198 protein-coding genes, 1 tRNA gene, 1 other RNA gene and 3 pseudogenes (1 of these 203 cut by a window edge) are annotated in these 230,686 nt (G+C 39.6%); 39 read left to right on the top strand and 164 right to left on the bottom strand.

Annotated elements, in window-relative coordinates:
* Window positions 1-899: the 5' portion of a FecCD family ABC transporter permease gene (locus tag AAHB15_RS11790; RefSeq protein WP_342042420.1), read on the bottom strand. Its footprint begins 157 nt before the window's first position; only the first 899 of its 1,056 coding nucleotides appear in the window; the start codon lies at window positions 897-899; the stop codon falls past the left edge of the window.
* Window positions 896-1,900 (bottom strand): FecCD family ABC transporter permease, encoded by a 1,005-nt coding sequence (locus AAHB15_RS11785; protein ID WP_342042419.1) that lies wholly within the window; start codon window positions 1,898-1,900, stop codon window positions 896-898. The genes AAHB15_RS11790 and AAHB15_RS11785 overlap by 4 nt, the downstream gene beginning before the upstream one ends.
* Before the next feature lie 173 nt (window positions 1,901-2,073).
* Here AAHB15_RS11785 and AAHB15_RS11780 point away from each other — a divergent pair, with 173 nt between their 5' ends.
* Window positions 2,074-3,033 carry an ABC transporter substrate-binding protein gene (locus AAHB15_RS11780; protein ID WP_335574946.1) on the top strand — a complete coding sequence of 320 codons (960 nt, stop codon included), beginning with the start codon at window positions 2,074-2,076 and terminating at the stop codon, window positions 3,031-3,033.
* A gap of 319 nt (window positions 3,034-3,352) precedes the next feature.
* On the opposite strand, the gene AAHB15_RS11775 is transcribed toward AAHB15_RS11780, so the two are convergent.
* Together AAHB15_RS11775 and AAHB15_RS11770 are read right to left on the bottom strand one after the other, a co-directional pair.
* The gene (locus AAHB15_RS11775; protein WP_335574947.1) at window positions 3,353-4,522 is read right to left on the bottom strand and encodes an FtsW/RodA/SpoVE family cell cycle protein; all 1,170 of its coding nucleotides are present in this window, start codon (window positions 4,520-4,522) and stop codon (window positions 3,353-3,355) included.
* Window positions 4,523-4,612: 90 nt separating this feature from the next.
* On the bottom strand, window positions 4,613-5,380 hold the full coding sequence (locus AAHB15_RS11770) for a DUF4931 domain-containing protein (protein WP_335574948.1): 768 nt from the start codon (window positions 5,378-5,380) through the stop codon (window positions 4,613-4,615).
* A 206-nt stretch (window positions 5,381-5,586) separates the two neighbouring features.
* Here AAHB15_RS11770 and AAHB15_RS11765 point away from each other — a divergent pair, with 206 nt between their 5' ends.
* Window positions 5,587-6,369, top strand: coding sequence for an undecaprenyl-diphosphate phosphatase (locus tag AAHB15_RS11765; RefSeq protein WP_144566791.1), 783 nt, complete (start codon window positions 5,587-5,589; stop codon window positions 6,367-6,369).
* Window positions 6,370-6,590: 221 nt separating this feature from the next.
* Here the strand turns inward: AAHB15_RS11765 and AAHB15_RS11760 are convergent, their stop codons facing one another.
* Window positions 6,591-7,253 (bottom strand): FMN-dependent NADH-azoreductase, encoded by a 663-nt coding sequence (locus tag AAHB15_RS11760; RefSeq protein ID WP_342042418.1) that lies wholly within the window; start codon window positions 7,251-7,253, stop codon window positions 6,591-6,593.
* 497 nt (window positions 7,254-7,750) lie between these two features.
* On the opposite strand from AAHB15_RS11760, the gene AAHB15_RS11755 reads away from it, so the two are divergent.
* The 5 genes from AAHB15_RS11755 to AAHB15_RS11735 all read left to right on the top strand — a co-directional run bounded on the left by AAHB15_RS11755 (window position 7,751) and on the right by AAHB15_RS11735 (window position 12,005).
* A complete protein-coding gene (locus AAHB15_RS11755; protein WP_342042417.1) occupies window positions 7,751-8,689 on the top strand; it encodes a helix-turn-helix transcriptional regulator in 939 nt (312 codons plus the stop codon).
* Window positions 8,686-9,552, top strand: coding sequence for a substrate-binding domain-containing protein (locus tag AAHB15_RS11750; protein ID WP_342042416.1), 867 nt, complete (start codon window positions 8,686-8,688; stop codon window positions 9,550-9,552). Before AAHB15_RS11755 ends, AAHB15_RS11750 begins: the two co-directional genes overlap by 4 nt.
* A 76-nt stretch (window positions 9,553-9,628) precedes the next feature.
* A complete protein-coding gene (locus tag AAHB15_RS11745) occupies window positions 9,629-10,327 on the top strand; it encodes an ABC transporter permease (RefSeq protein ID WP_335574953.1) in 699 nt (232 codons plus the stop codon).
* The gene (locus AAHB15_RS11740) at window positions 10,324-11,103 is read left to right on the top strand and encodes an ABC transporter ATP-binding protein (protein WP_335574954.1); all 780 of its coding nucleotides are present in this window, start codon (window positions 10,324-10,326) and stop codon (window positions 11,101-11,103) included. The genes AAHB15_RS11745 and AAHB15_RS11740 overlap by 4 nt, the downstream gene beginning before the upstream one ends.
* Before the next feature lie 140 nt (window positions 11,104-11,243).
* Window positions 11,244-12,005, top strand: a complete 762-nt coding sequence (locus AAHB15_RS11735) for a (S)-benzoin forming benzil reductase (RefSeq protein ID WP_335574955.1) — start codon at window positions 11,244-11,246, stop codon at window positions 12,003-12,005.
* Between the two features lie 214 nt (window positions 12,006-12,219).
* Here the strand turns inward: AAHB15_RS11735 and AAHB15_RS11730 are convergent, their stop codons facing one another.
* The 10 genes from AAHB15_RS11730 to nadE all read right to left on the bottom strand — a co-directional run bounded on the left by AAHB15_RS11730 (window position 12,220) and on the right by nadE (window position 24,727).
* The gene (locus AAHB15_RS11730; protein ID WP_342042415.1) at window positions 12,220-13,593 is read right to left on the bottom strand and encodes a HAMP domain-containing sensor histidine kinase; all 1,374 of its coding nucleotides are present in this window, start codon (window positions 13,591-13,593) and stop codon (window positions 12,220-12,222) included.
* The gene (locus tag AAHB15_RS11725; RefSeq protein WP_335574957.1) at window positions 13,571-14,284 is read right to left on the bottom strand and encodes a response regulator transcription factor; all 714 of its coding nucleotides are present in this window, start codon (window positions 14,282-14,284) and stop codon (window positions 13,571-13,573) included. Before AAHB15_RS11725 ends, AAHB15_RS11730 begins: the two co-directional genes overlap by 23 nt.
* A gap of 387 nt (window positions 14,285-14,671) precedes the next feature.
* On the bottom strand, window positions 14,672-17,083 hold the full coding sequence (locus tag AAHB15_RS11720) for an immune inhibitor A domain-containing protein (RefSeq protein ID WP_335574960.1): 2,412 nt from the start codon (window positions 17,081-17,083) through the stop codon (window positions 14,672-14,674).
* Between the two features lie 371 nt (window positions 17,084-17,454).
* On the bottom strand, window positions 17,455-18,969 hold the full coding sequence (locus AAHB15_RS11715) for a flotillin family protein (RefSeq protein ID WP_335574958.1): 1,515 nt from the start codon (window positions 18,967-18,969) through the stop codon (window positions 17,455-17,457).
* A 14-nt stretch (window positions 18,970-18,983) separates the two neighbouring features.
* Window positions 18,984-19,529 carry an NfeD family protein gene (locus tag AAHB15_RS11710; RefSeq protein ID WP_335574959.1) on the bottom strand — a complete coding sequence of 182 codons (546 nt, stop codon included), beginning with the start codon at window positions 19,527-19,529 and terminating at the stop codon, window positions 18,984-18,986.
* A gap of 313 nt (window positions 19,530-19,842) precedes the next feature.
* Window positions 19,843-20,577 carry an amino acid ABC transporter ATP-binding protein gene (locus tag AAHB15_RS11705; protein ID WP_335575001.1) on the bottom strand — a complete coding sequence of 245 codons (735 nt, stop codon included), beginning with the start codon at window positions 20,575-20,577 and terminating at the stop codon, window positions 19,843-19,845.
* Between the two features lie 24 nt (window positions 20,578-20,601).
* On the bottom strand, window positions 20,602-21,300 hold the full coding sequence (locus AAHB15_RS11700; RefSeq protein WP_098530308.1) for an amino acid ABC transporter permease: 699 nt from the start codon (window positions 21,298-21,300) through the stop codon (window positions 20,602-20,604).
* Window positions 21,287-22,132, bottom strand: a complete 846-nt coding sequence (locus AAHB15_RS11695; protein ID WP_335575000.1) for an amino acid ABC transporter substrate-binding protein — start codon at window positions 22,130-22,132, stop codon at window positions 21,287-21,289. The genes AAHB15_RS11700 and AAHB15_RS11695 overlap by 14 nt, the downstream gene beginning before the upstream one ends.
* Window positions 22,133-22,280: 148 nt before the next feature.
* Window positions 22,281-23,711: an amino acid permease gene (locus AAHB15_RS11690; protein WP_342042414.1), complete on the bottom strand. Its 1,431-nt coding sequence runs from the start codon at window positions 23,709-23,711 to the stop codon at window positions 22,281-22,283.
* Between the two features lie 194 nt (window positions 23,712-23,905).
* Complete coding sequence (nadE, locus tag AAHB15_RS11685) at window positions 23,906-24,727, bottom strand: ammonia-dependent NAD(+) synthetase (RefSeq protein ID WP_335574998.1); 822 nt, start codon at window positions 24,725-24,727, stop codon at window positions 23,906-23,908.
* Between the two features lie 115 nt (window positions 24,728-24,842).
* Here nadE and AAHB15_RS11680 point away from each other — a divergent pair, with 115 nt between their 5' ends.
* Complete coding sequence (locus tag AAHB15_RS11680) at window positions 24,843-25,355, top strand: acyl-CoA thioesterase (RefSeq protein ID WP_144566775.1); 513 nt, start codon at window positions 24,843-24,845, stop codon at window positions 25,353-25,355.
* A 123-nt stretch (window positions 25,356-25,478) separates the two neighbouring features.
* Here AAHB15_RS11680 and AAHB15_RS11675 read toward each other — a convergent pair whose 3' ends face one another.
* From AAHB15_RS11675 to AAHB15_RS11660, 4 genes are all read right to left on the bottom strand, one after another.
* The gene (locus AAHB15_RS11675; RefSeq protein WP_335574997.1) at window positions 25,479-26,453 is read right to left on the bottom strand and encodes a cation diffusion facilitator family transporter; all 975 of its coding nucleotides are present in this window, start codon (window positions 26,451-26,453) and stop codon (window positions 25,479-25,481) included.
* Window positions 26,454-26,467: 14 nt separating this feature from the next.
* Entirely contained in the window at window positions 26,468-26,701 is a 234-nt protein-coding gene (locus AAHB15_RS11670; protein ID WP_335574996.1) for a hypothetical protein, read from the bottom strand.
* Window positions 26,702-26,880: 179 nt separating this feature from the next.
* Window positions 26,881-27,882 carry an AI-2E family transporter gene (locus tag AAHB15_RS11665; protein ID WP_335574995.1) on the bottom strand — a complete coding sequence of 334 codons (1,002 nt, stop codon included), beginning with the start codon at window positions 27,880-27,882 and terminating at the stop codon, window positions 26,881-26,883.
* A gap of 99 nt (window positions 27,883-27,981) precedes the next feature.
* On the bottom strand, window positions 27,982-29,022 hold the full coding sequence (locus tag AAHB15_RS11660; protein WP_335574994.1) for a polysaccharide deacetylase family protein: 1,041 nt from the start codon (window positions 29,020-29,022) through the stop codon (window positions 27,982-27,984).
* 318 nt (window positions 29,023-29,340) lie between these two features.
* On the opposite strand from AAHB15_RS11660, the gene AAHB15_RS11655 reads away from it, so the two are divergent.
* On the top strand, window positions 29,341-29,559 hold the full coding sequence (locus AAHB15_RS11655) for a hypothetical protein (protein WP_098530317.1): 219 nt from the start codon (window positions 29,341-29,343) through the stop codon (window positions 29,557-29,559).
* A gap of 83 nt (window positions 29,560-29,642) precedes the next feature.
* Window positions 29,643-30,332, top strand: coding sequence for a DUF2085 domain-containing protein (locus AAHB15_RS30185; RefSeq protein ID WP_420491219.1), 690 nt, complete (start codon window positions 29,643-29,645; stop codon window positions 30,330-30,332).
* On the opposite strand, the gene AAHB15_RS11650 is transcribed toward AAHB15_RS30185, so the two are convergent.
* The 8 genes from AAHB15_RS11650 to AAHB15_RS11615 all read right to left on the bottom strand — a co-directional run bounded on the left by AAHB15_RS11650 (window position 30,303) and on the right by AAHB15_RS11615 (window position 39,231).
* The gene (locus AAHB15_RS11650; RefSeq protein WP_335574993.1) at window positions 30,303-31,733 is read right to left on the bottom strand and encodes a HAMP domain-containing sensor histidine kinase; all 1,431 of its coding nucleotides are present in this window, start codon (window positions 31,731-31,733) and stop codon (window positions 30,303-30,305) included. The genes AAHB15_RS30185 and AAHB15_RS11650 overlap by 30 nt on opposite strands.
* Before the next feature lie 273 nt (window positions 31,734-32,006).
* On the bottom strand, window positions 32,007-32,678 hold the full coding sequence (locus tag AAHB15_RS11645) for a Dph6-related ATP pyrophosphatase (protein ID WP_335571307.1): 672 nt from the start codon (window positions 32,676-32,678) through the stop codon (window positions 32,007-32,009).
* 552 nt (window positions 32,679-33,230) lie between these two features.
* Window positions 33,231-33,565: a transfer-messenger RNA gene (gene ssrA, locus AAHB15_RS11640) on the bottom strand.
* A 169-nt stretch (window positions 33,566-33,734) separates the two neighbouring features.
* Window positions 33,735-34,202 (bottom strand): SsrA-binding protein SmpB, encoded by a 468-nt coding sequence (smpB, locus tag AAHB15_RS11635; RefSeq protein ID WP_098530321.1) that lies wholly within the window; start codon window positions 34,200-34,202, stop codon window positions 33,735-33,737.
* Window positions 34,203-34,399: 197 nt separating this feature from the next.
* Window positions 34,400-36,715: a ribonuclease R gene (gene rnr / locus AAHB15_RS11630; protein WP_446715861.1), complete on the bottom strand. Its 2,316-nt coding sequence runs from the start codon at window positions 36,713-36,715 to the stop codon at window positions 34,400-34,402.
* Between the two features lie 72 nt (window positions 36,716-36,787).
* The gene (locus AAHB15_RS11625; protein WP_335571305.1) at window positions 36,788-37,534 is read right to left on the bottom strand and encodes an alpha/beta hydrolase; all 747 of its coding nucleotides are present in this window, start codon (window positions 37,532-37,534) and stop codon (window positions 36,788-36,790) included.
* A 151-nt stretch (window positions 37,535-37,685) separates the two neighbouring features.
* Window positions 37,686-38,525, bottom strand: coding sequence for an aldo/keto reductase (locus tag AAHB15_RS11620; protein WP_335571304.1), 840 nt, complete (start codon window positions 38,523-38,525; stop codon window positions 37,686-37,688).
* Between the two features lie 58 nt (window positions 38,526-38,583).
* Entirely contained in the window at window positions 38,584-39,231 is a 648-nt protein-coding gene (locus tag AAHB15_RS11615; protein WP_335571303.1) for a bifunctional 4-hydroxy-2-oxoglutarate aldolase/2-dehydro-3-deoxy-phosphogluconate aldolase, read from the bottom strand.
* A 171-nt stretch (window positions 39,232-39,402) separates the two neighbouring features.
* Here AAHB15_RS11615 and AAHB15_RS11610 point away from each other — a divergent pair, with 171 nt between their 5' ends.
* The gene (locus AAHB15_RS11610) at window positions 39,403-40,167 is read left to right on the top strand and encodes an IclR family transcriptional regulator (RefSeq protein ID WP_335571302.1); all 765 of its coding nucleotides are present in this window, start codon (window positions 39,403-39,405) and stop codon (window positions 40,165-40,167) included.
* Window positions 40,168-40,205: 38 nt separating this feature from the next.
* Here the strand turns inward: AAHB15_RS11610 and AAHB15_RS11605 are convergent, their stop codons facing one another.
* The 4 genes from AAHB15_RS11605 to kduI all read right to left on the bottom strand — a co-directional run bounded on the left by AAHB15_RS11605 (window position 40,206) and on the right by kduI (window position 44,167).
* Entirely contained in the window at window positions 40,206-41,156 is a 951-nt protein-coding gene (locus AAHB15_RS11605) for a sugar kinase (protein WP_335571301.1), read from the bottom strand.
* Window positions 41,157-41,218: 62 nt separating this feature from the next.
* A complete protein-coding gene (gene kdgT / locus AAHB15_RS11600; protein ID WP_335571300.1) occupies window positions 41,219-42,214 on the bottom strand; it encodes a 2-keto-3-deoxygluconate transporter in 996 nt (331 codons plus the stop codon).
* 251 nt (window positions 42,215-42,465) lie between these two features.
* On the bottom strand, window positions 42,466-43,242 hold the full coding sequence (kduD, locus tag AAHB15_RS11595; protein WP_335571299.1) for a 2-dehydro-3-deoxy-D-gluconate 5-dehydrogenase KduD: 777 nt from the start codon (window positions 43,240-43,242) through the stop codon (window positions 42,466-42,468).
* A gap of 94 nt (window positions 43,243-43,336) precedes the next feature.
* Entirely contained in the window at window positions 43,337-44,167 is an 831-nt protein-coding gene (gene kduI / locus AAHB15_RS11590) for a 5-dehydro-4-deoxy-D-glucuronate isomerase (protein ID WP_335571298.1), read from the bottom strand.
* A 242-nt stretch (window positions 44,168-44,409) separates the two neighbouring features.
* On the opposite strand from kduI, the gene AAHB15_RS11585 reads away from it, so the two are divergent.
* The gene (locus AAHB15_RS11585; RefSeq protein WP_335571297.1) at window positions 44,410-45,324 is read left to right on the top strand and encodes a dihydrodipicolinate synthase family protein; all 915 of its coding nucleotides are present in this window, start codon (window positions 44,410-44,412) and stop codon (window positions 45,322-45,324) included.
* Window positions 45,325-45,369: 45 nt separating this feature from the next.
* Entirely contained in the window at window positions 45,370-46,143 is a 774-nt protein-coding gene (locus AAHB15_RS11580; protein ID WP_335571296.1) for an IclR family transcriptional regulator, read from the top strand.
* A 135-nt stretch (window positions 46,144-46,278) separates the two neighbouring features.
* Here the strand turns inward: AAHB15_RS11580 and secG are convergent, their stop codons facing one another.
* From secG to AAHB15_RS11520, 12 genes are all read right to left on the bottom strand, one after another.
* Complete coding sequence (gene secG, locus AAHB15_RS11575; protein ID WP_098530333.1) at window positions 46,279-46,512, bottom strand: preprotein translocase subunit SecG; 234 nt, start codon at window positions 46,510-46,512, stop codon at window positions 46,279-46,281.
* 114 nt (window positions 46,513-46,626) lie between these two features.
* Window positions 46,627-47,172 carry a DUF6241 domain-containing protein gene (locus AAHB15_RS11570; RefSeq protein ID WP_335571295.1) on the bottom strand — a complete coding sequence of 182 codons (546 nt, stop codon included), beginning with the start codon at window positions 47,170-47,172 and terminating at the stop codon, window positions 46,627-46,629.
* Window positions 47,173-47,337: 165 nt separating this feature from the next.
* Window positions 47,338-48,636, bottom strand: coding sequence for a phosphopyruvate hydratase (eno, locus tag AAHB15_RS11565; RefSeq protein ID WP_098530335.1), 1,299 nt, complete (start codon window positions 48,634-48,636; stop codon window positions 47,338-47,340).
* 27 nt (window positions 48,637-48,663) lie between these two features.
* Entirely contained in the window at window positions 48,664-50,196 is a 1,533-nt protein-coding gene (gene gpmI / locus AAHB15_RS11560) for a 2,3-bisphosphoglycerate-independent phosphoglycerate mutase (protein WP_335571294.1), read from the bottom strand.
* A complete protein-coding gene (gene tpiA / locus AAHB15_RS11555) occupies window positions 50,189-50,950 on the bottom strand; it encodes a triose-phosphate isomerase (protein ID WP_335571293.1) in 762 nt (253 codons plus the stop codon). Before tpiA ends, gpmI begins: the two co-directional genes overlap by 8 nt.
* A gap of 129 nt (window positions 50,951-51,079) precedes the next feature.
* On the bottom strand, window positions 51,080-52,264 hold the full coding sequence (locus AAHB15_RS11550) for a phosphoglycerate kinase (protein WP_335571309.1): 1,185 nt from the start codon (window positions 52,262-52,264) through the stop codon (window positions 51,080-51,082).
* 136 nt (window positions 52,265-52,400) lie between these two features.
* On the bottom strand, window positions 52,401-53,408 hold the full coding sequence (gene gap / locus AAHB15_RS11545; RefSeq protein ID WP_098530339.1) for a type I glyceraldehyde-3-phosphate dehydrogenase: 1,008 nt from the start codon (window positions 53,406-53,408) through the stop codon (window positions 52,401-52,403).
* A gap of 48 nt (window positions 53,409-53,456) precedes the next feature.
* The gene (locus AAHB15_RS11540; protein ID WP_335571292.1) at window positions 53,457-54,479 is read right to left on the bottom strand and encodes a sugar-binding transcriptional regulator; all 1,023 of its coding nucleotides are present in this window, start codon (window positions 54,477-54,479) and stop codon (window positions 53,457-53,459) included.
* 133 nt (window positions 54,480-54,612) lie between these two features.
* Window positions 54,613-54,864, bottom strand: coding sequence for a glutaredoxin family protein (locus AAHB15_RS11535; protein ID WP_098530341.1), 252 nt, complete (start codon window positions 54,862-54,864; stop codon window positions 54,613-54,615).
* Between the two features lie 14 nt (window positions 54,865-54,878).
* The gene (rpoN, locus tag AAHB15_RS11530; RefSeq protein ID WP_342042441.1) at window positions 54,879-56,201 is read right to left on the bottom strand and encodes an RNA polymerase factor sigma-54; all 1,323 of its coding nucleotides are present in this window, start codon (window positions 56,199-56,201) and stop codon (window positions 54,879-54,881) included.
* Between the two features lie 209 nt (window positions 56,202-56,410).
* Window positions 56,411-56,680, bottom strand: a complete 270-nt coding sequence (locus AAHB15_RS11525) for a MerR family transcriptional regulator (protein WP_335571308.1) — start codon at window positions 56,678-56,680, stop codon at window positions 56,411-56,413.
* Window positions 56,681-57,275: 595 nt separating this feature from the next.
* Window positions 57,276-57,347 (bottom strand) — tRNA-Arg (locus tag AAHB15_RS11520).
* A 206-nt stretch (window positions 57,348-57,553) separates the two neighbouring features.
* Here AAHB15_RS11520 and clpP point away from each other — a divergent pair.
* On the top strand, window positions 57,554-58,159 hold the full coding sequence (gene clpP, locus AAHB15_RS11515) for an ATP-dependent Clp endopeptidase proteolytic subunit ClpP (RefSeq protein ID WP_098530342.1): 606 nt from the start codon (window positions 57,554-57,556) through the stop codon (window positions 58,157-58,159).
* A 362-nt stretch (window positions 58,160-58,521) separates the two neighbouring features.
* Here clpP and AAHB15_RS11510 read toward each other — a convergent pair whose 3' ends face one another.
* The 11 genes from AAHB15_RS11510 to AAHB15_RS11460 form a co-directional block, all read right to left on the bottom strand.
* Window positions 58,522-58,779, bottom strand: a complete 258-nt coding sequence (locus AAHB15_RS11510) for an HPr family phosphocarrier protein (protein ID WP_098530343.1) — start codon at window positions 58,777-58,779, stop codon at window positions 58,522-58,524.
* A gap of 48 nt (window positions 58,780-58,827) precedes the next feature.
* Window positions 58,828-59,787 (bottom strand): DNA-binding protein WhiA, encoded by a 960-nt coding sequence (whiA, locus tag AAHB15_RS11505; protein ID WP_098530344.1) that lies wholly within the window; start codon window positions 59,785-59,787, stop codon window positions 58,828-58,830.
* A 46-nt stretch (window positions 59,788-59,833) separates the two neighbouring features.
* Window positions 59,834-60,820: a gluconeogenesis factor YvcK family protein gene (locus tag AAHB15_RS11500; protein WP_098530345.1), complete on the bottom strand. Its 987-nt coding sequence runs from the start codon at window positions 60,818-60,820 to the stop codon at window positions 59,834-59,836.
* Window positions 60,817-61,710, bottom strand: coding sequence for an RNase adapter RapZ (gene rapZ, locus AAHB15_RS11495; protein ID WP_335571290.1), 894 nt, complete (start codon window positions 61,708-61,710; stop codon window positions 60,817-60,819). Before rapZ ends, AAHB15_RS11500 begins: the two co-directional genes overlap by 4 nt.
* A gap of 19 nt (window positions 61,711-61,729) precedes the next feature.
* Window positions 61,730-62,188 carry an NUDIX hydrolase gene (locus AAHB15_RS11490; RefSeq protein WP_098530347.1) on the bottom strand — a complete coding sequence of 153 codons (459 nt, stop codon included), beginning with the start codon at window positions 62,186-62,188 and terminating at the stop codon, window positions 61,730-61,732.
* A 599-nt stretch (window positions 62,189-62,787) separates the two neighbouring features.
* The gene (trxB, locus tag AAHB15_RS11485) at window positions 62,788-63,738 is read right to left on the bottom strand and encodes a thioredoxin-disulfide reductase (RefSeq protein WP_144566745.1); all 951 of its coding nucleotides are present in this window, start codon (window positions 63,736-63,738) and stop codon (window positions 62,788-62,790) included.
* 222 nt (window positions 63,739-63,960) lie between these two features.
* On the bottom strand, window positions 63,961-65,454 hold the full coding sequence (locus tag AAHB15_RS11480) for a tetratricopeptide repeat protein (protein WP_335571288.1): 1,494 nt from the start codon (window positions 65,452-65,454) through the stop codon (window positions 63,961-63,963).
* Window positions 65,455-65,719: 265 nt separating this feature from the next.
* Entirely contained in the window at window positions 65,720-66,754 is a 1,035-nt protein-coding gene (locus tag AAHB15_RS11475) for a Gfo/Idh/MocA family protein (RefSeq protein ID WP_335571287.1), read from the bottom strand.
* A 99-nt stretch (window positions 66,755-66,853) separates the two neighbouring features.
* Window positions 66,854-68,281: a sugar porter family MFS transporter gene (locus AAHB15_RS11470; RefSeq protein ID WP_342042413.1), complete on the bottom strand. Its 1,428-nt coding sequence runs from the start codon at window positions 68,279-68,281 to the stop codon at window positions 66,854-66,856.
* A 29-nt stretch (window positions 68,282-68,310) separates the two neighbouring features.
* Window positions 68,311-69,225, bottom strand: a complete 915-nt coding sequence (gene iolE / locus AAHB15_RS11465; protein WP_342042412.1) for a myo-inosose-2 dehydratase — start codon at window positions 69,223-69,225, stop codon at window positions 68,311-68,313.
* Window positions 69,226-69,411: 186 nt separating this feature from the next.
* On the bottom strand, window positions 69,412-70,278 hold the full coding sequence (locus AAHB15_RS11460; protein ID WP_342042411.1) for a helix-turn-helix domain-containing protein: 867 nt from the start codon (window positions 70,276-70,278) through the stop codon (window positions 69,412-69,414).
* Between the two features lie 282 nt (window positions 70,279-70,560).
* Here AAHB15_RS11460 and AAHB15_RS11455 point away from each other — a divergent pair, with 282 nt between their 5' ends.
* Window positions 70,561-71,424 carry a sugar phosphate isomerase/epimerase family protein gene (locus tag AAHB15_RS11455; RefSeq protein WP_342042410.1) on the top strand — a complete coding sequence of 288 codons (864 nt, stop codon included), beginning with the start codon at window positions 70,561-70,563 and terminating at the stop codon, window positions 71,422-71,424.
* 422 nt (window positions 71,425-71,846) lie between these two features.
* Here AAHB15_RS11455 and AAHB15_RS11450 read toward each other — a convergent pair whose 3' ends face one another.
* The 10 genes and pseudogenes from AAHB15_RS11450 to AAHB15_RS11405 form a co-directional block, all read right to left on the bottom strand.
* Complete coding sequence (locus tag AAHB15_RS11450) at window positions 71,847-72,665, bottom strand: Ig-like domain-containing protein (RefSeq protein ID WP_342042409.1); 819 nt, start codon at window positions 72,663-72,665, stop codon at window positions 71,847-71,849.
* A 30-nt stretch (window positions 72,666-72,695) separates the two neighbouring features.
* Window positions 72,696-72,950, bottom strand: a pseudogene (locus AAHB15_RS11445) (GH32 C-terminal domain-containing protein); the annotation flags it as partial.
* A 32-nt stretch (window positions 72,951-72,982) separates the two neighbouring features.
* A complete protein-coding gene (locus AAHB15_RS11440) occupies window positions 72,983-76,477 on the bottom strand; it encodes a LamG-like jellyroll fold domain-containing protein (RefSeq protein ID WP_342042408.1) in 3,495 nt (1,164 codons plus the stop codon).
* A gap of 342 nt (window positions 76,478-76,819) precedes the next feature.
* Complete coding sequence (locus AAHB15_RS11435) at window positions 76,820-77,416, bottom strand: YesL family protein (RefSeq protein WP_342042407.1); 597 nt, start codon at window positions 77,414-77,416, stop codon at window positions 76,820-76,822.
* Window positions 77,417-77,491: 75 nt separating this feature from the next.
* Window positions 77,492-79,006, bottom strand: a complete 1,515-nt coding sequence (locus AAHB15_RS11430) for a glycoside hydrolase family 32 protein (protein ID WP_335574507.1) — start codon at window positions 79,004-79,006, stop codon at window positions 77,492-77,494.
* 2 nt (window positions 79,007-79,008) lie between these two features.
* Complete coding sequence (locus AAHB15_RS11425) at window positions 79,009-79,989, bottom strand: carbohydrate kinase family protein (protein WP_335574506.1); 981 nt, start codon at window positions 79,987-79,989, stop codon at window positions 79,009-79,011.
* Window positions 79,990-80,087: 98 nt separating this feature from the next.
* Window positions 80,088-81,695: an ABC transporter substrate-binding protein gene (locus tag AAHB15_RS11420; RefSeq protein WP_335574505.1), complete on the bottom strand. Its 1,608-nt coding sequence runs from the start codon at window positions 81,693-81,695 to the stop codon at window positions 80,088-80,090.
* A 109-nt stretch (window positions 81,696-81,804) separates the two neighbouring features.
* The gene (locus AAHB15_RS11415; RefSeq protein WP_342042406.1) at window positions 81,805-82,719 is read right to left on the bottom strand and encodes a carbohydrate ABC transporter permease; all 915 of its coding nucleotides are present in this window, start codon (window positions 82,717-82,719) and stop codon (window positions 81,805-81,807) included.
* Between the two features lie 12 nt (window positions 82,720-82,731).
* Window positions 82,732-83,703 (bottom strand): ABC transporter permease, encoded by a 972-nt coding sequence (locus AAHB15_RS11410; RefSeq protein WP_335574503.1) that lies wholly within the window; start codon window positions 83,701-83,703, stop codon window positions 82,732-82,734.
* Window positions 83,704-83,869: 166 nt separating this feature from the next.
* On the bottom strand, window positions 83,870-84,844 hold the full coding sequence (locus tag AAHB15_RS11405) for a LacI family DNA-binding transcriptional regulator (protein WP_335574502.1): 975 nt from the start codon (window positions 84,842-84,844) through the stop codon (window positions 83,870-83,872).
* A gap of 375 nt (window positions 84,845-85,219) precedes the next feature.
* On the opposite strand from AAHB15_RS11405, the pseudogene AAHB15_RS30180 reads away from it, so the two are divergent.
* Window positions 85,220-85,348: pseudogene (locus AAHB15_RS30180) on the top strand (hypothetical protein); the annotation flags it as partial.
* Between the two features lie 84 nt (window positions 85,349-85,432).
* Here AAHB15_RS30180 and AAHB15_RS11400 read toward each other — a convergent pair.
* The 4 genes from AAHB15_RS11400 to AAHB15_RS11385 form a co-directional block, all read right to left on the bottom strand.
* A complete protein-coding gene (locus tag AAHB15_RS11400; RefSeq protein WP_335574501.1) occupies window positions 85,433-86,854 on the bottom strand; it encodes a sugar porter family MFS transporter in 1,422 nt (473 codons plus the stop codon).
* 154 nt (window positions 86,855-87,008) lie between these two features.
* Complete coding sequence (locus AAHB15_RS11395; RefSeq protein ID WP_335574500.1) at window positions 87,009-88,175, bottom strand: Gfo/Idh/MocA family protein; 1,167 nt, start codon at window positions 88,173-88,175, stop codon at window positions 87,009-87,011.
* Window positions 88,176-88,203: 28 nt separating this feature from the next.
* Window positions 88,204-89,127 (bottom strand): sugar phosphate isomerase/epimerase family protein, encoded by a 924-nt coding sequence (locus AAHB15_RS11390; RefSeq protein WP_335574499.1) that lies wholly within the window; start codon window positions 89,125-89,127, stop codon window positions 88,204-88,206.
* A 334-nt stretch (window positions 89,128-89,461) separates the two neighbouring features.
* The gene (locus tag AAHB15_RS11385) at window positions 89,462-90,322 is read right to left on the bottom strand and encodes an AraC family transcriptional regulator (RefSeq protein ID WP_335574498.1); all 861 of its coding nucleotides are present in this window, start codon (window positions 90,320-90,322) and stop codon (window positions 89,462-89,464) included.
* A 367-nt stretch (window positions 90,323-90,689) separates the two neighbouring features.
* Here AAHB15_RS11385 and AAHB15_RS11380 point away from each other — a divergent pair, with 367 nt between their 5' ends.
* Complete coding sequence (locus tag AAHB15_RS11380) at window positions 90,690-90,836, top strand: hypothetical protein (protein ID WP_342042405.1); 147 nt, start codon at window positions 90,690-90,692, stop codon at window positions 90,834-90,836.
* 159 nt (window positions 90,837-90,995) lie between these two features.
* On the opposite strand, the gene AAHB15_RS11375 is transcribed toward AAHB15_RS11380, so the two are convergent.
* The 46 genes from AAHB15_RS11375 to AAHB15_RS11150 all read right to left on the bottom strand — a co-directional run bounded on the left by AAHB15_RS11375 (window position 90,996) and on the right by AAHB15_RS11150 (window position 143,967).
* Complete coding sequence (locus AAHB15_RS11375) at window positions 90,996-91,937, bottom strand: sugar phosphate isomerase/epimerase family protein (RefSeq protein ID WP_335572104.1); 942 nt, start codon at window positions 91,935-91,937, stop codon at window positions 90,996-90,998.
* Between the two features lie 30 nt (window positions 91,938-91,967).
* Window positions 91,968-92,990 carry a Gfo/Idh/MocA family protein gene (locus AAHB15_RS11370; RefSeq protein WP_335572103.1) on the bottom strand — a complete coding sequence of 341 codons (1,023 nt, stop codon included), beginning with the start codon at window positions 92,988-92,990 and terminating at the stop codon, window positions 91,968-91,970.
* A gap of 164 nt (window positions 92,991-93,154) precedes the next feature.
* Window positions 93,155-94,585 carry a sugar porter family MFS transporter gene (locus tag AAHB15_RS11365; protein WP_335572102.1) on the bottom strand — a complete coding sequence of 477 codons (1,431 nt, stop codon included), beginning with the start codon at window positions 94,583-94,585 and terminating at the stop codon, window positions 93,155-93,157.
* A gap of 320 nt (window positions 94,586-94,905) precedes the next feature.
* On the bottom strand, window positions 94,906-95,934 hold the full coding sequence (locus tag AAHB15_RS11360) for a LacI family DNA-binding transcriptional regulator (RefSeq protein ID WP_335572101.1): 1,029 nt from the start codon (window positions 95,932-95,934) through the stop codon (window positions 94,906-94,908).
* Window positions 95,935-96,481: 547 nt separating this feature from the next.
* Window positions 96,482-97,378, bottom strand: a complete 897-nt coding sequence (gene iolE / locus AAHB15_RS11355) for a myo-inosose-2 dehydratase (RefSeq protein WP_342042404.1) — start codon at window positions 97,376-97,378, stop codon at window positions 96,482-96,484.
* A gap of 119 nt (window positions 97,379-97,497) precedes the next feature.
* Entirely contained in the window at window positions 97,498-98,517 is a 1,020-nt protein-coding gene (gene iolG / locus AAHB15_RS11350; RefSeq protein ID WP_335572099.1) for an inositol 2-dehydrogenase, read from the bottom strand.
* 80 nt (window positions 98,518-98,597) lie between these two features.
* Window positions 98,598-99,605: a LacI family DNA-binding transcriptional regulator gene (locus AAHB15_RS11345; protein ID WP_335572098.1), complete on the bottom strand. Its 1,008-nt coding sequence runs from the start codon at window positions 99,603-99,605 to the stop codon at window positions 98,598-98,600.
* Between the two features lie 157 nt (window positions 99,606-99,762).
* Window positions 99,763-100,761 (bottom strand): sugar ABC transporter substrate-binding protein, encoded by a 999-nt coding sequence (locus tag AAHB15_RS11340; RefSeq protein ID WP_342042403.1) that lies wholly within the window; start codon window positions 100,759-100,761, stop codon window positions 99,763-99,765.
* 91 nt (window positions 100,762-100,852) lie between these two features.
* On the bottom strand, window positions 100,853-101,869 hold the full coding sequence (locus AAHB15_RS11335; RefSeq protein WP_335572096.1) for an ABC transporter permease: 1,017 nt from the start codon (window positions 101,867-101,869) through the stop codon (window positions 100,853-100,855).
* Window positions 101,870-101,873: 4 nt separating this feature from the next.
* Window positions 101,874-103,382: a sugar ABC transporter ATP-binding protein gene (locus AAHB15_RS11330; RefSeq protein WP_335572095.1), complete on the bottom strand. Its 1,509-nt coding sequence runs from the start codon at window positions 103,380-103,382 to the stop codon at window positions 101,874-101,876.
* Between the two features lie 472 nt (window positions 103,383-103,854).
* The gene (locus AAHB15_RS11325; RefSeq protein ID WP_335572094.1) at window positions 103,855-104,682 is read right to left on the bottom strand and encodes a sugar phosphate isomerase/epimerase family protein; all 828 of its coding nucleotides are present in this window, start codon (window positions 104,680-104,682) and stop codon (window positions 103,855-103,857) included.
* A gap of 145 nt (window positions 104,683-104,827) precedes the next feature.
* Window positions 104,828-106,276, bottom strand: coding sequence for a sugar porter family MFS transporter (locus AAHB15_RS11320; RefSeq protein ID WP_335572093.1), 1,449 nt, complete (start codon window positions 106,274-106,276; stop codon window positions 104,828-104,830).
* A gap of 219 nt (window positions 106,277-106,495) precedes the next feature.
* The gene (locus AAHB15_RS11315) at window positions 106,496-107,521 is read right to left on the bottom strand and encodes a LacI family DNA-binding transcriptional regulator (RefSeq protein WP_335572092.1); all 1,026 of its coding nucleotides are present in this window, start codon (window positions 107,519-107,521) and stop codon (window positions 106,496-106,498) included.
* A 76-nt stretch (window positions 107,522-107,597) separates the two neighbouring features.
* Window positions 107,598-108,620: a Gfo/Idh/MocA family oxidoreductase gene (locus tag AAHB15_RS11310; RefSeq protein ID WP_335572091.1), complete on the bottom strand. Its 1,023-nt coding sequence runs from the start codon at window positions 108,618-108,620 to the stop codon at window positions 107,598-107,600.
* A 686-nt stretch (window positions 108,621-109,306) separates the two neighbouring features.
* Window positions 109,307-110,509 carry an MFS transporter gene (locus AAHB15_RS11305; RefSeq protein WP_342042402.1) on the bottom strand — a complete coding sequence of 401 codons (1,203 nt, stop codon included), beginning with the start codon at window positions 110,507-110,509 and terminating at the stop codon, window positions 109,307-109,309.
* Window positions 110,510-110,571: 62 nt separating this feature from the next.
* Complete coding sequence (fba, locus tag AAHB15_RS11300; RefSeq protein ID WP_446715860.1) at window positions 110,572-111,438, bottom strand: class II fructose-1,6-bisphosphate aldolase; 867 nt, start codon at window positions 111,436-111,438, stop codon at window positions 110,572-110,574.
* 93 nt (window positions 111,439-111,531) lie between these two features.
* Entirely contained in the window at window positions 111,532-113,442 is a 1,911-nt protein-coding gene (gene iolD / locus AAHB15_RS11295) for a 3D-(3,5/4)-trihydroxycyclohexane-1,2-dione acylhydrolase (decyclizing) (RefSeq protein ID WP_342042400.1), read from the bottom strand.
* 13 nt (window positions 113,443-113,455) lie between these two features.
* On the bottom strand, window positions 113,456-114,454 hold the full coding sequence (iolC, locus tag AAHB15_RS11290; protein WP_335572086.1) for a 5-dehydro-2-deoxygluconokinase: 999 nt from the start codon (window positions 114,452-114,454) through the stop codon (window positions 113,456-113,458).
* 18 nt (window positions 114,455-114,472) lie between these two features.
* Window positions 114,473-115,291: a 5-deoxy-glucuronate isomerase gene (gene iolB, locus AAHB15_RS11285; protein ID WP_342042399.1), complete on the bottom strand. Its 819-nt coding sequence runs from the start codon at window positions 115,289-115,291 to the stop codon at window positions 114,473-114,475.
* A gap of 97 nt (window positions 115,292-115,388) precedes the next feature.
* A complete protein-coding gene (locus AAHB15_RS11280; protein WP_335572105.1) occupies window positions 115,389-116,852 on the bottom strand; it encodes a CoA-acylating methylmalonate-semialdehyde dehydrogenase in 1,464 nt (487 codons plus the stop codon).
* Between the two features lie 216 nt (window positions 116,853-117,068).
* On the bottom strand, window positions 117,069-117,458 hold the full coding sequence (locus AAHB15_RS11275; protein WP_335572084.1) for a tautomerase family protein: 390 nt from the start codon (window positions 117,456-117,458) through the stop codon (window positions 117,069-117,071).
* 255 nt (window positions 117,459-117,713) lie between these two features.
* Window positions 117,714-118,577, bottom strand: coding sequence for a sugar phosphate isomerase/epimerase family protein (locus AAHB15_RS11270; RefSeq protein ID WP_342042398.1), 864 nt, complete (start codon window positions 118,575-118,577; stop codon window positions 117,714-117,716).
* Window positions 118,578-118,804: 227 nt separating this feature from the next.
* On the bottom strand, window positions 118,805-119,560 hold the full coding sequence (locus tag AAHB15_RS11265) for a DeoR/GlpR family DNA-binding transcription regulator (RefSeq protein WP_342042397.1): 756 nt from the start codon (window positions 119,558-119,560) through the stop codon (window positions 118,805-118,807).
* Between the two features lie 153 nt (window positions 119,561-119,713).
* The gene (locus AAHB15_RS11260) at window positions 119,714-120,469 is read right to left on the bottom strand and encodes a DeoR/GlpR family DNA-binding transcription regulator (protein ID WP_342042396.1); all 756 of its coding nucleotides are present in this window, start codon (window positions 120,467-120,469) and stop codon (window positions 119,714-119,716) included.
* A 185-nt stretch (window positions 120,470-120,654) separates the two neighbouring features.
* Window positions 120,655-121,272, bottom strand: coding sequence for a bifunctional phosphoribosyl-AMP cyclohydrolase/phosphoribosyl-ATP diphosphatase HisIE (gene hisIE, locus AAHB15_RS11255; protein ID WP_335573645.1), 618 nt, complete (start codon window positions 121,270-121,272; stop codon window positions 120,655-120,657).
* Window positions 121,269-122,030: an imidazole glycerol phosphate synthase subunit HisF gene (gene hisF / locus AAHB15_RS11250; protein WP_335573646.1), complete on the bottom strand. Its 762-nt coding sequence runs from the start codon at window positions 122,028-122,030 to the stop codon at window positions 121,269-121,271. Before hisF ends, hisIE begins: the two co-directional genes overlap by 4 nt.
* Window positions 122,027-122,752, bottom strand: coding sequence for a 1-(5-phosphoribosyl)-5-[(5-phosphoribosylamino)methylideneamino]imidazole-4-carboxamide isomerase (gene hisA, locus AAHB15_RS11245; protein ID WP_335573647.1), 726 nt, complete (start codon window positions 122,750-122,752; stop codon window positions 122,027-122,029). Before hisA ends, hisF begins: the two co-directional genes overlap by 4 nt.
* A complete protein-coding gene (gene hisH, locus AAHB15_RS11240) occupies window positions 122,749-123,375 on the bottom strand; it encodes an imidazole glycerol phosphate synthase subunit HisH (protein ID WP_335573648.1) in 627 nt (208 codons plus the stop codon). The genes hisA and hisH overlap by 4 nt, the downstream gene beginning before the upstream one ends.
* Window positions 123,376-123,415: 40 nt before the next feature.
* Window positions 123,416-124,003, bottom strand: a complete 588-nt coding sequence (hisB, locus tag AAHB15_RS11235) for an imidazoleglycerol-phosphate dehydratase HisB (protein WP_342042395.1) — start codon at window positions 124,001-124,003, stop codon at window positions 123,416-123,418.
* Window positions 124,004-124,021: 18 nt separating this feature from the next.
* The gene (hisD, locus tag AAHB15_RS11230; protein ID WP_335573649.1) at window positions 124,022-125,293 is read right to left on the bottom strand and encodes a histidinol dehydrogenase; all 1,272 of its coding nucleotides are present in this window, start codon (window positions 125,291-125,293) and stop codon (window positions 124,022-124,024) included.
* Window positions 125,294-125,306: 13 nt separating this feature from the next.
* Window positions 125,307-125,930: an ATP phosphoribosyltransferase gene (gene hisG / locus AAHB15_RS11225; protein ID WP_144566709.1), complete on the bottom strand. Its 624-nt coding sequence runs from the start codon at window positions 125,928-125,930 to the stop codon at window positions 125,307-125,309.
* Window positions 125,923-127,095, bottom strand: a complete 1,173-nt coding sequence (locus AAHB15_RS11220) for an ATP phosphoribosyltransferase regulatory subunit (protein WP_335573663.1) — start codon at window positions 127,093-127,095, stop codon at window positions 125,923-125,925. Before AAHB15_RS11220 ends, hisG begins: the two co-directional genes overlap by 8 nt.
* A 253-nt stretch (window positions 127,096-127,348) precedes the next feature.
* Window positions 127,349-131,158, bottom strand: coding sequence for a bifunctional 2',3'-cyclic-nucleotide 2'-phosphodiesterase/3'-nucleotidase (locus tag AAHB15_RS11215; RefSeq protein WP_342042394.1), 3,810 nt, complete (start codon window positions 131,156-131,158; stop codon window positions 127,349-127,351).
* 102 nt (window positions 131,159-131,260) lie between these two features.
* The gene (locus tag AAHB15_RS11210; protein ID WP_335573651.1) at window positions 131,261-131,398 is read right to left on the bottom strand and encodes a hypothetical protein; all 138 of its coding nucleotides are present in this window, start codon (window positions 131,396-131,398) and stop codon (window positions 131,261-131,263) included.
* Window positions 131,399-131,491: 93 nt separating this feature from the next.
* Window positions 131,492-132,040 (bottom strand): acyltransferase, encoded by a 549-nt coding sequence (locus AAHB15_RS11205; RefSeq protein ID WP_342042393.1) that lies wholly within the window; start codon window positions 132,038-132,040, stop codon window positions 131,492-131,494.
* A 5-nt stretch (window positions 132,041-132,045) separates the two neighbouring features.
* Window positions 132,046-132,696 (bottom strand): pyrophosphatase PpaX, encoded by a 651-nt coding sequence (gene ppaX, locus AAHB15_RS11200; protein ID WP_335573653.1) that lies wholly within the window; start codon window positions 132,694-132,696, stop codon window positions 132,046-132,048.
* 38 nt (window positions 132,697-132,734) lie between these two features.
* Window positions 132,735-133,550 carry a prolipoprotein diacylglyceryl transferase gene (gene lgt, locus AAHB15_RS11195; RefSeq protein WP_335573654.1) on the bottom strand — a complete coding sequence of 272 codons (816 nt, stop codon included), beginning with the start codon at window positions 133,548-133,550 and terminating at the stop codon, window positions 132,735-132,737.
* Window positions 133,551-133,562: 12 nt separating this feature from the next.
* The gene (gene hprK / locus AAHB15_RS11190; RefSeq protein ID WP_144566703.1) at window positions 133,563-134,492 is read right to left on the bottom strand and encodes an HPr(Ser) kinase/phosphatase; all 930 of its coding nucleotides are present in this window, start codon (window positions 134,490-134,492) and stop codon (window positions 133,563-133,565) included.
* 156 nt (window positions 134,493-134,648) lie between these two features.
* Window positions 134,649-135,014, bottom strand: coding sequence for a phage holin family protein (locus AAHB15_RS11185; RefSeq protein WP_335573655.1), 366 nt, complete (start codon window positions 135,012-135,014; stop codon window positions 134,649-134,651).
* Between the two features lie 13 nt (window positions 135,015-135,027).
* The gene (locus AAHB15_RS11180) at window positions 135,028-136,140 is read right to left on the bottom strand and encodes a DUF4097 family beta strand repeat-containing protein (protein ID WP_335573656.1); all 1,113 of its coding nucleotides are present in this window, start codon (window positions 136,138-136,140) and stop codon (window positions 135,028-135,030) included.
* A 37-nt stretch (window positions 136,141-136,177) separates the two neighbouring features.
* Window positions 136,178-136,492 carry a DUF4870 domain-containing protein gene (locus AAHB15_RS11175; protein WP_335573657.1) on the bottom strand — a complete coding sequence of 105 codons (315 nt, stop codon included), beginning with the start codon at window positions 136,490-136,492 and terminating at the stop codon, window positions 136,178-136,180.
* Between the two features lie 367 nt (window positions 136,493-136,859).
* Window positions 136,860-139,733 carry an excinuclease ABC subunit UvrA gene (gene uvrA / locus AAHB15_RS11170; RefSeq protein ID WP_342042392.1) on the bottom strand — a complete coding sequence of 958 codons (2,874 nt, stop codon included), beginning with the start codon at window positions 139,731-139,733 and terminating at the stop codon, window positions 136,860-136,862.
* Between the two features lie 7 nt (window positions 139,734-139,740).
* On the bottom strand, window positions 139,741-141,720 hold the full coding sequence (uvrB, locus tag AAHB15_RS11165) for an excinuclease ABC subunit UvrB (RefSeq protein WP_342042391.1): 1,980 nt from the start codon (window positions 141,718-141,720) through the stop codon (window positions 139,741-139,743).
* Window positions 141,721-141,942: 222 nt separating this feature from the next.
* Complete coding sequence (locus tag AAHB15_RS11160; protein WP_098530402.1) at window positions 141,943-142,182, bottom strand: CsbA family protein; 240 nt, start codon at window positions 142,180-142,182, stop codon at window positions 141,943-141,945.
* Window positions 142,183-142,258: 76 nt separating this feature from the next.
* Window positions 142,259-143,710, bottom strand: a complete 1,452-nt coding sequence (gene panF / locus AAHB15_RS11155) for a sodium/pantothenate symporter (RefSeq protein ID WP_335573660.1) — start codon at window positions 143,708-143,710, stop codon at window positions 142,259-142,261.
* Window positions 143,707-143,967, bottom strand: a complete 261-nt coding sequence (locus AAHB15_RS11150) for a YhdT family protein (protein ID WP_335573664.1) — start codon at window positions 143,965-143,967, stop codon at window positions 143,707-143,709. Before AAHB15_RS11150 ends, panF begins: the two co-directional genes overlap by 4 nt.
* A gap of 291 nt (window positions 143,968-144,258) precedes the next feature.
* On the opposite strand from AAHB15_RS11150, the gene AAHB15_RS11145 reads away from it, so the two are divergent.
* Window positions 144,259-144,771, top strand: a complete 513-nt coding sequence (locus tag AAHB15_RS11145) for a DoxX family protein (protein WP_335573661.1) — start codon at window positions 144,259-144,261, stop codon at window positions 144,769-144,771.
* Window positions 144,772-145,076: 305 nt separating this feature from the next.
* Here the strand turns inward: AAHB15_RS11145 and AAHB15_RS11140 are convergent, their stop codons facing one another.
* Window positions 145,077-145,976: a LysR family transcriptional regulator gene (locus AAHB15_RS11140; RefSeq protein ID WP_335573662.1), complete on the bottom strand. Its 900-nt coding sequence runs from the start codon at window positions 145,974-145,976 to the stop codon at window positions 145,077-145,079.
* A 169-nt stretch (window positions 145,977-146,145) separates the two neighbouring features.
* Between AAHB15_RS11140 and AAHB15_RS11135 the strand changes: the two genes are divergently transcribed.
* From AAHB15_RS11135 to AAHB15_RS11125, 3 genes are all read left to right on the top strand, one after another.
* Window positions 146,146-149,037, top strand: a complete 2,892-nt coding sequence (locus AAHB15_RS11135) for a 2-oxoglutarate dehydrogenase E1 component (protein WP_335572032.1) — start codon at window positions 146,146-146,148, stop codon at window positions 149,035-149,037.
* Between the two features lie 62 nt (window positions 149,038-149,099).
* Entirely contained in the window at window positions 149,100-150,344 is a 1,245-nt protein-coding gene (gene odhB, locus AAHB15_RS11130) for a 2-oxoglutarate dehydrogenase complex dihydrolipoyllysine-residue succinyltransferase (protein WP_335572031.1), read from the top strand.
* A 20-nt stretch (window positions 150,345-150,364) separates the two neighbouring features.
* Window positions 150,365-150,871 (top strand): acyl-CoA thioesterase, encoded by a 507-nt coding sequence (locus tag AAHB15_RS11125; protein ID WP_335572030.1) that lies wholly within the window; start codon window positions 150,365-150,367, stop codon window positions 150,869-150,871.
* 107 nt (window positions 150,872-150,978) lie between these two features.
* On the opposite strand, the gene AAHB15_RS11120 is transcribed toward AAHB15_RS11125, so the two are convergent.
* From AAHB15_RS11120 to AAHB15_RS11055, 14 genes are all read right to left on the bottom strand, one after another.
* On the bottom strand, window positions 150,979-151,908 hold the full coding sequence (locus AAHB15_RS11120; RefSeq protein WP_335572029.1) for a cation diffusion facilitator family transporter: 930 nt from the start codon (window positions 151,906-151,908) through the stop codon (window positions 150,979-150,981).
* Between the two features lie 97 nt (window positions 151,909-152,005).
* Window positions 152,006-154,093 carry a heavy metal translocating P-type ATPase gene (locus AAHB15_RS11115; protein WP_342042440.1) on the bottom strand — a complete coding sequence of 696 codons (2,088 nt, stop codon included), beginning with the start codon at window positions 154,091-154,093 and terminating at the stop codon, window positions 152,006-152,008.
* Window positions 154,080-154,448, bottom strand: coding sequence for an ArsR/SmtB family transcription factor (locus AAHB15_RS11110; RefSeq protein ID WP_342042390.1), 369 nt, complete (start codon window positions 154,446-154,448; stop codon window positions 154,080-154,082). Before AAHB15_RS11110 ends, AAHB15_RS11115 begins: the two co-directional genes overlap by 14 nt.
* A gap of 162 nt (window positions 154,449-154,610) precedes the next feature.
* On the bottom strand, window positions 154,611-155,600 hold the full coding sequence (locus tag AAHB15_RS11105) for a glycosyltransferase family 2 protein (protein WP_335572027.1): 990 nt from the start codon (window positions 155,598-155,600) through the stop codon (window positions 154,611-154,613).
* A gap of 15 nt (window positions 155,601-155,615) precedes the next feature.
* Window positions 155,616-157,313, bottom strand: a complete 1,698-nt coding sequence (locus AAHB15_RS11100; RefSeq protein ID WP_335572026.1) for a DUF6044 family protein — start codon at window positions 157,311-157,313, stop codon at window positions 155,616-155,618.
* A 27-nt stretch (window positions 157,314-157,340) separates the two neighbouring features.
* On the bottom strand, window positions 157,341-157,943 hold the full coding sequence (locus AAHB15_RS11095) for an undecaprenyl-diphosphatase (protein WP_335572025.1): 603 nt from the start codon (window positions 157,941-157,943) through the stop codon (window positions 157,341-157,343).
* Window positions 157,944-157,958: 15 nt separating this feature from the next.
* Window positions 157,959-159,140 (bottom strand): MGDG synthase family glycosyltransferase, encoded by a 1,182-nt coding sequence (locus AAHB15_RS11090; RefSeq protein WP_335572024.1) that lies wholly within the window; start codon window positions 159,138-159,140, stop codon window positions 157,959-157,961.
* Between the two features lie 475 nt (window positions 159,141-159,615).
* The gene (locus AAHB15_RS11085) at window positions 159,616-160,206 is read right to left on the bottom strand and encodes a DedA family protein (RefSeq protein WP_342042389.1); all 591 of its coding nucleotides are present in this window, start codon (window positions 160,204-160,206) and stop codon (window positions 159,616-159,618) included.
* A gap of 1 nt (window position 160,207) precedes the next feature.
* Window positions 160,208-160,903: a polysaccharide deacetylase family protein gene (locus tag AAHB15_RS11080; RefSeq protein ID WP_186446550.1), complete on the bottom strand. Its 696-nt coding sequence runs from the start codon at window positions 160,901-160,903 to the stop codon at window positions 160,208-160,210.
* A 13-nt stretch (window positions 160,904-160,916) separates the two neighbouring features.
* Window positions 160,917-162,278, bottom strand: a complete 1,362-nt coding sequence (locus AAHB15_RS11075) for a sensor histidine kinase (RefSeq protein ID WP_335572022.1) — start codon at window positions 162,276-162,278, stop codon at window positions 160,917-160,919.
* A gap of 3 nt (window positions 162,279-162,281) precedes the next feature.
* Window positions 162,282-162,986, bottom strand: coding sequence for a response regulator transcription factor (locus AAHB15_RS11070; protein WP_335572021.1), 705 nt, complete (start codon window positions 162,984-162,986; stop codon window positions 162,282-162,284).
* 167 nt (window positions 162,987-163,153) lie between these two features.
* The gene (locus AAHB15_RS11065; protein WP_335572020.1) at window positions 163,154-163,927 is read right to left on the bottom strand and encodes a cytochrome c oxidase assembly protein; all 774 of its coding nucleotides are present in this window, start codon (window positions 163,925-163,927) and stop codon (window positions 163,154-163,156) included.
* Window positions 163,928-164,131: 204 nt separating this feature from the next.
* A complete protein-coding gene (locus AAHB15_RS11060) occupies window positions 164,132-164,704 on the bottom strand; it encodes a putative ABC transporter permease (protein ID WP_335572019.1) in 573 nt (190 codons plus the stop codon).
* A gap of 162 nt (window positions 164,705-164,866) precedes the next feature.
* Window positions 164,867-165,463, bottom strand: coding sequence for an NADPH-dependent FMN reductase (locus AAHB15_RS11055; RefSeq protein ID WP_335572018.1), 597 nt, complete (start codon window positions 165,461-165,463; stop codon window positions 164,867-164,869).
* Window positions 165,464-165,751: 288 nt separating this feature from the next.
* On the opposite strand from AAHB15_RS11055, the gene AAHB15_RS11050 reads away from it, so the two are divergent.
* Window positions 165,752-166,072, top strand: coding sequence for a cupin domain-containing protein (locus AAHB15_RS11050; RefSeq protein ID WP_342042388.1), 321 nt, complete (start codon window positions 165,752-165,754; stop codon window positions 166,070-166,072).
* Window positions 166,073-166,084: 12 nt separating this feature from the next.
* Window positions 166,085-166,264 (top strand): GapR family DNA-binding domain-containing protein, encoded by a 180-nt coding sequence (locus AAHB15_RS11045; protein WP_342042387.1) that lies wholly within the window; start codon window positions 166,085-166,087, stop codon window positions 166,262-166,264.
* Window positions 166,265-166,367: 103 nt separating this feature from the next.
* On the opposite strand, the gene AAHB15_RS30175 is transcribed toward AAHB15_RS11045, so the two are convergent.
* Window positions 166,368-166,547, bottom strand: coding sequence for a UTRA domain-containing protein (locus tag AAHB15_RS30175; RefSeq protein ID WP_446715859.1), 180 nt, complete (start codon window positions 166,545-166,547; stop codon window positions 166,368-166,370).
* Between the two features lie 21 nt (window positions 166,548-166,568).
* A complete protein-coding gene (gene gabR / locus AAHB15_RS11040) occupies window positions 166,569-167,987 on the bottom strand; it encodes a MocR-like transcriptional regulator GabR (protein WP_446715858.1) in 1,419 nt (472 codons plus the stop codon).
* 103 nt (window positions 167,988-168,090) lie between these two features.
* Between gabR and gabT the strand changes: the two genes are divergently transcribed.
* Both gabT and AAHB15_RS11030 read left to right on the top strand, forming a co-directional pair.
* Complete coding sequence (gene gabT, locus AAHB15_RS11035) at window positions 168,091-169,392, top strand: 4-aminobutyrate--2-oxoglutarate transaminase (RefSeq protein ID WP_342042385.1); 1,302 nt, start codon at window positions 168,091-168,093, stop codon at window positions 169,390-169,392.
* A 72-nt stretch (window positions 169,393-169,464) separates the two neighbouring features.
* Window positions 169,465-170,856 (top strand): NAD-dependent succinate-semialdehyde dehydrogenase, encoded by a 1,392-nt coding sequence (locus AAHB15_RS11030; RefSeq protein ID WP_335572012.1) that lies wholly within the window; start codon window positions 169,465-169,467, stop codon window positions 170,854-170,856.
* Window positions 170,857-170,927: 71 nt separating this feature from the next.
* Here AAHB15_RS11030 and AAHB15_RS11025 read toward each other — a convergent pair whose 3' ends face one another.
* The 9 genes from AAHB15_RS11025 to prfB all read right to left on the bottom strand — a co-directional run bounded on the left by AAHB15_RS11025 (window position 170,928) and on the right by prfB (window position 180,309).
* Window positions 170,928-172,121 (bottom strand): PDZ domain-containing protein, encoded by a 1,194-nt coding sequence (locus AAHB15_RS11025; RefSeq protein WP_335572011.1) that lies wholly within the window; start codon window positions 172,119-172,121, stop codon window positions 170,928-170,930.
* Window positions 172,122-172,240: 119 nt separating this feature from the next.
* Window positions 172,241-172,405: a hypothetical protein gene (locus AAHB15_RS11020; RefSeq protein WP_335572010.1), complete on the bottom strand. Its 165-nt coding sequence runs from the start codon at window positions 172,403-172,405 to the stop codon at window positions 172,241-172,243.
* A 48-nt stretch (window positions 172,406-172,453) separates the two neighbouring features.
* Entirely contained in the window at window positions 172,454-173,908 is a 1,455-nt protein-coding gene (locus AAHB15_RS11015) for a S41 family peptidase (RefSeq protein ID WP_335572009.1), read from the bottom strand.
* 272 nt (window positions 173,909-174,180) lie between these two features.
* On the bottom strand, window positions 174,181-175,494 hold the full coding sequence (locus AAHB15_RS11010; protein WP_335572008.1) for a murein hydrolase activator EnvC family protein: 1,314 nt from the start codon (window positions 175,492-175,494) through the stop codon (window positions 174,181-174,183).
* 99 nt (window positions 175,495-175,593) lie between these two features.
* Window positions 175,594-176,487, bottom strand: a complete 894-nt coding sequence (ftsX, locus tag AAHB15_RS11005; protein WP_098530924.1) for a permease-like cell division protein FtsX — start codon at window positions 176,485-176,487, stop codon at window positions 175,594-175,596.
* On the bottom strand, window positions 176,477-177,163 hold the full coding sequence (gene ftsE / locus AAHB15_RS11000; protein ID WP_144566674.1) for a cell division ATP-binding protein FtsE: 687 nt from the start codon (window positions 177,161-177,163) through the stop codon (window positions 176,477-176,479). The genes ftsX and ftsE overlap by 11 nt, the downstream gene beginning before the upstream one ends.
* A gap of 557 nt (window positions 177,164-177,720) precedes the next feature.
* Entirely contained in the window at window positions 177,721-178,068 is a 348-nt protein-coding gene (cccB, locus tag AAHB15_RS10995) for a cytochrome c551 (protein WP_335572007.1), read from the bottom strand.
* A gap of 53 nt (window positions 178,069-178,121) precedes the next feature.
* A complete protein-coding gene (locus tag AAHB15_RS10990; protein ID WP_144566672.1) occupies window positions 178,122-178,988 on the bottom strand; it encodes a YitT family protein in 867 nt (288 codons plus the stop codon).
* 219 nt (window positions 178,989-179,207) lie between these two features.
* Window positions 179,208-180,309, bottom strand: a protein-coding gene (gene prfB, locus AAHB15_RS10985) for a peptide chain release factor 2 (protein ID WP_335572006.1) whose coding sequence is annotated in 2 segments (ribosomal slippage) — window positions 179,208-180,236 and window positions 180,238-180,309 — 1,101 coding nt in all. Because the reading frame shifts where the segments join, the coding sequence is not laid out codon by codon here.
* 290 nt (window positions 180,310-180,599) lie between these two features.
* Between prfB and AAHB15_RS10980 the strand changes: the two genes are divergently transcribed.
* Window positions 180,600-182,534, top strand: a complete 1,935-nt coding sequence (locus AAHB15_RS10980; protein WP_342042384.1) for an SEC-C metal-binding domain-containing protein — start codon at window positions 180,600-180,602, stop codon at window positions 182,532-182,534.
* A gap of 158 nt (window positions 182,535-182,692) precedes the next feature.
* Here AAHB15_RS10980 and AAHB15_RS10975 read toward each other — a convergent pair whose 3' ends face one another.
* The 6 genes from AAHB15_RS10975 to AAHB15_RS10950 form a co-directional block, all read right to left on the bottom strand.
* Window positions 182,693-184,669 carry a cytochrome c3 family protein gene (locus AAHB15_RS10975; RefSeq protein WP_342042383.1) on the bottom strand — a complete coding sequence of 659 codons (1,977 nt, stop codon included), beginning with the start codon at window positions 184,667-184,669 and terminating at the stop codon, window positions 182,693-182,695.
* Window positions 184,670-184,975: 306 nt separating this feature from the next.
* Window positions 184,976-186,376: a cytochrome c3 family protein gene (locus AAHB15_RS10970; RefSeq protein ID WP_342042382.1), complete on the bottom strand. Its 1,401-nt coding sequence runs from the start codon at window positions 186,374-186,376 to the stop codon at window positions 184,976-184,978.
* A gap of 432 nt (window positions 186,377-186,808) precedes the next feature.
* Window positions 186,809-187,774 carry a 6-bladed beta-propeller gene (locus AAHB15_RS10965; RefSeq protein ID WP_342042381.1) on the bottom strand — a complete coding sequence of 322 codons (966 nt, stop codon included), beginning with the start codon at window positions 187,772-187,774 and terminating at the stop codon, window positions 186,809-186,811.
* 20 nt (window positions 187,775-187,794) lie between these two features.
* Window positions 187,795-188,502 (bottom strand): tetratricopeptide repeat protein, encoded by a 708-nt coding sequence (locus AAHB15_RS10960; RefSeq protein WP_342042380.1) that lies wholly within the window; start codon window positions 188,500-188,502, stop codon window positions 187,795-187,797.
* 34 nt (window positions 188,503-188,536) lie between these two features.
* On the bottom strand, window positions 188,537-189,700 hold the full coding sequence (locus AAHB15_RS10955) for a cytochrome c3 family protein (protein ID WP_335572000.1): 1,164 nt from the start codon (window positions 189,698-189,700) through the stop codon (window positions 188,537-188,539).
* A 26-nt stretch (window positions 189,701-189,726) separates the two neighbouring features.
* Window positions 189,727-191,139, bottom strand: coding sequence for a cytochrome c3 family protein (locus tag AAHB15_RS10950; protein ID WP_342042379.1), 1,413 nt, complete (start codon window positions 191,137-191,139; stop codon window positions 189,727-189,729).
* Between the two features lie 522 nt (window positions 191,140-191,661).
* On the opposite strand from AAHB15_RS10950, the gene secA reads away from it, so the two are divergent.
* On the top strand, window positions 191,662-194,172 hold the full coding sequence (gene secA, locus AAHB15_RS10945; protein WP_335571998.1) for a preprotein translocase subunit SecA: 2,511 nt from the start codon (window positions 191,662-191,664) through the stop codon (window positions 194,170-194,172).
* A 428-nt stretch (window positions 194,173-194,600) separates the two neighbouring features.
* Here secA and hpf read toward each other — a convergent pair whose 3' ends face one another.
* From hpf to AAHB15_RS10910, 7 genes are all read right to left on the bottom strand, one after another.
* Entirely contained in the window at window positions 194,601-195,149 is a 549-nt protein-coding gene (gene hpf, locus AAHB15_RS10940; RefSeq protein ID WP_335571997.1) for a ribosome hibernation-promoting factor, HPF/YfiA family, read from the bottom strand.
* Between the two features lie 293 nt (window positions 195,150-195,442).
* Window positions 195,443-196,159 carry a ComF family protein gene (locus tag AAHB15_RS10935; RefSeq protein WP_335571996.1) on the bottom strand — a complete coding sequence of 239 codons (717 nt, stop codon included), beginning with the start codon at window positions 196,157-196,159 and terminating at the stop codon, window positions 195,443-195,445.
* Complete coding sequence (locus AAHB15_RS10930) at window positions 196,156-197,658, bottom strand: DEAD/DEAH box helicase (RefSeq protein WP_342042439.1); 1,503 nt, start codon at window positions 197,656-197,658, stop codon at window positions 196,156-196,158. Before AAHB15_RS10930 ends, AAHB15_RS10935 begins: the two co-directional genes overlap by 4 nt.
* An 8-nt stretch (window positions 197,659-197,666) precedes the next feature.
* The gene (locus AAHB15_RS10925; protein ID WP_342042378.1) at window positions 197,667-198,695 is read right to left on the bottom strand and encodes a nuclease-related domain-containing protein; all 1,029 of its coding nucleotides are present in this window, start codon (window positions 198,693-198,695) and stop codon (window positions 197,667-197,669) included.
* Between the two features lie 546 nt (window positions 198,696-199,241).
* Complete coding sequence (locus AAHB15_RS10920; protein ID WP_335575934.1) at window positions 199,242-200,081, bottom strand: DegV family protein; 840 nt, start codon at window positions 200,079-200,081, stop codon at window positions 199,242-199,244.
* A gap of 95 nt (window positions 200,082-200,176) precedes the next feature.
* On the bottom strand, window positions 200,177-200,863 hold the full coding sequence (locus AAHB15_RS10915; RefSeq protein WP_098530905.1) for a response regulator: 687 nt from the start codon (window positions 200,861-200,863) through the stop codon (window positions 200,177-200,179).
* A 49-nt stretch (window positions 200,864-200,912) separates the two neighbouring features.
* Window positions 200,913-202,055: a sensor histidine kinase gene (locus tag AAHB15_RS10910; RefSeq protein ID WP_335575933.1), complete on the bottom strand. Its 1,143-nt coding sequence runs from the start codon at window positions 202,053-202,055 to the stop codon at window positions 200,913-200,915.
* 237 nt (window positions 202,056-202,292) lie between these two features.
* Between AAHB15_RS10910 and AAHB15_RS10905 the strand changes: the two genes are divergently transcribed.
* Window positions 202,293-202,931, top strand: a complete 639-nt coding sequence (locus tag AAHB15_RS10905; RefSeq protein WP_335575932.1) for a YigZ family protein — start codon at window positions 202,293-202,295, stop codon at window positions 202,929-202,931.
* 331 nt (window positions 202,932-203,262) lie between these two features.
* Complete coding sequence (locus AAHB15_RS10900) at window positions 203,263-204,240, top strand: LCP family protein (protein ID WP_342042377.1); 978 nt, start codon at window positions 203,263-203,265, stop codon at window positions 204,238-204,240.
* Between the two features lie 133 nt (window positions 204,241-204,373).
* Here AAHB15_RS10900 and AAHB15_RS10895 read toward each other — a convergent pair whose 3' ends face one another.
* The 3 genes from AAHB15_RS10895 to AAHB15_RS10885 all read right to left on the bottom strand — a co-directional run bounded on the left by AAHB15_RS10895 (window position 204,374) and on the right by AAHB15_RS10885 (window position 207,302).
* Window positions 204,374-205,438 carry a glycosyltransferase family 4 protein gene (locus tag AAHB15_RS10895; protein ID WP_342042438.1) on the bottom strand — a complete coding sequence of 355 codons (1,065 nt, stop codon included), beginning with the start codon at window positions 205,436-205,438 and terminating at the stop codon, window positions 204,374-204,376.
* Between the two features lie 250 nt (window positions 205,439-205,688).
* On the bottom strand, window positions 205,689-206,447 hold the full coding sequence (locus AAHB15_RS10890) for a glycosyltransferase family 2 protein (RefSeq protein WP_446715857.1): 759 nt from the start codon (window positions 206,445-206,447) through the stop codon (window positions 205,689-205,691).
* A gap of 45 nt (window positions 206,448-206,492) precedes the next feature.
* Window positions 206,493-207,302, bottom strand: coding sequence for a glycosyltransferase family 2 protein (locus AAHB15_RS10885; RefSeq protein WP_342042376.1), 810 nt, complete (start codon window positions 207,300-207,302; stop codon window positions 206,493-206,495).
* Between the two features lie 284 nt (window positions 207,303-207,586).
* Between AAHB15_RS10885 and AAHB15_RS10880 the strand changes: the two genes are divergently transcribed.
* Complete coding sequence (locus AAHB15_RS10880; protein ID WP_335574453.1) at window positions 207,587-209,023, top strand: flippase; 1,437 nt, start codon at window positions 207,587-207,589, stop codon at window positions 209,021-209,023.
* 29 nt (window positions 209,024-209,052) lie between these two features.
* Here AAHB15_RS10880 and AAHB15_RS10875 read toward each other — a convergent pair whose 3' ends face one another.
* The 3 genes from AAHB15_RS10875 to AAHB15_RS10865 are packed head-to-tail and all read right to left on the bottom strand — an operon-like array spanning window position 209,053 to window position 211,776.
* Window positions 209,053-210,012, bottom strand: a complete 960-nt coding sequence (locus tag AAHB15_RS10875; protein WP_335574452.1) for a hypothetical protein — start codon at window positions 210,010-210,012, stop codon at window positions 209,053-209,055.
* Between the two features lie 13 nt (window positions 210,013-210,025).
* A complete protein-coding gene (locus AAHB15_RS10870; protein WP_342042375.1) occupies window positions 210,026-211,393 on the bottom strand; it encodes an O-antigen ligase family protein in 1,368 nt (455 codons plus the stop codon).
* Window positions 211,394-211,422: 29 nt separating this feature from the next.
* Complete coding sequence (locus tag AAHB15_RS10865) at window positions 211,423-211,776, bottom strand: hypothetical protein (RefSeq protein ID WP_335574450.1); 354 nt, start codon at window positions 211,774-211,776, stop codon at window positions 211,423-211,425.
* A gap of 836 nt (window positions 211,777-212,612) precedes the next feature.
* Between AAHB15_RS10865 and AAHB15_RS10860 the strand changes: the two genes are divergently transcribed.
* The gene (locus AAHB15_RS10860) at window positions 212,613-213,689 is read left to right on the top strand and encodes a glycosyltransferase (RefSeq protein ID WP_342042374.1); all 1,077 of its coding nucleotides are present in this window, start codon (window positions 212,613-212,615) and stop codon (window positions 213,687-213,689) included.
* A 111-nt stretch (window positions 213,690-213,800) separates the two neighbouring features.
* Here the strand turns inward: AAHB15_RS10860 and AAHB15_RS10855 are convergent, their stop codons facing one another.
* Window positions 213,801-216,371: an SH3 domain-containing protein gene (locus tag AAHB15_RS10855; RefSeq protein ID WP_342042373.1), complete on the bottom strand. Its 2,571-nt coding sequence runs from the start codon at window positions 216,369-216,371 to the stop codon at window positions 213,801-213,803.
* A gap of 266 nt (window positions 216,372-216,637) precedes the next feature.
* Entirely contained in the window at window positions 216,638-217,348 is a 711-nt protein-coding gene (locus tag AAHB15_RS10850; RefSeq protein ID WP_335574447.1) for a peptidoglycan recognition protein family protein, read from the bottom strand.
* A gap of 131 nt (window positions 217,349-217,479) precedes the next feature.
* Between AAHB15_RS10850 and AAHB15_RS10845 the strand changes: the two genes are divergently transcribed.
* The gene (locus AAHB15_RS10845; protein WP_335574446.1) at window positions 217,480-217,872 is read left to right on the top strand and encodes a GtrA family protein; all 393 of its coding nucleotides are present in this window, start codon (window positions 217,480-217,482) and stop codon (window positions 217,870-217,872) included.
* 95 nt (window positions 217,873-217,967) lie between these two features.
* On the opposite strand, the gene AAHB15_RS10840 is transcribed toward AAHB15_RS10845, so the two are convergent.
* Window positions 217,968-218,885: a CPBP family intramembrane glutamic endopeptidase gene (locus AAHB15_RS10840; protein ID WP_335574445.1), complete on the bottom strand. Its 918-nt coding sequence runs from the start codon at window positions 218,883-218,885 to the stop codon at window positions 217,968-217,970.
* A gap of 325 nt (window positions 218,886-219,210) precedes the next feature.
* Between AAHB15_RS10840 and AAHB15_RS10835 the strand changes: the two genes are divergently transcribed.
* Window positions 219,211-219,519: a DUF4359 domain-containing protein gene (locus AAHB15_RS10835; protein WP_335574444.1), complete on the top strand. Its 309-nt coding sequence runs from the start codon at window positions 219,211-219,213 to the stop codon at window positions 219,517-219,519.
* 41 nt (window positions 219,520-219,560) lie between these two features.
* Here AAHB15_RS10835 and AAHB15_RS10830 read toward each other — a convergent pair whose 3' ends face one another.
* Window positions 219,561-220,508, bottom strand: coding sequence for a hypothetical protein (locus tag AAHB15_RS10830; RefSeq protein WP_342042372.1), 948 nt, complete (start codon window positions 220,506-220,508; stop codon window positions 219,561-219,563).
* Window positions 220,501-220,650, bottom strand: a complete 150-nt coding sequence (locus AAHB15_RS10825) for a hypothetical protein (protein WP_186446545.1) — start codon at window positions 220,648-220,650, stop codon at window positions 220,501-220,503. The genes AAHB15_RS10830 and AAHB15_RS10825 overlap by 8 nt, the downstream gene beginning before the upstream one ends.
* A gap of 177 nt (window positions 220,651-220,827) precedes the next feature.
* Between AAHB15_RS10825 and AAHB15_RS10820 the strand changes: the two genes are divergently transcribed.
* The 6 genes and pseudogenes from AAHB15_RS10820 to AAHB15_RS10795 all read left to right on the top strand — a co-directional run bounded on the left by AAHB15_RS10820 (window position 220,828) and on the right by AAHB15_RS10795 (window position 230,630).
* Window positions 220,828-222,609 (top strand): vWA domain-containing protein, encoded by a 1,782-nt coding sequence (locus AAHB15_RS10820; RefSeq protein WP_342042371.1) that lies wholly within the window; start codon window positions 220,828-220,830, stop codon window positions 222,607-222,609.
* 40 nt (window positions 222,610-222,649) lie between these two features.
* On the top strand, window positions 222,650-226,042 hold the full coding sequence (locus tag AAHB15_RS10815) for a tubulin-like doman-containing protein (RefSeq protein WP_342042370.1): 3,393 nt from the start codon (window positions 222,650-222,652) through the stop codon (window positions 226,040-226,042).
* Between the two features lie 84 nt (window positions 226,043-226,126).
* Window positions 226,127-228,478: a hypothetical protein gene (locus AAHB15_RS10810; RefSeq protein WP_342042369.1), complete on the top strand. Its 2,352-nt coding sequence runs from the start codon at window positions 226,127-226,129 to the stop codon at window positions 228,476-228,478.
* Between the two features lie 64 nt (window positions 228,479-228,542).
* Window positions 228,543-229,181 (top strand): hypothetical protein, encoded by a 639-nt coding sequence (locus AAHB15_RS10805; RefSeq protein ID WP_335574439.1) that lies wholly within the window; start codon window positions 228,543-228,545, stop codon window positions 229,179-229,181.
* 11 nt (window positions 229,182-229,192) lie between these two features.
* Window positions 229,193-229,603, top strand: a pseudogene (locus AAHB15_RS10800) (hypothetical protein); the annotation flags it as partial.
* Complete coding sequence (locus AAHB15_RS10795; protein ID WP_342042368.1) at window positions 229,590-230,630, top strand: hypothetical protein; 1,041 nt, start codon at window positions 229,590-229,592, stop codon at window positions 230,628-230,630. The pseudogene AAHB15_RS10800 and the gene AAHB15_RS10795, both read left to right, overlap by 14 nt.
* Window positions 230,631-230,686: the final 56 nt, after the last annotated feature.

The raw sequence follows: 230,686 nt of genomic DNA, 5'->3' as shown, positions 1-230,686 counted from the left end.
AGTAATGCACCAAACGAGGAGCCAACTAATCTCCTAGCCATGTGTGGTGCCATTAAGCCGACAAACCCAATGCCTCCAGCAAAAGCTACCGAGCTGCCAATCAAGGCTGTACTAATCATCAATAAGAGGAACCGTTGTTTTTGGACCTTGCCGCCAAGTCCGGCAGCCACTTCATCGCCCAACTCTTGGATATTGATGGTTCGTGCCACAATAAAAGCGATAAGGAGGAAAATAACAGTCCATGGCACTAAGGTGGCAACATTCTTCCAATTGGATCCATAGACCGTACCCGTAATCCAGATATTTGCTTGAGCTGCTTGATAGATAGGACCCATGATCATCAATAAGGTGGTTAAAGCCTGCATTAAGGTAGAAATCCCAATACCAATTAACACTAATCTTATCGGTGACACACCATTCTTCCAGGTTAGGAAATAAACTAAAAAGGCAACGATCCCTGCCCCTAAAAAGGCTGATAGAGGTAACCAAGCAATGCTGACGGTTAAAGCATTATTTTTATCGCTAAAAACGGCTAAAAAAGCAACAACAGCAACCGCGGCTCCCCCTGTTATGCCGAGGACATCCGGTGAGGCTAAGGGGTTGCGAATCATTCCTTGTAAAATGCCTCCAGCTACAGCTAAAGACATTCCAACCATTAAGGCAACTATGATTCTTGGCAGGCGAAATGAGGTAATAATCAGCTTCTCCATTTCCGGCCCCCCGCCAAATAATACTTTTACCACAGTTAACGGGTTAATTTTCATATCCCCAATCCCTGTACTGATCACCAGCACCATAAATGTGACAATCAGCAGGATTAGAAGTAATAAAGCTGCCTTCCGATCAATCAAAAAAGACATTTTGCCCTTAAGCGGGCGGAAATTTTTATATTTGCTCATCGGCCATTGAACCCCCTTCTCGCAATATAAATAAAGAATGGAGTTCCAATCATGGCGGTCATGACCCCGACAGGTACTTCTGACGGCATCAGGATATATCTTGCTGCTATATCGGCTGTAAGTAACAGAATGGCACCAAGGATTCCAGATAAGGGGATCACCCAGCGATGATCGATCCCGAAGATGGCCCGTGTAACATGCGGGATGACAATCCCCACAAAGCCGATTGGTCCGGCAACTGCTACCGAACCTCCTGCCAAAAGAATGACCAATACTCCAATGGTGATTTTAACAAGTCCTGTATGAAGGCCCAGCCCTTTTGCAACATCTTCCCCCATAGACAGGATATTCATTTTTCCGGCAATCATAAATGCTCCGACCCAGCCAATTGCGATATATGGTAACACTGCTTCAAGTGTTTCAAGCTTTCTACCTTGGACAGAACCTGCCAGCCAAAACAGTACTTGCTCTAGTGCGGCTTCATCGATTACCAGTAATCCTTGCGTGAAAGAGGAAAACATCGCTGAAATCGCTGCACCTGCAAGGGTAAGCTTCATAGGAGTTAACCCTTCTCGTCCGAAGGCCCCAATCCCATAAACACTGATCGCTGCAATTGCAGCACCAAGGAAAGCTAAGCCGTTGTATGCCTGTAAATCTTTTACGGTAAACAAGCTAACTGCGGCTACCACGAAAAAGCCAGCCCCCGCATTGATTCCAAATATTCCCGGCGAGGCCAGTGGATTTTTCGTTAAGGTTTGCATGAGTGTCCCGGCAATCGCCAGACTTGCCCCTACTGCTGCAGCTATGAACGCTCTCGGAACTCTGACCGTTTGGATAATAATATGTTCGTTGGAACCATTGTAATTTCTATAAGCATCGATAGCTGTCTGCACACTTGTATCGGTGTAACCAAAGATTACACTTGCGCACATTAACAGAAGCATGACAAGAGCAGCGCTTATGCATGCAGCCCATTTTAATGTAGTACTTTTTAGAAACATTGATTTGAAACCCTTTCCACCTCTTTTACTGTTAGTCTATCTGTAAATGATAATGATTGTCAATGATTTTGATAATCATTTTCAATTAACTGTTGACATGTGTGCTGCAGGCATTTTATGATGTAAATGAAAATCATTATCAATTATTTTTTTCAAGGGGGATACATACACAAATGAAAGCAATCAAAGGGATTTTCTCACTCTTCTCGATCATGGCTATTTTCTTATTAGCTGCCTGTGGCGGTACCGAGGAGAAAACAAGTACAGAACCAAAGACAGCTGAGGAAAAAAGCTATACGGTTGAGCATGCAATGGGGTCTACGACTATTAAAGGTAATCCAAAACGCGTGGTCATTCTCACAAACGAAGGAACGGAAGCTCTATTAGCATTAGGCGTTACACCTGTTGGGGCCGTTCAATCGTTTACTGGAAACCCTTGGTATGAGCATATTGCCGATCAAATGAAAAATGTCAAAGTGGTCGGTACGGAAAGTGAAGTAAATGTAGAAGCCATTGCTGCACTGAAGCCGGATCTGATTATTGGGAATAAAATGCGTCAGGAAAAGATTTATGGGCAGTTAAGTGCCATTGCTCCGACTGTTTTTGCAGAGACTCTTCGTGGTGACTGGAAGGAAAACTTTCAATTATATGCTAAAGCGCTGAATAAAGTAGATAAAGGTAACGAGGTTATTCAAAACTATGATTCTCGTATTGCTGGTTTAAAGGAAAAGCTTGGCGATCGATTACAGATGAAGGTCTCTATGGTTCGTTTTATGGCTGGTGAGGTGCGGATTTATCATAAGGATACTTTTTCAGGGGTCATTTTAAGTGATCTTGGTTTCGCCCGTCCTGACAGCCAGAATGTGGATGATTTTGCTGAAAGAAATGTAACGAAGGAAAGAGTTCCGGCAATGGATGGAGATATCCTCTTCTATTTCACTTATGAAACGGGTGATGGAAAAGGCTCAGAATTGGAGAAAGAGTGGATTGCTGATCCATTATTCAGGAACTTAGAGGTTGCTAAGAAAGGTGAGGTACACAAGGTAAGTGATACCATTTGGAATACAGCCGGCGGGGTCCTTGCTGCTAACTTGATGTTGGATGATATTGAAAAGATCTTTTTGAAAAAATAATACAATTGGACCGCCTTCCTGAGGATGAAGGTGGTCCTTTTTGGTATTTGAAAATATTTTAGCGCGGACATTGGTGGGTTGATTCTGATAATTGGGTTGATTCCGCGGACTTGAATGATAATTCCGCGCTTTTTTGTGTTTTTTCCGCTAAACTTCTGGATTATTTCCGCGCACTTTTCTTTTTTCCCGCCGACTTCTGCATTAATTCCGCGAACCGTCCTTTGGCTTAGCTGTTTGTTTGTTGATTCCGCGGACTTCTAAATTAATTCCGCAGCACGGGATTGCAAAAAAGAAAAAAAGAGCGAACCAAGTCGCTCTTTTATGCCGTCGTAGAAAACATATACTTTTTATAATGATAGCGAATCGAAAAGATTAATCCCAATCCCATCATGTTCCCCATTAAGGCACTTCCCCCGTAACTGATAAATGGCAGCGGGATACCGGTAATCGGCAGTACGCCAATAGTCATACCAATGTTTTGGAACACGTGGAATGTAATCATACTGATCACACCAACACAAATATACGTATAAAAATTATTCTTCGTTTCCATACCAACCTTCGTAATATGGTAGATCAATAAGAAAAACAAACTAATTAACACACTTGAACCAATAAAACCATACTCCTCACCAACGACACTAAAGATAAAGTCCGTCTGGCTTTCAGGCAGATAAACTTCCCGATTGCCAAAGCCCTTACCGCCAGTTTGACCTGAGCCGATTGCAAGCAAGGATTTCGTCAGCTGGTACGCATCAGTACCCTCGTAGCTATAAGGATCAAGCCAAGAGTAAATACGGCGAAGCTGATATTCACCAACCCCCAGATACTTTTCCAAAACATCCGGGCTCCAAAGAACAAAATAAAAGATCGTACCAATTAAGATAATTCCGAACGAAAATATCGGCACTAATATTTTCCATGAAATCCCAGAAATAAAAATCATTCCAAGTAAAATGGCCAAGAAAACAAGCGAAGTTCCCAAGTCTTGCTTGATGATCATTCCCAACGGAACCATCGTGACAATGCCCATTTTAATTAAAAGCCACAAATCCGTTTGCAGTGTTTTGACCGGATTTTTTAAATGGTGTTGATCAACCACACGTGAAAGACCCAGAATAATAAAAATTTTAACAAATTCAGAAGGCTGGATCGAGCCAATCCCTGGGAGCACAAACCAGTTTTTTGCTCCATTAATGACCGGAGCAATACTTGCTGGTGCAACAATTAAAAAACCTAGTAAACAGACGCCAAACCCGTATGCGTACCAAGTTAACTTTTTCAATTGGTCTGAATCCAGGGTCATAACCATTGTAATAATACCAGCCCCGACAACATACCATACGATTTGCTTGATTAAGAAGTTCTCCTTATACTGTCCGCTCGCTTGCGCACTATAAATCGCGAAACAGCTCGCTAGAAAAAGTAAGATTAATATAAACACAAGGCTGTAATCAAGTTTTGAAGCAGTATTGCTATTTGAAGTCATATTCGTTCCACCTTACCAAAAACTTGTCCATTCCTCCATTATATTTTGAAAAACAACAAATCTCAACTTATAACCGGCTGCTGGTTTTATTTACATGATGGAAAAATAAATCCTTCTTACCTCTTCTGCCATCCATTCCAGATTATTCGGGACCTGAGGAATTCCGTAGCCAATATAAAGGGGAGTGGTTACAAAACGGGAGACGATTTTTGCATAAATCTTATTGTCTAAATGATTAAAAAAGACATTATAGCTTGTCGCCTTAAAAGGAAAATGATTCAGGATATAGTGGACGGCCTTTTGAATATACTCCGCAAACTCTTGCCTGTAACCGGTATCCTCCATTTCGACATTAAATTCATAAAATCCCACGCGCGGCTTCGTTGATAAAGTAAAACGGACACCATTTTGCTCGGCAATAACGAGACCCTCGAACATGTCATGTGATGCCTTTTCTCGATAATCAATATCATGTAAACCGACAATCTGCATATGTGGGTGAGCAATCGTCCCTCCCGATAGCGGGCCATGATTTTTGAAAAAAATAACCGATCGGTACTGGCCCGTTTCCTCCATTTCATACCAATGTTTAAGTCCGAAACGAATCAAGCGATGGAGATGCTCTTTTGAATAGGTCGACAGATCACCATGGCAATCATCTGTTTCAATTAATACAGTTTGATAAGCATTTTCTAGGACTGGATATTTATTTTTCAAAAGAATGATCGGACCATCCACCGCAATGAGGTCTATCAACTGGTCTCTTTCGCAAAAAGGGCAAGACTGTTCTTTGTTTCGAATATTTTCTGGCTTCTTAACTCCGATAGACGTATTAAAATGAAGATGAGAATTTTCCAAGACGCTTTCTCCTCTCAAGGCAGGTATATACCTATTTTATGGGAGAAGACTGTTGGTTTGCACTTATTTTGATTCCATCCACAGATTTTTTCATTGACCAGTTTTCCCATATCCGCCTAAATCAGCTAAGGATTTCATGAAATAGAATTTTTCTGCATATCTTTTAAATGTACAGGCTTAGATTATTTTAGAATGAGAGGGAGCGTATGTTAACAAAACTCGAAGCATTAATCCTTGGGATTATTCAAGGTTTAACGGAATTTTTGCCTATCAGCAGTACCGGTCATCTTTACTTAGGGAGAAACTTATTTGGCCTTCAAGAAGCGGGACTTTTGCTTGATACCATGCTGCATGTGGGGACATTATTAGCTGTTTTTGTTTTTTATAAGGACGAATTTATAAAAATACTCAAGAAGCCGTTTAGCAAACTAACCTTTCTATTAATCGTCGGGACTATTCCTGCTGTCGTATTTGGTCTTGCTTTTAAAGATTATATTGATGATATTTCGAAAACAGGTGTGACGATTGGCTGGGAGTTTTTAATTACGGGGTTATTCCTGTGGCTTGCCGACTCAGCGAAAAATGGTTATAAGAAAATGGACGATATCAGTTATAAGGATGCCTTCATCATTGGGACCTTTCAGGCGGTGGCGATCATGCCAGCGATTTCTCGTTCCGGTATGACAATTGTAGCAGCGCTATGGCGAAAATTAGACCGGGAAACAGCGGCTTACTTTTCATTTCTATTATCGACTCCAGCGATTGCCGGTGCGATTGTTTTGCAGACAAAGGATTTACTAGAAGGACAAGGCGAAGCGATTTCTTTATCTGCCTTACTTGTTGGTATTGCTGCCTCTGCCCTTTTCGGTTATGTAGCGGTACGATGGATGATCGGCTATTTAAAAAATCATTCCTTAAAGCCATTTGCGATTTATGTTTGGGTGTTAGGGATCCTAGTACTTTTCTTTCAGTTCACTGGACGTTTTTAAGAACAAAAGCGCAAGCGCCTTGAACAGCCCCGACAAGCATAAGACGCTCAGGGAAAGAAGGCGTTCTTTGCCTTCATTCCCTGAGTGGCTGTAGACCATCGAGGGGCTAGGCGCTGGAGCTGGACGTCGACAGTCCTTTTATTAACAGTTATCCACAAGCGAAAATTTTATAATTTCCTAATCGAAAACAAATATGACTCTTCGATGAGTCGCATTTTATCTTATATAGTAACAGTTTCCTTGGCCATTTCTCTTGCTGCTTCGGCTGCCTGTTCTTTTGCTTTGGCCATAATTTCTGGAATTTGTTTAGGAAAATGATCCATTCCTTCCGCAACCACGGTCTCCAATCTCTCGAAACCAAGGAAATCAAATACCTTGCGTAAATAGCGGTCGCCAAACTCAAAGTCAACCATTGGTCCTGAGGAATAGATGCCTCCGCGAGTTTGGATATGAATCGCTTTTCTGCCAGTTAACAGTCCTTTAGGACCTTCTGGGGTATTCGTAAAGGTCTTTTCCACAATAAATAAGTTATCAATAAATTTTTTCAAAATCGACGGAGCGCCAAGATTCCAAATCGGAGTCACAAACACATAATAATCAGCGGCAATGAAACGGTCTGCAAGCTCGTGCATTTTTTCAAGTTTGGTCCGCTCTGCTTCTGATAATTGCTCTTTTGTATAGCCCATGAATGATAGTTTAGCCCGTGCGTATAAAAGATCCATGTCAATATCAGGGATATCCATATCATATAAGTGCCAGCGTTCAATTTCCACATCCGGCTGGGCAGCCTTAAACTCCTCTAAAAATACTTCCCCGATTTGCATCCCCTTTGATAGTTTAATATCATTTTTAGGGTTTGCTGTAATATATAAAAGTTTCGACATTTACATCCCTTCCCTTAACCCGGAAATTTTCCTACTATTACAATACTACATCAAATCATCTTGCTCACGAATGAACAATAAGTGAAGTTTGTGACGAAAAGATGAAATATGAAATGCGAAAGCGCCTTGATCAGGGGCGACAGGCATAAGACGAGCCGGCGAGAAGGCTGTTCTTTAGCCTTCTTGACGGATTGACCTAAATGTGGAGGCGACTGTTCTGGGACGAAGGTATAAGACGCCCCCTGCAAGAAGGCGCTCTTTGCCTTCTTCAGGGGGGTGGCTTATAACTCGAGTCCCAAGGAGCCGCAACTGGATAAGCTTATGACCCCGAGCCCCTAGGCGCTGCAGCTAGACAATAATCGATTTTAGAGGGAACACTTAGTTTCTTTCTGAACAATTCATGACAATTCCAAACAAAACTTAACGCAACTTAACAAAAGTCACATTTAATATGCTATCCTTTTTATAAAATAGAACTGGAAAAAGGAGGGTGAACAATGGACGAACGGGCTTATACTCCCAATGAGGTGGCACAAATCTTTCAAATCTCCAAGCATACGGTTTATGAACTGATCAAAAGAGGTGAACTTCAAGCTTTTAAAATAGGAAATAAAATGAGAATCGAGCATATAGACCTCGAACGCTATAAAGAAAGCATGAAGGCGCCAGCTAAAAAAAGCGCCGATGCTCCCAACGTAATCAGCATGCCAGCAGTACCAATTCGCCTCTCCGGCAGCCATGATTTTCTTGTAGAACATTTTGCTAAACAAGCTGGAAGCGCTTTAAAATTTCAAATTCAGCCTTCCTTCATCGGCAGTTTGGAAGGTTTAATGATGCTATACCGCGGCCAATGCGATATTGCGGCGATTCATCTATTAGATCCGGCTTCACAAGAGTATAATCTGCCTTTTATCCATCAGCTTTTTGTCTATGAAAATATTGCGGTCATGAGATTTGCTGCAAGGCAACAAGGCTTCATTGTTGCAAAGGGTAATCCGAAAAACATCCATCATTTCACGGACCTGACTAGAAAAGATGTTCAGTTTGTGAACCGTCAAAAAGGGGCAGGAACAAGATTTTTACTCGATTCAATGCTTTCGAGCCACAGGATTAATCCAAGTAAGATTAGCGGCTACGCAAATGAAGAATGGAACCATTTATCTGCTGCTTCCTACATAAATCGTAGCATGGCTGATGTAGCGTTTGGCATTCAATCTGCCGCTAGTCACTTAGGTCTGGACTTTGTACCAGTAGCGCAAGAAAAGTTTGATCTTGTTTTCCGTTTTACCACAGAAAATAAGGCGCATTTAATGTCTATAATTCATTATTTACAGTCTGCTAGCTTCAAAGAAAGCCTGACAGATTTAGAAGGTTATTCAATTCAGGACTTAGGAAAAATTATCTATCAAACTAGTCAAACGGAGGAACTTGTATGAAGAAAAATCGTTTAGTTATCGCCTTATTTGCTTTGATGCTTCTAGTTTTATCAGCCTGCGGAAACACCAATACAAAGGAAACAGCTACTAAAGAGAAAAAGACAGCTGCTAAACCGGCACCCACCGAAATGATTCTTGCCACTACAACAAGTACGCAGGACAGCGGCTTATTAGATGTGATTATCCCTATGTTTGAAAAACAAAATAATGTCAAAGTAAAAGTGATTGCTGTCGGTACTGGCGAGGCATTAGCAATGGGTACCAAAGGTGAAGCAGATGCCCTTCTTGTACACGCTCCAGCTGCAGAGAAGGCTGTTGTGGATGCGGGTGATGCGATTAACTATAAGCGTGTAATGTACAATGATTTTGTCTTAGTAGGTCCAAAGGAAAACCCTGCTGGTGTTAGCGGCGATGGTATTGTGGCTGCGTTTAAAAAATTAGCGGAGACCAAAGCTACTTTCGTTTCACGCGGAGATGACTCAGGTACCAATAAAAAAGAACTTGCGATCTGGACAACTGCTAATATTAAACCGGCAGGCAATTGGTATGTTTCAACCGGACAAGGGATGGGACAAACCTTACAAGTGGCAGCAGAGAAAAAAGGATATGTCTTAACGGACCGTGCCACATGGCTAGCCCAATCAAAAAATTTAGACACGCTTAAAATTGTCGTTGAAGGCGGCAAAGATTTAATGAATATTTATCATGTAATGGAAGTAAATCCAGAAAAACATGATAAAGTGAATAGTACCGATGCTAAAAAGTTTGTAGAATTTATGGTAGATCCAAAAACACAAGATGTGATTGAGAACTTTGGTAAAAAGGAATTCGGTAGATCCTTATTCATTAAATATACTGAATAAAATAACTGCAGGGCGGCCTCTTAAATGAGTCCGCCTCTTGTCAAACTTTGAATGAAACTGCTGGAGGCATGACGTTATGGAATTACTGCTAGATGGACTGGAAAAAGCAATAGATTTGATTCTTTCCGGTGATCAGGAAGTGTTAGCTATTACCGGGCTGACACTAAAAGTCTGTCTCATTTCCATTTTAATTAGTACCATGATCGGACTGCCTCTTGGTATGTTACTAGGCTTAACTAGATTTAAAGGCCGCAAAGTTCTATTAATTTTCATTAATATTGGTTTAGGACTGCCTCCAGTTGTGGCCGGCCTCTGGATTACGATGCTCCTATGGCGCTCCGGTCCATTAGGAGACTTCTCCTTGCTCTATTCGCCGACAGCGATTGTCATGGCCCAAGTTTTAGTCAGCCTGCCCATCGTCACGAGCCTTACCTGTACCGCTTTTCAGCAAATCAGTGATAAGATGCTGCTACAAATTAAGGCACTCGGGGCAACTAGAATGCAAACATTGTTCCTTCTTATTAAACAATTAAAAATGGCGATATTAGCAGCCATCATGGCCGGTTTTGGCCGAGTGATTGCTGAAGTAGGTGCCGCAATGATGGTTGGCGGCAATATTCAAGGTGATACCCGAATATTAACTACTACCATCGTCATGGAAGTTTCGAAGGGAAACTTTGATATTGCCTTAGCCCTCTCCTTTATTTTGTTGTCCGTTGCTCTAGTAATCACGGCAGCATTAACATTTTTACAGCAAAGGAAGCGAATATCATGAACCCGTTAATTGAGCTAAAGAATATGACCTATAGTGCCCAGCAGAAAACAATTCTTGATATTCCTTCATTCAAGATGTACGATGGAGAAATTCTCGGGATGATGGGGCCGAACGGAGCTGGGAAAAGTACATTACTTAAAGTTCTTTCGTTCTTGGAAAAGCAGTCAAGCGGAGAGATTGTGTACCGAGGGCAAACCATTCCATCTGGACAGGTACCTCTGGATTTGCGGAGAAGGTTTTCAGTGGCCTTGCAGCAATCCCTTCTACTAGATGGAACGGTCTTTCAGAATATCGCGTTAGGTTTAAAATTACGGAAAGTTTCCAAAGCAATGATCAAGGAAAAAGTAACTCATTGGCTGGAGCTGTTTGGGATTAGCCATTTAGCCAAAAAGAATGCCCTCTATCTATCTGGCGGTGAGGCACAGAGGGTCAACCTTGCCCGCGCGATGATCGTGGAGCCGGAAATTCTATTTCTCGATGAACCATTTTCAGCACTAGACTTTCCTACGAAGATTCGCTTAATGGAAGATTTTAAAAGGATTATGGAAGACACTAGAACAACCGCTGTGTTTGTCAGCCATGATCTGATGGAGATTCATTATCTTACCAACCGTCTAGCCATTATCGTCAATGGTCAAGTGAAGCAGTCAGGACCAACCACTTTGGTCCTTGAACATCCTAATACTTCCACGCAATCCTTTCTAAATGAGTGGAAGAAATTCTTTCCAGCATTAACGGACAATTCCTTTAGACAAGAAAAATTTTTAAAGCTTTAATGATTAAAAGAGCGGCCCAGTTCCTTTTTGGAGCTACTTTTTTTATATTAAAATATAGTTGCCAAGATTTGCTTAATATTTTTTAGAAGAATAAAATAGTATTATACATAATTACACTGGCTTTCAGGGGGGAGTTTTCCATGAAATATGCAATCATAACCGGGGCTTCGAAGGGCTTGGGCGAAAGTATTGCGAAACGCCTTTTACAGGAGCAAATTGCAGTCGTTTCTGTTTCCCGGACAAAAAATGAGGAGTTAAAAAACTTTGCACTTGAAAACGGGATTGAATATAAACACGTTTCTTGCAATCTCTCATTAGAAAAAGAAATACAAGAGGTCTTTATGGAGATTTCCCATTGTATTTTTGAAAAAAACCCAACAGAGATTCTTCTATTTAATAATGCAGGCATGATCGAACCGATTCAAAAAGTAGGTAACTTAGACCAAACTCCGATCATTCGAAATATAAAAGTAAATCTGATTGCACCCATTCTAATTACTAATTTATTTTTAAGTAAGGCACAATTAACGAATACAAAAGTAACCGTTATCAATGTTACGTCCGGTGCGGCTGTCCGCTCGATTGAAGGCTGGAGTGTTTATTGCAGCTCAAAGGCCGGATTAAACATGTTCACCCAAACAGCGGCAATTGAACAGGCAGAATTGAAAACGAAGAATACCATTATTGGCTTTAGCCCGGGTGTTATGGATACTAGCATGCAGGAAACGATCCGCTCATCCTCCGAGAATGCCTTTAAGGAACTAGAAAAATTTAAAGAATATAAAGAAAAGAATTTATTATTGGAAACCGATGCCGTTGCTAACGCCTTAGTTGACCTAGTATTTAGAGGAAACCCTGAAAGCGGAAGGGTTTACCATATTAAAGAATTAATAAATTCATAAGAACAAAAGCGCAAGCGCCTTGAACAGCCCCGACAAGCATAAGACGCTCAGGGAAAGAAGGCGTTCTTTGCCTTCATTCCCTGAGTGGCTTATGACCATCGAGGGGCTAGGCGCTGGCCTGGACGGCGACAGTCCTTTTATTAACAGTTATCCACAAGCAAAAATTTTATAATTTCCTAAACGAAAAAAAAGGCCGTTCACAACATTGCGGCCTTTACTCTTCCTGCGGAAACCATAAGGTAATGCTTGTTCCCTTCTTGACCCTGCTTTTTACTTTAATAAATCCTTTATGGGCATCCATTAAGGCCTTCACAATGGAGAGACCGATTCCTACTCCGCCTGTTTTTCTGTCACGGGATTTGTCGCCTCGATAGAATCGTTCAAAAATATGGGGGATATCCTCCTCCGTCATACCGGAGCCTTCATCTTGAATCTTAAAACCAACGTACCCTTCTTTGTCGGTCACAACCGAAATCGTTACATTTTTCCCTTCCGGTGTGTATTTCAGAGCATTATTAAGTACATTTGATAAAATTTGCATCAGCCGATCTTTATCTGCCTCAAATATTTCTTCCTGAAGGGGTTCTTCAATTTGCAGACCGACACCCTTTTCTTTAAAAATAGGTAAAAACATTTCCCATAAGGCCGCTAATACACTACCTGCCTCAAGTTCCATTTTATCTAGTCTTATTTGCGGATTCTCCGCTGCAAGCAGCTTTTCTAATTCGTTTACCAGTCTTACTAAACGCATCAGCTCTTCATGACTTACCTGCAAACGCTGTGCCGTTGGCTCCCAAATCCCATCCTGGAAAGCTTCAATTTGACTTCGTAATGTGGCAAGCGGCGTCCGCAGCTCATGAGCGAGGTCGCCTGTAAATTGCTTTCTAAGGATTTCTTCCTTTGCTAATGACTCAGCCAAATTATTAAAGGAAACGGCAATCTGCTTGACCTCCGTCGGCAGACCTTTTAAAGGTATGCGGATATCAAGATTATGCTGCTGCAGCTCACCTGCTGCAAACGAGAGCTTCTTGAGACCAGAAGTTAGTTTTTTAGAAAAGATCATACTAAAGACGATCGCTAAAACAATCGTTAAGCAAACTGCCGCCAATATATACAATTGAATGGTTTGAATAAAGGTGTATTCATCATCAATTAAGCCTTCTGGGTAAATCGCTACCAGCTTGCCGATAATAGCGTTGTCTACTTTCAAAGTATAGGTTTTACTATGCCAGTTTTCTCCATCTGGCTCCGGTTCCGTTAATCCAAAGCTATTTAGCATGCCGCGGATACTGGACGTATCCATCTGCATTTTCCCAAATCGGTCATATAACCGGAAATAAAGCTGGTCTGTCATCGCATTTTCATGGAGCAGTCCATACACCGGGTCACTCGTGAAATGGCCATTTTTTCGATAGTCTTTCTCAATCTCGGTGATAATTCTATCAATCTTTTTTTCACGGTTCCGATCTAAATAACTATTAAAGCTTTCTTCAAATCCATATTGGATAAAAAAACTGACAATTAGAATTCCAATCATCGAGATGAGTACTAGATAAAAAAGGATCTTAGACCGTAGCGTTTGCAGCATCTAGTACCCCTCCAAATTTATAGCCCATCCCAAAAACAGTGACGATAAAGTCAGGCTGCCGTGAATCTAGTTCTATTTTTTTACGGAGATTTTTGATATGGGTATCTACACTTCGTTCATATCCTTCATAATACATACCTTCATCCTGAATTTTTTCAAGCAAATCCATTCGACTGTAAACACGACCAGGATTGACAGCCATATTGGTTAATAATTTATATTCGATTGGTGTTAACGTCACATCTTCACCGTTTACTTTTACTTCTTTTTTGACTAAATCAATGGACAGTTTTTTACCATTAAATTCAAGTCGTTCTTCCACTTTATCTGCCTTTTTGACGCGTCTAAGGATGGCTTGAACCCGAACAACAACTTCCCTTGGACTAAAGGGCTTGGTTAAATAGTCATCAGCACCCATGACGATTCCGTTGATACGATCATCCTCTGCCGATTTCGCTGTCAGCATAAGGATGGGAACATCAGACTCTTTTCTCACCAGCCGGCAAACCTCTTCACCAGATATATCAGGCAGCATAAGGTCAAGAATCATTAGATCCGGTTCGATTGTTTTTGCCTTTTTCAAAGCATCTATCCCATTATCTGCGCTATGGATTTCATAGCCCTCTCTCTCTAAATAAGCTTCGAGGACTTCTACTATTCTGCGTTCATCGTCCACTAAAAGAATCTTCACGAATCATCACTCCTCATACCTTTACTATACCATCAGAGGTCTGTGATGTTTGTAACTTCACAAATTCACCACAACTTCTTCATAACATCTTCAATCTTTTTCGCTAAGATAATCGTGTAAAGAGAAGATGACACCTCGAACTCCCCAAAGTTTCGGTGATCGGCTCTTTATCGATCGAGTACATTGGTTTTCAGCCATCTTACTCATCCCAAAATTAACCTCTCTACTATATAAAGGGTGTCCCGGTCGTTGGGACACCCACTTTTTTGATTGACTGTATTTTTGCCGAACTTAAGCATTTTGATTGAAATGGAGATCAACCGCTTGAAACTTTCATATAAATAATAGAAAGAGACATCGGGAAATCCCAATGTCTCTTTCTATTTCTTATTTGTGAATCCAAACGGCGCCAGCAGAGTTGTCTTTTGCTTCGCCAATGACTTGGACCTTAATAGGATACTGTGCAGGGACCTTAACTCCGGCATCAGGAATAACATTATTAATATAAGATTTTGTAGAATCAAATTCAGTTACACTTGGTAGTCCATTGTAATCATAGATTCCACGTGTAGGTGAATTAACATCCCATGCAGGTGACTTATCTAATGAGAAGGCAGCATCTGCAACTTGGTAGCGAGTCGTTTGAGCAATGGAGTTAACACCATTTAGTTTAAATACAAGCGCTTCTGGATGAGAGTCCACTACGCTTAGGAAGCCTTCACCTGGATGAACGCCGCCCCAGTTATCAGTAAATGTATCATCAGCATACCAAACTACTAAACCAGTATTATATTTTGCGTCACGCGAGTATTGAAGAGCTGTATCTGAACCAGCGTAGTTTCTCCACTCTAGGTAATAGTAATGAGGTTTTTTGATCCAGCCATCAGATACTTCAAAGCCATTTAATGTAACTTGTGGTGTTCCTTCTGCATCATCTGAGAATTTCACCTGTCCATCTACTGTTAATTGTAGGTTGTCAATAGCAAAACCGTTTGGTGCAAGACCGCCGTCAGTTACATAATTAAATACTAGTTTAACTTTTTTTCCTGAGAATTGGCTTAAGTCAAGGGATTTGTCTACCCACTGACCTTTTGAGGAATCTAAACCGTCTGCAGTGTTTTCATCTCCTAGAATATCAAGACGTGTGCTCGTACCATCTTCTGTTACAGCATCCACGTACAGATAATCATAGTCGTACTCTACTTCAAACCACTGCTTGTAGTTAAATGTAGCACTTGATGTATTTGTTAAATCAAACACTGGAGTTTCAAGTACTGTATTTAGGTCATCACCTTTTGTACTGTAATAGTACTTTGCACCAAACTCAGGTGTAATTCCAGGAACCTTCTTTTCAGGTAAGTTCACCTTCACGATACCAGGATTCTTAGATTTTGTAACACTTTGATCGATAATTGTGGCTAAACCATTGTTATCAATATCTTGATAGTTTACTTCAGAAATATTAGCCCAGTTGCCACCGATTGTTTTTTGATAGAATTCTTTCACTTGCGGGGAGAAGCTTGGCGGTTGCGTACCAGCAATATGACCGCTCCAGCTGCCGCCGCTCATGATGGACCATTGTGCAACTGTATCGCCATTGCCAGTATATTGAGTATCATACTCATCCGGAGCCCCTAAATCATGCCCATATTCGTGAGCGAATACACCGACTGCGCCATCTTCTGGCTCAACCGTATAATCATAGGCAGCCATGTTTCCGCCCCAGTAATCAACTGAAGCTGATGTATTAGCAACAGGATAAACACCATTTAATGTCCAGCGATGTGACCAGATTGCATTATCACCAAGAGCTCCACCGCCAGCTTCTTGACCAACACCAGCATGAATAACCATCAAGTGGTCAACCAAGCCGTCTGGCTCGTTAATATTTCCGTCACCATCAAGGTCATAGATATCTAGATTATCAAAATCTGCTAAGTTAATTCCAGATGCAACCGCAGCATTTAAGGAATCCTTAATAAGTCCGCGTGGTCCTTTTGTACCTGGCTTATTATCGTTTCCACCATCTGGGTTATCGCTGCCGTAATCAGCCGCATTTCCCGGTACAGTCAGCCAATTGGAAACAGTTCCATCAACGGTATAGCTGCCGCCAGATTGTTCTTCATAATATTGTTTAAACGTTTTTACCTTGTCACCATTGAAAAGGGTAAAATCTTGATCGCCAAATAACATTTTTTGATAGTGTTCTTTACTGAAGTCACTTGCAAACATATACCCAGGTTCTTGTTCGACATTATTGTGCTTAAAGTCAGCATACTCAACTAAAAGAACTAGTACTTCATCTTTTCGAACATCTCCGTTATAAGCAGCCTGTTTCGCAGAATCTACTTTAACTGCCCCATTGGGCTTGCCCTTTTTAAAGTTTTCATGACCTTTGGCTAGCTGCTTAGCAAGCTTGTCCTTTTGTTTAGTAAGAAAGTCTTTTGCTTTTTTGTCTAATTCCTGTTGTTCCTTAGTTTGACCTTTTTCTGCCTTACCTAGCTTTTGACCCTGTTTTTTCTCTATGTAGGCCTTTGCTGCTTTTGTAATTTCTGCAGGTGTTGCATTCTTTGCAACGAGTCCTCTTTTTTGTAATGCTTTACCAAGGCGATCCAAATCAACTACATTCAAATCAATTGGTGCGGATGAGACCGTTGTTGCCGCAGATGCCGGTTTTGGTGCAACCGTACTGCCAGCAAATGCGCCTGCAAACATGGTCGTTGCTACCATGGTACTAGCGGCAAGGCTGGATAAGACCTTTAAGGTATTTTTTTTCTTCACCTGTTTATTCCCCCCCATTTTTATATAACGCATTGTTCCACTAGAAGAACAGTGCTCTACTATTTTATCAGACTAGTATAAATATTGTAAATAATGGAAATATAATGATAAATTACTATAAAACAATAGATATTTATTCCCATAACCATATAACCAGCATGAAATTATAGGTATATAACCGCGCTAACAATCCCAGTAAATATAACTTTTTACTCTTTTTTCCTCTTTTAACTACTTAATCTACTAAAAACTAAAATTCCGGAATTCGAAATTTGAGTTTTTAGTACTATTTTTGCCTATTGAAAAATAATCCAATAGTAACACCACCAATTTATTCTATTAATGTACACAGAAAAACCTTATCAGCATTGTGATAAGGTTCCATAGGTTTATTCAGCTTTATTTTTTAGTTCGTCTGTTAATTCCTCAATGCTTTTTCTTACATTAGATTTACCAGAGTAGTTTTCAATTAATTCCTTCACATCAATACCACTCGAAGCCTTCAAAGACTCCTGCAGGGTAGCCATCAAGTTGGTAGCATAACTAGTAATTTTATTGGCACCGCCATTTCCACCCGCAGCACCGCCTGTATCAACAACGGTAATTTTATCAATATTGGATAACGGGGCAGCCACTTGCTTTGCGTACTCCGGAAGCATTTTGATAATCATATCCAAAATAGCAGCTTGACCAAACTGTTCGAAAGCCTCGGCAATTTTTTCCTTTGCTTCCGCTTCTGCCAAACCTTTTAAGCGGATAATTTCCGCTTCTGTTGAACCTTGTGCTTTTTGTGCTTCCGCTTTTGCCAGACCATCGAGACGGATCCGTTCTGCCTCGGCCTTTGCCATTGCTTCAATCCGGTATTTATTAGCCTCAGCTTCAGCTATTTCCTTGGCTTTATTAGCCGCCGCTGATTGCTCTACTGAATAACGATCAGCGTCCGCTTTTTTCTTCACTTCAGAATCATATTGACGTTCACGGCGAAGGATCTCTTTTTCCTCTAGTTCAATTTGCTTTTGTCTCTCTATAATCTTAATTTGCATTTCCTGCTCGGTTACATCCTGCTTGGACCTTGCACTTTCCAAATCATACGCTTGGTCTGCTCGGGCTTTGGCAATATCCTGCTCACGGCGGAACTCGGCTATTTTCAGCTGATTAATTTTCTCTGCTTCCGCAATTTCCGTCGCTCGCTCTAATTCATTCCGTTTCGCTTCCTTAGCTGCTTCTGCTTTTTTAATCCGCGTTTCCTTTTCTGCCTCTGCAGTCGCAATATCTGCATCCCGTTTAACTTGAGCAATCCGCGGTTTCCCTAGAGAGTCTAAATAGCCGTTTTTATCACGAACATCTTTAATCGTAAATGAAACAATCACTAAACCCATCTTTGCTAAGTCCTGGGAGGCAACTCGCTGGACCTCTTGGGAGAACTTATCACGATTTTTGTAAATTTCTTCGACCGTCATCGAGCCAAGGATTGACCGCAAGTGACCTTCCAGCACTTCTCTTGCTTCGTTTTCACGGTCTTCCTTCGGTTTTCCTAGAAACTGCTCTGCGGCTGTTGCAATCTCGCTAATCGACCCGCCAATTTTTATAATTGCAACTCCATCCGCCATGACGGGTACCCCTTGCTCCGTATAAACCTCCGGAGTGGTTACTTCTAGTTTGCTAGATAGCAAGCTTAATGGTTTTGCTTGTTGAAAAACTGGTAAAATAAAACTCCCACCGCCGCGGATAATCTTGATTTTATTACCTGATTCATCCACGTGGACATTACGATTCCCTAGGAAACTGCCAGTCACAATTAATGCCTCATCAGGTCCTGCGGTTTTGTACTTGGTAATAAATACACCAATTAATGCCAGAAGAATAAGTACGACAACCCCAATAATAATCCAAATCATTCCCATCTTCTTACAACCTCCTAAAAAGTAAAATTCTCTAATTGTTGATAAACGGTCACTTCAAGTACACCGTTTTTCACCTGGACGACTAATACGCTTGTACCGTTCGGAATGATATCACCGTCAAAGCTTTTTGCAGGTTTGGCAATCCGGCCGCTCGTACTATCAATCATCACCTCTCCATACCCATCAGCGGGAATTGGCGTTATGACAGTACCAACCCTTCCTTGCAAATCCGACTCTTTGTAGACAAGTGATTCCTCGGCCCTAGATACCGGCACAAGAACAAATACATTTAAAAATGTAACAACAATAAACGCAATCACTGCGGATATCCCGAGTATAAGTAAATAATGTAAGGAAGACAGATTTTCAAATAAGTATCCGCTCGCAGACAAAATCGTTACAAAAGCAAAAATTAATACTGGATTTAGAAAATCCAGACCTTCCCCTGCCCCATGGAAATGAAAGACGTCCGCAAACAATACGTACAACACAGTGATGACACCTGAAATAATTAAGGCGTATAAATAAATGGTTTCTAAAGGAATGCTGAAAGGTTCCATTGGCATCCATCCTTATTTTTTAGTAAGGGTATAAGAAGAATTTTTCAAGTTTAATAGGCAGTCATGTATAGATATTCTTTCTTACTTGTTTAATATACTAAGTAATACGAACTAGGGAAAGGAAAAGTTTCACAAATTTTAACTAATTTATCCAAAAGAACAAAAGCGCAAGCGCCTTGAACTGCCCCGACAAGCAAGACGCTCAGGGGGCTTTCTTTGCCTTCATTCCCTGAGCGTCTGTAGACCATCGAGGGGCTAGGCGCTGGAGCTGGAGGAAAATAAAAAATGCCATAGCTACATGAGCTACAGCACCTTATTGAATCATATTCAAAAACTTTCTCGTCCGTTCTTCTTTTGGATTCGTAAAAATTTCGTCCGGTTTATTTCGTTCAACAACGACACCTTGGTCCATAAAAATCACTTCATCTGCCGCTTCACGGGCAAAGCGCATTTCATGGGTAACCACAATCATCGTCATTCCTTCTGCTGCGAGGTCCTTCATTACTTTTAACACCTCACCGACTAATTCTGGGTCAAGTGCGGAGGTAGGTTCATCAAACAGCATAACCTCCGGCTCCATCGCGAGCGCCCTGGCAATCCCGACACGTTGCTGCTGACCGCCTGATAGCTGTGCCGGATAATAGTCCTGCTTATCAGCCAGCCCGACTTTTTCCAGTAGAGTTGCTGCTTTTTTCCTAGCTGTCTCCTTGTTTACTCCCTTCACAACAATTGGCCCTTCCATCACGTTTTCAAGGGCTGTTTTATGCGGGAATAAATTATAGCTTTGAAAAACCATACCGGTTAAGCGGCGGAATGAAGCAATATCTTTCTTTGGAACTGCTTTTGAAAAATCTAAACTTTGACCTGAGATCGAAATAACACCTTTCGTTGGTGTTTCCAACACGTTCAAACAGCGGAGCATCGTTGTTTTCCCAGAACCAGACGGCCCGATCACCACAACCACTTTACCTTTTTCCACTTCTAAATCGATCCCTTTTAACACTTGTAACTGGTCAAATTGTTTATACAAACCATTAATTTTAATCATGATAACACTCCCTTTTTCCTTAAGTTAAGCCCCATAGCGGCCCAGTCTCTTTTCCAAGTACCCTTGAAGGATGGAAAGGAAAAAGCAGATAACCCAATAAATGAGTGCTACTTCTGAATAGACTAATAAAAATTCGTAGTTGGTGGAAGCAATCTCCTGACCGCGGCGGAACATTTCTGTAACCAATACCAGTGAAGCCAGCGAAGTATCCTTAACAAGACTAATGAATGAATTGGATAAAGGCGGAACGGATACCCTTGCAGCCTGTGGCAGGATAATTCTTCTAAGTACTTGCCAGTAGGTCATGCCAATTGAATAGCCAGCCTCCCACTGTCCTTTTGGCGTTGATAAAATTGCCGCTCTGATAATTTCGGACGAATAGGCGCCGACACTTAAAGAAAAACCAATGACCGCCGAAATATACGGGTCTAACGTGATCCCGAGATTAGGCAGTCCGTAAAAAATGATAAATAATTGCACAAGCAATGGAGTACCACGAATCGCTGAAACATACACTCGAGCGATGATTTGAAATATTCTTACCTCTGAAATTCGGGCTAATGCCGTAAGAATGGCCAGTATGATCCCAATCACAAATGAAATAAGCGTTAACGGGATCGTATAAAAAACAGCCCCCTCCAGCAGAGGCTGGAGGGAACTTTTTGCAATATCAATTAACCTTGCTGTTCGTTCCGGATCAGCAAAAATACTATTTAAGTACATCTTCACCAAACCATTTCTCTGAGATTTTTTTATAAGTGCCGTCGTCAACCATCTCTTTTAAGGCTTTATTGACTTCATCAACGAGTTTGTCACTATTCTTTCTAAACATAAATCCGCTTGAAGACGCATCATTTGCCGTTGCGGCAATCTTAATTGGTGCATCAGGCTTTTGTTTTTTATAGTCTAAATAGGTAAGCTTATCGTTAATCGTCACATCGACACGTTTTTGTGTTAACAATTCAACGGCTTGCTGAAATCCTTCTACTCCAACAAGATTGGCTCCATATTTTTTTGCCATATCACCGTAGTTACTTGTCAATGATTGGGCAGCATTTAAGCCTTTAATATCTTCAAATTTTTTCACCTTAGTGTTAGAAGTATTAACAATGAGGACACCGGCTGACGTAATATAGGGATCAGAAAAGTCATATTTCTTTTGACGGTCTGGGCGAATTCCAACCTCGTTGGCAATCATATCAAAACGTTTTGCATCTAAACCTGCAAACATAGCGTCCCATTGAGTTTCTTTATATTCTGCTTTTACACCTAAACGTTTTGCCACTTCATTTGCTAAATCAACATCAAATCCAGTTAAATTACCGCTTGTATCATGGAAAGTGAATGGCGGATATGTACCTTCCGTACCAATTGTGATCTTTCCATCGTCTTGAATCTTTTTCAATAAATCTTGATTATCCGCAGTTTTGTCATTGTCTTTCGTGTTTACAGCTCTCTTTTGATCCTCTTTGGCCTTTTCATCATTTTTTCCACATGCTGAAAGTACGAACATAAAGCTTAGGAGCAGTGCAAAAATTACCATTAGTTTTTTCATGTTTTAAACCCCCTAATTCTTACTATTTTTATCGGATTTACTTATTTTATTACAACCTCTAGCAACTGTCAAAAGAAATGATTATATGAAGCATCCTTATTTTACCCTTTTATAAAAAATAAAAACCTATCAGAAAAATTCTGATAGGTTAAGCAGATAATGCACGTTTTGTTTTCTGATCGGCCGACTTTTTCTTTTTTGTTTTTGGCCGATAGAAAAGAATACCGCTAGCAAGCAAAATCATACCATACATAAACGTTTTAAGATCTGCTGTACCTGCTATAATCACCCAAACGGAATAAACGGTTGCCAGTAAAGCAATCATACCGTCTGCCATTCTCTGCTTTCCTGCTTTATACGTCTCTCCTGTTACCACTAACTTTAGCTGATAGACTGATGAAATAAGATACGGTACTAAATAGGCTAAGGTCGCAATGACAATGACAAAATCAAATGCTCCTGAGATGGATTTTGAAACGGTAGAAAAAATAAATAGCTGGCCTATTCCGTTGGATACAATCATTGAAAAAACAGGCAGACCCTTTTTGTTTTCTTTTAGGAATGCTGGCAGAAATAATCCTTGTTTCGCTGCTTGATAAGGAACTTCCGCAGTTAACATTAACCAGCCGATGGTTGAACCAAACAAACTAATTAATCCAATCCCTGCTAATAATTTTCCGCCGACTGGTCCTAAAACAGTTTGAATGGCATCAATTAATGGTTTATCAGAATGAATAAGCGTGTTTTGGTCTAGCATCCCCATCACAAGGGTGCTGATACCAATATAGATACCCAGTGCAATAAATAATCCTAAAATGGTGGCCCTTTTTACATCGGATTGTTTTTTGGCACGGGAAGCAAATACGACGGCTGACTCTATACCAATAAATGCCCATAAGGTATTGACTGCAGCACCGTTAATTTGCCCCATAATACCGATAGCATATCCAGCTTCATCCATTCTCGGAGCCATAAACGGCAGGATGTTGCTCTGTTCAAACGCAAACAAACCAACAATTATAAAGAAGACAAAACCAGCTACTTTTGCTGCAGTAGCAAGGAAGTTTAATCTCCCCGCACTTTCCATCCCACCCAGGATAATAAAATGGGTACCCCAAAGCAGTAAGGAACAGACTAGAAATGTTAGGCCATTACCTACTTTTAGAGTGAAATTACCGACTGTAAACCAGTTTGCATCGCTTGTTAAGATTGGAAAAAAGGTTGATAAATATCCGGCAAAAGTGGTAATCAACGCAATGTTCCCAGCTAAGTTTCCAACCCAGTAACCCCAGGTAGACATAAATCCAGATAAAGTGGATGCATGAGAACCAGGCTTAAATAGTTCTTTTGCATAGAGTTGCGGGCCGCCTGTTAAATTTGGTTTACGAATCGCCAAGCTGCCAAAAACTAAGGCCAGCATCAGAACGCCTAAGCCTGTAACGAGCCAAGCCGAAATCACACCGGCTGGACTAGCTGCTTCTGACAGGGAGCGAGGCAGCATAAAAATACCTGAGCCAACCATATTCCCAATGACAAGGGCAGTTAACACCCAGAATCCTAATTTATTTGATTTCCCCACGGTTATCCTCCTCGACGAACTTTTATATTAAAATAATGTTTTAAATGTTTTAAATGTATGAATATTAATGAACCTCATCCAATATAAAACCTATTGAGGTGTTAGTCAATGGGAAATTTTATCTCACTAAAGTATTACCACAAAAAAGGAGACAGCCTCAGAAGGCCATCTCCTTTTTCTATTCTTTTATTACCTTATTTCCACCACTCATCAAACATGCTGGCCGGAAGTCTCCGTTTATGCTCAGTTAGGATATAACGTTTCTCGACTTTGTCTGCAATTTCTGGTGAAACAGGTTTCCCTTCCAAATAATCATCAAGTTCATCATATGTAATTCCTAATTCGGTCTCATCTGCTTGTCCTGGTTTTTGATCGAGGAGATCAGCAGTCGGAACCTTTAAGTATAGTCGTTCATCTGCGCCTAGCTCCTTAAGCAAAGCCTTCCCTTGCCTCTTGGTTAAGCCTGTCAGCGGCAAGAGATCAGCGCCCCCATCCCCGTATTTAGTAAAGAAACCTGTCACGGCTTCTGCAGCGTGGTCTGTACCTATGACGAGCAGACCTTCCATGCCGCCGATCGCATATTGGGCAATCATTCTCATTCTCGCTTTGACATTCCCTTTATGATAGTCACTTAGCTGATCCCCTTTAATGCTGGCATTATATTCATTTTGTACTTCATCAACTGCATTTTTGATATTAAAAACTTCCTCACGATCTGCCCTTATAAAGGCTAACGAGCGCATAGCATCTTCCTCGTCCTGTTGAACTCCATATGGCAGGCGCACTGCAATAAACGTAGCCGCTGTTCCCTCTGTACGTAATTCTTCCACTGCCAGCTGGGCCAGGCGTCCTGCTAATGTGGAATCCTGTCCGCCGCTTATCCCTAATACAAACCCTTTCGCCTTCGTTTTTACCAAATAATTTTTTAAAAAATCTATCCTCTTGCGAATTTCTTCCTTCGGGTCGATGCTGGGATTTACATTTAAATCTTTCATAATTTGTGCTTGCAAACTCATTTGTTGACCTCCTCACCAATTAACTGATATATGTAATGTACCACATTTCACTTCATTTCACTAAATGAAACAAGAAAAATCAGTTTGTGGACAAAATAAAACTTGGAGGGATCATATGGAAGCAAAAACATGCAATGAAACAAGAGTCGTTCGAACAAGCCGAATTTTTCCAAACGATGTAAATAACCATAATACCTTGTTTGGTGGAAAGCTGATCAGTGATATCGATATGATTGCTTCGATTTCCGCTGTACGTCATTCAAGAGCAGAGTGTGTAACGGCCTCCATTGATTCAGTGGATTTCCTTAGTCCGATTACACCGAAGGATTCTGTTTGCATTGAAACCTTTGTATCGAATACGGGTACGACTTCAATTGAAGTTTTCGCTAAAGTGATTGCTGAAGATCTTATGTCCGGTACTCGAAAAATTGCTGCGACAGCCTTTTTAACCTTTGTTGCCTTAGATAAAAGCGGAAAACCGACAAGGGTTCCTGCGATCATCCCGGAAACGGAAGAAGAGAAAAAGCTGTATGAAACCGGTAAAGACCGGGCAGAAAAACGGAAAGAACATCGAAAAAGCAGTAAAGAACTCGCCAGCGTCTTTACCACACATAAGCCCTGGGAATAAAGAAAAGCGAAAGCGCCTTGATCAGGGGCTTATGCCCCCGAGCCCCTAGGCGCCGAAGCTAGACAACATAGAAAAGTGGAAGCGCGACATAAAAAAGGTTCACGATCTGTTCGTGAACCTTTCTTATGATTGTTTAGTTGGTGCTGACTTTTGCCATGTCATGACGTCATCCGCTTCATCAATCTCGATCGTGACATCAACGACGCCTTTTTCAGCCATAATTTTTTCATGTATTCTGTCCTTAATATCATCGGCGGCGGCAACCGTTAATTGAGGGTCAATCTCAATTTCCAGCTCAACGTGCAGGTCTTCACCCTCTTTAATCACGGTTATATCTTGAATATCCTTTACATCCGGGTCCTCCATCACGAGTACACCAATTTTATTTTCCATTTCCTCATCAGCTTGCCCAATAACCCCGGCTGCATTATCTAAAAAGACCTTTCCAACAACAAAGAGCATCATCACACCAATTAAAACAGAGGCGACACCTTCTGATTGATGTAAAGGGGTAAAGTGGGCTATAACAACAGCTATAATGGCTAACAAGCCGCCTAAAGTCGCCACCATGTCCTCCATAAACACAAGCTTTGTTGCCGGCTTCGCCCGTCCCAAATTGGCGAAGGCCATCGTAAATACGTTTAGACCTTTTGCCTCTATCTCGATTTCGTGTAAAATTTCTTTCATCGCTTTAAACAAGACAAAGGTTTCGAGCACGGTTGCTAATGCTAACACAAGAATATTAATTAGAAAACCACTGGACTCCGTTGGGTGAATAATATGGTGGTAGCCTTCTTTAATGGTTTCAAACGCCATAACCCCAACAATTAACACTGCCCCTAATAGAACCAGGTTAACCAAGCGGCCAAAGCCATTAGGATATTTCTCTGTCGGTGCCTTTTTACTTAATGCTGAACCGATAAACACAAAGAACTGATTAGCCGCATCGCCAAGGCTGTGCATCGTTTCGGCAAACATGGCCACATTCCCTGTAAAAAGAAAGGCCACACCTTTGATTATCGCAATAATGGTATTAATAATGGCAGCCAGAAAAGCTGATTTATTCCCTCGTTTTAATAATTGAAATAATTCTCCCATCCAATCCTCATTTCCTAAACGTTTTTTAGCACCATATTTAAACGGTTATTTCGTTCATTTTTTTCTGTGATTGATGCTAAGTCATATTTTTTCAATAAATGGAACACTTCATTCAATAGTTCCTGTGAATGTTCTTTTGCAAAAAACTGCTTAAATAAATCCTTCATATCTTCCGGTAAAAAAGCTGCTTGGGATTCGTATTTATTTTTTACCTCTTCCTGAGTGTGATTCAATTTACATTCGCTCATTTTTCTCTCCTCCTCAACTATGTACGTCTAGGATAACAGAAAAGATTCAAAGACCAAAAGCGGAAGCGCCTTGAACAGGGAAAAAGTAGTTCATTTTCCCCTGGGGGCTTATGCCCCCGAGCCCCTAGGCGCTGAAGCTGGATGTAAATAAAAAAAGCCCATGATTTGGGCTTTTTCAATTAAACTTTTTTATGATCTGTCACTTCTAAAACATCCAAAAGGAAAACAAAAACGGGGATTCCGATAATTAAGCCCCATACACCAAAAAAGTGCTCGGAAAAAATCAAGACAATGAAGGTATAGAAAACAGGTAGATTCGTTTTTGAACTCATTAAATTTGGATTTAAGATGTAGGCCTCAATTCCATGAATGATAAAAATCGCTATTCCCACATAAAGAACCTTCATTAAACCACCGATACTATAAGCGATAATCACAAGCGGAATTAATGAAATAATAACCCCCGCAACAGGAATTAATCCCAAAACAAAAACCATTATTGATAAGCCGCCTAATTGCGGAAAATCTAACAACCATAAGGAAATCGTCGTTAAGATACAATTGACTACCGCGATAATTAATTGTGCTTCAATCACCTTACCGAATGTCCCAACAAACTTCCGGGCAAAAAACTCAACTTCTTCATAAATAGAAGAGATTTTACTGTTCCTAAATTTCTTTGTAAATTCAATTAAGCGAGGCTTTTCTAGTAAGCAGAAAATACTTAGCAGCAAGGCCAATAAGACTTGTAAGGTAACACTGCTAATATCCGTAAAATACTTAATCAAGAAAGTAAATCCTTGCTCCAGGTAACTGGAGATTTTAATTTCTTCCATCCGGTTCACAAGATAATTTAAAATAATATTATCGTGCTTGGCCGTGTAAAAAGCCGTTAACTGCTTGATTAGGGCGGTAATTTCCTGAATAATCATCGGCAAATACATAACGAAACAATAGGAAAGCAGCCCGACAATGCAGGCATAAGAGATGACCACAATTAACCGGCGATTAAGCGGGATCTTTTTTTCGATGAATTGGACTAAACGATTCATTAAAAAGGTAAAAATAAAGGTAAGTAAAATTAAATTAATCATCGATCTCATTGCATATAAAACGAGGGCAATGAGAACAAAAATAGAAATTCTCTTAAATCCACTGCTCTGCATAAGTTTATTTATCATAGATACTGATCGAACCCCATTATGTTTACTAGTATAAGTTTTTACACTTTTTTTAATTATATCAAATCTTTACCGTATTTTGTCGGTTTTAGTCTTCTTTTACGGTTTAAATTGAACCGGTGTCATCGAACTGTCAATTCCTTTACTCATCCAGCCCTGTTTTGATAGAAAATCAAGCAGCTGTGGTAAATGGGCTAACGTTTCCCTCCGTTCGTGCAGCAAAATAACGATAGGACCATTGTGATTAGCCAATTGATTTAATTGCGTGATGACACTGTTCACATATCTCGCATCTTTATAATCCCAATCTCTGCTGTCAATATTCCAATCCCACATTAAATATCCATTATCATGAACAGCCTTTCGATATTCCTCTGTCATATACGGAACACTGCCATATGGGGTTCTCATTATATAGGAATCTACACCGGAAATTTCTTTTAACGTATTACGGTTTTGCGTTAATTCCGCAATGATAGATGCCGCGGAAGCATAAAAAATCTTCGGATTGTGCGAAACGCTATGCAAGCCTACCGTTTCTCCAGACTGAACCATTAATTTAACTGCATTTGGATAACGGCGAATATTACCATCAATCATAAAAAAGGTGGCTTTATAACGATATTTTTCCAGTAGGGCTATAATCTGGCCGGAAAATACTGACGGGCCGTCATCGAATGTTAAATAAACGGTTTTCTGCGGAACTGGATTAGCTGGCGGTGTATTCGGTTGTTCAGACTGTGCTGGTTGTGTATTCGGTTGTTCAGATTGCGCTGGTTTTGATTCCTTTGTTGGCTGCTCTGAAGAAGTTGTAGCGTTTGTGGCAGGTTCTGTAGTAGTCGATACTTTTACGTTACTTTTCTCTCGCGCTTGTTGATTTCTCCACGCAATCGCTTGCTCTTGCTGCTTGCGTATTCGTTCTTTTTCAAGTCTAATATCATCGGTGTCCCAAATGTTTTCCTCCGGTGCCGGTCCTTTCGCTATCGCACGTTTAATAGTTTCATTTTTTGAATGATTAATAGGTTGATTTACCGTTTTTTCCTGAAAATGATGGCTCAAGAATACCCCTGTGCATACGAATCCAATAGCCAGCAGGACGACAAGTGTCCTTTTGGACCAACCTTTTTTTAGATTTCGCATTTTACATACCCTCTTTGATGTTTTTTCACTTTCCCCATTATAGACGAAATTCCTAAATAATTGTTTCAAATCTATTAAAAATATTACATTTCTATTAAATTATACTTTTGTCACAGGTATTTAGTCACTCTACATATTACAAGTTTTACTAACATATTATACCAATTAAAAGTAAAAAAGGGGGGATATACGGAGAAATAAATCTGAAATTTCTAAAAGAAGTACAGGCAAATTACACTACCGTTTAACATACATATCATTGAAACAAGATTTTTATCCTATTCCATAATCTTATGCATCTTGATGGAGGTGAAATGAGTGTCAGGTGGACAAAAAGCACTTTTTTATATTCTATCGATACTTATTCCAATTGTTGGGATTATTGTCGGGATTATTTGGATGAATGATCAGGATCCTGAGAAGAAAGTTGTCGGGAAGAACTGTTTAATTATCGCGATCGTTGTGATGGTTTTAAGCTGTATTTGTTGGTTTGCCGCATCGGCATTGTCAATCATGCCAGCGTTTTCAGGCTACTAAAGTTAAGGCATTAAACAGACGTTCAGGAACCCAATTTTACATAATGATAAAATTGGGTTCTTCACTTAGGGGGTGAATACAATTTGATCCATGAGGTATTAAACTTTTTCGGAAGGGCCATTTGCCACCAGTTAGAAGAACGTACTCTTTATGTGTCAGGAGCAGCACTTTCCGTTTGTGCCAGAGATACAGGGATCTATATCGGAATTTTTTCAACCTTATTATATTTACATATCGTGAAAAGGCAATCAATAATCTCAATTCCCACAATTAAAGTAAGTTTTCTTCTATTATTCTTTATGGTGCCTATGATCTTTGATGGACTAGGGTCATACACCCATTTATTTCAAAGTAATAACGTAAGAAGATTAATATCTGGGATTTGCTTCGGTTTTGTTCTCCCCTATTTTCTTTATCCGATATATTTGGGAAAGTCACAAGCCCAAGCATGTGAACCTGTTATAAAAAATAGAAGGGATTTTTTTGTTCCCCTCTTGTTTAGCAGTATCCTAGGTGGATTAATTTATTTTGAAGTATTTCCTTATTACTTCTGGGACAGCTTAATTATTTTATCCATTGTTGTGTGGTTTAGTTTATGTGTGTCCTTCTTATTTCCGTTTGTGAAACAAACCTTCTTAAAGAGTATTATTTCTTTCGCAACTAGTATTGTTTTTCTCTGTTCATTATCTTATTTACATACCTTGCTACAAAATTCGAATTTACTGACATTATTAAATTTTTCTTTAAAAATCACTAAAAGAATACTGGGGTAAAATAATTTGAATATGGGTTCCATTCGGACCACTATCCACCACTTTTATTTCTCCACGATGTTCCATAATGATATTTTTTACAAATGGTAGTCCTAAACCTAACCCTTCTTTTCTAGAAGAAGTAAAAGGATCGAAAATACTTTCCCAATTGTCTTCCGGTATTCCATTTCCGGTATCAATCAAATGAATAAAGATGCGATCTATTTTGATATCGGTAGAAATGATTATCTCTCTTATCGATCTTCCTTTCGGAAAAGCTTCCGAGCTATTTTTTATTAAATTAACAAATACTTGTTTTAAATACGTTTGATTTGCATATGTTTTAAGAGTTCTATATTTTTTTTCAAAAGTAACTTTTACAGCATTTCTTTGTAAAAATTCTTCAGATATTTCGATTGCTTGTTCAATTATTTCATTTAGATCCAACATATTAAATTCAATCGATTTATATTTCAAGTATCCGGTGTAATTTTTTACTAATTCATCCAATTGCAGTGCAGCGGATTGAATCATTTCATTCATCTTTTTACCTTCGCTAGGTAAAGTCTTTAATTCACTTAATAATTTTGAATATCCGTTTATTATTTGCAGTATATTTTTAACTTCATGAACTAAACTGGCGGTGAGATTCCCAGCATTATCGAGTTTCTTCTGGCGCTCCAATAACCGATTAAAATTCACTGTCAGCATGGTATGCATTCTTATAAACGAAAAAACAATAATCACAGAAAAGATAATAATACCTAAACTGCTAAATAAAGCTCCGGCTCCTGGGATAAAATTTAAAAAACCAAAAACAAACAATAAAAAAGTACAAAAGGAAAATGTACTTAAAAAACCTTTTAAATAGATATTTTGAATTTGTCTAGAAATAATAAAAGTAAAAATGACAAAAATGATAAGACTTCCCGTATGGAAAAGATATAAGAATTGGAGTGGTCCATACTCTGGAAAGTAAAAATAAGTAGTAGAATGTAATATTTTTACTTCTTTTATATCTACTATTCCAAGTCTTGTCATGTTGATCATATAGATAATGGAGCTCCATACTACTAAAAAGAATAATACTTTTCGGTTAAATATGGATAATAAAAACTGATAATATGTCTTGTTTTTAAAGTTGGCCGTATGTTTTTTTATTAATATATAAGCCAAGTAAAATACGATGGGGACCATAAAGGTTGTTCCTATTCTAAACAGTCTGAAAAGCAACATGATTAGATTTTTCGAAAATATTCCATCCAAATACAAAACGGCTACATCCAACTGCCAAAAGCTGATGAAGAGCATATAAAGAAATAAGGCAGTTGCTAATTCTGAACCTTTATATATTTTTATAACACAAATCGCTAATACCACAGGAATCATTCCAATAATAGCGATTAAAAATGCAATGATCAAACCATTCACCACTCTATTTATATTTTCTTATATATTCAAAAGCATTATTTAGTTTTGGCGAATTTGTTTTTGGTGCTTTGACCCCATATCCCGTTACAACTATTTTTCCCATAACGATTACCTTCCAATAAATATATTATTAATAAATTATACTAAAAAAGGGTAAATAGTCACAGGTTATTTCAATAGGTAAAAGTTATTCATTATAGTTTGTTTCTACTTTTCAAATTTTTCAACGAATGAGCAACCTATTTGCTAAATCTAAATGGTAGATTATTTAGCTACTAAATTTGACTCTTTAATATCTAATGACCAGAGGCCACTGTTTAATACAATATCGGTATCAGTCACTCCTAATCTCTTTTTAAATAAGGGCCCATCAATAACAAATGTATGAAATTCCCCCATTTCCCCCATCGGGCAAATATCCGAATGGCTAGCATGAGAGAAGAAATTAGTGTTTAGATTTGTCCCCACCCAAGACTTGTCTAAATAACCATCTTTCACTCTACAAATAATGGCCTTATAACCTAACTGCAACCATTCTTTGACTAACTCGCCTATTTCTTCTGCACAAATCCAAAGTGGAAATTCCGAGTTAAGCCCCGCTTTCGCAGCAGCTTGCTCGTTCCACTGTCGATCCGTCTCTACATAAAGGGATCCAAAAATCACCGTATCGACATTTTGATTTTCCTTCAAGTCCTTAAGAGCATTGACTAATTGATTTTCATAATCAGGTGTAGAATTTATAAAAGTGATAGGTATTTGTAATGCTTCAGCTTGTTTTTTTACAATATCTATCGGAATACCATGAGCACATGTTCTCCTAAAAACATCAGAAACCATGGTGATTAATCCTACAACTTGGTAACCTTGTTTGATAACTTTGTCTAAACACATACAGCAATCCTTTCCGCCACTCCAAGAAATAACAACCCGTTTCAAATTACTCTTCCTCCCTATTATTTTTGCAATGATCTAATGGTTATCCTAATCTAATATTAAAGTATATTTGTTGTTACTACTACTTGCATGTCTTTTCTTTAATTGGGGAGCAACTGCCTCCGATTCAAGTGCTAATAGACACTAAAAAAGACTTGGAGGGTTTCCAAGTCTGATCATTTGTTAAAATTCTTGAAGAAGAATTTTTTTAATTATAAAAAAAAGACCAGCAATTTTCTGCTAGTCTTGTTATCCACCTATGTATGGTGGAGACGGCGGGACGTGCTCTTCCATGCTTTCGACATGGCACTGACTATATCTTGAACCTGTCCAAAAACAGGCCCTCTGGCGTCTTATGCGAAACATAAATTTACCTCTTCAAGGCAGGAATCGCATCCTAGTACTACCTTATTGCAAGGCAGCCTATAAGTCGATACACGGCTGTTGAATTACTTCACATACCGCTCGGCATTGCCCTATCGCCAAAAGCGACTTAGGTTTCACCGATAAAGCCAGATTATCACTTGTATGTTACCACACAAGGCGACTAATAATTAATCGAACCCGCGTCCAAAGATATCGGCACTTAAGCATCTACGAGTGTAGTCGATATATTGGCGTTTCACTGATCCTTTTGCCTATCGACCGGCGTCCGGTCAGCTAGCCTGGTTATTCTCTTCCTTCATCCTCAGGCGGTGGAATCCGGCGTAGCCCACTTAAAGTGAGTCCGCTACCCTACCACATGGGCGATGGAGGGGCGAACCGCTAAGCGCTATTAAGCAGCTAAAGCGAAAGTTTTGTTAGTTTTGCCAGTTATGGCTTTGACGTTTTAACGAGGCCGATCCCCTCGACTCGCAACCTAAGCTCAAACTACCCCTGTCGAATCCGTAGCGTCCCCATTATAAAATGAGCTGAAATCTACTTAAAGATTTAGCAGCAGACGTTAGGATGCTCGAACGAATGTTAGAGCAAAAGATTGTGCCGCCTTATCAGCGACAAACTTATTATAACACACTCAGAGCATTTTTCAATTGTAACTATTTGTAAGATATTTTCCAATTACATCTTTTGACGATCACGGAAGGCTCTTTCAATCTCACGCTTTGCCTCTTTCTGCTTTAACGATTCACGCTTATCATAATTCTTTTTACCCTTTGCTAGACCAATTAAAACCTTACAGAAGCCATTTTTTAAATATAACTTTAACGGCACAAGGGCATAACCTGCTTCTTTTGTTTCTCCAAGCAGTTTATTAATTTCACGTTTATGAAGTAACAGTTTGCGCGTTCGTAATGGATCGTGATTAAAAATGTTTCCCTGCTCATAAGGACTCACATGCATTCCAAACAGAACCGCTTCTCCATTTTGGATCCTTGCATATGCATCCTTCAGATTGACCTTCCCGGCACGAATCGATTTAATTTCAGTCCCCTGAAGAACAATTCCCGCCTCGTACGTTTCTTCGATAAAATAGTCGTGGTAAGCCTTCTTGTTTTGCGCGACTACCTTTCCTACACCCTTTGGCATTTATATCACCTCAACTCTATGGATTTATTTTAGCAGAATATAATAGCCTGTACAATTAGAAAGGCGGAAGCGCCTTGAACAGGGAAAAAAGTAGTTCATTTTTTCCTAGTGGCGCAAGCCATATTGAACCCGAACCCCATTTTAGATTCAGGACCTGGACAGTGAAAAGGAGCCCTGCAGTAAGGCCCCTCTTCCTATTATTTATTTTTTCTCTTTCTGCTCTTGGATTTCGGTACATTATCGTAAAACTTGCGTTTATTTTTGGACTTGCCGCCCTGACCGCCGCCTGATTCAGACTTTTGTCCGTTTCTGCTTCGACCTTGTTTTGCTTCGCCTTGCTGTTTATTTCGGCGCGGTTTCCGTGTATCACTGCCTGTACTAAAGACTCTTGTAGTTTCTGGTCTCTCGCGGCGAGTCCCTTTCATGCCGACAATTTCAAAATCAATCGAACGTTCGTCTTTATTAACCTTAACGACCCGAACCGTAATTTCATCACCAATCCGGAACACGTTTCCGGTTCGCTCGCCAATCATCGCAAAATGCCGCTCGTCAAAACGATAATAATCATCGGTCATATAGCTGACATGCACAAGACCTTCAATCGTGTTTGGCAGCTCCACAAACATGCCGAAGTTAGTCACAGAGCTGATGATGCCGTCATATTCGACACCAACCTTATCCTCCATGTACTCCGCTTTTTTCAATTCATCCGTTTCACGTTCAGCATCTACTGCACGACGTTCCATTTTCGAAGAATGCTCGGCAATTTCAGGCAAGCGGGCATTCCATTTTTCCCTCGTTGCCTCATCGATTTTTCCTTCAATTAAATAGGTACGGATTAAGCGATGGACAATCGTATCCGGATAACGGCGAATCGGCGAGGTGAAATGAGTGTAAAACTCAGTCGATAAGCCAAAGTGTCCAAGGCTCTCAGGATAATATTTTGCCTGCTGCATCGAACGGAGCATGACAGTCGAAATCACCATTTCTTCTGGTTTTCCTTGCACCTCTTCAATAATTTCCTGCAGTGCACGAGGATGAACATCGTTAGCGGTTCCTTTTACGATATAGCCAAAGTTAGTAATAAACTCGAAAAATCTCCGTAATTTATCTTCCTTTGGATCCTCGTGAATACGGTAAATAAACGGAACTTCCATCCAGTGAAAATGTTCCGCCACGGTTTCGTTGGCAGCTAACATAAATTCTTCTATTAACCGCTCGGCAACTGACCGCTCGCGTAAGACAACATCCGTTGGTTTTCCTTCTTCGTCTACCAAGACTTTTGATTCTTTAAAATCAAAATCGATGGCCCCGCGCTTCATTCGTTTGTTTCTTAGAACTTCTGCGAGTTCTTCCATTAGTTCAAACATCGGGACAAGCGACTCATACCTTGCACGTGTTTCTTCATCTTTGTCAGTAAGGATTCGGTTCACATCATAGTAGGTCATTCGCTCCGTTGTTTTAATCACACTTTGAAAAATTTCATGGGAAACAACGGTACCCTCCGGTGAAATTTCCATTTCACAAGACAACACAAGGCGATCCACCTTAGGATTTAAGGAGCAAATTCCGTTTGAGAGGCGGTGCGGGATCATCGGAATCACTCGGTCTACTAAATAAACACTTGTTGCCCGGTCCTCTGCTTCTACGTCAATCGGCGTGCCCTCTTTAACATAATAGCTGACATCTGCAATGTGTACGCCCAGCTTATAATTGCCGTTCTCTAATTTTGTAACGGTGACCGCGTCATCTAAGTCTTTAGCGTCCGCCCCGTCAATCGTCACAATGGTTTCGTTCCGTAAGTCACGGCGATTAGCTAGTTCACTTTCATCAATCGTCTCAGGTGTCTCATTGGCCTGCGTTAATACATCATCAGGAAAAGCCATTGGCAGTCCATGTTTATGTATGACTGATAAAATATCTACGCCAGGGTCATTTTTATGGCCAAGTATTTCAATAACTTCACCTTCTGCACTTTTTCGTCCATCAGGGTACGTAACAAGTTTAACGACTACCTTATGTCCTTCCACTGCCCCTTTGGAGGCATTCTTCGGAATAAAAATATCGCTGGCAAATTTTTTATCGTCCGGAATCACAAAGCCAAAGCTTTTGCTTTCAACATAGGTTCCAACGATTTGTTGGACACCTCGTTCAATAATTCGGATGATACTTCCTTCCCTGCGAGTTCCTGATGATTCCGTAGATACACGGGCAAGAACCGTATCGCCATGCATGGCGGTATTCGTTTCATTCGGTGGGATAAAAATATCATCCATACCTGGTTCATCAGGTACAACAAATGCAAATCCCTTTGCATGACCAATTAATTTACCGCGGATTAAATTCATTTTTTGCGGCAGCCCGTAACGGTTGCTGCGTGTGCGTACGACAAGTCCTTTTTCTTCCATTTGAACAAGTGCCTTTACGAACTCTTTAAAGTCTCCGGAATCCTGAATCCCAAATGCTTCCTCCAGTTCCTGGACCGTTAATGGTTTGTAGGCTTCGTCCCTCATATATTGCAAAAGCTTATCTATGTGCTTTTGAATTGTTTCTTCCAAACTATTCCCTCCTTTGTGGGTGCTTTATTAAGCATGCCAATCTAACTTTTCCAAAAAAGCATATACATCTTCATGAAGCTGTTCCCGCTCTTTATCCAGCGTAATGACATGTCCTGATTCTTCATACCACTTAATTTCTTTTATGGTGGATTCAATTTCGTTGTAAATGATGTTGGCACTCTCGGTATTAATCATTTTGTCGTGGCGAGCCTGTACAACAAATGTCGGGGCATAGATCATATCAACATGCTCACGTACGTCGGCAATTAATTGTTGGAGTGCTTTTAATGTATTCATCGGTGTTTTTTGAAATTCTTTCATTTCCATTTCGATTTGCTCGTCTGTTTTTCCTTCATATTTTTTATATTCACGGGCATAATCGAGAATTCCTTGGTACATGACTTCTTCACTTTTTATATGCATCGGGGCGCACATAGGTACAATACCCTTTATAGGTACAGTGTATCCCAATTTCAAAGAAAATACGCCGCCAAGTGAAAGTCCAGCGACTGCTATTTCTTCATGTCCTTTATTTTTTAAAAAATGATAGCCATTTAGGACGTCCTGCCACCAATCTTCTGGACCTGTATGGACGAGTTCTTCCGGTGGTACTCCATGGCCTTTATAGTGCGGGGCATGGCAGGTGTAGCCCTTTTTTTCTAAAAAACGGCCGAGCATCCGGACATCTGCTGAATTGCCGGTGAAACCGTGGAGCAGCAAGACGGCCCGTTTTCCTCCTTCAAAGGTAAATGGTTTCGGTGGTGCAACTTTCATTTTGAAAACTCCTTTTATTTCTATTAGCTTCTATTAGTTTAAGCATTAAAAGAGGTAACATTCCAGAAAAAAGCCTTACCGACTCCCTTGAAATCCAAATAATAAAAAAAACCTTGCTGAAGACGGCAAGGTTCGTTTATTTTTGGTTATATTATTCAAAGCCAACCGTCATTTTATCAGGATGGGAGCCAGCGCGGCTATCCTGATTTAACGAATCAATTCTTTCCATATCCTCTTGGGATAATTGAAAATCGAAGACATTGGCATTTTCAATAATGCGGTGTTCTTTGATTGATTTTGGAATCGTAACCACTTCATTTTGCAGATCCCAGCGTAAAATCACTTGTGCAACGCTTTTATTATATTTATGTGCAATATCTTCAAGTACAGGATCATTTAGAAGTTGTCCTTGTTTCAATGGTGACCATGCTTCCAGTTGAATTCCTTCTTGTTTACAGAAAGCATGCAGTTCTTTTTGAGTTAAATGAGGATGGTATTCCACTTGGTTAACCATCGGTTTAATTTCTGCAGAACTGATTAAATCTTCTAAATGGTGAATCTGGAAGTTACTAACACCAATGGCACGTACACGACCCTCTTTATAGAGTTTTTCAAATGCTCTCCAGGTTTCTTTATATTTATCTTTACCTGGCCAGTGAATTAAATAAAGATCTAGGTAATCGAGACCTAGCTTATTAAGACTTGTTTCGAACGCTTTTAAGGTCGATTCATACCCTTGTTCGGAATTCCAAAGCTTTGTTGTAATAAACATATTTTCACGAGGAACCCCGGACTCTTTGATCGCTTGACCGACCCCTCCTTCATTGCCGTAAATAGCCGCTGTGTCAATGCTTACATATCCATTTCGAATCGCAGCTTTGACCGACTCAACTACCTCTTCGCCTTCCTTTACTTTAAAAACTCCTAATCCAAACCATGGCATTTTCACACCATTATGTAATGTCGTAGTGTCTTTTAAACTTGTTAGCATCATCTATTCCTCCTAAAAAATAGTCATTACTGTCAAATCTTTGTTACAATCCGCTCGATTATAATCCTCTTGCAGCTTGGACTTTTTCGATATACTGTTTCGCATATTCCGTAATCTTATCAAAATCTCCTGTTTTCGCTGGAGCGACTAAATTACCACCAACTCCAACTGCCACACATCCATTTCGAATCCATCGATCCACATTTTCTAAATCTACTCCGCCCGTTGGCATGATGTTAATTTGAGGCAGAGGCGCTTTTACCGCTTTCACAAAATCTGGGCCAAAGGCGCTTCCGGGGAATAATTTCACAATATCCGAGCCTGCCTCCAAGGCACGTTTCATTTCAGTTAGAGTCATACAGCCTGGCATATAAGGAACTTGATAAAGATTACATAATCTGGCTGTCTCCTCATCAAATGCTGGACTAACGACAAACTGTGCACCTGCTAAAATCGCGATTCTTGCCGTTGCCGCATCTAGAACAGTTCCAGCTCCAATTACAACATTTTCATTGCCCTGATAAACAGCCGACAATTCCTTTATGACTTCATCCGCCCCATTTACTGTAAAGGTCACTTCAATTCCTTGGATCCCACCTTTGACACACGCTTCAGAAATATTTACAGCGTCTTCCTTTGAATCCGCCCGAACGACTGCTACTACACCACACTCGGATATTTTTGATAAAATATTCACCTTTTTCATCACCTTGACTCCTCTTTCAATTAATTATTCTAAAATGCCAATAGAATGAGTTCCCTACATCCTAGAATTAAATTTACAAAAGTTTCTACATGGCGTATCATATAATAGAACGCCGTTCCAAAAAAAAGATCAAATACTAGAAAATATTTCTAATAAACGAGGTTATAAACGATGTCTAATGTTCAATCCCTTGAACGGGCTCTAACGATATTAAACAAGCTTTCCGAGTATCCAGACGGCATCCAAATTGCTCGATTATCTGAGCAGGTTGGTTTAACAAAGAGTACGGTTCACAGACTGTTAGCTACGTTATCGAGTATGAATTATGTTGTGAAAGACGAAGAAACGGACAAGTATAAACTCGGATTACAAGTCCTATTTCTTTCTAGAAATCTATTAAATAACTCCAATATTGTTACCACAGCAAAACCTTATCTCGAAAGACTATCACAAGAAGCAAATGAAACAGTACACTTATGCATAGAAGATCACGGAGAAGTTGTTTATATCGATAAAATTGAAAGTAATCAGACCATCCGTATGTACTCCCGAATAGGAAGCCGAGCACCCATGTATTGTACGGGGGTAGGAAAGATCTTACTTTCCGACAAGGATCAAGACACTCTTGAAAAAATCGTTTCAAACATTCACTTCATCCCTAAAACACCGAACACCATTACCTCTAAAGAAGAATTTTTAAAGGAAATCGAAAGGGTTAGGAACCAGGGATATGCATTAGACAATGCCGAAAATGAATCGGTCTTAATGTGTATCGCTTCCCCCATCTATGATCATAGAGGGAAGATTATTGCCAGCTTTAGTATTTCAGGGCCTAATAATCGAGTAACGTTGGATGTAATCAATCAAACATTAGTCGAAAAAATGAAACATTACAGCATCGCCATCTCAAGAAACCTTGGCTATACAGGTTCTTGAGAATAGGGTATTCTCTATCTTGGGAATACCCTATTTTTTTAGAGCTGAACAGAAGTGCTTCCAATAAATTCTTCCAAATGGTTTCTATTTGGCAGCCCGTCATTGTCTCCTGGGAACATAACCGCTATGGCTCCGATAGCTGCCCCGCGTTTGACTGCTTCTTTAAGTGGCAGCCCTTCAAGAATGCCACTTACCACCCCGACTGCAAAACCATCACCGGCACCAACCGTATCAACCACTTGTTCTACGGGAAAGCCATTCGTATAGAATTGCTCACCTTGGGAGCTTGTGAAGGCACCTTTTGCCCCGAGCTTAACGACAACTGTTTTTACTCCAGCAGCATGATAGTAATCAGCTATCCCCTGAACGTCTTGTCTGCCTGTTAAGAGCTTCCCTTCTTCAATACCAGGAAGAACAATGTCTGCGCGACAGGCAAGATCATTTATGACTTGAACCATTTCCTCCTTGTCAGCCCAAAGACCCGGACGTAAATTAGGATCATACGAAATTTGTACACCTCTTGCTCGGGCCTCCTTGATTAACTCGTATACCATCTCCCGGCATCCCGCAGATAATGCTGGCGGGATGCCTGTCAAATGAATATGATCAAAGCCATCCCAGTTCAAATTTGCGATGGTATCAAGTCCCATATGGGAGGCCGCAGAATTTTTGCGCGCGGAAAATACTTCCGGGTCCCCGCTTACTACCTTTTGTTTCCACTGCATACCAGTTATATAGTTAGGATGAAATGTCACATAGGTGGTATCAATGGCATTGTGTTGAAGAAACGTTTCAATGTTTTTTCCGAACGGATCGTTTCCCAGTTGTGTAATATACGTGACTTGATGTCCTAAACGTGACATCCCAATCGAAAAATTGACTTCTGCACCTGCAACAAAACGGTTGAAATGCTCTACATTTTCCAAAGCCCCTTCATGTTCGGCAACAAATAGAGCCATTGGTTCACCAACAGTAATAATTTTACTCATACGAATCCTCCTGTTATTTGAAAGAAGAGACATAAATGATATGTCCCCCTAAGAGTAGAAAATTAAGCAGTAAACTGATTTCCCTTTTTTTGAACAACTTTTCCTTTATTTTTCTTCTGCATATATTGAGAGTAATAGGCTGTCAAAATTGGAACTATTATGGAAGTTACAATAACTGATGCTGCTACTAAAGCCGTAGCCGACTGAGCAATAGGCATAAATTCAGGTTTCATATTAGCAATAATCATCGGATTAGCAACTGCAGCTCCAGCAGTACTAGAAGCAGCAAGTCCTGCTGTTCCATTTCCTCCACCAATAAATTTATCAGTCAGCATCAATGGAATACCTGTAATAATGATTACGAGGACACCTAATAGAATTCCAGCTAAACCAGTTTTAGCAATAACCGTAAGATCAATCGAATTACCTAATGCAAAACCAAAGAATGGGATCATGGTGTGCGTAGCTTTGCTAAAGAAATCACGAAAATCTTGATCCAGGTTACCCAGAATAAACCCAACTAAGAAAGGTAAAACAGCGCCTACAAAAGCCTGCGGCTGAAATGCGGCTAATCCAGTTGTACCCAAAATTAACATGGTTACGAGTGGTCCAGACTCAAGAGACATTAAAACAAATGCACCTGCTTCTTCTTTAGAACCGTACTGTTGCATAATAGAAGCATACAGACCCCCATTTGTCATATCCATACATGAAATTAACGCAAGAACAGAAAATCCTGCAAAGAAGCCTGTTTGAATTCCTCCCTCTGGAATAAACAATGCACCAATAAAAGCTACGGCCCAAGCAACCAATATCTTTGTCACTACAAGTGTTCCGGACTTCCTTAACACTGTACCTGTTGCTTTAATATTGATACCTGCACCCATACAGAAAAACCATACCGCTAAAATGGGAACCGTCCCGGTCATCAAACCATTGGTAAATGAACCGAAGTACTCACCGGATTTAGGAGCAAATGTATGGATAATCGCTCCTAAAAAAAGAGGAACCAGCATTAGACCGCCAGGGATCTTTTCCATTGACTTCATAATTTTCATAAATGTCTACCTTACCTTTCAGTTTAAAATGGGTCACTTTTTTTAAGATTTAAAATGGTAGATTTAGATATATCATGCTGTGTGATTTTTTTCTTTTTCCGCACGGGGGCTATAAGCGCTTTCAAAATTAACAACTTCCTAGTTTTTCTTGACAATCTTTTATTACATCCCTGCTGGTTCCCCGTGAAACCAGTTTTCAGGTTTCACGGGAAGTATTTGGTTAAGCTAGGCTAGTTCCTTTCACCGTTTGGTTATCTAGCTAACCAGCCGCCATCAACCGCAAGTATATGTCCATTCATATAGTCAGATGCTTTACTAGCTAAGAAGACCACTACCCCCATGAGGTCTGAAGGTGACGCCCATCTTCCAGCAGGAATACGTGAGAGTATTTCTGCATTCCGTTGTTCATCTTCTCGAATTGGCGCGGTGTTAGCGGTTGCAATGTATCCCGGTGCAATAGCATTAATCTGAACATTATACTGTCCTAGTTCATTGGCAAACGCCTTGGTAAGACCAGCCACACCATGTTTACTTGCTGTGTATGGCGGAATAAATTTTCCCCCTTGGAAAGAGAGCATGGAACCGATGTTAATAATTTTTCCACTCTTCTGCTGAACCATCACTCTAGCAACCTCTTGACTTAGGAAATAGACAGCGTTCAAGTTAATATCCATGACCGCATCCCAATCTTCTGGTTTATAGTCTAATAATGGTGTACGTCGGATCGTTCCTGCATTATTGATCAGGATATCTATTTTTCCGTATACATGTAAACATTCATCTACGATTTGTTTTAACGTTTCTCTTTTAGCTAAGTCCGCTTGGAAGAAATGGACTTTTCTTCCCGTTTTTTCGATAAGGGCTCTTGTTTCCTCCCAATTGTTATTATGAGCCACGATAAATAAATCGGCTCCTGCTTTTGCCAAGGCAACAGCATACCCTTGGCCAAGACCGGAATTTCCTCCTGTCACAATCGCTACCTTATCTGTTAACTTAAAATAATCTAGTGAAAAATCTTCTAAGCTCATGTATTTCGCACCTCTTTACCTCATTTTGTCAGTCGAATATTTTTAGCATGTTGACCTGTTTAGAAGATTAATAGATTAATCTTCTAAACATAATTTATCGAATCTGGTCCATAGTAACGGCATCCATATCATTATAAGTCTTGTTTTCGCCGGCCATTGCCCAGATAAATGTATAATTACTAGTGGCACTGCCACAATGAATGGACCAAGGAGGAGATATGACCGCTTGTTCATTTTTCATCACAATATGCCGCGTTTCAGTCGGGTCTCCCATCATGTGGAACATTCGGGCATTCTCATCTAAATCAATGTACAAGTATACTTCCATTCTTCGGCTGTGGGTATGAGTGGGCATAGAGTTCCAAACACTTCCCGTATTTAATTGGGTCATCCCCATCACAACCTGACAGCTTTGGATCCCCTCATTATGTATCATTCGGCGAATGACTCGGTCGTTAGCACTTTCAAGCGAACCTAACCTCTCACCTTCAATATCCTTAAAGGCCACATGCTGCGTCGGATACTCTTTATGGGCAGGTGCTGAGAATAAATAATACTTGGCAGGACTTTCTGATGATTCGCTTCTAAACAGCAGTTCTTTCTTTCCGAGCCCTACATACAAGCAATCTTTATTTTCCATTGCAAACGGTTCACCATCAACGATGATTGTACCGCTTCCACCCACATTAAAAATCCCTACTTCTCTTCTTTCTAAGAAATAATCAGCCTTAATTTCATCATATCCCTTTAAGGAAATTGCCTCTCCAATAGGAGTGATGCCGCCTACAATCGCTCTGTCTTCCATTGTATAAACAAGCTTAATCTCACCTGGTACAAATAGTTCTTCAATTAGATAATGTTTCCGAATATCCTCGGTCGTAAATGTTTTTATTTGATCTGGGTGTGTTGAGTATCTTGTTTCCACAATCTACATCTCCTTTATAACGTTCCGTATTATGGAACTGTGTTTCATAATTTAATTATAGCGCTTCCAAAGGAAAATTGCTAGATGAAAATGGATAAAAATATGAATTTAACTTTATATCTTACTTTTCTGAACATTATCGAAAAAATTTTGTTATAAAAAGGAAAATGTATGATACAATTAATTCGAGTTTTACATAAGAAACCCTAGTTTTGTATATTAAACCAGAAAAGAGGATGATTATGGTAACCAACAGAAAATTTCATGGAATTATTCCACCCGTACCCACTATTTTGTTTAAAGAAGGACAGATTGATGAAAAAGGAATGGGAAACCTGATTGATTTCCTCATTCATTCAAAGGTAGACGGGCTTTTCTTTTTAGGATCTGGGGGAGAGTTCGGACAAATGCCAGTCGAGTTAAGAAAAGAAGTAGTTGAGTTTACCATTCGCTATGTAAATGGCCGTGTTCCTGTTCTAATTGGAACAGGTACCCCAAGTACGAACGAAACCATTTCCTTAAGCCTTCACGCTAAAAGTATTGGGGCGGATGGAGTGGTGGTCATTAATCCTTATTATTATAAATTGACCGAGGAGAGCCTTTTTCAACACTATTCTGAAATTGCCGAAAATGTAGACCTGCCCATTATTTTATACAATTACCCTGAATTAACAGGCCAAGATTTAGCGCCAGACTTTGTGCTTAGACTAGTTAATAAATATCCAAATATAGTCGGAATTAAAGATACTGTATTAGCAGTTGGACATACAAGAGAATTAATCCAAACCATTAAGTCCGAACATCCCGATTTTGCTGTATTTTCTGGGTATGATGAGCACCTTCTAAACACTTTATCACTTGGCGGAGATGGTTCGATTCCTTTAACTTCATCGTTTGCACCAGAAATTTCAGTGGGAATCTACCAATCCTTTAAGGAGGGAGACTATGCACAAGCCATTGACTTGCACCAGCAGTTGGCTTCGCTGCTCCCTTTATATAAACTTGACTCTCCATTCATGAATGTTGTGAAAGAAGCCATTCGCTTACGCGGAATAGAAATCTCTACAGATGTTTTAGCCCCAGTACGCTCACTAAGTCCAGAAAAGAAAGAACAGGTTTATAGCATCCTTTTAGAGAAATCGAATATCCTATCATAAATTTTTAAACGCAACGTGTTTTTTAATTGGTAAAGAGGTGTTTAAGTGTCTGAAAAATATTGGGTCCCAGCAATCGAACGAGCGAATCAAGTGATCAACTTAATTGCCAGAGAACCGGGCCTTCACAGGTTAATTGATCTTTCAAACACATTGAATGTTAATAAGAGTTCTATGTTTTCATTATTGAATACACTAGAAACCTTAGGGTGGATTGTAAAAGAAAAAGGGGATACCTATTCGTTAGGTCCAACCTTAGGAGGTTATAGTGGTGCTTATTTTCGCCAATTTAATCTTTTAGAGTCCTTTTACAAAGAAGCTGCCCTATCGGTAAATGCAATAAATGAGACGATTCAACTAGGGACGTTGCACGGGACCCATATCGTGTATTTAGCAAAAGAAGAAAGTGATTCCCGCGTCCGACTTATGAGTGAACCAGGCATGCAATTCCCTGCCCATGCTACAGCATTAGGGAAAATTCAATTAACACAGTTTACTTATGAAAAGCTGCAACAGCTCTATTCTGAAAAGGAGTTAGTACAGGTTACCCCTTATACAGTTAATAGTCTCGATCAGCTATGGGAACAATTAGAAACTGCAAAGAAGTCTGGTTATATTTGTGAAGAGCAAGAAGCAGCGCTTGGATTTTATTGTGTAGCGACTCCTATCTATAATCATGAAGGTAGAATTGTTAATGGAGTCAGCTTTACTATGACCGAAAGCAGTTGGACAGTCAAAAAAGAAAAAGCCATTGATGAGATAATGAAATTAGCCAAGAGACTGTCAATCCATGCAAGGTTTGGTCAATTTAATCATCAGTAGGATGCAGTTTCGAATGCCCTATAAACGACTCAAGGTGAACAGTTATACACTGTTCGCCTTTTTGCATTATGCACCTAAAATGTCCCTTTAAAAACAAAAAACCCAGCCATACGGCCAGGTTGTATGCTTGTTTGATTAAATTTTAAAATAAGTAACCGCAAGTGCAAGCAGGAAAAATAATACAGATAATACAACCGTAATTCGATGTAGAATCAAGTCAATTCCTCGTGCCTTTTGCTTACCGAATAACGTTTCAGCACCGCCAGAAATGGCACCAGATAACCCAGCACTCTTACCAGACTGTAGTAAAACGACCGCAATAAGAGCGATACTTACGATAACTAATAATATTACGACTAATGTATGCATGTAGCCACCTCCTATTAGACGTACAGTTCACAGTATCTTAAATTTACCATACTATTCCCCTTTAGACAATAGTCGTTATTTTGACAGACTTAAAGGGAATTCCCTACTAACTCCTTATTTTTCAACCTTAAAATTCGCTTCAATATACTTCTTTTCATCTTCTGCAGATAAAATCCCTACAGCTTTCCCCACTGTGCCGCCTTGCAGACTCCAGATTTTATTATGATCTTTGTCGACACTCGAAAAATCGCCCTCAGACCAGCGCTCTAAAATGTCTAGATATACAGAGGAATTAACATAGTTTTTCTCGTTTTTCTGAACAACTTTTAGTAATTGATTGACACGCCCAGATGTCAGAGGGATCGCCCCCCACTTCTTACTAGACTCCACTTTTTGATGAGACATTTTATGGATTGCATCCATAACCTCATCTTCCTTCATATTCATAGGAAATTCTTTTTCAATTTCTTGGCTGTTTGGGTCATCCATTTTAATGACGGACTGGCCGTCAGCTGATTTTTGCACCGAGACGGTTACGGTATCCTTTTGCAAAGGAAGCGATCCCGTTGTCTGATAATAAGAGAAGATACCCAAAACCATAACTGCAATAATAATCATCACACGCTGTGGCCATGATAGTTGTTTAAAATACTTTTTCATCCTTTTTACCCCAGTTCTATATCATAGGTTGTTTATTTTTTTAATATTAAACACAGCGATGTGATTTCCCTGCTTGTTTTTTCCAAGAATTTCGTTATTGAACATAAAAAAGCCCCTGTTTACTGAAGAATGACTACAGTGAACAGGGGCTTTGTATATATTGAATTACTTCTTCAAGTTATAGAAAGATTTAAGACCATTGTATTGAGCTGTTTCAGCCAATTGATCTTCGATACGAAGCAATTGGTTGTACTTCGCTACACGGTCAGTACGTGATGGTGCACCAGTCTTGATTTGACCAGCATTTGTTGCAACAGCGATGTCAGCGATTGTGCTGTCTTCTGTTTCACCAGAGCGGTGAGAGATAACAGCTGTGTAACCTGCACGCTTAGCCATTTCAATCGCATCAAAAGTTTCAGTAAGAGTACCGATTTGGTTAACTTTGATTAGGATTGAGTTGCCGATTCCTTTTTCAATACCTTCAGCAAGTTTTTTAGTATTCGTTACGAACAGGTCGTCACCAACTAATTGAACTTTTTTGCCAAGACGCTCTGTTAATAGCTTGTGGCCTTCCCAGTCGTTTTCATCTAGACCGTCTTCAATAGAGATGATTGGGTATTTAGCAGAAAGCTCTTCGTACCAGTCAACCATTTCTGCAGATGTTTTGACAACACCTTCGCCAGCAAGATGATATTTGCCATCTTCTTTGTTGTAGAACTCAGATGAAGCAGCGTCCATTGCTAAGAATACTTCTTGACCTGGCTTGTAACCAGCTTTTTCGATTGCTTCTACGATTGTTTGAAGTGCTTCTTCGTTTGAACCTAAGTTTGGAGCGAATCCGCCTTCGTCACCTACAGCAGTGTTAAGACCTTTGCCTTTTAATACAGAACGTAATGTATGGAAGATTTCAGCGCCCATGCGAAGTGCTTCTTTGAAGTTTGGAGCACCAACAGGCATGATCATGAATTCTTGAATATCTACGTTGTTATCAGCGTGCTCGCCGCCGTTCACGATGTTCATCATTGGAACTGGAAGCTGCTTCGCATTGAAACCGCCAAGGTATTGGTATAAAGGTACGCCAAGGTAGTCAGCAGCAGCACGAGCTACAGCAAGAGAAACACCTAGGATTGCGTTTGCACCTAATTTACCTTTGTTTTCAGTACCATCTAATTCGATTAACGCGCGGTCTACTGCTACTTGATCAAGAACGCTTAATTCTTCTTGTACAAGGTGTGGAGCAATAATTGTGTTTACATTCTCAACAGCTTTAAGAACACCTTTACCAAGGTAACGTTCTTTGTCGCCATCACGAAGTTCAACTGCTTCGTATTCACCAGTTGAAGCACCACTTGGAACTAAAGCGCGGCCAAATGCACCAGAATCAGTTGTTACTTCTACCTCGATAGTAGGGTTACCGCGGGAATCTAATACTTCACGAGCGTATACATCTAAAATATATGGCATTTAATTTCTCTCCTTAAAAATAATAATTTATTTGATTAATGAAGTTCCAGTCATTTCAGCTGGTTTTTCCACATTTAATAAGTCTAACATGGTTGGCGCTAAGTCGCCAAGAATTCCGCCATCACGGAGTTCAACACCTTGCTTTGTTACAATCACTGGTACCGGGTTCGTTGTGTGTGCTGTCATTGGTTCGCCTTCAAGCGTTACCACTTCGTCGGCATTACCGTGGTCAGCTGTAATAATTGCTGTTCCGCCCTTTTCAAGGATTAAATCAACAATTTTACCTAAACATTCATCAACAGTTTCAATCGCTTTAACGGTAGGTTCTAGCATTCCTGAGTGTCCAACCATGTCTGGGTTAGCAAAGTTCAACAGGATAGCATCAAACTTATCATTTTGGATTTCATTCATTAACGCATCGGTTACTTCATAAGCGCTCATTTCCGGCTGAAGGTCATAGGTTGCAACTTTTGGAGAATTGATTAAAATTCGTTCTTCGCCAGGGAATTTTGCCTCACGTCCGCCGCTCATAAAGAATGTGACGTGCGGATATTTTTCGGTTTCGGCAATTCTTAGCTGCTTTAAATTATTCTGTGAAAGGACTTCACCAATTGTGTTATCAAGATTTGTTGGCTTAAACGCCACATAACCGTCAACAGATTCACTGAAGTGTGTTAAGCAAACAAAGAATAAGTTCTTTGGATGCTTGGGTCCGCGGTCAAAGTCGCGGAAATCTTCATTTGTGAAGGTATTAGAGATCTGAATGGCACGGTCAGGACGGAAGTTATAAAAAATAACCGCATCATTGTCTTGAATTGTTGCCACAGGCTGTCCATCTTCTTTTGTTATCACAGATGGGATGACGAATTCATCAAAAATTCCGTGCTCATAGGAATCTTTGACTACATCTAATGGATTGGTGTAAGCAGGTCCTTCACCATAAACCATCGAGCGGTATGATTTTTCAACGCGCTCCCAACGCTTGTCACGGTCCATTGAATAATAGCGCCCGGAGATGGTTGCGAATTCACCAACGCCATACTCCTTCATTTTGTCCAGTGTTTGCTGAATATATGATTCAGCTGTTTTTGGACCAACATCACGTCCATCTAAGAATGCATGGACATATACCTTTTCCACGCCTTCTTCTTTCGCCAGCTTTAATAGGGCAAACATATGGTTGATATGGCTATGAACTCCACCATCAGAAAGTAATCCGAATAAGTGAAGGGCAGTGCCATTTTTCTTCACATGCTCCATTGCTCCAGTAAAGGTTTCATTTTTTTCGAATTCACCTTCACGAATGGCAATATTAACACGAGTTAAGCTTTGGTATACAATTCGGCCAGCACCGATATTTAAGTGGCCAACCTCTGAGTTCCCCATTTGTCCTTCTGGAAGACCTACAGCCTCACCAGATGCCGTTAAATGGGAATGTGGGTAGCTGTCCCAAAAGCGGTCAAAGTTTGGCTTTTTCGCATGTGCCACCGCATTTCCTTTTGTTTCGCTTCTGCATCCAAAACCATCAAGGATGATCAGCGCAACTGGAGATTTACTCATACTGACCTGCCTCCAGTAGCTTTAAGAATGATTGTGCTTCAAGGCTTGCTCCGCCTACTAACGCACCATCAATATCCGGCTGTGCCATGTATTCTTTAATATTCTCTGGTTTTACACTGCCGCCGTACTGAATACGTACAGCGTCAGCAACATCTTGCGAGAATTGCTCTGCTACAACTTGACGGATATGTGCACAAACTTCATTCGCATCTGCTGAAGTAGAAGATTTTCCAGTTCCGATGGCCCAGATTGGTTCGTAAGCAATAACGGATTGCTTTACTTGCTCATCTGATAAACCAGTAAGCGCTTTTGCTACTTGATCGCCAACTAATTGGTTTGTTTCACCATTTTCACGCTGCTCCAGTGTTTCACCACAGCAAATGATTGGTGTTAAGTTATAGTTAAAAGCTGCAAGAGCTTTTTTGTTAACAGATTCGTCTGTTTCGTTGAACATTTCACGGCGTTCAGAGTGTCCGATAATGACATATTGAACACCAAGGTCAGCGATTGCTTTCGGGCTGATTTCACCTGTGAATGCTCCGCTTTCTTCGAAGTGCATATTTTGAGCACCAATTTTTACGTTCGTACCTTCTGTTACTTCAACAAGGCTTTGTAAAAATAAAGCCGGGGCACAAATAACAGACTCCATTGTGTCAGTTGGAGGTACAAGCCCTTTTACTTCTTCAGCAAAGCTTTTCGCCTCAGAAAGGGTTTTGTTCATTTTCCAGTTACCAGCAATGATTGGTTTACGCATGGTGGCACATCCTTTCATAATTACGTTCGTCGCCAATTATAATATCTATCAAAAAATTGTTAATATCTATCGTTAATTTGTAAATATATTAAAAAATTTGTTAATATCTCATTTCCTGAGATGTTAGTCTTATTTATCGTTCAATGCCACTACGCCAGGAAGTGCTTTACCTTCCATAAACTCAAGAGAAGCGCCGCCGCCAGTAGAGATATGGCTCATTTTGTCTGCTAAGTTGAACTTTTCAACTGCCGCTGCTGAGTCTCCGCCGCCAATGACAGAATATGTACCTTCTGATTCAGCAAGTGCTTCAGCCACCGCTTTTGTACCGCCAGCAAATGCATCAATTTCAAATACGCCCATTGGTCCATTCCAGATCACAAGCTTTGAATTTTTGATAACATCACTATAAATTTCTCTTGTTTTTGGTCCGATATCAAGAGCTTCCCAATCAGCTGGAATTTCTTCAATCGAAACGACCTTTTTATTGGCATCAGCAGAGAAATCATCCGCTACTACCACATCAACCGGCATAAGGAAATTAACGCCTTTTTGTTTTGCCTTTTCAATGAAAGAATTTGCAAGGTCGAGTTTGTCTGCTTCTAGTAATGATTTACCCACTTCATGGCCTTGAGCTTTCACAAATGTATAAGCTAAGCCGCCGCCAATGATTAAGTTATCAACTAGTTCAAGAAGGTTTTCAATTACACCAATTTTGTCCTTTACCTTTGCACCGCCGATGATTGCTGTAAAAGGACGTTCAGGATTAGAAAGAGCTTTACCAAGAACATCAAGTTCTTTTTCCATTAAAAAGCCGGAAACTGCAGGTAAGTTATGAGCAATACCTTCTGTTGAAGCATGTGCACGGTGAGCAGCACCAAATGCATCGTTTACATAGACATCAGCAAGTTCAGCGAATGCTTTTGCTAATTGAGGATCATTCTTCTCTTCACCAGGATAGAAGCGAACATTTTCAAGAAGAAGAACATCGCCTTCATTCATGGTATCGATGATAGATTTAACTGAATCACCATATGCCTCGTCAGCCTTCTTAACTTCTTTGCCAAGAATTTCAGAAAGTCTTACACCAACCGGAGTAAGGCGCATTTCTTCTACAACTTGACCTTTTGGACGGCCAAAATGGCTGGCTAAGATCACTTTAGCCCCTTGTTCAACTAGGTATTGAATGGTTGGAATGGCTGCACGAATACGTGTTTCATCCGTGATTTGTCCATCCTGCATTGGAACGTTAAAATCTACCCGGCAAAATACGCGTTTGCCTTTTACATCGATATCCTTAAGTGTTTTCTTGTTCATTTGTAAAGGACCTCCATTATGCGCGGTGTCATGACAGCCGCTCGAATATTGTCGAAAGCTCATAAATCAAAGAAAAAAGGAGGGGGAATCTTCCCCGCTCCCCATTGGAAAACATTAAATTATATAATCTTAAGGATTAAAGTCCTTTTGAAGCGATGTAATCGCAAAGGTCAACTACACGGTTAGAGTAACCAACTTCGTTGTCATACCAAGATAATACTTTTACCATATTTCCTTCAAGAACCATTGTTGATAATGCATCGATTGTTGAAGAAACAGTTGCTCCATTGTAGTCAGTAGAAACTAATGGAAGATCGCTGTATGCAAGAATGCCTTTTAATGGACCTTCAGCAGCTGCTTTTAATGCTTCGTTAACTTCATCAGCTGTAACGTCTCTTTCTAATTCTGCTACTAAGTCAACAACTGAAACGTTTGGAGTTGGAACACGCATTGCCATACCGTTTAATTTACCTTTTAATTCAGGCAATACAAGCGCAACAGCTTTAGCAGCACCAGTTGAAGTTGGGATCATGTTTTCTGCAGCTGCACGTGCACGACGGTAGTCTTTGTGTGGTAAGTCAAGGATTTGTTGGTCATTTGTATATGAGTGAACAGTTGTCATCATACCACGCTTGATACCGAATGTATCGTTCAATACTTTTGCAAATGGAGCTAAGCAGTTTGTAGTACAAGATGCGTTAGATAATACATGGTGGTTATTTGCATCATATTTATCTTCGTTAACACCCATAACGATTGTGATATCTTCGTTGTCTGCTGGAGCAGAGATGATTACTTTCTTAGCGCCTGCTTCAAGGTGTTTCGCAGCATCTTCACGCTTTGTGAAACGGCCAGTAGATTCAACAACTACTTCTACACCAAGGTCGCCCCAGCCAAGTTGTGCAGGATCGCGCTCAGCGATAACTTTTACTTTGTGGCCGCCAACCACTAGATATTCACCGTCAACTGTTACATCTTCAGAAAGAGTTCCGTGAACAGTGTCATATTTTAAAAGATGTGCAAGCATTTTTGCATCTGTTAAGTCGTTAATTGCAACGATTTCCACATTGCTATTGTTTAAAGCCGCACGGAATACGTTACGACCAATACGTCCAAATCCATTAATACCAACTTTTACTGTCATGATAAATTTCCTCCTTTATTTAGGTAAAGCTATATTTTTTAAAAGGAATTACCCTTTCAATAACCTTTTTGCTGCACCTTCATCGGTAATTAAGATCGTCGATTTTGGCGCTTGTTTTAAATAAGCCTTTATTGCCTTAGCTTTTGATGTCCCACCTGCAACCGCAATTACATTTGGGATATGCTCAAGATCTTCAAGCTGAAGTCCAATCGTTAATACCTTATGGACAATCTCGCCTTCTTCATTAAAATAATACCCAAATGCTTCGCCGACAGCCTTCCCTTCTTCAAGCTTCTTCTTAATTTCAGGGTTGCTTTTTCGTCGTTCAGCCATTGTAATAGCATCCCCAATTCCATGGAGAACCATGCTGGCTGATTGAATTAAAGTTAAGACTTCGTGGATATCAGGTTCTTTGATCAAGGATTCGTAAATTTCCGAACGGACCTGATCTGGAACATATAAAACTCGATGCCGGGAATCAGTGTTGTGTGCCATATTCGAGCAAATGGTATTTGCCTGATTTTGTACATCTTCACCAACTCCTCCCCTTGCCGGAACAAACAGTAATTCCTTCTGGGTTAAATCGGGTGAAAGTCTTTCCGCGACGGCCGCCATTGTTGAACCGCCAGTTACAGCGATGATATTTTTCCCGCCTAGAAGCTTTTTCATGCAAATCGCAGTCGCCTTGCCGAGTTCACCTTTGACCATCGGTGATTCGTCACCATCACCTGGGACAATGATCACCTTTTTAATGCCGAGCCGGTGTTTTAATTCTAGTTCCATGACGTCTATACCCTTTAGCTCACGCATTAAACCTTCTAAATCTTCAAGTAAATTTTTCCCTTCCGACGTTAAACTCATTCCTACATTGTTTGTATTAATAAGATTTTGTTCTTTGAGGAATTCTACTTCACTACGAAGTATTCTTTCGGTAAGCCCAAGGCTGACAGCTAAGCTCCTTCTTCCTACTGGCTGCATGTATCCTATGTAACGTAAAATTGTGTGTCGTTTCTGCAGGACTTGAAGGAGATCGGGTAATAATCTTTTTTGTATATCAATAAATGACTGCATGAACTGCATGCTCCTTTATTATATGTAGTTGGTCATAAAAGGTCCACCCTAGACATATTATGTCCCACCTACGCTAAAAAAAATCACCCCTACTACGTTATTTATTGTAACAGGAGTAAAAATCGATTTCAACTCATTTAATTTGGTTTTTTTTTTGCAAACGGTTACTTATGTCAATTTTGTCAACAAATCCGAATCCTACTTCTTCGCCGTCCAAATGAACAACTGGAATCATTAGACCATAGCGTTCTGTTAACTCATCACTTGTTTCAATATCAATTTCTTCAAGTTGAAACTTCCATTGATCTTGCAATTCGATAATAGCAGCCTTCGCTTTGTCGCAGAGAGGACAGCGATTCCTAGTATATAGCGTGATCGTATGCATTTCTTCTATCCTTTCTAAATAAACCGTTTTCTCTTTGATGACGATGGAATTCCAAGCTGTTCCCGGTATTTAGCCACCGTTCTCCTTGAGACAAGAATTCCTTTTTGAAGCTTTAATTGCTCCACCATGTCTTGATCTGACAGTGGCTTTTGTTTATTTTCCTGGGCTACTAATGAATGGATTTCATTTTTCACCTGGGTAGAGGATGTACTTTCTTCATCTGTTAGAGTTTGAATCGTACTAGTGAAAAAGGTTTTTAAGGGATAAGTCCCAATTGGTGTTTGCACATATTTTTCGCGAACCGCCCGGCTGACGGTCGATTCATGGATATCAAGTTCGCTTGCTATTTCCTTCATGGTCATCGGAACTAGATATTGACTTCCTTTTTGAAAAAAAGCCGGTTGTTTTTCAACAATCTTGCCCACTACCCTCGTTAGGGTTTCCTTCCGCTGCTCAATACTTTTTAAAATCCATTGGTAGTCTTGGACTTTATCCTGTAAAAAACGGCTGACCTGCTGATTTTGATTATGAAACTTTTGATAGTAAGGCTGATTAAAACTTATCCGCGGCAGGGATTCATCAACCATACGTACTGTTAGTCCCTCATTCGTTTGCTCAATGATTGCATCGGGAATAATGTAGGTGGTTGGTTCATTTCGCAGTAATGCTCCTGGTTTTGGATTTAGCTGCTGGATTTCATCAAACACATCTTGTAAATCCTTCATGCTAATCCCCAATTCTTTTGCGATTGGCTTCCACTTCTTTTCAGCAAACAGAATGAAATATTTTGATAGAATTGTTTGCGCTAGGTCATTATTCGGATTTTTATAGTAAGATTGCATCAGTAAGCATTCTTGTAAGTCCCTTGCCCCTATGCCAGCTGGCTCAAGGGTTTGAATAATGGCTAGACTGTCTTCTACTATTTCGTGATCAACCTGTAATTTAAGGGAGATCTCAGTAAGATCACCAACAAAGTAACCGTTTTCATCTAGATTCTTGATTAAATGCCGAATCACTTTCATTTGCTCGGTTGTTAAGTGTGTAATCTTAAGTTGAGAGATTAGGTGTTCCTCAAGTGAGAATGGTTTGTCCGCGATCTGTTCAATCCAGTCTTTTTCCGACTTCTGATGTTTGCGACGGTTACGGTCGATCTGGGGATTCATCGGTTTGACATTTACATTTTCGATTTTAAGAAGTGGGTTTTCTAATGCCTTATCTTCTAAAAAAGCTGCCAGCTCCTGGGCAGAGTACTGCAATAAGGCGATTGCCTGCGATAACTCCTGGGTCATCGCTAATTTTAATGTTTGCTGCTGCCATAGGCCCGCTTTTAAATCCATCATGCTCTCCCCTCCTTTTTTCATTTTACACGATGAAAGGGGATTCGTGTATAAATTATTTAGGTTACCAATATCAACTAGGAACAGAAGAACAGGATTAGTCATTCCGTAAATTCCTCAAGATTGGTTAACTAAAGAAAAAACCAGTGATTTAGCTCTTATCACTGGTTTTCCTCTTTTTGAAATTGTTACAACCTTCACATGACTAGTTACTTATGACCGTTACGATGAAAATGTGAATTAATTTGTCCAATAATCATCTTATGTTTTTCTTTTTTTACTATATCTTTGCGTATCTCATGTGTCTGAACACCATCTTCAATTTTTTCTGCGATCTCCATGAGTCTTTCAACATCCGAAAAAGAGTACTTACGGGTCCCTGAAGGGGTTCGTTCTGGAAAAATTAATTTACGCAATTCATAATAACGGATCTTCCGATTGGATAAACCTGTTATTTCTGTCACAATTCCAATTCCCATTACCTTTTTATCACGATATGTTTGATTATTGTCCACTACTATTCCCTCCTGCCAAGTTGGACTATAAAGTTTTCAATAAAGTAAGTGTCATATTTCCTAACATTCATAATGAAATTTTCAGCTTTAATAGTCTTCAATAGTAATCTATTAAAGAAAATTCACTAAAAACTTTAATGTAAAATTCAGAATATTTATTTATGTTAACTATTCTAACATGAATTGTGATGAAATCAATACAAAAAATCATCCTTAAATTCTTCGTTACATCTTCGAAAAATATCAAAGAGAGCTGCTATACTTCTGAGAATAATGTTTAATATTGAAGGAATAAAAATGTGGTAATTTCGTTGATATTGATAATCAAACCATTGATAATAATGGTTTTTCTTAATCACAGGCTTTAAACGGAAGGGAATTGGAAATCGTTTACAAGTGAAGTGTTTATTTGATCAAATGACTATTTATTTCTATATTAATATTTTAATGATTCTTCGCGTTTATTTTCATAAAATAATTATTTTTTTCTGTACAACCGAAAAAATGGACAAAAAAAATATCACCGCGTTTTACGCAGTGATACCTGAAATTTTTATGACGCGCTCGGAGGGAATCGAACCCCCATTTTAAGAACCGGAATCTTACGTGCTATCCGTTGCACCACGAGCGCATAATTATTAGCGACTTTTATATTATATTCTATATTCTCTATAATTGCAAGCGGAGAATAGGTTTTAAATTTGCCAAAAATGGTTATCCTGATGTTGGGAAAGTTGTCGAACAAATATAAAGGCAAACTGTTTGACCTTTATTGACCATCAGTGTATGATACTATTACATAAGCTTTTACCTTTTCTAATCAAAGGAGGAAGAAAAATGAATTTGATTCCTACAGTTATTGAACAAACTAATCGCGGCGAAAGAGCCTATGACATTTACTCCCGTCTACTAAAAGACCGGATTATTATGCTAGGAAGCGCAATCGATGACAATGTGGCTAACAGCATTGTAGCACAATTATTATTTCTTGAAGCCGAAAACCCAGAAAAAGATATCACCCTTTATATCAACAGCCCAGGCGGAAGCATTACAGCCGGTATGGCGATTTATGATACCATGCAATATATTAAAGCAGATGTATCAACCGTATGTATCGGGATGGCTGCTTCAATGGGAGCATTCTTGCTTTCAGCTGGTCAAGCCGGAAAACGCTATGCCCTGCCAAATGCTGAAGTAATGATCCACCAGCCACTAGGCGGCGCTCAAGGTCAAGCAACTGAAATTGAAATTGCGGCCAAACGTATTCTTTTCCTTCGTGAAAAATTAAATGGCATCTTAGCAGAGCGTACTGGTCAGCCGCTTGAAGTGATACAGCGCGATACAGACCGTGATAATTTTATGACTGCCGAAAGAGCCAAAGAATACGGCCTTATCGACAGCATCATCACTCGCAAACCTACTGATACAACAGAGAAAAAATAATCGTAAAGCAACCGTCGTCACGTCGGTTGCTTTCTTTTTTTTAGAAAAGCGCAAGCGCCTTGGTTAGCCCCGACAAGCACAAGACGAGCCGGCCGAAAGGTTGCTCTTTAACCTTTTGGACGGATTGACCTAAATGTAGAGGCGACTGTCCTGGGACGAAGGCATAAGACGGCCCCTGTAAGAAGGCTCTTTTTGCCTTCTTCAGGGGATGGCTTATGACTCGAGTCCCAAGGAGCCGCAACTGGATATGCTTGTGACTTCGAGGGGCTAGGCGCTGGAGCTGGACAATTCTCGAAGTCAAAAACATTTATACTTTCTTATCTTTTAAAAAAAGGATTCAGCCTGCGCCGAATCCTTTTTTGTTATTGTTCTTTTTGAATAAAATCTGATAACACCACAATAGCTTTCTCTTCATCTTCGCCATCTGCAATTATATTAATCAAAACCCCTGAACCGACAGCAAGACTCATTAATCCCATAATACTTTTTGCATTAACCTTCTTGCCATCCTTTTCAAGAAAAATATCTGAGTTAAAACGATTTGCTTCTTGAACAAAAAGGGCTGCAGGACGCGCTTGAAGACCCGTTTTCAATTTAACCTCTATCTCTTTTACCAACATAATTTAATTCCTCCTCGAGTTTTTTTATACTTGTTAATCATTGCACATTTACAAACTGGGATTTTTTGACCTTATTTCTCCAACACGGAGCTTGTCAGCAATCTCATCAATTTTTCTTAAGCGGTGATTAATACCGGATTTACTAATGGCACCACCGGATACCATTTCCCCTAATTCTTTCAAAGTAACATCGGGATATTGAACCCGAAGCTCGGCAATCTCCCTCAACTTATCAGGTAAAACTTGCAGGCCAACGATTGAGTCAATGAAGCGGATGTTTTCGACCTGTCTGATGGATGCACCAATCGTTTTATTTAGATTGGCCGTTTCACAATTTACTAAGCGATTAACGGAGTTGCGCATGTCCCTGACGATCCTTACATCCTCAAAACGAAGCAGGGCATTATGGGCTCCAATAATATTAAGAAACTCCGTAATTTTCTCGGCTTCCTTTAAATAGGTGATAAAGCCTTTTTTTCGTTCAAGTGTTTTACTATTCAATCCAAATGTATTCATTAATTCGCATAAAGAATCATTATGTTCTTTATAAAGCGAAGCAATTTCTAAATGATAGGAAGAAGTTTCCGGATTATTGACCGACCCGCCTGCAAGAAATGCGCCTCGTAAATAAGAACGCTTACAACACTTCTTCTTGATCAGTTCCGGCGAAATATCATGAATGATGGTAAATCCTTCACCGAGTATTTTCGTATCCTCTAAAATTTCCTTAGCCTGCTCAGCTAAGCGAACAATGTAAACATTATTTTTCTTTAAGCGCATCTTTTTTCGAACTAAAAGCTCTACCTGTACTTGATAGCTCTTTTTTAATAATGTATAGATTCTTCTGGCAATCGCCGCATTTTCAGTTTGAATATCCACAACTAACTTTCGATTTGAAAAGGAAAGGGAACCATTCATGCGAATCAATGCTGATAGTTCAGAAAGATTACAGCAAGTTTTCACTTCCAAGTTAGTTAATTCCTTTTTGGTCTCCGAAGCGAAAGACATCCCCTCACCACCTTATAAAACTGCAAAAACACAAGTGTACTAGTAATTACGATTCATAACGCTCTTTAGTTTCATTAATCAGTAAATTATATAAAATTTTGGCGACCTTTTTCGGGTCATGCCTTAATGCTCCATTTTCCTGATAGGCGATATCTGCATGAACAACTTCAAGACCTAGCTCAGATAACTCCGGTAAATCATATTGAACAGGGTCTGCCAGTTCTTCATTATAGCGAAGCTGGATATCTGGCGGAATTTCTTCATTATTAACTAAAATCGTATTAATAAAGGCACAGCTCATATGGTCATATATCGCCTTCACATGATCACTCGCAGCAAAACCATGCGTTTCCCCGGCCTGCGTCATTAGATTACAGATATAAACCTTTTTCGCATGGGAGCGGCACACCTCGTCACCTAAGCGCGGAACAAGTAAATTCGGCAAAATACTCGTATACAAACTGCCTGGTCCGATAATAATTAAATCAGCCTGACGAATAGCTTGAATGGACTCCGGTAAAGGCCGGATACTGCCTTTAGAGGTTAGGAAAACTTTTTTAATTTTTTTCCCCGAGTAAGGAATTTTTGATTCCCCTGAAACGATGGCACCATCTTCCATCTCAGCATTTAAGACAACACTCTGATTGGCTGCCGGCAGCACCTTTCCACGTACATTTAAGATTTTGCTCATTTCTTGAATGGCATGAACAAAATTACCGGTAATAGAAGTCATAGCTGCCAGGATTAAATTACCGAGCGAATGACCAGATAGTTCATTCGCCGTTTTAAAGCGATGTTGAAACATCTCCTCAACGAGCGGTTCAACATCTGACAGTGAGGCTAACACGTTGCGTATGTCGCCAGGAGGCGGAATGTGCAGATTCTCACGCAAGCGGCCCGAGCTGCCACCATCATCCGCTACTGTCACAATGGCGGTGATATCCACAGGATATTGTTTTAGTCCACGTAATAGAACGGGTAATCCTGTTCCACCGCCAATTACGACAATGCGAGGCTGTCCTAACTCACTCATGTTGTTTTTTCCTTTCTCCTCTCAATGTCACGATGCGAAACAATGGTTTTATAATCACTTTGGAAAAAGCGGCCAATATTTTCTGCTAGTGCAACGGAACGGTGCTGTCCGCCAGTACAGCCGATCGCAATGACAAGCTGTGCTTTTCCCTCCCGTTTGTAATGCGGAAGCATAAAGCCTAACAGGTCCGTCACCTTTTCCAAAAACTTCTGTGTCTCATTCCATTTCAAAACGTAACTGGAAACCTCTTCATCCAAACCTGTTTTGGGCCGCATATGATCAATATAATGAGGATTCGGCAAAAAGCGTACATCAAAAACAAGATCGGCATCGATTGGGATTCCATATTTAAAGCCAAACGACATGACATTGACAGTAAACATTAATTGTTTATTGGTTGTGAATTCCGTTAATATTTTCTCACGTAATTCACGCGGTTTCATCTGGGAAGTATTGTAAACCAACTGTGCCCTGCCTTTTAACTCCTCCAGCAGTTCTCGCTCTAGTGTAATTCCTTCAAGCGGAAGTCCTGTTGGCGCAAGCGGATGTGTCCTTCTTGTCTCCTTATATCTTCGCACCAATGTGGCATCATCTGAATCCAAAAATAAAATTTGTGGCGTTACCCAGGAGGTTTCTGCCAGCTCATCTAATCCTTTAAACAAATGATCAAAGAATTCTCTGCCGCGCAGGTCCATGACAAGAGCCACTTTATTCATTTTATTCCCCGATTCCTTCATAAGTTCAAGGAATTTTGGCAGAAGAGTAGGAGGTAAGTTATCAACACAGAAGAAACCCAAATCTTCAAAGCTTTGAATGGCAACCGTTTTCCCAGCCCCAGACATTCCTGTAATAATGACCATCTGGATTTCGCTTGTCGAACCAGTACTCATTTTCATTCCCCCTATTCTTTTAACCTGGATCTAATCGATAGCTAATTAGTTGAAAATCACTTGTGTAAGTAAACGTACCATAAATAATGCCTTTTCCATGAATCATATAATCAATGATATGTAGATCACCCGCTGCCATAGGCAGACCTTTGATCTGCTCAATTGGCTGCCAAGCAAGCTTGCCCTCATCTGATTCATCTAAATCAATCCCGTCTGAATCAGTTGCCACAAACGTAAACATCATCCATTCGGACAAAAGCTCATCGGCATCCTTCATAATCATCGTAAAAATTCCTTTTAATTGTGGATTTTTCAAGTAGATGCCCGTTTCTTCACGGAACTCCCGAATACAGGAATCGCGGACCGATTCGCCCGGTTCCATTTTCCCTCCTGGTGCCACCCACCAGCCGCGGCGCGGTTTTTGCAGTAGTAACACTTGATCATTTCTGATTAATACACAATTGGTAACCCGCTGCACTTTTTTCACCTCTTTAGAAGTGCACATGCTCATCAGATGCATGTAAAATTTAGAAATAACAAGCGCCTTGTTTGGAGCTTGGCTAATAAATTAATTTATTCTTTTCATTATACTATTTTTAGGAAACCGCCACAATGAATACAAATTTGATATTTCTGTTAAATAATTTAGAAAAGCGGAAGCGCCTGGTCAGCCCGATATAGGGCGACTTGTCGACTGGCCAGCGAAAGCAAGGCCAAAGACTAGTCGCTCTTAATGCGTACAGAAAGCAAAAGCTTTCTGTAGCCAAGCATAAGACTAGCCGGCCGAAAGGTTGCTTTTTAACCTTTTGGACGGATTGGCTGTAGACCATCGAGGGGCTAGGCGCTGGAGCTAGACAATTTCTAAGAATAGCGGAAGCGCCTGGATACGGCAGTGGATGGACTAGAGCTGAACGTTTCAAATTCAAACACCTAGAAAACAAAAAAAGAGCACAAGCTGCTGGGCCTGTGCAGATAGGTATATATTTTAAAGGGGGTCAATTTCCTTTATTATACACCATCTTTATTTCACTACTGTTACAGGAGAGTTATAAAAAGGTTACGCTTTTAATTTATATATTACTTTTTTAATTTCAATTCTTCTTTAAGTTCTTCTACATAATGCTGAGCACTTTGAGCAGCAATACTGCCGTCACCTGTAGCGGTAACAATCTGACGAAGCATTTTTTCACGAATATCTCCCGCCGCAAAAATACCAGGCACCTTTGTTTCCATTCTGTCATTTGTTTCAATATAGCCATTTTGATTAGTAATACCAAGATTCTCAAATGGTTTTGACAGTGGAACCATTCCGATATAAATGAAAACACCATCTGCCGGTAATTCCTGTTCTTCGCCGTTTTGCGTTGAAACAAGCGTTACACTGCCAACTTTCCCATCTTTATCATTAATCGATTTAATCGTATGGTTCCAGATAAAATCAACCTTCTCATTCGCAAAAGCACGGTCCTGAAGGATTTTTTGCGCACGTAACTGGTCACGTCTGTGGACGATCGTTACTTTTGAGGCAAAACGGGTTAAATAAACGCCTTCTTCAACAGCCGAGTCGCCCCCGCCAATTACAAATAATTCTCTTCCTTTAAAGAATGCTCCATCGCAAACCGCACAATAAGAAACCCCGCGTCCGCCTAATTCTTTTTCACCTGGAACTCCGACTTTCTTATATTCAGCACCTGTTGTGATGATGACAGAGTAGGCTTTGTATTGTTTTGAACCAGCGTTAACAATTTTGTAATCGCCATGGTCTTCAATTCCTTTAATATCACCATAAGCATATTCAGCACCAAACTTTTTCGCATGCTCAAACATCTTGGTTGATAAATCCGGCCCTAAAATGCTCTCAAAGCCTGGATAGTTTTCAACATCCTCGGTATTGGCCATTTGCCCGCCCGGCATCCCGCGTTCAATCATAAGTGTGGACATGTTTGCACGAGATGTATAAACAGCAGCTGTCATCCCTGCAGGACCAGCACCGGCAATAATGACATCATAAATTTTTTCTTCAGTCATTTATTTCAGCTCCTAACTAGTAAAGCGGAAGCGCCTTGACCAGGGGCGACCAGCATAAGACTAGCCGGCAGGAAGGTTGCTTTTTAACCTTCATGACGGATTGGCTTATGACTCGAGCCCCTAGGCGCTGCAGCTAGACATTTTTTATAAAAAAAATACGATTAAGTATTAGTATTCCCACTTAATCGTATAAAACAATTGAATTATAGTCCACGAATATGCTTAGTTCAGATAGTTGTTAACCAATTTTACATATTTGCCGATTGTGGCAGTAGACAAGCCATAACGGTCAGCAACTTCCTGCTGTGAAACTTTCTCGCTCCGCAGCTTATGCCACAAATATTCGACCGCTCCAGCCCAGGCACGTTTATTTTTTAAGTCGACTCCAGCTTTTGAAGCTTCCACAAAAATAGAAAACCAGAGAAGATACAACCCGGACTCAATCGTCCCAATGGGTTGGTGTTTTTCATAAAATAATTCAGCCACTTCTTGAGCATCCTCGGTCTTTGATGATTTCCCCAATCGAATCATGGAGAGATAATCTTTTTCCAACTTGGTAAACTTCTGATTCTGAAACAGCCGCTTGGAACTGATGATTTCTTCTTTTTTACTTGAGACAGTTGTCAAAAAGAGCGCAAACAACCTCTCCTCAACATAGTCACTATCAAGCTTTTGAAAAATCGATTCTGATAGTTCTTCAAATCCGTTTACTCCTGTCTTTTCTAGGTTCCATGGTTCTGAACCTTCTTTACCAGGACTAAGCTCCAGCACCTTTTTCCAAATGCTTTTTGCAAAATTTTCGAAGCCTGTGTAAAAAGCGGAATGAGAAAGCCAATAATAAAATGGGCCATCTCCGTCAAAGCCATGTTTATATAGCTTTTTCAGCCATTGGTAGGCCAGTTCGTATTCGCCCACTAACGCAAAAGTCGCGCCAAGTTTGTATTGATGCTCACTTAAAAGGGGCTGAATTTTCTTCAAAACCAGAAGCATTTCCGTCACTTTCTCTGTTTGCTCTTGGTAATGAGCAAACACAAGCTTGTTACAGAGGGCATGTAGATTGCCAGGATTACGTTCTAATACATCTACTAGAATCGCTTCCGCTTTTTCCACTTTTCCTAAATAAAAATAGGCTAATGCTAAATTATTATAAGCGGACCAGTATTCCGGGTATTCCTTAACGACATCTTTCAAGAGCTCAATCGCCTTTGGGAAATAGCCGGATTCCAGCAGTTCTCGGGCCTGTTCTTGTTTAATGATTAAGTCATCCTGCTCATATAGCTCATCCTCGAATTCTTCCGCTTCCAAGGTAAGGACTTCTAATAAATCTTCGGTGTCTTCAGAAAAGTCACCATCCGGATCTAACTGAAGATATAATTTGCTATGATGATACGCATCTTTAAAAAATCCCATGTGGGCATAATTATTTGCTAAAAAGTAGTGGCATTCTGCCATTTCTGGATCAAGCTCTTCAAGGATTTGATGCAAGAGTCGGTTGGAATGTTCGTATTCGCCAAGTTCTGTCGATACAATCGCCAGCTGGCAAGTAATCATTGGTTCACCCGGCTCAAGCTGAATCGCCCGCCCAAGATATTTTTTGGCTTTGATAAAATCTCGTCGATGGAATGCCTTGACACCCTTCTTGAAATAATATTCGCCTGTTGGAACAAATGATAATAGTTTTCCCTTTTGAATTCTTGCCTTCGCTTCTTTCACCATGAAGTCCTCCACATTTTTCAACATAACTTATGTAGTATAGCATAGTTAGGGGCTGTTCGAGAAGGGGGTGGTGGATTTAACTTATGGATTGAAATCGACTGCTTGCGCCATATAAAGTACACATGTTGGAATGGTGAGGTTCTCTCCTAAATAGGCAGATACCATTTAAATCAACATTTAAGATTAACCCAAATCAAATAAAAGGAAATAGATTACTCCATTTCCTTTTTTTATAAACTATTTAACTGTAATATGCTCTAAAGGATTACACCGTTTGAAGTTCTTTTTCATTATAGAATGCTGGTCTTTCTTGAAGGGTAATCGCTTTTTTTTCACCTGTTTGTTGAGCTTTTACACATGCATCAGATGTTACTGCTGCAATATAGCCATCCCATGAAGTTGGTCCTTCGGGCTCGCCTTTTTTTGTAATGGAATCAATAAAGTCTTGAATTTCCACATTGTATGCATCCATAAAGCGGTATTTCCAATCATTTAAAATGCCTGTGCTTAATTTTTCATCTTTTCTCATGACAACACTGGAGAATTCAGGTAGTTTTACGATTCCCTCTTCACCAATCACTTCACATTGAATGTCATAGCCATATTTACAATTCACAAATACCTCCACATTCATGACAATGCCACTGTTCGTTTCAATTGTAAATAATTGTGGATCTTGCAGTTTATCATGTGAATATTTGGTCTTTCTTGGAAAAACAACTTGAACGGATTTATAGTCATCATTGACTAACCAGTGAAGTGCATCAATTTCGTGAATTAATGTATCCGTTACTGCCATATCCGTTGTATAGTTTTCACCAACGATTGGATTGCGGTGTGCAGCACGAATCATTAATGGAGCACCTATTTCATTATTGTCAATCACTTGTTTTAATTGTACATATCCGCTATCATAACGGCGCATAAATCCAACCTGAACTAATTTCTTACCCTGCTTCATTTCTGCTTCGACGATTCTTATACAGCCGGTAGCAGTGGTTGCTAATGGTTTTTCACAAAAAACATATTTACCAGCTTCAACTGCAGCCACAACCGTTGCTTCATGAGCCGGACCCCAGCTTGTTACAAGTACCACATCAACATTTTCATCTGCAATTAGTGCTTTATCGTCTGGATAAACGACTGCATCTAATTGATAGATTTCAACCGTTTGTTTTGCAGACACTTGATTAACATCTGTTACTGCTACAATTTTCCCGCCTGATAATTTATTTGTAATTCGATCAATATGCTCTCTTCCAATTGCACCTGTTCCTACTACACCAAATCTTAACGTCATGTTTATACTCTCCTTTTATGTTTACGAATTTAATATGATACAACTAGACAACGCTTTCATTTTTTAGTTAATTCACAATTCAATCATTGTTTTATAAGATTATTGATTGGAAGCTTGTTTCTGACTTTCTTGTCCATAGTTACGGAAATCACTTTCTAACTGCTCAAGTGACTTTCCTCTTGTCTCTGGCAATATCTTATTCACAAAAATAATAGCGGCAATACCACACACTGCGAAAATGAAGAATGTGATCGATAAGCCTACTGCACTTAGTAAGATTGGGAAAAACAGCCCAACAAGGAAGTTTGTGATCCATAAGCAGAATACTGTTACACCCATTCCAATACCACGTAATTTTAACGGGAAGATTTCTGATAACATTAACCATGTTACCGGAGAAATGGCACCCTGCTGGAATGCAAGGAAGGTAACAGTCAAGCTAAGTACGACCACCGGAAGTGCTGGTGACCCTTTAAGTACGAATGAGAACACCCCAATCAAAGCAAGAGCAGTGGTTGTACCCGTCAATCCAGCGATTAACATAGGACGCCGGCCAATTTTCCCTAATAACCAGATCCCAACAAAGGTTGCAATGACTGAGATCGCTCCGTTGGCAATATTTCCCATAAGTGCCACATTGGTTGAAAAACCGGATTTTTCGAGAATTTGAGTACCATAATACATAATCGAGTTAACACCTGTAATTTGCTGTACAATGGCAATCCCGATTCCAATTCCAACAATCCGGCGGACCCATGGTACGTTTAAATCCTTAAATGTCGCATGTTGAATTTCTGATTCATGAGCAATATTTTCTTTCATCTCTTTAAGTTCAGAATCCGCAGCGTTTGCTTCCCGTATTTCTTTAAGGACCCTTAGTGCATCTCCCCATTTTCCTTTGGATGCTAGCCAACGCGGGCTCTCTGGAACCGCTAACATTCCAAACCATAATACAACAGCCGGAAGTGACGCAATCACTAACATATAACGCCAAACATGTGAAGCTCCCTCACCAATCGTATTTCCTAGGATGGCATTAAATACAAACGCTAACAGCTGACCGGAAACAATCATTAATTCGTTCTGGGTAACCATCCTGCCCCGCTTCTCGACCGGAGACATTTCTGCTAAAAAGGATGGCACCATGACGGATGCAGCCCCAACGGCTAATCCCAGCAAGAATCGGAAGACGATCATAACACCGGCAGACGGTGAAAGCGTACATCCAATTGCGGCAATAAAGAATAGTAACGCGAGATTTAAAATCATTTTACGGCGGCCAAAACGGTCGGATAAACGCCCGCCAAATACGGATCCAAACGCAGCTCCAAAAAGTAATGAACTTGTAACGAGACCTTCCGTCGCTGGTGTCAAGTTTAGCTGGTCAGGTTTTGCCATAAAAGGTAATGCCCCGTTAATAACACCGGTGTCATAACCAAAAAGAAGTCCCCCAAATGTAGATATAACCGTAATCTTTTTTAAAGCTTTTTCGTAATCACGTGTTTTTTTAATCGCCTGATTACTCATATTCTCCCTCCCCAGGGTTCGTTTTTTTATTAAGCTTTAATCAATGAACCATTTTCTAATGGCAGTAATTCTTCATTAATATAATTACGGGCTTTCAAGGCATACTCCAACGGATGTGCAACTGAGGGGTCTTGTTCTGCTTCAATGACAATCCAGCCTGAATAATTCGTTTTCAGAAGCGTCTTGTATACCTCAGTAAAATCAATGCAGCCGTCACCAGGAACGGTAAACATTCCTGCCAAAAAGGATTGTAAGAAGGACTTTCCTTCTCTTTCACATTGCTCTTTTACCGCTTGACGTACATCTTTAAAATGAACATGATGGATACGATTAATATGTTTATTTAATAAAGTCATATAATCAGCATCGGATACGCAAATATGTCCGGTATCATACAGCAAATGAACGTGATTAGGATCGGTGTTTTCCATAAGACGATCAATCTCGGCTAATGTTTGTACGCCCGTCCCCATATGATGGTGAAAAACTAGCTTCAAATCATATTCTTCAGCAATTTTTCCTAATTGGTTTAGTCCTTGGCCTAACTGATCCCATTCTTTATCTGTGAAGGATGGTTTTTCTTTGAAAACATTTTTATCTGTACCTTGAATACTATAGGTTTGTTCTGATACGACAGCAACAGCTGCGTTAACCGCTTTCAAATACTCGCAATGTTTATGGAAAGCTTTAGAGGCTTCTTCCACACCGTCACGAATAATAAAACTGCTAAACCATTGTCCCGCAATTTTTAGGTTGCGAAGTTGAAGCTCTTTGTTCAATACGTTAGGTTCTGGAAAAAAGCCGCCAACTTCTGTTCCCTCAAAGCCCGCTACTACAATATCACTTAGTAAATGTGATAAGGTATTCTCTGCCCCAATTTCTGGAATGTCATCATTTCGCCAACCAATCGGAGCAATCCCCCATGCAATTTTTTTATTTTTCATCGTTTAACCTTCTTCCTTTTAAAAGTAGGACTGTTTAACCGGTTGTCCCTATTTTATAAGTAATCGAGATTCAATGTATTATAAAAAATTGCTATCAAATTATCATTTCTTGCTAAAAATTAATTAATTTATCAAAAACTAACAAAAAGATACCCGCATAAATGGATATCTTTTAGAGATATGTAATTAAAAACATTGTTTTCTAAACTTCCCAGGAGTGATGCCTCCAGTAGATTGGGAGAACACCTTAATAAAATGACCGATACTATTAAATCCACAATCCATGCTTATTTGCTCGATTGAAAGATTGGTTTCCACCAATTGATTCTTTGCTTGGATCAATCGGTAATTTAGTACATATTGGTGAGGGCTGGTTCCTATATACTTTTTAAACGTACGACAAAAATGATAAGTACTTAAATTGGATATTTCACTCAGCTGGTCGACGGAAATTTTAGATGAGTAATTCTCACTTATATAAGTCAGTACGGCTTGAATTTCGGTTGGTACTGCTTTTGCCACGTTTGCACTTCTGTTTTCAAACGTATTACGGGTACTTTCTACTAAATTACCAAGCAGTTTATAAATTTCTAAGGATATTGTAAAGTCTATTTCCTGGTTGGACTCTATAAGGGATAAAATATTGGGAATATTATTCTGTTCAACCGGCAGTTTAAAAGTACAGCCCTTTCTTTTGTATAACTCATTATGCATATCTTGCGTGTGACTACCTGTAAAGTGAAAAAATTGGAAGGTTGTTTCTTCCAATGCAGAGTAGTTATTTTTTTCTTTACAATCTAGAAGAACAATATCATCTTTCGAGGCTGTAAATGATTGGTCAAGATAGTGGAATTGCATCGATCCTTTTTTTATATAAAAAATAATAAAGGAATTCATGTAGTCACGCTTAATGCTGTAGGGTACATCTACTATATATTCACCGCCCCATAGGACATAATGATATAATTCTTTCGTTAAAGCGGAAGGTTCATAAAAATATAATCCCTTTTTTGACTTGATGCCCGGTTCTACTTTTGGAATATAGAAATTCATTTTTCTCACCTCTCACTAATTGTAAGCACTATATATAGTATATTTTATTCTGACTCAAAAGGTAATGGTCTATTATTTGGAACTATTCAAATATTTTATAGAATAGCACGGTGAATATTCTCTGAACATCATATAAACGACCTATTTCATTACCAAAAGTTATCAAATAAATTATAAAATAGCACCAAAACACAATTTTAGAGCAAGATTATATAGAGTAAATAAAGAAAATTTCCATTAAACTGAAATCGCATACATAAGTTAAAAAATGGAGGTTTACTAATGAAATTATCATTTAATGAAGGAACAACATTCGAAAGTGCTTCTCTTCAACAGAATTTAGAGTATTGTGAAAAACACGGTTACGATTTTATCGAAATTCGTTCAATTGATCAGTTAAAAGATTATCTTAAAGAATATACATTGGATGATTTAAAAGCCTATTTTGATACCCATCATATTAAACCACTTTCTTTGAATGCATTATGCTTTTTTAATAATCGTACCAAAGAAGACGAAGAGAAGATTATTGAGGAATTCAAAGAATACTTGGAGATTTGTAAAAAAATAGATTGTTCATATATTTGCGTGGTACCCTCTAATATTGATGTGACAGAAAAAGGAAAAACATTGACGGAAGAAGTAAATGCAAGTTGTATTCGAGTTTTAACCCATCTATCTGATTTAGCCGAACCATACGGAGTAAAGATTGCGATTGAGTTTATCGGAATTCAAGAGAATACGGTTAATACATTCGCCCAAGCATACAGTATTGTAAAAGCGGTTGATCGAAATAATGTAGGTCTCGTATATGATACTTTCCAATTCACTGGAATGGGGTCAAGATTAGAAGATGTAACAGATGAGACAGCAGAAAAATTGTTTATCTTCCATATCAATGATGTTGAGGGTTATCCGTTTGGCCAAATGCGTGATAGTGACAGAGTATGGCCTGGACACGGTGTGATTGATTTAGAAGCGCATTTGAAAAGATTAAAAGAATTGAATTATGATTTTGTAGCATCCGTTGAGTTATTCAGACCAGAATATTATCAAATGGATCCTGAAGAAGTCATTAAAAAAGCAAAAGAAACGACCCTGGAAGTATTGGAAAAGTACTATAATAAACACGCTGTTCATAATTGATCGAAAGGCAAAAAGGAACTTTTTTAGAAAAAAGCCTTTATTGTATTGGCAATTAACTAATGCTATAAATGGCAGTATCCTTTTTGTAAGTAAAAAGAGCCTAAATACGCAAGAAATATATAAAAATTTGCATATTTTAGGCTCTTTAAATTTATTCCTTATTGGTTAAAGCTCCCTATAGCATTCCTGTAGATCGTTATTTTTCGACTTTGAAAAAAATAGAGCTCCTCAGTAAGATATGAGTATAGACACCACTCTAACTCACAACTTTAGGAGGAACCCCCTACTATGAAGTTTAAAATGCTGAACAAACAAAATCAACTAATAGAAAGAATTCCTTTTGATACATACCCTTATTTTGTGGTACTCTTTTATTTGACCATAGTACGTTATCAAAAGTATGTTTTTGTTTAAACTTCCTTCTAGGGTTTAATATTCAATAATAAATTCACTTCTCCATCATAGCCACTAACAGTTCCTGTATAAAGCTGTTTTCCAGGATTAGATTTACTTACCCTAGTTAATGACCATGTTACATATACCTTTTCCTTGCTTCCATCACTCATTATTGCTTCAACCATTTGAGGCAAAACATATTTGTCCGATTCCTTAATTGATATATTAATATCTGGAATATCACTTATTACTTTTGCTTGAACTGGGATATGGAAATCATCAACATTAATGTGACCAAATCCACCCTTCGAATTATCTACAACTTTGATATATAATTCTTCTCCAACGAATTGAGTGGCATCCCAGTTTATTCGACTATACTGTTCACTATTATTTCCTGTAGCCTTTAACAAGACGGTATCATCAGATGCTCTTACTAAAGCTACATAAAGATTATCTATATCCTTTCCACCACCAATTAAGAAATTTATTTGTCCATCTCCTGCCAGCCTAAATTTATTTGACATTAAAGAACCAGTACCTGCATCACCTAAACCACCTTTTGCTGGATCTATAAATCCCCATAGATGATATCCTGCTGACCCATCACTTCTCTGGGCCTGATTAAATATTGACCATCCACTATCGGTAGCTTTAGTTACCATATCGTTTGAAAATGCATTCCCTTGTACCGTCCATCCTGACAAGTCTCCAGTTTCAAGTCCTGCATTTTCAATGTTTCCCGTCTTAATCTTTGTATCCTGCGTGTGCTCCTCTACTGGGATTACAGTTCCATCCCCATAAGCTGATTTCATTGACCATACTTTCATGGATTTAACATCCACATTACCGTCTCCATATATTTGCAGTCCTAATGAATCATATCTAACTGGATATGCCCGAGTAGTTATGCTCTTTGACCCATTTGCATAAGCTTCAATCTGGGATCGGTCAATGTAAATATGCAGTTTTAATTTTTTTCCATCAAGTTCAAGTTTTCCGCCATATATGCCTTTTTTCGAATCAGGATTTATACTTGTTTTATTATTATTTACATTTAAAGTGCTATTAGAAGCATCATAATATAGGACTGTTTCTTCCTGTCCATCAGGACTTCTTCTAACCTTTATGCCAAACTTATTTGCTCCTTTTGACTGTAGCTCTACTTGATGTCCAGCATATCGCCTTTAACATCCTTCAATAAAGCATTTGCCTCAGGTAAAGTTTTATTAGAGAAATTTACAAGTTGTTTATCATGTAGTGAATCTAGTTCGTCTGATACCGGATTGATTTCAAGGTTACCATTATCATAGGTTAATTGTAATGGAAGTCCTGCATTATGTGCCCAACCTGCATTATAATGATCCTGTTCTGAACGTGAATCCTGAGTAATGCTAAACACAATCGTCCTTCCTTTTTGATCTACAAAACCACTTGGACCGGAAAAATGCATTCCGTAATCAAACATCTGTGGTGCTTCTTGATCAGGTTTAAATCTGTAAGTTTTATCGTCCCATTTACCAATCCAATATAATACTGTTTTTGATTGATACATTGCGGCTTCTTGAAAGTTAGAATAAGTTGGACTTACAAGCATGATATATTTACCTGTGTCCTTTCCCTTACTATCCTTTAATGGAAGGAAAACAGGTAATTCCCAAACTGTTCCTTCTATAACATATTTATTATGATTGCCTTGGAATAGTGGACCTTTATAATCCCAGGAAGTTAAATTTTTTGACGTATACACCAATGCAGTCCCACCGGTTTTAACTCCATCTTTTTGTATACCTGAACCTACTAGCATTACCCAAGTATCTCCGTTCTTAAATACAAATGGATCTCTAAATTCACCAAAAATAGCAGTTTCACCAGCATTTTGCCCCTGTAAATCCTTTTGCTGTACATTAACCAGCTGGTTATTCATATTCCAACTTGGCAATTCAGGATTAGAGTAGTCAGCAGCTGTGGCAAGACCTATACTTTGGTTTGGAATTGCACTGTCATTTCCTGCTGTAAAGAACAACACTGGCTTACCATCTTTATCATAAGTTGCACTCCCGGACCAAACTCCATCAGGAGCGACAGAGTTTTCTTGTGGCATTAGTGCAATAGGTTCTTCCTTCCAATGAACCAAATCTGTACTTACAGCGTGACCCCAATTAATATAATGCCAGTATGGTCCTCTTGGATTTGCCTGATAAAATATATGATATTTTCCATTATAATAAATTGGAGCATGAGGCTCATTCATCCAGTTTTGTGGTGGACTGTAATGAAATTGAGGTTTATATCGGTCACCTGCTAAAATACTTGAATCTAGTGACAATGCTGCTTCAGGATTCGAAATATTGTGATTTAGCTTACTTAAGTATGAATCGTATTCATCTTTTACCTGCTCAGATGTTATTGGAGCATATGAAATTTTCAATTCATCAATTAAACCATCAAACATATTTGCTGAAAAAACACCATTTATTATGGCTGGTTGATTGTGCTTTCCTATTATTAATGGCTCTGTTGATGGGGATATAACACCTTTAACAGATACCTTTTTTTCTCCAGCCAATTCACCATTTAAGTAGAGTCTCATATATTGACTATCTATATCATAAGTTGCTGTAACATAAGACCATTTTCCAAGAGGAATTGGTTTATCGTTAGCTGCATCTACTCTAAACCATGCATTATTTATCCCTAGTTGCAAATCCCACGATCCGTGTCTTCCAATCCCCAGCCCAAATCCTTGAGACATACTTTTGTCCTGCTGATTGACTATGATAGAATCTTGTCCAAGATCACCCCATTCATAGGTTCTAGGTGCTACCCAGGCAGAAATAGTAATGGCATTAGATGGTTTCGGAAATTTATCCGCACTACGGCTTATCCATGTTGAATAACCGTCAAATAAAAGTGCATTATTTAGAATTCCCTTTTTCCAGAGCGGCCCTGTTTTGGTTTTTTCCGTTGAAGTATTAAATACATAATTCACATAATCATCTATTCCACTTACAGAATCCCGGGCTACAGTTCCCTTTTGCTCGTCAAAATTCCAGAACGCAGCTGTCCCATAGTTTTTCACATGAATATCATCTACATTTATATACCCAAAGGCATTCGTCGAATTATCGACAATTTTCAAATATACTTTTTGCCCTATATATTGTGCAGCATCCATTTCTACTTGGTTGTATTGAACATTATTCTTTGAATTAGTTACTTTTATCAGTTCAGTATTATCTTTTGAATTTACGAGTGCTACATATAGATTATCTTTATCTGCCCCGCCCGCAAGCAGCATATTTATTTTACCTGTACCACCTAATACAAACTCTGAAGACTTCAACACTCCAACCTTTGAACTGTCCTTATCCCATAAATGATATTCACCGTTGATATTTAGTTCCACTCCATTATCATTCGTCACGTTAGTGACAGCGCTAACAAAGGCATCACCACTGACTACATTCCATCCGCTTAAATCTCCAGTTTCGAAATTTGGATTGATTATATCGTCACTTATTGGCGGATCAACATTATAAACCTGAAAATCATCCACATTGATGTGCCCAAATCCCCCATCTATTTTATCAACCACTTTTATATATAGAAATTGATCTCTGTAAGCAGAAGCGTCCCATAAAACTCTAGTATAGCCCTCATCGTTATTACCAGTTGCTTTAAAAAGTTCTTTTCCATCTTTTGCACTGACAAGTGCTACATATAGTTTATCTATATTATTACCTCCTCCGACAAGGAAATTGATTGTTCCATTTCCCCCCAATTTAAAAATATTTGATTTCATCTCTCCTTGCCCATCATCGCCTGATCCACCATTTGCAGGATCAATAAAACCCCATACATGATATTTACCATGTTGATTAAAATTATGTGTTTGCCAATACTGTTCTACATCTGATACACCAAAAGTATTACCCGTTACCTTCCAACCACTTAAATCTCCAGTTTCAAAATCTGGATTATTGATATTATTTGTTATAGTCTGACTTAAATCTATTGCCATTGTACCTTCAGTTGGTACAGTTTCATAATAGGTTTTAAACGCATCCGCAAATATTAATCCCCAATCAGATACAGCATTATCAACTATTTCGATATACAAATTCTTTCCCTTATATACTGATAAATCAGCTCGATACTGAACCAAGTTGGCTAAATTCATACCTTGATCTACATGAGGAAAGTTTTTATCAGCAAATTCCGTATTTCCATACGTTGCTATTAATTGCTTGGTATCAGCATCATAAACTTTAATATTACATAAATCTGTATTCTTTCCACCTCCTAATTTAAAAGAAATCCAACCTGCCCCCCCTAATTGAAAGGTAGATGAACGAAGGATTCCAGTTTCTGTTTCAGGATAAGCCCATCCGTCTAAATGATAGTTGCCTTCGTGATTGTATGGAATTTTTTCATTCCACCATGTTGTTGCATTAGATACACTGTTAGGACCAAATGCTCCCCCCTTGACAACTGTCCATCCTGTAAGGTCCCCGGCTTCAAAACTACCATTTGTTATCTCATTTGGTACGACATCTGCTTTAATATGGGATACTGGAGCTACAACTGTTGTAAACACTAATATTAATAACACTAACCATACACTAATTGTTTTATTTTTGAATTTATTATCCATTCATATTTCCCCTTTTTTAACACTTTCTTAAGAAATGTTTTTCAAATGTGGGTTGACTCCTCTTTACCCCATAAAAACAACTTTTGTTAAATCATATGATTGAATAATTACACCGTAAGTCTTTTTAGGAGATATACTAATCTTTCATTCTTTCTATTAGATGCAATTTTATAGCTATTGTTGAAGTAAATTCTTAAGGTGTTTAAATATACATAGGAGTAATTGACGTATGTAAGATTAATATGAAGAAGAGAGAAGTGATTCAGGTTAATCATGTTTTAAGATAAGCCTTCAGAAATATATCCGAAGGCTCCTTTAAAAAAAATCATCCATAACAAAAGGCTAATAATTCTTTATACCTAAAAATAATTTATGGCAAATGGTATAAGAAAAATAAGCTGTCACACTTCCTAAAATAAAAATGAATAGAGGAAGCAAATAAACCAGATACAATGATAGTAAAAATATTATCATTAATAATATGGTTGACAAAGGATAAGTGATTGCCATAGTTAACGCATTTTTAATTACATTTTTCCAATTGGTATCAAAGTGAGCCATAATAGGAAATAAATTAACCGTAATTGATAAGAAGAATAGGGATAATAACCAAAGAATACCCAACAATAAAAGATGCATTAATGAACCGTCCAAATGTAAAATCCGAAAGTCTATATAGATAAAAAAACCTAGGGCTGCCCATAATACTGAAATTCCAAAACTTTGTAAAAAACATTCTCTAAATAACAAGAAAAAAGTACGGAAAATTCCATTGGTTGCTTGCCCTATTGTCCACTTTCTTATTACGCCATACATGGATACTGTCGCCGGAAAAATAGTAATAACAGGTATACACATTATTAGCCATAATAAATTTAATAAGAATAAGTCAACTATTTTTTCGGTATAGTGCAAAAATCTACTATTAAGGATATTCATGGTGTTTCCCCTTTTTTAGGACAAGATTGGATTTTTTTTGTACGAAAAATCCCTTTCAAACTTACAATGGTGTTGTTATTTTTTGCACCAACATGATTCTAAATCGTAAAAATCTAGAGATGTTAGTTGGACATTGCCATCAACAGCAAATAGTTCTAATCCTTGGCTATTACGATCTGGGAAGATTAAATCAGTCATAACCAATTCTCCATTATTTGCAAATACCTCTACGGAAGACCAATCAACAAATATATGCATTTTTATTCGATTTTGTTCTGGTTCTAAGATTGCATTGTGATTACATGCAAAAAATGGATTAAATGATGTTTCCCCTGAACTCTGTCGATCGATGAATAACTTTTTCTCAGTTACATTATAACCAATTATTGTTTTCTCATCTTTTGACATTCGTACCTTAAAACCAAATACAGAGGCTGTATCCAATTCAAACTCCGCCAATAATTCAAATGCATTACTCTTTATATTCGAAAGAACATTTGCTACATGTTCATTTATAGTGATATTTTCTAATTTTGCATTTTCTTTACGAAGAGACTCTATTTCCGTAATAGGTGTTTGGCTTAACCGAACGCCATCATTTGTTGTCACGAGTTTCAATTCGCGAGGGAGTGTCATTGCACTTCTCCAAACTTTTGTTGGAGTTTCATTTGCATATTTCCAATTACTCATCCAACCAATAAAAATACGGCGCCCGTCCTCAGCAGGTACATCCGACCAAGTGACTCCTGCATAATTATCTCTTCCATGATCAAGCCAAAGGACCGTTTCTTTTGAATTCTCATTTGTAAAAGTTGAACCATCAAAATCCCCGATAAAGTATTGAGTTCTTGAACCTTCTGCATAAGCTGCTTCATTTCCAATACTAACAATCATTACCCACTTTTTATTTTCGTTTTTTCCGCCAACCGGTAATTCAAATAAGTCAGGACATTCCCAAACACCTGCATGAGAACCAGCCTCACTACCAAATTCACTTGCAAAATTCCACGTTATTAAGTCGTGGGAAGTATATATCCGGACGTGGTTACCTGCTGCAAGAATCATAATCCACATTTTTGTAGTTTCATGCCAAAACACTTTAGGATCACGGAAATCTGTGATTCTTATATCTGATAAAATAGGGTTTCCCTTATACATGTTCCAAGTTCGCCCTTTATCGGTACTATAAGCGAGACTTTGTCTTTGTCTTGGACGTTCTGACCCCGGATATTGATCTGCATGCGTAAAAATGGCAACAAGCCCAGATTCACCATTGAAAAATCCAGTTGAATCATTCCAATCTACAACAGCACTTCCAGAAAATATGGCCCCATTCTCATCCGGGGACAGAGCAATTGGCAGGTGCTCCCAATGAATTAAGTCCTTACTTACAGCATGTCCCCAATGCATGGGTCCCCATATCGTATCGTGTGGATGGTACTGATAAAAAAGATGGTATTCTCCCTCATAGTAAACCATTCCGTTAGGATCATTCATCCAATTGGATTCAGGTGTGAAATGAAACTGTGGTCTATGGGGTTCTGTGTAATACTTTTCAGAACTCGATGTTTTATATTCTTCTAGTTTCATTGTTATAGGTTCTCCTTTGTTACTACTTTTAAGTTTCTTAATGTATAAATTTCGTCGAGAGTAGGCATACTCCCAATTGCCCCTTTTTTTGTTGTAGCTAATGCGCCTACAGCATTTGCGAAGGATGCTATTTCTACTAAATCTTCGTAAGTTAAACTATCAATCAGGCATTCTTTTTGAAGAATCTTATAAAGAACTCCTCCAAGGAAACCGTCTCCTGCTCCGGTGGTATCCTGAACGTCAACAACAAAACCTGGTAAATGACCTGTTTTTTCTCTCAGTCTAAAAAAACTGCCATTTCCACCTAAAGTGATAAACATCAAGGGAACATGGTATGTGCTACATAAAATTCGAGTGCCTTCTTCAAGATCGCTTACTCCAGTAAGGAAAGTTAGTTCCTCTTCTGAAATTTTCACCACATCAGCGAATTCAAGCCCCTTAAACATCATTTTCTTAGCATGGTCTAAACTATCCCATAACGATTCTCTTAAATTAGGATCGAAAGAAATAAGAGCTCCATTTTCTTTTGCAAAAGCAACGGCTGCGAGAGTGCTTTCTGCAGCAGGGTTATGAGTCATGGAAAGAGATCCAAAATGAAAAATCTTAGAACTTTTTATCAAACCAAAATCTACATCTTCTATGCTTAATGTGGTATCCGCTCCAGGGTTACGATAAAAACTAAATGTTCGATCACCCTCATCATCTAAATGGACAAATGCTAGAGTTGTATTTGCATCTTCTGAGAAAACCAGCCCAGAAGTTTCCACATTTATTTCATCCAATATATTTTTTAAAAAGAACCCAAATTGATCTTTTCCAACTTTTCCAATAAAAGCGGTCTTTTTTTGCAATTTAGATAAAGCTGCTAGAACATTAGCTGGAGCCCCACCAGGATTTTGTTCAAACAGAACTCTTCTGCTTTCCCTAGATCCTGAAGGTGTAAAATCAATAAGTAACTCTCCTAATGCCGTAATATCGTACATTTATGTTCACCTAACCCTTAATGTGGTAAGATTAATAGATAAGGCAGAACGACGAGGCTGCACCCTTATGTTCTGCCTTTTATTTAGAAATGGGATGGTTATTTACTGTTTTTGTTAAAATCGTCAAGTCCCTTTTGGTACAATTTCATCAATTCAGGAAGACCCATTTGATCTAACTGTTTTACATAGCTATCCCATTCTTTTTCAATTCCGCCATCCTGCAACCAATGCGCTTGCTTTTGGTTAACAAATTGAGTAATATCCGTTTGAAGCTGATTAATTCTTTGTGAATCTTCTTGACTAAAGAAGACTTGCGGATAATTCTCTTTTTCTACGTAAGGACGATAATATTTATCCAAAATTTGCAAACGTTCTTTTGCACGTGGTTCCATATCAACCACTTTACCAAAGTCTTGTTTTAAAACGATGAATGGTCCTCCAGGAGCCACTTTTTGACGGTACTCACCCATTGCCACTCCAGCAGGCAATTCTTTATTCACTAACATTCCGTTACTGTCCTCTTTATAAACCTCACCAATTGGACCCCAGTTCACTTGAGCAGACTCTTTTGGAGCATATAATTGGTCTACCCATCTTGAAGTAATTTCTGGATACTTATCTGCCTTTGTAATAACAAATGCATCACGACCATATTCAGAATAGTTTGAGCGACCTACGATTGGTTTTCCTTTTGGACCTACAAGCGGTGGTAAGACTACATAATCATTTCGGCGATCAGTACCGACCATTTCTGTATTTTCCCACCAAATAAAAGAACCTAATGTCTCATCTTTTGATTTACCTTTTGCAAACATCTTTGCTGTGTCTTGAGTGGTTGCTTCTGGATCAATTAATCCTTCCTTCACCCATTTATGGTAATACTGGATAGCATCTTTATATTCAGGCTGAACAGCGGTAAAGATTACTTTTCCATCACGGACGATACGGTGGTCATTGTTATCAGGAACTCCGAATGCTGCAATCATATCACCGAAGTTACCACACCATCCGTTGAATAGATAAGTTAATCCAATCTCATCTTTTTTGCCATTTCCGTTTGCATCCTTATCTTGGAATGCTTTCAAAACATCATGATATTCATCAAGAGTTGTAGGCATTTTTAAACCTAGCTTATCAAGCCATTTCTTATTGATGTACATGGTGTTAGGTAGTCCAACTAAATCCATCTCTTCTGCCCTAGGCAAAGAGTAAATATGTCCATCCGGAGCAGTAATGACCTTCTTCAATTCAGGTCTTTCTTCCAGTCTTTTCTTTAAGTTTGGCATGTATTTATCGATTAGGTCATCTAAAGGAATAATGGTTCCATCCTTTGCATATTTCTGAATATCCAAATCGCTAAAACCTGAATTATAGAAAGCATCTGGAAGATCTCCACTTGCAAGCAATAAGTTTTTCTTTTCCTGATAGCCGTCACCAGGAATGTTATTCCATTTAATTTGAACATTGGTTGTTTTCTGAAGTTCTTTAAAAATGGTCATATCAGCAAAATTAGGAGCTAAAGATGATTTCGGTGACACAAAATTAAGCTTAATTGTTTTATCAACAATCGGTAGTCCGGTAGAATTCATTTTTACATTTACTTTTTTCGTTTCTTCTGATGCACTTTTATCACTGGAACATCCAGCAAGAATTGTCGAAAGACCAATAGATAAAACTAATGATTTCGTAAACCATGACTTTTTCATATTTTTTCCCCCTCATAATTAATCAGTTTTTAATATGAACAACCTCTTAGGATCCCTTTATCCGTCACCCCCTTAAAGGAATACTTTTTAGCCTTGGCATTAGAAAAGGTTATCCCTTGACACCGCCAATTAATACTCCTTTTACAAAATACTTTTGGACAAATGGGTAAACAATTAATAATGGAATTGCGGCAACGATGATAACACCATACTTAATAATCTCTCCAACGTGTTGCTGTGCGGCAAGATTATCCAAATCACTTAACATTTGTACGCTCAATTGATTTTGAATCAAAATATTACGCAAAATTAATTGCAAAGGATACAAACTCTCATCATTTAAATAAATCAATGCATCAAAGTATGAATTCCAATTACCTACTGCATAAAATAGAACCATAACGGCGATGATTGGTTTAGATAATGGAAGAACAATTTTCAAAAAGAATCTAGTGTTCGAACATCCATCGATCTTACCTGCTTCTAGTAATTCATTTGGTATCGAAGATTCGAAAAAGGATCTCGCTACTATCAAATTCCAGACGGCGATAGCTTTTGGAATGATCATTGCCCACATCGTATTCAGCATCCCTAAATCTTTAACAACTAAATACGTAGGAATTAACCCGCCAGAGAAGAACATCGTGAATAATATCATCAACATAAAGAAGGATTTACCATATAAATCTTTACGGGATAAGGCATAAGCAGCCATCAATGTCAGGGATAATTGCACCGCAGTTCCTAAAACCGTATAAATAATGGTATTTTTATATCCTAACCAGATTTTAGGATCACTGAAAATCCTCTTATATCCTTCAAATGTGATTTCCTTAGGTAATAACCAAACACTTCCGTTATAAACTAAATCTGGATTACTTATTGAGGCAATGACCACAAAATATAAAGGATATAAGACTGCTAAACAAATGAGAGTCAAAAATATAAAGTTTATAGTGTCAAATATTTTATCCTCTTTTGATTTTATTTTTTTTACTCTATTATTTTTTTTGAATTTACTCAATTCCGACACCCCCTACCATAGTCCTGAACCAGAAACTTTCTTTGCTGTTTTGTTTACAATCCAAAGTAAAACTAAGTTAATAACCGAATTGAATAATCCTACGGCAGAAGCAAAACTATATTCTGATTGCTGTAAACCTACTTTATAGACGTAAGTTGGGATAATTTCTGCAGCTGGCTGATTCAATGGTGTTTGCAATAAAAATGCTTTTTCAAATCCTATATTCATTAAATTCCCTACCGATAAAATGAGGAGTATTATAGCTGTCGGCATAATGGCAGGAATATCCACGTGTAAAATCCTTTGCCACTTATTTGCACCATCTACGGTTGCAGCTTCGTGAATTTCAGGACTTACCCCAGCTAATGCAGCTAAATAAACAATGCATGCCCAACCCGTTTCCTGCCATACTCCAGATCCTATATATAGAGGTTTAAACCAACTGGGTTCAGACATAAACGATATAGCTGATCCTCCAAATAGTGTTATCACACTATTAACTAATCCTTTATCTGAGAAAAAGACAAAGACCATACCGGCTAAAACTACGATTGAGATAAAATGTGGTGCATAAATAACTGTTTGGACAAAACGCTTATACTTCTGTTGAATCATTTGATTTAAAAGTAATGCAATAATGATTGGCATTGGAAACCCAATAACCAGTTGAAAGATGCTTAATCCTAAAGAGTTTTTAATTAATGTCCAAAATTGATAAGAGTCGAAGAATCGCTGGAAATTTTGAAACCCGACCCAAGGACTTCCTAATATCCCTAAAGAGGGGACATAATCTTTAAAAGCAATTAAAACTCCATACATCGGAACGTATTGAAAAACAATAAAATAGATAATGGCTGGCAGTAAGAAAAGGTAAAGCTCATAGTTTTCGAGAATCTGTTTGATTCGACTTTTTTTGTTTAGCGTTTTCGCGCGAATCGCAGACGATTTTAAAGGGTTATTGGAAGCTTTTATTGCAAATTTCATCTTATCTCCCTCAATTCTAAATGGTCTTAGTATTACAATTTGACTAACTATTGAAACGTTTCCAATGAAAGTTAAAAAAATATACACTAATTAGAGTTTTTTCCTGTTTCGATTCTCTTAACTTATCCATTGAAACGCTTCCAAATAATTCTAAAATTTTTTCCTGTTAAGTCGTTTCTCCTTCTCTGTACTTAACAGGAATTCGATATATCTCTTGCTCAAGCGTTTCGCCTTCAATTTTTCTTAGGAGAAGTTTTACAGACATTCTAGCCATTTCTTCCACCGGCTGCCGCATCGTGGACAAGACGGGGTGAAACAATTTATTATCTTGAATTCCATCATAACCAATTACTTTTACATCCTCTGGAGTTCTTATCCCCAATCGTTTTGCTCTATCAATATATTTTGCAGCCAGTAAATCTGTATTGGCAAATACTCCGTCTACATTATGATGTTCCTTTTTTGAAAAGAAATCCTCAAAGAAATGATCATCATTGTAAACTTCATCATGTTCCTCATGAATAAAATATTCTATACCTTTATCTACTGCTTCATCGATAAATCCTTCTCTACGAAGAACTACCTCAGAGTAGGCAGAACTAGTTATTCCGAGATAAGCTACTTTTTTAGCCCCAGCCTTTACAAGCTCTTGTACGGCGATTCGTCCTCCAGTATAATTATCTGAGGTTACGCATGTGATTTTTTTTCCAAAATGCCTGTCGATACTAATAATGGGTATATCTGTACTAACACTTTCTTCAATATCGTTATAGGTAATTCCAACAACTCCTGCTACTTTATTCTGATTGAGCATATCAAAATAATAAAGCTCTTTGTCGGGTCTGCCCCCACTATTGCAAAGCATCAATTTATAACCTTCTCGATCAAGCTCATCTTCAATATAATAGGCAAGTTCAGAAAAAAAAGGATTCCAAATACTTGGGAGAACTAAGGCGACCATTTTGGACTTTTGCATTTTAAAGTTTCTTGCTACTTCATTTGGTATATAATTTAATTCTTTAATAGCCGAATTCACTTTCTCCATTGTTTCAGGCGAAACGTTTGGATGATTGTTAATCACTCTCGAAACAGTGCCAACTGCTACTCCCGCTAAGTTTGCCACATCTTTTATACTTGGCACTATAATTACCCCCATAATAAAAGCAATTTTATAAACTAATTTTATTACGCATTGGAAACGTTTCAATCAATTTATGTGATTATCTTATCACGTATTTGGAAACGTTTCAATCGTTTTTTTTTTTTAAAGCAATTTATATAAAGCGTAAGTCTCTATGCAAGATTTCACATTAAAAAGAACTCGTTTTACACAAGCCTATTAAGAGGAACCCAATCTTCATCGTAGCCTTTATCATATATATATTTCCCTTATCGGATGTTTTTTTTCATGGGCTTCGTTTTTTCAGATCACTAAATAGTTTCTTCGACACAAATGGAAGAAGAACGGTTAGTGAAAAATATCACTTGTTCTAAGAAATGATTAAGGGATGATTTTGTCACATCCGTTGAGTTATTCCGACCAGAATACTATCAAATGGATCCTGAAGAAGTTATCAAAAAAGCAAAAGAAACGACCTTGGAAGTATTGGAAAAGTACTATATTAATCACCCTATTTATAATTAATCGAAAGGCATAAAGGATCTTTTGTAGAAAAAGTCCTTTATGCCTTTTTTATTATTTAATACATTTTTAGTTTTAAAGTTCTTCTTACTGGGCCTGACTAAAAGATTTTTTCATATTACCTTTATCATACTTGGAACGGAACTGCTCCTCCAACTCTTCAAGCGTAAGTCCATTTGTTTCTGGCATAAATTTGTAAACAAAAGCAATTCCCAAAATGCCAATGACAACGAAAGCAAAGAATGTAGCGGATAAACCTATCGTACTTAAAAGAATAGGGAACGTAAAACCAATAACAAAGTTGACTGCCCATAAGAAAAATACACTAATACCATTACCAAGGCCTCTTAATCTTTGTGGGAATATTTCCGCAGCAACTAACCATGTTACCGGTCCAATGCACCCTTGCATAAAAGCCAAAAATAGAACTGTCAAAGATAGCACAAGATACGGCAGTACAGGAGAACCTTTAAGTACCATTGAAAATATTGCAATCAATAAAAGTGAGGTGGTTGTGCCAGACAAACCAATTATCAACATTGGACGGCGGTTCACCTTGCCAATCATCCAAATACCGAATATGACAGCAAGAACGGAAATAAGTCCATTTGCGATGTTTGCAATTAATGCAGTCTTCGTTCCAAAACCAGCCTGCTCTAGAATTTGCGTACCATAATACATAATAGAATTAACACCAGTAATTTGATTCACGACGGAAATTCCAATACTAATCAACAAAATACGGCGTAACCATGGTGTAGAAAAGTCTTTAATGGTTGCTTTTTCAAGATCTGCGTCTCTTTTTACGGATTCTTCAATTTCCTTAAATTCTGCAATAGCACGTTTCTCGTCACGGATTTGTTTAAGGACACTTAGCGCCTCATCCTTTTTCCCTTTTGATGCCAACCATCTTGGGCTCTCAGGAACCTTAAGCATACCTATAAATAACATAAAGGCCGGAATGGCACAAATAAAGAGCATGTAACGCCAAACATGTCCAGTATCCCCCATTGTTACACCAAGAATAGCGTTGAAAACATAAGCTAATAATTGTCCACCAGTAATCATAATTTCATTCTGGGCCACCATTCGTCCCCTATTCTCGGCAGGTGCCATCTCTGCCAGAAAGGACGGTACCATTGATGATGCTCCTCCAACAGCAAGTCCAAGCAAGAATCTAAAGGTAACCATTACAGAAACATTGGGAGCAAATGTAGTTCCGAGTGTTGCTAGTAAAAATAACAATGATAGATTAAGGATCATTTTACGTCGGCCATAACGGTCTTGCAGCTTTCCTCCCAACAAGGCACCAATTGCTGCACCAGCAAGAAGTGAACTGGTCACAAGCCCTTCTGTAGTGGGTGAAAGATTAAGCTGATCACGTTTTGCCATAAAAGGTAAAGCGCCATTCACAACTCCCGTGTCATATCCAAAAAGAAGTCCCCCAAATGTTGCAGAAATCATAATCGTTCGTAAATTACGTTTAAAATTCCCTACTTGATTACCCATACATTTTCCTCCCAAGGTTTTATTTTTTACATATATTTCCCCTTAAGCCTCTCATTCTATAAAACTGACAGTGTTTTTAAAGCGTTTTCATATAGTTTTATACAATAAGGCCTTTTAGATCATCAAAGGCCTTGATTGTAATGAAACCTTATGTTTATTGGTATTCAATCCATACAGCACCATTATCAGCAGAGCGTACACAGTTCTCAACCCAACGAACACCTTCTACCCCTGCCTCGATTCCTGGATACCAAGAGGTATCAAACGCTTCTCCGCAATCTGCTGCAACCATCGCCTTGGCAAAACGAGTATATAGATTTGACCATGCTTCAAATAGTCCTTCTGGATGGCCTCCACCGATACGATCATCTGTAAGTGCTTGTGGATAGAGATAATCCATACCACGATCTAAAATCTGTGCCGGTTGACCTTGAACTTCATATCTTAATTGATTAGGATGTTCATCCCACCATTCAATGCTAGCTTTCGAACCTATCACACGAATCGTTTGCCCATGCATTGAACCTGCATTTACACAGGAAGACCAAACATAACCAACTGCACCGTTATCATATTCCATAATGGTAAATGCGTTGTCCTCAAGTGGAGCACGGCTCTTAACAAAACTCTGGCGGGAACACATTAATTTTTTAATTTTTAAGTTTGGCAGCATAACCTCGGATATGTACAATGGATGTGTTCCTACATCACCCAAAACATAACTTGGACCTGCAACCTTTGGATCAACACGCCATTTCGTGCTTTCACTATTTTCTTCTACTGCAGCAGAATGGAAACCATGTGCAAACTGCATTTTTACGATTCTGATTTCTCCCAAATCTCCATTTTCAATCATTCTTCGTGCTTGATCAATCATCTGGTGTCCAGCATAACCATATGTAATGCCAACAACAAGATTTTTTCCTGTCGCAATTTCTTGTAATTCAAGTGCTTCTTCAGTGGTAAAACATAGAGGTTTCTCACACACAACGTGAAGTCCAGCATTTAGAGCTGCTTTCGTGATTTCATAATGTGTTCCGTTTGGAGTAGCAACAGAAATCGCTTGAATCCCATCTTCACGCTTTGCTTCTTCTTCAAACATTGTTTTGTAGTCAGGATAACAACGTTCTGGATCAACATGTAAATTCATTCCAAAGTCTTTCCCACGTTCTGGATTAATATCAAAGGCACCCGCAACCAAATCAAAATTATGATCACGTAACGCAGCTGAACGGTGTATATAGCCAATTTGACTTCCGCGTCCCCCACCTACCATTGCCCAGCGGATTGGCTGCTCAACGTTTTTTTCACCATTAATCATGTTTTCATTCTCCTTTTTTCAAAATCTATTAATATCCAACACTCATTAAATAATCCACACTTTGTTTTACATCGCGTAAACTGGTATCAGCGTTTCTAGGGTCCCGTTCCTGTTCAATCGTGATATAGCCATGGTAATTGATCTCTTTTAACAAAGAATGAATGGAATTGTAATCTATGATGCCCTGTCCGATTGGGCACATGACTCCTTTGGCGCAAGCGTCAAAAAATCGAATATGATCTCCCATAACTTGATCGTAAACATCTAGATCAATATCCTTAAAGTGGACATAATCCAGACGGTCCTTGCTGTCTTTAAGCCATTGAACCGGATCCATTTTTGAATAATAGAGATGCCCTGTATCCAAGCAAAGTCCTGCTATTTCATAAGGAATATCTTCTAAAAGCTGCTTTATTTCATCTTCAAATTCGATATAACCGCCAGCGTGCGGATGGATCACCGGACGTACACCATACGTATTCCACGCCCGTTCTGAAAGAGCGCGAATATGTCTCATCATTCTATTCCAATCCTTTGCGGGTAATCTTGGTGCCCGATCTGGATGGCCGGCATTATAATCCCTTTCATCATGCCCCCAATCAATAATAACCAAATATGGAGTTAGGAATTTTTGACCCTCCTCCTTTGGGGAAGGCGGAAGTTTTGTTATCAAAGAACAAATATCGTCTACTTGCTTTAACAAATTTTCCAAATTACTTTCTGATACTAAATCATCAAAAATGGTCCCCGCGATGATCGTCAGGTCATTTTTGGAGAGCTCGACTTGTACTCTATCGATATCCATAGGAATATAGCCATATGGACCTAACTCAATACCTTTATAACCAGCTTGCGATGCCTCATTTAAAACTCTCTCCCATGGTGGCAAATAAGGGTTTTTAGGATCATCCACACCCCAGCAACAAGGCGCTCCTGAAATTTTAATACTCATTTGAAACACCTCCAAAACTTATAAATTAATTATAAAACCAGCCTAAATTAATCGCTTTCACTATCTTGTTTAATTTAAGCGGTTTATTCAACATAAATAATAAAAAGTTTCACTATCTTGTTTTTTATAGTTTTTGAGAGATTTTGAATGATTTTTAACGCGAGATTCTTTAAATTTCCCGCGAAATGTAGAATCCTGTTATTTAGTTGCTAATATAGTACGTTTTAGAATTTGAAGGCCGCAGTTACCTATTAAGAGGAGAACTAAGAGAAAAAATAAAAAGCAATAGTGACTATTGCTTTTTAGCTTTCATATATTTGAATAGACTGAGTTTCTACTGTTCTTTTTTAATCCATAGCTGTCGGTATTTTTTGGGAGACATGCCGACTGTTTTAGAAAAGAGGGTCGTAAAGTAGCTGGTATTATCGTAGCCAACAATACCAGCAATATTTGTAACACTTTCGTTTGTGTTAATAAGTAATGACTGTGCTTCCCCAATTCGACGTCGAATAATATATTGAATCGGAGAAAAACCAGTCGATTCCTTGAAAACATGTGCCAAATAATAGTGACTTATGTGAAGTGTTTCTGAAAGAGAATTCAATGAAATTTCCTCCAGATAATGTTCATCAATATAGGCCTTGATATTGTTTGATAATAATGATTCTTCGGATTTTGATAATACGTGGTTTTCCTGAGGGATTTGTAAAATATGGGCAATAATAGCACGAAGCAGATAACTGCATATTTCCTCTGCTCCAGTTTTTCCCTCGGAAATTTGTGAATACATCATTTCTAACAATGAATCAATATTGGAAGCGCCCTCTCCACTACGCAAAACGTAGGAAGCTTCCTTTGAAACTAAATGATTTTTTGGTAACCCAGCGAGTTTCACATTTGTAATACCTAAACAAAAAACGCTCATATTTGTCTCCGGATTCCCATATTCATCGTGAAGAACGCCTTCATTATATATTAAAATATCACCTTTAAGGGTTTTATATTGCCGTTCACCAATCAAATGACTGCCATTTCCCTCTTTTATAAAAATGATTTCCAATAGATCGTTGTGCATATGCATCGTTCTAGGTAAGCTTGTGTGAGTAGGATCAACATTACAAATATAGAGCAATTTAGGGACTGAACCATTTTCGAATGTTGGATTAAAGTCCTTTTTTACAAAATACTGAGTCATTATGATTCCTCCTAAAACATTGCTGTAGCTTTCTTTATAAATGAGACTGTTAACCCAAAGTTTTAATTACCTTCTAACTAGACTTTAAACGATGAATATCACAAATGACAACTTATTTTATCACTCTGCTCTTCTTCAAAAATTTAACGGCCTCCCTGAGTCCTTTTATACTTAACCCCATCTTTTCACCAAAGCCCTTATTGAACAAATAAAAAAAAGAGAAATATTGAGAATAATTCACATTTAAACGCTTTCATTATGAATGTCAGCGTTTTTTTCGTACATGTTTTCGTTTTCATCATGATTGCTAAAGGGACTCACGAGGTACAATATTAAATTAAACCAAAGTAATTCCCAGGGAGGAATCATGATGAAAAGAATAATGAAATTCATTGAACATACAATGCAATCTTTTAAAGATTCTATGGATCAATATGGAAATGCACGAATCACTTTTTATGAAAGTATGTCTGCTTTAGGCAAAAAAAATAATCTCATTTTACAAAGACTATAAAAAACATATTCTATAGATGAAAGCTAAAATAAAATAACATAACTACCTTGACATAATGGAATCCCACCTAAAAAAGTAGAGATGTCATGTCATCTCTACTTTTTTAGGTGTAAGTGAATTTTAATAATTCCATCTAACTGGAAGAAATAAATGTTAATCTCAATAACTAAGAGTTTGTTTTAAAGCATCAACTGATGTTCTGATTCCTGCCTCACCGGACATTGTCAGATCTTCCATTTCAAGTGAAACTTCACCGTTATACCCCATCATGCGAACAACAGAGAAGAATTCTTTCCACCATTGCAAATCTCGACCGCAGCCGACGGCCACATAATTCCATGCCCTATTTGCTGTATCCGTAACTTCTTTTGTTTCCAATACGCCATTAATTGCAGATAAATGTCTTTCAAGTCTTACATCTTTGCCGTGAACATGGTGAATGGCAGCTCCTAATTCTCTTGCTGCAATAATTGGATCTGCACCCATCCAAATTAAATGGCTTGGGTCTAAATTCAAGCCAACCATAGGTCCGACTGCATTCTGCAATCTAAATAATGTTGCTGGATTATAGACTAGTTGCGAGCTGAAATTTTCAAGGGCAATTTTTTCGACACCGCATGATTCAGCCTTTTTCACTAACTCTTTCCAATATGGGATAGCTACTTCATTCCATTGATAATCCAAAATCTCTTTTAATACTGGGGGCCAGCTGACTGTATAAGTAATCCAGTTAGGAATTTTATCTTCCGGGCTTCCTGCCGGCAGACCGCTCATCATAATGACCTTCTTCACACCAAGTAAACCAGCTAATTCCATTGTTTTTTCTGTTACTTCTCTGTGCTCTTTGCCAAGTTCACCTGGATCTAAAGGATTCCCGGAACAATTCAATGCGCAAAGCTTAATATTCCGCTTTTCTAATTCACCTAAAAATTCACTTCTTTTTGCTTCACTTTCTAGCAATTCATTTAAACGCAAATGTGGAGCCGGTGACCAGCCTCCTGTTGTCATCTCAATGGTATCAATCCCCATTTCAGCTACCGTATCCAACATTTTTTCAAAAGGCAAATGGCCTAAGCTATCCGTTACATATGACAATCTCATGTTAAAAACCTCTCTCAATCTAGTTTATTGTTATGCCAAAACTAAGCTATTTTTATATAAAGCTGGACATTCATCCAGTTGAATTTGTACACGTTCCCCCGTATCTCTTGCCTTTGAACAAGCCGTAGAAGTAATCGCCGCCACATATCCATCCCAAGCATTAGGTCCATTTAATTCATCTGCTTTCACGGAATCAACCCAAAGCTGAAACTCTCTATCATATGCCTTTACAAAGCGATCTTTCCAATCGGATGATACTTTTGTAAAATCCTTCCCCTCCGTCCGGACGCTTGAGAAAGCTGGATCGGTTAGAGATACCATTCCTTCTTCACACATTACTTCACATTTAATATCATAGCCGTAATGGCAATTTACAAAGATTTCAATATCAATATGGATGCCCGACTCTGTTTCTAAAATGACAATCTGAGGATCATGTAAGTCCTTATGTGCACTTGATGTTCTTTTTGGCAAAATCACTTGTGCCGCTACATAGTCCTCTTTCAGTAACCATCTTAATACATCAATTTCATGAACAACTGAATTTTCAACTGCCATAGGTGTAGTATAGCTTTCATCAACGCCAGGATTTCGGTGAGCACAGTGAAGCATTAGTACTTCTCCAAGCTTTCTGCTATCAAGCATTTCTTTAATTTCTTCGTATCCTTGATCATATCTTCTCATATATCCTACTTGAACTAATTTTTTACCTAGTTTTATTTCTTCATCAACGATTCTTTTACAGCCCTCCACTTCAACAGCTAAAGGTTTTTCACAAAATACATATTTTTTATTTTTTATAGCTTCTAAGACATAACCCTCATGTGTTGGATCCCAAGAGGTAACGACTACTGCATCAACCTCAGGTAATTGGATTAGCTCTTCTCCAGTTGCTACAAATTTAGCACCAACTTCTTGAGCAATTTGTTGCGCTCTTTCCACATTAATATCAGAGACTGCAACCACCTTTGCTCCCTTTGTTTTATATGTAAGTCTTCGAATATGATCCATCCCAATTGCACCTGTACCAATAACACCAATCTTTAATTCCACAATAAACACTCCTTATTAATAATTTTCTTAAATTAAGCACTTTCCTATAAAAATCTCACTAGTATTTTTATAGGAAAGTTAGCAATCTATAAAACACAAGATTTTGTAGACGCATACATATTTATATGTAACTCGCCTTTTTTCTTTTTAGACAACAGAAGTTGTTATTTTGATGCTGCAACTTTCTCATCAGCATGAACTTCATCATAGGTGCGGAAGTAACTTTCAATCTCCTCAAGAGAGCGTCCTTTTGTTTCTGGCATCATTTTCCAAATAAAAGTAATTGATACCAACCCTACTGCCGAGAAAGCATAGAATGTTCCTGATAAGCCAACTTTTTCGATTAAAATTGGGAACAAGAGACCAATTACGAAATTGGTTATCCAGAGAAAGAAAACGCTGATCCCCATGCCGAGGCCTCTCAGTCTTAACGGGAATATCTCTGAAAGTGAAACCCATAATACCGGTCCAATGGCTCCTTGCATGATCGCTAGAAACGTGACGGTCAGGGAAAGTATTACATATGGAAGGGATGCATTCCCTTTCAGAAGGGAAGAAAACACTCCAATAAGTAAAAGTACCGTTGTTGTTCCAGTTAACCCACTCAGCATCATGGATCGACGTCCCACTTTTCCAAGCAGCCAAATTCCAACGAAAGTTGCCAATACCGAGATTACCCCATTAGCTACATTACCGATAAGAGCTGCCTTTGTAGCAAACCCCGCTTCTTTCAGAATTTCAGAACCATAATACATAATCGAATTGACGCCTGTAAGTTGTGACGACATGGCAATTCCAATCCCAAGAACAACTATGCGTCGCACCCAAGGCACTCCCAAATCTTTCATTGTTGCTTTCTGAATTTCAGATTCTGTAGCAATTGCAGCTTTAATTTCTTGCAATTCTGCTTGGGCCCTGTTTTCTTCACGTACTTGTTGGAGAACACGTAAAGCTTCCCCCATTTTTCCTTGTGATGCCAGCCAGCGTGGGCTTTCAGGTACTATTAGCATTCCAAACCAGAGGACAACTGCCGGAAGTGATGCTACTACTAGCATGTAACGCCAAACGTGATCATTTTCTCCTAGTGTTGAAGCAATGGTGGCATTAAGCGCGAATGCTAGAAATTGGCCAGTAACAATCATTAACTCGTTCTGAGTAACCAACCTGCCCCGCCGTTCGACTGGTGCCATTTCTGCTAAAAAGGTTGGGACTGTAACGGAGGCTCCTCCGACAGCCAGGCCAAGTAGAAAACGAAAAACAAGCATAATACCTGCATTGGGTGAAAAGGTACATCCTAGCGCTGCAATAAAGAATAATAATGCCAGACTAAGAATATTCTTTCGTCGGCCGTTACGATCTGACAGCCTACCGCCAAACACTGCCCCAAGCGCCGCTCCGAAAAGAAGTGAACTCGTAACAAGTCCTTCTGTTAACGGATTAAGATTGAGCTGGTCGGGTTTCGCCATATATGGAAGTGCACCGTTGATTACACCGGTATCATAACCAAACAGCAGTCCCCCGAATGTCGATATTAAAGTAATGATTCGTAAAAAAGCCTTTGGAGTACGCCCCTTCTCAGTTACCTGATTTGCCATAAATATTTCTCCCCCACATTTTAATGTTAAAAATGAACTTCCGAGCCATTTATGTATAATTCCTTGAGTCTCCTTAGGCTCAATTTCATTGATTTTTTAAAAAGGTTTTTTACGCATACGCTTGCATTTTTGATTTAAAAAAACGGTTAATTTAATCAAGATATTTTACTAATTTTCATAGATATCCTTCTATTTATCCTCGTTTAATGCATACGATTGCATTTAGCTCCTAAAAAAATAGTAAGTTACTAATTTTCATCTTCTAAAGAATCTTAGGTTTATGCATACGCTTGCATTTTTAAGAAAGAAAAAGGAGTAAGTTAGACTTTTCCTCCGCAAGAATCTCTGATAACTAATGTAGGACTAATTTCTAGTTTTTGTTTCATGGTGGATGTTGAATTTAATTTCTCTAATAACAATTTACATGTAAGTGTGGCAATTTCTTTTATAGGTTGATGGATGGTTGATAGATATGGTTTATAGAAAGTACATAACTCAATATCATCAAATCCTATAACGGCTATCTCATTAGGAACCTTTATTTCCAGTTCCTTCAATGCCGAGATTGCCCCCAGTGCCATCAAATCATTCTGAGCAAAAATGGCTGTCACATCTTTTAAAATATCCATATTTTCCTTTATCAAGCGGTAACCCGAATGGAAAGTCGTGTCCCCATAAAATAATTTATCACCATCATACTGGAGATGATGATCTCTGAACGCTGCTTTAAAGCCTTCAGTCCGTTGTTCAAACTCACTGCCGCTGATATTAGCTGACAAACACATGATGTTCCTATGACCAAGTTTAATTAAGTGATCACCCGCAATATACCCACCTTTATACTGGTCAACACAAACAAAATCTACATCCTTTGTTTTATAAAAGGGTGGTAAATACTTGCAGAATATGAAAGGGACTTCCATTTTTTCTAGTGCTTCTATGGATTTATCATCTAAAGACGGCTCCATAATAATCAGTCCATCTACTTTCTTTGCAGCAATGAATCTTTCGATATTATTTTGTTCTGTAAACCTATTCTCAAAAAATGAGCTAATAACATCCATTTGCATCTGTTCAAGAGTTTCGATAATTTCATTCTGCCATGAGCTAAAGTACACTTCTATACCCTGTCCAAATAAACTTTTAGGTAAAATGACACCTATCGTATTGGTTTTATTCGCACTTAAGCTTCTTGCATTAGCATTAAATTGAAAGCCATGCTCTTGTGCGATTTTCCAAACTTTTCTCTTGGTTTTCTCTGAAATCATGGGACTGTCATTTAAACATCTGGAGACAGTAGATTGACTCACATTCGCCATTTTTGCAATATCTTTCGTGGTGATTGCCATAATAGCATTTTCGCCTCTTTATGATCTATTTTTATTAGACTACGCATACGTATGCGTTTTGAATTATAGTTTATACTATTCAGTCTATAAAATCAATAAAGAGTTCACTTTTTGTCCATGTTACTGAATACAATTGGGATAAATCATTTTTAGAAGTTCCCTTGTTTACAATTTGGCTGCGCGGAAAGTAGTAAATTCCTTTATCTTTTTAGTCGATCCCTCCCTTTCAACTAGTTTAAAGCTATCCCCAGTTCCATTGGTTAACTATTGAATAACTTATGAGTAAATATTAATATTAAAAGCGTTTTCAGTCAATAGTTGTTTCAACATTCACTAAAAAATTTTATTATTTTCTTCTAAAATATTAACTAAATCTCTAAAGGGTTACCCAGTATCAAAGAAAAATGTAACTATATTATATTTATTGTGTTTACTTTTCCAGACCTGCTCCAAAACTACAGTTCTAAGCTCATTTTGCACTTTTTGGAGAAGAACCCTTTAAGAGTTCTTCCCCAGATCTTAACTTCTTATTGTACCGTTCTTTCCTTTACAGCCCGGCTGTTTCCCGGATGTAGTTCCTTGCTTTCACTGCATATTCAAATGGATTGGCAATTGCCGGATCCTGTTCCGCCTCGACTACAAACCAGCCTTTATAGTTTGCTTCGCTTAGCACCTTAAATACCGGTTTGAAATCAATGACGCCGTCTCCTGGTACGGTGAAGACCCCTGATTTTACAGCCTGCAAAAAGCTCATTTTTTCACTATGTACTCTTTCCACAACTTCCAAACGGACATCCTTTAAGTGAACGTGATGGATCCGATCAACGTATTTTTTTAACACTGCCAGGTGATCTTCGCCAGAGAATACAAGATGACCTGTATCGTAAAGAAGGGATACTTTTTCAGGGTCGGTTCCTTCCATTAAACGGTCGATTTCTGTTGTGGTTTGCACGCCTGTCCCCATGTGGTGGTGGTAGACAACTTTCATGCCTTTTTCAGCCGCCAGGTCGCCAAGGTGAGTCAGCCCTTCCAATAAGAGCTTCCATTCTTCTTCAGAATTAACAGGTTTATTTGCAAATAGCGGTGTTTCCATTTGGCCTTGGATGCTGTTGCCTTGTTCTGAGACAACAATTACTTTTGCACCCATTTCATGAAGAAAATTGCGGTGTTCTAAAAAAGCTTTTTCAGTTACTTCAAATGGCTTTGATGTTAAAAAGGAACTAAACCAAGCACTTGCAATCTCTAATCCTCTTAAAGAAAGTGCCTTTTTTAAAACCTCTGTGTCTCGCGGATACTTGTTTCCCACTTCACTTCCCGAAAAACCGGAAAGCGCCATTTCGCTTATGCATTGCTCGAAGGTAGCTTCGCTGCCGAGTTCAGGCATATCATCGTTCGTCCAGCCTATCGGGGCAATCGCTAACTTTACTTGATTTTCATTAAACATCCTATCTTCCTCCATCAAAGTATTTTTTCAAAATGAAAAAAGAGAAGAGGCAGACCTATTTCCGCCTACCCTTTCCCTTTTATTTTCTTGTTACTTAGTAACCAGTGCCTTCATTTCTATTAAACTACTGGTACACTCTGCTTCAACTGAACAGGAACACCCTTTTCAAGCGATTCTTTTGCGGCCCTCGCGATTTTTTGTGCTTGTAAACCATCAAAACCTGTACAAGTGATTTCTCTATTTTCAAGAATAGCAGAAGCAAATTCTGACACTTCATCGATATACGCTTGAGTGTAACGCTCTAGGAAAAAATAAAGCGGCTTATCTTTCGTAACACTTTCTGCTGTTGAAACTTCAACAGTAGTAGGACGATTGTTATCAGCTTGTGCTGCCCCTTTGGCACCAAAAACTTCAAGGCGCTGATCATAACCGTATACTGCTTGGCGGCTGTTATCAATGACTCCAAGAGCTCCATTGGCAAATCTTAAAGTTACGATAGCGGTATCAATATCACCTGCATCGCCAATTGCCGGGTTAACAAGGACTGCCCCTGCTGCTGATACTTCTACAACTTCACTACCTATTACATAGCGGGCCATATCGAAATCATGAATCATCATATCCATAAACAATCCACCTGAAGCTTTCACATAGTCAACACCTGGCGGCTCCGGGTCACGGGAAGTAATTCGTAAAATGTGTGGCTGACCAATTTGACCATCTTTGACAAGTGTTTGAATTCTCCGGAAATTCGGATCATAGCGGCGGTTAAAACCAATTTGCAGCTTTACCCCGGCTTTTTCAACAACTGCCAATGCTTCCTCTGTTTCTTCTACTGAAAAACTTACTGGTTTTTCACAGAAGATATCTTTGCCGGCAAGTGCGGCTTCTTTAATGATTGTTGCGTGAGTATTGGTTGGTGAACAAATGAAAACGGCTTGAATTTCCGGATCATTTAGCAGTTCGTGATAATCAGATGTTAAAACCTCAATTTGTTTTTCTTTTGCCCATGATTCAAGGTGATCTATAAAAACATCTGAAACACTTTTAATGCGAATTTGTTGGACTTTTTTTAAGTTGTCTACATGTAATTTTCCAATCCGGCCTGCGCCAATTACTCCTACTGTTAATGATGACATTGTGATTCCTCCTATTTATTTAACGTAATGTTTGGTTAAGCGCTTACCCTATCCGCACGCCGAAATATCAATCAGCGTCATTAAAGATTCTTTAAGTTTCTTACAGATTTACGTTCGACCAACCTAGGTGAAAGCATAATTCGCTGCTGCGGAATCTTTGGGTCTTTTATTAGCTTTAAAAGCTGATCCATCGCAAATTTTGCCAACTCCTGCTTTGGCTGTGCAATTGTCGTTAAGCCGGGTTCGGTTAATTCCGCGTAAATCGAATTATCAAAGCCAACTATTGATAGATCATTTGGTATGTGGATATGTGCTTTTCGTGCTTCCTTGATGAAAATTGCCGCAATTAAATCTGTTGAAGCAAACACTGCTGTCGGCCTATTCTCCAATTGCAATATCTTCCTTGCTGCAGCTTTTGCATCGTCTAATTTAGACATAGCATTCAAAGTCCATTCATCCTTTAAGACAACCCCTTCATCAGTGAGGGATTTTTTAAAGCCTTCAAGGCGCATTCTGCCGCTGGCCCGGTTTTGCTCTGCGATTATAGCAACTTCTCTATGCCCCATATCAAGGAGGTACCTTCCTGCCATATATCCCCCTCGTACATCATCCGTTGTTACAATATGTGATGAAAAACGGAGGCTGTCAACAGAAAACATTAAATGCGGTATAGCCCTTTTTTGAAGACTTTTATAAGCCTTCCAATCTTCAGGCTCTGTCGCAATAATAATCCCGTCAACCTGTTTTTTTTGTAGTAATTCTAAATAATCATGTTCGCGTTCAATCTGGTAATCGGTACTGCACAAAATAATGGAATAGCCCATTTCCCTGGCGTTGTTTTCCAACGCACGGGCAACTTCGGCAAAAAAGGCATTTGAAATATCAGGAACAAGTACACCTATTGTAAAGGTTTTTTTACCTGTTAATGCCGCAGCAACACTGCTTGGCTGATATTCAAGCTCACCCATTATTTTCAGAACTTTATTTCTCGTTTCCTCACTAATACGACCTGTATCGTTAATTACCTTGGAAACGGTTGCAATCGAGACTCCTGCCTTTTCAGCTACATCATAGATCGTAGGCTTCATTTTGCTCCAAACTCCCTTTCCAAAATCCTTATGTTGATATTATTTTACCACAAAGGATTAACAGGGAATGCGATGCTATGTTGGAATCTCTTTTATAAAACAAATTTCCTGTTTTATCTTTAAGCTTTCAAAAACATTTTTGAAATCACATTAGCCATTAATTACCTACATATTGTTTAATCTTAGAAAGTGACTCATCCACATTTTCTTTAGTAATCACGTTAGCACCGGAATCAATCCGTTTGTCAACTGACTTTCCATGAATCGCTTTAACCGCTGCATCTACCGCCATATAACCAATCTTATACGGATCCTGGGCTACCTCAGCATCCAGCCCGCCTGCCTTAATCGAATTTAGTCCCTCTGATGTTCCGTCGAACCCAACAACCTTTACTTTGCTGTTTTTTGATTGAACAGCACGTAATGCACCTAATGCCATATCCTCACTTGTTACGAATACTGCTTTAATTTTAGGATTTGATTGAAGAATATTTTGCATTACATTCATCGCTTTCGCTCTGTCACTATCAGCAGGTTGAATCGTCACGACATTAATACCAGCTGCTTTCAGGGCTTTTTCTGCTCCATTACTCCGGTCATCGTGGGTTTTATCACCTAAAGCTCCACGAATGATGGCTACCTTATCTCCTTTATGAAGTTTATTGGCCATGTATTTTCCACCTTCTTGACCAGCCACTAAGTTTCCTGTTCCTACGAAACTAACTTTATTAGCATAGTTTGCATCTGTATCTGCCAAAATGACAGGAATCTTATTTCTATTGGCCTGTTGAAGAACATTAAGTACGGTAGCAGGTTGGCTAGGTGCAACTACCAAAGCATTAACGTTATTGGTAATTTGATCTTGAATCAGCGTAACTTGTTTTTGTACATCCGTTTCAGCACTAGGCCCCATTACTTCTACAGTAACTCCATCTTTTTTACCCGCATCCATTGCACCACGCTGAACCAGCTTCCAGTATTCACTATTTAAAGCTTTAAGAACAACAGAGACCTTTACTTCTTCATTTGAAGCAGACTTATTAGAACCAGAAGCAGTCTTGCTTGTCCCAGAAGAAGCCGAATTACTGCATCCCCCCATTACTAATCCGGCCCCTAATACACTCATCATTAAAATCCCGCTAAGTTTTTTCATCATTTCTGCCCCCTTAAAATTTAAGTTAGAAATCGTATTCTCCCGAGCATTAGTCTTTGATGATATTTTTTGGAATCAACTTTCACACACTGAATTAGTTTTTCTTACTTTTGCGTTGACGAAGAACGTCAACGTACACTGCCGCTATGATAACCAATCCGATTACCGCAAGTTGAGCATCTGCGGAAACGTTAAGAAGGTTAAGGCCGTTCTGAAGAACAGCAATGACTAGTGCCCCGATTAATGTGCCGGAAACTGTACCAACCCCGCCAAAAAAGCTGGCGCCGCCAATAATAACAGCTGCAATGGCATTCGTTTCATAGTTTAGTCCTGCAAGAGGGAATGCCGAGTTAACTTGCCCTACCATTACCAATCCCGCAAGTCCCGCCATCAAACCACTAAGTGAATAAACGATCATCAGCACTCGGTCGACGTTTATCCCAGACAGACGGGCGGCTTCCTTATTGCCCCCGATTGCATAAATATAGCGGCCTGTCTTTGACCTTGTAAGGAAAATGTGAAACAGTACATAAACAACAATGACAAGAAGAAAGCTCACCGGAATTGGACCAACAAATTGATTTCCGGCAAATTGAATGGCAGCCGGGAAACCGGCAATCGGTGCGGCTGCGGTTACAATAAGAGCAATTCCGCGGCCGATGAATTGTGTACCGAGCGTAGAGATAAACGGGTGCGGTAAATGCAGCTTCGTTAATAACACTCCGTTTACCCATCCTAATAAAGTCCCTACACCAAGACAAACGATCATACCAATAAATGGGTTCATATGCAGGTTAACGGTAATGATCCCCATTAACATGATCGAAACGGCAAGAATTGCACCAACTGACAAGTCAATCCCTGCTGTTAAGATTGCTAAAAGCATCCCAAGCCCCATTAATGCATTAATGGATGATTGACTAGCAATATTCATAAGGTTATTTACGGTTAAAAACTTATCTGATAGGGAGGTCAGGATGACAATCAAGATGACAAGAGCTAATAGAGGTCCCAGCTTACCAATTACTTTCTTTAAAGTGATCTTTTCTTTTGGATCTGTGTTCACTGAAAGATTCTTTTCTGATTCTGTCACTAATTGAACTTGACTCATTTTCTCATCCCCCTGTAGCTGCTTTCATTATTCGATCCTGCGAAGCCTCTTCAATCGGTAAATTTGCAGTTAATTTTCCTTCACTCATTACCAGCACTCGATCACACATCCCGAGAATTTCAGGAAGGTCCGAAGAAATCATTAACACGATGGAACCGTTTTCAACCAATTGATTCATCAAGCGATAAACCTCAACTTTCGCCCCTACGTCTATCCCTCTTGTCGGTTCATCAAAGATAAATACCTTCGCATGTGTGCATAACCACTTGGCAATAACAACCTTTTGCTGATTTCCGCCACTCAAGTTCCTGGAGTTAAGTTCAATGTTACCAGGACGAATTTTTAACTCTTTTACATACTTTTGTGCTTCCTTGCGCATTCCTTTTACATCCAGCAAACCTGTACTGCCTTTAAATTTGTCCATATTCGCTATAGCAATATTAAAGTCAAGCGTCATGTCGAGCAGTAGACCTTCACTTTTGCGATCCTCTGTAATAAAAGCGATCCCTGCGTTTATGGCGTCGCGTGGAGATTTGATCTTCATTTCCTGACCATCAATAAAGACCTTCCCGCCTTTATGGTGGTCAACACCGAAAATAGATCTGGCCAATTCTGTACGGCCTGCTCCTACAAGTCCAGAGATTCCAACAATTTCCCCATAATGGATTGAAAAATTAACTGGTTCTGTCGTGCCTGCTACGATTAAATCTTCAACACGAAAGCCCTCTTTTCCAAGGGTAAAGGACTGCTTCGGAAACTTTTCATCTAATGATCGTCCCACCATCAGTTCAATCCAGTAATCACTATCAGTAGTTTTAACTGGTAAGGTTTCGATTTTAAATCCATCCCGAAGAATGGTTATCCGATCGCCAAGGTGTTTAATCTCCTCAAGGCGATGGGAAATAAAGATAATGGCGATGCCTTTTTTCTTAAGCTCTTCGACCACTTTATAGAGCTGTTCTACTTCCTGGGCGCTTAAACTGGATGTAGGCTCATCCATAATAATTAATTTGGCATCTAACGTGATTGCTTTTGCAATTTCAACTAACTGCTGCTGACCAATACCCAATGTTCCCAGTTGTTTATCTGCAAGTTTCGGGCTTTGGCCAAGCATCTCCAAGCAATGCTCCGCCTCTTTGCGCATTGCTTTATGGTTAAGCAAGGACATTTTTCCGCCGTGTTTTAATTCTCTGCCAAGAAAGATATTTTCGTAGACTTTCAGTTCAGGAATTACATTCAATTCTTGATAAATGGTGGCAATGCCTAGTTTCATGGAATCAACTGGGTTATTTAGTGTTACCACGTTCCCTTCCCAATAGATTTCTCCTGCGTCCTTTTGATGCACGCCTGTTAGAATCTTGATTAAAGTAGATTTTCCTGCACCGTTTTCCCCCAGCAGAACATGTACTTCACCCGGTTTTACGTCAAGATCGATTCCCTTTAATACATGGTTTTGAGCAAAACTTTTCTTAATTCCTTTAATTTCAAGGAGGCTCCCTGCACGTACAACCATATATGGTCTCCTTTCTGCAATTATACATTTTAGCTTTTAATAGTTTGTTGGTAAAGCGCTTACCCAAACGAGATAATGGTTTTATCATTTTTCAAGTAAGAAACAATTTTTTAATCTTTGCTAAGATGTTAGGATTTTTAATCACACTGCAGTCATAATCTGCGATCTGAACAGATTAAAGGCGGAACCAGTTGGATATAGGCAATGCCAACTGTGCTAAAATATCCCAGTGAATTTTCTGTAATTCCACCATTTTATTATTCCTTTTATTCCAATTAGGGTAAGCGCTTTCCTATTGCTTATATTGTAACCTACTTCTATTGGAAATTACAATTCTTATTTTTCAAAATTAACCCAAATTTTTTTATATTTTTAACATAAAATCATAAAATCAGTGTTATTTCGCTTAACTCTTGATACTATAACCAATTATACTTGGAGATATGATGGTTAACTTGTAGCGATTTAATGATTATATTTCTACTTTCGAAGTATCCCATGCCTTTAGTTTTTCTAATGAAGTTTTATAGTAATCGGTCAGAACCTGAAGATAATCTGGTCCTTTAACTGCTGTAAAAGGATTTGGACCTTCCGCAGTCATCTCCATAATGATTGGCCCAGTATAATTGATTTCATGTAATGCTTCAACTTGGCCTTTTATATTGGAATGGCCATTTCCAACAGCTTGACGATTAGAGTCAGCCACATGATAAACTCCTAACTTACTTCCTGCTTTTCTTAATGCATCAATAGGGTCTGCCTCCTCAATATTCATATGATAAGCATCTAAAAGAATAGATAAATTCGGACTATCAACAGAATCGAGTAGTTTCATGGCCTCTTGATTTGTAATAATTTGATGGTTTTCATAGCGATTTAACACTTCGAACACTACTTCGATATTTAAAGCTTCGGCTTTCTTCATCACTACCTTGGAACTTTCAACAAGAAGCTCCCAATCCTTTGCAAGATCTCCGCTTCCGGCTATTTTTCCCACATCGCCATGTAAACAAATTCGTTTTGCACCTAAATCGTTAGCCCAATCCAATAGATTTAAAAAGTAACCCACTGCCTCTAGCCTTATACCTTCATTTTCACTGGAAATATCGACATTATCAGGTGTAACAGATAATACCTTTAACCCGTATCTAGACAAGATATTTGCAAGCTCCTCTGGATCTTGCGTAAGATCACCTTGAACTTCTACACCATTTACACCAATATCCTTAGCTACTTTACACTTTTCTTCAACAGAAATATCACCAAAAGTCCATAAACATAAACCATATTCTCTACTCATTTTACTTCCTCCTAGTTACTAATTTTATTTAATATTTCTTTTATAGAGTCTAGTACTCTACTATTTTCAAAATAGGCTGAATTTTATATAGACTCTAGTACTTGAAAATACAAAACACCCGGATACTCACATTTATTAACAGTTTTTAACCAATCTTACTAACCTTACTCTGATTTAAATCATATTTATCTCTAAACTCATCCTCTATTTGTTCCAATGTCAGCCCTCTTGTCTCTGGCAAGTTTTTCGCAACAAATAATATCCCAATGAATCCAAACGCAGCAAATAAGAAAAATGTTCCTGACAGTCCGAGTATACTTAAAAGAGTAGGGAAAAATAGTCCCACTAGAAAATTACAAATCCATTGGGAGCATGTAGCAATCCCCATACTAAGACCACGAAGACGAACTGGGGCAATTTCAGCTATTACGAGCCATCCTAAAGGTCCAATAAACCCTTGAAAAAAGGCTAAGTACGTTACTGTCAATGTTAATACGATAAATGGTAAAATCGGTGAATCAGTTAGCGCAATATTAGTAAACCCAATCGCTATTAGAACCACCGTAACACCAGTAAAACCTATAAGCAGCATCGTCCGTCTATTCACTTTGTTAAGAAGGGACATACCAACGATAACAGCAATAACGGCAATTAATCCATTTGCTACGTTTGCAATCAAAGCTGTCTTGGTTCCAAAACCAGCATTTTCTAGAATTTGAGTTCCATAATACATAATAGAATTTATTCCTACCAACTGAGCAACTGACCCAACTACAACCCCTATTCCTACCATATATCGAACCCAAGGTACCCTTAATTCTTTTAGTGATGCTTTTTCTACTTTTTGCGATTCTTGAATATGTGCTTTTATTTCATTTAGTTCTTGTTGTGCAATACCCTCATTACGAATCATTTTCAGGACCTTCAGTGCTTCAGCCATTTTTCCTTTTGAGGCTAACCACCTGGGACTTTCTGGTAGAACAGCGACTCCAAACCATAATGCCACTGCCGGTAAGGTTGCAACAACTAACATATAACGCCAAACATGTCCTGTATCACCAAAGGCATTTCCAATAATGGCGTTAAATACATAAGCTAGAAATTGCCCAGTAACAATCATTAATTCATTTCGTGTAACCATCCTGCCCCGATGTTCCGACGGAGACATTTCCGAAAGATAGGATGGTATGATTACCGAAGAACCGCCTACAGCAAGGCCTAGAATGAAGCGAAAAATAATCATTACTGTTGCATTTGGTGCAGTAACACAACCCATTGTTGCAAATAAAAATATAATAGCAAGATACAGTATTAGACTTCTGCGCCCTTTTCGATCTGATAACTGTCCTCCCACTATTGAACCAAAGGCAGCTCCTAACGTTAGAGAACTTGCTACAAGCCCTTCTGTAAGAGGGGTAAGATTTAATTGTTCGGGCTTTGCCATAAATGGGAGTGAACCATTCATAACTCCTGTATCGTATCCGAATAATAGCCCCCCAAACGTTGATACAGTGGTAATTAATTTCAAAAACTTTTTTGGGTTCTTTTTCTTAAAATGATCCAATGGTACACCCGTATTTGAAATATTCTCCATTTAAAAATTCCCCTTATATTAATAAGTGATTAACTCTTGGGAAAAACAACTGTAAAATCCCTCTAAGATACAAAAAATCCTAATATTAAACTGAAATTAATTTTCAATCTATATAGCGCTTACAGAATTCTATTAAGGCATCTCCCTTTTCTATGTAGATTGGAATGAAATCCTGTTCTGATGTGAAACTGACATCATTCCTAGAAAATGGAGAAGAGCTTATCTTTCGTTCTTAGAAATTGGAGCCGTTGAATCACGAACAATCAAGAGCGGAGACATAACTACCCGTTGCATCACTTTATTTGATCGTTCTTTCTTATTGGTAATTTCATCAACAAGCAACTCTACTGCTTTGGCTCCCATTTCTTCTATCGGTTGAGCGATAGTCGTTAATGGCGGGTCACTAAGTTTTGCCAAAATACTATTATCAAATCCAACGATAGATAACTCATTAGGGATTTGTATCTTTAGAGTTCTTGCTGCACGGAAAACACCAAAAGCAAGTAATTCTGTCGAAACAAAAATGGCTGTAGGCCTGTTTTCTTGACTTTTCAATAAATTCAAGCATACCTGTCCACTTTCATCCAAATCTAAGGAACTATATAGGATGGTTAAATCATCAGAAGATAGCCCAGAATCTATTAATCCTTCTTTAAATCCCTTTACCCTGTTTTTTATGGAAGGAATATTGATGTTTTCTACGATCATGGCTATTTCCCGATGGCCTAACTTTGCTAAATATGTACCAGCTTCATACCCACCCTGAAAATCGTCTACCATTACTATATGAATGGGTAAATTAGGAACATCACGCGAAAGCATGACAACTGGAATATCCCCCTCTATTAATTGTTGAAAAGCGCGCCTATTTTTTAAACCAGTTGCAATAATCATTCCATCAACATACTTTTGTTTCAACATGGAAATATATTCATCTTCTTTGGTACTGTCATTATCAGTGCTGCATATAATGACATTAAACCCTTTTTTACGACCGTTGTCCTCAATTGCTCTTGTCACTTCAGCCATAAATGGATTAGAAATATCAGGAATCAACAAACCGATTGTTTTCATTGCCTTTTTAACGGAAGAAGCAATACTTGGCTGAAACTGTAATTCATCAATTACTTCCCAAATTCGTTTCCTAGTCTTTTCACTGATACTTCCCGTTCCGTTTAGTACCTTTGATACAGTAGATATAGAAACATCTGCTTTTTTTGCAACATCATAAATGGTTGGCTTCAACGCTAATCTCCCTTTCCCCAATTTCTATTTCTCATTATAAACAAAGTTATTAGGAAAAAGGGCAATTTTTATCCATTCAAACGGTAATTAAAACATCATTTTCTACTTTAATTGGCTTTTTCTCCTTATACGATTCTATACATGCAAGAGCAATTAACAATGCAGAACGGGCATCTTCTCCAGTAACGGAAGTCGGTTTATTGTTCTTTACTGCATCAACAAAATCTTTTAATTCATCTACATAAGCATCAAAAAGCAAGTCCTGATCGTAGCGCAAAGTATTATAACTCGCTCCCTCTTTTGTATACCTAGTCATACTTGATTCGCGAATGCTTCCCACCTGTACCATTCCTTCAGAACCAAAAACTTCCCCACGGACATCATACCCATACAATGCTTGGAAGTTTGCTTCTGCAACAGCAATAGCGCCATTATCAAATCGAATGCTTACAACAGCTGTATCGAGTAAACCTTTATCTTTAAATTCTGGTGCTACAAGGGCATCAGCCATTACAAATACTTCAACTGGTTTTGCATTTGGATTTAGGTATAAAAGTGTATCAAAATCATGAATAAGTGTTTCCAAAAAAATAGTCCACTCAGGTTTATTTGGATTACCTAATGCTGGATCTCTCGTTAAAGAGCGCAATAATTGTGGTGTACCAATTTTTCCGTCAACGATTTCTTCATGCGCGCTTTTGAAGCCTTTTGAAAAGCGACGGTTAAATCCAACTTGTAATGGCACTTTCATTTCCTTAACAACTTGAAGAACTTCATCAGCTTCTTCTAATGTTATAGCCATTGGTTTTTCACAAAAAACAGCTTTTCCGTTTTTTGCAGCGGCAATAACATTACTTGCATGTGTTCGTGCTGGTGAAGCGATAATAACTGCATCTACATTTGGGTCCTGCATCATTTCAAGTGGATCAGTATACGTTTTTATATTTAATCCTAATTCATTTGCAAATTTTTCTGCAGCACCAGGAAATGGATCTGCTACCGCATATAAAATAGCATCTGGTATTCGTTTTGCTATACTTTCTCCGTGAAAAGCCCCCATTCTGCCAGCACCTAATAACCCAACCTTTAATTGACTCATTCCAATCACACCTCATCATTCCAATAATTAATTTAGGAAAGTTCTTTCCTTACTTATTTTTATTGTAATCACTTACATTAAAATCGTCAATCACTTTTATTTTATTTTTATGAATATTTTTGAAATTCAATTTGGGATTAGTAGCTTACTAGACACTTAAAGCAAAAAGGCTGTTCTTGAGCATTATCCATGCAATATTGGTCTTCTCTTTTAAAAGTTTCATTACTTTTATACTTCGAGACATCATATGCTTTACCTGCAATGATGGGAAAGAAATTAAACAACACCGGATTTAAGGCGTTTTTTTAAAGAGTATATCTTTTTTTCGAGGACTCACTTTTAGGAAAGTTCTTTCCTCAATATACACACACTACTCTCCTTTCTTGCCATTATCGTTATAAAAAAAAGATACAAAGCTTTTTAACTTTGTATCCCTTATCAATTCGAATCTATTTTTTACTACATTACGTTGTTCAAATTATTAAAAATCTAGCCGGACAAGTTGTTCTAATTCGCAAACATGTACTAATTTAATATTGTATTGATTGTTTTTTTCTTGTATTTCATAATAACAGGAAGCGTACTCGAATAACAATAAATATTCTCTTCCACCATAAATTACATCAATATATTTCATAAACTCTCCATCCTAATTTCTTTAAAATACAAGGACACATCGACAATTCCTAGGCACCAGCCTTACTTTTTTTAACGGATTTTTCTACTGCCAATTTTGCATGATCCTTCCCCCAAATGATGATAAGGAGCGTAGCCACTAATCCCAGTATCCCGACAAAATAAAATCCTGCTTTAATTCCCATAAGTGAATTAAATATTCCTGCAAAAAACGGCCCCGCAAAGATGCCTATAGCATAAATCGCCTGATAGGCACCCATCGCCGTCGCTCTTTTTTGGGGTGCAATTTTTTCAATCGCCAATCCTAACAGCAATGGAAAAATTAAGCCCAGTGAAAATCCGCTAAAAATCTGAACGGCCAAAAATAACTCTTTACTCTGAACTAACGGAATCAGCAGCGTGAAAACGGAGGCAAAGAAAAAGGCCGTTTTTAGGGCATTCCATTCACCCAAAAGCGGAACAAGTACTCTCCCAATAAAAAGAGTTGCAATGGCATGAGGGATCATAAATGCAAACACGATGAAAGTAAGCTCACTTGCATGAAAGCCAATATTTAGTGCATAGTTGGATGTAAACCCAAACATCGTTGAAAAAATAATACTATGTGCCAAAATCGATAAGAGGGCCACCTTCATCAATGATCGTTCTTTTATAACAGTCGCTAATTCTCTCACCTTTAGCGGTTCCCTCTCTATTCCTTCCTTTGGTTCAAAAATAAAAAGGGATAGGATTACACCGAGGATGCTGAAAGATCCGGCTATCCAAAATGGGGCTTTCCATCCCCATTCACTTACGATTGAACCACTAAAACTCATCCCTAAAAACTGGGCAAGAACGACAATAAATGAAATACTCCCCATTGCCCGATGTACTTCATGATCAGCAAAATAACTTGGATATAAGACTGTAAATGCCACCCACGTAGCCGCTGAAATTCCTGCAAGTGCGCGGGCCGCGAGAATCCAACCTAAACTATCTGTTAGTAAAAAAAAACCACAACTTAACATGCTAACCAACATGCCAAAAATGATAAATGGTTTTCTGACTTTCTTTACATCAGAAAAGATCCCAATCGGAAGTCTGAATAAAAGCTGCATAATCCCGTAGCTGCTCAATACGATTCCAATAAATGTATACTTTCCGCCTAATGATTCCATATAAGGCGAAAAGATAGGAACATAGAGAAATTGCGGAAACCATAATAGAAACGAAACAACAATAAAAAGATTTCTATTCCATCGTAATGTATTCATGCATACCACTTCCATTTTAATCATATTTAAGAAAAAACCGGGCAAATATCGCCCGGTTTTATTTATGCTTTATAGCTTGATTTAAACTCTCTGATCTTTACTTTGACCGTTTCTTTAACAGCTTCCTTACCTGGTGTAAGAATGGTCCGGGCATCATACACTTCTTTATCGTTCTCTAGCACATTACGGACAGCTTTTGTCCATGCTTGCAAGCATTCTGTATTCACATTAATTTTGGCATGACCAAGTTCAATCGCTTGATGGATTTGGTGCAATGGAATGCCTGAACCACCATGTAATACAAGCGGTACATTTGTTAATTGAGAAATTTCCTTCATTTCAGCGAACCCTAATTTTGGTTCTCCTTGGTAGGGGCCATGTACTGAGCCAAGGGCTGCTGCGAGTGCATCGATGTTTGTTTCTTGAACAAGCCGTAAACATTCCTGTGGATCCGCATAATTAATGCCGCCGATCAGACCATCCTCGTTACCGCCCACGGTGCCGACCTCAGCTTCGACCGTCACACCGCGTCGCCGGGCATAGTCAGTTACTTGCTTTGTCATGGCAATGTTTTCTTCAATAGAATGGTGCGAACCGTCAATCATTACGGAGGTATATCCAGCGTCAATGGCCTCTTTACATCTTTCTACACTATTCCCATGATCAAGATGCAGGGCGACTGGTACCGTAATATTTTTTTCCTCTACAATTCTATTTACGATCATAGCGATCGTCTTAAATCCGCCCAAATAATCTACTAGTCTATCGGATGAGGCCACAATGATAGGAGACCGCTCCTCTTCAGCCGCTTCCAGCATTGCTTCTGCCCATTGAAAGCTGTTGATATTAAATTGTCCTACTGCATACTTTTCCTTTTTTGCTTTTTCAAGCATTTCTTTCATCGGAACTAATCTTGATGTTGCGATCATTTCCATCCCACCCCTCTTATCAGAATTTTCAAACTAATCAATGCGGATCAAATTCATGTGAATTTGATCCAACCTCACGTTGCGTTTAGCTTATTAGTATTGTTTTGCCGTTTCTAACTTTTGCTTTCTTAACTCAAATGCCTTTTGAATGCTTTCTTTATCAGATACTTCTGCCACACCGACATTCCACCAGCTCTCATAGCCGTCAGTCATGGTTTTAGGAAGAACTTTAATATCGATTAGAGTTGAGCCTTCCTGTTTCTTAGCATCTTCTAACGCCGCTTTCAATTCTTCGACTGTATTGACGCGGTAGGTTTTTGCACCATATCCTTCCGCCACTTTTGCATAATCAATATTTAAGATTTTATTATCATGGGTTCTAAATTCACAGAAGTAACTGCTGCCGCCATGATCCATTTGTAAATTGTTGATACATCCAAATCCTGAATTATCAAAGAGGACAACATTGATTTTTTGTCCATATTGAATCGAAGTAATGAATTCAGAATGCAGCAATAGGAAGCTGCCATCCCCTACAAGGGAATATACCTCTTTCGTTGGCTCTGCTAATTTTACCCCTAATGCACCCGATACTTCGTACCCCATGCAAGAGTAGCCGTACTCGACATTGTACGTATTGGGTTCAGATGTATTCCATATCCTCTGTACGTCACCTGGAAGGGACCCGGCTGCAGTGATGATTACGCTATCAGGTGAAATGGTCTCATTCACCGCTAATAATGCTGTAGTCTGAGCCAGTTCGGTGTTAAGCGCATCCGCATATTCATTCAATACTTCTTGTGAAAAATGATTTTTTACTTCCGGAAGGAAATTTTCACGTTGGAATGTTACTTGACTCAAACGGTCACGTTCAGCATTCCATTCCGCTTTCAATTCAGCAATTTCACCGCCAAAGTCACTTTCATATCCTTCTAATAATGGAGCCAATTGCTCTAATGTTGTTTTTGCATCTGCGACAACTTGGAAGGCATCCATTTTATAAGCTTGCAGACGGCTGACATTGATGTTTAAGAACTTGGTTTGATCAAAGTCAAATGCCGTTTTGGAAGAAGTGGCAAAATCGGTATATCTCGTTCCAATTCCAATAAATAAATCGGCTTGACGTGCGGCTTTATTAGCTGCCAGTGTGCCAGTAATCCCCATTCCACCTAGATTATTTTTGAAATCAGACTCTACCGTTGCTTTACCGGCCTGTGTTTCTACTAATGGGATATTATGTTTTTCTGAAAGCGAAATCAAAATATCACGTGCTTCGGAGTATTTTGCTCCGCCGCCCACTAAAATGACTGGTTTTTTACTTGCACGGATCAGTTCAGCAGCTCCCTTAAGCTCTCGCTCTACCGGTGCTTTACGATCCACATAATGGACGCGTTTTTCAAAGAATTTTTCGTCATAGTCAAACGCTTCCCCTTCTACATCCTGCGCAATACAAATCGTTGCCGGACCGGCTTTTCCTGGATCGGTCATCACTTCAAAGGCACGAAGCAAGCTTGGCATTAACTGTTCTGGGCGCGTAATCCGATCCCAATATCTAGAGACCGGTTTTAAGGCATCATTTGTCGTGACAGCTAAGCTATATTCTTGTTCTACTTGTTGTAAAACGGGATCAGGCTGTCTGGTTGCAAAAGTATCACCCGGGATAAACAATACAGGAATATTATTTGCCAAGGCCGTCCCAGCCGCTGCAGCCAAATTGGCTGAACCTGGTCCAACAGACGTCGTGACAGCATAGATCTTTTGACGAAGCATTTGTTTACTGTAGGCAATCGCTGCATGTGCCATTCCTTGTTCGTTTTTCCCTTGAATCACCTTTAAATGTCCTGAGTATTGCTCAAGTGCCTGCCCAATCCCCAAAACATTTCCATGTCCAAATACATTAAAGATACCTTCAACAAATAAAGACTCTTTACCATCCACATAGATATATTGTTGATTTAAAAATTTAATAAGTGCCTGCGCGGTCGTTAATCTAATTTTTCCCATGGCTTTTCTCACCTCAAACTGTTTGTTCAGCTTTTTCTGATCTTTCAGCAATTAATTGTTCAATTTCAGCAACGGTTGGCATGGCTTCTGAAGAACTGTGTTTACTTACCACAATGGCTGCAGAGGCACTGCCGAATTTAAGAGCGGTTTCAATATCCTTGCCTGTGATTAAAGCGTAAAGAAATGCAGATGCGTAAGAGTCGCCTGCGCCAAACGTTTTTAATACTTTCGTTAGATAAGCATGGCCTCTGAATGTTTCGCCTGATTTTGAATACGCATAAGACCCTTCTACACCGTGCTTAATCACAACTAGTTCTGGAGAGTATTTAAACAAATGGTTAATAGTCTCAGAGTTGCTGCCCTCTGTAACGTTTTCCATCACATCGAATTCATCACGTGTACCCACCACAACATCTGCCTGATCCGCTACTAATGAATAATAAACAGATGTTTCTTCAGGTGATGCCCATGTATATCCACGATAGTCCAATTCAAAAACAACTTTCACATCATGTTTTTTTGCTAAATGGATGGCTTTTAAGACTGCTTCACGGGAAGGGCTTTTAGCTAAAGCTGTACCTGAAACAAGTAGAACCTTTGCTTTTTTAATATAGTCTTCATCTACCTCAGATGGCTGTAAATAAAGGTCAGCTACCTCATCGCGGTACATTAAGATACTGCATTCTTCCGGACTTTTAATTTCTGTAAAGGCTAAACCTGTCTTATGGCCTTCTTGATCAACGACCATGTTGGATGTATCCACTCCAACACCACGCATATACTGCTCAATAAAACGTCCGTGCTGGTCATTGGCAAGCTTGCCGATAAATCCTGTTTTTAGTCCAAGCTTTGATGATCCAATCGCAATATTTGCTGGTGAACCGCCTACATATTTTTTAAATGTCATTGTTTCTTCCATTGGACGGTTGTATTCCACCGCGTTTAAATCCATACAGGCACGGCCAATGGCAATAAGGTCAAATTCTCTATCAGACTGAAATTGAACGTTCATTTTTTAATAACATCTCCTTTATTTACGGTTTAGGATCCATTCGTGTGCTGGCTCATTGTGAAATTTCCAAATGCGTGTTGGTCCTGCCATTACATTCAGGTAATAGGATTCATAACCATCAGGAACCCCAACTGGATGGTATCCGGCAGGTACTAACACGACGTCGCCATTCTCTACGGCCATTGTTTCATCAAGAGAACGATCATCTGTGTATACACGTTGGAAGACAAATCCTTGACGAGGGTTCATTTCATGATAGTAGCTTTCTTCTAAAAAAGACTCATTCGGCAAGTTATCTTGATCATGCTTATGCGGCGGATAGCTTGACCAGTTTCCGCTTTCTGTGAATACTTCTACCACTAGTAAACTATTTGCGGAAGGGTCTGAATCTGGTAAGATATTATGAACTAAACGCTTATTGCTATATTTCCCTCTATTTTCAATTCCATTGTCTTCCGCTTTAATTAACTTAGTAGGCAATTGTTTAAAAGATGGGGAGTAACAAAGAGCAACCCGAGCTTGACTCACAGCCTCCACCTCAAAAGAACGATCATTCGATACGTAAACACTATCTGTTGGTTTCTTTTCAAATACGCTTTCTCTAGTGCCTATATTTTTAAATGCTTGTTCATGGTCGGAAACATTGATTTTCCCTGTTAGTGCGACAATGCAGCATTCTACTTTAGCTAGATCTTCTCTATATGTACTACCTGGAGTAAGGTCGATTACTTTAAACCCCACATATTCTAATGAAGAATTTTCACTTGTTACTTCATGAACGATGGTTACACCTGGTAACGTTTCTTTAAGATTTGGCTTTCGGAGTAATTTACTCACTTTGTAGTTTCCTCCTATTTTATGTGAATTCTAGTAATGGCTATTATCCTAGTAACCATTAGCAGGATAATAGCCGAATGTTACAGTTGCTCGTAACTTATTCAAATGATGGAGCTTTATAATTAGCTGTTACTACTTTTTTACGTGTATAAAAGTCTACACTGTCTTTCCCGTTTGCAGGTAATGTTCCGTAGAAGGAAGATTTCCATCCAGAGAATGCGAAGAATGCCATTGGAGCTGGAACACCTAAGTTAATGCCAAGCATACCTGCATCGATATTTTCACGGAAGTAACGAATGGCTGAAGCGTTTGATGTATAGAGACATGCACCATTTGCAAATTCTGATTGATTGGCTGTTTCCACAGCTTCTTTTAAGTTTTTAACACGAACGATGGATAGGACTGGAGCAAAAATTTCATCTTTCCAGATCGCCATATCGGTTGTAACATCATCAAAAATAGTTGGTCCTACAAAATATCCTTCTTCTGGTGTATTTTCCCGGCCATCACATACTAATTTTGCCCCTTCTTCAATACCCTTTTGGATATAACCTAATGTCCGCTGTTGATTTTCTTCACGTATAACCGGACCTAAGAATACGCCTTCATCCAAGCCGTGACCGATTTTTACTTCTTTTGCTTTTTCTACTAATCTATTAAGAAAGGCATCCGCAATTCCTTCTTCTACAGTTACAACCGAACAAGCCATGCAGCGTTCACCAGCCGAACCAAAGGCAGAAGCAATAACATTTGCTGTAGCAAGTTCTAAATCAGCATCATTTAAAACAACTGAATGGTTTTTAGCACCAGTTAAGGCTTGAACACGTTTTAGGTTTTGACTTCCGCGTTTATATACATATTCTCCGACAGGCTTTGAACCAACGAAGGAAATAGCTTTCACTTCTGGGTGGTCTAAAAGTCCATTTACAACATCATGTGCACCATGAACAATGTTGAAGACTCCTTTAGGAAGACCAGCTTCTTCTAATAGTTCAGCTAATTTTTGAGCTAATAATGGTGTTCTTTCAGATGGTTTAAGAACGAATGTATTACCTACGGCAATGGCCATTGGGAACATCCAGCATGGTACCATCATCGGGAAGTTAAATGGTGTAATTCCGCCAACAACACCAATCGGATAACGATAATTAGTAATCTCAACATCCGTTGCAATAGTAGTAAGTGAATCTCCCATCATTAGTGTAGGGGCACCTGCAGCAAATTCCACATTTTCAATTCCGCGTCCTACTTCACCTAATGCTTCAGATAGGTTTTTACCATTTTCAATCGTGATAATACGAGCTAATTCTTGTTTATTTTTTTGTAAAAGTTGGTGGAAATCAAATAAGATTCTCGCCCGCTTTGGAACAGGTACGTTTTTCCACTTTTCAAATGCCTTTGCTGCTACTTCTACAGCATAATCAACTTCTTCTTTTGTTGAAAGAGGAACTTGGGCAATAATTTCTTTTTTAGCAGGATCGTAGACATCCTCAAATTGCGTTGTTTTACTTTCGACCCATTCACCATTGATATAATTTTTTAGTTTTTCTACTTTCACCATTACATTAGTCATATTTGTGCTTCCTCCTTAAGAATAAATTCATTGTAGTTTTTGAGTACCTTAGAATGTAAGATCCTCTATCAGACTGATAAAACTGGTAAATTGCATTTAAGTATTTGTTATATATTGGTTATGTTTTGGTTATGTTTGATTTTATCTTAATACTAAAAACGCTTTCAGTCAACTCTTTTTTTAAGATTATTTTGAAAGTTTTACTTATAGTTTACCCGTTAAAAACTGAGCTTCGCCGAAACCAAAGCTCCAGTCAGCTGCCCCATTCGTAACAATCGAGACCATAATGTCATTTGGTTCAATTCCACAATTCTCTGCTAGCCCTTGTGCCAATAGTCTATAAAAGGTTTTCTTTTGCTGGTCACTTCTTTGTGTACTTGTGATAGTGATAACAACTACATTTCGGCTTCTTTCAAACCCTAACCCAGTGTCTTCAATGATTAATTCATTCGCTCGATGCTGATGGACGATTTGGTAACGATCTCTTTCAGGGACGCCAAAAGCTTGTACCACAGCCCGGTGAGAAACATCTAGTAATTGTTTCAACTCTTTTTCATCTCGACCCTCTATTAAATCAAATCTAATTAACGGCATTTGATCCCCTCCAATTGGTTTATCAACACCAACATTTTTATCAACTATTGGGTATATGTTGGTTATGTAATGATTATATCATATTACTAATTTGGGATTCAATCAATAATTTCGTATAACTTTAAATACTTGGAAATGCTTGGAGCCCAATGCCACAAAAAAAAGCCTTTCCTCATAATTACTGAGAAAAGGCCTTTATCAATTTTTAAAATTAAAATCGACATTACAATCAAATTCTAAACGATGTACTGCGCCTTAAATATGTAATCCCTCTCTAATGGATTTCAACGTTAGTTCATTGGACCACTCTGGTTTATCAGGATAGGCGAATACGGAATTGGTTACAATTCCATCAAATCTCATTTCTCTTAATTTCCGATATAATGCTTCAAAGTTTACTTCCCCTTCACCAGGATTCAAATGCTGATGGATGGTTACGTTTGCATTAGGCGGATTAATAATATATCGTAAGCCAAATGCTGCCTTATGATTAAGTGTATCAGCAATTAAAACATGGGCAAGTAGATCCCCTGCTTCCTCTAAGTGTTTCGCTACATCGCCGATCCCATCATCATAAAAGAAAGCGTGTGCTACGGAATAGACTAATTTAATCCAATCCTTATCAAATGCACGAATCATTCGAATCGCTTCTGTGTTCAGCTCAATAAAGTCATTTGGATGAGATTGTAAATTTAGGTTAATCCCTTCTTTTTCAAAAATCGGCATTAACTCTTCCATTGATCTTACAAAGGCAGCTTCGCTTTCTAGTGGACGGCTTTTGTCCCCGCTAAATTCGCTGTTCATTAAATCTACTCCTAATTCAGAAGTGATTTCAATACAACGCTTCCAATTCCTAACGGCAGCTTGGCGCTCTGCTTCGTTTGGTGAAGACCATTGTTGAACAGGAAGTACGGACGAGATTTGAACGCCGGCATCTGAACAATATCTTTTTAAATCCTTTATCAGCTGCTTATCAACCTTTGGATATTCATAAAACCAAATAAAATCTTTACGTGGAGATAACTCTACCCATTCATACCCTAATCTAGCAACTGCATCGATAGTCTCTTTTAAATTAGTATTGTCACGATAATGTGATGGATCGTATGCTAAACGCATTCTAATGTTCCCCTTTCTTTTGTAGGCCAAAGCGCTTTCAATTTCCTCAACTTCAGATAACTAACTTTTTGTTATATGTTGGTTAACTCTTGGTTATCTATATGTACATAATAATACGAATTGTTCTTACAATCAACATTTTTTTATCATTTTTTTAAAGAAAGTGAAATAAAAAATCCCCTTCTTTTCGTGACGTTAGCCAGTAAGAGGGGGATTCAGACAGATGCCTAGTCAGCAAGGACAAGTTGAATGGCATGATTCTTTGCGTATTCTTGATACGTATCATTCGGAACCTTATCGGTAATTAGGTAATCAATATCATCTAAACTACAATAGGTCATTAACCCATATTTATCAAATTTATCGTGATCTACCAATAAATAGACCTCTGAACTTCTGCTGACAATGGTCTTTTTTAATTCACTTTCTAGTGGTGATGCATTCGTTACGCCGTTTAAGAGTGAAATACCAGTAGAAGCCATAAAGGCTTTCCTAATATTGTAATCCTTTAGTAAATCCATATTTCGCGGGTTAACAAACGAACTTGTTTTCCGTTCAAGCATTCCGCCGATGGAGATGACATTTAAATTTTCATATGGAATGGCACAAACAATTAAATCAATATTATTTGTAAAAATTGTCAGGTTTTTTTCCTTTAAATATTCAAACATTTCAATCGTGGTCGTCCCTGAATCTATGAAAATAAAATCTCCATCTTCCACAAAACTTGCGGCCTTTTTCGCAATTAATTCTTTTTGTTCTTGATTACGCACACTTCTTTCTTGAAAAGATTCAAGCCTTTTGTGAATAGAAGATACCCCTCCATACACCTTTTTCAGTTCCCCGCGATCTACTAACTCTTGTACATCGCGTCTGATGGTATTTTTAGATACATCAAACACTTTAACCAGTTCGTCTAGTGAAGCTGATTGATGTTCTAATACATATTCTTGAATTTTTTTTATGCGCTTTTCCTTAATCATCTATTTCACCCTAGTCTTGCAATAAGTTTTTTGTTATCGTTTACATTTCATTATATTATATATACATATATATTACCAACAAATAACCAAAACTTCTCTTCTTTTTTTAAAAAAGGATGAAATGATTCTTTAATTACCGATCATGTTTACATTCTAATTAGCAATGACAAGTTGGATGCCATTTTCCTTAGCGTATTTTTGATAGGAGCCATTTGGAATCGTATCGGTAACTATATAATCAATCTCACTTAAACTACAATAGGTCATTAAACCATATTTATCAAATTTATCATGGTCTACCAATAAATAGACCTCTCTACTCCTGCTGACAATGGTCTTTTTTAATTCACTTTCTAGTGGCGATGCATTCGTGACACCATTTGATAGTGAAATACCGGTAGAAGCCATAAAAGCTTTTTTTATATTGTAATCTTTAAGTAAATCAAGATTTCGCGGGTTCCCAAACGAATTGGTTTTAGGGTCAAGCATCCCACCGATTGAGATGATATTTAAATGCTCAAACGGAAAGGCCCGGATAATCAAGTCAATACTATTTGTAAAGATGGTTATGTGTTTGTCCTTTAAATACTCAAACATTTCAATGGTAGTGGTTCCTGAATCGATGAAGATAATGTCACCATTTTCCACAAAACTTGCGGCCTTTTTCACGATTGATCCTTTTTGTTCTTGGTTACGTTTTTTTCTATCTTGAAAGGATTCAAGTTTTTTATGAATGACCGATACCCCGCCATAAACCTTTTTGAGCTCCCCGCGATCTACTAACTCTTGTATATCACGTCTGATCGTATTTTTTGATACATCAAAAACACTTACTAACTCATCTAATGAGGCTGAATCATATTCTAAAACATATTCTTGAATTTTTTTTATGCGTTTTTCTTTAATCAATTGATTTCACCCCTTATGATTCATTTCGATTACCATTTATACAAATATATTATCAAGAATTAATCAAAACTTCACTATTTTTTCTCAAAAAAATAAACATAAATAGATAAATGATCTGATAAAAGATATGATTTGTTATCATATGTTGGTTCAAGGGATTAATCAAAAAAAAAAACCGAGCCCTATTAGGACCGGTCTTTGTGTCTTTCTTCTAAAGTTCTTAAAACTTCTTTAAACGGAAGCCCTTGTTCTACTAGTAAAACCTGGAGATGATAGAGCAAATCGGCTGCTTCCCAACGAAGTTCTTCATGATCGCGGTTTTTTGCGGCAATAATCACTTCTGCCGCTTCTTCGCCGACCTTTTTCAAAATCTTATCGACGCCTTTTTCAAAAAGGTATGTTGTATAAGCACCTTCTGGACGCTCTTTTTCACGTTCTAAGATAACTTTTTCTAATGATTGCAGGATCTGATAGTCTGCTAAATTGGCATTACGGTCAACCACCCGTTCTGAAAAACAGCTGACAGCTCCTGTGTGGCAGGCTGGTCCTTTCGGATAAACCTGTACTAATAACGCATCCTGATCACAGTCGTAATTGATGCTGGCTACTGTCTGGGTATTGCCGCTGGTTGCTCCTTTATGCCACAATTCCTGACGGGAACGGCTATAAAACCAAGTTTCCCCGGTTTCAAGCGTTTTTTGCAATGAGTCCTCATTCATATAAGCGAGTGTTAACACTTCTTTTGTATCAGCATCTTGGATAATTGCGGGGACGAGCCCCTTTTCATCAAATTTCACGTTCATCGTATGCTCACTCCTTTTTCCCTTAAAAAGCTTTTAACCTCATCTACGGATGTTTCCTTATAATGAAAAATGGAGGCAGCAAGTCCAGCATCGGCCTTTCCAGCTAAAAAGGCTTCAGCAAAATGGTCCGCATTTCCGGCACCGCCTGAAGCGATAACAGGAATGGTTACAGCTTCACTAACCGCTTTGGTCAGTTCTAGATCAAATCCATTTTTCTCGCCATCACTGTCCATACTTGTAAGGAGGATTTCCCCTGCACCAAGCTTAGCTGCTTCAACCGCCCACTCGACTACTTTTTTCTCTGTCGGTGTTCGGCCGCCGTGGGTATAGACACGCCAGGTCCCGATTTCAGGATCAAATTTCGCATCGATGGCCACCACGATGCACTGGGAACCGAAGTAACTGGCGCCTTCCTTGATCAAGCCAGGATTTAAGACTGCCGCTGTGTTCAGCGACACTTTATCGGCACCGGCCCGTAGAATTCTTTTCATATCCTCTAAGGCATTGATGCCACCGCCGACGGTAAACGGAATCGCAAGCTCGGACGCTACGGCCTTAACAACCTCAACCATTGTTTTCCGGCCCTCCACGGATGCGGAAATATCTAGGAATACCAATTCGTCCGCTCCTTGCTCATCATAAAATCGCGCTAGTTCAACCGGGTCCCCGGCATCGCGGAGCTGGACAAATTGGATGCCTTTAACAACCCTGCCATCCTTTACATCAAGGCAGGGAATAATTCGCTTCGTTAATGTCACTTTACTCCCACCTCTTTCAATGCTTCCTTAAGGGTAAAACGATTTTCGTAAAGGGCCTTTCCTACAATCGCTCCACAAATTCCTTTTTTTGCAATCGCCTGTAAATCAGCAAGACTGCTGACGCCGCCGGAGGCAATGACATTTTTCCCTGTCACTTCAGCCAGTTCCCAAACCGCATTAATATTCGGGCCCGCTAAGGTACCATCCGTAGCAATATCGGTAAAAATAAACGTTTCGGCACCTGCATCGGCAAATCGCTTGCCAAGCTCGACCGCTTTGACGGAAGAGGTATCGAGCCAGCCATGTGTCGCGACATAACCGTTTTTCGCATCAATGCCCACTGCAATTTTCGCCCCATACTTTTCTATCATTTCGATCGCAAATTCTGGGTTAGAAACGGCAATACTGCCGATGATGACGCGGTCAACGCCATTTTCCAGATAGTGGAGGATATCCTCTTCTGTGCGTATCCCGCCGCCAATTTGAACTTTTGCATCTAGTTTTTGCGCAGCTTCAATGACAAAACGGTCATTTACACGCTTGCCGTCTTTCGCACCATCAAGGTCGACCATATGGATCCATTCGGCCCCCGCAGCTGCAAAACTTTTTGCCATTTCAAATGGAGAATCCCCATAAACGGTTTCTTTATCGTAGTCCCCCTGGAGGAGACGGACACATTTGCCGCCCCGCATATCGATTGCCGGGTAAATCGTTAAACTCATCGAACCGCATCCCTTTCCACAGCCAATTTTAAAAAGTTATCCAAGAGAGCCATCCCAAGTCTGCTGCTTTTTTCAGGATGAAATTGCATTCCAAAAATATTATCTCTTCCTACGACCGCTGAGACTTGTTCATGATAGTCTGCCTTTGCCAGAAGGGCATCATTATTGTCTGCATCGACAAAATAGGAATGCACGAAATAAACGTAATCTTCGGTTAGGTCGTTTAAAAGAGGGGAATCTTGAACAAATTCAAGCCTGTTCCAGCCCATATGCGGTACCTTGTAGGTTTCGCCTTCCGGTGTAGTACCTGGAAAACGGCGGACTTTTCCCGGAAGCAATCCAAGTCCTTTTGTCGGACCATTTTCTTCACTTTCTTCAAAAAGTAGCTGCATGCCAAGGCAGATACCTAATAGCGGCTTACCGGTTGCAGCGAATTCCTTTATTGTCTCTACCTGTAAGCGTTCCATTGCATCACGGAAGGAACCAACTCCCGGGAGAATGAGTGCATCGGCATTGAGTAACTCGTCTTTATCAGCGGAAATGAAATAATCTGCTCCTAGCCGCTCAAGAGCTTTGCTGACGCTAAACAGGTTTCCCATCCCGTAATCTACGATTCCAATCATCTCTGTCACCTTCCTTAGTCAATATTTGTCCCACTCGCTGTTAGAGCATTCCTTTGGTTGATGGTACGCCTTTGATACGTGGATCAACGGTCGTTGCTTCGTCTAACGCTCTCGCTAATGCCTTAAAAACAGCTTCAATCATATGGTGGGTGTTCTGACCATAATGGACGATGACATGAAGGTTCATCCGGGCCTCTAGGGCAAGCTTCCAGAGGAATTCGTGAACAAGCTCAGTATCAAACGTTCCCACCTTTTGGCTTGGGAATTCTGCGCGCATTTCGAGGTGCGGGCGGTTGCTAAGGTCCACGACTACCTGTGCAAGCGTCTCATCCATTGGTACGAATGCATTTCCGTAACGCTTGATGCCGCGTTTGTCACCAAGGGCTTCACGGAGGGCCTGGCCCAAACAGATACCGATATCTTCAGTTGTATGATGGTCATCGACTTCGATGTCCCCTTTGGCATCGACGGTTAAATTAAATTGACCATGCTTGGTGAATAAATCTAGCATGTGGTTCATGAACGGGACGCCGGTTTCCAAATTGGACTGGCCATCTCCATCAATATCAAACGCTAGTTTAATTTGTGTTTCGCCTGTATATCGCTCAATACTTGCTGATCTTTCCATATCTGGTGCTCCTTTAACTTATTTATTCTTTAGCCTTGTCTCAACCGCACGAGCGTGGGCCTCGAGCCCTTCCATCCGGGCGAAGGCTGCGATTTTTGCTCCGTTCTCCTTCAAAGCCTTTTCACTATATATAATTACACTAGATTTCTTCTGAAAATCATCGACATTCAGCGGGCTGGAGAACCGTGCTGTTCCATTTGTCGGCAGAACATGATTCGGTCCTGCAAAATAATCGCCGACCGGCTCTGAACTGTACCGGCCAATAAAAATGGCGCCGGCATGACGAATTTTCCCCAGCAGTTCCATCGCATTTTCGGTGATTACTTCCAGATGTTCCGGGGCTAATTGATTTACCGTTTCGACCGCTTCGTCAAGATCAGCTGTTACATAAATCGCACCGTAATCGGCAATCGCACGAGAAGCGATATCCCTGCGTGGCAGTACAGCAAGCTGTTTTTCTACTTCCGAAGAAACCGACTCTGCTAACGCAAGCGAAGGTGTGACAAGAACACTGCAGGCGCGCGGGTCGTGCTCGGCTTGTGATAACAAATCAGCCGCCACTTCATCAGCACGGGCTGAATCATCTGCTAAAACGGCAATCTCACTAGGACCGGCAATCATATCAATATCCACATCACCAAAGACTTCCCGTTTGGCTAGCGCAACAAAGATATTACCAGGGCCGGTGATTTTATCAACAGGAGCAATCGATTCTGTTCCATAAGCAAGAGCAGCAACCGCTTGAGCACCGCCTACTTTAAAAATTTCTTTGACGCCTGCTTCTTTTGCGGCAACTAACACTGCTGCAGGAAGTTTCCCTGATTCATCTGGAGGAGATACCATCACAATCCGCTTCACTCCAGCTACCTTCGCCGGAATCACATTCATTAAAACGGAAGATGGATAGGCCGCCGTGCCTCCTGGAACATACACACCAACTGAATCAAGCGCGGTGATTTTTTGACCAAGAATCGTTCCATTCTCTTCGGTAGTCATCCAAGAAGGGCGGAGCTGCTTTTCATGAAAAGACTTAATGTTCTCCGCTGCTTCACGTACGATTTCAATATACTCCTGATCTACTTCGGCGTAGGCCGCCTCTATTTCACTTTCGGTCACTGAAAAAGAAGGTAATTGAACGCGATCGAATTTTCCCGTATATTCTCTTAATGCCTCATCGCCGCGGTTGCGGATTTCGGTAATAATCCCTTTTACAACGGCGAGCTGCTCGGAGGTGCCTGCTTCAATCGACCGTTTGATAGAAACCAGTTCATTTACTTTTAGGATTTTCAACTCTATTGCCCCCCTACACTACTTCGCTAAGTCGTTTCACCATATCATCAATCTGTTGATCTTTTAGGCGGTAACTGACAGGATTGACCACAATTCGTGAGGTCACATCTTTGATTCTTTCATACTCTACAAGGCCATTTTCCTTTAATGTCCGTCCGGTTGACACAATATCAACGATCCGGTCAGATAGCCCGATAATTGGAGCAAGCTCAATCGAACCGTTTAATTTAATAATTTCAACCTGCTCCCCTTGCTCGCGAAAGTAGGCCTCGGCCACATTCGGATATTTCGTTGCCACTCTAGGGGCTACGTCATTCATTTTCGTGTTTGGAAGGCCGGCAACTGCCAAATAGCAGTAGCTGATTTTTAGATCAAGAAGTTCGTAGACATCGCGCTCTTCTTCTAGCAATACATCCTTCCCGGCAATTCCAACATCAGCCACACCGTGTTCTACATATGTAGCGACATCCATCGGCTTTGCTAAAATAAACCGTAAGCCCTCTTCGGGAACGTCAATAATCAGCTTTCGCGAATCATCAAATTCCGGCGGCAGCTTGTAACCTGCTTTTCGGAGAAGTTCTACGGCCTCTATAAAAATCCGCCCTTTTGGCATCGCAATTGTTAATAGGTTACTCATTGGCGCGCCCTCCAATTAAATAGGTTGTCTCGGCAAACCGTTTCGTAAACGCATCAAGATTTCTAACGCCAGTGATATCCTGTAGGACAGCTTTTTGCCCTTGCTCATGCATGCTTGCCGCCAGTTCGAATGCTTCCTTACGTCTTTCCTGACTGAAGAAGATGCAGTGTGTGGTGTTTTCTAGCTGCCCGCCTTGAAGTGCTTCTAGGAGCATATCCATTCGGACGGCAAAACCAGTCGCGCTCGCTGTTTTGCCGAATTTCTCTATTAAACTATAGCGGCCGCCATTCCCAATCGGGAAGCCCACATTTCCAGCATAGGCTTCAAAAAGGATACCGGAATAATAGCTCATATGGCTGACAATCGTAAAATCAAATTTCACATATTCTGCCACGCCATAATCTTTGATAACCTCCCACAATTCCTTGAGTTCAAGGATGGCCTGTTTACCTTTGTCATTCTCGATGATATCGAGAGCCAAACCAATGATCTCTTCTCCTCCTCGTAATTCGAGAAGCTGCAAGAGTCTTTTTTTATCAATGGATGATAGTGGAAGCGAGTTTACGTGCTCGCGGTAGCCTACATAATTTTTTTCAAATAAATATTTTCGTAATGTGGTGGCTCTGCCATTTGTTCCAAGGATTTGAACAAACAGTTCGTTCGCAAAGCCTACATGTCCGATTGAGACTTGAAATTGCTCAAGTCCTGCTTTTTTTAATGAAGAAATCAGCAGGGCAATAACCTCTCCATCACAAGAAACAGTTTCCTCATTAAGGCATTCAACGCCAATTTGTTCAAATTCTGCCGGACGTCCGCCCTCGCGCTGCTGGGCACGGAAGACATTGGCCGAGTAAGCTAATCTTACTGGAAGATCCTCGTTTAAAAGCTTAGAGGCAGCTACCCGGGCAATCGGAGCGGTCATATCAGGTCTTAGTACGACCGTATGCCCTTCTTTGTCGAGCAGTTTAAATAACTGCTGGTCCGCGATTGCAGAGGCTGCTCCAACGGTTTCGTAATATTCAAGTGTTGGGGTTTCGATAAATTGGTAGCCCCACAGTTTCAGGGTATCTGCCACCCCGGTGCGGACTTGATGCTTTTTTTCATACAGTTCTGGCAATGTGTCCCGCATCCCCAGCGGCTTTTCAAACATAAACAAGCGGCTCATTCTGCTCATCCTTTATCTTCTGATTTGCGATTATTTTTAAAATCCTTTAGTCTGCTAATGTGCTAATAAACTAAAGTTTACCTTTTTACTTCCAAGCCGTCAATAAAAATCACTTAAGTTTCTTATATTTTAAACTAGTTTTGCCTCCTGTACGCAATAAATTTATCGAATTTTCACGAGATTCAGCAGAATTTGTATCTTTATAGCAGAAAAAACACTCCTGAATATGATTCGGGAGTGCCTTCTGTATATATTATTGGAATTTCGGATTGCTTTTCACTAACTTTACAGAAGTTGCTTTACTAGTATTTCCAGCTGCGTCTGTTGCTGTAAAGGTTAACACTGTATCATGTGTCTGAGCCGATTTAAATGAGATGGTGAATACTCCATCTTGACCGGCTACAGCACTGCCTAGCAGTGTTTTTCCATTATAAACTTTTACGGTTGAGCCTGCTTCCGCTTTTCCCGTTACGCTCTTCGCTGGAGCAATGATTTGTCCAACCTCCGGCGCATTTGGAGCTGTAATGTCTTTTATCAAAATTCTGCCTTCAATTTTTGCTGAAATTGGCTGCCCGTTAAAGGACTTAATATAGTTTACAAAGGCATCCAGGTCAGAGGACCATGTCGTACGGCCTGTACCCTGCTTAAGAACCACGAATCCATCTCCGCCGTCTGCCATGAAGTTATTGACGGTTACAGAATAAGTACCATTAGGGTCAATCTTTTTACCACTTGGCAAGTAAATATCGATGACCTTTTGCCCTAGTGGTAATAAATCGGACCAAGTGTACTTCAAACCGGAAATTTGCATAATCCGATTGCGATCGGCTGCAAACTGCTGATTTAGTAATGTTCTTACCTGCTCACCAGTAATATTCATGGTTACGATGTCGTTACCGAACGGCTGGATGGCGAAAAGTTCTCCCCATGTAATATCTCCAGCATCCTTAATATCATCACGGATACCACCGATATTCATAAAGGCAAAGTCAGTATTGGTTGCAGCTCTCATTCCATCAGCAATCAGGTTACCGAGTGGCGCTTCCCCTGCTTCATTAGTAGTACGTGAAATTGGTGCCGCTGCATTCCCTACTACTTGGTTTGTGATTGGAGCCACATCCGCCTGATATTTGTCCATCTCCGCTTTAATTTTTGCATCAAGATGGGTCGCATCTTGGAAAGTTGTGACAATTCCCGCTCTTTTCTCAACGATATCCTGTGTAACTGGGTCGATGGTTAAATCGACATCAGAGAATGCTGTTCCATAAGAATAAGATTGAACAAGCAGTTTTCCGTCAACTGTGGAGTTTAAGTATTTATGGTCATGCGCACCAAAGATAACGTCCACTTCATCATCGACTGCCTTGGCAATATCGACTACTTTTCCTGTTGGGTTAGTACCATCCGTCGCTGAAGTACCAGGATCATGTGCCAGAACGACAATCGATTTAATTCCTTGGGCTTTTAATTCAGCAGCATACTTGTTGATAGCTTCAGCTTCATCTGTAAATTTAACTCCGGCAACTCCACTTGGCGTTACGATGCTAGGTGTTTCCGTTGTTACCACACCGATAAAGCCAACTTTCACTCCGTCTACTTCCTTAACCACATATGGAGGCAAGATAAGCTCGTTTGTATCCTCCTTCACGACGTTTGCCGCTACATAAGGGAAGTCTGCTCCTTCAAACACACCATACTTCTCAACGGTTTTTGGATGGGCACCGCCGTTAATCAAGCGAAGCATCTCTGTTACGCCTTCGTCAAATTCATGATTACCAATGGTACCAACATCAAAGCCAAGTTCGTTTAAGATTCGGATGGTTGGCTCATCTTGTAATAAGGCCGACACAGGACGGCTCGCACCAACTGCATCTCCTGCTTGCACCATTAAGGTGTTCGAAGGATTTGTTGCTTCTCTTTCCTTTAAGTAACCAGCTAAATATTCAATACCGCCGGCAGGTTTTCCAGCTACAGTAGTTTTATAGTCTAGTTGTCCGTGTAAATCGTTGATGCCTAGTAATTGAACGTGAACATCTTGATCGAGCGCGTATTGTTCAAAACCGGAGCCATCGGATAATGGACCTACATCTTTAATATTTGGAGTAGATGCTAAAACATCTTTTGCAGCTTGTGACGATTTAAAGGTTAATGTCTTCGCTACTCCACCAACAGGAGCGATTTTCCAGTTATTATCTGCAACTGGATTTACAACCCCTTGTTCCTTAATATAATCCATTAAAATCTGACGGTTTTCTAAAGGCGAATCAACTACAATGGTTGCCTTTCCACCTTTCGTTCCTGGGAAGTTCCCGCCGCCGCTTGCACGATAGTTATTAGTCGCGACAATAAATTTTTGATTTGGATCAATCGCTGATCCATCCATGTTTGTAAAATGAATAATACGGTGAGCATCTGGGTTAGAAACAACACCTGTTGTATAGTTATATCTTGCTGGCTGTGTTACATCGATTTGATATTTAACTCCATCCATAACATCAAAATTGAATGGCTGGAACCCATAATCGATTAATTCTTGTGCGTTGGCATTATTAGGATCAATGGTGTTGAATTGTGACGCAGACATCTCTAACCATTCTTTCACTTCTGAGCCCGTTAATTCTACAGCTTTTAATGTGTTGTTATATAAATAAAGGTCATTGGCACTCTTAATTGAAAGGTCGCCTTTTGAAATGTTTGTATAATCGGTTGCCCCTTGGCGGCCCGCTTTGAAAGGTGCTCCTGCAGAAATGACTGGTACATCTTTAAGGTCTGGACGGTTCTTATCAATCCAACTCTTAACATAATCTGTTTGTGCATTATTGACAATTTGGATGGTTGGGTCATCCATTACACGAGAGAAATAGCTGGACATAGGTGCACTTGTTTCACCAATTTTCCCACGTACATACTGAAGTGTTGCTGCGTGTTCATCACTTACGGCCTTAACAATGTCAGGATCTTCTGTAGTTGTACCTGTTACTGGCATATCTACTGATTTTGAAGCAGCCTTATCGGATGTCCATGTTCCATCCGCATTTTGAACTAATGCCAAATCAAGAACACCTAAGTTATTACCCCAGAATCCTGCTTCTACTGCAGGTATACCGTTAATTGTGCCTTTAGTAGTATCAAGCCCCTTTAAATCAGGATTAGCTAGATTGCTGCCTTGGTGGAATTCTTTACCTGCTGGGAACGCGTAGTGGGCATGCCCGAATAATAGGGCATCGATGCCTGCAACTTTACTTAGTGAGAATACTGCATTTTCGGCATCCTCTTGGCCTTCATTTGTGACATCACAGCCGGAGTGGGCAATGGCTACAATCACATCTGCACCTTTAGCTTTCATTTCTTTAACATATTTGTCAGCTGTTTTAACGATATCTTTGACAATAACCTTTCCTTGAAGGTTATCTTTATCCCATTGGAGAATTTGCGGCGGTGCAAACCCAACAATTCCTACATTTACCGTTTGTTCGACACCGTTTTTGTCTTTTATCTTTTTAGGAATGATTTGATATGGAGTAAAATAATTTTGATCATTCGTTGGATCACTGTCATGATCATCTTTATAGATATTTGCGTTGACGATTGGATATGGAGCATTTTTTAAGGCAGTGTCTAGAAACTCGAGACCATAGTTAAACTCATGGTTTCCAACGATCCCCCCATCATAGTTTAATAGCTTCATAGCCTTAAACATTGGGTGGACATCGTTTTCTGTGATAGGATTAACCTTTGCTACGTAATCTGCCATTGGATTTCCCTGGAGTAAGTCACCAGCATCAAACAGCATCGAGTTACTTGGATCTACCTCTGCTCTTGCTTGCTGGATTAATGTGGCGGTCTTTGATAGACCATAGTTAATTCCAGTCGCTGTATCTTGGTAGTAGTCATAAGCCATTGCGGCATCATGCAGGTCGGTTGTTTCCAAAATCCTTAGAGTGGCGGTATTAGCTGTCTCCGCTGCTTTTGCCTTGTAAGGTATTGACGGTGACACAATTGTGCTGAGTATTAAAGCTGTTGCGGCTAATTTACTATATCTACTAATATTCTTTTTTTTCATTCGCCTCTTCACCTATCCCCTTTGATCAAATTTTCTAGCTAAGACCTCCATTTTTTATCTTTCTAATAACCCTCTCCTTTTTTAAGATTCAGAAAAATCTTGTCATTCGGCGCCCGTTCCATCAATGATTGAGGAAGCTCCCATTTTCTTTCCTGTTAACCAAATATCGACAAACATTTTTAATAGAGTGGCAACTGCTAAACTACTTTCTATTAATAGTCTGAATCCTATAATATCCATACTCTATTATTATATCGTTCCGAATCACGAACAAAAACGCGTCTTATTTCCTAATTTTTGTAAAATTAATTTGAACAACGTAAAAAAGTCTGATCAAATATGACCAGACTTTTTTACATTTCTATAGATAGGATCCTCTGCCCAGCGTTCTTCTAGTTCTTCCTTCGTATAAATGACCCGCATCGGGTTGCCTCCGACGAAACATCCAGGCGGCACGTCCTTATGAACTAACGTCCCAGCTGAGACGATCGCACCATCCCCTATCATTATCCCAGGAAGAATCGTTGAATTAGCCCCGATCATGACTTCATTCCCAATTTCGACATTCCCAAGCCTGTATTCTCTAATTAAATACTCATGGGCGAGAATGGTCGTATTATAGCCAATAACCGTATTGCGGCCGACACTAATTTTCTCGGGAAACATGACATCAAGCATCACCATTAGAGCAAAGGAGGTTTGCTCCCCCACCTTAATCCCTAGAAAGGTACGGTATAACCAGTTTTTCATACTCAAAAATGGTGTATATCTCGCCAGCTGAATGACAATAAAATTTCTAACAACCTTCCAAAATGGCACCGTCTTGTAGACGTGCCACAAAGAGTTCGCCCCCTCTACAGGATAGCGGGTCGTATTTCTCATCCTTCTCACTCTCCGAGAATGGTTAATAAGTCAGTCATGTTCTCTAACATATAATCAGGTTCATAACTGGCTACGTAGTCACGGCCCTTAATCGACCAGGCCACACCGGCTGTTAACGTACCGGCATTTTTACCCGCCAAAATATCATGGTAATTATCGCCGACCATCATCGTTTCTGAAGGAGTTGAATTCAACTGCTCCAAGGCGTTAAAAATCGGTTCTGGATCTGGCTTCGTCTTTTTCACATGTTCGTACGCAACAATTATTTCAAAAAACTGCTCCAAATTCATCAGGCGTAAACCTTTAAGTGTTACGTCCAGACGCTTGGTTGTCACTACGGCTAGCTTATAACCGCGCTCCTTCAAGGTCTGAATCGTTTCTGTCACCCCTATAAACTCTTTCACTAGTTCATCATGCTTGGAGATATTATACTCACGATAAGCCGCAATCATTTCCTCGACCTGTTCCGGTTCCGGGGTCATACCTCCAAATACCTCATGGAGTGTTGGGCCAAGGAAAGGGAGCACATCCTCACGTTTATACTTGCTTGGAAAATATTTTTCAAGCGTGTTCAAGTAAGTCGAAATAATTAATTCATTCGTATCGATTAAAGTCCCATCTAAATCAAAGAGTATGGTTGTGATTTTGTTGTTCATTGTTGAATTCCTTTCTCATTATCCTAATGCCAGCTCTTTTAATTCGTTTGATCTAAGTAATGCGCCTCGGTAGGATTTTTTGTGCGTCGATAAACCAAAATTCCCAAAGCTACTACAATCAACACAATCGAAATGGTTTGAGCCATCCGAAGGCTTCCAAGCATCAAACTATCTGTTCTAAGTCCCTCGACGAAAAAGCGGCCGATCGAATACCAAATTACATAAGATAGAAACAGTTCCCCGCGGCGGAGATTCACGCGGCGGAGCAAGATTAATAATACGAAGCCAACAATATCCCATACGGATTCATATAGGAAAGTTGGGTGGTAATAGCTCCCATTTATATACATTTGATTGATGATAAAATCTGGTAAATGCAAGCCTTCAAGGAATGACCTTGTTACTTCGCCGCCATGAGCCTCCTGGTTCATAAAATTACCCCAGCGGCCAATCGCCTGTCCTAAAATGATGCTTGGAGCAGCAATGTCCGCAATTTTCCAGAAAGAAATCCCTCTTTTTCTGGCAAAAACGATGGTGGTAATAACAGAACCAATTAGCGCTCCATGGATAGCAATTCCACCATTCCAAATTTTCGGGATGTCTGCGGGATGACTGCCATAATAATCCCATTCAAAAACACAATAGTAAATCCGCGCCGAAATGATCGCGATCGGGATGGCCCATAGCATTAAGTCGGCAAATGTATCCTTAGGTAATCCTCTGCGGTTGGCCTCTCTAATCGCCAGAAACAAAGCAAGTGCCAATCCGGAGCCGATAATAATCCCATACCAATGCACCTGAATCGGACCAAGTGAAAAAGCAATTGGGTTTAATGGCTGTATAGTTTCGTTCATCTCTTTCTCCCCTTACTCGTGATCTCCCTCTTCAATTACATCTGACAGGCGGTCGGTAAATTGTTGCGCCGCATTTACGCCCATCCGTTTTAAACGGAAATTCATCGCAGCTACTTCAATAATTACAGCCAGGTTTCGTCCTGGACGAACTGGAACCGTTAATTTTGGAATATCGGTATCAATAATCCTCATTTTTTCCTCGTCCAAGCCAAGACGGTCATATTGCTTTTTTGCATCCCAAATTTCCAGATTCATAATAAGCGTAATTCGCTTATTGCTGCGGACCGCTCCTGCACCAAACAAGGTCATCACATTGATAATCCCCAAACCGCGGATTTCTAATAAATGTTCAATTAAGTCCGGTGAAGTCCCAACCAATGTATCCTGGTCTTCCTGGCGAATTTCAACACAATCGTCGGCCACGAGCCGGTGTCCGCGCTTTACTAGTTCGAGCGCCGTTTCACTTTTACCAACGCCGCTTTTCCCTGTAATTAACACGCCAATCCCATAAACATCGACCAAAACACCATGAACAGCGGTTGTCGGCGCAAGCTTACTTTCTAAAAAGTTGGTTAAACGGCTTGAGAAACGGGTTGTTACCATGTTTGTCTTTAACACAGGAACAGACTCTCGTTCGGATGCCTCAATTAACTCCTCAGGTACATCAATACCTCTTGTGACAATGATTGCCGGAGTCACATCTGTACAAAGTTGTTCCATTCGTGAGGCGCGGTCTTTCGGAGAAAGTTCGCTAAAAAAGGATAATTCGGTTTTCCCTAACAGCTGGATCCGTTCAGCCGGATAAAACTCGAAATAGCCTGCCATTTCAATCCCCGGACGCGATATATCACTCATGGTAATCGGGCGGTTAATCCCTTCTTCACCACTGATTAATTCGAGATTAAATTTTTCAAAGATATCTTTGGTACGTACTTTTGGCAAGAAGATTTCCTCCTCAAACGGATGTATTTTTAAAAAAATTAGAATAAGAAGAATTCATACCTCCTATTTTAGCATTTTTTGAAAAAGAACCAAATGATAGTTGCGTAAAAAAGGAAAAAGGTGCAATCCCATTGGAAAGGGGTGCACCTTTTTAGGTTATTTCTTAGCCTTTCTTGATGGCTCAAAAAGTGTTTTTTGAATGATGACGTTAACAAGCGACATCAGTACGGCAAAGAACAGGGCCATGCCAAAACCATTGATTTCAAAGGCTGTGCCCATTAAATAATCAGTTAGCTCAAGTGTAACCGCATTGATGACAAACAGGAAAAGTCCCATGGTTAAGATTGTGACCGGTAAGGTAAATAAAATCAACAGCGGACGGACGAGTACATTTAAGATTGATAATAAAACGCTCGCTTCAAGTGCGGCCACGAAGCCGGTTAATTGAAAGCTTTCATGAAAATAACCGGCGAGTGCCATAAATAATACCGCATTTATCAAACAACCTAGCAGCCATCTCATTTTGGTAAATCTCCTACTTTTCTTCTTGTGATTGGTGGATCGTGATGGAACCTGTTTTCGTATCTGCATAAATGTGTGCCAGTTTTTCTGGGTGATTAATGGATTGGAAGCGCAGTGATTTTTGGATCATTTCACTTTTCTCCTCCAGCACCTGAATGCCGACTAAGTTGACGTGAAATCCGCCAAGATTGGTTTTTAAATTCCCATTTACCGGGAGCCCATCAGGGATATAGAGGTCGATTCCGCCCGCAGCCGTTTTGGCCTGAATCAATTCAGCTTGGTTTCCATGTAGATTTAAACTGATATTTCCTTTAAAGGACTCCATTTCAAGCTTTTTAAATTCACCGTCAAGCTGGATGGCGCCATTTATTGTTTCTGCTTCCACTTTATCAAATTGACTGCCTTTTAGCTTAATTTTTCCATTTGCTGTTTCCAGCTCTGTATTCTTACCTGTAAAGCGGTCAAGGGCAATTTTTCCGTTAGCCGTTTTTACACGCAGTTCATCTACATTTATTTGTTCCCCTGTAACCGGACCATTAAACAATCTGACCCGTACCCGGTTATAAACGGCTTTCGGTACGTACACAATGGCTTCGACCTTCATCCATTTCTGCTGTGTGCTAAAACGTAATTTCTCATGTTCCACAGTGAAAAGGACATCTCGTAAAAAGTTTTGCCGGGCCTGGTCCTGGTTTTCCACTCGATATACCTTTGCCTGACACTCGACTCTGACGTCAGACTGCTCCCATCCAACGAGCTTGATGGCTCCGTTAGCGACGTCAATGTCGATATCTTTTATAGTGGCGTCCCCTTGATGGAATATATGTGAGATATCTACGGATTGGCCGAAGTTTAGATCTAAGTCTAAGTCTTTGATCTTTTTAAAAGCAAAATCAACAAATTCAAAGATTTTTTCCTTTGTAGATTGATATTTCGCTTGGAACGGCTCTTCTTTTTTTGCTTCCTCGAATTGGACAGTGGTGGACAGCTCATTGACAAGTTGCGCCTGTTTTTGCTCCATGGTTTGTTCTGTTTTTTCCAGTTCATCGAGGAGCTTCAAGGCTTCATCGGCCTTTAGTTTCCCTTCCTCGACCATTTGTAAAATTCGTTTTCTTTCCTCTTTCATTTTTTCCACCTCTATGAATGAATTTGTCACTTTCAGTTTATTCAGCTGTTAATACCTTTACGCCTTTGACAATGTTCCAGATGATCACAGCAAGCCAAAGTAAGATCAGAACGATGATACTTATAATGGTAAAAACAGGGATGGCGTCTTGTTGTGAAGTAAAATCATAGAATACCGCCAACACTAGGAGCGGTGTCAGGATTAATGGAATTAGGTGTGATAATAGTGATTTTTTGGCATGCCTTTTGGTTCCTTCGTCTCCCGTGGCTAAATAGACGGCTAAGGGAAAAATAAATCCGGCGAAAAAGATGCTAAAGTAGCATAGACTGGATAAAACTTTTCTTGTTTCCATACGTTCATCACCTCTATCTCTTATTACGAGTTTAGTATCAAAAAGGTTTCTTTTATAATTGTTATTATTAAGCGCGGCTTGGGTAAGGGGTTAGGAGATTTGGGTTTGATTCCGCGGACTTTTGGCTTGATTCCGTCGGATTTTTGGTTTTATCCGCTTATTTTAGGATTAATTCCGTCTAATTCTGGATTTTTTTTCCAACCCAGTTCCTGCTGGCTCAAAACTCAGTGATTGCTAATTTATTCCATGAACATTCTATTTTATTCCGCCTACTTCAAACTTTATTCCGCCTACTTTACTATTTTTCTGCGAGAATCAAAAAAGAGCCGAAACCAGCCAGGTTTTAACCAGCTGATTTCAACTCTTTCTATGCTTTAATCGCACTTTTCTCTTCAATTTGCATTTTCATCCGCTCGCGATCACGCGCTAGGATTGGTTTTAAATATTTTCCGGTATAAGATTCGGGAGTCTCTGCTACTTTTTCAGGTGTTCCCGTTGCAACGATGGTGCCGCCCTTGTCTCCGCCCTCAGGACCGAGGTCGACAAGGTAATCGGCCGTCTTAATCACATCGAGATTATGCTCAATGACCAGAACAGTATCGCCATTTTCAACCAGACGCTGTAAGACAACAAGCAAACGGGATATGTCGTCCACATGAAGCCCGGTCGTCGGCTCATCTAAGATATAGAACGTTTTACCATTTGAACGGCGGTGCAGTTCTGAGGCAAGTTTAACACGCTGGGCCTCTCCGCCTGACAGGGTCGTTGCCGGCTGGCCAAGCTTCACATAACCCAGACCTACATCCAAAATAGTCTGCAGCTTACGGCTGATTTTTGGAATGTTTTCGAAAAACTCAACTGCCGCCTCAACGGTCATATCAAGGATATCCGCAATATTTTTCCCTTTATATTTCACTTCCAATGTTTCACGGTTATAGCGTTTGCCGTGGCATACCTCGCACGGAACATAAACATCAGGTAAAAAGTGCATTTCTATTTTAATAATTCCGTCACCACGGCAGGCCTCACAGCGGCCGCCCTTAACATTAAAACTAAAACGGCCTTTCTTATACCCGCGCACCTTCGCTTCATTCGTCGACGCAAACACATCACGAACATCATCGAACACACCCGTATATGTAGCCGGATTCGAGCGCGGCGTTCTGCCGATCGGGGATTGATCAATATCAATTACCTTTTCTAAATGTTCCATTCCCTTTACCGACTTGTGGGCTCCAGGCTTGGTTTTTGCCTTATTCAGCTTTTGCGACAATGATTTATGAAGGATCTCGTTAATAAGGGTACTTTTCCCCGACCCTGATACGCCAGTCACAGCAATAAACAGGCCAAGCGGAAACTTCACATTGACATTTTTTAAATTATTTTCAGATGCACCCTTGATTTCGATATAGCGGCCATCCGGCTTACTACGCTCAAGTGGAAGTGGGATGAACTTTTTCCCGGATAGGTATTGACCTGTCAGTGAGTTCGGGTCGGCCATTACTTCTGCAGGAGTTCCTGCGGAAACAATCTGACCGCCATGTATACCTGCGCCAGGGCCAATATCAATGAGATAATCAGCAGCAAGCATCGTGTCTTCATCGTGCTCGACAACAATCAAGGTATTGCCTATATCACGCATGTTTTGCATCGTACCGATTAACCGGTCATTATCCCGCTGATGGAGACCAATGGACGGCTCATCCAAAATGTATAATACGCCGGTTAAGCGCGAGCCAATTTGTGTCGCCAAGCGGATCCGCTGTGCTTCACCGCCGGAGAGTGTACCCGCGGTACGGCTTAGGGTCAAATAATCTAAACCAACATTAATTAAGAAACCTAGCCGTTCACTGATTTCACGGAAAATTAACGCAGCAATTTGCATTTCTTTATCCGAAAGCTTTAACTCAGAAAAAAATGCTTGAGCATCCTTAATCGAAAGGTCTGTTACTTGAGAAATATGAGACCCGTTAATTAACACGGCCATCGATTCCCTTTTCAAACGGTAGCCTTTACAGGTTGGACATGGCTGTTGCCCCATGTATTTTTCCATTTGTTCACGGATAAAGTCTGAGCTTGTCTCCTTATAGCGGCGCTCGACATTGCGCATAACGCCTTCAAATTGGATATGTCCCTCACGGAGCTGTCCAAAATCATTTTCATAACGGAAATAAATTTTATCCTTACCTGATCCATAGAGAATTTTTTCCATTTGGTGATCAGGGATGTCTTTAACAGGTACATCCAGATCGATTCCATAATGATCACAGACCGCCTGAAGCAGCTGCGGATAATATTGTGAGCTGGTTGGCTCCCAAGGGGCAATCGCATGCTGTTTCAGTGTCAGATCCTTATTAGGTATGACTAAATCAAGATCCACTTCCAGTTTCGAGCCGAGTCCATCACAGTCAGGGCAGGCCCCGAATGGGCTGTTAAAGGAAAACATCCGTGGTTCTAATTCACCAATCGAAAAACCACAAATGGGACAAGCATGGTTCTCACTGAACAACAGCTCTTCTTCACCGATTACATCGACGATGACGTTGCCTTCCCCTAGTTTTAAGGCCGACTCCAGAGAATCAGCAACACGGGCTGAAATACCTTCCTTGACGACAATTCGGTCCACTATAACTTCTATCGAATGCTTCTTATTTTTGTCTAATTCGATTTCATCACCAAGATCAAGCATTTCTCCGTCGACACGAATCCGAACAAACCCTTGTTTTTTGATGTCCTCCAATACCTTTACATGAGCTCCTTTTCGTCCCGACACAACGGGGGCAAGGATTTGCATTTTGGTTCGCTCTGGATATTCGAGAATCCGGTCGACCATCTGCTCAATCGTTTGTGAGGAGATTTCAATATGATGATTCGGACAAGTGGGATGTCCGACCCTTGCAAAAAGTAACCGTAAATAATCATAGATTTCCGTTACCGTCCCCACAGTAGAGCGCGGGTTTCGGCTTGTTGTTTTTTGATCAATCGAAATCGCCGGGGATAATCCCTCGATCATATCGACATCCGGCTTATCCATCTGACCGAGAAATTGGCGGGCATAAGCAGACAGGGATTCCACATACCGGCGCTGTCCTTCTGCATAAATTGTATCAAATGCGAGCGAGGACTTTCCTGAACCGGATAGTCCCGTCAGTACCACAAGCTTATCTCTCGGAATCGTGACATCTATATTTTTCAAATTGTGGGCGCGGGCGCCTTTCACAATCAGTTTTTCCATTGCCATCTAACCGTCATCCTTCCGCTTTCAATTCCAATAATAAATCACGAAGCTCGGCAGCACGTTCGAAGTTGAGTGCCTTTGCTTCTTCCTTCATTTCTTTTTCCATTGTCATAATTAGTTTTTCTCGTTCCTTCTTACTCATCTTGCCGAAGGATGCCGCTGGTTTATACTCTTCCGTATCCTCCGCAGCTTGGGTCGCACGGATAACATCACGGATTTCCTTTTGAATCGTCTGCGGTGTAATGCCGTGTTTTTCATTGTATTCTTCTTGGATGGCCCGGCGCCGCTTCGTTTCACTAATCGCCAGCTCCATCGAATTAGTGATTCTATCTGCATACATAATAACATGGCCATTGGCATTTCGGGCAGCCCGGCCGATCGTTTGAATTAACGACCGTTCCGAACGCAGGAAGCCTTCTTTGTCAGCATCGAGAATCGTAATCAGGGAAACCTCGGGAATATCGAGTCCTTCCCGGAGCAAGTTGATCCCGATCAAAACGTCATATTTTCCAAGACGCAGCTCCCGGATAATTTCAATCCGCTCGAGCGTCTTGACTTCTGAATGTAAATATTGAACCTTAATCCCAATTTCTTTTAGATAATCGGTTAAGTCCTCTGACATTTTTTTCGTTAGCGTCGTCACGAGGACACGTTCATTTTTCTTAACCCGTTCCTGTATTTCACCAATCAAATCATCAATTTGCCCTTCGATTGGACGGACTTCAATCGTTGGATCGAGCAATCCTGTCGGGCGAATAATTTGTTCAATCATCTCCGGTGTGTGCTCGAGTTCATATGGACCTGGTGTGGCCGATACAAAAATGGCATTGTTGACATGCTTATCAAATTCATCAAAGGTTAGCGGCCGGTTATCGAGCGCCGATGGCAGGCGGAAGCCGTGGTCGACCAGCACTTGTTTACGGGCCTTGTCTCCATTAAACATACCCCTGATTTGCGGTAAGGTAACATGCGACTCATCAATGATGATCAGGAAATCTTCTGGAAAATAGTCAAGCAATGTATAAGGAGTCGAACCGGCCGGCCTTAGGGTCAGATGACGGGAATAGTTTTCAATCCCTGAGCAAAAGCCCATTTCCCGCATCATTTCTAAATCATAGCGGGTACGCTGTTCAATCCGCTGTGCCTCGAGCAGTTTATCGTCTGCTCTTAATTCGGCAAGCCGTTCCTCGAGTTCTTTTTCAATATTCTCAATGGCTAACCGCATTTTTTCTTCACGTGTTACGAAGTGGGAAGCCGGGAAAATCGCGATATGCGAACGTTCGCCGATGATTTCACCAGTTAACGCATCAACTTCGCGGATGCGGTCAATTTCATCTCCGAAAAATTCGACACGGACACAATGTTCATCGCGGGAGACTGGGAATATCTCAACGACATCCCCGCGGACACGGAAAGTTCCCCGTTTAAAATCGATATCATTTCGTTCATATTGGATATCCACTAAACGATGCAGGAGCTGATTCCGTTCAATTTCCATGCCTGTGCGAAGCGATAACACCATCTCGCGGTATTCTTCCGGCGAACCGAGACCATAGATACAGGACACACTGGCGATGATGATGACATCTTTCCGTTCAAATAACGATGAGGTCGCCGAGTGGCGCAGCTTATCGATTTCATCGTTGATACTGGCATCTTTTTCAATGAAGGTATCGGTTTGCGGCACATAGGCTTCCGGTTGATAGTAATCATAGTAACTGACAAAGTATTCTACCGCATTATTTGGAAAAAAATCCTTAAACTCACTATAGAGCTGTCCGGCTAATGTTTTGTTATGGGCGATCACAAGGGTTGGTTTGTTCACTTCTTTAATCACGTTCGAAACTGTAAAGGTCTTCCCTGTACCGGTCGCACCGAGCAGGGTTTGATGGCGTTTATTATTTTTAATCCCTTCTACTAACTGGCGGATCGCTTCGGGCTGATCACCTTGGGGCGAGTACTTTGAAACTAATTCAAATTGATCTTTCACATTTCTTTCCTCCCGTAAAAAAAATCACTCTCAAGCTAAAAAACTGTTTATTGTCCGGGATGGTGCTAAAAAGTGTCTTCTCGTAAATTTCCTATTAACATTCTACCACAATCCACCAAAAACAAACCAATGATATGCGAACTAGTATTCGATTTTTGATTAAGTTTTTTAATTAGAAAAAAGCCTGCCGTTAATCGACAGACTTACATTTGTGAATAGGTTCTAGCTATTTTTAACTGCGCGCGGTTTCATCCTGGCTGCCAGCCAGAAGCCGGCTGTAAGTGAAAAGGCATCAATAACAATCAGGTAAAAGGTGTCGGTATAGCCTTTGTAAACTGACCCAGCAATCAGTGCCACGGTTAAAACAAGGCCGATAACGCGATTGTAAGTGACCCGTGAAAAAAGCAAAACCAGTAATCCAGGCATAGTTAGTGCCGAAAATATCCTAATAATCTCAAACATGGGCACACCTCATTTATAAATCTCGTTAATTATTTATTCTAAAAACTAATCGATAAAATTGCAACTAAAATATTCCTTAAACCTTTGCCTTCTCAAAGCCAGCCGCTTCCTTTTGCTGTGATACTAGACTAACAATGATAAATCCTAACAATGACAGAACAATCGGCATGACAACCGTATGCAGTCCAAAGGCATTCGGATAAAAACGATCTAATAAAATATAAGAACCCATTCCAATAATCATTGATGTGATTGCTCCGTACTTATTGCCCTTACTCCAATACAAGCCTAAAATCACTGGCCAAATAAACACAGATTCCAGTCCGCCAAAAGAAAATAGATTCAGCCAGACAATTAAATCAGGTGGACTTAATGCGAGAATAATCACGATAATCCCAATAATGGCGGTTACACTGAAGCTCACCTTTTTGATCTGGTTGTCCTCGGCATTCGGCTTGATATAATTTAAATAGATATCTTTTACCAGGGCGGAGCTAACGAGAATCAGCAAGGCATCCACCGTTGACATGATAGCAGCCATCGGGGCAGCCAGGACAATCCCGGCCACAAACGGCGGTAATACTTTCATAGATAACAGCGGCATAACTGTATCACCGATTTTTATTCCTGGGAGAACTGGTCTTGCAAACACGCCAATCAAGTGCATCCCGAGCATGATAAAGCCGACCACAACTGTTCCAATAATGATCGCATTGTGCATAGCTTTTGAATTTTTGTAAGACATCGCCCTGACTGTAATTTGCGGAAGGCCGACAACCCCAACGCCAACCAAAATCCAAAATGATGAAACGTAGGCCGGGGTTAAATTGTGCTGTGCACCAAACGGGCTGATGAGGTTTGGATTCTCCGCCGCTAAATCAGAAATAATGTTCGAAACCCCTCCGCCTGCTTTAATGGTCGCAATCAATAGAATCAGCGTTCCTGCAAACATCACGACACCTTGGACCGTATCTGTGAGGGCAACCGCTCGGAAGCCCCCCACAATAACAAACACAAGAACAGAAAAGGCAAAAATCAGTAAAGCGGTTGAATAAGGCATGCCAGTCAGCGATTCTACTAGGCGCGCCCCGCCAATCCATTGCGCCGTCATCGATGAAAAAAGGAAAATAATAATACTTGCCGCTGATAAGATCACAACTGTTTTACTTTTATATCGTTCTTTTAAAAAATCGATTAAGGTGATCGCCTTATACTGACGGGCCACAATGGCAAATTTTTTCCCGAGAACCATTAAGGTAAAATAACCGGTTACAAGCTGGGCCATGGCAAGTAGAACCCAGCCTAACCCTTGGGTATAGGCAATTCCAGGGCCGCCGATAAAACTGCTGGCACTGCCGTAAGTAGCTACCATGGTCATGGCCAGGATGAACCCGCCCATTTGACGTTCCCCTAAGAAATACCCTTCTAAAAAAGATTCGGATTTAAGTACCAATTTGTTTGACCAAATCCCCACCGCAAAGATAATCAATAAGAAAATAATTAATGGTGTAATAACAGCCCAGTTCACTTGTTCTCCTCCTCTACATCAAAGGGGATGTCCTGGAAGAGATATCTTACTGTGAAAATCACAAGGATAATCATAACAATGGAGCCGAGAATGCAGCTGTAAAAGAACCAGGCCGGCAGACCCCATACGTATGTATAATCTTTGACATTAGCCGAGCCTAGTCCGTAGCCAAATCCATACCAAATGATAAAATTGATGATAACGAGAATAACGCCAAATAGTGCTTCTTTATGGGCAATTCTAAAACGCTTGTCCATTGAATCCACAGATTTCTTCAAACTTTTACACCCCTAGTATGTATGCATTTTTAATCTAACTTTTTACCAAGTTAGAACATTTTACCACAAATATGAAGAAAAACTTACTAACATACTATTGAAACTTGACCATTAATTTTTATCATTTTGTTTAAAAAACTATATGGTTTACTAATTAATAGGAAAAATCTACTGTAATTTGAAAAATTAATCAGTACTATTTTCTTATTGATAAACACAACAAGATAACTGATAATGATTATCAATATCATTAACTCAGGGGGTTTTGTTATGTTTATTCAATTTTTAAAGGAAAACCGTTATGTCCCATTTCTACTTACAGCTTTTCGGCTCTATCTTGGATGGGAATGGTTAACTGCTGGGTGGGGGAAAATCTCCGGCGGGAATTTTGATGCAAGCGGCTTTATGATGGGAGCAGTAAAAAATATGTCTGGTGATCACCCTTCTGTTCAACCTTGGTGGGGACATTTTTTAAATGAGTTTGCCATTCCCTACGTTGATTTATTTAATGTAATGGTACCATGGGGAGAGTTTTTAGTAGGGGCTGCATTGATTTTAGGGATTTTCACTTCATTTTCTGCCCTAATGGGACTTACGATGAACTTTGCTTATATGTTGTCTGGCACAACAAGTACGAATCCTCAAATGGTTTTACTAGGCATGTTTATTCTGGTGGCAGGAACGAATGCTGGAAAAATTGGCCTGGATCGTTGGATTATTCCTGTACTAAAAAAATGGATATTCAAAAAAGCTAGGAATCAAAGTATCTTGGAAAATGTGTAAGAACAAAAGCGCAAGCGCCTTGAACAGCCCCGACAAGCATAAGACGAGCCGGCCGAAAGGTTGCTTTTTAACCCTTTTGGACGGATTGGCTGTAGACCATCGAGGGGCTAGGCGCTGGAGCTGGACGTGACTAAACCTGTAAAAAGTTGTCCACAAGTAGTAAATCTATAATTTCCTAGACCATAAGAAAAACCGGGCAAACCGCCCGGTCCTTTTTTGATTTAGAGAATATTGGGCATAAAACGTGCTAAGCCTCTGATTGAAAAGAAAAGAATCTGAAACCATTCTTTTAGGGTTATACACATTTATTTTATCTTTGCACGATTATATTTCCAATCATAGTTTTCTATAAAATGGACGAATGCCTTAACAACATTCCATTCTAATGATTCCTTATGATAATACATCCACGTTCTTCGTAATATAGGATTTCCTTCTTGATCCGTTATAAGGACTTTAGATAAGTCTTCTATACCACTAAGTACCCTGCTGGAAAGGATACCATATCCTAATCCATTTATAACCATTTCCTTACACGTATCAACTTGGTCGACTTCTATACTGATAAAGGGTGCTTGCGCATAATTTTCAGCCCACCAATGATCAATGATTGATTTTAATAAGTAATCCCCTCTATATTCAATTCTAGGAAGACGAGGAAGATTCGTAATTTCAATCTCATCCTTTGAAGCAATGCAAATGGTTTCCTCAAATAATTGATGTTTCGATAATCCCCTACATCCATAGTCTCCCCGAACAAAACCAATATGAACATCTTTATTGTGTATAAGTTGGGTTACGTCTCTGCTCCATCCCGTAATCACCTTGAATTCAACATGGGGAAATTGCCTTTTAAATAGTTTCAAAATATAAGGAAGTTCATAATTCGCAAAGAAATTAGATACCCCCAATTTCAACGTACCGACCACTTTATTACTTTCGTTATTGCTCATATTTTGGACATTTTCTTTTATCTTTTCATAATGAGCGAGGGCCTCCTCAGCACAATGGACAAGATATTCTCCTTGTGGGGTAAAATGCACTCCACGTCTTTCACGGGTTACGATTGTAACCCCCAGCTGCTCCTGCATATGCTTTAATCTGGTCGTTAAAGCAGGTTGAGTAAGAAATAATAATCGAGCAGTTTTTGTAAGATTTTTTTGATTATAAAGTACCTTCAGTATTTCCCAGTCACGGTAATCCATTGTCCCACCCTGTAATCTGATATTAAGATTTTTTATAAATAAAAATAATTTTTTTGAATTTTATTTATTGTCATTATTGCATTATCCTTATGCTTAATCAATTGTTAATTACTTCACTACCTATCCAAATATTAACACATGAAAAACTCAATCATGGGGGTATTCCAGAATGGGAGAACAGAAAAATCAACGAAATCCATGGAGGAAATTTAATGGTCCAAACCTTGGATATGTAATAGAACAATATGAGCACTATATGAACGGTATCGATACCGACCCAAAATTAAAAGAGTTTTTTATTAAATGGGGATCACCCTTGTCTTTTGAGACAAGTCAATTGAAAGAAAGCCTCGAACATGAACCTGTTATCTCAGGTAATTCTGCAGAAATAGAGAAAGTGATGAGAGTGATAAAACTGCTAGAAGACATTCGCTCACATGGACATCTAGCGGCAAAAATGAATCCGTTAGAAGTGAATGAAAAACACCGCAATTTATTCAGTCCTGAAAAATATGGGATAAGTGACTATGACTTGAAAGCGATTCCAGCTAAACTCGTTTGGGAGGATACACCTGAAGGCGTTCAAACCGCTTGGGATGCGATAAACCATTTAAAGAATCTTTATACCTCTACACTAGCTTACGAATTTAACCATGTTGATAATATGGACGAAAAAGCATGGTTAACTAGGATCGTGGAGACAGGGAGCATGCATCGCTCCTTATCGAAGGAAGAACAAACAAACCTTTTAAAGAGTTTGACAGAGGTGGAAGGATTTGAACAATTTTTACATAAAACCTTTGTCGGTCAAAAGAGATTTTCTATTGAAGGTGTAGACATGCTCGTACCAATGCTAAATCAAGCGATTCACGAAGGTGTCGGGGATCAGGTACAAAATGTCTTGATTGGAATGGCTCATCGTGGCCGCTTAAGTGTCTTGACGCATGTATTAAACAAATCATACAGCAAGATTTTCTCTGAGTTTCAGCACTCTTACGCCAAACAACAAGGACCGTCGGCAGATTTAGTCGATATTAGTGAGGGTTGGACAGGAGATGTGAAATACCATTTAGGCTGCAATCGGTTCGTGGAAGGTGAAAGTACCGTTCGTACACGAATTACCTTAGCGAATAATCCGAGTCATCTTGAATTTGTCGATCCAGTCATCGAAGGGTTTACAAGAGCAGCCCAAGAAGAACGACAAAAAGCAGGATATCCCAAGCAAGATGTTAAGAAAGCATTTCCGATACTGGTACATGGCGATGCTGCATTTCCAGGCCAGGGAATTGTAGCGGAGACTTTAAATTTAGGTGGATTAAAAGGATATCAAACAGGAGGGACCATTCATATCATCACGAACAACATGGTCGGCTTTACGACAGATAGCCGCGATTCTCGTTTTACGAGATATGCGAGTGACTTGGCAAAAGGCTTTGAAATCCCAATTGTGCATGTAAATGCTGATGATCCAGAAGCTTGTCTGGCAGCTGTTCGTCTTGCCTATCAATATCGTTCTCGTTTCCACAAGGATTTCTTGATTGATTTAGTCGGATACCGACGATTTGGCCACAATGAAATGGACGATCCTGCGGTCACCCAGCCCCAGGTTTACAAAAAAGTTGCGAGCCATCCAACGGTAAGATCCTTATATTCCGACCAGTTGCAAAATAAAGGTATTTTGAATGAACAAGAGGTCGAACAAATCAATCGCAGCGTGCAAGAAAGGCTCCAAGCCGAATATGACAGAGTGTTGGAGAGGAAACCTTATGAGCCATCTGCAGTTGTACAGGTTCCCGGGGTTATCACGAAAGGAATTCCGCAATTGAAAACAAGTGTACAGCTTAATATCCTTCGTGAATTAAATCATGAATTGCTGAAATGGCCGGAAAGCTTTCACGTTTATCCAAAATTAAAGCGGATTCTGGAGCGTCGTGAAATAGCACTGGAGGAAAATGGGAAAGTAGAATGGGCGGTAGCAGAAGTGCTGGCATTCGCGACGTTGTTAAAAGAAGGAACACCGATCCGGTTAACGGGTCAGGATTCCGAGCGTGGAACGTTCGCTCAGCGTCACATTGTGCTGCATGACACAGAAACCAACGAAACCTATTCACCCTTGCATCATCTAACGCAAGCCCGCGCTTCGTTTGCGGTTCATAATAGCCCACTGTCTGAAGCGGCTGTTGTAGGTTTTGAATATGGCTATAATGTCTTTGCTCCTGAAACACTTGTAATATGGGAAGCACAGTACGGTGATTTTGCTAACACAGCACAACCTCTGTTTGATCAATTTGTTTCATCCGCTAGAGCAAAATGGGGACAAAAGTCAGGGCTTACCCTTCTTCTGCCTCACGGTTTTGAAGGCCAGGGTCCAGAGCACTCCAGTGCCCGTCTTGAACGTTTTTTACAGTTGGCGGCAGAAAACAACTGGACGGTTGCAAACTTAACAAGTGCTGCCCAATACTTTCATATTTTGCGTCGTCAAGCATCCATCTTAGGAACAGAGTTTGTCAGGCCGCTGGTCATTATGACACCAAAAAGTCTGCTTCGTCACCCGCTGGTCTCTTCTCCTGGCACTGCTTTAAGCGCTGGCAGTTTCCAAACGGTTGTGGAGCAACCTCAGCTCGGAAAAGAGAGAGAAAAAGTAAAGCGGCTAGTGTTAACGACTGGTAAGGTGGCCATCGATCTGGCTGCAGAAATTGACTCAAGTAAAGAAATTCAAAAATTAGACGAAATACACATCGTTCGTATCGAACAATTGTATCCATTCCCGAAGGAAAAAGTAGAAGAAATTTTAAAGCGCTATCCGAACCTGAAGGAAATCGTTTGGGTACAGGAAGAACCAAAGAATATGGGAGCTTGGCATTATATCGCCCCTACCCTCTTTGAACTTGCTTCCAGCAAACTGACAGTCGGTTACATTGGACGACAGGCGCGTTCAAGCACGGCAGTAGGCGATTCAAACGTTCATAAAAAGGAACAAGAACATATTGTCCAACAGGCTTTGAATTTTAATATTTTAATAGATACACAGAAACATGAAAGAGAGTTAGTTAGAAGCTAACCATGATCAACAGCAAATACCAAGATAAAAATATTACTTAATATTCTTAGGAGAGATGAAACTTGATGGAAATTAAGGTACCGGAGTTAGCAGAATCCATTTCAGAAGGAACGATTTCACAATGGCTAATTAATATTGGTGACAAAGTATCCAAAGGAGATAGTGTCGTAGAACTGGAAACAGATAAAGTCAATATAGAATTAAATGCTGAATATTCAGGTGTAGTTACGAAGGTATTAAAAGAAACAGGCGATACGGTGGAAGTAGGCGATGTAATTGCAATTATTGAGGATGGCACAGCTGAGGAAACCGTTGTCACCACAACAGCTCCGGAAAAATCGGTAGAAGAAACTTTAAATCAACAAAGCATCCGGTCAGAGCAAGATCTTCCGAAAGCCAAACGACCAATTGCTTCTCCAGCTGCAAGAAAATGGGCAAGAGAACTGGGAATCGATTTAAATCAGGTAAATAGCAGTGACCCACTAGGCAGAATTCAGTCAAATGATGTCAAAGCCTATTCACCTGCACCTCCGGTAAAAGAAGAACCAAAATTGGAAAAGGCAAGTCCAAAACGAAAGGATCAACAAAATGATGTGGAATTTGATAAACCTGTAGAACGTGTAAAAATGTCCCGCAGACGTCAAACCATCGCTAAACGCCTTGTAGAGGTCCAACAAACAGCAGCGATGTTGACCACATTTAACGAAGTTGACATGTCTGCGATTATGGATTTACGCAATAAGCGGAAAGATGCCTTTTTCGATAAACATGGTGTTCGTCTTGGATTTATGTCGTTTTTTACAAAAGCAGTGGTTTCAGCCTTAAAGCAATTCCCTCTTTTAAATGCAGAAATTCAAGGGGATGAATTGCTGATCAAGAAGTTTTACGATATCGGAATTGCGGTGGCAGCTCCAGAAGGTTTGGTCGTTCCAGTTGTACGCAATGCGAACCAGAAAAATTTTGCGGAAATCGAACAAGAAATCGGTAATCTTGGTAAAAAGGCTCGTGATAACGCCCTCACTTTGAATGATTTGCAAGGTGGAACATTTACGATTACAAATGGTGGAGTTTTTGGATCTTTAATGTCCACACCGATTTTGAATAGTCCGCAAGTAGGCATTCTCGGTATGCATAAGATCCAAACAAGGCCAATAGCCATTGATAGTGAACGAATGGCAAACCGTCCGATGATGTATATCGCACTGTCTTACGACCATCGAATTGTGGATGGGAAAGAAGCCGTTAGCTTCCTGGCGATGGTAAAAGAATTGTTGGAAGATCCTGAAACCTTATTATTAGAAAGCTAAAACTTTAGGGAGATCTATTAATGGAAGCTAAATATTGTAGAGAATCAAGAGTGATTCGAACAAGTCGTGTATTCCCAAACGATGTGAATAATCATAATACATTATTTGGCGGCCGGTTAATGAGCGATATAGACCAAGTCGCCTCTATTTCCGCAGCGCGCCATAGTCGAAGCGAATGTGTAACTGCTTCAACGGATTCAGTCGATTTTTTACATCCAGTACGCCCTACCGATTCCGTCTGTTTTGAATCTTATGTGACATGGAAAGGCACATCATCAATGGAAGTATTTGTGAAAATTATCGCGGAAGACTTAAAAAGCGGTAAGCGAAAAATCGCGGCGACTGCGCTCCTAACATTTGTCGCACTTGATGAGAATAAGCGCCCAACTTGGGTTCCGGAAGTGATTCCTGAAACAGAAGAAGAGAAAAAATTGCATGAAACCGCCCCCGAGCGGGCAAGAATGCGTAAAGAAAGAAAACAAAAAAGTAAAGAATTAGCTGCATTTTTAACAATGGATCATCCCTAGGCTCGACACATCTCATGAACGATATTGTCCAAGGCCAAGTTCTATTTTCTAGAGTTCGTATGCAAACTAAAAATAGCCACTCCGGATTTTGGAATGGCTTTTTTCTATTAATTACACGTCCCATGCGGACTCGGGCACCCAATTACTTCTTTTTCAATCTGGATGGTACTGTGCTCGATATGGAACTCATCATGAAGTATTTTTTGGGATTGTGACAAGATATTATCATGTACGCCGTCATCGAAAATCGTCATATGACAGCTTAGCACAGGATATCCTGACGTAATCGTCCAGATGTGTAAATCATGGACTTCCTTCACGGTCGGGATCTTGCATAACGCCTTTCTTACCTCCGTGATATCAATTTGGGAAGGGGTTCCCTCCATCAAGATATGAAAAGAATCTTTGCTTACCCGATATCCACTGATAAGAATTAATACAGCAACAATACAGCTCGCAATCGGGTCAGCAATTCCCCAGCCGAAAAACATGATAAGTAAGGCAGCGATAATAGCTCCTACCGAACCAAGCATGTCACCCATTACATGTAAAAAGGCGCTTCTGACATTTAGATTATCTTCCTTGTCACCCTTCATCAAAATCCATGCCGCCACGATATTGACTACTAATCCAGTAACAGAAATGATTAACATCCCCGAACTTTGTACCTGAGGCGGATTGAAAAAGCGATGAAAAGCCTCAACAAGTATATAAATAGAAATAATCACAAGCGTTAAACCATTTAAGGCGGCAGCAATAATTTCAAACCTCTTATAGCCGTAAGTTTTTTCCTGTGAGACCTTTTTCTCACCAAGCTTTAAAGCGTAAAAGCTTAATCCAAGTGCAGCCGCATCGCTCAGCATATGGCCTGCATCCGACAATAGTGCAAGGCTGTTTGTAACAATACCGCCAATCACTTCTACTATCATAAAGGCAGCTATTAATAAGAAAGAACTTAATAGTGCTTTTTTATTACTTGTATGTGAATGTCCATGCGAGTGGCCGTGTGAATGGCCATGATGGTGATGATGACCCATGTTGATCCCCCCAGAGCTCTTAAATGTTAAGTTGCTCTCTTCTCTTTCTAAAACGAAAATATTCCGATTAAGGCTAGTCTTTTCTAATCTTTATTTTTCAATTCATCATTTCTTTATCTTTAACTCTTAATAATCGTAACCCGTTTAGGGTCACAAGCAATGTCACACCCATATCAGCAAAAATGGCGATCCACAAGGTCAGCCAGCCCGGAACGACTAAGAGAAGAGCAAGCAATTTGAAAACAATCGATAAAGTGATATTCTGCTTGATAATTTGCAGCGTTTTCCGGCTTAACCTGATGGTGAACGGGAGTTTCTTTAAATCGTCGTTCATCAAAGCAATGTCGGCAGTCTCGAGGGCTGTGTCGGTTCCTGCCCCGCCCATCGCAATTCCGACGGTAGCAGCAGCCAGTGCCGGCGCATCGTTCACACCGTCACCAACCATAGCAACCCTGCCGTACTGAGCTTTTAATTTTTTTATAAACGTTAATTTATCTTCCGGAAGCAGCTCTGATTCTACTTGATTAACTCCCGTCTCACGGGCAATCGCTTCAGCTGTGATATGGTTATCTCCTGTAAGCAATATGGTTTGCTTAATGCCTAACTGCTGGAGTCGTTCAATGACAAGTCGGCTGCTGTCACGAACCTCATCAGCGACCGCAATCAAACCAAGTATCTCTTGATCATTTCCGGCAATCATAACGGTCTTACCTTGTTCTTGCAGGTAAGAAACTTTTTCTAATACAGCTTCTGGCACTTCTTCAAATAACTTCACGTTGCCTACACGATATTCCGTTCCATCTACAATCCCTTTTATTCCTTTTCCTGTAATGGATAAGAAATCCTCCACCACATAATTCTGCAGAAGATGCGCGGCTTTTTTTATTATGGCAGAAGCAAGTGGGTGCTGTGATTTACTTTCAAGTGCCGCAACAACTCCCAGGAGGTTTTCATCATATGTGAAGTTCACGAAATCCGTCACTACTGGAACCCCTTTGGTTAGTGTTCCTGTTTTATCAAACGCAATAGCCTTCAATGCTCCTGCTTCTTCTAAAAAACTCCCGCCTTTGATGAGCACGCCATTTCGTGCTCCGTTGCCAATCGCGGTAACAATGGAAACAGGCGTTGAAATGACTAATGCACAAGGACAGCCAACCACTAATACCGCAAGCCCCTGATAGATCCATTCCTGCCAGCCTGCACCAAAGAACAGGGGAGGAACAACGGCTACAAGTACGGCCACAAGGATAATAACTGGCGTATAGTACTTAGCGAAGCGGTCAACAAACTGTTGTGACGGGGCTTTTTCCGCCTGTGCTTCTTCAACTAAATGAATGATTTTCGCAATCGTTGTGTCATCCACCAGTTTCGTTACTTTTATTTTTAAAAAGCCAGCTTCATTGAGGGTACCGGCAAATACCTCATCCTCAACTCCTCTTTCAACCGGAACTGATTCACCTGTGATCGCGGCTTGATTGATCGTGGATGTTCCCTCAATGATTACCCCATCCATCGCTATCATTTGGCCGGGTTTCACCAGCATCGTGTCACCAATTTCGATATCGTCCGCTTTTAAAAGAAGTTCCTTTCCGTTGCGGACGACAAGTGCTTCTGTAGGAGCATGTTCCATCAGTGCGCGAATCGAATTTCTGGCTTTATCCATGGAATAGCCCTCGAGGACCTCACTAATCGCGAAGAGAATGACAACTACTGCCCCTTCTCGCCATTCACCAATAATGGCGGCACCAATGATAGCAATCGTCATGAGTGTTTTCATGTCGAAATCAAAGCGGCAAAGGTTTGTTAAGCCTGTTTTAAACAGTGGATATCCACCTATTAAAATAGCAGCGGCAAAAAGGATATTTTCAGAAAAAATATAGCCTGCGAGCAGGAATAAAAGTGATAATCCTAAAAGAGAGTAGCGTTTCCAAAACGGTTCCCTTGGGATCACAGCTTGCTTTTCTTTTTCAGGGACAAGTGTTAATTTTTCAAAAGCACCTGCTTTATGCAGTTCTTCAAGGCTTGTGTTTCCATAGACTGTGAGCTTGGAAGCTCCGAAATTAACTTTGGCATCAACAACACCATCCAGGTGCTGTACGTTCTTTTCGAACTTGGCGGCGCAGCTTGTTCAGGAAAAGCCTTGAACACGATAAACTTGTTTCTCAGTCGCTTCACTCACGGCCAGCCACCTCCTTCTGATGCGCAAAAGCAATATCGATTAATTGTTTAACGTGATCATCATCAAGGGAATAATAGACAAGCTTTCCCTCTTTACGGTATTTTGCAAGGCCGAGGCCTTTAAGGTGACGCAAATGGTGGGAAGCTGTTGCAGTGGTCGCCCCGACAATATGGGCAACATCACAAACACAAAGCTCTTCTTCAAGCGTTAAGGCATAAGCAATTTTTAAACGGGTTTCGTCTGATAAAGCTTTAAAAAGCTTGGTTACATCGACAATATTTCCGTTCGTGATCTGCTGTTTGACTCGGGTGGTTTTCTCGCTATCGACACAGGTAACTTCGCAAATATCCTGATCTTTCATTTCTAGTCACCTTCTTCATTCAAATGATCGTTTGATTATATGATATTCAAATGAGTGTTTGAATGTCAATAATATTGTTGCTAATTTTGGAGATATTAATAAAGTGTTTAGTTCGTTATATTACCCTTTTAACAAAAAAAAGAACCCAATGGGTCCTTTTCATTATTTAAAAACAGGCTCTTTTAGTTTTTCCTTAACCATAGATGTGAAACGGTCAACTTCAATCGCATATCTTGGACGGCGTTTCACTTCACGATAGATTTTACCGATATACTCACCAATCATTCCGATCCCCAATAATTGCAGCCCGCCAACAAACCAGATCGAAATCACTAACGATGTCCAGCCAGACTCTGTATGCCCTAAGAGCTCTTGAACAATCGCGTAGCCGCCAACCAAAGCACTAACGATTACGGCGAGAAAACCTAAAAAGGTAACCAAGCGAATCGGCGCTACACTGAAGGAAGTCATTCCATCAAAGGCGAAGGCGAGCATTTTTTTCAACGGGTATTTCGACTCCCCGGCCGGCCTTTCTTTTCGGTCATAATAGACTTTTGCTGAAGTAAATCCGACTAAGGGAACCAGACCGCGCAAAAACAAATTAATCTCCTTATATTTCAACAGTTCATCTAATGCCCGTTTACTCATCAGCCGGAAGTCGGCATGGTTGGGGATGAGTTTAATTCCTATCCACTCCATGAAACGGTAAAAGAACAATGCTGTGTTCCGCTTAAAGAAGGTATCTGTCTCGCGGCTATCCCTCACGCCGTAAACAATATCGATCCCTTCCCAGTATTTCTCAACAAAGGTTTCAATCACATTGATATCATCCTGAAGGTCGGCATCGATCGAGATTACGCAATCGGAGTATTGATTGGCAGTTTCGAGACCGGCAATGAGTGCGTTCTGATGACCAACATTTCCGGCTAACTTCAGCCCGGTAACGAAGCTATTTTTCTCGCACTCGCTCTCAATCATATTCCAGGTTTGGTCCTTACTCCCATCATCAACAAATAATAGTTTACTATTTTTTGAAACAAGCGATTCCTCGATTAAATGTTCCATTACTTTAGTCAATTGCAACATGGTTTCCTTCAATACCGCTTCTTCGTTATAGCATGGAACCACGATGGTTAAAATCGGTTTATTCATCTGAAATTTCCCTCCTTACATGACTTGATAAAGGTAAATTTTCCAGGCTGAATCTTTTTGGTTAAAGGTCTTTTTCAGTTCTAGATGATTTTCTTTGGCATTGAAAATCGGTACAGCCGAAAAGATGTACCTCCCGCCCATTTGTTTAAAAACGGTTGTATTTAACTGCAAATGATGTATTTTCACTTTCGAATCTTTTTTAAATTCATAGTGTTTCCCTAGTTCAGCGACAAACAGATAACACCTGCCGCCCCACTGGTCAAAGTATTTTTTTAATGTCGGGCTTTTGTCCAGCTCTCCTGCAATAATTCTTCTAAACTCATGTTTGTAGTCTAACGGATAAAAGTTATTGTACGTATCCAAGGTGTAAAAGCCATTATACTGGGCGATGGCCGGGTGGATTCCGATACTTGCGACCCGGTAACTGCTCTTCGGTTTGCCAATATAATCAGCGATTTCTTTAAACTGCTCAGTCGCATAAAACTGTTTAACGGATGGCTTCCCGGCGACACGATAGACAATTTCATCGTTTGCACAGAATAAGACAATCAGTTGAACAATTAAGCATATTTTAACGAAAGACTTCCACCGCTTGCCTTTTTGCCACAAAATAAACGCCCCAACTGCAAACATCAAATAGATGACGAGCGGCCTTAGAAAATGGAACCGGGCAAAATTAAAGGTATTTAATAAAGAGAACCTCTCTTTAAGAGGCTGCCACCCTTTATAAAACCAAAAGGCATACCAAGTGGAAAGCAGAATATTAAAGATAAATAGGTAAATATATCGTTTGTCTGCCTCGTTCCGCTCCTTCTTTTTCCAAAGAAAACCGATAACAATAAATGAAAGCGGCACAATCACCAAGGTATGAAGGGTTAACACATGGGTATGGCCAAGAAAATAATTCTTACCGATGAGACGGATGGTATGCCAAAATCCCAGCGTCGAACTGACAAATTCATTTCGGCTTGTTGGAGCATCCGGAAATACCAAAGAATCCACAAGACGGTACTCTATTAATAAGTATATAACCGTCATTAATACAATACTGCTGAAGAACACCCCGTTTAGTTTCCGCTTGGCGAGCAGATCTCTCATCCACAGGAGTCCCATCATAAATAAAAAGAAGAAAAATCCTAACACAAAGCTGGAATAGAGCGGCAGCAGAATCAGTGTTAGCCATTCTTTCCACGAATAGCGTCCTTCCCGGATATTCATAAACGCCCACAATGCAAGCGGCATTCCCAGTGTACTCAACATTCCTGATGGCCAGAAGGGAGTTAAGGCAAACGCAAGCGATACCCAAACACGGATTGGACGGGCCTCTTCTGCTTTCACAAAGTGCCGTTTTATCAAAAGATACATTCCGAGAAAGGCAAACAGTCTTGTAATGATTTGACTTAACGCGTAGGCGAGCATTGATGGAAAAAGGTGATGGAGCCACTGTATCCCGCTAAACTCTGTCCCAAATGCATTTCGCGGAAGGCCATTGATGACTTGCGGAATGACGGAATGAATACCGCCGAATAATTGGCCGCTATTCTCTAATACTTTGTACCAAGCAATATTCGAGTCCAAATTATCATGGACCCTAATATGGGCATTTTCCCCCAAGATAAACAGAGGGGACACATATACCATGATGAGACAGATTGCCAACATGATAGATGTGTTTTCTGATTCTAGTTTTATTTTTCTGCAAAGCTTTCTCATGGCTAAGAGAACATTTCCTCCTGATGCCTATCTCTTTCTAAGCAAATTAGTCTTTTTCAGGATCGTCCCTTCCACACTTTCATACACCCCAATGATTCTTTCTATAAATTGGTTCAGTTTATCTGATTGAGCAAATAGATAGTGTACTGCCAAGGCAACGCTAACCCCAATCAGCATTCCCGCAGTGACATCCAATGGATAATGGACGCCTGTCCATACGCGGGACACAGCGATTCCTGCTGCTAAAACCAGCCAGATCCAGCCATCTCGTTTGATCCAGATCCATATGGCTGTTGCGATCACAAATGCAGCTGTCGCATGGTCACTTGGAAACGAAGCATTTCTCGTATGGGGAATCAACCAGTTAACATGATGGGCCACAAAGGGACGGGCCCGATAATAAAAGTGACCGATCACCCCGTTGAGACTAAGGGCGATACAGGTGGACAGGATCGCCTCCACGATCATTTTTCGGTTATTAGCTTTTGGATAAAACCAATAAAAAATAATGGCTATAAAAAAGAGATATTGCGCTTTTTCTGCTAGAAATATCATCAATGGGTTTAAAAATCGATCACTTACCGCCAGATGATTGATGATTTGAAAAACGGCGTAATCTAAATGAGACATCTTTATCCTCCTTCCTTATTGTGCACCAGCACGTTGTAATACGGCAGATGGCCGGATAACTTCCGGTGCTGCACTTTGCGGCGGCTGGTACAACACATCTAGAATCGTTTCGACTAAGGTTTCCTGGCAATCAAGCTCGATCCCTTTTTGATAGGAATCTACGGCTTGTTCCCATTCTTTCATTTTTTTAGGGTTGTTTAACACTGTTAATAATTGCTGTTCGATTGGCTGTTCCTGATCAATAACAAATACCAGCTTTTGTTCTTTTAAAAAGCGCATATTGACTTTTTCCTGTCCAGGGAGCATGGAATGAACAAAGGTAGGAAGCTTTTTGTGCAATGTTTCACTCACCGTTACACCGCCAGGCTTTGACATGACCGCATCCACCTCTTCATAAAGATCATTCATGGCCGACCTTGAAGAGAGGTATGGCACGGGCTTTATATGTTCGAGTTTCCAAGAGGAAATCTCTTCATACAATTTCTTATTTTTGCCGCATAACACAAGATAATCTAATTCACTAGAATCTTTTATTTCCTCCAAAAGCTTTCGTATTCCGCCCAGCCCGCTATTTCCTCCGGCAATTAGTATTTTCGGCCGCCCGTTTAGGGGGGTGTGAACCTTGGAGACTTTAGTAATCTCTTCATGAACAGGAATACCGGTTACCATCATCTGGTGCTTGGGAATTTGAAACCTCTTGGATAGTGTTTCTTTTACCTGTTGGCTTGGAACGAAATGGGCGTCAATCCCGGTCTTGCCCCAAACGCTATTGACAAAAAAGTCGGTGTAAACATTGATCACCGGAGTGCTGCATTTGCCTTTTTTCTTTAAAAGGCTGAGCAGATAGGAGGGGAACCCATGAGTACAAACAAGTAAATCCGGTTGTTCTTCTTGCAGCAATTGTTCCATTTTTTTTAAAAAGAGTGGCTGGTACCATTTAAAAGCCGGCCTTTTTGTATCTGGAATGTAAAAAAAATGGTTGTATGCGAGATTATAGGTTTCAGGTGCATAGCGAATCCAATTTAGGTAGCCGTTGGAAATCATTTTTTCGAGTGATTTATTGGTATAGCTTAGTAAATCTATTTTCTTAACCGTAAGATTGGCAGTATGATTCTTTAATTTATCCATTAATGCCTCAGCAACTTGATGATGACCTGATGGCATTTGTAAGAGTGGTAAAAACAAGATTTTTTTCATTTTGTCCATCTCCTTACTTTATGTCCTATTTACTGTACCACTCATTTTAGTAAAAGATGGGTTTTTAATAGATTTTTAATCAAGCCTTCAGTGATTTTTTAAGTGAAATGGCCCAGTTCAACTTGAACTGAGCCCTATGCCTAATACTCTGATGGATCTTTTTAAAAGATTTCAATCTTTCATATTCTTCCATGGTAAACGTCAAGATGGTACCATGTTTAAAGCTATACTGGAATTTAAACGATTGATCCGAACGAATCTTCCTTTTGACATTTTGTCTGCTATGAACGGAACATAACCGAAAGATTGCTTTTTAACCTTTTGGACGGATTGGCTATAGACCATCGAGGGGCTAGGCGCCTGGAGCTGGACCATTCTCGAATTCGAAGTTTATGCTTTCTTATCTTTTAAATAAAAAACCTGAGCCCCTAATCTATCTAGGGCTCAGGCTGTTTATTCTTTATTTTGATATTTATTAGGTTAAACGGGCTCTTTTTCGTTTCCGTAACCATACGTAAGTCATAAATAAGAGAAACGAAGCGATACCTACACATGGAATATACGCTGGATTAATATAAAAGGCCTTTCCTGCATAAAATCCTACTGACATAACTGGGATCGTCCACAAAAGCGTGCCGGCTAGGGAGAGCAGTCCAAATTTCCGGAAAGGTATTTTGGTGATCCCGGCAAAATACGGACTGATTTGCCTTAGGCCCGGCATGTAAAATCCAAATAGAATGGTTTTCTGGGCATTTCTCGAGTAGAAACCAACGGCTTTTCCCCAGCGCTTATCAGTAATCCCTACATACTTTCCAAACTTTTTAACAAATGGGTAGCCTAGATATTTCCCGCAGGCGTAGGCAGAAAGCATACCGGTAAACACCCCAAGGAAGCTGACCAGCAAACTTAATTCAAATGAAAGTTTATGCTCTCCACACAATATCCCAATTAAAAAGAGCAAAGATTCCTCCGGAGCAGGAATCCCGACGATGCCAAAAAATAAACAGACAAAGATCACGATGTAGCCATATAAATTCAAATAATGTAGGATCGATTCTATAGTCATATTATAATTCCTTTAATGTAATAAATTTCGTCCCGTTATCGATAGCTTCCTTTAAATAGATTTCTAGATTGTTAATCATATAGCCCGGTGCATCTTGATCAGCTCCCAGCGTTTCCCCGCAGTCATGAAGCAAAAGGATCGCCCCTGGTTCTACCGCTGTCCGCAGCTCTTCCAACAGGTCGTCTTTGGCCTTCTCTCTTTTCCAATCTCCAAAAATATGCGACCACATGATCTTTTTGTAAGGTTTGCTAATTATCAAGCTAAAAAGGTTGAAATGCCCCCATGGCGGCCGATAAAAAGCGACCTTTTCATTTGTGCATTCCATAATCGCCTGTTCTGTTAAGGCTAGCTCTCTTTTAATGCGAAAAGGTGAGCAGATCCAGCTTGAGACATGATGAAAATGATGAATCCCGATCGTATGTCCTTCCTCGCTCATCCGTTTTACGATCTCCGGATAGCGGTTTACCTTACTGCCCACCACAAAAAAGGTAGCTTTGACATGATACTTTTTTAACAGGTCCAACAACAGTGGGGTATAATTGGGATTAGGGCCATCGTCAAAAGTGATCGCTATTTTCTCAGACTGAAGCCTTTTCTTGATACCCCAACTATTTATACGAATCAGCACAGTTGGTATGATCGCATATACCATTATGAACAAGATCATTAACCCGATACTTAGCCATAATATTTTCATTATTGTTCCTTTCTCAGCTTTTCGGTAAAAATAATTCTGCCTCCGTTCCTACACCTTCCGTACTGCTGATTTTAATTTCACCATGATGCTGTTTCATGATATTTTTCGCAATGGCTAGACCTAGGCCTGTTCCCCCAGTTTCACGGCTTCTAGCCTTGTCCACTCGGTAAAATCGTTCAAAGATATTTTTAATTTCATATTCCGGTATGCCAATTCCGTAATCTTTAACTTTAATGATGGTATTATGTTCATTCTCGTTCAGATAGACATCAATATGGTCTGTACTGTATTTGATGGCATTATCAATGATAATAATGATGGCTTGTTTAAGCTTTAACTCATCCGCTGACACCGTAATAGATGAATTTGCGAAGTAAAGATTAATTTCCCGCTTATAAGCACTTTTAAGCTGTTTGATGATGTTCTGACATAATATAACTAAATCAATGGGCTTGGCATCCAAGTGATTCCCTGATTCTGTATCAGCTAGGTTCAGAAATCTTTCGGTCATTTTTTGAATCCTAGTGGCTTCTGAATGGATGGTTTCAATTGCTTCCAGCGCCTCGGCCTCATTACGGATTCCCCGTCTTAATAGATGGTCCGCGTAACTCTTGATCACTGTCAGCGGTGTTTTTAATTCATGGGAAGCATCGGAAATAAATTGTCGTTGTTTTTCTAGATTTTCTTCTAATCTGCCAATCATCCGATTGAAGGTTACCGCCATTTTTTGCAGTTCGTCTTTTGTATCATGCTGGATGACAATCTTTTTCGGAATGCCGCTCTGTTCAATGTCCTCCATCGTGTTAATCATGTTAGAAATCGGCCTCATAATCAAATTGGACAGCCATCGGCCGCCAAGCATCGCTAATAAGGCACCTAAAATGGTACTAGAGATTTGTATCGATAGTAATACATCCTTCGCCAATTCGAGTCCTGATAATTTCTCGCCTATCTCCAGTGTCCCCGTAATTTGACCGCTGGAATGGATCGGTACCCTGACCATTAAAATTTGCTCTTCATGATTTTTTTGCCTGATTGTCTTTCTAACCGCTTCTTTTTCTTTAACAAATTTAGGCTTGATTTTTGCTGCCAATTCTTTATCATTGGTTACTTCATTAGTCATTTTTGAACCTGGTTGAACAATCCTAATAAAAGAATGCATGGTTAAATAAGGTGTTAACTGATCTTTTTTTAGGGCAGAAGATTTGTCCAGGTTCATCTCCTTTATCAGGGTATCTGCTTTTTGATAAAGCTCTTGATCTTCCATGTTCACGGTTATTTTCATAAATGAAAAAAAGACAACCGCATTCACAGCCACTAATACACAGAGAATCCAAGCAGTTGTCATGATGTTTATTTTGGTTGTAATCTTCATTGCTTAATTCTCCTTTATGGTATAGCCAATTCCCCTCACTGTTTGAATAATGGTTGGGCCTCTAAAGCCTTCTTCGATTTTCTTTCGTAAATGTCTGATAAACACATCGATGACATTTGTTTCTCCTTCATATTCATATCCCCAGACATGAAACAGGATATTTTCTCTGGTGACAATTTTATTTTTATTAATTAACAAATAAACTAGCAAATCAAATTCCTTTGGGGTTAGGGTAATGGATGCATCCCCCCTGGTCACTTCTCTTGTTTCTCGATTTACTGTTAGGTCTTGAAACGCTAAAATCGATTCCTCCGGTTGAGACGCCTTCAAAGCAATTGTATTTTGTCTGAGGCAGGAACGCACTCGCGCTAATAGTTCCTCCATTTCAAACGGTTTTGTTATATAGTCATTGGCCCCTTGGTCAAGACCTGTCACCTTGTCCATCGTCAGGTTTCGGGCTGTTAACAAAATAATTGGAACGAGGTTGTTTTCCTTTCGAATCTTTCTTAACACCTCAATCCCATTCATTTCAGGAAGCATGACATCTAATAGGATTAAATCCGGTTTTTCGGTGAATGCCGCCTGTAAACCTTCTTTCCCGTCATAAGCGACTACTACCTTGTAACCTTCGTATTCAAGTTCAATTTTTAAGATTTTGGCAATTTGTGGCTCATCCTCAACCACCAAAATTTGCTGCTGTTGCTGCATGTTTTGCCCCCCTTTTTTTAGTAAGGTAGAGAAACTTTATTTTTTATTTATTACATCCTCTTCAATTTAGCACTATTTTTTATTAGTTTTCTTGATTTAATTAAATTTTAATCTTTTTTTTCATGTGCCTGAACCCACAATAATTGGAGACAAAAAAAGAACAGCCCTCAGCCATTCCCAGTCAAATCTCGTTCTACTACTTTATTTTTCAACCGAGCCGTTAGGAGTAAGGCGAATTTATGCATGGCCATCATCAGTATTCCGGCAATAATGAGATCAATCCTTGAGTTGAATGCTGACGGAAATATACCGAGTGAATTTAGCCCAGCAGGTGTAATGCATAGATTTGCCATCATTTCGCTTAGGAGCGGATTGGTTACACTTCCAAAAAGTCCGCTCAAAATGAGCTGGCCGCAGGCCGGCAGCAGTAAAATTCCACTTAAGAAGGCAAATTGTTTATTCTGTTCCCTTACAATCGGGCGCCAAATCATGAAGGATAAAAGTAATAGCAGGAACAGATAACTATTGTGGATGAACGGATGTAAGGTTAGAAACGTTAAAACAGCTTGAAGATGATAAAAGAAAAACATGATAGCAAAGGTAACTAATGCAACAAATGGGGACAGACTTATTCCTTTTACAATCGGCGTGTGGGTTTCTGGAATACCTAGTAAAAAAAGTGGTGGGATGACAAAAAATAATATACTCATCTGGATCATATGCAGGCTGAATAATAAATGATTGAGTGTCGATAAGGGGCTGCCAATTGTGAGATAGAGTAAGAATAAAGAGGAAAAGAATAATAATGGCTGGGTAGGATGGATTTTGAGTTCTGGATGCGTACGTAATAAAGCAACATATATAATACCGATACAAAAAAGACCTGCCATTAATGGGAGGTTCCACACCAACTGACCTTCAAGCAAAAAAACATCTAGCATATCTCTTCCTCCCTCTGAATAATCCTGATGGGCACATGGAGAAAGTCACCTTTTTACAACGCTTATCTGAACTATAGATTATATGATTTCAATCTCGAAATATTCCCTAAAATACTGGGGGTCCCTCGTCAGAAATGGAAATAGAAATGGAAAACACCCCTTCCATTATTTAATATAGAAGGAGTGTTTAGATTGGAAATGGTGTCAGGCACCAACCATTTCCTGGAGGGTGTGTTTTCTGATCGCGAGGACGAGATCGGCAAGGAAGTAGAGCCCTACAGCTGACCAGATCCAGGCCCATAGAGGCTCTATGCTACCATATAGCGAAACCATTCCGGGGTGAATCCACTTTATACAAATTAGTGATAAAAATCCCCAGCAGATGGAAAAAGGTAAACAAATATGACCATGCAGCTGGAACGGTGTTTCTGAATAATCCCACCATTGTCTTTGAAATAATTTCTGCAGCAGTGTCCCGCTTGCATACTCAACAAGGGTGGGGATGATAAAACATAGAAGGAGTACGTATACCCAATGGGAACCCTGTGGAGTTAAGTAGACCAATAACACAGGGGCGACCCCGTACATCGGTTTAAAGGGTCCAAATAAAAAATTCTCCTTAAAAAATTCTCGTTTGGTGACGTAGTTATAACTATTTTCGAGCAGCCAGCCAATGAATGAATAGAACGTGAAATAAAAAAGGATGGCAGCGGCTCCTTCTATCGTAAGTACCTCTACAAGTTGAAGTTCCAAGCCTTTTAACCAACTATGAGTCATGGCTAAACCACCTTTCACAGATAAGATTTTCCCATTTTAGGATTAACCGTGAAGATGGAGATTATACCAAAAAATCCGGTTTATTACAGCCATCAAATGCAAAAGGTGCCTGACACCATTTAGGTATCAGACACCTTTATATTAGTTTCAATAGGGAGAAACTTAATCTCTAATTGTTTTTAATGCTCCGCTCCATTTGACTACTTCGTCAAGCATTGCAGTTACATTTGTAAGGTGTAGTTCAGCTGGTTTGAAGACACTGCCGTTTTCGAAGTCAGTGAATAATGACAAAGTTGGGTGTGTACGAACGTCTGCCACTTTTAATTCACCTAAGATGCCGCGTAAATGTTCAGCTGCACGAGCACCGCCAGTTGATCCATAGCTTACGATACCAGCAGCTTTGTCATTCCAAGCTTCACGTGCAAAATCAAGAGCATTTTTCAAAGCGCCAGTGATGCTGTGGTTGTATTCTTGAACAACGAATACGAAACCATCTAAGCTAGCTAGTTTTTGATTCCATGCAGCAATCCCTGGTTCTGTTCCATCAGTAGTTCCTAAGAATGGTAGGTTGAAGTCAGCGATATCAACGATTTCGTAATTAGCATCGCCGCGTTTGTCAGCAATTCCTTTTACCCATTCGCCTACTTGTGGACTAACGCGTCCTTGACGTGTACTTCCTAAAATAATCCCGATATTTAATTTTGTCATTTTATTTTCCTCCTCTGGTGTGTTACCAAATAATCGATTTAACAAACCCATTGTTAGCACCGCCTTCTTGATGATATATCTTAGATGTGAGTATCTCAAAGTTGTTTATTTTTAATTCGAGATAATCATATAACATTATTTTTATCAAGTCAACTTTTTTTTGAAGGTAATGTGATGGATTTTGTGAACTAATCATTACAATTGGCTTAATCTCCCTATTAAGCATAGTTTACATATTGGAATTTATTCAGAGAATAATATATAAATGCGTGATTTAGTTCACTTAATTGATAATGTTTTTCATTTATATTATAGATAGAGAACATAAGGAGGAACATTATGGAGAAACAATCGATTAAGACCTATCAGGAATTTAGTGAGGACAAATTTACAAAACGGGTTATTTATAATAATGACAGCAGTACTGCATTTGTCCTAAACTTCTTTCCCGGGCAAAAACTGCCCGTACATAAACACCCTGGCGCGGAGGTCTATCTGCTTGTGGTGTCCGGAAGCGGCACGATTATCATTGACGGGAAAGAAATAGGGGTAACAGAAAAAGATGTAATTCATACCAGTGATGATGAGGAACTTTCTTTTATCAATACAAGCAGTGAGTCTGTTAGTTTGTATGTAGTGTTAAATAAGCTTTCCAAATAAGAAAAGATTGAAATGAAAAAAACATTTGGATTTAAGAAGGATATAATGGATATCCAAAAAAGTGATCGTCTACGTTCAATGCTTCAAGAGGCATTGTCACCTTTTATAGAGAAGATAGAAAGGTTAGAAGCAGAAATACAGTCGCTAAAAGAGGAACAAAGTGAGCTTATAAAAATACTCAAAAGTCAGTGATTTGCTCCCTTTGGATTTGCAAATAAAATAAGCTAAGAGGAACTACTTTGGTTCCTCAGCTTATTTCCCCCTGTTACTCAGGTCTTATCATTGGGTCATAATCTTATGCAGGATTTGTCGGTTCCGAGTAAAACTCATCAAGATCTCCTCTGGCTAATCCTTTCGTATACTCAATTATACGATCTGATGGATCATGTGTTGTACCTTCAATAAATAGGCAAGGGCTTTCACTTTTTATATTGAGCAATTGACTTTCGTTCTGGTCCGAATAAGAAATTCTCATTCGCTTTTTTGTTTTACATTTTTAACCATAAAAAACATTAAATAAACGTTCCGCTGCTTCAGCAATCTTTTCTTCCTGCAGATTGGCAAAACCCAAAACCAAGCTGATCCTGTTTCCCCTGTGATGATTCTCCTTTAACATGAACCGCCGCATAGAATAGATTTCAAGCTTGACTTGTACCGCTCTTTCTTCAATTTCCTGATAACTTTTCCTCGTATCAAAATGAGCCAGAAAATGCAGTCCTGCCGGTACATCTTCAATTTGTATTTGAGCTTGAAACCTTTGTTGAAGTTCGGTGATTAATAATTTTCTCCGCTTTTCATACTGATGGTTCATCCTTTTGACGTGTCTGGCATATTCTCCTCTTTCGATAAAATAATGCAATGTGAATAGCATCAAAGAATTGCTGTATTGTATGAAATTAGCATAATACTCTCGGTATTCCCTCACAAGATCGGGTGGTAAAACCATGTAACTTATCCGTAACCCAGGGAGCACAGTTTTCGAAAAAGTCCCCATGTAAATGACTCGTTGATTTCGATCTAAGCTTTGCAAAGATGGAATGTTATCTGTTTCATATTTAAATTCACTGTCATAGTCATCTTCGACAATGTACCGATTATCGCCTTTGGCTGTCCAGTTTAATAGCTCGATTCGTCGGGATATCGGCATAATTTTTCCGGTTGGGAATTGATGGGAGGGTGTAACAAACACAACATTTGCCTTTGTTGCTTCAATTACTGCCATCCTAATACCCTGGTCGTCTAACGAGACAGGATGAACGTCAAAATTCATTTTTTTCAGAAGCTGATAGAATCGAGCATAACCCGGATTTTCTACCGCAATGATAGAATCCTTGCTTATCAATTCCATCAATTGGCCTACTAATAATTGTGTGCCAGCCCCAATAACAATTTGCTCTGGCTTACAATTGACGCCCCGGGTCAAGGCGATCATCCGACAGATCGTATCCCTCACTTCATAAGGCCCTTGTGAATAAGCAATTTCCGAGAGCTCTCTTGAATATGATTGAATCGCTCTCTCCTGACACTTCATCCATTCCTTAAAAGGAAAAAGTGTAACATCGGAAGCCATATGCGACAACGAAAGCCATCCATCCCGGTTTACGGGTTCTTCCCTTAAATCCTCCGGCAAGTTATCTTCAAATAAATCCTCTTGTTGAATAAATTCAGTAATGTCTTCAACAAAGTACCCTTTTCGCTCAATAGTATAAATATACCCCTCCGCCAAAAGCTGTTCATAGCCAAAGCTGACCGAATTAATGCTGACGCTTAACTCTTCGGCTAATGACCTTTTCGATGGAAGTTTTTCATTCGCTTTTAACTTCCCTTTTAAGATGTTCTCCTTAACCCCCTCGTAAATTTGTTGGTAGATATAATTGGTATCCCTCTGTTTATCGATTGGTATGAACATTCTCACCCATCCCTGTCTGGTACCTAATTTTTTTCTATTTTGGTGCTTTTCATTGTATCAGATTGTTGTGATAATTCTATCATATTCCAAATATAAAGGGGCGACTAAGATGCAGGTTTCTTATTCACAAACAGCAGAATTACAGAATAAAAGAAAAAAATATGTTCCAAAGGGAGTCAGCAACGGTAATTTAAATATTGTACAACATGCCTCTGGAGCAACAGTAACCGATATTGATAACAAGGAATGGATTGACTTCGCAGGTGCCATTGGAACTTTAAATGTCGGCCACAGTCATCCAAAAGTCACTGAAGCAGTCAAAAACCAAGTAGATAAATTTCTTCATCCCGGGTTCAATGTCATCATGTATGAAGGCTATTTAAATCTTGCTGAAAAGCTATGCCAAATCACTCCTGGCAATTTTGACAAACAAGCCATTTTCTTTAACTCAGGTGCAGAAGCCGTTGAAAATGCGATTAAAATTGCCCGCCGCTACACAAAAAGACCTGCAGTTGTTTCATTTGTCCGCGGTTACCATGGTCGAACCAATTTAACAATGGGCATGACAAGCAAAGTAAAGCCGTATAAATTTGGGTTTGGACCTTTTGCTCCGGAAATTTATCAAGCGCCATTCCCTTATATGTACCATAAACCAGCCGGGATGACAGAGGAAGAATATGTAGATCAAATCATTCAAGACTTTGAAGATTTCTTTGTTGCAACAGTTGCTCCGGAAATGGTTGCTTGTGTCGTTATGGAGCCTGTACAAGGTGAAGGTGGTTTTGTCATTCCTCCGAAGAAATTTGTACAAGCGGTCAGCCGTTTCTGTAAAGATCACGGAATTGTTTTTGTCGCAGATGAAATCCAAACCGGATTTGGCCGAACTGGCAAGTTATTTGCCATCGAACATTTCGATGTAATTCCTGATTTAATCACTGTTTCTAAATCTTTAGCCGCTGGTCTGCCATTAAGCGGTGTCGTTGGAAAAACGGAAATTCTAAACGTTGCTGATCCTGGTGAGCTTGGCGGAACGTATGCCGGAAATCCTGTGGCTTGTGCGGCAGCGTTAGCCGTAATCGATATTATCGAGGAAGAAAATTTAGTGGCCAAATCCGAAACCCTTGGGCAAAAAATTGAAGCTAAATTACAAAATCTCCGCGGGAAACATGATTTTGTAGGAGATATTCGCCGTTTGGGAGCAATGGTAGCTTGTGAGATTGTGGAAGACCGCTCAAGTAAAAAACCAAACAAAACGAAAACAGCACAAATTGTAAAATATGCAAATGAAAGCGGACTTTTACTCCTTTCAGCTGGCCTAAAAAGCAATGTTATTCGTTTCTTAGCACCATTAGTGATTACAAATGAAGAATTAGCAAAAGGATTAGCAATCCTGGAAAAAGCTTTTGAATAAAAAATACGAGGCACCCGGTCGGTAATTAGCTGGACTAGGCTACTTTCAAAAAACATTGGATGGTGGACATAAATGACTGATCTATTAGAAGTAAAGAATCCAGCAACAGGTGAATTGATCAAAGAAATCCGAATAAATACAGATGAAGAAGTCAAGCAAGCATTAAAAATCGGGAATGACAGCTTTAAAAAATGGGCAAAAATAAATGCCCATGAACGCTCCCGGTTATTAAGAAAATGGGCAAAAATCATTCAAGAGCATAAAGCGGAAATTGCTGAAATCATGACGTTGGAAAACGGCAAGCCGCTGAGTGAATCTCTCGGTGAAGTTGATTATGCGACAAGCTACATTGATTGGTATGCAGAAGAAGCAAAACGCATTTACGGAAGAACCGTCCCTGCTTCATCTGAAACGAAAAGAATTGTTGTTACAAAACAACCGATCGGTTTAGTAGCAGCGATTACACCGTGGAATTTCCCAGCGGCGATGATGACAAGAAAAGCAGCACCTGCTTTGGCTGCTGGCTGCCCGTTTATTGTAAAACCGGCGGTTGAAACACCGTTAACAACCATCAGATTAATCGAGCTCGCCCACGAAGCAGGAATTCCAGCCGATGTCATCCAATACGTGAATGGTTCTGGATCGAAGATCGGTGATCTTTTTACAAGCAGTGAGCATGTTCGCAAAATTACTTTTACAGGTTCTACCCCTGTTGGAAAGCAGTTAATCCAAAACAGCGCTAATACTGTGAAACACATGACGATGGAATTAGGCGGCCACGCCCCTCTCATCGTTGCGGAAGATGCGGACCTGGATTTTGCTGTCCAGCAAACAATCCTCACAAAGTTTAGGAATGCTGGACAAACATGTGTATGTGCAAACCGAATCATTGTCCATGAAACGATTGAAAAAGCCTTCTCTATGAAATTAGCAGAAGCAACGAAAAAGTTGAAAGTTGGCAATGGGCTGGATAAAGAAACACAGGTAGGTCCTATTATTAACGAAAAAGGATACAATAAAATTGTCGATCAAATAAATGATGCGGTTGAAAAAGGGGCAATAGTCCTGGCGGGAAACCAATTTAACGCCGATAAAGAACAAGGTTACTTCTTCGTCTATCCTACTGTCTTAACAAATGTTTCACTTGATATGAACATTATGCAGGAGGAAACGTTTGGTCCCGTTGCACCAATCATTACCTTTAAGAGCTTAGAGGAAGCAGTTGAGATCGCCAATAGTACGCCATTTGGTCTAGCTGCCTATTTCTTTACAAATAACTATAAAACCGGAACATATTTAAGTGAAAATCTGGATTTTGGCATTGTCGGCTGGAATGATGGTGCACCATCCGGAGCTCACATTCCTTTCGGCGGGATGAAGGAAAGTGGAATCGGCCGCGAAGGAGGTCTCGAAGGGATTGAACCTTACTTGGAAACAAAGTATCTATCTATCGGAAATCTTTAAAAGTCAGAGGATCTTTTGATTTTCTTCATATGATAATGAAGAGCCACTACCAACCGGTAGTGGCCCTCTCACTATCCAATCTTTTCATCATACTTCCGTTCATCTTGAACAAACAGAACGCCAAGCTCATGATGGTCTCCCTCATAAAGAGCACGCTGCACAAAGCGGATTTCGCCTTTTGTGTCGAATACTTCGAGCTTACAGTGGGCACGATTTTTTTGCAGTGCTTCATAAAAGGTTTGTTCGTCGCGGACCACAACACCATTGGCCTTGGAGATAATTTCCCCGACCTGAAGTCCCATCTTACTCGCCGGTGATTCCGGAATAACCCCAATAATCATGACACCGTTATTCTTCTTGGAAAAATAAGACGTCATACTGTCATCTTTCAAATAAGCAAACAGTGCTAACAGTTCGCGGCCAATGACAGCCAGTGCGGCTACAACAATCGAAATCAATGGATACCAATAGCCTAGCAAAGAAAACAGTGAAATTAGCGCGCCAAGGATGATAACCCGGCGGCCGTGAAGCTCAATCGCCACCTTTGGAAGCATTCCTTTAATTTGCTGGTGGAAACCAATCGCAAAGGGAACAAAGATTAATGAATACTCTTTCGTCCCCAAATGGAAAACAGGCCACCAATCAAAAGGCAGATGAAGGGCATTTCCGGGGATCAGCAAGAACAAGGGCACCATCCAAAGGCGTTTGACCTCATGGACCCCAACTACCTGTCCACGCTTACTTTTTGCCAGCTTAGGGGAAGAACCTTTGCTGGCATTTTTAAAAATCAAGATACCTTCTGCCAGTAACAATAATCCGAGAATGACAACCATTGAGGGATAGACTTTATCACCAATCGAAGAAAACGTCTGTGAAAAAAGCGGAACCGACCAGTTATTTTGTGCAATGATAATGATCGCAAAAAATGCAGCCCCAATGGTATACGCCGGTGACATCAGACGTATATTGGTGGTCAGTGACCAGATTAGCGTGAAAACTGTAATAAGCAAAATGGCTGCAAATGGAACCGCGATTCCTGCAGCAATCGTGACGATCGACAGCACAAGCCCAATCACCATTCCCAATGGAAATAACTGCCGAAGTTCAAAATAGGCGTCCTCCGCTCGAATATGAAAATTTTTCCGTTCACGTTTTACCCTCATGACTCCTAATACACCTGCAAGGAAAACGAGATAGTATAAAACAGGATGAAGAAAGAACCTGCCTGTCCCTTTCATAAGCTCTACAAGCCACGTTTCTACCATTTCCTGCACCTGCCTCTATTAAAAATTTCTAGATATATGAAATAAAAATCTCTTAAACTTTATTTTACCAAATTAATAACATAAAACAAATTGCTAGTTTTTAGAAAAAGGAAAATGAGTTAAAATATCCATTCATTTTGATTAGATTGGAGGATTCCGCCAACTTTTGTAGGAATTCCGCGAATTTCAGAACTATTTCCGCGCAACCCGCCACTATTTCCGCGGAAATTCTCGATAATTCCGCCGAAATAGACAATATTCCTGCCAAACCAACTCTGAACCACGATTTACTTCCATAAAAAAACAGAGGCTAAAAGCCCCTGTCAGGTCGTTTATTTTGAAATTAACTTCAGTGCCATTTTCAGCTGCAAATCATTTTTCTCTTTTTTCATTTCCTTCACAGCTGCTTCTTCCAGCTTAGCAGCTGTCTTTTCATCAATTTTCCCATTAGCTGGCAGATTATGTTCCTGCTGGAAGCCCTTCACCGCTACCTTTGTTTCTTCGCTAAAATAACCATCTTTCCGGCCAGGCTCAAATCCCAATCCATCTAAGATTTCCTGAGCATTCTTCACCTGTTCATTGTTCATATCCTCCGCCAGTGGTTTATCGACCTGAATGGGATGGGTATCAAAGATAGCCGGCTGCTGGATTGCTACATCCGGTTTAATTCCTTTCTTATGAATCCAGTTTCCGTCCGGTGTCAGCCACTTGGCCAATGTCAGCTTAATATTGCTGCCATCTCCCATTGGAATCGCCTGCTGAACAGTCCCTTTGCCAAATGTCGTTTCCCCAACAAGCTTATATCCGTCCGCCTCCTGGAGAGAACCTGCCAGTATTTCAGATGCAGAGGCACTGCCTTTGTTAACAAGGACAAGGACTGGATAATCCTTTTTCTTAGAAAGGGTTGAGAAGAAACGTTGCCTTTCACCATTTCGCTGCTCTACTTGCACATATGGTTTATCCTTTGGAACGAACTCTTTTAAAATTTCTCCGACACTGTCTAACAAGCCGCCAGGGTTACCGCGCACATCAAGGATCAACCCTTTGATATTGTCATTCTCAAGCGCCTTTAAATCCTTCTTAAAATCGGCAGCGGTATCCTCTGAGAATGTGGTAATTTCAATATAGCCGATCTTTTTCCCATCCTGTTTCTTGATTGAAGAATGAACGGTCTCGAGTGGAATTTCGTCCCGCTTAACGTCAATGGTCAGTGGATCTTTAAGGCCTGTTCTGGCTATTTCTAATTCAACAGTGGTCCCTTTTTTTCCGCGAATTTTGAGAGTTGCTTTACTTAAATCGAGACCTTCCACACTTTTTCCATTGACCTTTAAAATTTGGTCATTCGGCTTGATGCCTGCTTTTTCAGCCGGAGAATTTTTAAAAGGGGAGACAATAACAATTTTACCGTCCACCATACCAACCTCGGCACCAATACCTTCAAAAGAAGATTCTAATGTTTGCGAGAATTGCTTAGCGGTATCCTTGTCCATATACACCGAATACGGGTCTTTTAATACGGACAGCATCCCTTGGATGGCTCCTTCAACTAATTGATCCCGATCCACTTTCTCCACGTAGCGGTTTAAAATGAGATCATAGGCCTGTTCTACCTTTACAAGATTGTCTGTATTTTCCTCGGCTGTGGCAGCCTGTTCTTTTGGGCTGACTGCTTGCTCCAATTTGGATGTGGCATCTGTTTTATTAAAATAAGTCATTCCAGCATAAGTGCCGCCTGCTCCTGTCAGCAGTGAACCCGTCATTAACAGGGCAATCCATCTACGATTCATCCCGAATCCTCCTCAAGTAAAAAAATGCCTGTCCTATCTATTTCTCAAAAATCCACCGAACTCCTGCCCGATTATTAACTTATATGTAAGGAAAGGACGAGTTATGATTAAAAAGAGGGATGAGCCCTTTAATGTTAAAAGTTATTGTTTTATTTTGGGCCAGGTAGATTGGAGCGGAAGACGCCTGTGGGAGTACGGGGCTGGAGCGGAAATAAACAGCCAACTTATAAAAAAGAAAAAGGAAGAAACCAGTTGGTTCCTTCCTTTTGATGTTATGGGAGCGGTACAATGCCGACGGGATTAATCGCAAAGCGCTTATCCTGTGTCCAAGGACCTTTATGAAGTTCAAAGTGTAAATGCTGGCCATGAGATGCGCCGGTGTTACCCATGACGCCAATTTGCTGGCCTTTTTTCACGACTGCTCCACTTCCGACCATACGGGTTGTCATGTGGGCATAGACAGTGGTATAAACCTGTCCATTAATAGAGTGGGAGACAAAGATACAGTTTCCATATGTGCTAGATAAATAGGATCGAATCACGACACCATCAGCTGCGGCAACAATTGGCACTGCTGCACGGTTGGCAATGTCTACACCGGCGTGTCTTTCACTGCCACGCACTCCAAAACCAGAGCTTAAATAACCGACAGCAGGCTGTGTCCAATAGCCGCTCGATACGCCAGGTGTCGCTCCTGAACTTACTTGGCTAGAACTACTGCTAGAACTTGTATTACTGCTGCTAGCCGCCTTGCGCTTTGCAGCTTCAGCCGCTTCTGCAGCTGCTTCTGCAGCTGCTCTCGCTTGTGCTTCCTGCTCCATCGAGATTGCTTTTTGAATAGCTGCCTGTTGAGCTGCAAGGAGGGCATCTTGCTCTTGTAAATCCATCACGCCTTCATGTGCTTCGTTTTCCTGTTCCTTTAGGCTTGCTAATAATTTATCTTTTTCCGCCTTTTGGGCACTTAATTGTTGATTCAATGTTTGTAAATCCGACACCATTTTTTCCAAGCTGGCAAGATTTGTTTTGACTTCATTTTGTTTTGTTTCTAGTTCTTGTTTATCTGCCTCATGCTCTTTTAAGATGGCCTGGTCCGCCTGCATAATCGTCACGACAGCATTGGCACGATCAACAAAGTCACTAAAGTTTTCCGAACCCATTAAAACATCGATATAGTTAACCATACCGCCTGTTTCTTGATAGCTGCGGGCCCTGTCCTTCAACAAAACATTCCGCTTTTCAATCCGGTCTTTGATGACCTCCATTTGACCTTGAAGTTCCATAATTTCAGCCTTCGTGCTTTCAAGCTTCGCTGTTTTTTCTTTAATCTTATTGGTTGAGTCGGTAATCGCGTAATCAATTCTTGTGATTTCACTTTTTACATCTGCCTGCTGATTCTGTAAATCACTAATCTGATTGTTTTTTTGATTAATAGTAGAATTTATACCGGAGCGTTGTTCCTGGATTTTGTTTTGTTCGCCTTTTAAGCTGGAGATTGATGCAGCTTCTGTTATAACAGATGTTCCTCCAAAAATGGTTCCAAACCCAACCGTTGCCGTAACGGCAAGGCTCATTACTGTTTTCCTCATCCGATTGTTCCTCCATCTCTCTATACACAGGTAACTCGTTATCGACAATCTTTATTCATAACTGAAGGAAGGACAGAGCGTGCCGTCCTTCCTTACAAATTAAACTTTTAAAAACTTACGTACGGACATGACACTGCCCCAAACGCCTATTAAGGCACCCATTAGAATTAATATGCCTGAAAGTTGATAGACAAATGGGTCAAATGGCAATACCTTAATAAAAGTCCCTTGAAGCTTAGGTCCTAAATAATCATAGGCACGATAGTAGGCAATCGAAATCAGTACAATCGGTAAAATGGAACCAACAATTCCGAGCCACAGACCTTCTAGGAAGAACGGCCAACGAATAAAGGTATTCGTTGCTCCTACTAATCTCATAATCTTAATTTCTCTTCGTCTCGCAATAATCGTAATCTTAATCGTATTCGAGATTAAGAAAATAGCCGTAAAGAATAAGCCAATGACAAGAACAATCCCAACATTTCGAGCCGCATTGATAAACTTAAATAATTTTTCAACCTTGCCCTGACCGTATTTAACCTTTGCGACAAAGTTGTCTTTTTCAATCTGCTTCGCCACTTTCATCGTATCAGCAGGGTCTTTCGTCTTGACGATAAAAACATCATTTAACGGATTATCTTGTTCAAAAAGCTTAAACGCTTTTCCGTCCTCACCGAGATTTTTTACTAGATTATCCAATTCTTTTGTTTTCGGCGAAAATTCGATACTTTTTACTTCTGGGATACTAGCAATCTCATTTTTTAAGGTTTGCTGATTTTGTTGATTAGCAGCCACATCGATATGCACACGGATTTCTACGTCCTCTTCAATCGTTTGGGCCACCCGGTTAAGATTCATCATAATGGCGTAAAAGACACCGACTAGGATTAGTGTAACGGTAACGGCACCAATGGATGCAAAAGTCATCCAGCCGTTTCTCTTAATGCTCTTTAAACTTTCACGGGCGTGACGGCCAATTGTTCTAATTTTCATAACCGTAGTCACCTCTTTGCTCATCGCGAACAATCTTGCCGCCTTCAATAGCAATAACGCGATGTTTTAATGTATTTACGATCTCTCTGTTATGAGTTGCCATCACAACAGTTGTTCCTCGATTATTGATTTCTTCAAAAATCTTCATGATTTCCCATGACGTTTCCGGGTCAAGATTACCAGTCGGCTCGTCCGCAATCACAACTTTTGGAGAGTTCACAATCGAGCGGGCAATTGAAACACGCTGTTGTTCACCACCGGACAGCTCTGTTGGCAGCATTTTAATTTTATGCTTTAAACCAACAAGGTCGAGTACTTCCATTACTCGCTTGCGGATAAATTTTGGCTGGGCCTCAATTACCTCAAGTGCAAATGCCACATTTTCATAAACCGTTAGGGAAGGAAGGAGTTTAAAGTCCTGGAAAACCACGCCTAAATTCCGTCTAAACAGTGGCACTTTTTTCATTTTTAATTTGGCAAGGTTGACGCCATTCATCGTAATCGTTCCTGTAGATGGTACTTCTTCACGATACATCATTTTAATGAAGGTCGACTTACCGGCACCACTAGGACCAACAACATAGACAAATTCGCCTTGATTAATTTGGACATCTATCCCATTTATGGCTGTTACACCATTCGGATACTTTTTATATACATCTTGTAATTCGATCATTTATTATCACCTATATTGGAAGTTAGTTCGAATAAAATTCGACAATAATCTTCGTATTTTTTACACAATGGACCAAAATAACAAACAATATGTGCATAATCTCGCATATTTTTATTATAACATCATAATTCGCTAAAAAAAGTGGTAATTGTATTACAGTTTCTTTTCAATCAAAAAACAAAACTTGACAAAATTTTCACTATTCGCAACTTACTTAGAAAAGTGCAAGCGCCTTGATCAGGGAAAAAAGTAGTTCATTTTTTCCTAGCCCCGACATAAAACGAGCCGGCCGAAAGGTTGCTGTTTAACCTTTTGGACGGATTGTCCTAAATGTGGAGGCGACTGTCCTGGGACTCTAGGCTAAGACGTACCCTGCAAGAAGGCGCCTTTTGCCTTCTTCAGGGGGTGGCTTAGACTTGCGTCCCAAGGAGCCGCAACTGGATAAGCTGTAGACCATCGAGGGGCTAGGCGCTGGAGCTAGACAATTCTCAAAGTCAAAGTCAATCTCAAAATAAAAAACGCCCTGTTTATCGTAACAGAACGTTTTCGTATATTCCTTATTTTTTCGCTGCAAGCCATGTTGCCATAGTTTCAGCATCATCGCCGGTTACCACTTTTGCAGGCATTCCGCCTGATTTACCGTTTTTAAGAATGTCTAAGATTTCATCTTTTGAATACTTTGAACCAACCTTAGTTAAGTTTGGCCCCATCGCACCCTTCATGTCGCCGCCGTGACAGCTAGAGCATTTTTGGTCGTAGATCTTTTGAGCATCACTTGCATTTGAGGTTTTCGTCGTACCGCCGCCATTATCTTTTGACGTGTCCTTGTTGTTACCGCCTCCACAAGCTGCAAGTCCCATCACAAGAGAGATTCCGAGTAATAGGGTTAACAATTTCTTCATCATCACATTACCCCCTTTAAAGTAAATGTTTCCATCAATGTACTATTATACCAATCCTATGCGCGTTTGAAACCTTCACCAAGCACCTCAGCAGCGTCCATAACAATCACGAATGCAGATGGGTCAAGGGTTTTGACCAAATGTTTCAATTTTGTGAACTCCGTTTGATCTACCACGCACATGAGCACTGGCCGTTCATGGTCTGTAAAACCACCATATGCTGATAGTTTTGTCACTCCACGGTCAATTTTATTCAAGATTCCTTCTCGAACTTCATCCTGGTTATTCGTAATGATCATAGCCATTTTTGAACCGTTAAAGCCTACCTGAACAAGGTCGATCGTTTTACTTGTCACAAATAGGGCAATTAACGCATACAATCCTTTTTCAATATCAAAGACAGCCGCAGCTGTAAGAACAATCAACCCATCGATGATGACAACGCATCTGCCAAGGGTAAAACCGGTATATTTATTGATGATTTGAGCAGCTACATCGGTGCCACCAGTGGAGCCATTTCCTCGGAAAACAATTCCAAGCCCAAGTCCTACGCCTATTCCTCCAAATAATGCTCCAAGAAGGGCATCATGTGTCCAAGGCTCAAGATGTTTGGTCAGAAAAACAACAAATGGAAGAAAGATGGTTCCGGCAAGAGTTTTCACTCCGAATTGTTTTCCTAAAAAGGAAACACCAGCAATAAATAACGGAATATTAAAGGCCCATTGAACATAGGCTGGTTCCCATCCAAATACTCCCTTTAAAATGGTACTAATTCCGCTTACTCCGCCTGAAGCGACTTGGTTTGGGAGCAAAAACACATTAAAGGTTATGGCGATGATTGCCGCCCCTATTAACACGAGAATATATTCAAACGCCACTCTCAGTTTCGGATAGGTTTGTGTTAGGTTGTTAAATACGTTCATACAACAGATTCTCCTCTATTTTCTATCTAAATCTGAAAGTGAGTATAGCATTTCATAAATATTGGTGTAAATGGCATTAAGTTAACGTGGTAAAGTGGTAATAAAGTGAAACTCCTTGTCGTGATTTTCATTAGCTAGTTGTAGCTTTTGCCTTTCACTATCATTTCATTAGAAAAAGAAAAGCCTTTGCCAAAATTTTTCGGCAAAGGCTCTTGATTGTTATGAAATTCTCGAACGCAAGTAAGCGTTAATAAACTGATCCAAGTCTCCGTCCATAACCGCTTGAACATTTCCACTTTCCGTATTCGTCCGATGGTCTTTTACCATGGAATAAGGATGGAAGACATAGGAACGGATTTGGCTTCCCCAGCCAATTTCCTTCTGTTCGCCGCGGATTTCTAAAAGTTCTTGCTCCTGACGCTCAATTTCCCGTTGATACAGCTTCGCTTTTAACATTTTCATCGCCGACTCACGGTTTTTAATCTGTGAACGTTCCGATTGGCAGGTAACGACAACTCCTGTTGGAAGGTGGGTAATCCGGACCGCCGAATCTGTTGTGTTGATATGCTGTCCACCTGCACCCGTTGCACGGTACGTATCAATTTTTAAATCCTCCGTACGGACTTCAACCTGAATTTCTTCATTAAATTCAGGCATAACTTCGCAGGAAACAAATGAGGTATGACGTCGCCCTGAAGCGTCAAATGGAGAAATCCGAACAAGCCGGTGAACCCCTTTTTCTGCTTTCAAATAGCCATAAGCATTATGGCCTTTAATCGACAATGTGACACTCTTGATCCCTGCTTCATCACCGGGCAGATAGTCAAGTGTTTCCACTTTAAAGCCCTTCTTCTCCGCCCAGCGGGTATACATCCGCAGCAGCATCGAGCCCCAGTCCTGTGATTCTGTCCCGCCGGCACCAGGATGCAGCTCAAGAATGGCATTATTTTTATCATATTCCTCACTTAAAAGGAGCTGAAGTTCAAACTGGCTTAAACGGCTTGTTAATTGTTCCAGCTCTTCTTCGAGCTCTGCCCTTAATTCCTCATCATTTTCTTCTTTGACAAGTTCGTAGGTTAGTTCGAGATTCTCATAGGAGTCATTTAACTCCATGAACTCGTTCACTTGATCTTTTAAACCATTTGCCTCGCTGATAACGGCTTGTGCCTTTTCCTGGTTATTCCAAAAATCAGGATGAAGCATTTCATCATCTAGCTCGGCAATTCTGGCTTCTTTATTTTCAAGGTCAAAGAGACCCCCTAAAGTCCGCTAATGTCTTAGCTGTTTTCTCAAGTTCATTCCGAATTTCTGCTAATTCCATTTTCTTCACCTCTATAAAAATTAATCCGTTATGTTTTTTTAATTAGTCAGTCCCTATCCATTATAGCGTGTTAACCTAAATAAATTCAAAATTTGGCCATGCGTCCATTTTATTTTTCATAAATCACTCCATTACAAATCATAAAATTCCATTAAATATCCTTAGTATTTATATATTTCATTGTGTCAAAGATGGTACTATTAAATAGGGACAATCCGGATTTTAACTAGAGACATATACATAAATACCTACAGTACGAGAGCCAATTTATTGAGAAGGAGCAAAGGCGAATGGAGAAAATAAATCGTAATGAACCTTGTCCTTGCGGGAGTGGAAAAAAGTATAAAAAGTGCTGCGGAGCGAATGACGCCATTTCCATCACTGAGGTGCTTGTCAATGAAATAGAAGAGCTGCAAAAACAGTTCCTCCATTTTGCTTACTATCACTTTGGTCATGAAATGGCTGAGGATTTTGAACTGCTTGAACAGATGCTAGACATTGAAACAGACCAAGAACGGGAATTCTATGAAATGATTCATTCCATATGGTTTTCCTTGTTTGAAGAGTTGGATGATGGGGAAACAATTATTGAAAAATTCATTCGTGCCGAAGCTGGAAAAATGAAACGTCCTAAATTAAGACATATATTACAAACATGGACGGATGCAAGAACCATCGCCGGGAAAGTTTTGTCTATCGAAAATAACACGCTGACAATCGAAGACGGCTTCACATCGGAACAACTTGAGGCCATTAATTTAACAGACTTCATTCAAGTAAAAGAAGGCTCGTTTTTCACGGGGATTCTGCTCCCATTTGAACATCAATATGTATTTTTCCCAGCACCATTAGAGCTGGAGGGACTCAAATCAGAGCTTGCTATTTCCTACATCGAGGATTGCAGTTTTGAGGAAGAGTACGACACACCTCAAGAGTATTTGACAAATCTTTTTATGTTGGTGCTAAGCGAGCTGCCAATGGTTGGCGGTTTAGTGGAAGTCGACCAAATGGATTGGCCTGCTCCTATTTACAAGGAAGTAGCAGATCTTTTTAAGGACAAGCTGCAAATGCAGCTGCCGCCACAAGTCTTAGATACTGGCTTGATTCTTTGGCATCATTTTTGTCAAAAAAAACAAAAGCGAATCCAAAATCCAAAAATATATGTAGCCGCTCTTCATTATTTATTGGCAATGGTTGCCCCAATAGAACAATTTACACAAAAGGATCTAGCAAAACAATATGGAGTTTCCGCCGGAAGTATTTCCTCGGTTGTATCTGATTTAGAATTTGAATTAGCAGAGGAACTGGCCGAGTTAATCGGGATCCTCTATGGGGAAGATGATACGCTCGAGACTCCTCTCGTTCAAATAGCACCTGTGATAGAATTCCCTGCAAATAAGGCGGCTCAAGATGCGAAGAAAACGGATAAGACCTCTACCGTTAAGACACTTCCAAGTGCTGCAGATAAGCACACGAAGAAAACCAACGTGCGAAAAGTATCGAGGCGTGATGAGGAACAGGCACGCAACCTGATTTATGACGCCTTCCAAACTGATGGTAAGCAGAGGTATAAATTAGCAGAAAAAGCGTTAAAGCTAAATCCGAATTGTGTTGACGCGTACGTGATTCTTGCCGAAAAAACTAAGAGCTTAGAGGAAGCAATATTATTATATGAAAAAGGAATCCAAGCCGGCGAGCGAGACCTAGGTAAGAACTTTTTCAAGGAGAACAAAGGTTATTTTTGGGGATTGCTCGAAACAAGACCATTTATGCGGGCAAAACTTCATTATGCCGAGGCCCTTTCAGTTCAGGGTAAAGTAGCACAGGCGGCCCGGCAATACGAAGAATTGCTTGAATTAAATCCAATGGATAACCAAGGTGTCCGTTTCTCCTTATTTGTTGCTTATATGGATTTGGGTGAGTTTAAAAAGGCTCATGGTATTCTTGAAGAATATGAAGAGACGACTGCTCAGAACCTATATAACCGGCTATTATTGGAATTATGTGAGCATGGTTTTACAGCTAAAGCCGAGATGCTCTTGAAAGGTGCTAAAAAGGAAAACAAGTTTGTGATTCCTTATTTAACCGGCAAAAAACGATTGCCTGCCTACCCTCCTGATTTTTATGGTGTCGGGGATGAAAACGAAGCGATTGTTTATGCGGATATGCATTTGCATTTGTGGAAGAAGGTTGATGGGTTGGTGGAGTGGTTGAAGGGGAAATAGATTTGTTCAAAAAATCCTTCGAAGATCCATTTGGAATACTAGGAGGCTTTTTCCTACAGAAGCCTACCTTTTCCGTTTTATCAATAGTTGAGGCATTTTATTTATACCTAGGTTATCATATATAGAAAAATCGAGAGGTCGGAAACCTCTCGATTTTTCTATGGAGTAGTTATTGGTGAATGCACAGCTTCTGTAAATGACTTGCTTTGGCTATGACACTCTGAGCAAACCTGTGTACCATCCTTAGCATGGCCCGCCTTTACTGAATCGCTTGTAGTAATCATTGATTGTCCAGTTTCATCAAAAATGGCTTTTCCTGTTACACCGAAAAGGATTGTTTTACCGTTGTGACAAGTTAAACAATACTCTCTTTTCTTTTGATCCGTCCAATCCTCTATTTTAGTTAAAGAAAATACCTGCTGATTTTCATGGCCTAGTTTATCTTTCAATAAAAGTATATTTTTAGAAGCGTGCGTATCATGGCATTCTGAGCATGGGAGCGAACCATTTAGTTTACTCCCGTCCAACGCAGTCAATTTATGCTGGGAGCTGCTATTACTATAGTAGGTTAAAATATCTTTTGTGCCATCTTTAGTTTGTTTTTCACTATTATGGCAAGTAAAACACAAGTTATAATCATCTACATGTAAAACTTTATTTGTGACCCCATTTTTCACTTCTGCAGTTTCTGTTATATTCCCAATGGCAGTATTTTCTTGCCGGTAGTGGAGGACATTATAACCACCACTCTCCTCGGCTAATGACTTATAGGAATATGTAAATCTGCCGTGACAGGCTTCACACATCTGAACATTGCTGTCGATTTTACCAACTAGATTCCCTTCCCAATTATCTTCTGCATTATGTTCATAAACATAATGATCAATTAATAAATTAGGGTTGTCTTCACTCCAGGTTAAATGAGGATTATGACAAGCTGTACACGATCCAGACTTGGTGTCGTGCTCAGTAATCTTTTGTGTTTCATGTTTAGATTTAATTGAAGAATCAAAGTTTACCATCTTAGGACCTGTTGTCCCATCATGGCAGGCCATACAATAACCCTGTGCAATATCTTTACTTTCCAAACTACTATTTGCACCCTCATGGGTATTATGGCAAATCGCACAGTTATTGACATTATTGTTGTACGCCCCGTGTGGCAGCTGTTGTAAATTAGTCATTTCTTGAACGGTGTATCCATTAATCGCGAAGTTTTTGGCTGCGTTGCTTACAGTCGTAAATTGCTTGGTTATGGAAATGAACGGGTTATTCAAATTATCTACTAGCTTTCTCGTACCATCATTATAATCAAGACTTATTAAGCTCGGGTTAAACTTTAAATAATAGGTTTCACCCGGATTAAGCGCCACTTGATTAGTAAGAGTAATTTTATTAGAAGGCGGTGTGAAGTTGACATCAAATGGAACCTCTTTTTGATTCTTATCATAGATGATAAAAGGATTATTGCTGTTATCTATAGCATTGGATAATGTATCACTAAGTTCAATTATAATCGTTTGATTTATCGAGACTCTGGTAATGACGTCTTTTTCTAAAATATTTACACTCGCAGTTACATCCTCTTCTTTATAGGGCTCAGGGCTTTCATAAACCTTCTGACGGTATTTAAAAACATTCATAGTAATTGATTGGATGTAGGGACGTTGAACAAAGATTTCCTTGATGTTATTTGATGAGTCGATTGCTTCTATTTTGTAATGATTGAGTTTTGCAGTAATGGAGGTTTGAAAAGACCATTTCCCCCCAGAGTCTGGAACTAATGGATCTTTATGTCCATCAGGGTAGATAACGTTTATAGTTAAAGGTTCAGTCGTTGGCTGGTTGTCTGAAACCGTCCCAGTAACAAGTAGTCTATCACTTTGTAATGTTATATTTTTCACTAATAATGTCGGTTTAATTGTATCAGCTGCTGGTGTGGTTTCTTCAAATAATGCGGGTTCCACAATTGACGGAGTTTGCTCCACTGTAGCAGGAGGATCATTTACTATAATATCTACCTGGGTAGGCTCTCCAGGTGATATCTGTTCTTCCGCAGAAACTATTGAGGGTATATAAGTGGATAGAAAAAAAAATATGATTACAATAAAGGTAAAAGACTTCTTTGAGATCATGATAGGCCATTCCTCTTTTGCTATGACATAAAAGCTGTTTATTGATTTCTACGCTGCATAAATACATTGCAAGGTAATAAGTATCTTTTTCTTATTATCTACATTATTATTATACTTTTATTAGAAATTTAATTGGGTAACAGATCTGTGAAAGTAAATTGACAAAACTGTGAACCTAATAATTGACAATATTATGAACATGCGATTAAATAAAATAAATAACAGCCCACCGAAGTGAGCTGTTATTTCGTTACTTAAATATTCCATTCAGGGCTATCAAATAGTGGGGCTATTTGGTAGCTTTTTTTAATAGTCAAACTCAATACCGTTACGATCTGTATCTACACCAGGAGTTGGGGTGTATTGGTAAGTGTCGGTATTTCTTGTACCCTCTGAGTGAGAAGATGTGTGACATCCCCAACATACAGCCATGTTAGTGTAACGTTTTAAAGCAGATGATGGGTTTTTGTCCATCAGGTAATCTTTTACGACTGCTTCACGGGCAGTTGGATCTGTTACTGAAGGGAAGTAGTTAGTTGTATCTGCTTTAATATCATCAAAAGTTTTACCTCTTGCATCTCTCATGACTGTTACGTCAGTACCGTGTGCATAGTGACAGCGTACACAAGTATAGCTATCAGATGTTGTAGTGTGACGGTATGCATGATCGAATGTACCAGTTGAAGAACCAGACGAAGCAAGGTAATCGGTGTGACATGCAGCACAAAAGCCTGACATTGCAACCCCTCTGTTTGCTACATAAGCTGTATTAGTTGTTCCATCAGCATTTTTACTAGCCCATAAAGAAGCTACATTTGTTGTAGTTACATTGTTTTCATTCGGTGCAGAAACGTCTAACTTAACTACATAACCACGAGAAATGTTACCAGTAACTAAAAGGCCGGCCCATTCTTTTATGGTTTTGGTAGTTGTTGTAGTTCCTACTTTGATAGATACAGAGCTTCCGGTAGGATTTTTAAATGCAGCGAAGCCATTACCAAGTACCTCACCTTTTTTCAATAAGTCAGTGTCAATTGGTTCTTTATTCAATAGAGAATCTTGGAATGCTGTCCAGTAGTGCTTTGTATGACTCTCATCAAACTCATAGCCATGTAGCCATGGATCACTTGTAGGTAAATAACTTGTACCACTCTTTTGGTACAGATGAAGAACAACATCCCCTGCCTTTAATTCTTTAGCAAGATATAAAGGACCAACTGTAGCATTTGGATAAGTAGCAGAAGCATCTTGAGCTAAAGTAGTACGTAAAACTACATAATCAGCTGTTTGGCCAGATAAAGTGTCAACAACTGAAACTCCCTCTACCCTTTTACCACCATTAGCTGCAGTTAGGTTACCCATATCGTTAGGGTTAGTATTCAATAATCGATCTGAGTAAGAACCGTGCGGTGAGTGACAGCTTGCACAAGTGAATTCTTCTGTCCAGTTTCCTGAAGTTGCATCATGGTTCCCCCCAGGAGCAGCCTTTAATTCAACAGAACCATTAGCTAAGTGAACAGACATGTTACCATCATGAGTGCCACCGAAAGTACCGGCAGAATTAGAACCAGTAAATACGTTGTAGAAGCCTAATGTACCATCATGACATGCAGTACAAGTTTCGTATTCGCCATTTTTGAACAATAAGTTTTTTGATGCCCCTGTGTGTGTTTGGTGACAGCTTGCACAAGAGTTAGTATTGTTCATGTAAGAACCATGCGTACGTTGTGTTCCGTGTGTTCCATTATTATCCTTAACCATTTCATCAGATTTGATAACGTTGCTGAATTGGTTAGTTGTACCACCTACATTAGTACCAGTTTTATTGGCATTACTTTTTTCAATTGAGTTGTAATTGTTGTCATTGCCTTTATCATCTGTTACTAATCCGCTTTTAATAGTCTGACCCTCTTGAGTTACTTCTGGATTGTAACCTGGTACAGTACTACCCGCTGCAAAAACTACTGCGCTAAACATCCCTACTAATAGTAAAGATAGCAGGAATGAAAAGCTTAATTTAATCTTACTCATTCCAAAAAACCTCCCGTTGAATCTCTCTTTTTTTCTCTTTTTAATGTATGCTATGAAATCACCTCATTACCCTAATTTTAGACACCACCTCCTTAAAGTAAGGATAGTTTAATAGTATAATGCCACACGTTGATTTAACGTATCGGTAATATAAACCCGGTCATTATCATCAACATATAAACCATTTGGAAGGTAGAACTGTTCGTTTTGGTCTCCCATTGAACCAAAAGTAAATACTTGCTCCCCTTTTTCATTAAAACCATAAATCGTATGGGATAAATTGTTTACCACATAGAGGACACCTCTTGAATCAACACCAATTCCGCGTGGATTAACAAACACAGATGATCCTTTACCGTCTTTTGAACCATTAATAGTACGTAGATATTTTCCTTTTTTATCATAAGCTAAAACTCTTTGATTTCCGGAATCACACACAAACAGTTCATCTGTTTTCTTATCTAAAGCAATAGCATTCGGAGCTTTAAATGTGTCGTCTTTCGTTGCACCAGTACTAATTTCTTGAAGCTTTTCACCTGATAGTTTATAAACAAATACTTTGTTTTGTTGCACATCAGTTACATATAATTTTTCATTAAAAATTCGAATTCCAGCAGGAGACTTTATTAGTTTTTCTTTATCATCAAAGTATTTAATAAATTTACCTTTTGAATCAAATATAGAGATTTTCCCGTTATATAAATCTGCCACGTAGACTTCGCCTTTTTTATCACCAGCAATCCCATATGGAAATTTAAACTCACCTTTTCCTTCTCCTTCTTTACCAAACATGAAGACTCGTGTTCCTGAAGTATCAAAAACTTGAACCCTTTTATTATTGGTATCGGAGACATAGATAAATTCTCCAATTTTGGCTACATCCATTGGTTTATCCAATGCATTATCAAAGTCACCGTAAATAAGCTGGCTAAAGGTTGGAGGTGAATTTGAATCAATCACATTGGATGCTTTTTTTATAGTTGATTCCATATTCAAGAAATAGATGGCAGTAAACGCTGCAATTACTAGAATCACAATCCCGCCCATCCACATGTATACGGTTTTCTTTTTCATTGGTCTTCACCTCTTGTTAGCTATTTTTTTCCGATTCTTTTGAGACCTTCTAAGGCTGGTTTGTACATTGGGTCGTAATTTAATGCGTCTTTGTAGATTTCTTCAGCATTCTTTTTATCGCCTTGGTCTTCAGCTACACGACCAATTTCATAGAGAATGTCAGTATTTCCTGGCATTAGTTTATTAGCTTCATTTAATGCCTCAATTGAATCGCTATACATCTTAAGATTCCGATAAGACATACCTTTTAATAGAAATCCTTTATAGTCTTTAGGCGATATTTCTGTTGCCTGTTGGGCCATCTTTACAGAGTCATTAAGTCTATTTTCTTTGTTATAAACAAGTCCAAGGTTGAAATAGGCATCGAAATAATTTTTGTCTAAATCTATTGCCATCTTATATTGTTTAATTGCTTCGTCGTTATCACCATTTAAGAAATAGGCATAACCCAGTGATACATAGGATTTAGGATCATTAGGCTTCTGATCAACAGTATCTTTTGCACTTTCTAACTGCTGCTTAAGCTGATCCTTATCATAACTGGACCATAAGTACTTACTGCTTACATAGTAGCCAGCACCAACTGAAATAACTAATGTCAGGGTTAACAGGAGAAGTGTTTGCCACCACTTAAATTTTTCATTTTTTGACTTCTTTTTCTTCTTTTCAGGTTCATGTTTTGTACGTGCCTCATGTTCTTGACTGAGTGGTTGTTCTTGAGCTTCCATACGAACCCTCCTAATCTAGCAAAATTCCTATCTATTATTTATGGCAGGCGGTGCATTTATTTTTGACGTGACAGGTATAACAATACTCCGTAACACTTTGTTTTTCAGCCAGCGGGACAGGATGTCTTTGTTTATCAAATCCTTTGTGCATGGCAGGGTGACAGGATGAGCAGGCAACTATAGAGGAACTTATACCACCTGCTTGTTGGTAATTATGACAAGCCAAACATTCCTGTTTATCTTTTGATGCTTGATTGCCATGGTCCTTCATCCAACTACTAGTGTGACTTTCAGGACGTTTGCTATGGCAATCTTTACAGAATGTATTTTCCTTTGCATAGTCGTATTGGCTCTTTGTTTTCAGGGTTGTAACTTGATCCTTATTTAGATACTTTGTTACTGTAGGTATATCCTCATATCCCTCAAGCGGAACGGATGACATATCCTTATGGCATTGATTACACTTTTGTAAATTAGCAGCGGCCTGCTTGCCGTGTGTCTTCGTTGCAAAATCTTGCTTTTTATGACTTTTTGGAACCATTCCCGTTTTATGACAAGCGCTGCATTCTGTTGTTACTTTACGGGCCTTATGACATTCAATACAGGTATCCATATCTGGCCTGATGAATTTAATATCAGACATTGCTGCTGTACCGACTTGGCTATCCCATTTGTCAAGGTCTGTTGAGTAGGTCATTTTTCGATCAGCCACTTTGCCGTGGGCCACTCCACTATGACATTGGACACATTCGACACCTTTATTTTCATGTTTCTCATGTGGAATAATAATATCCCCCGAAGGTGTTACATCCCTAGTTAGCACGTCATGACAAGATTCACATGCACTATTTGGTATTTCATTAGGCATTCTTATTGGTGCAGCTGAAGTGCCTGTTGATTGTTTTTTCAATTGTGCCACTAATTCTTGGGCCTTATCTTTCGCTAAGTCCTTATACACTGCGTCAGTATGACAACTAGTACATTCAACCTCGCTGTGTGTGGAAGCTTTCCACGTATAATACTCAGGTTTCATCTCATGGCAGGATGAGCATACCTTTGAGCTAGAGGTTGTTTCTAGTCCGAAAAATCCTGCAAAGGACAATAGGACTAGGAACAACAGTGTTAAAGTTGCAATTTTAATTAATTTATACCTGAATTTTGGAGGGGTCGGCAGCTCTTGATTGTGCTCCTCTTCCATAAAAGCGACCCTCCTTTGTGATTTAATTAGTTATTTACTGCAGACTTAAAGCCGGTTCTATGACAATATTGGCAATAAACATCTGTAGCTGCTTTTGGAGTCGTTGAACCTGCGACAGGTTTTTGATTATCATGGCAAACGAAGCATTCTGATTTTTGCTCTGCTGTTAATGCCTTTTTAGCGTGTCCTGTTAACCATTGATTGCTTTCACCGTGTCCAGATGGGCGGTCAGAATGGCAGGCGCTGCAGAACTTATTAATCCGTGCTTGCTCTTTAACCACATTTAAGTTTGGCACGTATTTTGTTTTCGTCTCTTTCATTTTCAGTAGTGAAATAATATCTTCTTTCGGAATTTCTCTTACCCACTTAGAATCTTGGTGACAGTTCACACACTTATCTACTTGTTGAATCGCTGTCTTTCCATGATTTCCATTCCAGCCTTCCACTTTGTGGCTCTTCGGCACCTTGACCTTTTTATGACAAGTTTGGCAGGCCATAGACAGCTTAACGTCATTTTGCTGCTTACCAATGGCCTGAAGGATGATGTCTTGTGTTTTTTGATCGTGCTCCGCTAATGTAGCTGCATCTTTTTCATTGCTGGCTGTTTCTGATTTTTCAGTTTCAGTAGCAGCTGTTGCAGTTGTCGCTTCACCTGATGATGCATTTTTGTTTTCCTCAAGTTTCTTCTCTACCTCTTCAGGGTTTGCCGGTACGTTGTATGAAGCTTCCTTCCAAGGTTTAACACCGTTATTTACTTGGTCATGACAATTAATACAGGTACCCATGTTAGGTCTCAAGTATTTTTCTTCCATTAACTTTTCGGCACTTGCCTGTGTCCAATCACCGCGAACATCTTCTGTATTGATTCCTCGAGAGGCCATTTTCGCGTGAACGACACCAGAGTGACAGGTAATACAAGGGATGCCCTCCTCAATATGGCCTTTGTGATTAACCTTTAAGTCTCCTGAGGCGGTAACCAGACGGTTTTTAGAGTGACATTGTAAACAGTTCTGACTTGAAACTGCTTCTTCTTCAGTTTGAACAATTTGTGTTGGTACTCCTGTTACGTGATAGTAAACTTCTTTCAAAGACTTCATTTTGTGTGTCAGCATATTAACCGTACCTGGTTTAATGTGACATTGAACACAGGAAATCTGGTTGTGGGCACTAGCTGTATAAGATGTATATTCCGGCTGCATTTCATGGCAGCTTGAACAGAATGACGGTGAATTGGTAAAGGAAAGCACCCCATATCCTCCACCGAAAATAACTATACAACCAACTAGTGAAACGAATAATAACTTCCATCTATTAACTGGGTTCTTCCAGTCAATGGCCCTGAACTTTTGCCAAAGTTTTCGTATTGGGCCCGTCTTTTTTCTTTTTTCTCTAGATTCGGGATCTGTTTCTCTATTTTTCTTTTTCCCCCAAATGGCCACATAACTCACCCTTCCCATTTCGGACTTTTTATCTATTTATTTTCCATATTAACCTCTCTAAAGGTAGTATCTATCATTGCAAGAGTATATTCCAATGTACAATTTGTGAATATTTTTTCACACTTTCCAAGGTTGCATTTACACCTAAAAACAACATAAAAATGTTGTTATTGTGGGGTTTAATTAATACTAACGTTGTGGTGTTAATTGATAAAACTATGTATTTTTATACATTAATAATAAAATTTATGCGTAATTTATTCATCATTAGGTATCCTTCCTTTTCCTTTCAGCTAAAAGCCATCAGTCTGTCATAATTGACAGAAAATCGAATCCTTGGCACTGCTTTATTAGTAGTTCGATGACAGATAATATATAATAGTAGAATCACCATTTTTACACTGTTTTTAACATTGTTGTCACTGTAATGAGTAAATGGTAAGATGAAAAGGAAAATTATCGAACATTTTGACATGAATTTTTTTTGTGAATTAGTCTCAGATAAAGGAGCGTTCATCAGGTATGGGGATTTTAAATAAAGTATTTGATTTGAACAAACGCGAACTAAAGCGGTTAGACAAGCTGGCTGCCAAGATTGACGAGCTTGCAACCGAAACAGAAAGATTAACAGATGATCAGCTTCGCGAAAAAACAGAAGAATTTAAAGTGCGCTATCAAAAAGGCGAAACACTTGATGATTTGCTTGTAGAAGCATTTGCGGTTGTCCGTGAAGGCGCCCGCCGTGTACTTGGCTTATATCCATACCACGTTCAGTTAATGGGTGGTATTTCTCTACATGAAGGTAACATTTCCGAGATGAAGACTGGTGAAGGTAAAACCTTAACAGCGACAATGCCGGTTTACTTAAATGCCATTTCTGGCAAGGGTGTTCACGTTGTTACCGTCAACGAATACTTGGCTAGCCGTGACGCCACGGAAATGGGTCAGTTATACGAATTTTTAGGGCTTACTGTTGGCTTGAACCTTAACAGTATGGATAGTGAAGAAAAGCAGGCTGCCTATGCTGCTGATATTACCTATGGAACCAACAACGAATTTGGCTTTGACTATCTTCGTGACAATATGGTCCTTTATAAAGAGCAAAAGGTTCAGCGCCCGCTTTTTTATGCGGTCATTGACGAAGTTGACTCCATTTTAATTGACGAAGCCCGTACACCTTTGATTATCTCAGGTTCAGCGCAAAAATCAGCTGTCCTCTATATCCAAGCCAATGCGTTTGTAAGGACACTGACAAAAGATGTGGATTACACTTATGATGAGAAAACGAAGGGCGTTATGCTCACAGAAGAAGGGATTAGTAAATCGGAAAAAGCATTTGGTATTGAAAACCTCTTTGATATGGCGCATGTTACCTTAAACCATCATATTAATCAGGCATTAAAAGCGAATGTCAGCATGCACCTTGATGTCGACTATGTCGTGCAAGACGGCGAAATTGTCATCGTTGACCAATTTACTGGCCGTTTGATGAAAGGGCGCCGTTATAGCGAAGGCCTGCATCAGGCGATTGAAGCAAAAGAGGGCCTTGAAGTTCAAAATGAAAGCATGACAATGGCAACAATTACGTTCCAAAACTACTTCCGTATGTATGAAAAATTAGCTGGGATGACCGGTACAGCGAAAACGGAAGAAGAAGAATTCCGTAACATCTATAATATGAATGTTATTGTGATCCCAACGAACCGGCCAATCGCCCGTGATGACCGTGCCGATTTAATTTACGCTACTATGGACGGCAAATTCCGTGCAGTTGTCGAGGATATTTCAGAACGCCATCAAAAAGGACAACCTGTCTTGGTTGGTACAGTGGCAATTGAAACATCAGAATTGATTTCCAACTATTTATCCAAGAAACGGATTCCACATAATGTCTTGAATGCGAAAAACCATGAACGTGAAGCGGAAATCATCGCTGAAGCAGGTCATAAAGGTGCGGTTACGATTGCAACCAACATGGCCGGCCGTGGTACGGATATTAAGCTTGGTGAAGGTGTCATCGAACTAGGCGGTCTTGCTGTAATTGGTACCGAGCGTCACGAAAGCCGGCGGATTGATAACCAGCTCCGTGGACGTTCTGGGCGTCAAGGGGACCCTGGTATTACCCAGTTCTACTTATCAATGGAAGACGAATTGATGCGCCGCTTTGGCTCTGACAATATGAAAGCCATGATGCAAAGACTTGGTATGGATGATACCCAGCCAATTCAAAGTAAAATGGTCTCCCGTGCTGTTGAATCTGCACAAAAACGGGTTGAGGGGAACAACTTCGATGCCCGTAAACAGCTTTTACAATATGACGATGTTCTTCGTCAGCAGCGTGAGATTATTTACTCACAGCGTGATGAAGTATTAGAATCTGAAGACCTGCGCGAGATCGTTCAGAAGATGATTCTCAATTCGATACAGCGTAATGTGGAGGTCCATGCCCCTCGCCATGAGGATGAGGAAGACTGGGATCTTCAAGCGATTATCGAATATGTGCAGGCCACACTTCTTCATGAAGGTGATATGACGCTAGATGACCTAAAAGGCAAAGAGCCGGAAGAGATGGTTGAAACAATTTTTGCAAAAGTCAGGGAGCGTTATGAGGAAAAAGAACAGATTCTCTTCCCTGAACAAATGCGTGAATTTGAGAAGGTTGTCACCCTAAGAGCGGTTGACTCTAAGTGGACAGACCATATTGATGCGATGGATCAGCTTCGTCAAGGAATTCATTTGCGTGCATACGGACAAATTGATCCGCTTCGTGAATACCAGCATGAAGGTTTCGCGATGTTTGAAGCAATGATTCAATCGATTGAAGATGAAACAGCGATGTATATTATGAAGGCAGAAATTCGCAATAACCTTGAGCGTCAAGAGGTTGCTAAAGGTCAAGCGGTGAATCCGAAGGAAGACGGCGAACCTGTGAAGCAGAAGCCAAAAGTGAAGCAGCTTGATGTCGGACGTAATGCTCCATGTATCTGCGGCAGCGGTAAGAAGTACAAGAACTGCTGTGGTGCGGGGAAATAATAAGAAAAGCGGAAGCGCCTTGAACAGGAAAAAAAGTAGTTCATTTTTTTCCTAGGAGCGCAAGGCTACAGACGAGCCTTCTTGACGGATTGGCTTATGATCCCGAGCCCCTAGGCGCTGCAGCTGGACACTCCTCAAAGATTTTTATAATTTCTTATTTTTATTAGAGGCCAGCAATATGGTGCTGGCCTTTTTGTTTTCTTAAACACCATCAATCCCCAAACTTTTTCACAATTATCCACAAACTGCATAAAGTATAATTAACTCCTGTGGTTAATGTGTATAACTATTCAGAATTTTGTGGATAAATATAATTCTAAAGAGTTATCCCCATGTGGATAACTCTTTAGTTCTTTTGCAAGTTTTAGTTTACTCGAGAATTTACTATAATCAAAAAACTGCTCCAGTGACTGGAGCAGTTTTTTTGATTATTGTGCCTCAATTAAGCCGTAGCGGCCATCTTTACGCTTGTAAACAACATTCGTACGGTTAGTATCTGAATTTGTGAAGACATAGAAGCTGTGGCCAAGCATATTCATTTGCAGGATCGCTTCTTCACTGTCCATAGGTTTCAAATCAAAACGCTTCGTCCGGACTAATTCAAGATCTTCTTCATCATAATCGTGAGTTTCAGAGCTTTCAGGTGCTGCAAAAGTGAAAGATGGTTCCCCTTTTTCACGGAATTTACGGTTTACTTTTGTTTTATGTTTGCGAATTTGACGCTCAAGTTTGTCAGTGATTAAATCAATCGCCGCATACATATCAACGTTTGTTTCTTCAGCACGTAACACTAATTGCTGCAGTGGAATAGTGACTTCTACTTTTGAAGATTTATCTTGATTGAATCTTAGATTCACATTTACCTTTGCATCAGGTGCTTCAGTAAAATAACGCTCTAATTTGGAGATTTTCTTTTCAACATACTCTCTAATTGCTGGAGTAACCTCAATGTTTTCGCCACGTACGTTGTATTTCATGTGGACTCCTCCTTTTGTTAAGGCTATGTAAATACAATTCTATTTTACCCTATCAGATTCCTGCTAAAACAGAACTAAAATTTTGTCGAATTATTGACAAAAACAATAGGGAAATAGTGACAATAGTGGTTACATTGGTTGACTTTAATAGGTTGCTTTAACTAAAATGAATAGTTATTCATATATTTATTTTATTATTATTAAGAAAGATTAGGCACTAAAATGCCCAGGAATTCGTTACAATGGTGTGAACAAAAATTGAGGATCCGAATTGTAACGAGTGCGTGGGTGCATTACCTAGCGATGGTGAAGGATTGGATACTTGCAGCCCCCACCATTTTTAAAAGTTTCGCTGCATGCCTCAGTGTCGAGCCGGTTGTATAAATATCATCGACCAACAAAACCCTTTTCCCTTCTAATTCACAGTCGGAATCCACATTAAAGACTTGGGGAATGTGGATTCTTTCTGCTCTTGATTTTTTCGATTGCTTTTCAGAATGGATTCGCGTAAGGAGTCCAGCTGATGGGAAGCCAGCAAGGGTTATGATGGCAGTTGCCTGGTTAAAGCCACGTTCATATAGGCGCTCTTCGCTTAAAGGTATCGGAACCAATAAATCTGGTTTGATTTTTGGGATTTCTTTTTTTAAAAGTTCCGCAAAAATCTTTGCTAATACATAATCACCTCGGAATTTATAGGTGGCAATTAGTTCTTTTAAAAAATCATTATAGAGATAGAGCGAGTGATTTCTTTCAAGAAATCCCTGCCAGTCGGGGTCCTCCTCCCAGCGTGTGCAATCATGGCACAAATCCCCATCACGGAATTGTTCATTTAAGTGATGAAATGGACGACTGCAGATGCGGCAGGTTTCCCCTTTTATTTCTTCCAGTTTTTCTTCACAAGTTGGGCAAAGGAGCTGTTCTTTTTCTTTAGAGAAAAGTGCAATCCATCCAATGTTCGGAGCAATGACATTGTGGCAATAGAGACAGCGATCTTGCTGAAAGATAGTCATTTGGCTGCCCCCTGTTTATCAAGCAACCCTTTTTTAAGTCCTTCTAGGTTCATCGCGATAATCTGCCTTCTTGCCTTTAGCATGTCTTCGGTTTTTCCATAATGAAAAAAGGTGACGATACCCGTGGGATGATCCTTGCTCCGACCTGCTCTCCCGGCAATTTGGACGAGGGCACTTTCGGTAAAAATAGTGTCCTCCGCTCCAACTACGGCTACGTCTATATTTGGAAAAGTAACACCCCGCTCAAGAATAGTGGTGGTGAGAAGCATAGGTATTTCTTTATTCCGCATTTTTTGTACCTTGCTTTTTCGGTCCGGATCTTCGGCATGGACTGCCTCAATGCCGGGATGAATGTGCCGCAAGATGGTCAGTGCTTTTTCCATCAGCGGAATATGAGGGAAAAAGACTAATGTCTGTTTGTCTGCTTTGATTCGGGTTTTTATCCAATGTATTACATTTGCGGGAAGGTTCCCTTTTTTAAGCTGCTTTTGCCAGTTGCCACACCAACAGAATTCTGGGACAGGGAGAGGTTGCCGGTGGAATCGGGCCGGAATGGTGGTATATGCCCTTTTACCGGTACAGCATTCTTTTTGCCATTTGGAATTAGGGGTGGCGGTTAGGTAGATCATGGCGGAAGCTGGTTTTCGGGCCTGAACGGCAGCATACTGGAGTGACTCTTCCACTGTATACGGAAAGGCGTCAACTTCATCTAATATGATCGCGTCGAAGGCATGGTAAAAACGGAGGAGCTGATGGGTGGTGGCGATGGTTAGGGGGGCAAAAAGGTGACGGTCCTCACTTCCGCCGTATAGGGAGGCAATGGGGATATCGGGAAAGGCTGCTTTTAATCTGGGGGTCAGTTCTAAAACGACATCTGTTCTTGGGGTGGCGATACAGATTCTTTTTTTCGCCTTGAGTGCCGATTCGATTCCTGTAAATAGGACTTCGGTCTTCCCCGCCCCGCACACGGCCCAGACAAGGTGCTCCTGATTTTGGCGGATGGCCTCGACAACATGGTCAGATGCCAACTTCTGACCTTCAGAAAGTGTTCCCTGCCAGGCCATGATTTGGTCTGGGTTCTTAATTTCAGGGGCTGGGCCATTCCAGCCAATGAGCGGTGTGCAATCGCTGATTCTGCCCATCATAAGACAGCTGCGGCAATAAAGGCAGTTCTCCCCGCATCTAGCGCATGGGTATGCGGTGAACCACTGCGAGTCCTTATTGCCACAGCGCGCACAGATGGATTGTTTACCGTTTTTTTCGATTCCTTTTCGGTATGTAAGATAGCCATTTTGATAATGTTCTTGAATGTCAGTGAGTGGGAATGGGAGATCATCTAGAAGGAGCTGCTTGCCGGTAAGGCGCTGTTGAAGTTCTGGGTTGTAGGTGAATGCAGGGTTCAGCGGTGGATTCGGAATAGCTGGGATTTGTGAGATTGGCAGGGAATCTTCTTTTATTTTGCTTGGAATGATTAGGTTATCTTTTTGGATAAAACGCATTGCGATGGTCACCTTCTTTGGATTCGTTTTTGATTTAGGAGTTGCTCTTCTATGATTAGGTAGCTTTGGCTGGCCGGCCATTGATGGTACAAACGGTTTTTGGTATGTCCAGTTGTGGGCAGTTTAAGGGATATTAGTACTTTTCGTGTGATGTCCGATGTCGGGAGATGAAGAAACGTCTGACATTCATGGTTTGTGATGGTTGGTTTAATTAAGAGGAAGTAGTCATTGATTGTTTCGATATGGCCAGTTTTGGACGGATGATTGCATTTCGGGCATACCCATTTTCCTCTTTGATATTCCATTGGGATGTTGGTACACGATGGGCACTGTACTCCATCATGCAGGTCCGTTTCGGTCAAGTCGTACTCTTTTAGGATATCTATTGGTTTTGGGGTATGTTTGTTTAACAGGAAATGAGCTATTTCATGCAATTTTTCGGGTTGGATTTTTACCTGTTTGTATCGTTTTTCGCAGTCCTCAATTTTATTTAATAGGTCTCTTCTTTTACAAATTCTAGTTGTATCGGCACCTGTAGCGGTGGTTTTTAATATGGTCTTGTTAGTGCTTTTGAAAAAAATAAGGTAATCAATCGGCAGGAGGTGGAGTTTATGTTGGATTAGCCATCTTGTTAAAAGGGATTGGAGTCTGCGGCATTGGATTTGCGGGTCCTCGAAGGATTCTTCTGGTCCTTCAGGGTTGGTTCGGATGAGCTGGTTGAAGACATGATCAAAGTACAAGGTTCCAATGATGTTTTTGGCTTCGATGATTAGGATGTGGGTTTGGGAGATTAGTAGGGTGTCGATTTGGAAGTAGGTGTCGTTGAGTTTGAGTTGAAGATCATGGAGGATGAGGTATTTTTCTTGTGGGAGTTCTTTTACATAGTTTGCTAAGGCATGCTCGCCCCAATAGCCTGCCCATCTTTTGGCTAGGTCTTTTTCTAGGATAGGATACTTGGGATGGCTGCGGTTTAAGTATTTTTTTAAGATTTCTGTCAAGATGAGTCTCTGGGGAAGGGTTAGTTCTTTTATTGCCAAGATATATCACTCCTTTTTGTCTATAATTCTACATAATTCTACATAAAATACAATATTCCTACATGATGGATGAAATATTTTTGAGGATTCCGTCTGTTTTTGAATTTATTCCACCGACTTTCTAATTAATTCCGCGCACTTCTCTTTCTTTTCCGCCGGTTTTTCTATTATTTCGGCCGACTTACTTTTCGGTTACCTTTTTAAATCCTAGCCAGGGCTGCGTTTCCGCCATTTTAAACTGGAATTCCGCCGACTTTCTATTTAATTCCGCACATTTCTGTCTTTTTTTCGTCGATATTCCCATTATTTCCGTCAACTTACTTTTCAGTTACCTTTTTTAAATCCTACCCAGGGCTGCGTTTCCGCCATTTTAAACTGGAATTCCGCCGGTTTTCTCTTTTATTTCCGCCGACTTTTTAATTAATTCCGCACATTTCTGTCTTTTTTTCGTCGATATTCCCATTATTTCCGCCAATAGCGTTTTCTAAGTTAAACACGAAAAAGCCATCCCAGCCCAAAAGCCAGAATGGCAGCAAACCTAAAATCTTATTTTTTCATCCAGCCCAGCCCCATCGCACCTTCACCAAGATGGGTACCAATAACCGCACCAAAATAGCCGATCATAAACTCAACATTAGGATACAGAGCGGCCAACTCCTGGCGCCACTCCTCTGCCTCCGCCCCGCGATTCGCATGAATAATGACAGCCCGGTATTCCCCGCCGCCTGAGACCACTTCACCAAGTAAATCCACAATCCGTTTCATCGCCTTCTTCCGCGTGCGGATTTTTTCTAACGGTACAATGACCTTATCTTCAAACCGCAGCAATGGCTTCACCTGTAAGAGGCTGCCAATAAAGGCCTGGGCACTCGACAGCCGCCCGCCCCTCTGAAGATTAGACAAATCATCAACCATAAAATAAGCATCGGCATTTTCCTTTAACTCTTCCAAACGATTCATAATCACCTCAGCAGACTCCCCACGGCCCGCCATCTCGGCAGCCTCAAGCGCATAAAACCCCTGGACCATGCAGCTGATCTCAGAATCAAACGGATAAACCTTAATTCCCTCTACCATGGTACCAGCAGTTACAGCGCCTTGGTACGTACCGCTGATGCCACTGGATAGATGGATACTAATGACGGCATCATAATCGGCCGCCAGTTCCTCAAACAACTCGACAAATTTCCCAATCGGAGGCTGGGATGTCGTCGGCAAATCTTTTGTTTTTATCTCTTCATAGAACGCATTCGCGGTTAAATCGACTTCTTCCTGGTATACCTCTGTCCCGAAAATGACATTTAACGGGATCATATGTATATTAAATTCTTCTCGTAACTGTTTCGGTATGTACGCGGTGCTATCCGTGACAATTGCCGTTTTCATAAAAATGTACCATCCTTGTCTTTTTGACTACCCTTTATTTTATATGAAACCACAAAAAAAGAACACACCCATTTAAGGCGCGCTCCTTAACAAATCTATCTTACTTCCACCCAGCCATTTTTAATTGCAGACACAACTGCCTGGGTCCGGTCATTTACGTTCATTTTTTGTAAAATATTACTTACATGATTTTTAACTGTTTTTTCACTGATGAATAAAGATTCACCAATACCGCGGTTGCTTTTACCATCAGCCAGCATTTGTAATACTTCACACTCGCGGCGTGTTAACAGATGCAATGGACGGCGGATTTCAAGCGTTGGCACATAGCCGCCTCCAGAATGTCCTGCTGTTGCCGCCAGCTTGCGATATTCGTTAACAAGGTTGTGGGTCACTTTTGGATGTAAATAAGAACCGCCATCCGCCACTACACGAACTGCCTCAATTAAAGCGTCGGCGTCCATCTCTTTTAACAAATAGCCGCATGCTCCTGTTTTTAAAGCATGGGTCACATAGTTTTCGTCATCATGTATCGATAAAATAATGACTTTTGTACTTGGGTATTTCTCAATTAGCTCGCGGGTTGCCTCGACACCATTCATTCCCGGCATATTGATATCCATAATTACCACATCAGGCTGGTACTGTTCCACTAGTCCTAAAGCATCGCTGCCGTCATCGCCTTCAGCTACAACTTGGAACGACTTTTCGAATTCTAGTATTCTCTTAACACCTTCTCTGAATAGTTGGTGATCATCAATAATAGCTATTTTGGTTGTCATTTGGTACTCCCCCTTATTTACAATTTTATCATTTGCCGCAAAATTTTCTTTAGTTAATTAATGGAACACTGATTAAAACCGATGTTCCTTTACCAATTTTTGAATCATAGGTAATTTCGCCTTCAAGCAGGTCGACACGCTCTCTCATCCCAATCATCCCAAAGGACTCAGGTTTCTTAATTGAGGTATCAAATCCAACACCGTTATCCTTAATGAGGACGGTGACAGCAGCATCGGTGATTTCCAATCTGACTTTGATTTCACAGGCGTTGGCATGCTTGAGCGCATTTTGCACAGACTCTTGGATCATCCGGAACAACGCGACCTCATACTTTGTTGGCAGGCGGCGCTCCAGACCAATATTCACAAATTCAATCCTCGAGTGGTTATGATATTCTTCGATGGTTTTTAAATATTTTCTGAGGGTAGGGACAAGGCCTAAATCATCAAGTGCCATTGGACGGAGATCATAAATAATTCTCCGGACCTCATAAAGCGCGGCACGGACCATTTTTTTATAACTGTGCACTTCAGCAAACGCCTCATCCGGCCCTTTGTCCTTGTACACGCGTTCAATCAAATCAGATCTCATAATGACATTGGCGAGCATCTGGGCAGGTCCATCGTGAATCTCCCGGGACAACCGTTTTCGCTCTTCTTCCTGGGCTTCAATAATCTTCAAACCAAAGTCTTGTTTAGCCTTCGCGGTTTCAATTACTTCCCCTACTTGTTTCAAATCGCTTGTCAAGTAATTCATCACCACAGAAATTTGGGAAATAAGCTGGTCGGCACGGTCTATTGTGTCATCTAACCCAATCAATCTGCGTTCTAAATCGTCTCTTTTCTCCAAAAGCTGTTTCTTATACTGCCAATTGATGGAGAGATCCATCTGAAGCTGATGGGCCTTTTCATAGGCCTCACGAACTTCCTCTTCTGTGTAATGATTAAAATTCATACTCACTTCTGAGAGCATAAGCCGTGCTTGATGAACCTGATCTTCTAGCTGGTTCCCCTCTTCAATGAGGTTAACCATCATTTCTTTAATATTTCGGAGTTCAGTTGTCATACTTTCGTAATCTTGACGGCATTGCTCGCCAATTCGAAAAATATCACTTTTACTGCTTGTAACCCGATCAATCATTTCTTCACGAATTTCATCAATAGACTTCGTATTTACTTTTTTAAGTTTCATTTCATTCCCTCCAGGGCTTTCCCTTTAGGCCTTTAACACTTATTTTACATTGAATGTACACATTTAGCGAACCATAACACTCATATTGACCTTCCACTGGGGTGAAAGTAATATAATAATAGAGTTACATTCTCTTTAAGAAGACGTATTGAACTATTACTATTATATCATTCGAACGTTACCATCATATTAAAGGTATATTACAACAATATTTTTTAAAAAGGAAAGGAGACTACTATGCTGCCACGTTACCTTACTGTTAAACAGACAGGCGAACACGAGATTTCGATCCAAAGATCCCGTTTTATTGCCCATTTAAAACGAGCTGAAACCGAAACTGAAGCGCAAGAGTTCATACAAACCATTAAGAAGCAGCATTGGGATGCTACTCATAATTGCTCGGCCTACTTGATTGGCGAGCACGACCAAATCCAAAAAGCCAACGATGACGGTGAACCAAGCGGGACAGCCGGGGTACCGATTCTTGAGGTTTTAAAAAAACGAAAGCTAAAGGACACAGTGGTGGTTGTTACCCGGTACTTTGGCGGCATTAAACTTGGAGCCGGCGGTCTGATCCGTGCTTACGGCAAAGCCACTTCAGAAGGACTTGAGGCAGTGGGCATTGTTGAAAGAAAACTTTCCCAAATCATCCATGCCAAATTTGAATACACCTGGCTTGGGAAAATTGAAAAAGAATTGCGTGCCGCTGAATATAAAATAAAAGAAATTCATTACTTAGATACCGTCGAAATCGAAACCTATGTAGACGAAAGTCTTATCCAAACATTTAAAGACTGGATGGTGGAATTAACCAACGGCCAATGCACAATCCAATCAGGAAATACTGTTTACCTGGAAGAAGATCTGATCAGGTAAATAGTATTATCTTGATGTCGATTATATTCTGATTCACTATAATGCACAATTGGGAAAGTTTCTATAACTAAGGGTATTTAATCGGAACAGACACATTAATAACTGAAAAATAAGGCATTAGAAAAGGCTCCCTTTTCCTTATGTCTTATTTTTTTAAAAGTACTTTTTTCAAGAAATAACGACAGTCTCTTTACTTCAATCTAGGTTATTGGAAAGATTTAAATACATTAATTCAACTAAAATAAATGATTGAATTAACTTATGAGAATGGTAAAATTATATACGGTAAACTACTTTTACGGTATTTCTATTTTCTAATAAGGAGACTTATATGATCCAAACAAGAATAAATCAGAAAAAAAGAAGAAAGTTCAGGCTAAAAAGATTTTTACTATTTATTTTAATAGTTACGATTCTACCAACCGCATTTTACTTTGGATTTGTTTCGTATAAGACGTATAAAGCCACAGCAAAAACCTACAACCAGCTAGAAAGGGGCAGCCATTCCGACTTAAGAGATAAAGAAGTTACCATTAGCAAGGACCCCATTTCCATTTTATTAATAGGTTTAGAGAATTATAGTACAAACTATAAAGGTGGACATACTGATTCATTAATGGTAGCCACTTTTAATCCTGTTCTAAAAACAATGAAGTTGGTTAGTATTCCTAGAGATACCTATGTATATATTGACAAAAAAGGAAAAAAAGATAAAATCACCCATGCATATGGTGTTGGTGGTGCTGATGAAACCATTAAAGCGGTTGAAACCTTGTTGGATATTCCAATAGATTATTATGTTCAAGTAAACTTTAAGGGCTTTAAAGATGTTGTTAATGAACTTGGCGGAGTTAAAGTGAATGTACCATTTGATTTTTATGAACACTCCGACTCGACTGGCAAAAATATCTACTTTGAAAAAGGTCCTGCAAAATTAAATGGAGAAGAGGCTTTAGCTTATGCACGAATGCGGAAACAAGATCCCCGAGGGGATTTTGGAAGAAATGACAGACAAAAGGAACTCATAAAAGCTATTTTGGATAAAGCTTCCACACCGAATAATATATTAAAGATCGATAAGTTAGCCGAACGTTTAGAAAAGAATGTGACAACGAATCTCACAATGAGTGAACCACTTAACTTTTTTAAAAAATACAAGGGATTTCCTTCTAAAAATATAGAAACGCTTAAAATTGAAGGTTCAGATGATTATATCAATGATATCTATTATTTTATCCCTTCTGATGAAAGCATATTAGAAGTTCAAAAGCAGTTACAAACACATTTAGAATACAAAAATAACGAATAAAAAACACCTCCAAAGTGGGCTAACTTTGGAGGTGTTTTTAATACAATAAAATTAGCCAAATTAATTTGAATAAATTTATCATATAATGGTAATAATAAAAAAAGAAAATGCATTGGAATATGCATTTTCTTTTTTATTCATGTCTGCCCGAAAGTTTCCGAAACATTTTTAAGAATGCTTTATTTCGTTCACTTACAATGCCGACCAGTTCGGCAATGATGTGTATGATGATGAACAAAACGACTAAAACAATTAAAGCTACCCATAATGTAACAGACTCTAAAAGAATGGCTGCTACACTAAATAAAATCCCAAAACAGTAAATGATTAATACTGTATTTCTATGTGATAAACCTAGTTCCATAATCCGGTGATGAAGATGGGACTTATCCGGTGCACCGATGGGCTGCCGATTCATAATCCTTCTAATTATAGCAAAGGTGGTATCAAAAACTGGTACACCTAAGATAATGATTGGAATGATGATACTAAATAAAGTTACACTCTTATACAGCCCTAACAGAGACAATATCGAAATACAGTAACCTAAAAACAAGGCACCTGTATCTCCCATAAAGATTTTTGCAGGGTGAAAGTTGTAAAACAGAAAAGCAAGTGTACTTCCTAATAAAATAAGCGCTATGGTTAATATCAAACCCTTGCCAGAAAGAGCAGCAAGAAGACCTAAAGACGCTATACCAATAGAAGATATTCCTGCAGCTAAGCCATCCAGGCCATCAATTAAATTAATGGCATTTGTTATTCCAACGATCCAAAAGACGGTTAAAGGATAGGAGAATAACCCCAAATCCATTCGATCAACAACAAATGGAATGGTCAAAAAATCTACTTTTAATCCCGAGCTGACAATGAGAAGCGCAACGAGAAGCTGTCCAGCAAATTTTACCTTTGCCGATAATTCATATAAATCATCGAGAATTCCGATGATGATGATTAAAACGGCCCCAACGGAAATCGTTAATATACGTTGAGAGTATAAACCAGAAACGAAATAACCTACAAAAACACCGATAAAAATAGCGAGTCCACCCAAACGTGGCATAATTTTTTGGTGCACTTTTCTCTTGTTTGGTTTATCTGTTGCTCCAATTTTTATCGCAAGCTTTATGACAAACGGAGTAGCAATTATTACAGTTATAAACGAAGCTACAAAAGCCAAGATGTTTTGTAGATTTATCATAAATAAGATCTCCTTTTTAAATAGGATTATTTATATCATTATCAAATGAATTGTTTTAATACAAGAAATAAAAAAAAACAATTTTCCCGATTTTATGCATCTTTTCACCAAAATCCACGTTAATTGTATCACTAAATTGAATGACTGACTACATAAAAATGTTTCCGCGGTTGCCATTTGTAAAAAAAATGTTCACTATATCCATTATCGCAAAAAAATCCCCTTATAAAAGGGGATTTCCTATCATTTATCTATGCTTTTTTATAGCATGGTATGCATACCCTGTGAAAGAAGTAATAGATTTAAGCAAGGAAAGTTTTTCAATTTTCCTATATACATACCAATTTCTTTTTGCTGTCTTAAGTTTATTACTTGAAATGGAACCTTCTACCTTTCGATAATAGGCTAATGTTTCATCCAATCCATAGGCTAAATGGCCACGTTTTAAAATATCCAGCCAAAGGACAAAATCCTGCCTTGTCCTAATATTCACCATCTCGATGCGTCCAATCATTTCCTTATTAAGAACCACCGTTAAACAGCCGATGATCGTATTTTTTAATAACCCATCATAATCGATATTTTCAGGAACATGTACAATTTTACCCGTACGTGTTCCATTCTCCTCCATAATTTCATATGCAGTGAAAGAAAATGGCAAATTCCCTTTTTCCATAAAACGGACTTGTTTCATTAATTTCTCTGGATGCCAAAGGTCATCACTATCCAAAAAGGCAATATATTTCCCTTTAGACAACTTGATGGCTGTATTTCTTGCTACAGCTGCTCCACTATTTTCTTCCAGATTAACGAGACGGATACGGCTATCTACTTCAGCAAACTCATTAATAATTTCTACGCTGTTATCCGGTGATACATCATTGATAAGAATCATTTCCCAATTTTCAAAGGTCTGTTTTTGAACAGACTTGATGGTTTCGGCAATAAATTTTTCAGCCTTATACACTGGAGTAATAATTGAAACTAATGGTTGTTCTTCCATCATAGCCTCTCTCCTTTCTAGTTTTAGATTCAATATAGTTCCTCGACCCTACTGTTTTTTGTAAGCAAACATTTCCTTTAATGCAGCCAAATAAAACATAAATGGCCTTTCCAAATGGGAAAACTTCTTCAGGAATAAGGCAGTCAACATGATCAAACCTGTCCCTGTCCCAAAAATTTGTTTGAATAAAGGACCCTTACTCATGAAAGACTTTAAATTAAGTCTTGATTGTTGCGAAGGTTTGGCATGGTAAACCACAATTTGATTATAAAACCCTAACTGATAGCCTTTTTTAAATAGGTTAGACAGCATGATATTTTCCTCACCGCTCGGATATTTAGCTCCTAAACCAAAATATTCATTAAACAACAATTCATTTTTATTTATTTTATTTAAGTTAATAAAGATTTCAATGGATGATCGTTGCAATACTTGGCGCATATTCAACTTCTCGATTGGCTGAACTGGATAGTTTTTATAATAGGCGTTTTGTGCTGGATCGAATATTTGAAAACATACTACATCGGACTGAGGATGATCTTCAGCAGCCACCTTTACCGTTTCAAAAGCATTTTGTGGATACCAGCAATCATCATCTGAAAATGTGACAATATCACCAGAAATATAAGGAATCGCCTGGTTTCTTGAATAGGAAAGTCCCTTCTTGTTTAATTGGATATGCTGTATGTTCATAGATTCATTATATGGCTTGATATCCTTTGATACGATGTCATGATGATCCTGTGATAAGACGATTACTTCTAAATTTGTATAGGTTTGTTCTTGAATGCTATTTAATAATCTGACAAATTCAGGACTTCTTGTTCCAAGTGTTGGTATGACAATGCTGAACTTCAATTTATTTCCCCCTTCTTTTAGGGTGCAGAAAATTACATTCTGATTCTATCCCACTGATGAATTATATCAAAAACATATAAATAATTGAAACTTCGATCGTCATTTTGTCATTGAAATGAAAAGAATAATTAGATTGGAAAATTTCAAACTAAATTCAATTTGTAAAACGGACATTGAATTCATGAACCGTTACTATTTCTAATGCTCTGTAGAGTTTACCTTTCGCCATAATTAAGGTATTCTTTAATATGTCCTCTTACAATTAGAAAAAGTAGGTGTAAAACTTGAAAAAAAACAGCATTGCTAGTAATGCAGTTTATTTATTTTTCGGAAATGTCTTAGTAAGGTTTTTAAGTGCTGCTTCGACTATTTTGGTTGCCCGGCATTTAGGAACCGAAGACTATGGTATATTAAGTATTTCATTGGCATTTGCTTCTGTCGCTGGTTATTTTACAGATTTGGGTTTAACCAACACACTCATACGCGAAGGAACGAAGGAAAATGCTTCTATACCAGTTCTTATGAGCAGTTTTTTTAAGGTAAGGATTATTTTTTCCATCTTAACTATTATCATCTCGCTAGTCATTGTCAATATACTTTATGATGATCAATATATTGTCTACATCCATTACCTTGTTTTAATTCCAAGCATTATCGGTTCCGCTTTGCAATTAATGGGTGCCGCCTATTATCAATTGATAGAGAAGATGCACTTTACGGCGTTAATTAGGACAATAGCAAGTTTGACTACCGCTGCAGCTCTAATCCTAGGAATGTTATTCAGATGGCCCTTAACCTATATTGCACCGGTCTACGGGCTTGCAAGTGTCATCGCTGGTTTAATTTCGTTTGGAATTGTGATTAAACACGTGAATATTTTTAAGGGATGGGACAAAGGAATCTTAGAAGATATTTGGAGTTTTACCTTAACCGGGCTATCCATCTTGTTATTACCGCAAATTGGTCCGATTATCATAGAAAAGTCTTCAACGTTAAAAGAAGCGGGTCTCTTTTCAGCAGCCTATCGAATTCCATCCTTGGCTTACCAAATACCAGGTGTGGTAGCTGCTGCCTTTTATCCCGTTTTATTTAGGATGGGGAACAACAAGGAATTTGAAAGCCATTTAAATTTAAGTATTAAAGAAATGAAAATCATGAGCTTTCTTGGTGTAGCGATGGCCATCCCCTTTTTATTTTACAGTGAATGGTGGATCGACTTTTTATTCGGAGAAAAGTGGGGAAGAGCGGCATTGCCTTTATCACTCTTATCCCTGCAGATTATCTTACAGTCCTTTAATTATCCAATGGCTGATGCGTTAACTACCACTGGGAAACAAAAATACCGAATGAGCATTCAAATATCTACATTAATCATTGGAGCGATTCTTTATTACGTTTTTAGTTCCCATTATGGAAGCACAGGCGGGGCTATTGCAGCGCTATCCAGTGAATTTATTATGTTTGTGGCATTCATGATTTTCCATCACAATGGAATCAAATTAATTACCCATGGAAGCGGCAAGGTCGTCTTATCCTTTGCCATCATTGCAGGCATTTACTTTATATTAGGAAATCACATCCATCCACTCGTTTCCAGCATTTTACTTGATCTTATTTTTGTGATACTACTGCCTCTGATTGATAAAGAACTTAGAAGCGAAATCGATAAAAGAATCCTTTCAAAAATTCGTTCAAAAAAGCAAAAAGAAGTTATGGAATAAAGAAAAAGGGTTGGCCTCGTCGGCCAACCCTATTTTTTACTTATTGATATTTCATCTGCCAGATTATTACTGCCAGTTACCTGCAGAGTATAATTCCCGTAGGTTGCTTTTTCTCCAACAGGAATCCCTCTCTCTTTCAACTCCTGAAAAGAAACATCTACTGGCAATCGTAATTCCACGATCTTATTTTCTTTATTAAAGCCCATGTATGAGTTAAAACGTTTATAGTAGTAGTAAACATCAACCTCTCCCTTACCTTTAAATACAAAGTTAGGTTGATCATACTTGTATAGTAAATCTTTCTTATCCGTACCAATTGGAGCAGGAACATCCTCCAATAATCCCATTTTAACAAAATTTAAAAATTCCTTGGATAATACTTTATGATTATTCTTAGTAAAATTCACTGAAAAAGTTAATAGATTGGATTGGGCAATAAATTGATCATCTGCATCTTGAACTTGGTCCTGCTCCACAGGAATATTGGTTACCATCTGTTCATACGGAACTAATTTATTTCCAATCATTATTTCTTCAACTTTATCATTGTTTACTTGAAGAACCACTTTCTGATCGTTCATTTGAAAAAAGACAAAAGACATCTGTTGATCTTTTGGTTTATATTCGTATACACCAATATCTTTTAATTTAGCTAAAACTCGTTCTTTGGTGGTACCAATCGTTATTTTTTTTAACAATCGAAACTTCGAATTCGTTGTAATAATATATTGAGATATTTGATGATCTACATAGACAGTAAGCTTTTTGTCCGGAAATGAATAAAGCGGTCCCTTTTCCTCGGCAGGAGTATTGATGATACCTTCAATATTATGGATATTCTCACCAATACCAAAGCCGAACACGGACAACTCATTACCAATGGAAGTGTACTTAGTACTTTCCACTTCCTTTGTCTTTAATTTTATACTGCATGCAGATAAAAAGATGGACATACAAATGACGATTAATGACATGCTTTTAAATTTCAAGTTTTCCACTCCATTACTGCTGTTTTTCTTTTTCTTTTCCTTCTCCAAGCCTCATTAGTAAAAATACAATTAAAAGAACAGCCCAATATCTTGGTGTTACAAAATCAGCACGATAGGAGGATGTCACAAGCAAATGAACAAATTCGATAAGTGCGATAAAGTAATATTTATTTTTCCTTCCCTTTTTAAGTAAAACAAACAGGATACTTAAAAGGGCAAATATTACAATACAAACACCGGCAATCCCATTTTCAAAAAATAAATCAATATACATATTATTAGATGATGTTGCAAGGCTTACCTTACTGGGTGAGATCTTAGTGAAATGTAAAAATTCATAAGAGCCCGGACCATACCCGAATATAGCTGAAATCAAAGAATGATCGAATAACCAATAAAAAGGCATGATATACATATAAATTCTAGTTGATGACTGCGGATTAAAAAGGTTTGGCATTCTTCCTAAGATCGGACTGAAAAACTTCTCAAAAAGCCCGGGTTTTAACAGTATTACTCCAACAAGGACGACGACAGCGAGAATGACGATGGCCCACAAATATTTCTTAGGAACCTTCGGATGAAAGATCAGATATAGAAAAAGAAAGCCTACCAATAACATTAAATTAAAATAACCGCTGACTGAAAAAGAGAAAATCAAGACCACCATGGTTGGAATAACCAATAATAGGACATACATCCACTTTTTCTTAAAGGCTAAATAACCCAAGATGAGCATATCGATTAGGAAAGGACCTAGATAGCTTGGTTCATCCGCAAAAGAGGTTAAACGGAAATTGAAAAAGCTTGTCCCCGTTACACTATGGATATAAGAGCGCGTGGTAATATCAAGAAACGGAATATCAATGGAGAAATATAAGAGCTGCCATATTCCCACTAGAACTAATATGAAAATGGACAAAGGATAAACTTTGATTAAGTTTACGATCCTTCTTTCCTCCATACGAGAGAAAATCTTATATCCGTAATAAAGCATAATTAAAAAGGTTGCATAATAAATGGTTCTTGTTAACATGGAACCCTTTACATATGAAACATATTCTACACTTTTAATGACATTCAATGTATAGATAGCTGAAAAAATAGATAAGACAATTGCAAGAAGGAAAAGAAAAACAAACTTCTTTAAAGACCGATCAGAATACTCTGCTGTTTGTCCCTTCCCTTTCACTAAATAAAAATAATAAACAAGAATGAGGAAACTTATTCCAAGTGATAATAATGCAGGAGTTGGAATAGGTAACATATGAATAAACAGATAGGATGTTGTGAATTGGATGAAAAATAGATAGATCCCAAAGACCCAAATGATGCTTGTCTGAATGAAAGTCTCGCGACGCTCAAAAATACTGTTGTTTCCCATGAAAAAGCTCCTTTTTGAAATAACTCGGATTATCGATTGACATACTTAATATCTTTTAAATAAAAAACAGAACCCCTCTTGGCCCATTCAGTCATATACATTAATTTCTGCTTATCATTAAAACGATATAACAGATGATCCACCTCGACATAAGACGTTCTTTCGTTTGAGGAAATGATTTTTTTAAGGACTTTAAAATCTTTTTCTGAAACATCATTATTTGAATTTAAAAGAAGTTGAAATTGTGACCAACTCATATCATTTATGTTATTTCGTATGTATTGGTCTGCTTCAATTAAATTCCTAGACTTTAAAGGTTCTCTACCGCATGCTGACAAAATCAAGATTGCACTTAACCCGAGAAAAAAAAACATTTTTTTCATTGTTGTACTCCTTTTATCCCTTCAAATATAAACAAAATAAATTGGGGTTCAAAAGATTTATGTATAACCTAAAGAATCAAGAATCAGACGGTCATTTTCCTTTTCAAGCTCAATGCTCTTTTAAATACCCAAAATACAGCTTAACAAATTTTGATAAATTTCTCCATAATAATAAATATACATATTAAATTTCCCACTAAATTCAGAATTTCACCTATTCATCTGGAGTTAGAGGATGCATTAATATTATTGTTTGGTTTATGAAAACAAAAAATGCACAGAAAACCCGAATAACACACAATTAGTATCTTTTCCCTTTAGATTGCTTACTATCTCTTCTGTTCGGTGTTGTGTAAAAATCCAATAATATATAAGCTACTAAAATCCAATAGTTTTTTTTATTTTCCAATTATTCCTTATTGTATAAAAAAAGCTTGCATAAGAAATAAACTGCCATAACAATAGTAGTTATGCAGGCAAAATAAAAGTTCATAAAATATGTTAATGCCATCATAATAATAAAAAAATATCTTCTGAACGGAGCAATTGCGTTTTTATTATCAGAAGCATATTATTATTATTATTATTATAGTGTCAGAGAAGGCTCACTTGTAATACCCAGGATAGCAAGGTAAAGAAAGCTTTAGAAAATAGGCAGAAAAGGATACAAGAAGCTATTAATTTATTATCAATTTATGCAACCAATTAAAGAAGGCAGAAATGCAAAAGGAGTATTTAGTTAGTGAAAACACCTAGTATTTTCTAATCTCGGCAAAAGGCTTCCTAAAATTTTTGAAATAGAGTAATGCGTAAGATAATGAAATAGGGTGATATAAGTGAAAAGTAAATTGGTATTTCTTCTTCCTTCCTTTGATGAAGGAGGGGTTGAGAAAGTAACTATTAACCTTGCTTATGGCTTAAAAAGCAAGGGGTATGATGTTGATTTTGTTGTTTTTAAAAAACAAGGGGCATTCCTTTCAGAGGTTGAAAAGGATTTTAACATACAGGAACTTAATGTAAATCGATCCTCCGAAAGTGTTTTTAAATTAGTTACATACTTTAAACAACACAAACCGGATATTTTCTTTTCTGCTAAACATTATATTAATACTAATGTTTTGATTGCTAAATTCCTCTCACGAACAAAGACAAAAATTATTGTCGCAGGTCATGGGATGTTCTTTGAACGTACAGGTCTGCTGCAATTTTTAATGAAAGTAACATACCCTAAAGCAGATGCAATAGTTGCCGTTTCAAACGGAGTAGGCGAAAATATTAGCGAAATTACTAATATTTCTAACGATAAGATTACTGTCATTCATAATCCTGTAATTAATGAAGAATTCATTCTAAACTATCAGCAAACAAAAGCATATGAGAAACCTGAAGGTTATAAACTAATTGTTTCTATTGGCAGGCTATCTCCTGAAAAGGATTATACAACTCTTATAGCCGCATTTCACATGGTCCGCCAACATCTTCCAGTAAAATTAATGATTATTGGTGAAGGCCCTGAAAGGGATAAACTTCAAGACTTAATAAACAAATTGAACATTATGGAGGATGTATCACTCCCAGGTTTCAAAAAGAATCCTTTAGGTTATCTTAAAGCAGCAGATCTCTTTGTACTATCTTCTGTAACCGAGGGTTTACCAACTGTATTAATTGAATCTCTCTATAGTAAGACACCGATTGTTTCTACTAATTGCCCAAGCGGACCAGATGAGATACTGTGTAATGGTGAATATGGTCAACTAACTCCTGTAGGTGATGCAAAACAACTTGCCAAAGCAATTGAGCAATCTATTCTGGAAGCAGAAAAAGATGGCTCTAAACTTCGTAATAGAGCCTTTGATTTCACAAGTGAGAAAGCGATCCAGAAGTACGATCAACTAATAAAAAGGTTATTATAAAAAAAAAAGAGGAGATCCCTCTTTTTTTTTATAATCATTATTATTTTTTTATCTTCATTGTAAAATATTTTACATTAAATAAAAAATTGTAGTTGTATACAAAATTTTTATTTATTGAAGTTCCCTAACCACATACTGTGAACTAATCCAACCATCTTTTCCATTGGAAAGTTCTATTTTATACCAATTTTGAGTCGAGTCCATGGTAGGTTTTTTATTCTCATCCAAAATCAACTGAATATAATTGTTAAGATCTACATTACCAATAATATTATTTGCTGTAATTTCCGGAGTAGAACGAACATTTACAGTGCTAGCGTTTGAAACTCTACCCAAATTCAGGACACTAAAGTACTTTTGGTAGCTAGAAAAGTCTATATTACTTGTCCAATAGTCAGCACCATTAATTTGCACCTTTAATTTATATTCATTTGTTTTTTCAAGAATAATAAAAGTTGATCCTGCTTTAATAGTATTAGCGAATAAATCTACTTTTGCCACCGCTTGGATATTATTAGGAAATATGTCGCTTCCTACTGGAATTCCAGGAAGACCAGGAATGGTGGTGTTAATGACTGCATTTGCATAATAATTTTTGTCATAAGGTAACATCTTTTGCATATGTTGTGCTATAGCATTAGCCCAATTCGGATCAGATGCATACCAATAATTCATACCGATACTTTTACTTGCATCTCTAGTACCATCAGATCCATTAGTCCGATAACCAAGGAAAGCTCCCTCAAAATGTGTACCTTTCGGATTTAGATAATCCGATTTTATTTTTTGAGCAATATAGTTTATACAATCCTCAATTGTTGCAAAACGATAAGCTCCTACAAAAGGAGTAGAATCAAAAGCCCCATAACCAAATAAGTTCATTTTTCCTAAGGAAATGTTGGAGGTTCCAAAACCACTTTCATGGATAGCGTGAGCTGCCAGGTATAACGCATTTACACCAAAATTTTTCCCTGCATCAATAAATGCTTGACCTTTATTCAGTAACACACTTGGCCGGCCATTTACATTCGCAGCGATGTATGTATTAATCTGACTAGCAGTTACAGGAGAAGTGGTTCGTAAATCAATAAACTTATAATCGTCTGTTTTCACATATTCTTTTAAGTAAGTCCCAGAGACATATCCCGTTTCACCGTTATATGTTATTTTAAACCATCCATCACTAGTATTCTCCGCAGATGTCACTGTGGTTCCGTTTGGAATGACACCAAGAATAGAGGATGAAGGATCACCTGATTGCCTTAAATTTAAATCACCTGTAACTAAATATGTTTTCTCTGTTGATACCAATGGATTTTCGATACTTTGTGGAGCAGATTTTAGAACGCTTCCTTGTACATAACCGGTTTTACCTTGATAGGTTACTTCATACCAATTTCCAATGGTCTTTGCTGAGGAGATCATTGTATCTTTAGGAAGATCTATCAATTTCGGATAAGCATCTCCAAATGATGCGTATAAATATGAATTGCCTATTAACTGATAATTGGTTGTAGTAAAGGATTTAACAGCACCAGCCGAGACATCACTATTTATCACATACAAATTTTCCCCATTATAGGATACCTGATACCAAGTTTCTCCAATGCTATTCACTACTTTTTGAGTAGACAATAGACCATTTCCTGTTGCAAGAATGGTAAAGGCTTTATTCTTTCTATCCGGAGTAGGGTATAAACTCACATTTTTATTCGTAAAATAGTAAGTTTCACTTGTATTACTATATATATAGTATTCCTTTAAATAATCCCCGCTTAACCAACCTGCTACGGTAACATTTTTACCATTGCTTGTGTAAGTATATGAAACCTTGTACCAAGATCCATTTTTCTCTGAGGAGGTAAGAATTTTTCCCTTAGGAATCGTTGTAATAGTTTTATAGTTTGTTCCTGCTCCTGAACGCAAATTCAGATTGGTTGTTGTTTGGTAGGAAGTTTTAACTAGAGTTGTTGATACAGCTGTATTTCCACTACTTTGCTGAGCTGCTTTAAGATCAGATCCTGGCACATATCCTGTTTTACCTTGGTAAGTTACTTCATACCAATTTCCAATGGTCTTTGCAGAGGAGATAATCGCATCTTTTGGAATCCCCTTCAATTTCGTATAAGCATTTCCATATGAAGAGTACAAATAAGAATTCCTTATTAGCTGATAATTGATTTTAGCAAAGGATTTAACAGAAGCTGCGGTAACGTCACTACTTATGACATACAAGGACTTACCATTATAGGTAACTCGATACCAAGTTTGTCCAATGCTGTTTACAACTTTTTGAGTAGATAATAAACCGTTTCCTGTAGCAAGAGTGGATATTGCTTTTTTCTTTTTATCAGGTGTAGAATATAAACTAACTGTTTTATTCGTAAAATAATAAGTTCCACTTGTATTACTATAAATATAGTATTCCTTTAAGTAACTCCCAGTTACCCAACCCGTTGTGCTAACATTTTTTTTATTGATCGTGTATGTATATGTAACTTTGTACCAAGATCCTTTCTTCTCTGACGAAGTAAGAATTTTCCCTTTTGGAATCGTAGTAATAGTTTTAAAGTTTGTCCCTGCTCCTGAACGTAAATTTAGATTCGTTGTTGTCTGGTAAGTAGTTTTTATGATACTATCAGCATAAACGTGCCCTAAACTATTAGATGCATAGGGAATCATCGCACCGCTCCCTAGCAACAAACCGGTCGATAGGACCATCACTTTCCCCATTTCCCTCAAATAATCCACTTCCTTTTTATAAATTTTTATGAAATATTGGAAAATATTTCGAAATTTAGTTTATTATCTCGTATTACGACTGTTTTTTAAATAGATTTATGTCACAATTTGTTGCAAAAAGAGGAAAATAGGTATATTTACCTATTAATATATTAATATAAATTTTATTACCTGTTAATATAGTAATTTTAGATAAATTTTCATTATTAAAACATTACTCCCCATGTTTTTGATCCTACAATCCCATCAACTATTAATCCATGAAATTTTTGATAGGCTCTCACCGCTGCTTCTGTCTTAGGGCCAAAAATGCCATCAACGGTTATATGAACCACTCTCTGAATTAGCTCGACATCTTTCCCTGTGGATCCTCTTAATATTAAATGACCAGGAAAAGACACACTTTTCTGTGTATGTTTATGATTAATGCCACTACCTACCAACTGTATAAAGTCATACCAGTCCATCGCCTTTCCTCCGTTCCGAAGGTATATAGGGCAGTTTTTCCCGCTCCAATGGTTGTGTTGGACAACATTTGCAATGGGAATATGATAGGTCTTCATCAACTGATTCGTTACTTCCGCAGCATTTGCTACGGCCTTTTTAAAATCGCCATCACTGTTTACACAAATTTCAATATGGATGGATGAGGTATTGCCTGTCCCACTTCTTCCATCTCCGGCAGCCCAAGCTACCTCATTAAATGGGATGGATTGGATTGCTTCATGGTCATCAATTTGAAGATGCCAGGAGGCCGAACGGTCATTCCCCCGTTCCTGGAGTCTTGCATGTGCTTCGGCATCTGCACCTGGGTTTGGATTATCTGTTTCATGAATGGTGATGTATTTAGGGACCATTTTGATACCCGGACGTGTGTCTGTATTAGATGCAGGAATAAACCGTTGAATAATGTTCATACATATCCACTCCTTTCATCTATATTTATGCAAAACCCCATGATTTGGACAGGGCTATTGTTACTTTTTGCATTTCTTTTCACAAATCATTAGTATGGAAGTAATCATATTAAAAAGATTGAAGGGCTAGTATGGAAAAGTTACTAAAGTTTGGCCTTGTCGGGGTCGTGAATACGTTGATTTCAATCGGCTGTTATATTTTGTTTGTAAAATTAGGCATGCACTACATTGTCGCAAATATCATTTCGTATCTAATTGGGTTAGTAAATAGCTATTATTGGAATAAGAAGTGGGTGTTTAAAAATAAGGAAAACCATCTTTCTGTTTTTGCTAAATTTGTGATTGTCAATTTAGTTGTGCTCAGTTTCAATACCTTATGTCTCTTCTTATTTGTTCATAAATGGGGATTCAATCAGTATCTTTCACAATTAGTGGCAACTGCGCTAGGAATGGGAATCAATTTTATTTTAAATAAAAAATGGACGTTTGAATCTAAAATGAACAACCAGAAACAAGTGAACTAAATCTTTTTGAAAAAATATGGGTATTTTTAATTAATAATTTGCGAAAATCTATACATATTAAAAGAGGTTCCGCACTAAAAGCAGAACCTCTTTTGCTATTCGGCCGCCTGCACCCCTTCAACCGTTTCCAGCTGATGCAGCGCGCGTTTTCGGTTTAATTTTTCTAATGTTAGGAGAAAGACATGGACAATTAACACGGCCAAGGCCATTAGTTCCACAGCGGAATCAAGATAGTACCACGAAAGCGTCGCCGTTATATCGTAAAGGGAATGAACGAGGACCGTCACCCAAAGGCTCCGCGTCCACAATAGGATCAATCCGAATAATAAGCCCATATTCGCAAAGGTAACAATGGCTCCTATCTTCACTCCCCATGGTTCAACGGAATCTAATGTGTGGTCGATCCCGAATAAGATAGAAGTGAGAAATAAGGTCATCATCAGAAAAAGATCTCTTTTCCCGCTTGCCCATCTGTTTGGAAAGAGCTTTTTACATACGACCAGCAGGAGGATGATATAGGCAAGGCGCCAAACCTCCTCTAACCCTGCGAGTGCATCCGTATATAAATCTGCGCCAATGTCATCTACTTTTTCAAAAAAGGTGGAAACGGGTTCGGCCTTTTTCTCTGAATCATCTGCTGTTGGTTTTTGTTCAACAACGTCCATCTGCATGTCGGTATAATCTTGAACGTATTGATCATAATCTGCGTTAAAATCGTTGAAAGTGTTGGATGAATAGATGTTAATGATCGTGCTTCCGATAAAAAAGACTATGAAGGCCCCGGTAAACTTTAGGACATGCTGTCGTTTTGTTAATCGGAACCGTTCTGAACTGCTAATCCGCGGGTGCAGTTTTAGACCGACAAAAAAGGAAGATACCATCATCGCATCATAAAAAGTGCCCGCCAAATAGCTGAACCGGGTTAAATAAAGGAGCACTTCAGCCCCTATGGTTACAACCAGCATGGCAAAGAGTAACTTGATTGAAATCGGTTTGGTTAAGTTTGTTGTCATCCGCGTCATTCCCTGCCTTATTGCTTATTTTAAAATCGTTACTGCTAATATTCCGAATCCATTTAATAATAGCAGGAATAGCAAACAGCCTAAGAGCCATTTCCAGGTTCTCTTCTCCATTTTGTCTCCTTAAATAATTATTGTTTTTAAACACATGTTTACTGAATCTATTAATAGATGATAATAGTAATAATTTAGCATATCGGCAGACAAATATCATTACAATGTTGTTTCCATTATTATTTGTACTTGGTGATTTTTTTGGTTTGCGGTACATAAGAATGTACAAGCTAAATGTCCATTACTAGTGATGGGAGGTTATGAAATGAGGCGTTTTATTTCTTTAATTCTATTGGTTGTTATCATCTATGTATTGTCTGCAACAAATCCAGGGCGATCGGAATATATTGACTGGGTTAATCACAAAACAATGGATCAGTCGTCGAACCTGCTTAAAAGGGGAATCCTCTCCATTGCAGGAAAGTCTATCTTTGATGCCGGGACTACAAAATCCGATTATGTTGTTTTTTCCATCTACAAGACAGACTTTTCAGATGTCGGAATGGGTAAGATGACGACGCTTGGGATATTTAATGAGTTTATTCCGCTTTCCAGTCTTGAAAAAGAACAATGAAATCAAAGGACCGAATGGGCTAAAACCCAAACGGCCTTTTTTTATGAACGGCTAATGATCCTCTCGTTAACTAAGAACCTCTTAAAGTCCGGGTCATTTCGATATTTCCGCCCAATCAGTTCGATGGTGCGGACTTTAAGACTGCCCCAGTCCAGGTCAGGGTTTGCATGGATGATGCTGCAAAGCCTCTGGATCCGCTCTTTTGGCAAATCCGGAAGGAACTCTTCAATAAAGGAAGAGAATTCGAGGATATAGAGCTTCATTCGTAAGGCCGTATCCGCTATGGCAATCAGTGCATCTTCTCCAAAATCACTCATGATCTTCTCACGATTGCGGATAAAGTAAGTGATACACCTCTTAGTGAACCGGGCTCGTTTTTTTTTTAATACCTTGAGTGCATATTTCACAAAATTTTTGTCATATGACGACGGAATCAACCTTTCAAGCTCGGGTTCAACGCCACTTCTTAATGGTAACTTGTTTAACACGATTACCTGCCTTATTTTCACTTCATCGCTATAAACGAAGTCACCTATTTCACAAAGTTTTTCATATTCCGCCTCTAACTGTCCCTCACTCTCAGCTTCTTTTGCAAGGTTACTGTCAAACCGAATTCCCGCCTGAATTTTCCGTAAATCCTTCCTAAGCCGTTTTTTCAATTGATAATGATATTCACTTTTTAAAAAGATGGACGTTACGATGATATAGCTAATACAAAACATCGCCCCGCCAGCCAAGTAGTACATGATTTGCGCCGTTGGGGCGAATAGGACCGCCAGGCCGGTTACGGTGAGAATCCAGATGGCTTCTAAAATGAAGCGTTTCATCACACTCTTTCTAACAAGCTGGTCGACTTTTTTATAGTACTTGCCGCAAACCGGACAAATCGGGTCCTTAAGTACCGAATAACGTTGACATTTCTTACACATTTTTAGTTTTTGAAACTGATAGTTTTCATTCTTAGTAGGCTTTCCATTCCGTTTAGCCAAAGGTATCACCCTCTGTCAGCATAATCTCCAATTCCTCGTCAAGATCTTCGAAACTTCCATTGCTGCGTTTATTTTTTCGTAATTTATAGGTTTTATAAATCAGAATGAAAACTAGGATGCTGGTAAAAATCAACCCATACATGGGTTCTCCCCCTTCTTCAACAATAAAAACCTGGGCAATTCTCTATTAGGCATCTTTCTAAAGGACTAACTTTATCATTCTAGGGAGTACTGCTAGGGAATATAATGACAACAATTGGGATGGGCTTGGAGGTTATTCACTTTTAGAAAGAGATACTGCTAATGGAGGTGGCACCACATGTTTAGAAAGACAATTAGTAGTTTCATCATACTGGCGGTTATTTTCTGCAGCATTAGTTATCTTAATGTACGCGCGGCAAGTCCGTTACATTCCACCTCACGAATGGAAGGAATGCTTGTTGTGGACGTCAGTAATTCCATGAAAGACAGCGATCCGAATAATATCAGTAAGGAAGCGATGAAGATGTTTATCGATATGTCATCGCTTGAAGGAGATAAAATTGGGGTCGTTGCCTACTCGGACGAGGTGATGCGAGAGAAAGCGCTCGAAAAAATCGGCTCGGAACAAGATAAAAATGAATTGAAGTCGTTCATCGATTCACTTGAGAAATACACCTACACAGACTTATCCACCGGGGTTTCTGAGGCTGAAAAGATGCTGGGGTCCAGCCATGAAGAGAATTTCACCCCATTGATTGTTCTGCTTGCGGACGGAAATAACGAACTGAATCCGCGAAAGTCCAAAACAATTTCTCAGGCAAATCAAGACCTCCAATCCGCAGTCAGGCAGGCAAAAGCAAAGGGCTACCCCATTTATACGATTGGCTTAAACGCGGATGGAAAGCTCAATAAGGAAGTTCTGAGGCATGTGGCGGATAGCACAAATGGGAAATTTTTTGAGGCCACTTCAGCGGAGCAGCTTCCTAAGATCCTGAGTGAAATCTTTGCCCGGCATTTTAAGTTAAAGATTGTCCCAGTTTCACAACTAATCGGGACTGGCGCGTATCAGGATATCAAGATTACCGTGCCAAATGAAAACGTTCGGGAAGCAAATATCTCCCTTATGTCTGATCAGCCTGTTGAGATTCAGCTGATTAACCCTTCCGGAAAAGTGGTGGAGATTCCATCTGATCAGGTCGTGCTAACGAAATCAAGAACCTACTCGATGGTCAAGCTGCTGAAGCCCGTTCAGGGGGATTGGACATTGAGGGTAAAGGGCGTCCCACAGGATAAAATCGATATCAATCTTATTTTTAACTATGATTTACAGTTGAAATTAGCTGCTTTTGCCAAGGAGAGCTACAAAGCTGGTGACACGGTTCAAGTTCGGGCCTTCTTTGAGGACAACAGCACGGCCCTTAAGGATAAATCTTTTTATCACTCGATGAAAGGTACACTGTTTGTCAGGGACCTCGATAAGGGAAAAACAGAGGAGTTTTCGTTAGAACCTGGCAATGGTGGATTTTCTGGTAAGTTTAAGCTTGGCAGCGCTTCTGCCTATGAAGTGATGGTGAAAGCAGAAGATAGCAGCTTTTTCCGTCAGACGATCCCACAGAAAATTACGTTGAAAACAGCACCCGCTGCCCCTGTAAACGAGAAACCGGGCAACGCGACTGACGATGGCGGCAAATCCTTCCCCTGGCTTCCGATCGGCGGGGCTGCCGCGGGTGTCATCTTACTGGCTGCGCTCGCTTCCCTGCTTTGGTCCAAATTAAAGAGCAGAAACCGCAGGTTCAGCGGACAGATGGTCATTGAAGTCAAGGATGAAGAAACGGGTGAACGGATCAGCCCGCAATATAAAAAGTTGAAAGCCTTTAAGGGGAAATTCCGTCTCCATCAACTTTTATCCCTGGCACCGGAGTTTGCGGAAACCGACAAGCTTATATTCAAACCACTCGCAAATGACTCTTTGTTACTTATCAATTACTCTAATTGCAGCATAGAAAAAAACGGTCGGGCCCTCAGTGCCCAAAAAGGCCTCACGATCAAACGAAACGACCGTCTGCGCATCATACCAAAGAAAGTCAATAAATCTATCTACATTGAGTATATTTCATAAGGTGACAGGCACCGTTTCTAACACCGAGGGAGGAATAATAATGAAAGCTAGTGTAAGAGAACATATTCAGCAGTTGGATGTTTCGTTAGGCGGAGGGATTATTTCGGAGAAGATCCGTGTCGATACGATCGAGAATCCCATGCTTGTCATCGGTCTTGGCGGAACAGGGATTGATGCCTTGCTCAGGCTTAAATACCAGGTGAACCGCCGCTTTAAGCTGCCGCAGGATCCTTTATCCAAGAAGAAAAAGGAAAAACCCAACAATATTGAGTTCCTGGCCTTTGAAACCAATGAATATGACCGCAACAAAACATACAAAAGGATTGGTCTCGATCCAAATAAGGAGTTCGTCCTCCTTTCTAACCCTGAGATCGGCGGCCTGCTCCAAAACCGCAGCACACTCGAGCCGTGCATCAAAGAGTGGCTGTCACCGGAATTATCGATCACAGATGGTATCAGCGGTGCCTCCGGTGTCCGCCAGGCCGGCCGGCTGCTGCTGTTTACAAAAATCAACCAAGTGGTACAAACGATGGAACGAAAAATTGAGTCGGTTCTCGAAGGGACAAATAAGCGGCTATATGTTTTCATTTTGACCGGTGTTTCCGGAGGCACCGGCAGTGGATGTTTTCTTGATATTGCCTACATCACGCGCGGAATCATGGAGCGAAAATTTGGTCCGACCGGTATCGATAAAGTCAGCATGCTTGGGTATCTGTTCATGCCGGATGTGAATCTGTCCAAACGCGGCTTAAGCTCCCATACGGTCGAGTATATCGAGAAAAATGGCTATGCTGCCCTAAAAGAACTCGATTACTGGATGAATTGCGACGAACGAAATGAACGTTTCAAAATGCAATATGGCAGCATCTTAGACGTCAACTCTCCGATGCCGCCATTTAATCTTTGCCATTTCATCTCAGGAACGAATCTGGAAGGGAAATGGCTGGAAAATGCCTATGATTACTGCATGAATGTCACCGCTGAAAATATTACCAACTTCATGGCCAATGAGGATAAGAAATCGAGCGAGGAATTTGCCATCCATGACTATATCAGCAATATCCGCACCAATATCGCCCAAATGCCAAAGCCTTATGCCGCCAACTATCAATACAATATTATCGGTGCCTCGATGGCTGAAATTCCAGTGGAAGAAATGACCACTTATATCGGCTTTAAACTATTTGAAAAAATGAAGAAGATGTTTGAAGCGGAACCGGACCAAACGGATGTAGAGAGGCTTGCGGAGAAACTGCGTATTGACCCTGACTCCATTCATCAGCGGTTCAATGAGCGTGTCCCTGAGCCCCTTTCAGGGTACGAGCACAGCGAACGTTTTTCCTATAACAACGTCATTAAATCAGCGGTGATTAATCTTGATGAAGAACTGGAGAGAGAATATTTAGTAAAGGCGAAAGAACAGTACCGGAAATGCAAAAAGCAGCTGCCAGGTGAGAGCCTCGAGGAGTTCCGGCGCCAAATGGAGCGAATCTTTCTTAGTCCAGAAAAGGGTCCCATCTATGCATCTAGGTTAATCTACTCCAATGACAGTTTCTGTCTGTTAAAAACCTTAAAGGGATATATCGAGCGATTGCGTGACCGATTGGAACACGTGCCGCGTGCCATTCAATCGGAACAAGATTACGCTTATACCAAGCTCGAGGAGGCAAGGAGTGCATTCCTCACCAAAGATCGCAAGAAGAACGCCTATATCGAAGCAAAATTAAACGAATTCTCTGCTTGGGCAGAAAAGGCAAGACTCGAAGAAATGATTGAATTTTATGAGGAACTGTACCAGCTTCTTTACAACCAGAACAACAAAATTTATGAAGTCTATCAAGAAATCTTACTAACCTTGAAAAATATCTTTGAAAAAAATGCCGGTATTTTAATAGAAAAAGAGGAGATCAATCAGGATACCCCCCTAACCTATTATTGGCATTTGGTCAGTATTCCTGATACCTCCCCAGAGATTCAGCGGATGTTTGATTCGAAGGATGGCGAATTACTGCTGCAGAAATGGTCGGAAATGCTCCTTGAAAAATCAGCCTATTGGATCAAAGAACAAGATGTCGATGTGGTTGGCACCGTGTCTGAGTTTCTCACCGATCAGTTCGGAGATTTGATTACGAAATCGATGGAAGACTTCCTGCGTCTGAAGTACGGCGAGGATAAACCAATCGATAAAATTATTGAAGAAAAGATCGCTGCCCGTTTGGACCGCGACGCCCTGCCAGTATTCCACCTTGCCAATAGCAACGGCCAGCTCCACTTCCCGCAATGGGGTTTTGTGAGCGTACCAGTAAAAGCTCCCCATATTTATAACGGGATTAAAAATTTTGAAAAGCACTCGTTAAGCCATTCCCGCTTCACCATTAAAGAAAGCGAGCTAAGAAATCGAATTTTCTGGTTAAATACAAAAAACGGGATTCCCCTGTTTGCCTACTCGCCTTTAAAAATTTACGAGGCATCCTATGAAAAGACGATCTTAGAAAAAGAAGGAGTGGGCCGGCACCTAGTGCAGACAGAAAAGGAAAACTGGCTCTACCTCCCCTCACCTATCCCGGAAAAATCCTGGGGAGATACGTACCAAAACCCGCGGGTGAAAGAATATAATGCCGGAGTACGGGCCCTTTTCGATCAAGCGTTGGAATTCGGCTGTATCACGGTGAAAGAGGACGAACGGAATACCAGCGCCAAATACCGGTGCCATTTTACCAAAGAGTTAAACAGACGAGCCTTTTTCGCCAAGTATGAGATAGACCTAAACAAGCTGGATAGAGCCAGTCTTGGAAACTTACATCAAATGCTCAGACAGCTGAAGGAATGGTCCGCAGGTGGCATGGATCCTGAAGGCAGCTGTGATATTTTCGGAAGCACCAACTTAGAAATGGCCAAAGAAAATGTGATCCGGTCCCCTAGGTTGATTGAAAAATTGAAACGAGAGGTTCGAAAATATCAATTTATTCAAGAAATGATAACGGAAATTGAACAATTCATCTCCCTGCAAAAAGAGAATGAGAGACTTAAAAACCTGTATATTCAGGCCATTTACACCCATACGATAAAAAAAAGAGGAGCCCTTTACGTTTATGATCATGGAGTGGAGGAAGACGCGTGGGAGCCGCTGGTTAATCTAACAAAAACCACGAAATTCGTCGACTATGAAATCTTTCAAGCATTGAAGGCATTAACCTCAAAGCAAAAAGCACAGCTTGAAAAAAAATCGGAGCAGAAGAGCCATGAGTTAATCCTACAAGAAAGCGCGGCACAGTTAATCTTCGCCTTAGAACAAATGGCAGACACCTTTCAAAAAGAAAAGGAAGCCCTTGATTATGAATACAAGGATTTGGTTAATGGCGAGGAAGTGTACAGCTTCTATAAAGAGATGATGATCAAGGTGCAGGAGATGCTTAGACAGCTAAGATCATAAGAACCTAGAGGCCAATAGAAGGCCACACGCATTTCAATGTATGTGGCCCGCCTCATTTCATGTTTTTTAAGGAGGTATACACTTGTGCAAGACCTATTACAAAAATATGCCGATTCCTTCGCCATTCAACTTGAAAAAATAAGTCAATCCGAAAATGTGCAGCGCAGTGTCAACTATCCGATTGTTTTTTTATTTTTAGGCGACCTTGTTAAGGATGCCCTATTAGCTATCAAAAAGTTGAACAAGGAAAAATGGCATAACAGTAACGGAATCTTATACTTTCATGCCTATCAAACTGAAACCATCCTTGCTGATAATCTGTTTTCACTCCAGCTGGCGAATAATGGCTTCGATCGCCAATCACAACGGAAAGAGCTGGTAGAGACCTTTTACCAGGATGAAACGATGCTGATTGAACTCAATAAAATCTTTCGGAAGCTTACATCAAAGCTTGCCGAATATGGAAGGTCCTTTTCTTCGCTCCAAAAAGTAAACCTTTGTGTGGTAACTGCCGTTCATGACCCAGCAAATATCCTGATCCAAGAATTCACCCTTCTTCTCAAAAGCATCCTTCAGGAATCGTTCCGAATCGTGGAGGTGGATTTATTCGGGCTGTTAATGGAAAAACAGGATGGTGAGAACTTTGCCTTCACCACATCACTTGGGATCAGCTTCCTAAAAGAGTTAGATCATTATCAACAGAATGATTATCATTTCGAAAAGGACCTTCAGCTGACAGAGGACCATTTAAGATTGCCCATTTGCCATCCCCCATCCCCGCTCTTTGAAGTGGTCTATTTATTGAGCGATAAAAATGAAAATGGTCTGATTAAGGAGGAAGCCGTTCAACAAAACTATGAATTAATCAGTCATCTAAACCTGTTGAAGAATCGCAAAATATGGACCGAGCATCATGAAAAAATGAATAGTTATTCTCACCAATCTTTTAAGCGCGCGATGAAGGGGAATGCAAGGGATCCTGTTTATGCATCAGCCGGATTTGCTAAGGTGACACGGCCCAATAAAGCGATTGTTCTTAATGCTGCGAGTCACTTTTTCCAAGATTTATTAGAAACCCTAAAAAGACAAAGCAAGCAACCCAGGGAGAAAATCCTTCAGCTCTTTGATTTATCTGAGTCTTCTTTTCAAAAATATTATGAGCACTTCCTTCCTCCAGCTGACCGGCTTTATGACATGCTTGGATTAATGAGAGTTAGCAATTCCTATAAGGCCGTAAGGAAAATGTCACTGAACGAGACAGAAGAGTTTCTTTACGAAGGTGGTACGGAAACTTTCTTTTACCAGAACTTCGAAGAACCCGTCCGTGAATTTTTAGGGATTTTAGACCTAAGGGAGCAAATTGAATGGTGCTTTTATGAAAATGTGATCAATCATGAACAGTACGGAATCTATTGTGCTTATAGTTGGACAGCGGACAACGTTCACTCTGAGTCAAATGTATTGAATGCGATTAGCAAGCTTGTCCAAGAAACAAAACAGGAACAGTTAAAGCTTGAAGAACATCTGGAACTAACTTATCAGCAAATCGTGGATCGTTGTGATTTTAATAAAAGCTATCTACCTTTTTCAGCCAAGAAAAACCTGACCAGTTTTGTAGAATACTTTTTCAACGAAGTATATGGGACCAAATACGAACTGTTAAGGCTTAAAGTGAAACTGGCGATTTTAAATCAATACCGAACGGTGCTCAAGGGACTGCACCGCTCATTGCAGCCAAAGATCCGACTGATGAACAAGGTGGATACCTTCCTGAAAAAGACCGCGGCGGATAGTTTATTTGATTCCGATGATGATTTAGACAAGAATATTGCCCAATATTACTCAAGAGTGATTCAGCTGATTACAGCAAAGTTAAAGGAAAAACGAGGGCCCCATTTCTTTTTGAATGAACGTTTTTTTAAAAACCTCTATGGTTATCTGGAAGACGATCAACCTGAAGTTCTTTTGGAGCGACTGTTGGTTGTTTGCGACCGGGAGATATTATCCCAGGAAGAATTCCACCGTACCTTTGAAGATGAATTGCTAGAAAGAGCCAATGTGATTACCGATTATGAAAACAGGGAGATTCTCTCTAAAGAGGAATTGTTTAAAAAATTATATCTTCGATTGGACGAAAGTTCGTCGATTCACATTGAAGTGTTCAACTACACCCAAGTGAACCGTTATGAAGAAAAGTATTTTTTTGGCGACTTTTACAGTCAGTTCATGCAGTTTGCTTTAGAAAAAGAACATGACACACGCCAATGGAAGGTGGGCTGTGTCCATGAAAAGAAAACAAGCGGGATTGAAAAGCTTACCCTCATGGGAGGATTCACATTAAAAGACCTTATGTTTTATCGCAATGGTGAGCGATATTACAAAATATATACGGATAATGGTTATGAATTCCACTCCAAAGCGGAAGCGTCCGTTTAGCGGCGTATGGACTGGAGCGCTTCGACTGAGCACTTCAAAGAAATAGAACTAGGGGTGATGTGTGGTGAACTGGGAACCGATTCCTTCCCCTGATGATGAAATAAGGGATATCAAAAAATCAATAATCGATACGAAGGTGCACGTACAATGGTACTGGCCAAGTGAAATTGATTTTGTCTATATTCATCAAACTCCTGCAGACCAGGGTGAATCCCTAAATGAATTCGAACCACATGATTTAAAGCTCTACACCCGTGAGGAATATAAAGCCAACCAAGGGCTCTTATTTAACCTAGAAACACTGGGGAGGATTACTCTCCGGATTTTCCCTGGGAAAAAAGTAGACGGTCATCTGATTGTCTTTCGACAGGATAATGACCAAAATCATATTTATATCAACGGATCAAGGGCAAATATTTATTTTTCAATCACCTATAGACAGAAACTCTTCCAAACTCGTAAAAAAGTAAAGATGATAATTAATACCGAGCTGCCAGTCAGTAAAGAGCAGCTTGTTTATGTAAAAAAAATCGGCGCCGTTCCCCTCTCATTGGAGGATGGAACCATCTATCCATTTTTCCGGGACATTGTTCCCGGAAAAACCATCCTCCCAGAAATTGAAATAAATAAACATGAGTTTGTTGGAATTTTTCTAACTAAAAGAAAAGATGCTACTCAACCCTTCGAGCTGATACCTGAATAGGGGGTCCACCCATGTTCTCACTATTAAGACGACTCTTTGAAACTAAACCACCATTAAAGGAAAGACTACCTTTTTACGATATCGTCTGCCCTTACTGTTTTTTTAAATTCCACCATGAAGAGGTGGTTTTCAGGGCGGCCCATTATCGTGACGACGATGAGGAAATGGCACTCCAGGAGGATGAACGTTTGAACGATTACCGTGCCAAATTTGGACTTGCACCGATTGACGAACTTGAGGCGATTATAGATCCTTCGAGAATCGCTGATGAACATAAGATCTATTCCAATAACGTTCTGATGGGGGTTTCTGATAAATACTCGGTGGTAACTAGAAACCGCCTTTGCCCGGCTTGCCATTACGATTTGCCTATCACGGCCGGAAAATATCCAAGCAATATCGTCTCGATTGTGGGTGCAACCTGCCGGTTTAGCTGAGGAGGAAAAACATTCTTTAACAAGTTACAATCAGTTAACTGGTTTATATCTAACATGGAAAAATGGTGATTTCGATCTTTATTTAAATGATAAACTTCGATTTTTAAATAATCTGGTTAAATACCTGCAGTTAAAAAGTGAGGAAAAATCAGAATTAGTGGAACTGTTTTTGAGGATTTTGGATAATGAAAAGATGGATGATGATTGGTCAATGGCACGTTTTTATACAGAGTCTGTTGTGTCAGTAAACAGTCTAGTGAGGTTTGATGAGGTATGTTCATTTTTACTAGAGACACTCCGTTTTTATCAAAAAGACCCGCTTTATCTTGAGCTTTGGAAGATCATTGAACGTGATAGGCTTACTTATGAGTCATTAGTCTGCACCATCAGTGAGGAGCCAGACTATGAGTACTTATTAAACCTTTACCTTAACCTGCGTATAAATGATATTAAATTGGAGGAAATAGCGTGTTTGGGGGAGATTATTTCAAATGAACTTTTGATAAAAGTGAAGGGTGAAACCACACGGGATCATCTTCTAATTCTCAAAGTTCTTTCCAAACTACTGAACTTCCCAACAGAATCGGCTTCACAATTTATCAAGCTCTTAACTAAGAATGGGCGTGAACAGCTTAACAAGACACTTCAGAGAATACTTTGTGAATTATCATCACCTATACCAATACAGTTATTTTTTGTTGCCTTTGAAACCAGTGATGATAGCGTTGATTACCCTAAGTTATTAGATTTTCTAATTGACCATTATAACGAGAACACCATGTGTTCGATTATAAAAGAGAATGCCCACCTTGTTGCAACGGATTTACTCTATAGAAAATCCTTGAAAATCTATTTTATGACTCATCCAAATTCGATTTGGAAGGATAAAAAATGGCGTAAAGAACTGCAAGATGTTAATGATGATAAATTTAAACTTTTAATAAAAGAAGTAGAGAAAGACACCGCCAATCCACTTGTTAGGTTCCTAAAAAAGAATGGAATTAACTTTTAAGGACTTTTTTTTTAATAGACAAAAAAGGGCAGCTACATTTAGCTGTCCTTTTCCGT

The organism is Bacillus sp. OTU2372 (genome assembly GCF_038440275.1).
In the GTDB taxonomy this organism is placed as follows: Bacteria; Bacillota; Bacilli; order Bacillales; family Cytobacillaceae; genus Neobacillus; species Neobacillus bataviensis_B.
The sequence above is the reverse complement of the archived record's forward strand: the minus strand, read 5'-3'. Positions and strand labels throughout refer to the sequence as shown.

Coding starts and splice junctions, on each gene's coding strand:
- AAHB15_RS11435 (WP_342042407.1), bottom strand. CDS start 77,416: ATGAATATCCTTAATAGTAGATTTTTGCACTATACCGAAAAAATAGTT.
- AAHB15_RS10955 (WP_335572000.1), bottom strand. CDS start 189,700: ATGGAAGAGGAGCACAATCAAGAGCTGCCGACCCCTCCAAAATTCAGG.
- AAHB15_RS11030 (WP_335572012.1), top strand. CDS start 169,465: ATGACTGATCTATTAGAAGTAAAGAATCCAGCAACAGGTGAATTGATC.
- AAHB15_RS10890 (WP_446715857.1), bottom strand. CDS start 206,447: ATGATGGAAGAACAACCATTAGTTTCAATTATTACTCCAGTGTATAAG.
- AAHB15_RS11570 (WP_335571295.1), bottom strand. CDS start 47,172: ATGAAAAAGTATTTTAAACAACTATCATGGCCACAGCGTGTGATGATT.
- AAHB15_RS11325 (WP_335572094.1), bottom strand. CDS start 104,682: ATGAGTAGAGAATATGGTTTATGTTTATGGACTTTTGGTGATATTTCT.
- iolD (WP_342042400.1), bottom strand. CDS start 113,442: ATGGGAAAAATTAGATTAACGACCGCGCAGGCACTTATTAAATTTTTA.
- kduD (WP_335571299.1), bottom strand. CDS start 43,242: ATGAGCTTAGAAGATTTTTCACTAGATTATTTTAAGTTAACAGATAAG.
- smpB (WP_098530321.1), bottom strand. CDS start 34,202: ATGCCAAAGGGTGTAGGAAAGGTAGTCGCGCAAAACAAGAAGGCTTAC.
- AAHB15_RS11745 (WP_335574953.1), top strand. CDS start 9,629: ATGGAATTACTGCTAGATGGACTGGAAAAAGCAATAGATTTGATTCTT.
- AAHB15_RS11090 (WP_335572024.1), bottom strand. CDS start 159,140: ATGAAAAAAATCTTGTTTTTACCACTCTTACAAATGCCATCAGGTCAT.
- tpiA (WP_335571293.1), bottom strand. CDS start 50,950: ATGCGTAAACCAATCATTGCTGGTAACTGGAAAATGAACAAAACCCTT.
- AAHB15_RS11280 (WP_335572105.1), bottom strand. CDS start 116,852: ATGGTGAAAGTAGAAAAACTAAAAAATTATATCAATGGTGAATGGGTC.
- AAHB15_RS10820 (WP_342042371.1), top strand. CDS start 220,828: ATGTTTAGAAAGACAATTAGTAGTTTCATCATACTGGCGGTTATTTTC.
- gap (WP_098530339.1), bottom strand. CDS start 53,408: ATGACAGTAAAAGTTGGTATTAATGGATTTGGACGTATTGGTCGTAAC.
- AAHB15_RS11135 (WP_335572032.1), top strand. CDS start 146,146: ATGGGAGAACAGAAAAATCAACGAAATCCATGGAGGAAATTTAATGGT.
- AAHB15_RS10835 (WP_335574444.1), top strand. CDS start 219,211: ATGAGGCGTTTTATTTCTTTAATTCTATTGGTTGTTATCATCTATGTA.
- AAHB15_RS10815 (WP_342042370.1), top strand. CDS start 222,650: ATGAAAGCTAGTGTAAGAGAACATATTCAGCAGTTGGATGTTTCGTTA.
- AAHB15_RS11050 (WP_342042388.1), top strand. CDS start 165,752: ATGGAGAAACAATCGATTAAGACCTATCAGGAATTTAGTGAGGACAAA.
- AAHB15_RS11525 (WP_335571308.1), bottom strand. CDS start 56,680: ATGGGAATTGGAATTGTGACAGAAATAACAGGTTTATCCAATCGGAAG.
- AAHB15_RS11070 (WP_335572021.1), bottom strand. CDS start 162,986: ATGCAGCAACAGCAGCAAATTTTGGTGGTTGAGGATGAGCCACAAATT.
- AAHB15_RS11345 (WP_335572098.1), bottom strand. CDS start 99,605: ATGAAGCCTACGATCTATGATGTAGCTGAAAAGGCAGGAGTCTCGATT.
- AAHB15_RS11375 (WP_335572104.1), bottom strand. CDS start 91,937: ATGAGATTGTCATATGTAACGGATAGCTTAGGCCATTTGCCTTTTGAA.
- AAHB15_RS11680 (WP_144566775.1), top strand. CDS start 24,843: ATGGAAGCAAAAACATGCAATGAAACAAGAGTCGTTCGAACAAGCCGA.
- AAHB15_RS11500 (WP_098530345.1), bottom strand. CDS start 60,820: ATGAGTGAGTTAGGACAGCCTCGCATTGTCGTAATTGGCGGTGGAACA.
- AAHB15_RS11750 (WP_342042416.1), top strand. CDS start 8,686: ATGAAGAAAAATCGTTTAGTTATCGCCTTATTTGCTTTGATGCTTCTA.
- AAHB15_RS11760 (WP_342042418.1), bottom strand. CDS start 7,253: ATGTCGAAACTTTTATATATTACAGCAAACCCTAAAAATGATATTAAA.
- AAHB15_RS11420 (WP_335574505.1), bottom strand. CDS start 81,695: ATGAAAAAGTCATGGTTTACGAAATCATTAGTTTTATCTATTGGTCTT.
- AAHB15_RS11185 (WP_335573655.1), bottom strand. CDS start 135,014: ATGAGATGGCTGCTAGGTTGTTTGATAAATGCGGTATTATTTATGGCA.
- AAHB15_RS11045 (WP_342042387.1), top strand. CDS start 166,085: ATGAAAAAAACATTTGGATTTAAGAAGGATATAATGGATATCCAAAAA.
- iolE (WP_342042412.1), bottom strand. CDS start 69,225: ATGAAAAATAAAAAAATTGCATGGGGGATTGCTCCGATTGGTTGGCGA.
- AAHB15_RS10900 (WP_342042377.1), top strand. CDS start 203,263: ATGATCCAAACAAGAATAAATCAGAAAAAAAGAAGAAAGTTCAGGCTA.
- hisG (WP_144566709.1), bottom strand. CDS start 125,930: ATGAGTAACCTATTAACAATTGCGATGCCAAAAGGGCGGATTTTTATA.
- AAHB15_RS11540 (WP_335571292.1), bottom strand. CDS start 54,479: ATGCAGTCATTTATTGATATACAAAAAAGATTATTACCCGATCTCCTT.
- AAHB15_RS10960 (WP_342042380.1), bottom strand. CDS start 188,502: ATGGAAGCTCAAGAACAACCACTCAGTCAAGAACATGAGGCACGTACA.
- AAHB15_RS10965 (WP_342042381.1), bottom strand. CDS start 187,774: ATGAAAAAGAAAACCGTATACATGTGGATGGGCGGGATTGTGATTCTA.
- eno (WP_098530335.1), bottom strand. CDS start 48,636: ATGCCATATATTTTAGATGTATACGCTCGTGAAGTATTAGATTCCCGC.
- AAHB15_RS11100 (WP_335572026.1), bottom strand. CDS start 157,313: ATGAGAAAGCTTTGCAGAAAAATAAAACTAGAATCAGAAAACACATCT.
- AAHB15_RS11705 (WP_335575001.1), bottom strand. CDS start 20,577: ATGATTAAAATTAATGGTTTGTATAAACAATTTGACCAGTTACAAGTG.
- lgt (WP_335573654.1), bottom strand. CDS start 133,550: ATGAACGAAACTATACAGCCATTAAACCCAATTGCTTTTTCACTTGGT.
- AAHB15_RS11360 (WP_335572101.1), bottom strand. CDS start 95,934: ATGGCAATCACCACGAAAGATATTGCAAAAATGGCGAATGTGAGTCAA.
- AAHB15_RS11380 (WP_342042405.1), top strand. CDS start 90,690: ATGATGAAAAGAATAATGAAATTCATTGAACATACAATGCAATCTTTT.
- AAHB15_RS10870 (WP_342042375.1), bottom strand. CDS start 211,393: ATGGGAAACAACAGTATTTTTGAGCGTCGCGAGACTTTCATTCAGACA.
- AAHB15_RS11110 (WP_342042390.1), bottom strand. CDS start 154,448: ATGAAAGATCAGGATATTTGCGAAGTTACCTGTGTCGATAGCGAGAAA.
- cccB (WP_335572007.1), bottom strand. CDS start 178,068: ATGATGAAGAAATTGTTAACCCTATTACTCGGAATCTCTCTTGTGATG.
- AAHB15_RS11120 (WP_335572029.1), bottom strand. CDS start 151,908: ATGGGTCATCATCACCATCATGGCCATTCACACGGCCACTCGCATGGA.
- AAHB15_RS11775 (WP_335574947.1), bottom strand. CDS start 4,522: ATGACTTCAAATAGCAATACTGCTTCAAAACTTGATTACAGCCTTGTG.
- AAHB15_RS11720 (WP_335574960.1), bottom strand. CDS start 17,083: ATGGGGGGGAATAAACAGGTGAAGAAAAAAAATACCTTAAAGGTCTTA.
- AAHB15_RS11145 (WP_335573661.1), top strand. CDS start 144,259: ATGTTTATTCAATTTTTAAAGGAAAACCGTTATGTCCCATTTCTACTT.
- AAHB15_RS11610 (WP_335571302.1), top strand. CDS start 39,403: ATGTCTAATGTTCAATCCCTTGAACGGGCTCTAACGATATTAAACAAG.
- secA (WP_335571998.1), top strand. CDS start 191,662: ATGGGGATTTTAAATAAAGTATTTGATTTGAACAAACGCGAACTAAAG.
- AAHB15_RS10905 (WP_335575932.1), top strand. CDS start 202,293: ATGCTGCCACGTTACCTTACTGTTAAACAGACAGGCGAACACGAGATT.
- iolC (WP_335572086.1), bottom strand. CDS start 114,454: ATGAACGTTCAATTTCAGTCTGATAGAGAATTTGACCTTATTGCCATT.
- AAHB15_RS11055 (WP_335572018.1), bottom strand. CDS start 165,463: ATGGGTTTGTTAAATCGATTATTTGGTAACACACCAGAGGAGGAAAAT.
- AAHB15_RS10980 (WP_342042384.1), top strand. CDS start 180,600: ATGGAGAAAATAAATCGTAATGAACCTTGTCCTTGCGGGAGTGGAAAA.
- AAHB15_RS11585 (WP_335571297.1), top strand. CDS start 44,410: ATGGTAACCAACAGAAAATTTCATGGAATTATTCCACCCGTACCCACT.
- AAHB15_RS11080 (WP_186446550.1), bottom strand. CDS start 160,903: ATGAAAATATTATGGCTAAGTATCGGGTTAATGATCTTGTTCATAATG.
- AAHB15_RS11695 (WP_335575000.1), bottom strand. CDS start 22,132: ATGAAAAAACTAATGGTAATTTTTGCACTGCTCCTAAGCTTTATGTTC.
- hisH (WP_335573648.1), bottom strand. CDS start 123,375: ATGATTGGAATCGTAGATTACGGGATGGGAAACCTGTTTAGCGTCAGC.
- iolG (WP_335572099.1), bottom strand. CDS start 98,517: ATGTCATCATTAACAGTAGGAGTAATTGGCGCAGGCCGGATTGGAAAA.
- AAHB15_RS11275 (WP_335572084.1), bottom strand. CDS start 117,458: ATGCCGTTAATTAGATTTGATTTAATAGAGGGTCGAGATGAAAAAGAG.
- AAHB15_RS11320 (WP_335572093.1), bottom strand. CDS start 106,276: ATGGAGAATATTTCAAATACGGGTGTACCATTGGATCATTTTAAGAAA.
- AAHB15_RS10990 (WP_144566672.1), bottom strand. CDS start 178,988: ATGAACGTATTTAACAACCTAACACAAACCTATCCGAAACTGAGAGTG.
- whiA (WP_098530344.1), bottom strand. CDS start 59,787: ATGTCTTTCGCTTCGGAGACCAAAAAGGAATTAACTAACTTGGAAGTG.
- AAHB15_RS11665 (WP_335574995.1), bottom strand. CDS start 27,882: ATGATAAATAAACTTATGCAGAGCAGTGGATTTAAGAGAATTTCTATT.
- AAHB15_RS11330 (WP_335572095.1), bottom strand. CDS start 103,382: ATGGTTGTACGTGCAGGGAGCCTCCTTGAAATTAAAGGAATTAAGAAA.
- AAHB15_RS10850 (WP_335574447.1), bottom strand. CDS start 217,348: ATGAACATTATTCAACGGTTTATTCCTGCATCTAATACAGACACACGT.
- AAHB15_RS11265 (WP_342042397.1), bottom strand. CDS start 119,560: ATGATTAAGGAAAAGCGCATAAAAAAAATTCAAGAATATGTATTAGAA.
- AAHB15_RS11535 (WP_098530341.1), bottom strand. CDS start 54,864: ATGCATACGATCACGCTATATACTAGGAATCGCTGTCCTCTCTGCGAC.
- gabT (WP_342042385.1), top strand. CDS start 168,091: ATGCAGGTTTCTTATTCACAAACAGCAGAATTACAGAATAAAAGAAAA.
- AAHB15_RS11175 (WP_335573657.1), bottom strand. CDS start 136,492: ATGGAAACAAGAAAAGTTTTATCCAGTCTATGCTACTTTAGCATCTTT.
- AAHB15_RS11740 (WP_335574954.1), top strand. CDS start 10,324: ATGAACCCGTTAATTGAGCTAAAGAATATGACCTATAGTGCCCAGCAG.
- AAHB15_RS11150 (WP_335573664.1), bottom strand. CDS start 143,967: ATGGACAAGCGTTTTAGAATTGCCCATAAAGAAGCACTATTTGGCGTT.
- AAHB15_RS10915 (WP_098530905.1), bottom strand. CDS start 200,863: ATGACAACCAAAATAGCTATTATTGATGATCACCAACTATTCAGAGAA.
- rpoN (WP_342042441.1), bottom strand. CDS start 56,201: ATGGATTTAAAAGCGGGCCTATGGCAGCAGCAAACATTAAAATTAGCG.
- AAHB15_RS11755 (WP_342042417.1), top strand. CDS start 7,751: ATGGACGAACGGGCTTATACTCCCAATGAGGTGGCACAAATCTTTCAA.
- AAHB15_RS11715 (WP_335574958.1), bottom strand. CDS start 18,969: ATGGGAATGATTTGGATTATTATTGGGGTTGTCGTACTTATTCTTCTG.
- AAHB15_RS11140 (WP_335573662.1), bottom strand. CDS start 145,976: ATGGATTACCGTGACTGGGAAATACTGAAGGTACTTTATAATCAAAAA.
- AAHB15_RS11025 (WP_335572011.1), bottom strand. CDS start 172,121: ATGGTAGAAACGTGGCTTGTAGAGCTTATGAAAGGGACAGGCAGGTTC.
- AAHB15_RS11670 (WP_335574996.1), bottom strand. CDS start 26,701: ATGAGCGAATGTAAATTGAATCACACTCAGGAAGAGGTAAAAAATAAA.
- AAHB15_RS10825 (WP_186446545.1), bottom strand. CDS start 220,650: ATGTATGGGTTGATTTTTACCAGCATCCTAGTTTTCATTCTGATTTAT.
- clpP (WP_098530342.1), top strand. CDS start 57,554: ATGAATTTGATTCCTACAGTTATTGAACAAACTAATCGCGGCGAAAGA.
- AAHB15_RS11735 (WP_335574955.1), top strand. CDS start 11,244: ATGAAATATGCAATCATAACCGGGGCTTCGAAGGGCTTGGGCGAAAGT.
- AAHB15_RS10910 (WP_335575933.1), bottom strand. CDS start 202,055: ATGAAACTTAAAAAAGTAAATACGAAGTCTATTGATGAAATTCGTGAA.
- ppaX (WP_335573653.1), bottom strand. CDS start 132,696: ATGAACAACAAAATCACAACCATACTCTTTGATTTAGATGGGACTTTA.
- AAHB15_RS11010 (WP_335572008.1), bottom strand. CDS start 175,494: ATGAGGAAAACAGTAATGAGCCTTGCCGTTACGGCAACGGTTGGGTTT.
- hisB (WP_342042395.1), bottom strand. CDS start 124,003: ATGGAAAGATCAGCAAGTATTGAGCGATATACAGGCGAAACACAAATT.
- AAHB15_RS11365 (WP_335572102.1), bottom strand. CDS start 94,585: ATGGCAAATCAGGTAACTGAGAAGGGGCGTACTCCAAAGGCTTTTTTA.
- secG (WP_098530333.1), bottom strand. CDS start 46,512: ATGCATACATTAGTCGTAATATTATTAGTTATCGTAAGTATCGCTCTT.
- AAHB15_RS11210 (WP_335573651.1), bottom strand. CDS start 131,398: ATGGATATTATAGGATTCAGACTATTAATAGAAAGTAGTTTAGCAGTT.
- AAHB15_RS11455 (WP_342042410.1), top strand. CDS start 70,561: ATGAAATTATCATTTAATGAAGGAACAACATTCGAAAGTGCTTCTCTT.
- AAHB15_RS11160 (WP_098530402.1), bottom strand. CDS start 142,182: ATGTTTGAGATTATTAGGATATTTTCGGCACTAACTATGCCTGGATTA.
- AAHB15_RS11475 (WP_335571287.1), bottom strand. CDS start 66,754: ATGACGTTAAGATTTGGTGTAGTAGGAACAGGTGCAATTGGAAGAGAG.
- AAHB15_RS11065 (WP_335572020.1), bottom strand. CDS start 163,927: ATGCTAGATGTTTTTTTGCTTGAAGGTCAGTTGGTGTGGAACCTCCCA.
- AAHB15_RS11270 (WP_342042398.1), bottom strand. CDS start 118,577: ATGCGTTTAGCATACGATCCATCACATTATCGTGACAATACTAATTTA.
- hisIE (WP_335573645.1), bottom strand. CDS start 121,272: ATGAACGTGAAATTTGATGAAAAGGGGCTCGTCCCCGCAATTATCCAA.
- AAHB15_RS11710 (WP_335574959.1), bottom strand. CDS start 19,529: ATGGAACCTTTCAGCATTCCTTTAGAAACCATTTATTTATACGCCTTA.
- AAHB15_RS11410 (WP_335574503.1), bottom strand. CDS start 83,703: ATGAAATTTGCAATAAAAGCTTCCAATAACCCTTTAAAATCGTCTGCG.
- AAHB15_RS11675 (WP_335574997.1), bottom strand. CDS start 26,453: ATGGGAGAATTATTTCAATTATTAAAACGAGGGAATAAATCAGCTTTT.
- ftsX (WP_098530924.1), bottom strand. CDS start 176,487: ATGAAAATTAGAACAATTGGCCGTCACGCCCGTGAAAGTTTAAAGAGC.
- AAHB15_RS11605 (WP_335571301.1), bottom strand. CDS start 41,156: ATGAGTAAAATTATTACTGTTGGTGAACCAATGGCTCTATTTGTTGCC.
- AAHB15_RS11125 (WP_335572030.1), top strand. CDS start 150,365: ATGGAAGCTAAATATTGTAGAGAATCAAGAGTGATTCGAACAAGTCGT.
- gpmI (WP_335571294.1), bottom strand. CDS start 50,196: ATGAGTAAATCTCCAGTTGCGCTGATCATCCTTGATGGTTTTGGATGC.
- AAHB15_RS11340 (WP_342042403.1), bottom strand. CDS start 100,761: ATGATGAAAAAACTTAGCGGGATTTTAATGATGAGTGTATTAGGGGCC.
- AAHB15_RS11660 (WP_335574994.1), bottom strand. CDS start 29,022: ATGCGAAATCTAAAAAAAGGTTGGTCCAAAAGGACACTTGTCGTCCTG.
- uvrA (WP_342042392.1), bottom strand. CDS start 139,733: ATGGCAATGGAAAAACTGATTGTGAAAGGCGCCCGCGCCCACAATTTG.
- AAHB15_RS11180 (WP_335573656.1), bottom strand. CDS start 136,140: ATGAAAGAGGAAAGAAAACGAATTTTACAAATGGTCGAGGAAGGGAAA.
- AAHB15_RS10840 (WP_335574445.1), bottom strand. CDS start 218,885: ATGACAACAAACTTAACCAAACCGATTTCAATCAAGTTACTCTTTGCC.
- AAHB15_RS11510 (WP_098530343.1), bottom strand. CDS start 58,779: ATGTTGGTAAAAGAGATAGAGGTTAAATTGAAAACGGGTCTTCAAGCG.
- AAHB15_RS11085 (WP_342042389.1), bottom strand. CDS start 160,206: ATGACTATAGAATCGATCCTACATTATTTGAATTTATATGGCTACATC.
- AAHB15_RS11220 (WP_335573663.1), bottom strand. CDS start 127,095: ATGAGCCGCTTGTTTATGTTTGAAAAGCCGCTGGGGATGCGGGACACA.
- AAHB15_RS11470 (WP_342042413.1), bottom strand. CDS start 68,281: ATGAGTAATCAGGCGATTAAAAAAACACGTGATTACGAAAAAGCTTTA.
- AAHB15_RS11550 (WP_335571309.1), bottom strand. CDS start 52,264: ATGAACAAGAAAACACTTAAGGATATCGATGTAAAAGGCAAACGCGTA.
- AAHB15_RS10865 (WP_335574450.1), bottom strand. CDS start 211,776: ATGAAAAAAATGTTTTTTTTTCTCGGGTTAAGTGCAATCTTGATTTTG.
- AAHB15_RS11060 (WP_335572019.1), bottom strand. CDS start 164,704: ATGACTCATAGTTGGTTAAAAGGCTTGGAACTTCAACTTGTAGAGGTA.
- AAHB15_RS11095 (WP_335572025.1), bottom strand. CDS start 157,943: ATGTCTCATTTAGATTACGCCGTTTTTCAAATCATCAATCATCTGGCG.
- AAHB15_RS11335 (WP_335572096.1), bottom strand. CDS start 101,869: ATGAGTCAAGTTCAATTAGTGACAGAATCAGAAAAGAATCTTTCAGTG.
- AAHB15_RS11205 (WP_342042393.1), bottom strand. CDS start 132,040: ATGAGAAATACGACCCGCTATCCTGTAGAGGGGGCGAACTCTTTGTGG.
- AAHB15_RS11390 (WP_335574499.1), bottom strand. CDS start 89,127: ATGAGTATTAAAATTTCAGGAGCGCCTTGTTGCTGGGGTGTGGATGAT.
- AAHB15_RS11430 (WP_335574507.1), bottom strand. CDS start 79,006: ATGAAACTAGAAGAATATAAAACATCGAGTTCTGAAAAGTATTACACA.
- rnr (WP_446715861.1), bottom strand. CDS start 36,715: ATGAGGGACGAAGCCTACAAACCATTAACGGTCCAGGAACTGGAGGAA.
- AAHB15_RS11075 (WP_335572022.1), bottom strand. CDS start 162,278: ATGAAGATTACAACCAAAATAAACATCATGACAACTGCTTGGATTCTC.
- AAHB15_RS11480 (WP_335571288.1), bottom strand. CDS start 65,454: ATGGTGAAAGAAGCGAAGGCAAGAATTCAAAAGGGAAAACTATTATCA.
- AAHB15_RS10970 (WP_342042382.1), bottom strand. CDS start 186,376: ATGAACAATACTAACTCTTGTGCAAGCTGTCACCAAACACACACAGGG.
- fba (WP_446715860.1), bottom strand. CDS start 111,438: ATGATCGCAACATCAAGATTAGTTCCGATGAAAGAAATGCTTGAAAAA.
- AAHB15_RS11015 (WP_335572009.1), bottom strand. CDS start 173,908: ATGAATCGTAGATGGATTGCCCTGTTAATGACGGGTTCACTGCTGACA.
- hpf (WP_335571997.1), bottom strand. CDS start 195,149: ATGAAATACAACGTACGTGGCGAAAACATTGAGGTTACTCCAGCAATT.
- AAHB15_RS11385 (WP_335574498.1), bottom strand. CDS start 90,322: ATGACTCAGTATTTTGTAAAAAAGGACTTTAATCCAACATTCGAAAAT.
- AAHB15_RS10845 (WP_335574446.1), top strand. CDS start 217,480: ATGGAAAAGTTACTAAAGTTTGGCCTTGTCGGGGTCGTGAATACGTTG.
- AAHB15_RS11620 (WP_335571304.1), bottom strand. CDS start 38,525: ATGCTAACAAGTTTAAAAGACACTACGACATTACATAATGGTGTGAAA.
- AAHB15_RS11780 (WP_335574946.1), top strand. CDS start 2,074: ATGAAAGCAATCAAAGGGATTTTCTCACTCTTCTCGATCATGGCTATT.
- kdgT (WP_335571300.1), bottom strand. CDS start 42,214: ATGAAAATTATGAAGTCAATGGAAAAGATCCCTGGCGGTCTAATGCTG.
- AAHB15_RS11310 (WP_335572091.1), bottom strand. CDS start 108,620: ATGAGTCAATTAAAGGTTGGGTTATTAGGTGCTGGCAGAATGGGGGCT.
- iolE (WP_342042404.1), bottom strand. CDS start 97,378: ATGTTTAATGAAAATCAAGTAAAGTTAGCGATTGCCCCGATAGGCTGG.
- AAHB15_RS10930 (WP_342042439.1), bottom strand. CDS start 197,658: ATGCGTTTTATCCAAAAAGATAACCTAATCATTCCAAGCAAAATAAAA.
- AAHB15_RS11400 (WP_335574501.1), bottom strand. CDS start 86,854: ATGGGTAATCAAGTAGGGAATTTTAAACGTAATTTACGAACGATTATG.
- hisA (WP_335573647.1), bottom strand. CDS start 122,752: ATGAGTTTAACGATTTACCCGGCAATCGATATGCGGGGCGGCAAATGT.
- AAHB15_RS10855 (WP_342042373.1), bottom strand. CDS start 216,371: ATGATTCCCTATGCATCTAATAGTTTAGGGCACGTTTATGCTGATAGT.
- AAHB15_RS11425 (WP_335574506.1), bottom strand. CDS start 79,989: ATGTACGATATTACGGCATTAGGAGAGTTACTTATTGATTTTACACCT.
- AAHB15_RS11395 (WP_335574500.1), bottom strand. CDS start 88,175: ATGATTAATGGTGAAAAAAACGTTGAGCAGCCAATCCGCTGGGCAATG.
- AAHB15_RS30175 (WP_446715859.1), bottom strand. CDS start 166,547: ATGAGAATTTCTTATTCGGACCAGAACGAAAGTCAATTGCTCAATATA.
- AAHB15_RS10920 (WP_335575934.1), bottom strand. CDS start 200,081: ATGAAAACGGCAATTGTCACGGATAGCACCGCGTACATACCGAAACAG.
- AAHB15_RS11730 (WP_342042415.1), bottom strand. CDS start 13,593: ATGCTGCAAACGCTACGGTCTAAGATCCTTTTTTATCTAGTACTCATC.
- AAHB15_RS10935 (WP_335571996.1), bottom strand. CDS start 196,159: ATGACTATCTTTCAGCAAGATCGCTGTCTCTATTGCCACAATGTCATT.
- AAHB15_RS11785 (WP_342042419.1), bottom strand. CDS start 1,900: ATGTTTCTAAAAAGTACTACATTAAAATGGGCTGCATGCATAAGCGCT.
- AAHB15_RS11460 (WP_342042411.1), bottom strand. CDS start 70,278: ATGAATTTCTATATTCCAAAAGTAGAACCGGGCATCAAGTCAAAAAAG.
- AAHB15_RS11615 (WP_335571303.1), bottom strand. CDS start 39,231: ATGAAAAAGGTGAATATTTTATCAAAAATATCCGAGTGTGGTGTAGTA.
- AAHB15_RS11625 (WP_335571305.1), bottom strand. CDS start 37,534: ATGAAAGTTGCACCACCGAAACCATTTACCTTTGAAGGAGGAAAACGG.
- trxB (WP_144566745.1), bottom strand. CDS start 63,738: ATGACTGAAGAAAAAATTTATGATGTCATTATTGCCGGTGCTGGTCCT.
- AAHB15_RS11765 (WP_144566791.1), top strand. CDS start 5,587: ATGTTAACAAAACTCGAAGCATTAATCCTTGGGATTATTCAAGGTTTA.
- AAHB15_RS11700 (WP_098530308.1), bottom strand. CDS start 21,300: ATGTACTTAAATAGTATTTTTGCTGATCCGGAACGAACAGCAAGGTTA.
- AAHB15_RS11440 (WP_342042408.1), bottom strand. CDS start 76,477: ATGGATAATAAATTCAAAAATAAAACAATTAGTGTATGGTTAGTGTTA.
- AAHB15_RS10975 (WP_342042383.1), bottom strand. CDS start 184,669: ATGATCTCAAAGAAGTCTTTTACCTTTATTGTAATCATATTTTTTTTT.
- AAHB15_RS11305 (WP_342042402.1), bottom strand. CDS start 110,509: ATGAATACATTACGATGGAATAGAAATCTTTTTATTGTTGTTTCGTTT.
- AAHB15_RS11215 (WP_342042394.1), bottom strand. CDS start 131,158: ATGAAAAAAAAGAATATTAGTAGATATAGTAAATTAGCCGCAACAGCT.
- AAHB15_RS11105 (WP_335572027.1), bottom strand. CDS start 155,600: ATGAATAAACCGATTTTAACCATCGTGGTTCCATGCTATAACGAAGAA.
- nadE (WP_335574998.1), bottom strand. CDS start 24,727: ATGAGTTTGCAAGCACAAATTATGAAAGATTTAAATGTAAATCCCAGC.
- rapZ (WP_335571290.1), bottom strand. CDS start 61,710: ATGAGTACTGGTTCGACAAGCGAAATCCAGATGGTCATTATTACAGGA.
- ftsE (WP_144566674.1), bottom strand. CDS start 177,163: ATGATCGAATTACAAGATGTATATAAAAAGTATCCGAATGGTGTAACA.